The organism is Thalassospira sp. (genome assembly GCF_048059015.1).
In the GTDB taxonomy this organism is placed as follows: Bacteria; Pseudomonadota; Alphaproteobacteria; order Rhodospirillales; family Thalassospiraceae; genus Thalassospira.
Genome location: NZ_JBLLNT010000012.1, coordinates 1 through 230,686 on the forward strand (window position 1 = coordinate 1; position 230,686 = coordinate 230,686).

The following is a 230,686-nucleotide window of genomic DNA, read 5'->3' on the forward strand; positions in this document are numbered from 1 at the left end:
CCTGGGCTGCCTGCGAGATCGACTTGTGCGATCCGAATTCATAGAAGTTGTTATAGGTCAGCGCCTTGGCCTTTTCGGTCAACTCGCGATCGACCGTATAGGCCGGGTTGCGATCAACCGGATAAAGGTCAGCGGTGGAGCCTGATCCTTGAGCCAGCGCACTGCCAAGTGGAAGGCTTGCTGCGGTTGCGCCAATGGAACCTGCAGCGATCCCTTTTAGAAACTGCCTGCGATTTTGGTAAATCGCTTGTGGTGTTGCGTCTCGTTCGGGGATTTCCCAGCCCTTCTTGCGGCGTATCAGCATAGCGTCCTCCAATTGCGCGACTTTTACCAATGTCCTTGCAAATCCTGCTTTGGGCAAGTCACGCCTCGGTGATCACAGAGTGAAATCGGATTTGCTTTGTGGTCGTGCTTTGCTTTCATACGCGCACAGACAGCAATCTGATCAAAGAGTTGATCAAATGATCGTGCAGAGTGATCGGTTGGTGGCTAAAGTGAATTCAAACAACATAGTTGAGGGTGGTTTACGTGTTTGAGTTCAAGGATATCGAAATACTCCAAGATATCGTCAAGGCTGGCGGTTTCCGGGCCGCAGCGCAAAAGTATAACCTGTCTCAGTCGGCGATCTCATCGCGAATTTCGGCATTGGAAAAGAAGCTTGGCATCATGCTGTTTGACCGTAGCAACCGTCAGGTACGCCTTACTGCTGCGGGTTTGCGGTTTATCGAGGAGGCCCAGCGTCTATCGCGGGCGCGCGATCGCATTTGGCAAGAACTTACCCATCCTGGGGAGCTGAGTGGGACCGTAAGGATCGGGGTTGCCGAAACCATCGTCCATACGCTCCTGACCGACATGCTTAATAAGCTTAAAGACGACTATCCCAAAGTCCGGTTCGAGCTTTCTGTTGATACGTCTGGACAACTGAGCAAGTCACTTGAGGACGACGAGGTCGATGTTGCGATTATGTTGCGCGAATTGGTGCCGCAGGGCGCGGTTGCAGCTCCGCTAAAGCCAGTGGAGTTGGGATGGTTTTGTGCTGAAACGATGGAAATTGGTGATGCGCCGCTGTCGCTGAGCGATCTTGCCATGCATGCCATTGTCTCTTTTCCAAAGGGAACACCTCCATTTCGTGAGCTTGAGAGCATCTTCGCGGCACCGGATATTTCGCAACCTACGTTGCATGGTTCTGCATCACTTTCAACCGTAAAGCATCTTGTCGCCGGGGGATTTGGGATCGGCGTTTTACCAAGTTTGATGGTCAAAAATTCTGTTTGGGATGAACACATTAAGCCGATACCTGTGAGCCAAGATGCTGCGCTGACGGCCCTGCATTTTGTCATCACATATTATCCGGAGCGGAACCGGGAAATTGGAGCAGCGGTTCAGGACGCTGCCAAATTGTTTGATCAAAGTGATCTATAAAAACGATCAAAAAGTTCTTTAAATGATTTCTTGACAAGATCGGTCTGAGTTCTCAATCTTTGAAAAGAGGCAGAGAATGGGACTGAAAAATGAACGCGTCAAAAAGCGCCACCTGTTCCGTTGAAATCGCAAAAGAAGCCATATCGTTGATGACGCCACAGGCGTTGCGTAAGGCGATCCGTAGCGGTGAACACACTGGGACGACCACTGGTTATTCATCGGGTTATCTGCAGGGGAAATTTGCGATCCTGCCGGTGGAATATGCTGATGAATTCCTACAGTTTTGTGCAAGGAACCCGAAATCTTGTCCGTTGATTGGCATGTCCGAGCCGGGATCACCCTATATCCCGGATTTGGGCAGGGATCTTGATATCCGCACAGATTTGCCCGGCTACCGTGTATTTCGCGGTAGTAGAGAATACACCACGACATCCGACATCTCAGATGTTTGGCGCGATGACCTAGTGACGTTCGTTCTGGGATGCTCATTCTCGTTTGAGGCGGCAATCACCCGAAGCGGCGTGTCCTTACGGCATATGGATGCGAACCGAAATGTGCCGATGTACGTGACCAATATTGAAACAGCTCCTGCTGGTAGGTTCCACGGGCCGCTGGTGGTTTCGATGCGGTCATTCGCACCCGGCGATGCAATCCGGGCCATTCTATTCTCCGACAGATATCGACTGGCCCATGGTGCACCGATTCACATCGGTGATCCGACCCAGATCGGTATCACCGATATCCTGAAACCGGATTTTGGAGATGAACCCGTCATCAATGAAGGGGACATCCCGGTTTTTTGGGCGTGCGGCGTCACGCCACAGATGGCAATCCGTAATGCGTTGCCGGATTTTGCCATTACGCATGAACCCGGGCTGATGCTTGTGACCGACGTCCTGGCAGAAGCCGCGGAGTTTGCTCTTCAGAAAAAAAACTGAAGCAAGACAATCATAAACGACAAATCAGAGAGGACTAATCGAATGAAAAAGATGGTTTCTTCCCTTTTGGCAGTGTCCGCGTTTGGCGCAGGTTTCGCTGTCACCCCCGCCTTTGCCGAGGACCTTTCGGTGGTCGGCAGCTGGAGCAGCCTGCCACTCTACAAACAGTACGAAAGCCCGTTCTGGACCGAGACACTTCCAGCTGATTCTAAAGGTGACATCAATGTCCAGATGACCACCCATGATCAGATGGGTATTGGTGTTGGCGATGTTTTCCGTCTACTCAATGACGGTGTTTTTGATGTCGCGATGACGGTAGGTGATTACGCCGTTGGTGATGCGCCAGAGCTCGAAGGACTTGACGTGCCGCTGGTCGCCAGTACGGCTGCCGAAGCACAGGCAATGGTGGATGCCGCCCGTCCGATGGTGGATGACATCTTTGCTGAGCGCTTCAATTCCAAAGTTCTTGCGATTGCACCATATCCGCCGCAGGTCGTTTTCTGTGCTGGTGAAGTAAATTCGTTGGCCGACCTTGCTGGAAAGAAAGTCCGTGGTTCGGGTCGTATGACTACCAAGTTCCTTGAAGCACTCGGCGCGAATGGCGTGAATGTCGCTTTTTCGGAGGTTCCCGGCGCGCTTGAACGTGGCGTGATCGATTGCGCCGTTACTGGCGCGGGTTCGGGATATAGTGCCGGTTGGTGGGAAGTATCGGACCATCTGATGACCATTCCGCTGGGCGGCTGGGATCCGGTTGTCACTGCTATGAACATGGACAAGTGGGACAGTCTGAATGCGGATCAACAGGCCTTCATCATGGATGAAATCAAAGGCAAGTTTGAAGCACCGGCGTGGGCTTCAGCTGCCAACGCATTGAAAGATGACGTTGCCTGTCTGACCGGGAACGGAGATTGTCCGGCTGGTGATCCGGCCAGCATGACGCTGGTTGAGGTGTCTGAGGCAGATATCGCCAAAGCAAAAGACATCCTGACCGCCACGGTTCTGCCGGAATGGGTGGAACGCGCAGGCAAGGATTGGGTCGCGCGCTGGAACGATAGCGTAGGCGCGACCGTCGGTGTTACCGTACCGCTCGACTAATTTGTGTGGATGGCGGAGACCGACATCGTGACCCAGAACCTGATTGCGGCCATCCGCCGCACAAACCGCTTCATCGCGTTGCTCGTCGGACTGGTTCTGACGGGCAGCGTGATCCTGATCATTGCCGAAATTCTGTTGCGTGAAGTGGGTGTTTCACTTGGCGGCGCGGAAGAAATTTCAGGTTATGTCATGGCAGGTGTCGCAAGTTGGGGGCTGTCCTACGCCCTGACGGAACTTGCGCATGTACGAATAGATCTGATCCGTTTGCGTTTGCAGGAACGTGGCAAAGCGCTTTTGGACTTGTTGTCGATTATTGCCCTCGCGGCTATTGCGACAATCGTTGCCGTGCAATGCTGGCCGGTATTGTCAAAAACGATCGAACGCGGATCAACGGCAAATACGCCGCTTGAAACACCGTTATGGATCCCTCAAGTCATTTGGTTTTCAGGTTGGGTGTGGTTCGCACTTTCTGCCTGTGCTCTGGTTCTTTTGACGTTGCGGTTATTGATGAAGCGCGATCTTGAACAGGCAGACATGCTGGTTGGTGCGCGCTCCGAACTGGAGCTGGAATCATGATATTCGCCGTCACTGCATCCCTTCTTGGCCTGTTGGCCTTGTCTATTCCTGTCGGTATCGTCCTGTTCATGCTTGGCATCGGGGTGGATCAGTTCTTTTCACCATTTCCGTTGTTGCGTGGCCTGGGGCAAGTTGTCTGGTCGTCGTCCAATTCATCAACCCTGATTGCCATTCCGTTCTTTGTTCTTTTGGGCGAAGTGCTGGTCCGTGGCGGGATTGCGGCAAAGACCTATGAGGCGCTCGACAAGTGGTTCTCTTGGCTGCCCGGTGGGTTGATCCACGCAAATATCGGCACTGCCACGATGTTTTCGGCAACATCGGGTTCGTCCGTTGCAACGGCAGCGACGGTTGCAACTGTTGCCATGCCGCAGGCGGAAAAGCTTGGCTATGATCCGAAGTTGTTTTCTGGCGCAATTGCTGCTGGTGGGACGTTGGGTATCATGATCCCCCCTTCGATCAACCTAATCGTTTACGGCTTTTTGACGGAAACATCTATCCCGCGCTTGTTTCTTGCGGGGCTCGTGCCGGGGCTTGTGATGGCGATTGCATTCATGCTCGTGACCGCGATGTTGTGCAAGGTAAAGCCATCGCTTGGCGGACAAAGCCGATCCTTTAGTTGGGCCGAACGTATCGGAAGCCTGCAGCATCTTGTGCCGATCCTGATCCTGTTCTTTGTTGTGATCGGGTCCATTTATGCGGGTTGGGCGACACCAACTGAATCCGCTGCCGTCGGTGTTGCGATTGCAATGTTGATTGCCGCCTTCAGCGGAGGTGTATCGCGCGACATGTTCCGGATGTGCTTGCTTGGAACAGTTCGGATTACGGCGATGATCATGCTGGTGATTATCGGCGCTTATTTCTTAAACTTTACCCTGACCGCAGCCGGCATGGGGCGCGAACTTGAAAACCTTCTGGTTGGTCTGAACCTGAGTCCGATGGGCACCCTTCTTGTGGTGATTGTTCTTTATATCGTGTTGGGTTTCTTTATCGAGACGCTGTCATTGATGGTTGCGACCATTCCAATCATCGTGCCGATCATGACCGGTATGGGCTTTGATAAAGTCTGGTTTGGTATCCTTCTGATCGTCCTCATTGAAATGGCTCTGATAACGCCACCGGTTGGCTTGAACCTTTATGTGGTGCAAGGCGCGCGGAAATCCGGGCGATTGACTGAAGTCATGCTGGGTACCATCCCGTTTGTTCTGGTGATGGTGGCGATGATTATCGGATTGGTCTTCTTGCCCGATCTTGCGCTTTTCCTGCCCGACTATCTCTAGGTCGATAGTCGGGACAAGGACTTCTTTGAAAATGTATGCGGCTGGATGGACCGGGATTACCCGGTCCTAACGCCCGACCTTTGCCTGAAGCAAGCGGTCGGCGATCACGCTGCCAGATGGAACTGGATTTAAAAATGCAGATGAAATTCACTTTGTCGGATCACGAAATCAACTTTGAGATTGCCCATTGTACGGTGGCTGGCTGGACCGGTCGGGATGCCGCTGCCATCCAGCATCACATTGATGAACTGGCTGCCATTGGCGTGAAACCACCATCAAGCGTGCCGCTCTATTATCGTACGGCATCGGGCATGGTTACTCAGCAAGCTTCCATTGAAGTTGTTGGCACGGGTACATCGGGCGAGATTGAGCCGCTTCTTATTGCCGATAAAGGTGTTCTCTATATCGGGCTTGCCTCTGATCACACAGACCGTGAACTTGAAGCGCATTCTGTGGCTCTGTCCAAACAGATATGTGAAAAGCCGGTCGCACGGGAAGTGTGGCGCTTTGACGATGTCAAAGAACATGTCGAACAGATCGAAATGCGTTCCTGGATTCAGGAAAAGGACGGCGATGAATGGGTTGCCTATCAGGAAGGTACGGTTGCGGCGATCCGGCCATTGATTGATCTTATAACGGGATCGGGGCTGATGCATGCGGCTGATGCAGGCAAAGCGTCTGTAATGCTGTGTGGAACGCTTGGTGCAAAGGGCGGTGTGCGCCCGGCCAAAAGATTTAAAATGGCGTTGCATGATCCCGTGCTTGATCGCACCATCGAGCATGCCTATGAAATTAAAGTGTTACCGGAAATTGCTTAAGGCAGTTTGCACACAAGAACAGAAAAACAACAGGACGAGGCACCCAAATGGGCGTGATGATCGACAAGGCAAAAGCGGCAATCGAAAAGGTCAATGAACTTGGCGATCTCAAGGGCAAGATCTTTACCGAGTTTGATCCTGATCGCATCCTGGCTGCGGCCCATGCAGCAGAAGAATTGGCCGCGTCCAATCCCGGTCCTTTGGCCGGGATGTTGATATCGGTTAAGGACCTTTATGATGAAGCAGGCCAGGTGACGTCGGCAGGATCGCTGCTTTTGAAGAACCGTGCACCAGCCAAACAAGATTCCGAAGTTGTCCGTCGGGTGAAGGAAGCCGGGGCCATTCCATTTGGCAGAACGACGCTGAGCGAGTTTGCCTATTCCGGTGTCGGGTTGAACCCGCATTATGGAACGCCGGGCAATATCTTTGACCCGGAAGGCATTCCCGGTGGGTCGACATCGGGCGGTGGGCTTACGGTCGCGCATGGATTGGTCGAATGTGCGCTTGGTACCGATACCGGCGGATCGATCCGTATTCCATCGGCGATCAACGGGCTCTATGGCTTTAAGCCAAGCCGCCTTTCAGTGCCCGGTGATGGCATTCATCCGCTTGCCAAAAGCTTTGATACGCCGGGACCACTTGCAGCTGATCTCGATACCGCGATCCGGGTATTTGAAGTGATTTCGGGCCAGACGGTTCCAGTCCCCGCGCCAGAGGCAAAGCTTCGCATTGGTGTGCCAAGCAACGCCTTTGTTGATGATCTGGATGATCGGGTGAAAGCCGACTTTGCCATGATGTGCGCCAAGCTGCGTGATGCCGGGCATGAGTTGGTCGAGCTTGATTTTGGCTTCATTGCCGAAAACGCGGTCCTGAACAAAATCCTTGTCGCATCCGAGGCGCACGCGATCTATTCGCCGCATTTCGAGGAGCTGGAAACCTGTGGCGATCCGATTGTTCTGTCACGCATGCGGTTTGCCGATACGCTCAGCAAGGATGACGTGATTGACGCCTATGCCAAGCGCACCGATCTGATTGCGCGGTTTGGCTCGGCCATGGCGGATGTGGATGTGATGATCGCACCGACGCTGCCACGTATGGCCCCCAAGATTGCCGAGGTCGAAGCCGATTTCATCGATCACAATGTCACGATGCTGCGCAATACCGGCTACCTGAACCTTGTTGATGCCTGCGCGCTTTCGATGCCGGTTCATATCGATGGGCAGGTTGTGCCAGCGGCCTTGATGATCGCGGCCCCCCATGGGCATGACAAAAAGGTGCTGATGGCAGCACATCTTATTAATCCGCTGTTTGGCTGAGGGTGCCAGACATCAGGAAACAAAAACGGCCCGGAGTTTTCCGGGCCGTTTTGCGCGCATGGCGTATTTTGGTGTCGGCTTAGCCTTCAAGCAGGGAACGCAGCATCCAGGCGGTTTTTTCGTGAACCTGAATGCGGGTGGTCAGAAGGTCTGCCGTGGCATCATCATCTGCGCTATCACAAATCGGATAAAGCGAACGCGCGGTTTTGATCACGGTTTCATGGCCGGAAATCAGCTGGGTGATCATGTCCTTGGCAGCGGGCACACCTTTTTCTTCCTCGATCGAAGACAGCTCGGCATAGGCCGAGAAGCTAGCCGGGGCAAAGGCACCGAGCGAGCGAATACGTTCGGCAATTTCGTCAATCGCGGTCGCCAGTTCGGTGTACTGTTCTTCGAACATGGTGTGCAGGGTCTGGAACATCGGACCGGTCACGTTCCAGTGGAAGTTATGCGTCTTCAGATACAGCGTATAGGAATCAGCCAGAACACGGCCAAGGCCGTCGGCGATTGCGGTACGGTTGGTTTCGTTGATGCCGATATCGATCTGCATATTCATCTCCTTTATCGGGCGGGGGAATTCCCGAAGGTTAACTCTCTCTATCTCGTTAAAGAGAGTATGAAACATGCGAAAACGTTACGCCAATCAATCGTTTAATGATTTGTAATAGATCAATTCTATTACAAAAAGTGTGGTTATTTCCGGCACTTGGCCAATGTCTTCATTTGCCACCTTTTTGATGTTGAGCAACGACGCTGTCAGCCTGCTTTCCGACCAGCTCCTGCATGTGGGAATAGGTTCGATTAAAGAAGCCTGTTCCTTGTGTCAGGGATCTGAGTTCGGTGACCATATCGGCTGTTTCTGACGTTGGTATTTGCACCTCGATCTCATCCCAACCCTGCCAGCCATCCTTTGCCATGAAGCCAAGGATCTGTCCGCGCCGCGTGCTGACCAGACGTTGCGCCTTTGAGGTAAAGTCAGACGGGATCGAAATCGTGCATTTATCAATCGGCTCCAAAAGGATCGGGCCTGCATCCTTTAACGCCTCGCCAATTGCGATGCGTCCGGCCATCTGGAATGCCTGATCGGAGCTATCGACCGTGTGATAGGACCCATCCACCAGCTTGACCGCAACATCAATCACCGGGAAGCCAAGCGGACCGGATCGCAAGCCATCACGCACACCCTTTTCCACGGCCGAGATATATTGCCGCGGGATTGCCCCGCCAACGATATGTTCGCTGAAGTCAAACCCTTCGCCGCGTCCCTGTGGGCGCAGCTCAATTGCGGCATCACCAAACTGACCATGGCCGCCCGTTTGTTTTTTATAGCGCCCGCGCGCATTGGCGGGTTTGCGGATGGTTTCCTGATAGCCGGTCAAAACCGGTGCAGTCGTGATTTCCAGATGATAGTGCGAAGCCAGGAGGGCCAAGGCACATTGCAGATGAATGTCGCCCTGACCGGCCAGAACAAGTTGGCCGGTACTTTCATGATGACCAAATCGGATGGATCGATCCTGCTCGCAAAGATGGCGCAGTGCTTCAGTCAGTTTGACGTCATCACCGGGTTTAGTGACCTCAAGCCCGGTTTCATAAAGGGCCGTTAGCGGATCGGGCCAAAGGTTATCAAGCATATCCGCGCCACGGAACACCATACCGGTTCGTGCATGTTCCATGCGGGGTAGACCGACAACAGCACCTGTCACGCCAAGATCAAGCTTTTCATGTTTATCGCCATAGACGCTGCAAAGACCCGATGCCTTGTCTTGCCCGACGGGATCGCCGTTTTTGATCTGACCGGAAAGCACGCGGGCAAAACAAAACCGCCCAGCATGTGACAAATGGACGGTTTTAAAGATTTGCAGAACAGTTTGGTCGGGGGCTGGATCAATGCCCAGACGGTGCGCGCAAACGTCCGAGCAGGGGGCATCATGGCGCAGTGCCTTGAGCAATCTGATAATGCCATGATCGCGTTCGGCAGAGCCAAAGAAGACCGGCACAATCAGATCATTCGCAAGATCGCGTTCAAGATTGTCATAGATGGTCTCGGTCGCGGGGTTTTGATCCTCCAGGATTTGTTCAAGTAGACTGTCGTCAAAATCGGCCAGTGCTTCAAGCAGGCCTTCGCGGGCTTCGCTTTCGCGGTCTGCGATGTTGGATGGCATCGTAATCAGCTTGGAGGGTTGCCCTTCAAGATACTGATAGGCCCGCTCAGAGACGATATCGACAAAACCGGTGATATGTTCGTCCGGTGAATTACTGTCGCGGATCGGAATTTCGCGCATCAATAACGGCCGTTCCGAGATTGACTGAAGGGCTGCAAAACTATCGCGCAGACTGATGCCGGCATGATCGGTCTTGTTGATGAAAATCAGATGCGGGATGCGGTTGCGATCAAGGAATTTAAGCGTGGGGGCAACGGTCATGACACGCGTTGGATCGGGATCAACGACAACAATTGCCACATCACAGATCATCGCCGCTTCGCGCGCATCTTGGGCGAAATCGACCGAACCCGGACAATCAATGAAGTGCCATTCTTCGCCCAGATAGGTGGTTTGGGCACAGGTAAGCTCGGTACTCATTTCACGGGATCGGGATTTAGGGCTGTTATCGCCAACCGTGTTGTGATCGCGAATGGTGCCCTTTCGGTGAATGCGACCAGTGGCGGCAAGCAGGCTTTCAAGAAGGGATGTTTTGCCACTGGAATAGGGGCCGATCAGGGCGGCGACCCTTGGCGGGTGACCTTTGGCGGCGGGGGTGTCGGATGTCGAACGGGCGTTGTTGGGCATTGGCATCTCCTTGACCAAGAAGACCGATATCCCATGGAGCCGGAAATCACGCTGTCATCGGTTCCACGCTGCTGTCGCGGTGGGCAGCCGGTCTGGACGTTTCAGATGCCCGGTTTGTCCGGGTTTTATTCTGTGTTGGCGTCTTTGTTGGTGTTTGGGCCGGGCTTTTCCGGCAAGGCCACGCAAAACACGTCGTGCGGCAAGAAGATACACGTGCGGATTGCGCAGCAGATCGAAACACTCCCTGAATAGATCAGGCTTGAGACCAATAGTATCAAGGGGTTGCTTTTGATCTGCCTTCATTTGACCATAATTCGCCCCGAAATGGCCCAATCAGTCCTGTTTTCCCGCCTTGATTACAGAGCATCTTCTCAAGTGTCAGCCGAGGACGCGGTCAGCAAACTTTGTCCCCCCTCACGATGCTGAACCGCCTGTTTTCAGGTTCGTTCCCCCACCTGGAATGCCGCGGCTGACTAGGTCTCCCCAAGACCAAATGACCCCGAATAAGTTGGGGGCGGGTTTTTCCCGCCCCTTTTTTTTTATGTAGTGATCTGGGCGATCAATCATTGGATTGGGGATGGTATATTCTCGATGCCTCATTTGCCCCAATTCGCCCCCAAATGGTCATCAAAGACCGTTTTTTGAGCCGTATTTCAAAGGCATATTCCTAACTGTCGGATGCGAAAACATCGATGCAGTGCACTCCCTCACGACGCATCGAGACCCGGATGGACGCTCTTCTCCCCGAAGCGTCATGCACCCCACGGGTAAGGCACCGCATCTGACCGGTCTCCCCAAGACCATCTGTCCCCAAAGGCCCGGGAGAGCTTCTTGCTCCCCGGGCTTTTAATTTGTCTGGTTCAGATCAGGCAGGGTTGTTTGCGTTGGCTGTGAACGGCAGGGGATCACTTTCGGGTGCTTCTGAAGCGGCATTCTTTATCGGATCGATGCTAAAGACACGGGTTGGCTTTTCGCGCCCACGTACGGTTACTTCATCGCGTGCGGTCCAGTTCGGGATGTCATCATGGTTGCCGCAGGCTTTGACCGTATCCTCGGTCGCAAGGATGTAGCAGCCAAACTGCTTGTTCAGGGTTTCAAGTCGGGATGCGATATTGACGTTGTCGCCATGCACGGTGAAGGTCAGGCGATCTTCTGAGCCGATGGCACCAATCACGATCTCGCCGGTATTGATCCCGCAACGCGTTTTGATCTTGTCACCAAAACTGTATATCCGGCGTTCAGAGACTTCCTGAATGGCAATGGCGGTTCGAACCGCGTTTAGCGCATGGTCTGTATCGGGTTTGACCGCGTTAAAGGTGATCAGCATGGAATTGCCTTCAAACTGCGTAATCACCCCGCCAAAGCGCGATATAATGGCATTGGTCTCGGTGAAATATTCATTGAGCATGGTGGCAAGCTCTTGCGGGCGGAGCTTTTCCGAGATGGACGAAAATCCTTCGATGTCGGTAAACATCACCGTGGCAACAACCGCGTCGCCATCACCGGGTTTGATTTGTTGTTCCGCATGGGTGATACGATCGGCAATTTCCGGCGATACAAAACGCGACAGATCGCGTGCGGCAATTTCGTCGGTCACGGCCCGGATAAAGGATCGCTTGGCCCGCATGACGGCAACTGCCAGAACGACTGATACCAGAACAATGGCAATGATCTTGTCGATCTCGGCCCCGATCAGGATCGAGTTCGACGTGAGATAGGTGACATAATCACGCGTGATCATGCTTTTGCCGCCCTCACTCCAAAGAACGTAGCCCGTCAGGATCAGCCAGCCCGCCGATGCGGTGGCCCCGGCTATCAGGATATAGCGCGGATCAAAACGCAGACTGCGAAGCGTGATGAAGATAAAGACATACATCACCGTGGGGGCTTTGAGATAAAAGCTCGCGGGTTGCTCATACTGGATATGGAAGCTCCAGATCAGCACCATCAAAAGCCCGATATCGACAATCACCGAGGTTGTCAGAAACCAGTTGGTCAGGGCATGACGATAGGCAAGGGCAAGCCGTTTGAGGGTAAACAGGTAATAAAGTCCCAAGGCCCATGGGACCGGCTGAAATCCGTTCATGGTCGCCGTGCTTGGCGAAACCGCATAAAGAACGCCAAAAATCGTCACCAGCAATAGCTGAACCCAACCGATCAGCTTTTCACTGTCATATTGCTGCTTCTCGATGACGGCCTGAACGCGTTCGGGCAGGTGGCTGTCGGTTTTCTTGCCAAATAGGAAGGCACTTAGCGTGCTTCGCATGATGTCGTGTCCCGATTGTTCTGATTGGCGCCATGATTACGGATGGCACAACAACCATAGTGCGGTCTTCGCTATACGTTGCCAAGTCGCGATGGGATGAATTCTGATCACGGCTGCGTGCAGCTAGCCCCGGTTGCCGGCAAAAAGGCAAAAAAAAGCCGGGCAACAAATGTGCCCGGCAAGTTTATCAGGGAGGCTTCACGTCTGGGAGACGTAGGACCCTTCGCAGGGCCCTGGGTAAGCCGGACAGGGCGTCCGGCTAAGACCGAAAATTCGGTCAGGGAGAAAACTCTGTACCGCGGTGCGGTGTGTACCGCTGCGGTTCGAGAGGGAAGATAGCGTTTTTGACGGCGAAGACCACTGCCAAATTGCTTTTTCAGCCATGCAATTTCTGCATAAATGTTCGGTGATCCAAAAAATCGAATTAATACACTGAAAATAAACAGAAAAATTCTATCGAAAACGAACCTTTTGCTTATATAGCGTCATTTGGGGGCGAGATTTATTGTGCAGGAGCAAAAAAAATGCCGGTAGCAGGGGGGCGCTACCGGCAAAGATCAACAGGGAGGCTTACGTCTGGGAGACGTACGGAATCTTGGGGAGATTCCAATGCCGGATATCGTACCGGCGGACGGATCATGCGGAGATCAGGGAGAGTTGAAGCGATCTCGCTTTCGCGTCTGCTCACAACTTCTGATGCAAATATACGTACGCTTATCTCTAATTTAAAATAGAATAAGATCAAACCAACCATGCGCTAGGCGCATGGCAAAAAAATGTCAGTAATTTTAAGACATTATGACAGGGCGGCGTCATTTTGCGCGCTGGTGTCTAAAACGTGATTGGATAATCACGCGCTGATGGTTGCGATTTTATGCATGAAACCCATGGTTGGCGTTTTGGGCGGTAAACCTTCGATTTGGCCCCAAACGCAAAACGGCCCGGCAATGCCGGACCGTTCAAAACCGATATAGGGGAATCGGTGCCTATTTCTTGGCTTCAGCCGTGGCAGCGGCGGCTGCCTTTGCCTTTACTTTGGTGATTTCCTCTATCAGGAAGTCACGGAACACGGCGATACGCTTGGAATGACGCAGTTCTTCCGGATAAACGAAATAGGCATCAAAGCTCGGCCCTTCGAGTTCGGGCAGGATGCGCACCAGATTGCTGTTGGTCGGCAACAGGTAATCGGGAAGTGCAGAGATCCCAAGGCCTGACTCGGTCGCACGGAAAATGCCATAGATATTGTTCAGCTTCAGGATCGGCCGCATGTCGGGCTTGAACTGCTGGGCTGTTGCCATCATCCAGTTAACGTTGGAGACCGGCGGGCGGGCATCCGCACCATAGATAATCAGCCGGTGATCCTTAAGATCTTCGGGCGATTTGGGCATGCCGTACTGTTTGATATATTCCGGTGATGCGAAGACATGGTAGCGCAGCGTCATCAATTGGCGCTGAACCAGATCAGCCTGACGGGGCGGCTGCATGCGAATGGCAACGTCTGCCTCGCGCATGGCAAGGTCGAGTTCCTCGTCATTAAGCACCAGCGACAGTTCGATTTCCGGATAGCGTTCCAGGAAGTCATTGATACGCGGGGTCAACCAGGTCGAGCCAAAGGCAACCGTGGTGGTGACTTTCAGCGGGCCGCTTGGGCGTTCCTTGGATTCGCGAATACGCGCCTCTGCCATGGAAAGCTTGGCAAACACATCATGGGCAGTGCGATAAAGAAGTTCACCCTGTTCAGTCAGGATAAGGCCACGGGCATGGCGGTGGAATAGCGGGACCTTCACGCTTTCTTCAAGTGCGCTGATCTGTCGGCTAACAGCCGACTGACTCAGATTAAGGTTTTCCCCCGCATGGGTGAAGCTTCCGGCTTCCGCAACAGCGTGAAATACACGCAGCTTGTCCCAGTCCATAGACCTGCTCCTAGATGTCACTGCCGCACGGTCGCTGCGTCAGTCCCCTGATAATATGACTCTTCTTTTATGGGCAATTTAGTTTCAACACTGTTAAGTGCGTCACAGAAACGACCCATCCGCATTTTGAGTTATTAAATCAATATGAGGCCTGCAGCATTTTCTGCAAGCAGGCATTTTCCCATGACTTGATTTCACAATGCGCCTTTTCTTGTGAAAAGTCAGGTAATTGGTGGGGGGCGCCTAGTTTGGAACCATTAAAAAAGGGGATACCAAAAAGCATCCCCTTTGAAGTCCATGATCGCAAGATCAGCTGATTTGAAGATCAGCCTTCGTGTTCTGCGATGAATTTCTCTGCCTCAAGAGCTGCCATGCAGCCCATGCCAGCAGCCGTTACGGCCTGACGGTATACTTTGTCGGTAACGTCGCCTGCGGCAAAGACGCCCGGAACGTTGGTAACGGTGCTGCCCGGTTTGACCAGAACATAGTTCTCGTCATCCATGTTGACCTGGCCCTTGAAGATGGCGGTTGCCGGATCGTGACCAATGGCAACAAAGAAGCCGTCTGCCGGGATGTCGGTGACTTCGTCGGTTTTGACGTTGCGGACACGAACCGCTTCAACACCATCCATCGGGCCATCGCCACCAAGAATGTCGTCAACAACGCTGTCCCAGACCACGTCGATCTTTTCATGTTTCAGCAGACGATCCTGCAGCATCTTTTCAGCGCGCAGTTCATCACGACGGTGGATCAGGGTCACCTTGGAGCAGATACCAGCAAGGTAAAGGGCTTCTTCAACGGCGGTGTTGCCACCACCGACAACCGTGACCGGCTTGTTGCGATAGAAGAAACCGTCGCAGGTCGCGCATGCCGAAACACCACGGCCGTTGAATTTCTCTTCACCCGGAAGGCCAAGCCAGCGTGCCTGTGCACCGGTCGAGATGATAACGGTTTCAGCGATATAGGTATCGCCGGAGTCGCCTTTGCAGACGAACGGACGTTTTGAGAAATCGACTTCGGTGATCAGGTCATGCACCATTTTGGTGCCGACATGTTCGGCCTGTGCCTTCATTTGATCCATCAGCCACGGACCCTGAATGACATCAGCAAAGCCCGGATAGTTTTCGACATCAGTGGTGATCGTCAACTGGCCGCCCGGCTGAAGGCCCATGACCATCATGGGTTCAAGGTTCGCACGAGCAGCATAGATCGCAGCGGTGTACCCGGCAGGGCCGGAGCCAATGATGAGGACTTTGGTCTGATGTTCCTGGGCCATGTTCTTTGTATACGTCCGAGATGAATAAAAACAGAGGTCGAACATATGAGCAGACCGGGCAAGACGCAACCGCTTCACGCAAAGTTTGAATGCCTTGTTTGGCGTTTTTTGAATGGTGAAATTCTACGTCCGAGACAGGTAGATTTCTTATGGCTTTGATGTGTAGCGAAATGGTGGGTGTTGCGCGGTCGAAAACCGGCCAAAAAGCAGATTTTTCAGCATTTTCAGTTACGGCATCCAAGCACAAGATTGCATTCTTGCTCGGATTATATTATTGCCAGCAACTTGCCTCGCTGTAATATTGTTTCAAACGGGGTAACTTTCGCGCACAGAATCGAGGAATAAATGCAACGGGTCAAACTCGACAAGATCGACCGCAGAATTCTGCGCGATCTACAGGAAGATGGCCGCATGACCAATGTGGAACTTGCTCGTCGTGCAGGTATCTCGGCCCCTCCCTGTTTGCGTCGTGTGCGCGCATTGGAAGAAACCGGCTTTATTCAGGGCTATCACGCGGATGTCGATGCGCAGGCGCTCGGCTATAACGTCACCGTGTTTGCCATGGTTGGTCTGGCAAGTCAGGCCGAACATGATCTGCGCGCGTTCGAAGCCCGTGCCGCGGCCTGGCCCGAAGTTCGCGAATGCCACATGGTCGCGGGTGAAATGGACTTCCTTCTAAAGATCGTCTCGCACAGCTGGGATGAATATCAGAAGTTCCTGACCACCGAGCTGACCGTTGCCGAGAACGTCAATCACGTGAAATCGGCCCTGTCGATTCGAACCGCGAAAAACATGCCTGGCGTTCCGATTGATATCGAAGTCGAAGACTGATCTTCGAAAGCCACATCCGACGACAATGAAACCGGTACTGATCAGTGCCGGTTTATTTGTTTGTGGGCAAATTTGCGTGATCCAATTGCACGCGCCTGCGTATTAAATGGCAGGGCAAACGCGCCACAAATCCCATCCGATTTTAGCGTGAGAAGAACAAAGCTCACTAAACGTATGAGGGAAGATGCTTGTAAAGCGCATCGGCTTTTCATACATGGTGAGATACCTATCCCTAAGGTGTGGTATATATATGTAAGGGTAATAATTGGAAGCGTTCAAAACCCTCCCGAAAAGCGGGGAAAACCCGTTAGTGGAAGAAAATGGTTGGTCTGGTATTCTGCCGACAATGGCGTTCGCGTTATGCGGCGTTTTGTTGCTGGTGGTTCTATCCTATCGTCCGACATCTGATCTTAAAGGTGTCGGGATGGTATTCCCGTTTTCCATGTCAGAAGACGAAATCCTGTCGCATGTCGGTGCATCCGGTGGCCGTGTTGCGAGGTTCGGGGGCTTTGGGCATATGGCTGTTGTCATTAATGACGATGGTACGGTGCCAAAAGCCGAGGATTACGGCGCGTTGTTTACCCTGTCTCCGCTGATTGTCTCAGCATGTTTTGATTAAGGCTGCGCTACCAAAGCCTTTTGACATCCAGGTGTCCGTCCATGGAAAAGCTTCTCGAAATTCGGGCTAACGCCCTTAAGACGCTGTTTGTCATCATTGCCCTGCATATCCCGCTTAGTGGTATTGCAGGTTACTTTGCAAGCAATGATGCAATGTCGCCCCTGATCGCCAGCGCAATCTTCGCCGTCATCGCGTTCCTGGTTTATCGAACCGCCGGTGAGCAGGCGCAGATTTCGCGGTTTATTGTTGCCTCGGCCATGATCTTACAGGTCGCGGTTCTGGTCTATGCCTTCCGCGGGCATCATTGGCAGATCGATATTCATATGTACTTCTTTGCAGCCCTGGCTGTGCTTGGCGCGCTGGTCTGTTGGAAGACAATTGTTGTGGTGACAGGTGTCATTGCACTCCATCACCTGATCCTGAACTTTGCTGTTCCGGCCTGGGTTTTCCCGGAAGGTGGCCAGTTTGCCCGCGTGGTGTTGCATGCGGTTGTCGTGATTGTTGAGGCCGGCGTTTTGATCTGGTCGTGCAAAAGCCTGTATTCGACTTTGGCCAATGCAGAAAACGCACGTGCGCAGGCCGAAAAGGCGGCAAAGGCCGCCGAAGATTTGGTTGCGCAGAACGAACATCTTCGTGCGCAACGTCGTGCCGAACGTGAACGGTTCAAGACCGAACTGGCCGATCAGATCAGCAAGCTGATTGGCAAGTCTGCCGGGGCGGTGGATGATGAGTCTGTTCAGCTGCAAAAGCGCGCACAGAAAATGAATGACCGTGCAAATGTTGGCCGCGAAGCATCTGTCGGTGCGGTCCATGCAGCCGAAGAAACATCACAGAACGTGCAATCAGCAGCATCTGCAGTCGAAGAAATCAACGCATCGGCTGATGAGATCTCGCGTCAGATCGAACGTGCACGTCAAATCACCGATAACGCAGTTTCACGTTCTTCAACAGCTAGCGAACGTATTGAATGGCTGTCCAATGCCGCGGACAAGATCGGTGAGGTGGTCAATCTGATCACGGATATCGCATCGCAGACCAACCTTCTTGCGCTAAACGCAACGATCGAGGCAGCCCGTGCAGGTGAAGCTGGCAAAGGTTTTGCCGTTGTCGCAAACGAGGTCAAAAACCTTGCCAATCAGACCGCACGTGCAACCGACGAAATCGCACAGCAGATTTCCGAAATTCAGGCGGCGACAGGAGATTCCGTATCCGCCGTTCAAGGTGTTTCGGAAACCATCGGCGATATGGTCGAGGTTGCTGCAACCATCTCAACCACGATGGAACAGCAGCAAGGTGCAACGCGCGAGATTGCCCAAAGCCTGAACGTCACGGTGGACGCAACACGTGATTTGTCTGATCTGATCCATCAGCTGTCCCAGATTTCCGAGGAAACCGGTGAAACCGCGACCGAGCTTCTTGGCAGTGCAGACCATCTGGGCCGGGAGGCAACCGACCTTAACCGCAATGTTGATGTGGTTCTGACCCAGTTGGCCAAAGCTGAGTAATCAGCAGGTCGGATCTGAAACGATAAAAGCCGGGTGAAAGCCCGGCTTTTTTATTGGCTGTGATCAAGGCATAAAAAAACGGCCCGCAATGCGTGGGCCGTTTCCTTTGATAAGTTGTTTCCCGGGTTACGAGAAATCGACCTTCAAAATTTCATAGCTCTTGGTGCCGCCCGGAACGGTGACCTCGACGGAATCCCCAACAGACTTGCCAATCAACGCACGGCCAATCGGCGACGTGGTCGAAATACGGCCAGAATTGATGTCAGCCTCGATCGGGCCAACAACCTGATAGGTGGTTTCTTCGTCGGTATCTTCGTCAACGATCTCAACCTTGGCGCCGAATTTAACAACGTTGCCGGCAAGTGACGGAACGTCGATAACTTCAGAGCGGCTCAGCACGTCTTCGAGCTCGGCAATACGACCTTCGCAGAAACTTTGGCGTTCGCGTGCAGCATGATATTCGGCGTTTTCCGAAAGATCACCATGCTCGCGTGCTTCCGCGATTGCCTTGATGATTTCAAGACGTTCGACGGATTTGCGATGCTTCAGTTCTTCTTCGAGGCGCTGATGCCCTTGCGGGGTCATTGGTACTTTTTCCATCGCGCTCACAGCCTATTCTTATTAGCGGTCGATACTACAAAATCAACCGCCCGGCATTTACCGCCGGGCGGTTTAAACTCGTCAGTCGGGTTCGGTTAGGAACCTCAGTACTTGTCCCCAAGATATTCCTGAACCGGACGAACTGCAAGTGCGCCGCGTTTCAGGTTGTCGATGGCCCGCAGGGTAGCGCGCGCACCGGCGACAGTGGTGTAGTACGGAATATCATCGGTCAAAGCGGTACGGCGGATCGAGAAACTGTCGACCACTGCCTGTTTGCTTTCCGTGGTATTGAATACCAGGTTGATATCGCCGTTCTTCATCATGTCCACGATATGGGGACGTCCTTCCTGTACCTTATTGACCGGGGTAACGTCCAGCCCTTCTTTTTCAAGAGCTTCGGCGGTACCGTGGGTGGCAACCACGCTAAATCCAAGTGCAATTGCATCGCGTGCAAGTTGAACTGCAGCGGGCTTATCGTGATTTTTAACCGAGATGAAGACCTTGCCACCAAGCGGCAGGGAATGGCCAGCGGCCATCTGTGCCTTGGCGAATGCGCGGCCAAAATCGGTGTCCAGACCCATGACTTCACCGGTCGAACGCATTTCCGGGCCAAGCAAGGTGTCGACACCCGGGAAGCGGTTGAACGGAAGGACTGCTTCTTTGACAGCGATATGCTTGAACGGACCGTGATCAATGTCAAAGTCGCCCAGCTTCTCGCCAGCCATGATACGTGCGCCGATCTTGGCAATCGGGTTGCCAGTTGCTTTTGCAACGAACGGAACCGTACGCGAAGCACGCGGGTTCACTTCGATCAGATAGATGGTGTCATCCTTGATCGCGAACTGAACGTTCATCAGGCCAACAACATTCAGTGCCTTGGCAAGCTGAACGGTCTGCGCTTTGAGGCGTTCAATCATCGCTTCATCAAGCGAATATGGCGGCAGCGAACAAGCAGAGTCACCAGAGTGAATACCCGCTTCTTCGATATGCTGCATGATGCCTGCGACAAAGACGTTCTCGCCATCGGAAACCGCATCGGCGTCAATTTCGATTGCATCCTGAAGGAAGCTATCGATCAGAACCGGGCTTTTGCCAGAAACCTGAACGGCTTCGTGCATGTAGCGCAGCAGATCATCGGTGGTGTGAACGATTTCCATCGCACGGCCGCCAAGGACATAAGACGGGCGAATAACGATCGGGTAACCGATGCCTTCGGCAATGGCGACGGCTTCGTCAACCGAACGTGCAATGCCGTTTGCCGGCTGTTTCAGGCCAAGCTTGTGGATCAGGGCCTGGAAACGGTCACGGTCTTCGGCAAGGTCGATGCTGTCCGGGCTGGTGCCGAGGATCGGAATACCTGCCTTTTCAAGTGCGGCGGACAGTTTCAGCGGGGTCTGACCACCATACTGAACAATCACACCAAGCAGCTCACCCTTGGACTGTTCAAGCTGGCACAGCTCGATCACGTCTTCGGCGGTCAGCGGCTCGAAATACAGACGATCGGAGGTGTCATAGTCGGTTGAAACCGTTTCCGGGTTACAGTTGACCATGATCGCTTCGATGCCAGCTTCCCGGAGCGCATAAGCTGCGTGCACACAGCAGTAATCGAACTCGATGCCCTGACCGATACGGTTCGGGCCACCACCAAGAATGATGACTTTCTTGCGATCGGTAACTTCTGCTTCGTTCTCTGCTTCAAAGAAGCCGTCACCTTCATACATGGAGTACATGTAAGAGGTGCGTGACGGGAATTCGGCAGCGCAGGTATCGATACGCTTATAAACCGGGCGCAGGCCAAGTGCCTGACGATCAGCGCGAACTGCGTCTTCTTCTTTGCCAGCAAGTTCCGCAAGACGCGCATCAGAGAAGCCAAGTTTCTTCAGACGCAGCAGTTCTTGCTTGTCGGTCGGGATGCCGTTTGCGCGAACTTTTTCTTCTTCAGCAACCAGCATTTCAAGCTGCTTGAGATACCAGGGGTCAAACTTGGTTGCCGACTGGATTTCTTCAAGCGTCATGCCGTGACGGAACGCCTGTGCAGCGTAAAGGATACGGAACGGGATCGGCTGGGTCAGCTGAGCGCGGATCGCGGCCTTGTCCGGTGCGCCTTCGATTTTGACTTCGTTCAAACCGGTCAGGCCGGTTTCCATTGAACGAAGACCTTTCTGAAGGCTTTCGGCAAAGCTGCCACCGATCGACATGGCTTCACCAACCGACTTCATCGCAGTACCCAGAAGCGGTTTTGCGCCCGGGAACTTTTCAAAGGTGAAGCGCGGGATCTTGGTGACGACATAATCAATGGTCGGCTCGAACGATGCCGGGGTCACGCCGGTAATGTCGTTATCAAGTTCATCAAGGGTGTAACCAACAGCAAGTTTCGCTGCGATCTTGGCGATCGGGAAGCCGGTTGCCTTGGATGCCAGGGCCGATGAACGCGACACACGCGGGTTCATTTCAATAACGATCAGACGACCGTCTTCCGGGTTTACGGCGAACTGAACGTTCGAACCACCGGTATCCACACCGATCTCACGGAGCACGGCAAGCGATGCGTCACGCATGATCTGGTATTCTTTGTCGGTCAGGGTCAAAGCCGGGGCAACCGTGATCGAGTCACCGGTATGAATGCCCATCGGATCGACGTTTTCGATCGAACAAATGATAATGCAGTTATCCGCGTTGTCGCGAACAACTTCCATTTCATATTCTTTCCAGCCCAGAATGGACTCTTCGATCAGAACCGTGTGGGTCGGCGAAATTGCCAGGCCGTTGCGAACGATCTGTTCGAATTCTTCACGGTTATAGGCAATGCCGCCGCCTTCACCGCCAAGGGTGAAACTCGGACGGATGATCGCCGGAAGGCCGGTGATCTCAAGCGCCTTAACGGCGTCTTCGAAGGTGCGAACCATCGCAGAACGCGCGCTTTCAAGGCCGATCTTGTCCATCGCATCGCGGAACAGCTGACGGTCTTCGGCCTTTTCGATGACGTGCTTTTTCGCACCGATCATCTCAACGCCGTATTTTTCCAGTGTACCGTCATCATGCAGGGCAAGGGCTGTGTTCAGAGCCGTCTGACCACCCATGGTCGGCAGGAGCGCGTCCGGGCGTTCCTTTTCGATGATCTTTGCGACCATCTCAGGTTTGATGGGCTCGATATAGGTTGCATCGGCCAGGTTCGGGTCGGTCATGATGGTCGCAGGGTTCGAGTTGACCAGAATGACGCGGTAACCTTCCTCTTTCAGGGCTTTACAAGCCTGGGCACCGGAATAGTCAAACTCGCAAGCCTGACCAATAACAATCGGGCCGGCGCCGATGATGAGGATTGATTTGATATCTGTACGTTTCGGCATGTCGTTTTCCGCTTTTCGCAAGGGCAGGCGCGCGTGCTGCACCGCCTCGTTTAAGTCCGTTAATCGCGTATCTTTGGAGCGTGTCTCGATCTGGTGATCAGGACTTCGCTTCTTCGATCAGACCAACGAAACGTTTGAACAGGTAGTGGCTGTCATGCGGCCCCGGCGATGCTTCCGGGTGGTACTGAACCGCAAAGACCGGTTTGTCTTTGGCGCGAAGACCTGCAAGGGAACCATCAAACAGCGAGAAGTGCGTTGCTTCGACATTGTCTGGAAGGCTGTCCTTGTCGACGACAAAGCCGTGGTTCTGCGACGTGATTTCGACAACACCGGTGGTCGTGTCCTTGACCGGGTGGTTCGCACCGCGATGACCGACTTCCATCTTCTTGGTTTTCGCACCAAGGGCGAGTGCCATCATCTGATGACCAAGGCAGATGCCAAAGACCGGCTTGCCGCTATCAATCAGTTTCTGGATGGTCGGAACCGCGTATTCACCGGTTGCCGCCGGGTCACCAGGACCGTTTGACAGGAAAATCCCGTCCGGGTTCATCGCAAGAACTTCTTCAGCCGTCGTGGTTGCCGGAACAACCGATACCTTGCAATCAAGACTTGCGAGGTTGCGCAGGATGTTGCGTTTCACACCGTAGTCGATGGCAACAACATGATGTTTGGCATTGCCAAGCTGACCGTAACCGCCTTCACGCGACCACAGGGTTTCTTCCCAGTCGTAACCGGTCGTGCAGCTATTGTCCTTGGCAAGGTCCATGCCTTCCAGGCCCGGCCATTCATTGGCCTTGGCGATCAGGGCAGGGATGTCAAACACGCCATCAGGATTGTGGCAGATGACGCCGTTCGGCGCACCTTCGTTACGAATGCGCTTGGTCAGGCGGCGGGTATCGACACCGGCGATCCCGATACGACCATGTTCGGTCAGCCATTCGTTGAAATGTTTCTGGGCGCGGTAGTTGGAAGGTTCGGTAATGTCCTGGCGCAGGATGCAGCCAAGGGCGACCGGTTTGGCGTTTTCGATGTCTTCGTCGTTGGTGCCGACGTTACCGATATGCGGGAAGGTAAAGGTAATCATCTGACCGGCATAAGACGGATCGGTCATGATTTCCTGATAGCCCGTAATGGAGGTGTTGAAGCAGACTTCACCGACGACCTCTCCTCGGGCCCCGACGCCGCGTCCCCAAAATACTGAACCATCTGCGAGAACCAGAACGGCAGAAGCACCAGGAGGCGGGGTGTGCGTGGGCGCTGACATTGGCAAATGTCCTTTCGATCTTTCCACGGTGAGACACGGAGTCTTTTTATATATAATAAATGCGGGCAAGCCGACAAAAACGGCTGCGAATAACCTGCATACCGGACATGCAGACGTGCCAAGACATTCCCAGCATGATGATCCAGCCACTTTGAAAGTGGCAGTATGCCGTGCTGGAAGCGGGGCAAAGCGTAATCCCGGTAGGCAAATTGGCGGATGTCTACGGGAGTCGCGGACCCATGTCAAGAACGCATCTAAACTTTTATTTCCCTAGGGAAATCAACGGTTTGCGGGCTCATGTTTTCTTTGCGTCCGGGGGCGATATGCGGTATGTTCGCTCCTTTCTTCCACAAAATCAGAGATGAGCCATGCTGCGATCGCAGCTTAATGACGCTTTGAAAAAGGCCGTCCTTGCAAAGGATGCCTGCTCCGTAACCACCGTGCGCCTTATTCTGGCAGCACTGAAGGAACGCGATATCGCAGCACGGGGCGAAGGTAACACCGACGGCATTTCAGATGACGAGATCATCAATCTGCTTCAGGCGATGGTAAAACAGCGCCGCGAAAGCATCGAAATGTACACCAAGGGCAATCGCCCGGAACTGGCCGAACAGGAAGCCAATGAGATCGAAGTGATCGAAAAGTTCCTGCCAGCCCAGCTGTCCGATGACGAAATCGAACAGGCCGTTCGCGGTACCGTTTCGGAAATTGGCGCGACCTGCCTTAAGGATATGGGCCGCACGATGGCGGCACTCCGCGACAAATACAGCGGCACCATGGATTTCGGCAAAGCGGGTGGCGTTGCCAAAAAACTGTTGGGTTAATCTCAACAGCACTATGTCATTTGAAAGCCGGGCGTGTAAAATCGTCCGGCTTTCGTCGTCCCGAGACCTGATAGATAACGACAAACAAACATCAGGCACGGGGCAGGGATCATCAAACTGAGTATGGGATCGGGGCAGATATGAGCTTTCCCCAGTCGTTTCTGGACGACCTGCGGGCACGGGTGGGACTGGCGGATATCGTCGGCACATCGGTGAAGCTGATCAAACGCGGCCGGGAATATTCCGGACTGTGCCCATTCCATTCTGAAAAATCCCCGTCCTTCACGGTCAATGAGCAAAAGGGTTTCTATCATTGCTTTGGCTGTGGTGCGCATGGCGATGTCATCAGCTTTGTGATGAATACCCGTGGCCTGACCTTTGTCGAGGCGGTCGAGGTGCTGGCCAATCAGGTCGGCATGGATGTGCCCAAACCATCGCGGGAAGCCCAGGAACGCGAACAAAAGGCCAAAACCCTTTATGAGGTGATGGAAGCGGCCTGCGCGTTCTTTGAACGCATGTTGCGCATGCCCGAAGGCAAGGAAGGTCTGGATTACTTCCATCAACGCGGTCTTGATGACAAAACCATTGCCGATTTCCGTCTTGGCTATGCGCCCGATAACCGCGCTGCGCTGAAGGCCGCACTCAAGCGCGAAGACATTGACGAAAAGCTCATGATAGAAGCCGGGCTTTTGATCGAGCCAGAAGACAGCGGCCGGCAAAGCTATGACCGGTTCCGCGGGCGTGTGATGTTCCCGATCCTTGATCGTCGTGGCCGTGTGGTGGCTTTTGGCGGGCGCGTGATGGGCGATGCCAAACCGAAATACCTTAACAGCCCGGACACACCTCTGTTTCATAAGGGGCGCCTTCTTTATGGCCTGCCCCAGGCCCGCGAAGCATCGCGCCACGAAGCACCGATCATTGTAACAGAAGGTTACATGGATGTGATTGCCCTGCACCGGGCGGGCTTCCGGGGGGCTGTTGCCCCGCTTGGCACGGCTGTGACCGAAGAACAAATCGGCGAGCTTTGGAAAATGACCAACGAGCCGATCCTGTGTCTTGATGGTGATGCGGCGGGCAAACGTGCCGCTGTGCGTGCGGCTGAACGTGCGTTGCCGATCTTGCGGCCGGGCAAATCATTGCTGTTTTCCATCCTGCCAGAGGGCGAAGACCCGGATAGCCTGATGGGCGCGCCAGACGGCTTCAACAGTTTCAAAAAGATCATCGAACAGGCCGTGCCCTTGGCCGAGCTTGTCTGGCGCATGGATGTTGGCGCACACAAGATCGATACGCCCGAACGTCGCGCAGCCCTTGAGGCGACGATTAATCAGCGCATTTCCGTGATTGCCGATGAAGCCGTGCGCGGTCAGTACAAGTCGATGTTTAACGATCGCATCTGGAAATTGTTCAAAGGTGACCGTGGTAAAAAGCCCGCTTTTAATGCGGGTGCGAGCGGTGGCTATCAAAATAAAAATGCCAATCGGGGTGGCAAACGCGGGAAAAAAGACCATTTCTGGGGTCCGGCAGGCAAAGCGGTGCCGGGCATGTCGCGACCACCGATGCAAAAGAAGCGTGACCTTCAGGACTCCATCTTGTTGCTGACGCTGATCAATCATCCATCTTTGCATGACGAGATTGGCGAACAGCTTGGAATCTATAGTTGTGCAGACTCCGCGCTTGACAATCTTCGTCGGGCCGTCTTAAAGCTGCTTGATGACGATCCTGGACTTGATTCCGAAACAATCAAGGCCCATTTGGAGCGCGACGGGCTGTCAGAGACAGTTTTGCGGGTGGTTGGTGCCGATGTAATCGCGCACGCTGCTTTCGCCAAGCCCGAAACGCCGCTTGAACGGGCCCGAACGGGTTGGAAACAGGTTTTTTCCATGGCTGTAAGCTCCCTGGAGGACGAAGAGGCAAAATACGCCGTCCGACAGTTGGCAGCAGATACCAGCGAGGAAGAATGGGAGAGGTTTTCTCACAGACGTGAGGATCTCGCCCGGCGCCGGGAAAATGTGTTTAAGCTCGACGACTGATTTTTGATCATTCTGTGGTCATGATCGGCGATCGGGCTATTTGTGATTTGCGCTGAAAACACAGTGCGTGGGACAACAACGGTACGAATGTACCCAGCGGGAAACGGGGAATAGATGTCGTCTAAGACTTCGAACGCTGAAGAGAAAAAGAACTCTTCTGAAAACGCAGACGGACCTCTTCTCGATACATATAAAGCGGCCATCAAAAAGCTCATTGCCAAGGGCAAGGAGAAAGGCCACATCTCAGTCGATGAATTGAACGCGGCCCTGCCGTCGGAACATTTCTCGTCCGAGCAGATCGAAGACGTGATGAGCAATCTCAACGAGATGGGCATCAATGTCATCGATGGTGACGACGGCGATGACAATGACGACGACAACGACGATTCTGATGCCGATCCGCGTGGCAATATCTCCGAAGAAGATGTCGGTCGCACCGATGACCCGGTACGCATGTATCTGCGCGAGATGGGCAGTGTAGAACTGCTCTCACGCGAAGGCGAAATCGCCATCGCAAAGCGTATCGAGGCTGGCCGCGATATGATGATTGGCGGGATTTGCGAAAGCCCGCTGACCATTCGCGCAATCGTTAACTGGCACGATCAGCTTCAGGCTGGCGAGCTGCTTCTTCGTGATGTCATTGACCTTGAGACCACCTATGGCGGTGGCCCGGATGCAGAAATTGCTGCGGCCGAGGGTGAAGACGAAGAAGAGACCGATGTCGATGCAGAAGCAGATGTCGAAAGCTTCGATTCTGCCAATGACGATGATGACGAAGACGCCGAAACGGAAACCCCCGAAGGCATCACCGATGACGCCGAGGAAGAAGAGGACGATGACGAGTCCGAAGAATCCGAAGGCGAAGAGGGTGAAGGCGACGGCGAAGACGACGAAGATGACGAGAACGAGCAGGTCAACGTTTCGCTTTCCAAAATGGAAGAGGAACTGACCGAGCAGGTTCTTGAGAAGTTCGAGCTGATCGCAAAAACCTATGAGAAGCTCCATAAGGCGCAGGAACAGCGTCTGGTGGCTTTGAACAAGGGTGAGTTGGTCCCGGCCGCGACCGAGAAGCGCTATAACAAGCTTAAGGGCGAGATGGTCGATTTGATGGAAGATGTTCACCTGAACAACTTCCGCATCGAAGAACTTCTTGATCACCTGACCGGTTTGAACAATCGTCTGCTTGGCCTTGAAGGCAAGCTTCTGCGCTTTGCTGACCGTTGCAAAATCAAACGTCCGGACTTCGTTAAACAGTATCAGGGCCATGAACTTGACCCGAACTGGATGGAACGCGTTGGCGGTCTGCCGGGAAAGGGTTGGAAAACCTTTGTCGAGCGTTACTCTGACGAAATTGCCAACCTGCGCGAAGGTGTTGGTGGTGTTTCGGCCGAGGTGGGCTTGCCGATTGGTGAATTCCGCCGCGTTTATGGCGTTGTCAACAAGGGCGAACGCGAAGCCGGCCGTGCAAAGAAAGAGATGATCGAGGCCAACCTGCGTCTCGTGATCTCGATCGCCAAGAAATACACCAACCGTGGTCTTCAGTTCCTTGACCTCATTCAGGAAGGCAATATTGGCCTGATGAAGGCGGTGGACAAATTCGAATACCGCCGTGGTTACAAGTTCTCGACCTATGCGACCTGGTGGATCCGTCAGGCCATTACGCGTTCTATCGCCGATCAGGCCCGTACGATCCGTATTCCGGTCCACATGATCGAAACCATCAATAAGCTGGTGCGTACGTCGCGTCAGATGCTGCATGAAATCGGTCGTGAGCCGACCCCGGAAGAGCTGGCAGAAAAACTGCAGATGCCGCTTGAGAAGGTCCGCAAGGTTCTGAAAATCGCCAAAGAGCCGATCTCGCTCGAAACCCCGATCGGGGACGAGGAAGACAGTCACCTTGGCGATTTCATCGAAGACAAGAACGCCGTTCAGCCGCTTGATGCAGCGATCCAGGCCAACCTGCGTGAAACCACCACGCGTGTTCTGGCATCGCTCACCCCGCGTGAAGAACGTGTTCTGCGTATGCGTTTTGGTATCGGTATGAACACCGACCACACCCTCGAAGAGGTTGGTCAGCAGTTCTCTGTTACCCGTGAACGTATCCGTCAGATCGAAGCAAAAGCACTGCGCAAGCTCAAGCATCCGTCGCGCTCGCGCAAATTGCGTTCGTTCCTCGATTATTAAGAAATCAAACGACGTTCGGGCTTGACCTTGGCCCGAAAATCGCTAGTTTTCGGGACCGCATCGAAACATCGATGCGGTCTTTTCTTTACCCGGACTTTTTGTCTTGGGGGCCCGTAGCTCAATTGGTTAGAGCCGACCGCTCATAACGGTCTGGTTGGGGGTTCAAGTCCCTCCGGGCCTACCAGGGTAAATTGTCATTGTTGCGTGCCACATAAGTTGTCATTAGTGCCACAAAAGATGACATTCGTGCCAAGAAGTTGACAACTACTTCACTGTTCTGCAGCTGCTAACAATCTGCACGCCCGCGCCCCGTCAAAAACTTTCCGCTTCTTGAAATATTATGGTGCGCGATCTCAATTGGTTTGTAGCTGCAAGCCGCAGTTCGATTTCGCGCTATTCTCAGTGCAAAACGCCAGAATGCATTAGTTGTATTCGACCCTTTCCCCTCGAGTCTTTAAGCCTACAAGGCACATTTGGATGGTTTATAGGACGCCAAACAAACTAATTTCCAGTGGACGGACAGTTATGTCTGGATCGGCTAAAGCTCTAGGTTGAGTGGCTTCCAAAAAGGAAGATATCCGTTTTTGGGTTTTCTTTATCGCAGTAAATCTGCTCGATGCAAACATTTGAGATTGGTGAGAGAGACTCTGCTCGTGGTGTCAGGCAGAAAACCTAGCGTTCCACAACTTTGTATTGATTTTGTATTTGTATTATTTTGTATGAAAGTCACTAGAGATTTTTTGTAATGCATTAATAGTAATGATTTTTTTGTATTCACAGTGTTGATTGTTTATCAACCTTAAGTTGAGTGCAGAGTGTTGGGTGGCGTTGACAAAACCTCGAATAAAGAGATTATAGACGCCGCAACATTTCAGTAACGGAGTTCCCAAAACGCAAAAAACCGACCCAGAGAACTGAACCGGTCAATTACGTCGCTAAAGCGAGATAGCTTCCAACTCCTCCTTTAGCACGTTGCCCAATTGAAGGCAAGCACTGCGTGTCAGCACGCCACGGGTGAGCTTTGCCTTATGCATATGCGAAGGAGAGGATCATGATGAATCCCGTCCGCAAAGTCGTGTCTCGGAGTAAGGGGCGCGTAAATGGTTATTACTACAGTCGCAAAGCGCGGCGTCTCTTGCCGTGGGAGTCTCAGCTTGAACGAGATGCTCTCATTATTGTTGACCTTATGCCGGAGGTCGATCAGGTCGCTGTTCAACCCTTCAAGCTTGTTTATCAATGCGACGGTCGAGACCGGATCTACTTTCCAGACATATTGATTCAAGGGAGTTTTGGCGAGACGGTCATTGAGGTTAAGGCCTCCGGTGAGCTACTGAAACCAGATAACCAAAAGCGGTTCCCATTGATCGAAGCTACATTGGCTGAAAATGGCTATCGTTTCGAAATATGGACAGAACAAGACATTCGACGAGAGCCAAGACGGAAAAACTTGGGGCTGCTGAGTGCTTATCGTCTCTGCGAGCCACCAGCTGTAGACAAGAAGCAGCTGCGATCACTTTTCCGAGAATGTCCCCATGTCTCGATACAGGAGGTTGCCGACCTCATTGGCGGCGATGCTGACTTAGGCGACGTGCTGCTGCTTGTTGCCAGTGGTCAGTTAAAAATTGATTTAGATGCGCGAATTGGACTGAGCACTCCTGTTGAGTTAGTTCAAGGAGGACTTGGGCAATGACCAAATTTCAACTTCCGGAAGGATCCCGTATTAAGCTCGATGGTGCGCAATACAAGGTCGTGGCGCGAACAGCTGGGGGCGAAATACATCTCAGCCATCTTGATACTGGCGAGCCGATGATGGTTCCTGCTCAGGACATTGTAAGGGCGATTTATGACGGTGAAGCAGAACTCACCGGAACTTCAATTGATGATGTCCGCCATAAGCTCGTCTCTTTCGATGCATTCAGCAAACGGGATCGTGACGAAGCCAGAAGAAAACTCGCTTTTGTTCAGAAGGTCGACAGTGTTGTAAAGGCCGCTAACCTGAACCAGGCAGTGAATTATGTAATAATGCATTCCCGTAAAGCTAACTCACCTTCTGTGCCTTCGAAGAGAACGTTGGTTCGTTGGTACACCGCTTGGCATTCAAGTGGTCGTGACATTCGTTCTTTATTGCCGCGGCATTGTCTTAAGGGGCCGAAAGAGGTTCGTGCAGATAATCGCATTAAAACGATCATCTGGGAGACCGCGCTTGAGCACTATCTCAAGCCAGAACATGCGAGTGGAACGGAGGTTTACAACCTTGTTAAGCGCAAGATTGAGAGAGAGAACAAGAGCCTCTCGTTAGGGATGAGGCTTACAGCTCCCAGTCGCAGAACGGTTTATCGCTGGCTTGGCAATCTGGACCCATACGAGGTGCTCGCGGCTCAAAAGGGTACCAATGTTGCTGATCAAAAGTTTAGACCGGTTGATTCGGGCATTGGGGCATCTCGCCCGTTGGAGCGGGTCGAAATAGACCATCATCTGATTGATCTGTTGGTCGTGTATTCAAATGGAGATGTGCTGGGGCGTGTGTGGTTAACCGTTGCCTTAGACGTATACAGTCGGATGGTAGTAGGCTTCGATATCAGCCCTGAGGCCCCTTCTTATCGCTCAATTATGAGATGTTTGCGAAATGCAATCGCTCCCAAGGATGCCTTTGTGAGGCGGGTGATCGATGAATTTCATGCGCAGGATGGTCGCGAGCAAGGTGTGACCATCGAGAATGAGTGGCTCTGCTTTGGCTTGATCGCATTGTTGGTGGTTGATAACGGGTTAGAATTCCATTCTGAGAACTTGCTCAACTCTGCGGCCCAAATTGGAACTTCAATTGAGTACAATCCTAAGAGATCTCCGCGATATAAAGGCAAAGTTGAGCGGCTCTTTGGAACGCTGAACTCTAAACTCATCCATACGCTGGAAGGAACGACATTCTCAAACCCCCAAGAGCGTGGCGAGTATCCAGCGGAGAAAAATGCAAAGATTACTATCCAAGATTTGATGCTTTTGGTCACCAAGTTCTTGGTTGATGAATATCCTAACTCGTATCACGAAGGCATTCGCGATTGTCCGATCCGGAAATGGGAAAGAGGGACAAATACGCATCCTGTGCGTCTTCTTAGTAATCCTGAAGACTTGGAGATTCTCACGTCCTGCGTTGAGACGTGCACATTGTCTCGTACTGGTGTGACGTTACTAAATCTGCAATTTCAATCTGATGCTATTCAGTTGCTGTATCGGCGACTGATGAGTGGAAGGATGCGGTTACCGAAGAATCCCAAAGTTAAAGTCAAGTTTGATCCTGAAAATCTCCTGACCGTGTATGTCGAGGACCCAGAAAATCGGGTATTTCTGCCAGCAAAATGTAGGTTTGAGACCTATGCGGATGGTCTGTCCGTCTGGCGTCATAAGATGATCCGTAGTGTTGTTGCCAAGGAAACAAATGGGGCACGAAAACACTCGGAAGAGGCGCTCCTCAGCGCACGCGTTACGACCTTCGAGCTCGCTCAGCAACTTAAGTCGAGTAAGCAGAAGACCACACGCAAAAGGGCACATCGGTTCGCGAGTGAGGAAGTCACTGCTGATGTTGTGACCAACTTGGAAAGCGCCTCAGATGCTAAAGAGCATAATGATGCGCCTTTGGAGGAGTTTGACTTTTCAACTGACGAGATTGTAGCGGAGATCGAACGTGCACAGTGGAAGTCAACCTCTCCGTCTCGCAGAACGGGAGGCGAAAATGCATGAATTAGGTTTTCTCACCGACGAGCAAGCGGATGGATTGGCAGCGTTTCAAAACCAGAGAGTTCATCACGGTCAGTTCCAAGAGGTAATCGCTCGGATAACCAACTTTTACAGGTCTGGAACACGCACATATGCTCCAGGCATTCTGACAATTGTTGGTGAAACAGGTGCGGGAAAATCCTCTATCATCGAGAGTTTTTGCACTACCGCCAACGGTGGAGCAAGTTCTGGCCGGGTTCTGTCAATTATCATACCGCAGAGCTGTACAATCAAAAATCTGGCGTCCGGCATTTTGCAAGCTTTAGGAGACCCTTGCGCGAGTATGGGAACACTCGTGTCGATGGAGAGACGGATCGCTCGGTTTGCGGACCTCGCCAGTGTTAACATGCTCATCTTCGATGAGTTCCAACATGTAACCAATAAAGGCAGTCAAGCCCGTCGCTACGATATGGCCGATTGGTTGAAAACTCAGCTTGAGATATTGCGCAGACCAGTGCTGTTCGTAGGGCTTCCGGAGGTCAACGAAATCTTCAAGGTGAATTCTCAGCTTGAAACACGCAGGCGTGGGCGGATTGAGTTGCACCCGTTTGACCCCGCAACGAAAAGTGGAGCAAAAGAACTCTTGATGTTGTTTCACTTTTTGAACCAAGAGCTGCCCTTACCCGATCCGTCAACCTCAGTGCTCAAAAATAGCGATGCTATGTTGAAGTTAGCCCGATCTTGCAAAGGGTTAATTGGTTACATCACCAAGGTCATCAATCGCTCCGTAGAGATCGCACTGTTGAGCGGTAGTCAGACGCTCACGGAGCAGCATCTGGCAGCGGCTTTCTCGGAGCTAATGAAGGCTTCTGAAGACCTTGACACTAAAGCGGTAAGGCCGTGGCAATCCGCACAGCAGGAAGTAGTTGGAAGAGTGATCGGCCGTCAACAGGAGGGACTGCAAAGTGGGCCATTCTAAAGCGGTTCCAATAACTTCTCCTCCTATTAAAGACGAGAGTTTGATCGGTTACTTAATTCGAATTGCAGGTATCAATGCATATGAGAGTTCAGCTTGGACGTTGAGGCATGCTGGGCTCGGGTATGTGGATACTAAAGCTTCGACGTGGAAAAGCCGAATTCCGGACCTCGCGTTGGTCTTAGGGCGGTCATTGGAAGAGATTATAACGTTAGCGCCAATTAATACGTCTGAAGGTAATCATTCAAAGGTGCGCCTGCCGAATGGAGAGGTGATATCCCGATACTTCTTCAAATGGCCCACGAAGGCAATCTGCTCACTATGTGCTCGAGAAAACAAATATTTGTCGAGTTTGTGGGATCTGAGGTTGGTAACTCATTGCCCTCGACATGGGGGGCGCTTGCGGCAGGAATGCTCAGAATGCGGCGGAGTTGCGAGGTTTTACCGAACAACGCTCGACTTTTGTAAGTGTGCAAGAGCCAAAAACAACGCGGCCACGAGGCTTTCGGAGAGCCATGTTGGTTTACTTAGGTTGCTCTCCAACAAGTATGGGGGGACTAACTTCAATCTACAACAGTATGGATTTCCTAGTTGCATTCTGAACGCGACGTTCAAAGAAGCTATTGAGACGGTTTCGTTGCTTGGTTCTTTTCTGGAGAAAGGCGGTGATTTCGACGGGAGGTCTTATCATTATGTAAAGGAAGAGAACATCGTTAGGCAAGTTGCCGCCGCCGCAGAGGCGCTGACCAACTGGCCTAACGGGTTTTTCCGCTACATGGGGAGGTTGCTAGTATCGCCAGAGAATTATTCCCAGCCAAAGTTTTTTGCCAATAATCTTGTGTATTTATACCAAGCAAGCTCGGTTTACAGGTCGCGAGCACCTGTCGTCTTCGAAGGGTTTGAAGCATATTTTCATCTCTTGGCGGATGCTCCGACTACAATCAAAGTACCCAAATTGCAGCCAAGTCCCGGGAGGCACAAATGGCTTGTCTCTGCGTCTGATACCCGGAAATGGTTGCGCACTAATCATAGAAATATTGATCGATTGATCAATGAGGGGCATCTCAAAGCGATAGTCTCTCGAAGAGGGAGCAAAATTCATCGGCTCATCACTCATGAGAGCATAAATTCCTATCTAGATTTGAAGAAAAGACTGATCGGTGCTGGTGCTGCTGCGCACATGCTTTCGGTATCTTTGCACACTCTGAAGACTCTGGTTAAAGCGGGATTTATAACGCCTTTTCATTCCCCTGACCTGGATGGCAGCCATTGCTGGCGGTTCGATCAGAAAGTACTCGAAGGCTTCTTGCACGAACTGGAGGAACATGCTGCAGAGTTCAAGCTTGGTCCTGTGCAATTGATTGCTGCTGTTAAGAAGTACAACAAGCAAGGTCTCTCATACGTGAAGCTCTTGAGCATGATTAGAGAGGGAGAAGTTGAGTTGTTGATGTACTCACGAACAGAAAGGGGATTTCTGAAGTTCGGGGTGGATCCAGAGGCTCTCAACAAGCTTTTCAGTGACGAGGAGTCACCGGAACAGGCCAAACCTGGTGGTGTCGCGTGATGTTTGAGAGGCGGGTGTGATGGCTGAAAATCAGACTTATCCCTTTTTGCGTTCTCTTCTTTGGCAAGGTGACAGAGAACGGGATCTGAGCGATCAAGATATGCTCAGCATTTACGAGAGAGGTTGGCGCTTTCGCGATGTTCTTTCTCCCTTAGGGCCTAGCGAAATTGCGTACGTGAAGCACTTGGCAGCGTCGTATGGATCTTGGCTCGAGCTTGAATGTGAAAGGCTTCTAATTGCGCCCACTAGAATGGGCGTCAACCAACATACTGGGATTGGCCATGCTGCATCCGACGTAATCTCCTTGATGGAGGCACTCCTTAGCGAGTTTATGCTAGATATAGGCTTGGGGCTGTCAGGCCATACTGCCCTATTCTCCTCAATCATTGACATTGACGTTCCAGACAAAGTGTCGCTGACTTTAGTTAACTCCAGCCAGAACATGAGGGAGTTTCGGCGAATAGTTAATACAGATGGTCCTCTGGCTCTTTTTGATGAAAAGCTTAGAAAATCATTTTCATTTGGGCCGTGTTACTTTGATCAACTTGGTATGTGGGTGAGCATACGGCCCAAGGTTAGCGTACCTGCAATCAAGTTGGCTGTGACTTACGATACGAGGGACAAAACGCTTCACGTCCCAACTTCAAATGAAGGCTGGTCCAAAGGTTTACCAATTGTTGCGCCAGATGATGAACTGTTGTTCGCGGTAGTTGATGCTGCAGAATGCGGGGCTTCTTTTGAGACAAGTGATATCGATCTTGAGTTACTTGTTTTGCTCTCGGGATATGTGGAGCGAATTGAGCCTGTTGCGGAAAAAATTCTAAGTTCCGGGATCAGTCGAATAGAGCTGCAAAGTACTTTGATTCAGTTGCTGGGCGCCTCACAGCCATCTCGAACTTCAGAGAAGCTGTTTGCAAAAGGAAGAGACCGTTTGAAGGGGCTACTCGACCAAATATCGTATAGCTGATCTCCGTTGTTGAAATAGTTTTAAATTTGGCGCGAATAGATAGCTAAGGTTTTGATTTTTATTGTTTTTCCACTCGTGCGTTCTTGAACCGTCGCATGAGTGGAAAAGTGTTTTATTTCAAGTGCTTAGTTGTTTTTCTCGCTACTGCGCTAATTGGTCTCAATTAGGATGGTTGTGCATAGGAGCTTCGTTATTTCTGCTATGATTGTCAGAGAGATCGTGAAGAGCAGGTTCATTTGTCCAAGTGTTACCTATTGTTGTGAAAACACGTGGATTAGCAAGTGACGAGGAATGAGAATGTCCGAGGAACAGGCTGAGAATGTACTTACCCTGAGAGAGGCGCAAACTTTGTGTCGAGCGGCCCTCAGGCTGCTTCGGAACTGGGGACTCTCGAATGATGATATTCAGGCTCTTATGGGACAATTACCTGAAGCCAGCAGACTGGATTTCGAAAATGAGCAACAGCAGCCGAATGAGGACATGATAGTCCGAGCGAACCTGCTCCTCAGTATTCACCGACAGTTAAGGGTGCTTTTTGCTGACAAGGTGCAAGGGTATCAATGGGTGAAGAAGACCAATTTAACATTCAACGGATGCAGCGCTCTGGATGTGATGTTGCGAAGTGGTGTAGGGGGGATCGTAGAGGTCAAAGAATATCTTGAAGCCGAGGTTTCTAGGTAGTTTCTCTCCGAATGATTTGGGCCAGTATGAACCAAGAATGCTTCGCAGCTACTCGCAATGAGCACGATCCGGGCATGATAGAATTGGCTGCAATCGCGCTCAGTTTGTGAAGGTCGGAAATATCTCGCTGGTAGCTGCCCATCGTCTAGAGTTTGCGCTTGACCTTGGGCTGAATTTATCTAGTTTACGGCTGCGTGTTGAGCATTCGTAATCGTTTGAATGTGCTCGATTAGGGCCTGTAGCTCAATTGGTTAGAGCCGACCGCTCATAACGGTCTGGTTGCGAGTTCAAGTCTCGCCGGGCCCACCACCTCCTCCCAAAATCCGCAAGCGCTTGATCTCGCTTTGCATCGGACCTCTCCGCGTTCGGTGGTCAACGCATCGTTAGACTGTATCTTAAGCTTATCTTTGTCAAAGGATGCGCGATACACGCGATGGGGTCAGACACTTTGGCTGTGCTTCTGTGGGCGGTGAAGCAAGGGATGTGGCTATCTTATAAAGCAGCTTCTGCCTCTCTCCTGCGCCAAGTGAATGAAGGCAGGCCGCCGGTATTGTTGATTGCTGTACCAGCGGCGTGCAAACATGTTGTTGCAGTAGGTGAAGATTTTCAGGCGCCATTTACTGCATCCTTGTGTACCGAACAGCACCTCACCAGAAATGGGGCATTGGCCATCGATCCGGGAGCGGAACCAGATCATTCCAGTCCGCGCCTTTGAGGATGCGGCGAAGATAGGCGCGCTCGAGCGTTCGCATCGGTTTGTGAACACGAAATTTGCGCCATTCTGTGTTAACGCCATCCGGGAAGCGCGGCCGCGGATAGTCGCAAAGACGCTCGGCGATCTTCTTTCCCTTCTGCTTGCGATAGGTACGTGACATCATGCGTCTCCTAAGTTGAACCCTAGAAGACGTCGAGCAGCAGATAGAAAAAGCCGGCTGGTGATATGGTGCAACCCGAGCAGATACAAACACCCGGTTCGCAAAAGGACGTTCCGGGAGCATTGAGGGGCGCAGGCAAAGCGATGTCAGCTAAATTTTTGAACCGTTACTATAAGCGTGATGTGACCCGCAGACAAGCGGTCGGCTGTTGGCTAGGAGCATGCGACACGCGTTTACGCAAGTCCGGCGGCGTATCAATCGTTTCGGGGCTGATTTTGTCCGTTAATTGAGGTTTCCAGACAAAGTAAACCTGAGCTCCAGCAAGAAAGTAGATTCATGCACCAGCCGCCCAAATTGTCATAATTCGGGGGTATGGAACGCGTCAGGCTGGCTGGGAGAAAGAACAATTGCCTTCCAGCCAATCAAAAAGATCTTGCTCCTTTGGAGGCAAGTCGATTTGCAGACCGCCAGCAAATTCCTTGAATGCCTCAAGGTTTAGTTGATTCAGGCCGACCAGTACCGTGATGTCTTTCACCAAGGCATCGGCAATGACATCCCTAAAACCGCGTCCTTCGGCTTCATGCTTGCCAAATTTGTTGATTACGAGAACATCGGCACCTTTTTGAAGTTCAGCGGTAACGAAGCCAACCGCATCCTCAAGAGCACTTGTGTCGAGGCGGCAGCCGCGTGAATGTTTGCCCAGTGCCTGAGAAATTCGAATAACCGGACCGTCTGGCAGTACCTTAACATCCATATCGCACGGATCATCTACCTCCCGTTCGGAGTTGATCTGTACTGTGCCGCAAACGCGCAAACCTCTGTCCAAAAGGCGCTGGGCGACACGGGACAAAAGCAAGTCCGTGTCTCCTCTACCCGCAGCCATCGTGTAAGCGATTTTCATTTCGGTAATCCTTGTCTCGTTTCGTACGGGAAAAACGTTAACCTGAGTCAGGAGACCTGATCCTTTGAAACAGGCATATCCGAGCGACGGATTGTGCATTCAAGGTCGCGCAAAAGGCCGTCTTTCAGGCTATAGATCAGACCGTAAATCCTGATGTCGGAGCCCATGCGCCAGGCGCGCCGCATGATCGGGGTTTCTGCGACCCGGCCAACGCCTTCGATGACATTGAGTTCAGCCAGCTTATCGCGCCTTATTTCGATATTGTCTTGCTGCGAAAGCTCGCAGGCATGAAAACGGGCCTGGCGTCTGATCGGCTCAAGCCAATGGTCTGCCAAGCCATGCGGGAGGTCTTCGGTTGCGGCTTTCACCCCGCCACACCCGTAATGGCCACAGACAATGATCTCGCGGACTTTCAGGCTTTCGACCGCAAATTCAAGCGCGGAAAGCAGGTTTAAATCCGATGAATGCACCACATTGGCAACATTGCGGTGCACGAAGACTTCTCCCGGATCCAGGCCCGCAACAACGTTTGCAGGGACGCGGCTGTCCGAACATCCAATCCAGAAAAATTCTGGAGCCTGATGACTTGCCAGTCTGGAAAAATATCCGGGTTCTTCGTTTTGTCTTGAACGGGACCAGATTCTGTTCCGTTCCAAAAGGTTTTCAAGCATGGAAACCTCAAACCGGTTGGAGGTACGGTACGCAAAAATGTGTGCTTAGTTCGGCTTGGTATTGCTGGTTACCCGCCCAAGATCGGCCCCGGTGATCGAAGCTGACGCAATAAGGCCATCGACAAAAAGTTTTGCCTTACGCGCCCATTGGGCTTTTTCCATTGCTTCGGAAATTTTTGGTTTCACGGTCTCGAAAGGCAGTGGCTGCCCTTCTGCCAGCGCATCCATCCGCACAATATGATAGCCATATCGACTAAGCACTGGCTCTGGCGCGATTTCGCCGTCAGAAAGCTGGCGCAGGGCTGTTTCAAATTCCGGCACGGTATCGCCGGGACGTAACTGACCAAGCGACCCTCCGGCAGATCGCGATCCGCAGTCGCTTTTCGCGCGTGCAATCTTTTCGAACGTTTGGCCATCTTTACGAAGCTCGTTCAGGATGTCGGTTGCCCGTCTCAGGGCCAGTTCTTTTTCGACGGCATCATTCGGGTCGCATTTGCAAAGAATGTGGGAAACTTCCCACAAAGGCATGGTGCGAAACCGTTCTGGGGCTTTCTGCCACTCTGTGCGAATATCTTCCTCGCTCGGATGGGTGATGTCGATTTCAGCTTCCAGCAGGGCACGAATCATGGCCTCGTCCTCGGTTTCGAACCGGTTTGGCGAGACTTCCTGCGGAATGGCTTCTATGCCGTTTCTGCGCGCTTCCTGAAGCAACAGGGTGCGGATGACAAGTGCATTTGCCGCGTTACGCAAGGCGTCGGCAAAATTATCCTTTGACGCCGTGTGGTTCTGCAATTCTGCAGCCACTGCTGTTTGCGGGATTGTTTCACCATTGATGACAAGATCGGGGAACATTTGTGTATTCATAGCGCTTTGTCCTTTGTGTGCAGAGGGTGGTCGGCGCATTACTGCGCCGACTGTCCATTATCGATTTGACAAAGGTCTGGTGCGACGTGACCGGACAATCTGATAGCCCGGACGCACGAAGTAGCGGACTGGAACCGAGAGCATGTGCACAAGGCGCGTGAACGGGAACACAAGGAAGATCGTCAGGCCCAGAACAAGATGCAGTTTGAAGATCCAGGCCACATCGGCAATGTGGCTGGCAGCATCGGACTGGAAGGTGAAAATTCCCTGTGCCCAGGCCATGAATTTGGTCATTTCATGCCCGTCGAGATGTTCGAGCGACACAAAGATCGTCCCGATCCCGAGAACAAGCTGTGCCAGTAACAGAGCAAGAATGCCGATATCGGCAAAGCTTGACGTCTTGCGGATACGCGGGTCGGTCATCCGACGATGAAACAGCATCAGACCACCAATGAGCGCCATGACACCGGCGATCCCGCCTGCAACAACGGCCAGCGTCTGCTTGCCACCATGACTGATACCCAAGGCATCAAAAATCCAGATTGGCGTCAGGAGACCAAACAGATGGCCAAAGAAGATCACCAGAACACCAACATGGAACAGGACCGAGCCCACCATCAGTTGCTTGCGACGGAGAAGCTGGCTTGATGATGTTTTCCAGGTAAACGGATCGCGTTCATATCGGGCGATAGAACCGATAATCAGGACCGATAGCGCGATATAGGGATAGATCCCGAAAAGGAAGTTATGCATGAGAGCCTCCTTTACTCTGCTGCTTCCGGCGGCACCGGTCCAGCGGGTTGATCAATACGCGAGAGGATGTCCCGCACCTGCGGGCAACCGGCATTTGGGTCTGGTCCGAACGTGACTTCGCTTTCTTCCCAGACCTCATCAAGTGCTTCGAGATCGTCGGGATCGTCTTCGGGCTGTTCGAGGAGTTCGGCAACCGCATTGGCATCGGCGGTTACGTTTGCCAGTTGCTGCAAGGCGACAAACACCGCCTGATAGGGGCTTTCGCGATGTTCCAGACGGGCGCGAATGGCCTCAAAGATGTGGGCAGCATCGGCAAGTGTGTCTTGTGCCTCAGCACGTGGTTGCGTTGCCAGAAACTCCAGCAGGACAGGAAGGTGGTCCGGAAGTTCTGTTGTAGCCGGTTCAAAACCACCAGCCCGATATGTTTCAAGCAAGCTGACCATGGCACCCCCACGATCACGGCTTTCGCCGTGAACATGTTCAAATAGATTGAGCGAAAGACTGCGCGACCGATCAAACAGCATGACAAAGCGTTCCTGAAGATCGTAGATGTCATCGTTTGAAATTGCCTCGACCAGTGGTCGCAGGTCGCGACGCGCTGCTGCGGTCAGGCGGGTGTCAGACGCCAGAACGCCGCCAATTTCGGGCATGGCTTGTTGCAGTTCTTCTGTCGGATAGCTCAGCAGAAGTGACAGTGATTTAAGCGTGCGGTCCATCAGCGTACCTCCTCTGGCATTTTCAGAGGTTTCTTGCTGCCACCAAACAGGGAGCCCTGACTGATGCCGGAAGAACAACCGTTACAGTTGGTGAAACCTTCACCGCCACGCAGGTCATAGGCTTCTTCAACCTGTTCGCGATGGGTGGTCGGAATGACAAACCGGTCTTCGTAGTCGGCTAGTGCCATGATTTTGTACATGTCTTCGATGGTTGCGCCATCAAGGCCGACACGTTTGGCGACGGACTCATCAATGACGCCCTCCACAGTCTTTGAACGCATATAGGCCCGCATTGCCAACATTCGCTCAAGCGCATGTGCCACCGGCTCCTCGTCGCCAGCCGTCAGCATGTTGGCGAGGTATTTCAGCGGAATGCGGAGATTGCGTACATCGGGCATTGCGCCGTCCATGCCAATCGCACCGGCTTCGGCAGCATTCTGGATCGGGGAAAGCGGCGGGATGTACCATACCATCGGAAGGGTGCGGTATTCAGGATGCAGCGGGAAGGCAACTTTCCACTCCATCGCCATTTTCCAGATTGGGCTGTCTTGTGCGGCCTTGATCCAGTCTTCGGGAATGCCATCTGCGCGGGCGGCAGCGATAACTTCCGGGTCTTTCGGATCAAGGAACACGCCAAGCTGCGCATCGTAAAGATCGGTGGTTTCTTCGGCATTGGCGGCCGCTTCGATCTTGTCGGCATCATAAAGCATCACACCGATGTAGCGGATACGGCCGACACAGGTTTCCGAACACACCGTCGGGTTGCCTGACTCAATACGGGGATAGCAAAGTGTGCATTTTTCCGACTTGCCCGTTGACCAGTTATAGTAAACTTTCTTGTACGGGCAGCCCGAAACACACATGCGCCAGCCCCGACATTTTTCCTGATCAATCAGGACAATTCCGTCTTCTTCACGCTTGTAGATCGCGCCAGAAGGGCAGCTTGCGGCACATGCCGGGTTCAGGCAGTGTTCGCACAGGCGTGGCAAATACATCATGAATGTATTTTCGTATTCGCCGTAAATCTCTTTCTGGATGCCCTCGAAATTGTAGTCTTCCGAGCGCTTCGAAAACTCCCCGCCAAGAATTTCTTCCCAGTTCGGGCCTTTTTCGATTTTTTCCATCCGTTCACCCGATATGCGCGAACGCGGACGGGCGGTCGGAAAGGCTTTCATGTCCGGGGCGGATTTCAGGTGATCGTAATCGAAATCAAATGGTTCGTAATAGTCATCGATTTCCGGCAAATCCGGGTTGGCAAAGATATTTGCCAGGATGCGCCATTTCGATCCCTGTTTGGGTTGCAGCTTGCCCGACTTGGTGCGTTCCCAGCCACCGTTCCAGCGGTTCTGGTTTTCCCAGTCGGTCGGATAACCCGTGCCCGGTTTGGTTTCGACGTTATTGAACCAAGCGTATTCAACACCGTCGCGGCTGGTCCAGACGTTTTTGCAGGTTACCGAACAGGTATGACATCCAATGCATTTGTCGAGGTTCAGCACCATGCCGATTTGTGCGCGGACTCTCATTTGCCGATCTCCTTGTCGTTTGCTTCTTCGTCGAGCCAGTCGACCTTCTGCATCTTGCGGACAATGACGAACTCGTCACGGTTGGCACCCACGGTTCCGTAGTAGTTGAAACCGTAAGACTGCTGGGCATAGCCCCCGATCATGTGCGTGGGTTTAAGTGTCGTACGGGTGACAGAGTTATGAATCCCGCCACGTTTGCCGGTCTTTTCGGAGCCGGGCGTATTCACGATCTTTTCCTGAGCGTGGTACATGAATGTCGTACCATCCTTAATTCGCTGGGAAACGACCGCGCGGGCAGTTAGCGCACCGTTGGTGTTGTAGAGTTCTACCCAGTCATTATCGACGATACCGGCGCGTTTTGCGTCGTTCTCACTGATCCATATGACCGGACCACCCCGGTTGAGCGTTAGCATCAACAGGTTGTCGCTATAGGTCGAATGGATGCCCCATTTTTGGTGCGGTGTGATGAAGTTCAGTACCACATGCGGCACACCGTCGCGGGCTTCGTCGTTGATTTCCTCGGTGACAGTCTTGAGATCGACCGGCGGACGATAGGAAACAAATCCCTCGCCAAAGGCCCGCATCCAAAGGTGATCCTGATAAAGCTGCTGGCGCCCCGTCAGGGTTCGCCAAGGGATCAGCTCATGAACGTTGGTATAGCCCGCATTGTAGCAGACATGTTCGGACTCCAGCCCCGACCAGGTTGGCGAAGAGATGATCTTGCGTGGTTGGGCGGCAATATCGCGGAAGCGGATTTTTTCATCTTCCTTGGGCAAGGCAAGATGGGTGTGATCGCGTCCGGTGAACTTGCCAAGCGCATCCCATGCCTTGACCGCAACCTCACCATTGGTCTCGGGTGCCAGCATAAGAACCACTTCTGTGGCATCGATGTCGGTATCAATCTTTGCACAGCCTTTGGCAGAACCGTCCTGCCACACACCGTTCAGATCGCGAAGATGCTGAACTTCAATCTCGGTTTTCCAGTTGATGCCCTTGCCGCCATTGCCCAGCTTGTCGAGCAACGGACCAAGTGCCGTGAAGCGGTCGTGGATTGCGGTGTAATCGCGTTCAACGGCGATATAGTTTGGTGCGGTCTTGCCGGGAATAAGGTCACATTCGCCTTTCTTCCAATCCTTGACCTGATCCTGTGCGACTTCGCCCGGGGTATCATGCAGGATCGGCAAGGCAACAATGTCGGTTTCCTGGCCAAGGTAACCCGGTACGATTTCCTGAAACTTCTTGGCAATGGCCTTGAAGATTTCCCAATCCGACTTGCTTTCATAGGCCGGATTAACAGCCGCCTGAAGCGGGTGGATGAACGGATGCATATCCGACGTATTAAGGTCGTTCTTTTCATACCAGCTTGCGGTTGGCAGAACGACATCGGAATAGACCGCCGTCGTGCTCATGCGGAAATCAATGCAGACCAGAAGATCAAGCTTTCCGCGCGGGCCTTCTTCATGCCATTTGGCTTCCTTGGGCAATTGACGGCCTTCTTCGCCAAGATCCTTGCCCATAACGCCATGATCGGTGCCAAGCAGGTGTTTCAGGAAATACTCGTGCCCCTTGCCCGAAGATCCCAACAGGTTGGACCGCCAGACGAACAGGTTGCGCGGCCAGTTTTGAGGATCATCCGGATCTTCGCACGACATTTCCAGATCGCCGGCTTTCAATTGCTCGGCAACATAAGCAGGGATTTCCTTGCCCGCTTCCTTGGCCGCCTTTGCAACTTCGAGCGGATTGGTCTTGAGCTGCGGTGCCGATGGCAACCATCCCATCCGTTCGGCACGGATATTGTAGTCGATCATCGAAACATCCCAGTCGCCTTCCGGAGCAGTCGGAGACAGGATTTCATCGGCGGTAAGGGTTTCATAACGCCACTGGTCGGTATGAGCATACCAGGCACTAGTGGAATTCATGTGCCGAGGCGGGCGTCCCCAATCAAGGGCAAACGCCAGCGGTTGCCAGCCGGTTTGCGGACGTAGTTTTTCCTGTCCGACATAGTGGGCCCAGCCGCCGCCTGATTGGCCGACACAACCGCACATCACCAGCATGTTGATGACACCGCGATAGTTCATATCCATGTGGTACCAGTGGTTCATTGCCGCACCGATGATGACCATCGATTTGCCTTTGGTCTTTTCGGCATTTCTGGCGAATTCACGGGCAACATGAATGATCTTGTCAGCTGAAACACCGGTGATCTTTTCTGCCCATGCCGGGGTACCGGGCATGCCGTCGGCATAGTCACTAGTGACCCAGTCACCACCCAGGCCGCGATCCAGACCATAATTGGCACAAAACAGGTCAAATACAGTCGCGACCATGATCTCGCCATTGGCAGTCTGGACGCGTTTAACCGGAATGTTACGGGTCAGAACATCCGGGTGTTGTGCATCGGTCGCAAAATGTTCCGACGCATCACCACCGAAATAGGGGAAATCGACCCCGGCAATTTCGTCATGATCCTCTTCTAGGATCAATGACATTTTCAGATTGGTATCTGCCCCTGCTGCGCGCTCTTCCAGGTTCCACTCACCAGCTTCACCCCAGCGATAGCCGATCGACCCATTTGGTGCAACGAGTCCGCCGGACATGTTGTCAATCGCGACAGTTTTCCAGTCCGGGTTATTGTCTTCGCCCAGCTTGTCGTTTAGGTCGGAAGCACGCAGGAAGCGACCAGGAATGAGCGAGCCGTTCTTCTCGTCGAGTTTCACCAGCATCGGGAAGTCCGAATATTTGCGGCGATACTCTTCGAAATAGTCGGTTTGACGATCAAGATGGAATTCCCGCAGGATTACATGGCCAAAAGCCAATGCCAATGCAGCATCCGTACCCTGTTTGACATTCAGCCAAACGTCGCCGAATTTCGCAGCTTCGGAATAGTCCGGGCAAATGACGGCTGATTTGGTCCCGCGATAGCGCGCTTCGGTATAGAAATGGGCATCCGGCGTTCTGGTTTGTGGTACGTTCGACCCCCAAAGGATCAAATATCCGGCGTTATACCAGTCTGCTGATTCCGGAACGTCGGTTTGTTCGCCCCAGGTCATCGGCGATGCCGGAGGCAAATCGCAATACCAGTCATAGAATGACATGCACACGCCGCCCAGAAGGCTGAGATAACGTGAGCCTGCGGCATAACTGATCATGGACATTGCCGGAATGGGTGAGAAGCCAAACACACGATCAGGACCATATGTTTTCGCCGTAAAGGCGTTTGCTGCGGCAACCAGCTCGGTTGCCTCATCCCAGGTCGCACGTACAAATCCGCCTTTGCCGCGGCTTGAAACGTAGCTTGCGCGCAGGACAGGGTCGTTTTGAACGGCTGTCCATGCCTCGATCGGGTTCATAGTTGCACGCATGCGGCGCCACAACTTCAATAACTTACCGCGGATCAATGGGTTTTTAACGCGGTTGGCCGAATAGAGATACCAGCTATAGCTTGCGCCACGGGCGCAGCCACGCGGTTCATGGTTTGGCAATCCGGCACGGGTGCGCGGGTAATCGGTTTGCTGGGTTTCCCAGGTGACGATCCCGGACTTGACATAGATTTTCCAGCTGCAAGAACCGGTACAGTTTACACCGTGTGTTGAACGGACGATTTTGTCGTGGCGCCAGCGGTTGCGATAGGTGTCTTCCCAATCGCGGTTTTCGCGGGTGACCTGGCCGTGGTTGTTTGAAAACCTCTCCAATTCCTTGTTCTGGAAGAAGTTCAGTCGGTCTAACAGGTGACTCATGGCGTTTCTCCTGAAGGCTGTGGGCCCTGCCCGTACCGGTTAGGTCGGGCAGGGAGAATTTCGGGTAATCAGCACGAAACCGGTGCGTTCTTGCGGCTGTAGTAGAACCAGGTGATGACAACACAGACCGCATAGAAGGCTGCAAAGCACCAGAGCGCACCTGCGGGACCACCGGTGAGCGCGATGGAGGTGCCATAGGCTTTGGGAATGAAGAATGCGCCATAGGCTGCAATCGCACTGGTAAAGGCAATGATCGCGGAGCTTTCGAGTTCCGACTGTTTGAGCTGGGTGGCCTGATCGGCTTGAGGCATCAGACGCGGGATTTCCTGACGCATGATCGACGGGATCATCTGGAAGGTCGATGCGTTGCCGACACCGGTCAGGAAGAACAGCGCCATAAAGCAGGCAAAGAAGCCCCAGAAATGACCACTGGTTCCGCCAAGCGGGAGGAATTGGAGCACTCCGACAACAGCGGCGATCATGCCGATGAAGGTCCAGAACGTAACCCGACCACCACCAAGCCTGTCAGATATCCAACCTGTTGCTGCACGGCTAAGCGCACCGACCAGCGGACCAAGAAACGCATATTGCAGGGCATCGACTTCCGGGAACTGGGTTTTCATCAAGAGCGGAAATCCGGCGGAATAGCCAATAAAGCTGCCAAAGGTGCCGGTATAGAGGATGCACATGATCCAGTTGTGTTTGCGGCTGAAGATGATCGACTGCTTTTTGAAACTGGCTTTGGCATCTGCGATGCTGTTCATGCCAAACCAGGCTGCAATCGTCGAAATCACGATGAATGGCACCCAGATGAAACCGGCATTTTGCAAGAAAATCTCACCACCACCGACAATGCTTTGGGCCTCGCCGCCAAAGGCGCCGAACACACCGGCGGTGATCACAAGCGGGACGACAAACTGCATGACTGAAACGCCAAGGTTTCCGAGCCCGGCATTCAGGGCCAAGGCATTGCCTTTTGTTCTTTTCGGATAGAAGTAGGCGATATTTGCCATCGAGGAGGCAAAATTACCGCCCCCGAACCCGCACAACAGCGCGAGAACAAGGAACCAGCTATAGGATGTCGTCGGGTCTTGTACCGCAAAGCCGATGCCTAGTGCAGGCAGCAACAGGGACGCCGTGCTGAGCGTTGTCCAGACACGCCCACCAAAAATTGGAACCATGAAGCTATAGAAAATGCGCAGAGTTGCGCCCGACAGGCCGGGAAGTGCGGCAAGCCAGAAAAGTTGACCTGTGGTGTACGTGAAGCCAATGCCTGGCAGCTTTGCGACGACAACCGACCAAACCATCCAGACCGAAAACGCCAGCAAGAGGCATGGAATGGATATCCAGAGATTGCGGGTGGCAATTGCGCTGCCCTTGCTTGACCAGAACTCTGTGTCCTCTGGCCGCCAATCGGTCAGGACAGCGCCTTTGTGACCATTGTTTGCATGCGTGATTTCCAAGGGAACCTCCCGATGAAACTGTTGGAGAGGCAGAGCGCGATCTGCGCTCTGCCGGTGTGTCTTACTGAGCAGGCTTGGTAACGCCTGATGTCTTTGCGGCTTCAGCGGCCGGTTTTTCCAGTGGCTTTTCAGGCACATCCGAGAGGTACTTTTCATCAGCAAGTGCCGGATGACGCGAACGTTCCATGCGGCGGATCACGACATGCATCCAGACCGTCGAAACTGCGACCAGAACGAACAGCAGCATGAAGGGCGCGGTCCAGACATTGGTCAGGTCAAGAAGCATTCCGAAGGCGATTGGCAGGAAGAAACCGCCAAGGCCGCCGATCATGCCAACCAGACCGCCAACTGATCCGACGTGATGGGGGTAATAAACCGGGATGTGTTTGTAGACGGCAGCTTTGCCGAGGCTCATGACGAAGCCGAGAACAACCGTGAGCGCCACGAACATGCCAACCGAGACACCGAAATCAAACTCGATGGGGCCGTTGATGCCCGCAACCACATAGGTCGTCTGCGGGTAGCTCATGATGAACAGAACGACCAGGGATACGATGAAGGTCAGATACATGACCGCACGTGCTCCCCATTTGTCCGACATCCAGCCACCCAGTGCCCGAAAGATCGAGCCCGGTAGCGAATAAAGTCCGGCAAATACACCAGCCGTCGTCAGTTCCAGCCCATAGGCGCCAACATAGTAACGTGGCAAAAAGCTTGCGAGCGCGACAAAGGCACCAAAGACAAAGAAGTAATAGGTTGCAAAGCGCCAGACCTGCATGTTCTTAAGCGGCTCAAGCTGCGAGCTGGCCGAAACTGGACCTTCGCCGGAAGCTTTGCGCTGCTGCTGAACCGGGTCGGTTTTCGCCAGCAGATAAAACAGGACCGCGGTTGCGACTAGGACGATGGCATAAATACGCGCCGTCCCCTCCCAGCCAAGGGCAACCACCAGAAATGGAGCCGCAAAGTTCGTGACCGCAGCACCAACGTTACCAGCACCAAAAATGCCCAGAGCCGTGCCTTGGTGTTCTTTTTCGAACCAGCGTGACGTATAGGCGACACCAACGATAAAGGACCCCCCGGCAAGGCCAAGGCCAAGTGCGGCAACAAGAAAGATTTCATAGCTGTGATCAGCATCTGCAGCGGGAACATAACGCGACCGCCAAATTGCTCTGTCCATACGCCAAGGAAGATACGGCTGACCGATCCGGTCAGAACCGGTGTCGCGACCAGCAGCCCGAATTGTGTATCACTCAGTCCGAGTTCCTGTTTGATCTTCACGCCGATAATGGAAAAAATCGTCCATACCGCGAAGCATACCGTGAAGGCGAAGGTACTCAGTCCCAGAGCACGATACTGATCTGTTTGTGAAACCCCTTTTAACGTATGCATGGCAATTCCCCTCGAGCATCTGTCGTTACTTTGGAGCGTGTGCGAATGACGTGATCATTGTTTGAAGGGGCGCTCGGGAGGCTTGATCTAAATCAGAAAACATGGAACGCTTCGGTGAAATAAATAGGCACGCCAACTATGAGGTTTGGCGGTTTGCCAAATCTCAATAAGAAGAGAGAGAAGCAACAATTGCCCGCTTGATAAATATCAAGTCAAAGGCGGATTTATGTCTGCGCAGGGTGATAAGTGAGGAACAAATGTCCGATTCGACCTTCCCGGAGGTACGTAGTCTGGATCTCTTCGCGGACATGAGCGATGAGAACTATGCCAAGCTCATGCGTGGCGCATATTTGCAGACCTTTCCGCCGCATGTCGATTTGATCAGTGAAGGGGAAGATGCTGATTTTCTTCATGTCTTGGTCTCTGGCGCGGTTGACCTTTTTTCCAGTTGGAATGACCGGGAAACGAGCGTCATGATCGTCAAGCCGGTTTCAACATTCATCCTGGCCGCCACCATTCGCGATGCCCGATATCTGATGTCGGCGAGAACGATGGAAAAAAGTCGGATTGTCATGATCCCCAGCCAGGATGTGAGGGCAATCTTTGACCTTGATGCCGGCTTTGCTCGTGCGGTCGTTGTTGAACTGGCAGCCTGTTACCGTTCAGTGATCAAAACCACCAAGAACTTGAAGTTGCGCACGGCCCTGGAACGTCTGGCGAATTATTTGCTTTCGCGTCACAGGGATTTTGGTGGTGCGAAGAGTTTTGATCTGGATCTGGAAAAACGACAGTTGGCTTCCGTTCTTGGGATGACGCCCGAAAACCTCAGCCGTGCTTTCAAGGCTCTGCAGGCTTATGGGGTCGTTGTTGATGGAGAAACAATAGAGATCATTGATCCTGAAGTGCTTCGGCAATTTGCCAAGCCAACATCTTTGATTGATGATGAGCAAACGTGAGGAGAGAACCTATGGTTAAACTCATGCCTGGTGCTGCCGGAGCGCTGGCCGAACAGTATCCAGATGTTTGGAAAGCTTATTCCGAACTTGGTAAGGCCACTGCAGAAGCAGGACCTCTAACGGACCGCGAACGCCGCCTTGTCAAACTTGCGCTTGCGATCGGCATTGGCTCGGAAGGAGCGGTACATTCACACGCCCGGCGTGCCAAGGCCGAAGGTATCGAACTGGAAGACCTGTTACAGATTGCAATGTTATCTATCGGCCCTGTCGGACTGCCCCGTGCTGTTGCGGCGAAAACCTGGATCGAGGACATTTAAGGCCCATCGGGATGTGGTTCCATTCGGGCAATCTGCAGTTGACCATTGTCAAGGCCGTCGGTCATCGAAACGTTATGCTGATTGGTGTTCACAATATGTTTTCTTGCTGACTCCCCGAATTGTGAATGTATTGAAGGGCTGCGATCTGTCAGGTCGCAGCCCTTTTTCACAGGCGATCCATGGTGAGGTTGTTATTCAGTCTGATGACCGAGTGTCTGACGAAACTCGGCACCCGGCGCTTGGTGCAAGAAGCCATTGGCAAATACCATCGGCAAGCGCATTTCCTGGAGACGGTGCCTTAACTCGGCCGGGGCGATTTTGTGCGAAAGCACCTGATGATAGAGATCCGATACCTTGGTCATGTCCAAGCTATGTGGAGACAGACGGAATGCGCCAACACCGCATTTTTGCATTGTCGCGATATTGTCAGACAGTTCAACATAGTGGCTGGACAGTGTTTGCAACCCGTTCACCGCCAGAAATGGTTTATCGTCCAGTGTTTCGACGTTCATGCCATCAAGATGTTCCCCGCAAACGTACCGGCACCCATCTTTGTGCAAGCCTTGCGCCCGTGCCGAATAACAACGGGCCGAAATAGCCAATGGCACACGACCAAATATCTGCACTTCAATCTCGGCCGTTGTTTGTTGATCACATAGTGCATTGATTGACGACATCGGTAATTCCCATGGCAGGGCAATCCGCTTTGCACCCTTGTCGGCAAAATATGAAAGCGTCCCTTCGTTATAGGTATTAATGTAGGGGCCGATCATGTGAGGTTTACCTGCAAGCAAGCGCACAACAGAAATATCATTGGCCTCGATCAGAATGTCGGGCATGTGTACAATTTCGCGTATCTGGTTTACTTCCCGCTCATTCATCACAAGTGCAAGCGTTGAAAGAACAACTTCCTTTCCTCCGCGCTGAAGCCGTTCAATTACGTCTGGCAGGTGCTTGTCAAAAAATGGCATCCGCTTAGCACAGACAACCTCGCCGACATGGACGGTATCTACATCGGTTTCATCCGCTATGCGGTTGTAGAAGTCTTTTTTGCGGTCTTCATCCCAATGAAAAAGAACCGGGCCCATAACAAGTCGCGATCGTTTCATTGCCAACTTCTCCGGTACGCACCTGTTGTATCGCTTTGACCTTCGCTCAGCGTGTTGAGTTTTGATTGCGCGTTGATTTGCCCGTTTGCGATCTTGTCGAGCGATGTGCGAAATGCGCCGACGACCTGCGATATGTAGGCTTTCCCGCGTTGCCGTCCTTCGATCTTAAGGGCGGACACGCCTGCTGCTGCCAATTCTGGCAATATGGCGGTGACATCGAGGCTGGTGGGTTCTTCAAACAGGTAGCCTGATTTGTCCATTGCGCGAAACCGGCCCTTGCACAGGGTCGGATATCCGACCTTTTCATCGCTGTCATAGATATTGATGGTGAAGTTACCAAGTCGGGAGACTGTTGCGTCACCGCGTTCCTCATAGTGAACATGTGCGGCCGGTGAACAGACACCGTTCATGTTCGGACTTTCGCTCGTCGCGTAGGAAGATAATGAACAGCGACCTTCAGCCATGACGCACATCCCGCCAAATGCGAAGACTTCTGTTTCAACTTGTATGCGCTGATTTAGCGTACGTATCTCATCAAGCGAGAGAACACGGGGAAGTACAACACGGCGTACACCGAATTCCTGATGATAAAATCGAATGGCTTCCTCGTTCGAAGCCGATGCTTGTACGGATAGATGCAAACGTGCGTCCGGATGATGATCACGCGCATATCGCAGCAAACCAATATCAGCAAGGATGATGGCATCGACACCAATCGCGATGGCATCATCAACGGCCTTATGCCAGATATCTTCGGTCCCGGCTTGCGGATAGGTGTTGCAGGCAAGGTAGACATGAACCCCGTGCTTGTGCGCATGCTTCACAGCATCGCGTAATTCAGCACGCGAAAAGTTCAGTCCCGGAAAGTTTCGGGCATTCGTTGCGTCCCGAAAGCCGCAATATACAACGTCGGCACCCGCATTCACGGCGGCATGCAGGCTGGCAGGTGTTCCTGCTGGACAAACGAGTTCCATATTGAACCTGTGACTGGTTGAGGATCAGAGATTGGTGGGCATCGCAAAATCATCTTTTGCTGCGCCGGATGGCGCTGGGCGCGAATGGCGTTTCCGCCTTTGGATTGTTTTATCAATCCCTGCTAGTGTGATTGCGTGCTCGGCCGTGCGTTTTTCCAGGCCGAGCAAACGTTTGGCACTCGGGGAGGTCAATGCATCGGCTGTACGGTTCATGTCGTGCTGAAGTTGCCGATAAACCTTCTCCGCAAGGCCAAGTGCTATCTTGGCTGCCGGTCCCATAACGCCAAAGCTTTCACTGACAGCGGACCGCAGATCAATGGATTCTCCATCTAAGGCATTGCGAAGTGCGATAACAAGTTCGGTGCGTCCCTCAATCTGCAATGTGCGCGAAAAGAACAGTGCGTCGCCATCTGATGTCCCCTGAAGAAGCTCCAGCAGTGCGGGTAACGGTCCTGATATCTGTGCTGCTACCGTCTCTTCTTCTGTGTGTCTTGCGGGGCGCAGTTCAGGATGATCGGCATCTATTTTGAGATAGAATTGCAAATCCAGGTCGGTCGGAGAAATCAGTAAGGCGAATGCTTCCTGCTCGGCGACGCGTTCGAAAACAGGCCTATGACGACGATGCATTGTTGCCATAGCGTGACGGCATATGCGCTCAATAAAAAGGTTTGGCGCATTACGTAAGAGCGGGTTTGCCAGCAAAAACGGCGTAAATGATGGATAGCTTTCTGTCACAGTGTACTCCGGCGTTTTGTACGGTGAAGTATCACTGGTCCGGGCAGGCCGGTGTTTGATGTTTGTCAAGTCACCTTGAGATTGGAATTACGCTTAGTTGGAACAAGCCGACAGAACACTACTTTGGTTTGAAAACCCAACAGAACCGAACACAGTTTTTTTTGGGCATGAAGCCACTTGACCATCGTCAATCTGCTAAATCATAGCTGCTTTATACTCCCTTTCGTTCGCTGGACGCCGACCTTAGGGAGGAAACCTTAATGCAAGATGCCTTGAATACGGCGACATTGGCCGTTACGCCTGTCGAACTTCTTGATCAGACTCTGGGGGGCTTGATTTCCTGTTTCCCCGGCGCAACTCTGGTTTTTCGTCAGCATCGCATCGGCTTTTGTTGTCATCCCGACCAGACACTTGAAGACGTTGCAATGCGCAAGGAACTTGATCCCCACGTGATTGCGGCGGAACTCTGCCAGCTTCCCAAGGGGCCTTTGAGCTTGCCGGATGCGGGGGATGTCGATGGGTTTATCGATTTCATCCTTACGCGCTATCACGATGTTCACCGCGATGATCTGATCGAGCTGATCGCGCTGTCACGTGAGATTGAAATTGTGCATGGTGATCATCCGGACGCGCCGATAGGTTTGGCTGATGCGTTGATCGAAATGGCAGAGCAACTTGATATGCACATGACGAAAGAGGAAAATGTTCTTTTCCCCGCGATGCGTGAAATGAGCAGGAATACCTCGATTACACCAGCATTGGCCATGCCCATTCATTGCATGCGCGAAGAGCATGACGATCACAGTCGGGCCATTCATAAATTGCAAAAACTGACGAACAATTGCACTTTGCCCGACGGGGTATGTGGTTCGTGGCGCAGATTGTACAGCGGAACCAGTAAGCTGATCGAAGATCTTGTCGCACATATGTATTTGGAAAATTCGATCCTGTTCCCACGGTTTGAATAGTTTTCTTCAAAATGTGACGGCGATGTCGTTAAGCAATTTTGTGGCAAAGCCCTGCTGATCAGCAGGGCTTTTTTGCTGGATAGTGCATCTGGTTTTACGGACCTGACCAACTTGTTTGACATGGAACAATCCACCCCGTCCGGTTGAATGTTAGATTTGTTCCAATGCTGAGCAACAACCGCGTTTTTCCATGGAAACTTCACAATGAGAGATATTGATCGAATCTCGGGTGTTCTACAGTCTGGGCGCTATTTTAAAAACTGGCCATCAGACGATATTCTGGAACTGGCCTCATTGTGTACGTGGGTTCGGTATGATCCGGACACTGTGATGATCCACGCCGGAGATCCCGCTTCGGCCCTGTTTCTGATTGTGAATGGACATGTTGAATTGTCTTACACGGAAGGGGAAGGCAAGGACGGCGTTATTGATTTGCTGGGTGATGGCCAACTTGTGGGCGAGTGTGCGCTGGCGCCGCAAGCCTGTTACGCTGTTTCGATTAAAACGCTGGACGCAACGACGGCCATTCGAATTGACGGGGCTGCCTTTGCTGATTTTCTCTCAGCACACTTTGATCGCGCATTAACCATGATGTCGGTTGTAACAGAACGACTGTGTCAAATGTTGCGCCAGACCGAAGAGCTCAAATGCCGGTCAGCTGCCCAACGTTTGGGAATTTATTTGCTTGCTGATGCTGTTCCTGTGGGTGATGTGCATGAGACGCCGCTTACGATGGAAAAGTCGGCGTTGGCCCGCAAGATCGGCATGACCAGCGAGACATTCTCCCGGGCGCTCAAAAAATTGTCCGAACTTGGCGTTTCTCAGCACGCCAATGGGTACATCATCCGTATTTCAGACACCGAGATGCTGGCCGAATGGTGTGGTTTATCAAGTAGTGAAGCCAAGGAGGAACAGTCTGATGGTTTCAAGGTCGCTGTCTAGTGCGGATCACGATGTGATCTCTCAGGTGCCACTGTTGGCGGCACTTGGGGACGAACGGTTAAAGACTCTGATGGGAACATGCAAAGTCGAAAGCCATGCCAAGGGAGAACATCTTTTCCGGGCCGGTGATGTGGCCGAATATTTCTACGTCCTGCTGTCCGGTCATTTGCGCCTTGTGAAAATCTCGTCACAGGGTGATGAAACAGTGATGCATTTCCTGACCGAGGCCGGGTCCTTTGCAGAGGCGGTTTCCTTTGCTGGTCGATCTTATCCGGTCGAATGTCAGGTTGTTGAGGATTGCGAAATCGTTGCCATTCCACGCACGGCCTATTTGGGTATCCTGAAAAGCGCACCTGATGTTGTCGGTGATGTATTATCCAGCCTCTTACGTTGGGAACGGTTCTTCCTTGAGGAGATCTACAAACTGCGTCATACGCGTCCGATCCAGCGGATTGCTGCGTTCCTGATTGATTTTGAAGACCGAAATGGCGCGGCCATCGACGGTACAATTGGCAAGAATTTCCCCGATAAGCGTCAGATTGCCAGTCGGATCGGTATTACACCTGAAACGTTTTCCAGGTCCCTGCGCAAACTCGAGGGATCCGGCGCCATATCGGCGGGGCCAAAACTGCAAATACTTGACCGTGCCGTGCTTCTGGAGCTGTCGCGTTAGGACAGCAACGTTCCAACCGCGTGTCAGGAATACCCGTAGCCAACGGGGTCAAAGCTAGACCATTTTCGTGCTTGGGAACTGTGCAAGAAATTTGTCTGCTTCGCCGTCATTCATAAGGCAAATTGACGTGCTTACCCCGTCTGCCACGGCGGCTCTGGCGGCTGTGACGCTAACTGCCTTGGGACGTGCTTTTGCGGGGTAGCCGGTACGCGGATCAAGGATGTGTCCGACAAGGCCCGCCTGATCAAAGAAGGTGCCGTTTGGCAGTGATGTTGCCAAGGCGTTGTCACGCAGCATTACCTTTTCTTTTCTAAGTCTCATGCCTGTATCAATTGAAACCGGCCAGTCTTTGCCGTCCGGGTGACCACCTAGTGCTGTGAATTCCCCGGTATTGATCAGCACATTGTTCAACCCGTCCTCTCGAAGCAGCCTGGCAATACGATCGGCAACATATCCTTGGGCAATTCCATTCAGGGTCATTGCCATGTTTTGTACTTTGAAGCTGACCTGATTCCGGTCGATAACAACCTTGTCCCAGCCTGTTCTTGAAAGCGCTTTTCGGATTGATGAAGCTTCGGGTGCCTGACCTTGAGAATAGCTTTGCGCATATAGGTGCCAAAGCGACTGAACCGTTGGATCAAAAAGCCCGCCACTTGCTCGATTGATAGTTCCGCACAGGCCCAAACATTCCAAGAATTCGAACGGAGGCGCATCAATCACACCATCACGGTTCAATTGCGCAAGCGTGGAATGTTCCCGATAAAGACTGAATATATTTTCCAGTCTTTCGAGTTCACGGGTTGCGCGCGACAGGATTTCGTCGGCGTTTGGGTGCGACAGGCTAATAGAGGCAGCGGACCCCATTGCAACGCCCTTCCATGTTTGGACAGGGTGCTGTGCCTTTACCGTAAATGGTGCGGTCGCCAGTGCGCCTGCGGCAGCAAATATGGTCAGAAACCGACGTCGTGAAAATTCGGGCATGGCGAACCTCATTCTTTGCGAAGTTTTTCAAGACGCGCGCGATAGTCGTCGTCATCTGGGTTGGTCGCCATTTCGAGTGTCTCGGCAGATGATTTAACGGGGACGCTGTTTAGAACCAGCGCGTCGTCAATGTTATCAAGGCGCAAGATCTGACCACCATGGCGGCTGACAAACTCTCTCGCATCGTCCTGATCGGAGAAGGGAACAAGTTCCGGTGCCCCCATGCCGCCAGTTTTGGAAGAGGCGACGACATAATGCGCACTGGTTGCCGGTATCCAGTTTTCTTGTCCGACATTGTTCCAGTCATGGGCCCTAGACATGTCACTGACGTATATGGCGCTGATTTTATAGTTTTGTTCAGGCATGCGTTCATAGGCGATGCCATCGCGAACTTGGCTGAAGAACAGGGGGTAGGGCAAACCTTCAAGATGAATTTGTGCCTTGGGGCCGGCATGCTCAAGAATGTTCATCTGACAGAAATGCCCGACGGCTTCTTCTGTCATGGCGATCGGAGGTGGCATGGTGTCGTCAATTTGCTGCCGACATCCAGCAACAATGATCAGGCTGATTGTGATCGGAAGCAGGATTGGGCGGGATATCATGGCGTCACCTTCCTGAATGTGAGCCAGGCGATGAGCGTGGCAATCACCGGCCAAACCAGAATGGATATCAGGGCATGAGCAGCGGGTATGCTATTGGCCGCCCCGGTTAGTCCGGCAGTAGCTGCGGCCGCATCTGAAGCGGCGAGGTTATATATCCGAAAGGCATCAGCCGGATTGCCAAGTAGCAGCCAAGGAAAATAGTGCGTAGTGAAGGTTCCGCCATCATCGGCGACGATGGCCGCCAACAGACCAAGATCATATAAAACGATCAGAACCAGCCAGAGCCCGATCACCAATCCCGCTGCTGCGCTGGGCTTACGTGCGAATGCGGATATGCCATAACCGACCCCAAGGAAAGTCGCGCCAAGAAAAAGTGAGGACCAGAACAGTCGGAACAGTGCGGGGAGACCGACAAGTGCATTGGAGTCCCTTGCGATGGCAGCGACGGCAGCAATCCCGTACCCCGCCAAGACAGCGATGCTCAAGATCGCCAGATGAGCAATGAATTTCCCAAGGACCAGTTCCCCACGGGCCACGGGATAGGTCAGGACAAGGGGCAAGGTGCCGCGCTCAATCTCGCCTGCAATGGCATCAAACGACATCAAAAGCGCGACCAAAGGCACAAGGTACACCGCAAGGGATGTCAGGCTCGCGACGGTGACTGACAGATTATCCGCACCAACCGCACCGGTCGGAGCGCTGCCCGCAGCAGATAACACAAGTGAAAACAACACCATCATCGCGACCGAGATCGCAACCCAGCGATTACGAAGGGCAATGATGAACTCACTATGGGCTGTCGCCAGAATCTTGTTCATGCGTTCCCCCGTTTGCTGAAATGGCTATAGATATCTTCAAGGCTTGGCGGGATGACATCGACATCATCGACCAACGGCCCAAGTGCCGAGATATCGCCAAGACGTGCGAGCTTTTCCTGCGAATTGCACACCAGATCGACCATCACGCCGTTGCTGCGTTCACCGGAAAGCTTTTGGGCAACCTCGTCTGCTTTGCCGCGCTGCGCGGAAACCTGTAGGCGGATCGGCAGCGATGCCCGTTGACGCAGATGCGCCAAAGTATCGTTTGCGACCATCATGCCCGATGAAAGAATGACGATCCGGTCGGTTCTGGCCTCAACCTCGGTAAGGGCATGCGAAGACAGAAGAATGGCTGTTCCCTGCGCGGCCAGTTCATCAAGAATGACATAGAACTCGCGTCGCGATACCGGGTCCAGACCACTGGTTGGTTCATCAAGGATCAGGAGCTTCGGTTCTCCAATAAGCGCCTGAGCCATGCCAACACGTTGACGCATCCCCTTGGAGTAGGTTCCAATTCGGCGCTTTGCTGCCGCACCCAATCCGACGCGCTCAAGAAGCGATGTGGCCTTTCGGGGATCTTCGCCGCGAAGTCGAAGATAGTATCGGAGCTGTTCTTGTCCGGTCAGCGACGGATGAAACGACGCGTTTTCGGCAAGATAGGCTGTTTGCATGCGTGCCCGGTAACTTCCGGGTGCAAGACCATGGACAGAAACCGTTCCCCCGTCGGCGGTGATGAGGCCGAGAATGATCTTCATCAGTGTCGACTTGCCTGCACCATTATGGCCAAGCAAGGCGACACGTTCACCGGCGGCAACATCAAAGCCGACCGCATCAAGAACGGTATGATCATCATAGCGTTTAGTGACTTGCGAGAGGGTCAGACACATTTTCAGTCCTTTCACGCAGCCAGACAGGATTGGCGCGAGCAGCCATTTCAAGGGCGGCGATTTCTTCGGGAACCGGAATTTCGATTGGTTTCATGAGCGGGAAGCTATCGAGGACCCCGCCCGGCAAGGTTGCGGGGAAGTGTGCCTGGCTCCAGCGGATTAATTGAACGGCGGGGGAGCCCAAAAGCATTCCGGCTGCGGGTTGCGACCATAAAACATGGTCTACAAGATCGTTTGGCCGGAACCGGCTATCGGCAATACCGTTGCCATCAAGGTCAAATACCGGGTGATCGGACCAAAAATTTCCCCGGCCGTCGAAACTCCATTCCACGTCACGGGTGCCGACATATTTGACTTGGGTCTTGTTGGCGATGAAGGCATTGCCTGTCAGGGCATTGCGTTCGGAGCCCGCGGTGAAATGTATGCCGGTCTGGCAGCGCTCGAACCGGTTGTCCCCAATCAGATTGTGATGCGCGTTATAGATAAACAGACATTTCCCACCAGCACCGCGTACCAGATTTCCGATCAGATCAGACTTGTTGGTATAGTTCAGCATCAAGCCTTGATCGCGATCCGCAAGAGACAGGTTATCGCGCACCGTGATGCGGTTTGAATACATCAGGGCAAAACCAAGATGATTGCCAATCGAAACATTGCCCGAGATTTCTAAATCATGGGCATACATGTAATGCACCGCAAATCTCAGATCGCGCATCAGATTGCCGTTGAAAATGCCGCGATTTGAGGTGTTCACGAAAATGCCGTCGCGACCAAATTGGATATCATTGTTTTCGACCAGCGTTCCCGGCGCGTTCCATACATATATGCCGTTGCCGCGTGAATTCAGTCTGTGATCGCGCCGTCCGATAATGACATTGCCGCGAACCGTGGCGTCTTTGGCGCCGTGAATATCGACACCGTAGAGATTGCCGAGGATACGGTTATCCTCGATCAGGATACGGGCGGCGGTTCGATGGAGCTGGATGCCGGAATCAATTGTTTCATGCGATGAACCTGATCCCGCAATCTCAAGCCCACGGATGGTGATATCCGTTCCGGTTACAGAGATGACGCTTCCGGTCTTGTTTCCATAAATTTTTGCTTTGCCCAGACCATCAATGGTAATGGGCCTATCGAGTTCTATGGGACCCTGATGGAGTCCCGGATCAAGCAACAGCACATCGCCGGGGGAAGCCCCGGCGATGGCCGCAATCAGCGCCCCGTCGGTCGATGGCACAGATTAACTCGCTGCGAAAACCTGCATCGGCATCGTAATCAGAATCAGAAACGTTATGACGGGGCGCAACATCATAGGTTAGCTCCGTGGTTCAACGAACATACGGCCGCGCATTTCCATGTGCAGGGCATGACAGAACCACTGGCAGTAGTACCAGTAGACACCTGGCTTGGATGCGACGAAGGTTGCCGAAGCTGTCGCTTGCGGGCCGACCTCAAAAGCAACGCCATGGTCCCCCATGGTGAAGCCGTGCGTCAGGTCGTCGATATCGTCCATGTTGGTGACGATAACGGTGACTTCATCCCCTTCCTTGACCGTAAAGGACTCAAGGCTAAATGTCGGGGCCGAAGAACTCATATAGACTCGAACCTTGTTGCCATCTCTGACAACGGTCTCTGTCCAGTCATCGATGTCGACACCATCTGCTTCGGCCTGTTCGCGGGTTTTGGCCCACATTGGATCCTGACGGTCCCAGACACTGAGCGGGTTGACAACAGAACGGTGAACTATGATTGAATCATGAGGTTCTGCAAATGTGGGGCCGTCATGCATCAGGACGAGATCATCACCCTGCATTGAGAAGAGCTGTTCGTTCTCCGGTTTCAATGGTCCGACATTCAGGAAGCGATCCTTGGAAAACTTGTTCATTGAAATGAACCATTTCCCGTCTGCTTCCAGCGTTTCGCCCATCGAGGTGGAGTTGTGACCCGGTTGGTAATGGACATCGACTTTCTTGATGATCGGATCGATTTTTTCGCCAGCATAGGCACGCACGGCTTTGTCGATGTTCCATTTGACCACCTGGCTGTCGAGGAACAGGGTGGTCAATGCGTTGCCCTGTCCGTCAAACGCGGTATGTAGCGGACCAAGACCCAATTCCGGTTCAGCGACAACGGCTGAACGCGGTTCGGCGCCGTCATAGAACACGGCATCAAGCTTGGTGACATCAATGACGGAAACAGTCGGGGACAGTTTGCCAGCGATACAAAGGTGCTTCTTATCCGGGGCCATGTTGCAGCCATGCGGGCTGTTGGGGACCGGAATGTATCGGGTGTAGTTCTTGTTCTTGCCTTTGCGGCCGTCGATGACCTTGACGCCATTGAGTTCGATGTAATCGCCTGCCGCGATGCCTTTTTCGATTTCCTTGATGTTAAAGACAACAACGTGATCAAGCTCGGATGCGGTCATTTCCGCAAGGTTCATCCCCATTTCCGAGTTGTAGCTGGTTGAAAAAGCGTATTTGCCTTCATAGTCGGCATCGGTGTTATCGAGGTTGCCCGATACCATGACCTGCCAGGCAACCTGCATTTCATCGGCGTCGATCGCGGTATAGAAGTTCACATACTGTGACGGATCGTCGAGGACCTTTCCGTCATTGACCATTGGCGTTTCATCTTCGCCGTTGGCAAAGACGTAATTGGTGCGCGGCCATTTTTGCGGGCGCAGGCCGTGAATGGCTTTGGCGTTCGGGATTTCAAGGATCTTGTCGGCCTTCATGACATCACAACGGACACGTGCGACGCGTGTATTGGCCTTGTCATTCATGAACAGGAAACGGCCGTCATACTTGCCTTCGGTAAAGGACATATGAACGTGGTGAAGGTCGCCGTTGTCGTGGATTTTCTTGCCGTTGGCGGCGAGAAAATCCTTGGTTTTCGGCAGCATGTTCTCGGTGAGAACATTCAGGCTTTCATTGGTCTGGCCCCAACCGGTTGCCGAGCAACGGTTGAAAACCGGTACGCGCATCAGTTCACGCATGGATGGTATGCCCAGGATGCGCATTTCGCCCGTCTGCCCCGACGACCAGAAGCCGTAATATTCATCAAGCTGACCGGGGGCAAGGCTCGCCTCAGTCCCGGTTGAAGCTTGGGCGCTGCCAATCGAAAAAGCTGAAGCAGCACCGGTTGCACCGCCGACCATTGCCAGACGTGCGGCACCTGCCGCACCGGCAAAAGCAGCACCACCAGCGGCAACGCCGAAAAGATCACGTCGGGTGATCCCGGGTTTGGATTTTTTGTCAGACATCATGACTTCTCCTTGAGATTTTGCTTGGTCGTCCGGGTCCGGTTCAGCGCTTTTTGTGCGCCTTCCATGCTCGCCAAGAGGTTTTCTTGCCGCTTGAGTTTCTTGATCACGACCGGACAAATTTTTTCGCTTTGATACAGCACCTGACAGTGAAGGCAGTTGTGACACTCGTTGGGGTTGATTTCTCCTGTGGGGTGGATGGCTTGCACCATGCATTCATGCGCGCAGCTCTGGCAGGGACTGCCGCATTCCTTGTAGCGTTTGAGCCAGTCAAACATGCGCATACGCGCCGGGATCGCGAGGGCCGCGCCCAACGGGCACAGATACCGGCAATAGAACCGTTCGACGAAAAGCCCGGCGCCAAGAAGGACAAGCGCGTAAAGAACAAACGGCCAAGCACGATCAAATTTGAGGATGATGGCGGTCTTGAAAGGTTCGACCTCGGCGAGCTTTTCTGCCTGATCAATGGAGGCCAGCATGGTGCCGAAAAGACCAAGAAAGATGATGTATTTCACCGCCCACAGCCGTTCATGCAGTCCCCATGGCAGTGTCCATTGCGGCACGTGGAAGAATTTGGCAATCCGGTTGGTCAGTTCCTGAAGGGCGCCAAACGGACACAGCCAGCCGCAATAGGCGCCACGACCCCAGAAAATCAGGGCAGCAGCAACAGAAAACCACAAGATGAAAGTTAGCGGATCAAGCAGGAAGGCTTCCCAGGTAAAGCCGGTCACCAGGGAATTTGTCAGCGCCATGAGGTTGACGACGGAAAGCTGCGCATTGGCGTACCAGCCAAGGAACACCAGCGTGACCGTCAGGAACAAAATTCGGAACCAGAAGGTAAATTTTGCAGAACGTGTCAGGAAGTTCTGGAAGAAGAACGCTGCTGTAAGGATAAGCAACATAATGCTAAGCACGACAATCTCGATGGTTTTGTCGCGCCAGATCCGTTGCCAAAGGGCTGTTTTGGCAGCTTGCTCGTCATTCTCTATTTCGGCGTTTACTGAGGGATCTGCTTTGGATACAGGAGGGGTAATCTTGGTGAGGTAGCTTGCAGGCGGTTGCCAGCCGATATCAAAGGTCGTGTAGAGGCGCTCAATCGCACCGATATCACGGTGAACAAGAAGTTCGATACGCCACGGTTTTGTCGGATCAAAGCCGCTTTCTGCCGGGACCTTGAAGATATCCATTTCTTTGAGTTGCGGAGCTCCATCGGCCATGATGTCTCCGACACGGCGATGATTGCGGTCACGGAAACGGACCGACATATCGCCCTGGATAAGCTGTATACGATCAAACAAACCGCCACGAACATATCCTGATCCCTTGAAGGAATACTGTCCGCGGGCCGTAACCAGAATGGCTTCTTCGCCATCCTTGAGCCATGCTTTCAGATTGTTGTAGCCGCGCTCGCCGAGTGTTGCCTTGCCAATCGCGGGAATACTGGCAAGTGTTACATACATGTCGATGAATGTTTCTTCGCCGGGCGCTTCAATGGGACGATCAAGCGCCCTTGGATCATCCATTGCGGCAAACGCTTCATTCACCTGACCGACATCAAGTGACATGCGGCGAACTGTCCCATCTCCAACCAGCGTGAACCAGTTTTCCGGGGCCGTGGCATTTGATTTGATTTCAAATTTGGGTGCGTTTGAGGTTTCCGGGGGGCTCAACCCAGCCAGCCCGAGCATGCGTGCGACCTTGATGCCCGAACGCAGGATTGAGTCATCAATGACCATGATGGTAACGGTCGCACCGGAAATAATGTTCAGGTCATGGTCAGAATTTCGTGTCGCGGCAGCCAGATCAAAGCCGACATATCCTGCGGTTAGTGCTTCTATACGTTCTTCAGGGATGCCAATCAGAACAATTGGTTCGGAATGTTTGACCAGTTTGACGCCGATGATCCGGGCATTTGAGTCAACAGCGACCATGGCATGGATCGGCTTGCCGGAATAACCGGTGGTACCGACAAAATCCGAGGTGATAAAGGCCCAGCCGACTTGCTCACCGTTCTTGAGGACGGGTGCCACAGGCACATCATTTTGAATCTGGCCATAGCCTTCTGCACCCTCGACCAGTGATGTGGCGGGGACCTTGTCAATGAACTGTGCCAGTACAGGTTTGGTTTGTGCATTTGCGGGGAAAACGCACAACATCAAGGAAAAAGTAAAAACGACAATCAGGACCGGAAGCCATAATAGGCTACAGATCGGTCGGTGCACGTGGGGTGTCGTCTGAGGACGGCGTGGCAGAAGTGACGTATTCATGAGTCAAACCTTGTGCGGAGGCGCGCGCGCCGTCGCAGGTGCAATGCGAGATGCATCTGTGTGGTCGAATGACGGGGGAATGATCTTCTGGATGGCGATGCGGTCGAGTGCGATTGCGCAAAGAGTGTCGGGAAGTTTGAATACAGACCCGGTCAGACAGTGCGCGCAATTCGGGCAAGCACATTCGACAGGTTCGGGTACTTTGTTCCCATTCTGGTCGATCAAAATCGTTGTGGTGCTCTGGTCACCGCTACAGATTGTAATCGCGATTAGGTCAGTGCCTGCAAAATGCTTCGCCGTCTGGGAAAAAGACTGACCAGCTGCTGTTCCTGTCAGAGACAGTGCAATCAGAAGAGACAGAAATGTGCGAAGCATTTTTTCCATAATGCTTCTCATATTTCATTGTGGGTTCTGAATTCTTGATAGTGGTCAAGTGGGAAGGAGCCTGGCTACTTACCAGTCGATTGCGGGGAACCTGTTAATGTTGAGCTTGGTTCAGGTTGCTTGCTTCAAAAATAATGGAGTAAGCGTTATCTCAGAGAACGCCGCAAAGTCGGGTGAGATAAATGTCAGCTTTTCTGTCAATTCTGCAGCTTTTTGTCAGCTTATGTGTCAATTGATGTCAACTTATCTGGCAATCGGAAATGCCAAGTTGTTGATTTCGCTGTATGTCGAATGTCAGCTTTTGTGGCACGTGACAGTCATATTATATGACAATTTACCCTGGTAGCTTTTCCCAATATCCCAATCATCATACTTTAAGTCTGAGTGTACCCCGGTTGCTTGTCATAATTCGGGGTTATGGTGCCTTGGTATTTCTGTTGCGGGAACTATTAAGGCAATCAGAATGCCTTGCTGTTTCGAGTTCAATCTTATATTAAAATATAAGATTGAATATCATTTCTTGTATTCAAGCTATAATAGAAAAATCATTGGAAAACAGAATAGGCAGCCACTAATCTCTAACGAAATTGGCTAGTTCGCATTGGGCAGAACTGGCATTTTTCCCCGAAGGAGCTTGTTGTGGCTGCTGAAAATGATTCCTTTGACGTAAACGCCAACCGTACGACGGTCATTTTGGCCTCCGAGCTTTTGGCCAATGACAATGGTGCGGTGAGCATCAGTTCAGTTCAGTCATCTGAGTATGGGGCAGTGTCGCTTGATGGTGACGGCAATGTGCTGTTCACGCCGAATGCGGATTACTATGGCCCTGCGATCTTCAGCTATACGGCTGACGATGGAGCAGGGAACAGCAGCACAGCGACTGTGACGATTGATGTGAAGGCGACGCTTGCGGATGCGCAGGCAGCTGGGCGCCCGCAGGTTTACGGGGCTTGGGATACGACTGCGATGCAGAATGGCACGCACGTTGTGACCTGGATGACGACGACCGGTGATATTCGCGGGCGTGTTTACCGAGCTGATGGAACGACGCTTAGTCAGGAGCTGGCGATTTCCCAAAGTATGCCAGATGACGCTGTTTGGCACCGTGTTGAAGCCTTGGCAGATGGCGGGTTTGTTGTTGTTGCGCAAGGTGAACAGCAAGGCGGCCATACGATGTTGCGCCGTTTTGATGCTTATGGTCGTCCGGTCGGTACGTGGAAAGAGCTTTCGGCCGAGAATGTTGTTGATGAGTTGCCAGAGATCATAGCCCTTCAGGATGGGGGATATGTGGTCGTCGCTCAGGTTGACGATGGTTCGGGAGGCGGCGGCTACAACACCTACGGGCGTCGCTATGATGTTTCCGGTAATGCCACGAGTGACCTGTTTGAGATAGCGACCAGTGCTGACAGCGAGACGATTGCCAACGGGGTCGAGCTTGAAGATGGCCGTTTGATGTTGTTCAGCCTGGTTACGGTTGGTCAGTCGCGAGAGATGAAAGCACGTCTGTTCAGCGGTACGGGGTATCCGCTTGGAACCGACAGCTACTCGATGTTCTATGAGCCGATCCGGCAATATCCGTCATCGCTTGACCGATATTACGAAGTTAACCCGCTACGGCTAGCAGATGGCCGGATCGCAGTTGCAACGCACGGAAAGCTGTTTGTCTATAGCATGGGTGCGGGTGACACAATTGTCGAAGACCTTCAGATCAATCTTGAGGTGGGTACTGACGAGCATGTTCTGTCCTCAGACTTGATTGCGCTGTCTGACGGTGGGGTGTTCGTGCTGTACACGAATGGTACGGAAGGACGCGTTTACGGTCAGCGTTATGACGCGTCTGGTAACCCGGTCATGGGTCAGGTTGACTTTGAAGATCTGGGTTATGGCGATGAATACAATGTAACGATTGAGGCTGCTGCTGATGGTGGTGCGTTCATCTTCTATGAATATCGGACAGCGAACGGTACCCGTATTGTAGACAAGGTACATGTGGACAGTCAGGTGACGGGCGACACTGTTGGGCCAGCCCAGTACCAAGAAGTGAACTCAGCTTACGGTGATTCAATTGAGATAGCGGCGAACCGTACGACGGTCATTCTGGCGTCCGAGCTTTTGGCCAATGACAATGGTGCGGTGAGCATCAGTTCTGTCCAGTCTGCTGGATACGGAACAGTGTCGCTTGATGGTGACGGCAATGTGCTGTTCACGCCGAATGCGGATTACTATGGCCCTGCGATCTTCAGCTATACGGCTGACGATGGAGCAGGGAACAGCAGCACAGCGACTGTGACGATTGATGTGAAGGCGACGCTTGCGGATGCGCAGGCAGCTGGGCGCCCGCAGGTTTACGGGGCTTGGGATACGACTGCGATGCAGAATGGCACGCACGTTGTGACCTGGATGACGACGACCGGTGATATTCGCGGGCGTGTTTACCGAGCTGATGGAACGACGCTTAGTCAGGAGCTGGCGATTTCCCAAAGTATGCCAGATGACGCTGTTTGGCACCGTGTTGAAGCCTTGGCAGATGGCGGGTTTGTTGTTGTTGCGCAAGGTGAACAGCAAGGCGGCCATACGATGTTGCGCCGTTTTGATGCTTATGGTCGTCCGGTCGGTACGTGGAAAGAGCTTTCGGCCGAGAATGTTGTTGATGAGTCGCCAGAGATCATAGCCCTTCAGGATGGGGGATATGTGGTCGTCGCTCAGGTTGACGATGGTTCGGGAGGCGGCGGCTACAACACCTACGGGCGTCGCTATGATGTTTCCGGTAATGCCACGAGTGACCTGTTTGAGATAGCGACCAGTGCTGACAGCGAGACGATTGCCAACGGGGTCGAGCTTGAAGATGGCCGTTTGATGTTGTTCAGCCTGGTTACGGTTGGTCAGTCGCGAGAGATGAAAGCACGTCTGTTCAGCGGTACGGGGTATCCGCTTGGAACCGACAGCTACTCGATGTTCTATGAGCCGATCCGGCAATATCCGTCATCGCTTGACCGATATTACGAAGTTAACCCGCTACGGCTAGCAGATGGCCGGATCGCAGTTGCAACGCACGGAAAGCTGTTTGTCTATAGCATGGGTGCGGGTGACACAATTGTCGAAGACCTTCAGATCAATCTTGAGGTGGGTACTGACGAGCATGTTCTGTCCTCAGACTTGATTGCGCTGTCTGACGGTGGGGTGTTCGTGCTGTACACGAATGGTACGGAAGGACGCGTTTACGGTCAGCGTTATGACGCGTCTGGTAACCCGGTCATGGGTCAGGTTGACTTTGAAGATCTGGGTTATGGCGATGAATACAATGTAACGATTGAGGCTGCTGCTGATGGTGGTGCGTTCATCTTCTATGAATATCGGACAGCGAACGGTACCCGTATTGTAGACAAGGTACATGTGGACAGTCAGGTGACGGGCGACACTGTTGGGCCAGCCCAGTACCAAGAAGTGAACTCAGCTTACGGTGATTCAATTGAGATAGCGGCGAACCGTACGACGGTCATTCTGGCGTCCGAGCTTTTGGCCAATGACAATGGTGCGGTGAGCATCAGTTCTGTCCAGTCTGCTGGATACGGAACAGTGTCGCTTGATGGTGACGGCAATGTGCTGTTCACGCCGAATGCGGATTACTATGGCCCTGCGATCTTCAGCTATACGGCTGACGATGGAGCAGGGAACAGCAGCACAGCGACTGTGACGATTGATGTGAAGGCGACGCTTGCGGATGCGCAGGCAGCTGGGCGCCCGCAGGTTTACGGGGCTTGGGATACGACTGCGATGCAGAATGGCACGCACGTTGTGACCTGGATGACGACGACCGGTGATATTCGCGGGCGTGTTTACCGAGCTGATGGAACGACGCTTAGTCAGGAGCTGGCGATTTCCCAAAGTATGCCAGATGACGCTGTTTGGCACCGTGTTGAAGCCTTGGCAGATGGCGGGTTTGTTGTTGTTGCGCAAGGTGAACAGCAAGGCGGCCATACGATGTTGCGCCGTTTTGATGCTTATGGTCGTCCGGTCGGTACGTGGAAAGAGCTTTCGGCCGAGAATGTTGTTGATGAGTCGCCAGAGATCATAGCCCTTCAGGATGGGGGATATGTGGTCGTCGCTCAGGTTGACGATGGTTCGGGAGGCGGCGGCTACAACACCTACGGGCGTCGCTATGATGTTTCCGGTAATGCCACGAGTGACCTGTTTGAGATAGCGACCAGTGCTGACAGCGAGACGATTGCCAACGGGGTCGAGCTTGAAGATGGCCGTTTGATGTTGTTCAGCCTGGTTACGGTTGGTCAGTCGCGAGAGATGAAAGCACGTCTGTTCAGCGGTACGGGGTATCCGCTTGGAACCGACAGCTACTCGATGTTCTATGAGCCGATCCGGCAATATCCGTCATCGCTTGACCGATATTACGAAGTTAACCCGCTACGGCTAGCAGATGGCCGGATCGCAGTTGCAACGCACGGAAAGCTGTTTGTCTATAGCATGGGTGCGGGTGACACAATTGTCGAAGACCTTCAGATCAATCTTGAGGTGGATACTGACGAGCATGTTCTGTCCTCAGACTTGATTGCGCTGTCTGACGGTGGGGTGTTCGTGCTGTACACGAATGGTACGGAAGGACGCGTTTACGGTCAGCGTTATGACGCGTCTGGTAACCCGGTCATGGGTCAGGTTGACTTTGAAGATCTGGGCTATGGCGATGAATACAATGTAACGATTGAGGCTGCTGCTGATGGTGGTGCGTTCATCTTCTATGAATATCGGACAGCGAACGGTACCCGTATTGTAGACAAGGTACATGTGGACAGTCAGGTGACGGGCGACACCGTCGGACCAGCCCAGTTCGAAGAAACTAGTGTATTTACATACAGTGATTCAATTGAGATAGCGGCGAACCGTACGACGGTTATTCTGGCGTCCGAGCTTTTGGCCAATGACAATGGTGCGGTGAGCATCAGTTCTGTCCAGTCTGCTGGATACGGAACAGTGTCGCTTGATGGTGACGGCAATGTGCTGTTCACGCCGAATGCGGATTACTATGGCCCTGCGATCTTCAGCTATACGGCTGACGATGGAGCAGGGAACAGCAGCACAGCGACCGTGACGATTGATGTAAAGGCGACGCTTGCGGATGCGCAGATCGTGGGCTTCCCGCAAGGATATGGTAGCTGGGATACAACGACACTCTCCGACGGATCGAAGATCGTCAGCTGGATGAAGTTTCCCGGTGGCGGCATTCGCGGTCGCAAGTTTAATGCTGATGGCGATAGTGTGGGTCAGGAACTTGCTCTGTCGATGGACATGCCCGATAGCGCGACATGGCATCGTATTGAAGCACTTGCGGGTGGTGGATTTGTTGTCGTGGTGCAGGGAACAGCACTCGGTGGCCATACAATGGCACGTCGATTTAACGACAATGGGCAACCGGTTGGCGTCTGGAAAGACTTGTCGATTGATGAGACGGTCGATCAGTCCCCGGAGATCATCGCCCTGCAGGATGGTGGTTATGTCGTGGTGACGCAGGTGGATGATGGACCCCTTGCAGGGGATTACAACACCTATGGTCGTCGTTTTGATGAGAACGGCAATGCGACCAGCGCGTTGTTTGAGATTCAGACAGGGTCATCTGACGAAACCGTTGCCAATGGAATTGAGCTTGAAGATGGCCGTTTGATGTTGTTCAGCCTGGTTACGGTTGGTCAGTCGCGCGAGATCAAGGCACGTCTGTTCAGCGGAACGGGGTATCCGTTGGGAAGTGACAGCACGACGGTGTTCTACGACGCGACACCTGAATACAACTTGGGTGATCGTTATTACGAGATGGATCCAGTGCGCCTTCCGGATGGTCGTATCGCTCTTGCGACCGGTGGCAAGGTGTATGTTTACAGCACCGGCCCGAACGACACGATAGTTGAAGACTTCCATGTCGAGCTTGACGTTGGAGATCAGGGCTACATGGTGTCGTCGGACATCGTTGCCCTTTCGGACGGCGGTGTGTTTGTGGTGTATAGCGGCAAGCTCGGCGGTCAGGTCTACGGCCAGCGTTATGATGCAGCCGGTAACCCTGTCATGGGGCTGGTTGACTTTGAAGAGCTGGGCTATGGCAATGAATACAATGTAACGATCGAAGCCGCCGCTGATGGTGGTGCCTATCTCTACTATGAGTTCGTCTCTGAGGGCGATGTGCGCCGTGTCGAGACGGTGCATGTTGATAGCAACGTGACAGGTACAACAGTCGGTCCGGCGCAGTTCGATACGGTTGACGTGGCTTATGGAGATGCAGTCGAGATAGCGGCGAACCGTACGACGGTTATTCTGGCGTCCGAGCTTTTGGCCAATGACAATGGTGCGGTGAGCATCAGTTCTGTCCAGTCTGCTGGATACGGAACAGTGTCGCTTGATGGTGACGGCAATGTGCTGTTCACGCCGAATGCGGATTACTATGGCCCTGCGATCTTCAGCTATACGGCTGACGATGGAGCAGGGAACAGCAGCACAGCGACCGTGACGATTGATGTAAAGGCGACGCTTGCGGATGCGCAGATCGTGGGCTTCCCGCAAGGATATGGTAGCTGGGATACAACGACACTCTCCGACGGATCGAAGATCGTCAGCTGGATGAAGTTCCCCGGTGGCGGCATTCGCGGTCGCAAGTTTAATGCTGATGGCGATAGTGTGGGTCAGGAACTTGCTCTGTCGATGGACATGCCCGATAGCGCGACATGGCATCGTATTGAAGCACTTGCGGGTGGTGGATTTGTTGTCGTGGTGCAGGGAACAGCACTCGGTGGCCATACAATGGCACGTCGATTTAACGACAATGGGCAACCGGTTGGCGTCTGGAAAGACTTGTCGATTGATGAGACGGTCGATCAGTCCCCGGAGATCATCGCCCTGCAGGATGGTGGTTATGTCGTGGTGACGCAGGTGGATGATGGACCCCTTGCAGGGGATTACAACACCTATGGTCGTCGTTTTGATGAGAACGGCAATGCGACCAGCGCGTTGTTTGAGATTCAGACAGGGTCATCTGACGAAACCGTTGCCAATGGAATTGAGCTTGAAGATGGCCGTTTGATGTTGTTCAGCCTGGTTACGGTTGGTCAGTCGCGCGAGATCAAGGCACGTCTGTTCAGCGGAACGGGGTATCCGTTGGGAAGTGACAGCACGACGGTGTTCTACGACGCGACACCTGAATACAACTTGGGTGATCGTTATTACGAGATGGATCCAGTGCGCCTTCCGGATGGTCGTATCGCTCTTGCGACCGGTGGCAAGGTGTATGTTTACAGCACCGGCCCAAACGACACGATAGTTGAAGACTTCCATGTCGAGCTTGACGTTGGAGATCAGGGCTACATGGTGTCGTCGGACATCGTTGCCCTTTCGGACGGCGGTGTGTTTGTGGTGTATAGCGGCAAGCTCGGCGGTCAGGTCTACGGCCAGCGTTATGATGCAGCCGGTAACCCTGTCATGGGGCTGGTTGACTTTGAAGAGCTGGGCTATGGCAATGAATACAATGTAACGATCGAAGCCGCCGCTGATGGTGGTGCCTATCTCTACTATGAGTTCGTCTCTGAGGGCGATGTGCGCCGTGTCGAGACGGTGCATGTTGATAGCAACGTGACAGGTACAACAGTCGGTCCGGCACAGTTCGATACGGTTGATGTGGCTGCCGCAACGGTTGGAAACGATGTGCTTATTGGCAGCGCTGTTGACGATAGTCTCGGCGGTTCAACAGGAAATGACATCCTCGACGGGAAATCCGGAAATGACACACTTTCTGGCGGTGATGGCGCCGATACCTTCGTGTTCGGTCGCGGATCGGATCATGATGTGATTGCTGACGCAGAGGCCGCGGATACCGTTTCTCTTCAGTCTGACGTGACAGCAAATGACGTTTGGCTGTTCCAGCAAGGTGATGATCTGGTGATCCAGTTGCTTGGTTCTCAGGACAGCCTTACCGTTGCGGACTGGTATGCGCCAGCAGCTCAGCAGGTTGGCGAGATCGAAGTTGCGGGTAGTACGCTGGACGCGACCAATGTTCAAAACCTTGTCGATGCCATGTCTGTCTTTGGCATCAATGATGTTGCCGCAGACAGTCTGGATCACAACAGTACCGAGTTCCAGAACGCACAAGCGGTAATTGCTGCAAACTGGCAGAGCAGCTAATCAACAAAGGCGGACCGGGCGCGATTTGTTGCCCTGTCCGCTAGCACCTTCATAAGAATATGAAATCTGTGATTTCAAAGGTGTAAATGTTCTAATTTAATCAATCTTTAATTGCTACCATCTGTAGCCTTGTGGTTAATACCTGATAGTGCGCAGACGCAGGGGGCTTCTGCGTTGAAGGTGGGGAATTCTTTTGCAGGAAGCAATCGAGGAAAACCGACCAGAGGATCAGAAACCCAAGGATAGTGGTCTTCTGGCGCTGGTCACGATTTTGCGCTTTTTCAATCTGCCTGCGGATGCAGAGCAGATCCGTCATCAGTTTGGCAAACCCGGCGCGCTTTTCGCGATCGAGGATTTGCAGCTTGCCGCCAAGCGACTGAAACTGAAATCCCGCATTGTTCAGTCGGGTTGGGAGCGCCTTTCCAAAACAAATCTTCCCGCCATTGCCGAAATCAAAAATGGCAGCTTTGTCATCGTTGCCAAAATCGATGCTGATCAAGGAAAAGTCCTTGTTCAGGACCCGATTGTCGGGCGTGCGGTTGCTGTCGATAAGGCCGAGTTTGAAGAAAAGTGGTCCGGACGGTTGTTGCTGGCAACACGCCGTGCCGCGATCCTTGGGCAGGGTGGCAAGTTTGATATTTCCTGGTTCGTCGCGGCCCTGTCGAAATATCGCCGTATCTTCATTGAAGTCCTGATTGCGTCCTTCTTCCTGCAGCTCTTTGCCCTGATCTCTCCGCTGTTTTTCCAGGTGGTGATCGATAAGGTTCTGGTCCATCGCGGTCTTACGACGCTTGATGTGCTAGTCTTTGGGCTGCTTGTGGTGTCGGTGTTTGAGGTGCTGCTTGGTACCCTTCGAACATATATCTTCTCGCACACCACCAATCGGGTAGATGTCGAACTTGGCGCACGGCTGTTCAGACATTTGCTGTCGCTGCCAATGGGGTATTTTCAGGCACGTCAGGTCGGGCAAAGTGTTGCGCGCGTGCGTGAACTTGAGAGCATTCGAAACTTCATTACGGGGTCTGCTCTGACCCTTGTGATCGATCTGTTTTTCACCATCGTGTTCTTTGCGGTGATGTGGCATTTTAGCCCGCTTCTGACCATGATCGTTCTGGGATCCATCCCGTTCTTTGTCATTCTTGCCTTTGTCGTGACCCCAATCCTGCGTCGACGACTGGATGAAAAGTTCCAGCGTGGGGCAGAAAATCAGGCCTTTCTGGTCGAGAGTGTTACCGGGGTTGAAACGCTCAAGGCACTGGCGGTCGAGCCGCAAATGCAACGCCGCTGGGAAGAACAGCTTGCGGGTTACGTGCATTCAAGCTTCAAGACCGCAAACCTTGGCAATGTCGCAGGACAGCTCACACAACTGATTTCCAAAATCACCACGGTCCTAACCCTGTATTTCGGCGCAACCGCAGTCGTTGGAGGAGACATGACTGTCGGGCAACTTGTAGCATTCAATATGCTAGCCGGACGCGTGACCGGACCGATCTTGCGCCTCGCACAGCTTTGGAATGATTTCCAGCAGGCGCGGATCTCGATCGATCGTTTGGGCGACATTCTTAATTCACCAACTGAACCAACCTATAACCCGAACCGTTCAACGCTGAATGACATCAAGGGTGACATCAAATTTGATCTGGTCACCTTCCGCTATCGTCCGGACGGTCCTGAAATCCTGCGCCGGGTGGACCTGTCCATCAAGGCTGGTGAGGTCGTTGGCATTGTCGGGCCAAGCGGATCGGGTAAAAGCACGCTGACCAAACTGGTGCAGCGTATGTATGTGCCTGAAAGTGGCCGTGTGCTTGTTGACGGGATTGATCTTTCGATGGTCGATACGGCTTGGCTGCGGCGTCAGGTCGGTGTGGTGTTGCAGGAAAACATCCTGTTTAACCGATCACTTCGTGAAAACATTGCCCTGTCTGATCCCGGTATGCCGATGGAGCGTGTGATCGAGGCCGCAAAATTGGCCGGCGCCCACGAATTCATACTTTCGTTGTCAGACGGGTATGACACCAAAATTGGCGAGCGCGGCTCAAACCTGTCGGGCGGGCAGCGCCAACGCGTGGCGATTGCCCGCGCGCTTGTGAATAATCCACGCATCCTGATCTTTGATGAAGCCACCAGTGCGCTGGATTATGAATCTGAAAAGATTATTCAGGAAAACATGCGCCGCATTTGTAAGGGCCGCACGGTTCTGATCATTGCCCATCGTCTGGCTGCGGTGCGCGATGCGGATCGCATTATCACGGTCGAAGCCGGTCAGGTGATTGAAGACGGCACCCATGATGAGCTTCTTCGCAATGGCGGGCGTTACGCCAAGCTGTATCAATTGCAGGCAGGGACGGTAAGCGATGTCGCTGCGCAATAAGATTGAAGAGCTTTATGCGCGCACCAAGGAAACCTGTGGTGCGACCTACGCCAAACTCCTCGAACGTTTCCCGCGTCTGAACCCGAATTCGGATCAGGCAAAGTCACGTCGCTCGGCCGAGGAGCGGGAATTCCTGCCTGCCGCGATTGAGATTATGGAAACACCTGCCAACCCGATTGGTCGGACTGTGGCCCTGTCGCTTGCAGGGTTCTTTACCATTGCACTGGCTTGGGCCGTGATTGGCGAGGTCGATGTGGTTGCCGTGGCGCAGGGGCGGCTTGTGCCGACGGGCGGGGTCAAACAAATCCAGCCGCTTGAGATCGGAACTGTACGCGCCATTCATGTGCGTGATGGGCAGCATGTTGAGGCCGGTGATTTGCTGATCGAGCTGGATCCGACCGAAAGCGAAGCGGACAAGGGGCAGTTGTTGCATGAACGTGATGCCGCAGCCCTTGATATCGCGCGGCTTAAAACCTTCCTTGAGGGTCTGGATCGCCGGGAAATTCCGGCATTGCCCAAGCACGCGGCACTCAATGACGAAATCCTGCAAACGGCAGAACAAAAACTGCGAAGCGATCTTGCGGCTTTCTTTGCAAAGCTTGCCGCAACGGACGCCGAGGCGGCAAAACTTCGCGCAGAACGCGCGTCAATCAATGCCGAAATTGCCAAAAGTCGTGAGCTCCTGCCGCTTCTGGTCGAACGCGAAGGTTCGCTTTCAGGCCTCGTCTCCGACGGGATCAGCACCAAGCCGGTCTGGCTTGAGGTCAAGCAGCAGCTGATCGAAACCAAAAGCAATCTCGAGATTTACCGCAATCGCCTCGAAGAAGCCGATGCCTCGATCATGGCGGCCGAGAAGGACCGGGAAAATCTGATCGCGCAGACCAAGCAGCAAACGCTTGAGGAGTTGCTTGAAGCCCGCAACAAATTCCAGACAGCTGTCATCACGCTCCGTAAAGCCGAAAGCCGCGAAGACCGCCATCAATTGCGCGCCCCGGTCAGCGGCACGATCCAGCAATTGGCGGTTCATACCGTGCGCGGCGTTGTTTCGCCTGCTGAAAGCTTGATGGTGGTGGTGCCCGATGATGTAGAGCTCGAAGCGGTTGCCAAGGTGCAAAACAAGGATGCCGGTTTTGTCGCGACAGATCAGGAAGCGGTGATCAAGATCGACAGCTTCCCCTTCACCCGCTACGGCAAGATTGACGGAAAGGTCAAAAGCATCTCGCGCGACGCCATTCAGGATGAAGATTTGGGGTTAGTCTACGAAGTTCGGGCGACCCTCAAAGCTTCCGAAATCTTCGCCGACGGCCGGATGGTCAAACTCACACCGGGAATGACGGCCTCGGTCGAGGTGAAAACCGGGAAACGACGGATTATTGAGTTCCTGTTATCGCCCGTTATGAAGTACGGAGATGAGGCGCTCAGGGAGAGGTAAGTCTCCTAGAGCAAAGTGGGTTTCCATCTAGAAACGCTGCAAATTCAGAAATTGTCAGCTTTTCTGTCAATCCTGCAGCTTTTTGTCAGCTTATATGTCAATTGATGTCAACTTATCTGGCAATTGAAAATGCTAAGACATTGATTTTGCCGCATGTCGAATGTCAGCTTTTGTGGCACGTGACACCAAGGTAAATTGTCATATTATATGACAATTTACCTTGGTAGCTTTTCCCAATATCCCAATCATCATACTTTAAGTCTGAGTGTACCCCGGTTGCTTGTCATAATTCGGGGTTATGCCTCAAAGATGTTCAGTGGGCTTTGCTTCGTTCTAACGAGGTTGGTTTTGGGGGCATTCCCTGTTTGATATCGGGACGTGTTCCCTTCGGCTTTTGATTTGACTCTCCAGCGCGTCGTTCCTAAATAAGAACAAATGGTGAACATATGGCGTGTTTGAGCATGATGTTGGCAGAGCGGTTCGTGGAGGCCCGGGATGTTTTGGCGCGGGCGGAGAAATCTTATCGGCGGAATGCGGGGTGTTTGGCGGTGGCGTCAAACACGGTGCTTTGCCGTGCGTTTGGTGGGCTGTCGCTTTCGCGAAACGTCAGTATTGGCGGGATTGCGTCTGTCGGGTTGCATGAAGTGATTTGTGCTCATGACGGGGCGGGGGCATCGGTGCTGGCGTGGTATTTGGCGAATCTCACGGTGGATGCCGGGATGGAACAAGTCGAAAGCAAGCCGGTTTTCTGGGTTCGTCAGCGCAAGGCGATTGATCAGGGGCGGTTTTATCATCTGGCTTTGCCCGCCAGTGCATCGGGGGATGCCGTGCCTTTGATGATGACGGTGGATCAACAGGAAAAGGCCCTTTGGGCCTGTGAGGAGGCAGCCAAATCCGGGCAGATTGCATCGATCATTCTCGAAACCACGGATTACAGCCTGACCGCAGCACGGCGTTTGCAGCTGGCATGTGAAGGGGCTGGAACGCGCATGATTGTTTTGCGGCGCGGGTCTACCTCCGGGCGGTTGATGCCATCAAGTGCGCTGACGCGCTGGAAGATTGAGCCTGCATTGGATGCAGCGCAGGACATGACAGGGAATATTCATCATCTCAGCCTGATCGGGGGACGCGGGGTTCGACCGGGAAGCTGGAAAGTCAAAATCGATGCAACAACGTTTTCTTTATCTGTGGTTGACCCACTGTAAAACCGACTGCCACCGCATGAGCCAGAGGGCAGGCGCATCCAAACCTGACCGCCCCCGCGACGTTGACAGCAAGGTGGTGGCTGAGACCAAAGCCCATGCCATGGAAGACATCCCGCATGTGATTACCCGTGCCGATCATAAGGGTGTTTTGGTTTGTGGACTGAATGCCGCTGCCCAAAAGGCCGGGTTGCAAGGGGCGATGCGTCTTTCGGATGCGCGTAGCATCCTGCCCGATCTGCAAAACACGCCCGAGGATCATGACCTGTTCCAAACCCATCTGGCGCGCCTGATCCGGGTGATGGATCGTTATAGCCCGTGGGTGGCCCCGGATCGGGATTTGAAGGAACACGGGTTTGATGGGGATGCCGGGTTGTGGCTTGAAATCACCGGCGGCAGTCATTTGTTTGGCGGTGAAAATGCCATGATCGGCCAGATCCTGCGCGATATGAAAACCCGTGGATATGGCGCGCGCATCGCCATTGCCGATACGGCAGGGGCAGCATGGGCCGCCGCACGATGTCATCCGGGAAAACCGTCCGAGCGCATTTTATCCTTGCCAGCCGATCATGGTTTAGCGGCCGGATTTCCCGTGTCATCACTGCGCTTGTCTGATGACATCATCGCTCTGTTGTCACGGCTTGGTTTGAAGCAGTTGGGCGATATCACCCATCTGCCGCGTGCCAACATCACCACCCGTTTGGGGCCGGATGTGCTGCATCGGCTGGATCAGTTTTATGGCCGTTTGCCCGAGCATCTGAATTTTGAGCTGCCCGATGATCCGTGGCTGATTCGGCAAAGCTTTGGCGAACCACTGGGCGATGCCGCCAATCTGGCCCATGCGATTGAAAGCATGATGGTGGATCTATGCGCAAAGCTGCGTGCAGATAATCTGGGCTTGCGGCGGTTGATCGTGCGTTCCATCCGCGTAGATGGTCATGCCCATACCATCACCACAACCACCGGCACACCCTGTCAGTCCGAAGCCCATATTCTGCGGCTGTTGGCGGAAAAGATGCCCGGTGTTGATACCGGTTTTGGGATTGAGCAGGTGATCATTTATGCCCCCTGGGTAGAGCATGTTGCCTTTCGCCAGGTTCGTCTGGATCGTCAGCAAGACAGCCATAGCGATAATGTCGCCCTGGCCGAGCTTCTTGATCGCATCAGCCATCATTTGGGGCCAAAGGATATTCTGTATCGTCCGGCCCATGATGCCAGCCATTTGCCAGAACTTGCCGCCATTCGCCAGTCACCAACCGGACCCGCAAAGCCGGCCCGGATCAAAGATGTGTCCCTGCCACGGCGACCGGTCCGGCTGATTGATCCGCCCGAGCCGGTTGATGTGGTGGAAAGAAGCCCCAGTGGATCGCCGAGCAAGCTGCGTTGGCGCAGAATGCTGATCGAGGTTCTCCGTGCCGAGGGGCCTGAGCGGATTTGCCCGGAATGGTGGGGACATCTTGATCGCGATAACTATGCCCTGTCGCATTTAACCCGCGATTATTTCCGAATATGTGATCAGAAAGGCCGGATGTTGTGGCTGTTTCGAAGCGGCCATGCCGGGCAGGATATCTGGTCGGTGCATGGCTTGTTTGCCGGGTAATGTCATGAGTAAACAAACCAACATTACTGATCATCCGCCCTATGCCGAGTTGCATGTCAGCAGCAATTTTTCATTCCTGCGCGGCGCATCCCATGCCGAGGAATTGGTGCTGACCGCGGCGACCAAGGGCCTTCATGCGATTGCAATCACCGATCACAATACGCTTGCCGGTGTGGTACGCGGCCATACCGCCCATCGCAATTATGCAGATCGCCTCAATTACATTGTCGGCTGTCGGCTTGATCCGATGGATGGGCCATCGCTGCTGTGTTACCCGACCGATCGGTTGGCCTATGCGCGGTTGTGTCGGTTGCTGACCCTTGGCAAGCGCCGCGCGCCCAAGGGATCGTGCGAGATTTATGTCTCTGACATCATCGCTCATAGCGACGGTTTGTTGTTCATTGCCGTGCCACCACAGGTGCCCGATGAGGCCTTTCGGGCCGAGCTGATCCGCCTGAAACCGCATTTTGACGGGCGGCTTTGGCTGTCGGTCGGGCGGTTCATGGACGGGTTCGATAGCGAGCGGTTGGCATTTGCCGAGATGGTCGAAGCCGAACTTGGCATTCCGGTCGTGGTGACCAATGACGTGCATATGCATCTTAGGTCGCGCAAACCCTTGCAGGATGTCCTGACCTGTATCCGTCACCACTGCACGATTGAAGACGCAGGATATCGTTTGTTTCCCAATGGCGAGCGACACATCAAATCACCGCGTGAAATGGTGCGCCTGTTTCCCGATCATCCCCATTGGCTGGCGCGAACTGTGGAGATTGCTGATCAATGCAGATTTAGCCTTGATGAGCTCCGCTATGAATATCCTGATGAAAATGACGGAACCGGCGAAGGAACCCAGGAACGTTTGATCCGCCTGACATGGGAGGGGGCCCATAAACGTTATCCCGAAGGTGTGCCTGATAAGGTCAAAAACCTGATTGAGACCGAGCTTAAACTGATCGACGAGTTGGGCTATGCGCCCTATTTCCTGACGGTGCATGATATTGTTGCCTTTGCCAGATCCAAGGGGATTTTGTGTCAGGGGCGCGGGTCGGCGGCCAATTCATCGGTCTGTTTTTGTTTGCATGTGACCTCGGTCGATCCGGCGAAGGTGGAGCTTTTGTTCTCGCGATTCATCAGTAATGCGCGGAATGAGCCGCCCGACATTGACGTTGATTTCGAACATGAACGCCGCGAAGAAGTCATTCAGTTCATCTATGAACGTTATGGCCGCGAGCGGGCCGGGTTGACCGCGACGGTGATTTCATATCGGTCGCGCAGTGCCATTCGCGATGTTGGCAAGGTGTTTGGCCTTTCTGAGGACACCATCGTCAAACTGACCAAAACCATCTGGGGATCGAGCAGCAAGGGCGCGCATGACACCATGATGCGCCAATCGGGCATTCATCCCGATGAGCCACGCCTTAAGGCCGTTTTGGATATTGCGGGGGAACTGACCGGTTTCCCGCGTCATTTGTCACAACATGTTGGCGGGTTTGTCATTACTCGTGGGGCGCTTTGTGAGTTGTCCCCGATTGCCAATGCGGCAATGGCGGACCGCACGACAATTGAATGGGACAAGGATGACATTGATGCGCTGGGTATCTTGAAGGTCGATATCCTTGCCCTTGGTATGCTGACCTGCATCCGTAAGGCACTGGACGAGCTGCGCACGCACAAGAACATCAATTACGATCTGGCAACCTTGCCCAAGGAAGATCCGGCGACCTATCGCATGCTGGCCAAGGCTGACAGTATTGGCACTTTTCAGGTAGAATCGCGCGCGCAAATGAGCATGCTACCGCGCTTAAAACCGCAAAGCATTTACGATCTGACCATTCAGGTCGCGATTGTTCGCCCTGGCCCGATTCAGGGGGGGATGGTTCATCCGTTTTTGCAGCGGCGCATGGGGCGCGAAAAGGTCGATTATCCGTCCAGGGAACTTGAAGCCGTTTTAAAGCGCACCTGTGGTGTGCCGCTGTTTCAGGAACAGGCGATGCAGATCGCCATGGTAGCCGCAGGCTATTCCGGGGGCGAGGCCGATAATCTTCGTCGTGCCATGGCAACGTTTAAGCGCACCGGCACCATTGGCGAACATCGCGACAAATTCATCAACGGGATGTTGGGTAACGGCTATGACATGGATTTTGCCGAACGCTGCTTCAAGCAGATCGAAGGCTTTGCTGATTACGGGTTCCCCGAAAGCCACGCAGCAAGCTTTGCCATTCTCGCCTATGCGTCATCCTGGCTGAAATGCCATCACCCGGATGTGTTTTTATGCGCACTTTTGAACTCTCAACCGATGGGATTTTATGCGCCAGCACAATTGGTCAATGATGCGCGCAATCACGGGGTGCGCGTGCTTGAAGTCGATATCAATCACAGCTTCTGGGACAATCAGCTTGAACGTGAGTTGGGCCGTGCGGCGGGATATCATTCGGTGCGTCTGGGCTTTCGCCAGATCAAAGGGTTTGGCGAGCTTGATGCTTTGGCGCTGATTTCCAATCGACCAGCTGGCGGGTTTCAGGATGTGTATTTGATGGCACGTCAGACCGGACTTAGCCCGTCGACGCTTGAAAAACTGGCGGAGGCAGATGCGTTCGGATCGCTTGGTTTGTCACGGCGTGAAGCGCTTTGGGCAGTGCGTCGGTTTGGCAAGGGGCGCAAGGCACCAGAAGCCTTGCCGCTGTTTGAAGCGGCCCAGAACTTTAACCACAATATGGGTGTTTCGGCCGAATTTGGCGCCGAAGCCCCGGTCAATTTGCCGATCATGGGGCCAGGCGAAGAAATTATCGAAGATTACGCAAGTCTGCGGTTATCGCTTAAGGGGCATCCAATGGCGATGTTGCGTGATGCGCTTGGCGCGTCGGGGATTTGTCGCGCAAGTGACCTTGCCAATGTGCGTGACGGGGATCGTTTGACCCATGCAGGATTGGCGATTGTTCGCCAACGTCCGGGCACGGCATCAGGCGTTGTTTTCATCACGCTTGAGGATGAAACGGGCATCACCAATCTGGTGGTCTGGAGCAAGGTGATGGAAAAATATCGCCGCGAAGTCATGACGGCAACCGTGCTTGGTGTGAGTGGTAAGCTGCAACGCGAAGATGGCGTAACCCATATTATTGCCGACAAACTGGTTGATCTGACCGGAATGCTGCAAGGCCTGACAGACAACACCAAAATTGCCCGTAGCAATCATAATCACCCTCGCAATCTGCGTTGGGCAAACGGGTTGGATAGTTTGGGGCAATCAAGCTCTTCCAAGCCGCAAAAAAGCACGCGACTTAAAATCGATAGTCATGATTTTCATTAAATTCACATGCTGGCAGAATAGTTATGCCGTGCGTAAAACCGGTCGAGTTCGCGTTGCTGCGGCGGCTTTCCGGCGAATGTTTCGACATAGGCCGGGATGCGTTTCATACGCGTTGCGACGTCTTCGCTTGATTGCATCGAAATATATCCGATCTGCACCAGATAAAGGGTGCGGGCACGGACATCGGCCATGGCTTCATTAAGGCCAAAGCGGGCGAAAAGTTGGGCCAGTGCATCTAGGCGCTGTTGATCAGCGTGTTCGATTTCAGCCAGCACATTTGGTGATTGCGCCGACCAGCTGCGCACAGCAAATTCAAACTTCGCGTCAAACAAATCGGGCATGAGCCAGCAATCAATAATGTTGAGCATCGCCTCGGTGATTGTTTCGGCGTAGGCCTCGGTCTGTTTGATCAGATTGCCGGTATTTTTGTCGCGCCATTGCGCGATCAGCGCATCCAGCAGTTCCTGCCGGTCCTTGAAAAACCAATAGAAACTGGTGCGCGACAGGTTCAGGCGCTTGGCCAATGGCTGGATCTTTACCCCATCAACGCCGGTTTCCAGAAGTGCGTCATACGCTGCACCCAACCAGACGTCAGATGATCCGCGCCAGCCGCTATTTTGTGTCTGCTCTTCCATGTCTGATTTCATAGCAAATCACCGGGTGCCCAACAAGCAAAGTGTACAGTTCTGTATCCAAAATATACATCAGTGAACTTAAAATTGACATAAGTGTACATTTATCCATATGGTTGAACAAGAGAGTCGAAATTGGAGTCCCGTAAATGTCCAACGATCCGCTTCTTCAGCCCTATCAGCTCAAGCATCTGACGCTGCGCAACCGCATCATGATGACATCGCACGAACCGGCTTATCCGGAAGACGGCATGCCAAAGGAACGCTATCGCGCCTATCATGTGGAGCGCGCCAAGGGTGGCGTTGCCATGACCATGACGGCGGGTTCGGCCGCCGTTTCCAAGGACAGCCCGCCGGTCTTTAACAACCTGCTGGTCTGGAAGGACGAGGTCGTTCCGTGGATGAAGGACCTGACCGATGCAGTGCATGAGCAGGGTGCTGCGGTTATGATTCAGCTGACCCATTTGGGGCGCAGAACCCGCTGGGACAAGGCAAACTGGTTACCCGTCGTTTCCCCATCCCATCACCGCGAAGCTGCACATCGTGCCTTCCCGAAAAAGATGGAAGATTGGGATATCGAACGCATCATTAAGGATTACGGCGATGCCGCCGAACGCATGAAAGCGGGCGGCATGGACGGGATTGAGCTTCAGGCTTATGGCCATTTGATGGATCAATTCTGGTCACCTTTGACCAATGAGCTTGATGGTCCTTATGGCGGCAGTATCGACAACCGACTGCGCTTTACCTTTGATGTTCTGACCGAAATTCGCAAACGGGTTGGATCAGAATTCATCGTTGGTGTGCGTTATACCGGGGATGAAGATCTTGAAGGTGGATTGACGCAAAGCGACGGATTGGAAATTTCCAAGCGCCTGAAAAACAGTGGGATGGTCGATTTCCTAAATGTCATTCGCGGTCATATCGATACCGATGCCGGGTTGACCGATGTAATCCCGATCCAGGGCATGGCCAATTCACCGCATCTGGATTTCGTTGGTGAAATCCGCGCTGCAACCAACTTCCCGACATTCCATGCGGCCAAAATCCCCGATGTGGCAACTGCGCGCCATGCAATTGCGTCGGGCAAAGTTGATATGGTCGGTATGACGCGTGCGCACATGACCGATCCGCATATCGTGCGCAAAATCATTGAAAAGCGCGAAGATGATATTCGCCCATGCGTCGGGGCGAACTATTGCCTGGATCGTATCTATCAAGGTGGTTCGGCCTATTGCATCCATAACGCGGCTACCGGTCGTGAACTTTCGATGCCGCAAATCATCGACAAGGCCGAAACGCGTAAAAAGGTTGTGATTGTCGGCACTGGTCCAGCCGGGATGGAAGCCGCGCGCGTGGCAGGCGAACGTGGTCACGAAGTCGTCGTGTTTGAAGCGGCCGCCGATCCCGGCGGGCAGATCCGCCTGACGGCACAAAGCGAACGCCGTCGGGAAATGATCAGCATCATTGAATGGCGGATGTCGCAATGCACGAATTTGGGCGTGACGTTTAATTTCAATACCTGGGCAGAGGCCGATACGATCACGGCTGAAAACCCCGATGTTGTCATCATCGCGACGGGCGGTATGCCCCATACTGATGTGCTGTCACGCGGTAATGAGCTTGTGGTTTCGTCATGGGACATCATTTCAGGCGACGTCAAACCGGGAAGCAACGTTCTGGTTTATGACGATGCCGGGGATCATGCCGGACTGCAGGCGGCAGAACTGATTGCCCAATCCGGGGCAAAGGTTGAAATTATGACGCCCGATCGTGCCTTTGCGCCCGAGGTTATGGCGATGAACCTTGTGCCGTACATGCGATCCATGCAGAAGCTTGATACTACCTTCACGGTTACCTATCGCCTTGATGCGGTGGAAAAGCAGGGTAATCAGCTAATCGCCCATGTCGGCAGTGATTATGGCGGGGTTGCCAAGGAACGCATTGTCGATCAGGTGGTTGTGAACCACGGCACCATCCCGCTTGATGACATCTATTTTGATCTTAAGCCGATGTCATCAAACCTTGGTGAGATGTCGCATGATCAATTGCTGGGTGGGCAGGCGCAATCGGTTGTCCGCAATCCCGAAGGCAGTTTCCAGCTGTTTAGAATTGGCGATGCGGTTTCGGCGCGCAACACCCATGCGGCGATCTATGATGCGCTGCGTCTGGTAAAAGGCATCTGATCAGATGGGCGACGGGTATGTTTTATGGCATGCCCGTCGCCTTTTGATGCTGGCATTTGACCTCAGGCTGCGCCGATCAGCCAATTGGCAAAAACGCGGGCCTTTTCCGATGCGCGCGGATGAACCCGCAGATAAAAGCCCATCGGTGACGGAATGGAATCCTCGACCAGTTTGATCAACCGTTCATCATCAAGAAGCGGGCTGATCAAAGCATCCCACCCCAATGCGGCACCCACATCATCTTGGGCGGCCTGAAGGGCAATCGTGTAATTGTTTAGCGTGAAGCTGCGCCCGCCTTTTGGGGCAGGGTGGCCCAGTTCGCGAAACCAGTCTTTCCAGGTAGTCCAATCGGCCTCTTCGTTGTGAAGATGGATTAATGGTGCGCGCAAAAGATCATCGATTGTCTCGATATTCTGTTCTTCCTTGAACGCGCGCGTGCCGATCGCAACCACCCGATCCTGAAACAGCTTGTGATAGCCTTCAGCGCCTTCGTCAGGGTTGCTGTAAAGGATGCTAAGATCGCAATGCCCGGTCGTTCCCGGCACGTCGGACACGATCTGGGAAACCGTGATCGAGGGATGAATTTTCCAGAAAGCAGAGATTTTTGGGGTGAGCCAGAGTGAACTGACAGCCGTTGTTGTCCGGATGGTGACATCGACCGCTTCTGTCTGATCGCGAAGTTGCGACACCGTATCGGAAATGGTTTCAAATCCGCGTTGTAAGGCGACCAGCAAAAACGCGCCTTTTTCTGTCAGCTCTACCCCGCGGTTGCGGCGAATGAACAGAAGACTGCCAAGGTCTGCCTCAAGTGCCTTGATCTGATGGCTTATTGCCGCCGGGGTGACATTGAGTTCCTGGGCAGCCGTCTTGAAGCTCATATTCCGCGCGGCGGCTTCAAAGCAGATCAGGGCATTGATTGATGACAGATCATAGGGGCGCTGCAAGCGGACCTCCTTGCGAAATACGGATTGGTTGGTGTTGGTAGTTACTTTTTCAGATTAGTTTATCTAAACCAAGATGAAAATTTATGCCGTTGAAAAAAACGACATGAAGTCCACACTTTTGGTTGCTTTCAACCCATTGATAGACGGATTTTCGCCATGTCGGCTGTCGCGCATTCCATCCATGAGCTTTTGTCACGCCGCGTTCCCGGATACTCGCTGGAACAGCCGTTTTATACAGCCCCGGATATCTTCGATCTTGATCTGCAAAATATTCATTACAAGGAATGGCTGTTTGCGATCCCGGCCTGCGAAATCCCGAAATCTGGCGACTACGTGATTTATGACATCGGGGCCTATTCCGTGGTGATCGTTCGCGGCAATGATGGCGTTATCCGCGCGTTTCACAATTCATGTCGTCATCGCGGATCGGTCCTGTGCAAAACCAAAAAGGGGCGGAATCCAAAGCTGGTCTGCCCGTATCATCAATGGACCTATGATCTTGATGGCAAATTGCTTTGGGCGCGTGACATGGGCGATGACTTCGACATGTCGCAATATGGGCTTACTGTCGTTCATTGCCGCGTGATCCATGGACTGGTTTATATCTGTCTGGCCGATAACGCGCCCGATATTGAACCGTTTGCCAGTGTCGCATCCCAGTATTTGGCACCACACGATTTGGAAAATTCCAAGGTCGCGTTTGAAAGCACGATCATTGAAAACGCCAACTGGAAGCTGGTCTGGGAAAACAATCGGGAATGCTACCATTGTGCGGGCAACCATCCTTCGCTTTGCCGGACCTTCCCCGAAGATGCGCGCGCAATTGGCAGCAGTTCGGATGGTGCGCAAACCAGCGAACTTGATCAGCATATCGCACGCTGTGAGGCAGTTGGTGCGACCTCGGCCTATCAAATGTCGGCAGATGGTGAGTGGCGCTTTGTCCGTGTGCCGCTTAATGGCGAAGCGGAAAGCTACACGCTTGATACCAAGGCTGCTGTGAGCCTGCCGAATTCGTCGATCCCGTTCAAGAATGCCGGATCGCTTTTGAAGTTCCATTATCCATCAACATGGAACCATTTCCTTTCCGATCATGCGCTTGTTTTCCGTGTCACCCCGATAAGCCCAACCCAGACAGAAGTGTGCACCAAATGGCTTGTGCATAAGGATGCGGTCGAGGGGCGCGACTATGACATTCAACGCCTGACCGAGGTTTGGCTGGCAACCAATGCTGAAGACAAGGAAGTCGTTGAAAACAATCAACGTGGCATTGATACACCTGCCTACAAAGTCGGGCCGTATTCGGTCGTGCAAGAAGGTGGCGTGATCCAGTTTGGCAATTGGTATGCAAGCACCATGGCCGACAAGCTGGCCCCGCGTGATCAGTTGGCGGCGGAGTAGGCGATGACGATCCTTGATAAGCCAAAACTGGCATTTTGGTCGGATGCAGAGGAACTGGAATGCGTATCCTTCCTGCCCGAAGCCCCCAATGTGATGACCTTTTGCTTTCAATCGGTTTCGGGTGCGCTGTTTAGCTACGAGCCCGGCCAGTTCTTGACGCTTGAAATCCCGGTGCCCGGCGGTCCGCTTTATCGGACCTATACGATTTCATCATCGCCATCGCGCCCGACATCGCTGACTGTGACGGTCAAGGCGCAGGCGAACTCGGTCGGTACGCGCTGGATGCTTGATCATTTGCGTCCGGGCATGCGCATCCGGGCGAAGGGACCGGCGGGAAGCTTTTCGCTGGTGAACCACCCGTCGGATAAATATCTGTTTATCTCGGCCGGGTCGGGTATCACGCCGATGATGTCGATGACGACCTATTTGTATGATGCGGGACGTGATCCCGACATTGTTTTTGTCAATTGCGCACGCCGCCCATCAGAAATCATCTTTCGCGATGCGTTGGAGCATATGGCATCACGCATTAATGGCATCGATCTGAAATGGGTGGTCGAAGAAACCGATCCCTTTAGCCCCTGGACCGGATATCTGGGCACGTTCAATCAGCTGATGCTGGGTCTGATGGCGCAGGATTATCTGGAACGCGAAGTGTTTTGTTGCGGGCCGGAACCCTTCATGCAGGCGGTGCGTGATGTTCTGATCGGTCTTGGCTTTGATATGGACCGCTACCATCAGGAAAGCTTCCATGCGCCAAACATTGAGGCCGAAGCCACCCCAGATGATGTTGTGCCAGATGAAAAGGCAGATGCACTGATCGAGTTTGTTGCATCGGGCATCACGGCAAACTGCACCGAAACCGATACGGTTCTGGCAGCTGCGCGAACGGCCGGATTGGTGATCCCGTCTGGCTGTTCAATGGGGATTTGCGGGACTTGTAAGGTGCGCAAGACCGAAGGGCAGGTCCATATGGTGCATAATGGCGGCATTACCGACGATGACATCGAAGAAGGCTTCATTCTGGCCTGCTGTTCTAACCCGATCGGGCAGGTCAAAATTGACGCCTGACGGGGCTTGTTCAGATCGTTGGTAATGATTGCAAAACACGGGGTGGTCGAAGGGCCGCCCCGTTCGCATATGTAGGCCTGATTTCCGTCAGGTTATGATGCCCTTGGCTGCTGGTGTATCCAAGTGCTGTTGCGGCTGACGCAAAAGTGCAATCCTGTCGAAAATATACAATGGTTTTGTCGCATTTATTCAGTCCCCGAAATCGCGGTATTGATAGAGTTGCGGCAATGGTAAATCGGGGGATCGTCGAATCATGACCCATTTTTCTGCGCTATCGCTACTCAAAAACGCACTCAGCGGCCAAAAGAACTGGGAGCCGCAATGGCCCGACAGTGAGCCGAAAGCCGAATACGATGTCATCATCGTCGGTGCGGGTGGTCATGGTCTGGGGGCTGCTTACTATCTTGCCAAGGAACACGGCATCACCAATGTTGCGGTGATCGACAAAGGCTGGCTTGGTGGGGGTAACACCGGTCGTAACACGACGATCATTCGGTCGAACTATCTCTATGATGAAAGTGCAAAGCTTTATGACCACGCGCTGGATCTGTGGGATGGGCTGAGCCAGGAGCTGAACTACAACGTCATGTATTCGCAGCGCGGCGTTCTGATGCTTGCGCACAATGTCCATGACGTTCAAAGCTTCCAGCGCCACGTTCATGCCAACCGTCTTAACGGTGTGGATAACGTCTGGCTGTCCAAGGAAGAAGCCAAGGAATTCTGCCCACCGCTCGATATTTCGCCGAACGCGCGCTACCCCGTCATGGGTGCCGCTCTTCAGCGTCGCGCAGGTACCGCGCGTCACGATGCGGTGGCATGGGGTTATGCCCGTGGTGCAGCGGCACGTGGTGTCGACATCATTCAAAACTGCCCGGTAACCGCAATTCGCCGTGGCCCGGATGGCCGCGTCACCGGTGTTGAAACCGCCAAAGGTTTCATCGGTGCGAAAAAGGTTGCTGTTTCGGCCGCTGGTCATACCTCGGTCGTGATGGAAACGGCTGGTGTACGCATGCCGCTTGAAAGCTATCCGCTTCAGGCGCTGGTTTCCGAGCCGGTTAAGCCGATCTTCCCGTGCGTTGTTATGTCGAACACCGTTCACGCCTATATCAGCCAGTCTGACAAGGGTGAGCTCGTGATCGGATCGGGTACCGACCAATATACCAGTTACTCCCAGCGCGGTGGTTTGCCGCTGATCGAGCACACTGTTGCTGCGATCTGCGAGATCTTCCCGATCTTTAACCGCGTGCGCATGCTGCGTAAGTGGGGTGGTATTGTCGATGTGACCCCGGATCGTTCGGCGATCCTTGGTAAGACGCCGGTGCCGGGTCTTTATGTTAACTGCGGTTGGGGAACCGGCGGCTTCAAGGCAACACCTGGTGCTGCCCACACGCTGGCTTGGACCGTGGCAAAGGATGATCCGCATCCGGCCAACGTGCCCTTCACCCTTGAACGTTTCACCACCGGTCGTCTGATTGACGAAGCCGCTGCTGCAGCCGTTGCGCACTAAGGAGACCCGGACATGCTTCTGATCCATTGCCCATATTGCAATCAGACCCTGCCGGAAATGGAATTTACCTATGCCGGCGAAGCCCACATTGCCCGTCCGCTTGATCCGTCTTCGGTCAGCGACGAGGAATGGCGCGACTTCCTGTTCATCCGCACCAACGTGAAAGGCCCGCATTTCGAACGCTGGCGCCATTTCCACGGTTGCGGTCGATATTTCAACGCCGTGCGTGACACAGTAAGCGATCGCTTTGTGATTACTTACAAGGCTGGCGAGCCGCGTCCTGATCTGGCCAAACTCCTGGAGAAATCGAAATGAGCAGCTTCCGCGTTTCCGGGGGTGGTCGCGTCGATCACAGCCAGCCGATCCAGTTCACCTTTGATGGCAAAAAGATCAAAGGCTTTAAGGGCGACACCGTTGCATCGGCTCTTTTGGCCAACGGCATCCACCTTATGGGTCGTTCGTTCAAGTATCACCGCCCGCGTGGTGCCGTGACCGCCGGTTCGGAAGAACCGAACGCATTGGTCGGTACGCGCCGTGGCCCGGGCCGGTTTGAGCCGAATACCCGTGCGACCGTTCAGGAAATCTGGAATGGTCTGGAGGTCAACAGTCAGAACCGTTATCCGAGCCTGTCCTTTGACATCGGTGCGGTGAATGACAAGGCCTATATGCTGTTTTCAGCGGGCTTCTACTACAAGACCTTCATGTGGCCGAAGTCCTTCTGGGACAAGGTTTATGAGCCGTTCATCCGTTCTGCTGCCGGTCTTGGCGTTTCGCCGACCGAAAGCGATCCGGACCATTATGCGTCGCGCTATCTCCATACCGATGTTCTGATCATCGGTGCTGGGCCTGCCGGGCTTGCTGCATCCCTGTCAGCGGCCCGCGCAGGTTCCCGCGTTACCCTTGTCGACGAAAACCCCGAAGCTGGTGGTTCGCTGCTGTCTGAACCAAATGCCGAGATCGAAGGCGTTCCGGCGTGGGATTGGGTTGCCAAGACCGTGGCCGAGCTTAAAGAGCTTGGCGTAAAGGTCATGACGCGCACGACCGCGATTGGCTATTACCACCAGAACATGGTTGGTCTTTGTGAAAAGCTGACCGATCATCTCGCCGTGCTTGATGACGAAACCCCGCGTGAACGCATGTGGCGTGTCCGCGCGAAGCAGGTTGTTCTGGCGCAAGGTGCACTTGAAAAGCCGCTGGTGTTTGATGGCAACGACCGTCCGGGCGTGATGCTTGCCGGTTCTGCGCAGACCTATCTGAACCGTTATGGCGTTCGTGTTGGTGACAAGGCGGTTGTCGTCACCAGCCACGACAGCGCATGGTATGCGGCCTTCGATCTGGCCGATGCCGGAACCACGATTGCCGCAATCGTTGATACCCGTTCTGAGCCGAATGCCGATCTGGTGAAACAGGCAACGGCACGCGGAATTCGCATCATGTCTGGTCACACTGTCACCGGGACCGAAGGTCGCCTTCGTGTCAAATCGGTCCGCGTGAACCCGGTTAAGGGGGATACGGTCGGTGCAGCCGAAAACATCGGCTGTGATTGCCTTCTGATGTCGGGTGGCTGGACGCCGTCGCTTCACTTGTTCTCGCACACCAAGGGAACGCTTAAGTGGGACGAAGAACGCCAGACCTTCTTGCCAGATCACAAGGCCGAAGAATGCGAAATCGCAGGTGCCGGTCGTGGTCTTTGGGGCATTCAGGCGGTTCTCAATGATGGGGCCGAAATGGGGGCTGCTGCCGCCAAAAGCATTGGCAAGGATGGCAAGGCCGCAAGCTTTGCAGTGGCCAATGACCGCCCGGGTACGGGTGTCAGCCACAAGGAACTGCCGACCGATCTGGATGCAGGCAAGGCGCGTGCCTTTGTCGATTTCCAGAACGATGTGACTGCCAAGGATCTTCGTCTTGCGGTCCGTGAAGGCATGCGTTCGATCGAACATGTCAAACGCTATACCACGAATGGCATGGCGACTGATCAGGGCAAGATGTCAAACATTAACGGGCTTAACATTGCTTCGGACGCGCTTGGCGTTCCGCAGCCAAAAGTTGGCCTGACGACGTTCCGTCCGCCCTATACGCCGACGACCTTTGGTGCGTTCTGTGGTTATCACAAAGGCAGCCACTTTGAACTGACCCGCAAAACCCCGATTGATAGCTGGGCCGAAGAAAATGGCGCAGCGTTCGAACCGGTCAGTCTGTGGCGTCGCGCTTGGTACTTCCCGAAAGCTGGTGAAGACATGCATGCAGCCGTTTCGCGCGAATGCCGTGCAACGCGTGCAAGTGTTGGCATTTTTGATGCGTCAACCCTTGGCAAGATCGAGGTTGTTGGTCCCGATGCGGTTGAATTCATGAACCGCATGTACACCAACCCCTGGACCAAACTTGCGCCGGGGCGTGCGCGGTATGGTCTGTTACTGGGCGATGATGGTTTCATCCGCGATGACGGTGTCATTGGTCGTATGTCTGATGATCGTTTCCATGTCACCACCACGACCGGTGGGGCGGCACGCGTTCTGAACATGATGGAAGATTACCTTCAGACCGAGTGGCCTGATCTTGATGTCTGGCTGACCTCGACCACTGAACAGTGGGCGACGATTGCACTTAACGGGCCGAATGCCCGCAAGCTGCTTGAGCCGTTTGTTGAAGGTCTGGATATGTCCGATGAGTCCTTCCCGCATATGTCGGTTGCCGAATGCCGGGTGGGTGGCTTTGAAGCACGACTGTTTCGCATCAGCTTTACCGGTGAGGTTGGCTTTGAAGTCAACGTTCCGGCCCATGCCGGTCGTGCGCTTTGGGAAATGCTGTGGGAAGCAGGTCAGAAATACGACATCTGCGCCTATGGTACGGAAACCATGCACGTCCTTCGTGCCGAGAAGGGCTACATCATTGTTGGGCAGGATACCGATGGTACCGTGACCCCGATTGATGCCGGTCTTGGCTGGGCGATTGGCAAGATGAAGCCGGACTTTGTTGGCAAGCGCGGTATGGCACGTCCTGACCTTGTGGCCGAGGGGCGCAAACATCTGATTGGTCTTCTGACCGAAGATGGCAAAACCAAGCTTGAAGAAGGTGCGCAGATCGTTCTTGATCCGAACCAGCCCAAGCCGATGAAGATGGTGGGCCATGTGACATCAAGCTATCACAGCGATGCCGCAGGCCGCCCGATTGCGATGGCGCTTCTTGAGGACGGTTTCAATCGTATGGGTGAAACCATTTACATTCCGATGCCTGATCGCGTGGTTAAGGCCACCGTCACCGGGACCGTATTTTACGATCCCGAAGGCGCACGGTTGAAGCTCTAGGCAGGGGGAAAGACAATGACGGTACTTACACACACCTTTACGCCAGGTCCGATTGTTGCGCAGGGCCCGGTCAAATTGACCCTGCTGGAACCGGTTGCACGGCTCTCGCTCCGCCTGCGTGAGAAAAACATCCCGACCCTTGCCAAAGTCATCGGTGCGGACCTTCCGACCGAAATGGGCAAGCGATCCGCCAATGGATCGCGCGAAGTGATCTGCTTGGGCCCGGATGAGTGGCTTATTGTGACCAAGCTTGATGATGTTGCGGCTTTGACTACTGCCTGTGCCGAGGTTTATGGCAGTGCGACGCACAGCCTGACCGAGGTCTCTGCCCGTGAAGTCACGGTGCGGATCGAAGGCGAACGCGCAGCCGAACTTCTGACCACCGGCTGCCCGCGCGATATCGACACCATCCCGGTCGGTGGCGGTTGCCGCACGATCCTTGATGGTGCGACGGTTGTGATCTGGCGCGATGCGGATCAAAGCTTCCGCGTTGATCTGTGGCGATCCTTTGCATTGCACGTGATTGACCTGCTACGCACCGGATGCCGGGAATTCGCAGCGGAATAAAGGTTTAAAGAAGGGCGCTGGTTTTTGGATCAGCGCCCTTTTTTCTTTCTGGGTGTGAAAAGACGCCAGTTTAGACAGGCAGTGGCCTAGAGGTTCTCGGCAAGCAGGATTTCGATCCGGATACGTTCCTGGGACGCAAGTGTTTCGCGGTTTTCGCATTTGGCGCGCAGGGTGCGTACCGCACTTCGCACAATGTGGCCGGGATCCTGATTGATCAGGGCGTCAAGCGTGCAGTCACGCAAGGCCTGTTCTGTGGATGGCGTGCGTTCATGGGCAATCGTGATGAGCTTTTCGTCGCCATGAAGTTCCTGAGCAAAATCGATGGCGACGCGTGCTTCTGACCCCATGATATAGAGCCCGACAATATCGTCATGCGCGGCGAACGCGTTGGTCAGGACCAAATGCGTTCGTTCCGGATAACCATGCGTCTCCAATGTCGGCAATGCATGGAGCTGCGGGCTGGTAGAGCCAATGATGCGATCAAAACCAAGCCGGCGTTCAAGGCTGTCGCGTGATTGCATAGTTTCAGCCAGAACCAGTATTGATCCGCTTGTCTTGCCAAGAAAGCGGGCCATCAAGCGCCCGGCAGTTGCACCGGCAGCAACGTTATCGATGCCGACAAAGGACTGATTATCTTCTTCCTGCTGGTTGGAAATGAAGGCCACTGTCTGTATGCCGCGCTCACGCATGCGGTGGAGAGCGTCACGGATCTGCGGCGTTTCCGGGGCCATGATGGCAATGCCGTCATAATCATCGGCCGAAAGTCGCGACAGGGTTTTTGCCGCACGATGCGGATCATGTTCATCAATTCGCACGATCTTGGTCTGGATCATTTCAGCGCGGCTAGCGTGATCGAATTCAGCGATGTGCTTTTTGATCACATCAAGAAATTCGTCGCCTGAGCGCGGTAGGACAAACCCGAAGCGATAGCCTTTCTGGCGTGCCAGAGTTGCGGCGACCTGATTGCGTTCGAATCCGATGCGTTCAATCGCTTCGTTTACCGCATCCACTGTTTTCTGGCGAACACCGGACCGCCCGTTAAGGACACGATCGATTGTGGCAAGGCTGACGCCGGCTGCTTTGGCGAGGTCTTTTGTTGTTGGTCGCATTTGTCTTTTGGGGCCTGAATCGCTCGGTTTTTATTATCTTACCCTCAACCATCGGGCGCGTCTCTGCAAGAAATTTGAGGTGCGTAACTCAAAAAAAGACGTTTTTGAGGTGCGTACCTCAAAAACCTGTGGTAGAAGTTTGTCAGTGGCTGGGAAGCCGCGCTATTCCAATGGGAGGAAAAACAAAATGAAATCAATGCACTTTAAGACGGTAATCGCGTCGGCCATCGTTGCCGGTACGCTTCCGGCAGCCGCATCCGCAGAAGATTTAACTCTTTGCTGGGCCGCTTGGGATCCGGCAAATGCCCTGGTAGAGCTGTCGAAAGACTTCGAAGCCAAAAGTGGTCACAGCATGAGCTTCGAGTTTGTGCCCTGGACATCTTTTGCGGACCGCATGCTTAATGAACTGAATTCCGGCGGTCAGCTTTGTGATCTGATGATCGGGGACAGCCAGTGGATTGGTGGCGGTGCGGAGAACGGCCACTATGTGAAGCTCAACGACTTTTTCGATGCCAACAATATCGATATGGCCGACTTTATCCCGGCAACCGTGACTGGTTATGCCGAGTGGCCAAAGAACACGCCAAACTATTATGCGCTGCCGGCCTTTGGGGATGTGGTGGGCTGGACCTACCGCAAAGACTGGTTTGAGCGCCCGGAAATCAAGGAAGAATTCAAAGCAAAATACGGGCGTGATATCGCCCCGCCGGCAACCCTTGAAGAGCTCAAGGACATTGCGCAGTTCTTCCAAGGGCGCGAAATTGACGGAACCACCGTTTATGGCGCGGCAATCTATACCGAACGTGGTTCCGAGGGGATCACGATGGGGGTGACCAACGCGCTGTATAACTATGGCTTCCAGTATGAAAACCCAAATCAGCCGTATGATCTTGACGGGTTCGTCAACTCAAACGGTGCTGTTGCCGGTCTTGAGTTCTATAAGGAGCTTTATGACACCGCGACCCCACCGGGTTCCTCAAACTGGTATATGAGCGAAGATATCGACGCCTATAAATCCGGTCAGGTTGCGCTTCAGATGAACTTTGCCTTTATCTGGCCAGGTGTCGAAGCCGATCCGAATGTCGGTGGCGGCAAATCCGGTTATTTCCCCAATCCGGCAGGCCCTGCCGGACAGTTCGCCCAGCTTGGTGGTCAGGGGATTTCCGTTGTGTCCTATTCCAACAAGCAGGCCGCCGCACTGGAATACATCAAATGGTTCTCCCAGCCTGAAATTCAGGCCCGCTGGTGGGAGCTTGGCGGTTATTCGGCGATGCGTGCGGTGGTCGAAGATCCCGGCTTTGCCAGCAGTCAGCCCTATGCCCAAACCTTCCTTGATAGCATGGCGATCGTGAAGGATTTCTGGGCGGAACCGGCATATGCCGATTTGCTTTTGTCAATGCAAGAGCGCATCCACAACTATGTCGTTGCCGGTGATGGCACCGCACAGGAAGCGCTTGATGGTCTGGTCAAGGACTGGACCGAAGTCTTTGAAGACGAAGGCAAGCTCTAGGTCAAGGTACCTCGACGCAACTGGCTCTGGATCGGTCCCGGGACGGCAAGTGTGTGCCGGGACCTCCTACCTGACCAACGAGAGACCGCGCGACGTCAGTCGCACGGCTAAGGGCATCCATAATGAACAACATTCCGATCGAAAAGATCGCCAAGGTAACGCCTGACAGTGTGGCGCAGCACATTCGCGGCCTGTCGGACCGGGCAATTGCCTGGATATTCGTTGCTCCAACGATTTTCCTGCTTTTGGCGATCAATATCTTTCCACTGATCTGGACGGTGTGGCTGAGCTTTACCAATAGCCGCGTCAACCGTCCGAACCGCGATGTCGAATGGGTGGGGTTGCGCAATTATGAGCGCATTCTGACCGATGGCGATATCTGGAATACCATGCAGGCAACGGCGCATTTCCTGATCTGGACCATCATATTACAGGTCCTGATCGGCTTTATGCTGGCCTTTCTGATCAACAAGAAATTTCGTGGCAATGACCTTTGGACGACGATCATCGTCTTCCCGATGATGTTGTCGCCCGCCGTCGTCGGCAATTTCTGGACATTTCTTTATCAGCCGCAAATTGGCCTGTTTAACTATGTTGTCGCCTTCTTTACCGGCGCAGATCCGGCAAGCTTTTCCATGATTGGCGATGTTCATCTGGCACCTTGGGCAATCATCATTGCCGACACCTGGATGTGGACGCCATTTGTGATGTTGATCTGTCTGGCGGGTCTACGATCCATCCCCAACAGCATCTATGAGGCTGCTGAATGTGACCGCGCCTCCAAGTGGCGGCAGTTCTGGACAATTACCGTTCCGATGGTCTTGCCGTTCCTGATGCTGGCCGTTTTGTTCCGCGGGATCGAGAACTTCAAGATGTTCGACCTTGTCGTCCAACTGACAGGCGGTGGACCGGGAAACACCACCACGCTGACATCCATCGATCTGAAACGTGAAGCCTTTGAAAAATGGCGGACCGGCTATTCGTCGGCCTATGCGGTCATCTTGTTTGTCACGGTGTTTGGTTTGGCATCGATCTATGTCAAGGCGCTGAACAAGGTAAAAGAAAGATGAGTTTTTCTGTTACAGAACCGAACAAGGGAACCAAATGGTTTGCGGGGATCCTTGTTATTGGCTACGCATTGATCACCATAGCGCCCTTGCTGTGGATCATCGCGACCGGTTTCAAATCCCCTGCAGATTCAATTGCCTATCCGCCAAAGGTGGTCTTCGAACCATCAATGGAAGGTTATGTGAACCTGTTTACCGAACGTACCCGAGCAACACCTGATATGCTTGAAGCTGCTGGCGAGCCGACCAGCTGGTATGAAAAAATCGTCCGTGATCAGGGCACAATCATCAGCGGTCCGTCCCGTTATGGCGAGCGGTTCCTGAATTCAGTGATTATCGGGTTTGGCTCGACAGCACTTTGCATGATCCTTGGAACTGCGGCGGCCTATGCCTTTAGCCGTTTTCGTGTGCCACTCAAGGATGATTTGCTGTTCTTTATCCTGTCGACGCGCATGATGCCGCCGATTGCCGTGGCTATTCCAATCTTTTTGATGTTCCGAAATCTGGGTCTGAACGACACCCATCTCGGCATGATCCTGCTTTATACCGGGGTTAACCTGTCGCTGTCGGTCTGGTTGCTCAAGGGATTCATTGATGAAATACCGATCGAATATGAAGAAGCGGCCCTGATTGATGGCTATACCCGTTTTCAGGCCTTCTACAAGGTGGTGCTGCCACAGGCGGCAACCGGTATCGCATCAACCGCGATTTTCTGTCTGATCTTTGCTTGGAATGAATATGCCTTTGCCGTGTTGCTGACATCAGGCACCGCGCAAACCGCACCGCCTTTCATCCCGACCATCATTGGCGTTGGTGGCAAGGACTGGCCGGCTGTGGCCGCCGGGGCAACCATCTTCCTTGTGCCGGTCATGGTCTTCACCATTCTGTTGCGCAAGCATCTGCTGCGCGGGATCACCTTCGGAGCGGTGCGCAAATGAGCGATTTCATCAACAGACTTCTTCGATTGCGCCGCGGGCCATGGGAAATGGTGGCGTCTGTTTTGATTGCACTTGGGGTGATCATGCTGATGCAGCCGGTTGCAATCACGCTGTATTCCTATTCCTTCATCATCACGCTGACCGGGACGATCATGTTTATCGTTGTCAGCCACTTCCCGGAGTAAACCATGGCACAGATAAGAATTGAAAACGTGCGCAAGGATTTCGGGGCGTTTACGGCGGTCCAGTCGTCAAGCTTTACCATAGAGGATGGCGAATTCTTCATGCTGCTCGGCCCGTCTGGCTGCGGGAAGACCACCACGCTTCGCATGATGGCCGGGCTTGAGCTGCCGACAAGTGGTCAGATCTATATTGATGGTGAGGAAGTCGGGCAAAAGCCTGCCAGTCAGCGCGATATTGCCTTTGTGTTTCAGATGTTTGCGCTGTACCCGCATATGAATGTTCGCGGCAATATCAGCTATCCGCTTAAAAGTCAGGGCATGAAGGCACCTGCAATAAAACAAAAGGTCACTGAAGTCGCAGAAATTCTCGGGATCACCGACATACTGGATCGCCCGGTCGGTGGTTTGTCGGGTGGAGATAGACAAAGGGTTGCCTTAGGTCGCGCAATTGTCCGTGATCCCAAGGCGTTCTTCATGGATGAACCGCTGGGCGCGCTTGATGCGGAGTTTCGCGAACATATGTCCGAAGAACTGCGCGCACTGCATGACCGCATGGGCGCAACCACGGTCTATGTCACCCATGATCAGCTCGAAGCCATGCAGATGGGCGACAAGATTGTCGTCATGAATCATGGCGTGGTCGAACAGTTTGGTGTTCCCCAGGATATCTATGACTGGCCAGCCACCAAATTTGTTGCCCAGTTCATCGGGTCACCGCCCATGAACTTTCTTGATTTCGACGGCATGATCGGAACGGGCGGGGCCGAGGTGAAGCTGAACGATGTGCCAATGGCAGTACCCACCAGCCGCGAAGGTGCAAACGGTAAGCTGACCTTCGGCATTCGGCCAGAACACGTTCAGCTTGATGACAGTGCACCCTATCGCGGGCGCGTCATTGCAACGGAATATCTCGGAACCACACAAATCATCACCTTTGAGACGCCCAATGGTCACTTGAAGGCCAGGGTTGCCAGCCAGGATGTCGTCAATACGGGCGAAACAGTTGGTCTGCGGTTTGATCCGCGCACCATCACCCTGTTCGACGCGGAACGCGGGCGTGCCCTGCGATCGGAAGCCAACGAAGGAGTGCTAAAACATGGCTGAAGTTAGCTTGCTGGGGGTGACCAAGCGTTTCGGGTCAGATGTGGCGCTCGATAACGTAACAATGACGATACCCAATGGCTCGTTTGTTGTGCTTCTTGGGCCGACCGGTGCTGGTAAAACTACGACATTGCGCATGGTCTCGGGCCTTGATACGCCAGATGCAGGTCGCATCCTGATAGGGGGCCGGGATATGGCGGAACTGACACCTGCCCAACGCAATGTCGCGATGGTGTTTCAGCAATATTCGCTCTATCCGCATATGACGGTGCGCGAAAACCTTGAATTCCCGTTGAAGTCGCCAATCCTCAAAACACCGCAGGATCAGATTAATGCCAAAGTCAATGAAATCGCTGAAATCCTGCAGATTTCTCACAAGCTAGGGAACAAGGCGACCGAGCTTTCAGGTGGGGAAATGCAGCGCGTGTCAATTGGCAGGGCACTGGTGCGAAATCCATCGGTCTATCTGATGGACGAGCCGCTCAGTTCTCTGGATGCGAAATTGCGGGCTGACCTTCGAGTGGAACTGAAGTCCATTCAGGCAGATTCCGGCGCGACACTTCTGTACGTCACCCATGATCAGATCGAAGCCATGACCATGGCGACCCATGTCGGTGTGCTTGATAAGGGGCGTCTGGTGCAATTTGGTCCGCCGCGCGAGATTTACGAAGACCCGGTAAGTATCTATGCCGCAAGCAGACTTGGGCAGCCAAGGATCAATGTTCTGCCTGCAGATGTGTTTGCGGGTGCGCCCAGTGGCGCGAAACAGATCGGTCTTCGTCCTGAACAGATCATTCAGGGCGAGGGCGAAGACAGCTTTGTTCAGCGCGTCGAGCATCTTGGCGATCAGACGCGCCTGCATCTGACCTTTAAATCACATGACATCATCACGGTAACGACCGCCCATACGACGTTAAAAACGGGCGATATTGTAAAAATCCGCCCTGAAAAACCATTTTACTTCGGCGCTGATGGCGCCCGGGTGGCGTAAAGGAGATCACTATGGCCCAATTCATAAATAACAAAGACGCAACCGTAACCGAGGCCATCGACGGCGTGATCAAGGCATCAGGCGGCCGGTTGGCCCGTATTGATGGCTATCCGCATATCCGGGTGGTGGTACGCAATGACTGGGACAAGTCCAAGGTGGCACTGGTTTCGGGGGGCGGTTCTGGTCATGAGCCAGCCCATGCGGGATTTGTCGGCGCGGGCATGTTAACAGCTGCTGTTTGTGGCGATGTGTTTGCTTCACCCTCGGTTGACGCGGTGCTGGCAGGGATTTTGTCGGTGACCGGACCGGCGGGATGTTTGCTGATTGTAAAAAACTATACCGGTGATCGGCTGAATTTCGGGCTTGCTGCGGAACGTGCGCGTGCCTTTGGTTTGAAGGTCAATATCGTCATTGTTGATGATGACATCGCCCTTCCTGATCTGCCGCAGCCGCGCGGTGTGGCAGGGACATTGTTCGTGCACAAGATCGCCGGTGCCATGGCCGAAAGTGGAGCGACACTTGATGATGTGACTGCGGCGGCCGAACGCGTGATTGCGGGTACCAAATCGATCGGGATGTCGCTTGATACCTGTACGGTTCCTGGCTCCCCCAAGGAAAACCGCATTGGCGAGGGCAAGGCTGAACTAGGCCTTGGCATTCACGGTGAAGCCGGTGTGCAACAGATTGATTATCACAATGCCGAACAGGCAATGGCGGCAGTTACTGCCAAACTTGCCGCTGTGATGGAAAACAAACCTCATGTCGTCTTGTTGAACAATCTCGGCGGAACATCGGTGCTTGAGATGTCCATTCTGGCCAATGATCTGATCAAGTCATCAATTGCCAAAAACTTGAAATTCATCGTTGGCCCTGCGGCGATGATGACATCGCTTGATATGCGCGGATTTTCCGTTTCGGTCTATCCGCTTAGTACGGAAGATCATGCATGGTTGTCGGCTCCGTGTGCACCGGCGGCTTGGCCCGGGTGTAACCCGATCAAGGCGGTGAATGTCGTTGAGTTGCCTGACGGTCTGACGCCGATCCAACCGATCCCGTCCGAGCATCGTGAAACGGCGGCGTTCCTGACCCAGTGCTGTTATGTTTTGATTGATGCCGAAGGTGACCTTAATGCGCTTGATGCGAAGTCCGGCGATGGCGATACCGGATCAACTTTGGCAGGTGCCGCACGAGCATTGATCGGCGCATTGGATCGTTTGCCACTTGCTGATCACACACAGCTTCTGCGCGCGATCGGGCAGGAGCTTAGCCAGACAATGGGGGGATCTTCCGGTGTTTTGCTCGCGATCTTCTTTACCGCTGCCGGTGATGCGGCGTCCAGCGGTCGGGCTATTGTTGCGTCGCTGAAAGACGGGTTGGAGCGCATGCAGCAGATCGGTGGGGCGCAATTGGGTGATCGCACGATGGTCGATGCTCTGAAACCCGCCCTTGATGCTCTTGAAATCAAAGGCATTGCCGCCGCTGCAGACGCGGCAAGAACAGGTGCTGTGCACACATCAACCATCGTTAAGGCGAAGGCGGGCAGAGCGTCATACATCAATGCCGAACAGCTTGAAGGTCACATCGATCCAGGTGCCGAAGCCGTCGCCCGCTTGTTTGAAGATCTGAGCAAACACCAATAACAAAATCAACTTCCCTCCGTTGGGGCACCGTCAGTATCGGTCTGTCGGTGCCCTTTTTTTGTCGGTCGGTCACGCTGCTATTGGCAAAGCCTGTATTGCTGCTGACTTCTTCCATAGAGTGAAAAGGCGATGGCGGTTTCAATCAATCTTGCTACATCTCAGGGATCAAACAGGCTGCGGGATCGACCGCAGTACGATCATCAGGGAGGAACCCGTAATGGGTGACAAGCAATACAGGATCGCCGTGATCGCCGGTGACGGCATCGGAACCGAAGTCATGCCGGAAGGTGTTCGCGTGCTGAAGGCTGCGGCTGACGTCTATGGCATCGATCTGGCCTTTGATACGTTCGAGTTCGCATCGTGTGACTATTATCAAAAGCACGGGCAGATGATGCCTGATGACTGGAAGGCACAAGTTGGCGGGCATGATGCGATCTTCTTTGGTGCGGTGGGATGGCCCGATACGGTGCCAGACCACATTTCGCTTTGGGGATCCCTGATCCAGTTCCGTCGTGACTTTGACCAATATGTCAGCCTGCGTCCGGCAAAGCTGATGCCCGGTGTGCCGTCACCATTGGCGGGGCGTAAGCCCGGCGATATTGATTTCTATGTCGTGCGCGAGAATACCGAAGGCGAATATTCATCGGTTGGCGGGAAAATGTATCCCGGCACGGACCGCGAGATCGTCATTCAGGAAACCGTCATGTCGCGTGTCGGTGTCGACCGTATCTTGAAATATGCGTTCGATCTGGCGCAGAAACGTCCGCGCAAACATCTGACCTCGGCCACCAAATCAAACGGCATTTCAATCACCATGCCCTATTGGGATGAGCGGGTTGTTGAAATGGCAAAGGCCTATCCGGATGTGACGTGGGACAAATATCATATCGATATTCTGACCGCGCAATTCGTTCTGAACCCGGACCGCTTTGACGTGGTTGTCGCATCAAACCTGTTTGGCGATATCCTGTCTGATCTGGGCCCTGCATGTACCGGCACCATCGGCATTGCCCCATCGGGTAACATCAACCCCGAAGGCAAATTCCCGTCCCTGTTTGAGCCGGTTCACGGTTCGGCACCCGATATCGCAGGCAAAGGCATTGCCAACCCGATAGGGCAAATCTGGTCCGGGGCGATGATGCTGGATCATTTCGGCTTTACCGAAGCCCATGATGGCATCCTGCGCGCGATCGAAGATGTTCTGGCATCGGCAGCGCACCGTACCGCTGATCTCGGCGGCAGTGCCAATACCGAAACCTGTGGCAAGGCCGTGGCCGAGGCCGTGCTAAAGCAGGGCTGATTTCCAACGCGCTGCAAACATCAACCCGATCACGTCGATGGATGTGATCGGGTCTTGTTTTATGCGCTATGTGCCCAAAGATCTTCGGCTGTTTTGCCAAGTCTTCGGCGTGGGCGGGTAATTCGGATTTCAAGATCAATCGCGTCGCCGCCATCGGCAAACCGTTCAAGTTCGCCAGCGTCAATGTCACGCAACACAAGACTTTCAGGAAGCCAGGCATAGCCAGCCCCACTGCGCACCATCGAGTGCAGGGTAGCAGCCAGGTGCGAAGTAAAACTCGGTTGGCTTGATTGGTGTGACGCGCCCTGATTAAGGCTTGCAACAATGCGTCCCAACCCTGATTCCGCGCTATAGGCAAGATAGGGCGGCGCATTCCCGGATGCGTCATGTGCGCGCAAAAGGTCCGGTGCAATCATGGGCATAAGTCGATCATGACCAATCACCCGGCTTTGAAACGCACTTTCGGGCAAGTGACCATTGATGCTTGGATGGGCATGGGCAATCAGGAAATCGGCATCGCCCTTTTGCATCAGGCTTTCACAGGCCAACATGCTGTCAGATACAAGGTTCAGGGGGCCAAGCGTTGTGTGCGCAGTCTGATCACGCAACCATTCCGGAATGAAGGTAAAGGACAGAGCGTGGGTCGCTGCAATGTTCAGCGATGCGTGATCTGATCTGGCAAGTTCAATGGCTTCGCGCCGGGCTTGTTCAAGCGACAGGCATGCCGTCTTGGCATGAACCAGAAACTGCTTTCCTGATGGTGTCAGTGCAACCGAATGGGTGGTGCGTTCAACAAGTGCTGCGCCAACCCAGTTTTCAAGCGCGCGGATGCGGCGGCTAAAGGCCGGTTGGGTGATGTTTCGTGTTTCTGCCGCACGCGAAAAATTCATCGTTTCGCTGAGTGCCACGAAATCAAGAAGCCAGTTCAGTTCCATATCGGTTATGCCACATCGGTATGACTATAGGCGCACTTCACATTGGAAATGCCACCTTTGCAAGCATTAATCTGCTGGCATAAATCGAAACACACATGCCAGATGCAGGGAAATGGTTATGCAGATTATTGATATCGTCGAAGTTACCAAACCGATCGCGTCCCCGATCCGAAATGCCTATATCGATTTTTCAAAAATGACCGCAAGTCTGGTCGCGGTTGTCACCGATGTGGTCCGGGATGGTCGTCGCGTGGTGGGGTATGGGTTTAACTCGAACGGTCGATACGGGCAGGGCGGGTTGATCCGCGAACGGTTCCGCGACCGTGTTTTGCAGGCGGATCCGAAATCCCTGCTAAATGATGCGGGCGACAATCTTGATCCTCATCGCGTCTGGGCTGCGATGATGCAAAACGAAAAGCCCGGCGGTCATGGGGAGCGTTCCGTTGCGGTTGGCACCATGGACATGGCCGTTTGGGATGCGGTAGCGAAAATTGCCGGTAAACCGCTGTTCCGTCTGCTTGCCGAAACTTATGGGGGTGAGGTCAATCCGCGCGTGTTTGTTTATGCCGCCGGTGGTTATTACTATCCGGGCAAGGATCTGTCGGCTTTGCGCGCGGAAATGCGCGGCTATCTTAACCGTGGATACACCGTTGTTAAGATGAAGATCGGCGGCGCATCGCTTGACGATGACCGAAGCCGCATCGAAGCGGTTCTTGATGAAATCGGCTCGGAAGCGCAGCTTGCGGTCGATGCCAACGGGCGCTTTGATCTCGAAACTGCAATCGCCTATGCCAAGATGCTGCGTGAGTATCCGCTATTTTGGTACGAAGAAGCTGGCGATCCGCTTGATTATCAGCTTCAGGCGGCCTTGGCCGATTTCTATCCCGGTGCGATGGCAACCGGTGAGAACCTGTTTTCCCATCAGGATGCCAAGAACTTGCTGCGCTATGGTGGGATGCGCCCGGATCGTGATTGGCTGCAATTTGATTGTGCGTTGTCTTACGGCCTGGTCGAATACCTTCGAACGCTTGAGGTTCTTAAAACCCATGGCTGGTCACCCAAGCGCTGCATCCCGCATGGCGGACATCAGATGTCGCTCAATATCGCGGCGGGTCTTGGGCTTGGCGGCAATGAAAGCTATCCCGACCTATTCCAGCCCTATGGCGGGTTCCCCGATAGTGTGAAGGTCGAAGATGGCTTTATCACCATGCCTGAATTGCCCGGCATAGGCTTTGAAGGGAAATCTGATTTGATTTCAGTGATGCGCGATCTGGCGGAATAGGGGGCGCCCTACTTCTAATTGGCGTTATTCGCCAGCCTCATGGGGCAGATGCCGGTGTGACCAATGATTGACCCGATCAATCAGGATCTCGCTTTGGATCGGTTTGGTAATGTAGTCGGTCATACCTGCGGCAAGGCATTTGTCGCGTTCGCCTGACATCGCACTGGCGGTCATGGCAATGATCGGAATATCGGCAAGGGCTTCGACGACCTTGCCGCTTCGGATCAGGTTGGTGGTTTCATAGCCATCCATGCCAGGCATCTGGCAATCCATCAGAATACAGTGGAAGTTATTGCTGCTGTCTGCTGCCTGCCGAAGCGCTTCGATCGCCTCAACCCCGTTATGGGCAGTTTGGATATTGGCCTTTGTCGAGCCAAGGAAACCGCGCGCGACGGCTAGGTTGATGTCGTTATCATCAACGATCAAGACATTGATGTGCGACAGGTTCAGTGCGTTGTTCTTTTCGGGCGCCACTTGTATGACAGAACCCGGCGCGGTGACTGGTTCTGCGATGGTGTCAGCAGGCTTTGCCGCCGCAGCAGAAGGCGTTTGAACACCAGGCGTGTCAAGCTGGCTAACCAGTCCTGTCTGGGTCAGGGGCACTGTCAGGATTGCGATATGGCCGGCATAGTTCGGTTTGTTGCGGTCTTCGCCCTTAACCAAGAAGATCGTTGGCAATGTCGCAGGATTTGAATGACCAGCTTCAAACCGCGCGCATAACGTAACAACGCGATCCCCCGCATAATCGGTGATGACCATATCAGGTGATGCAGCATCATTGTCGGTGGTGTCGATCAATGTGCCGCCAAGCGATTTAACGATGCGCCCGGCATATTCCTGCGCCTTGGCCTGGTTCATCTCAAGCTGAATTGATTTATCTTTCAGAACAGCAGGTACATCACGCGTAGATGAATTCTCTGCATCGAAATAGATGTGGAAGAAGAAGGTGCTGCCGACACCCTTTTCGGATTCAAGGCCGATATCGCCATCCATCCGCAGGCAGAGCTGTTTACAGATCAAAAGCCCAAGGCCCGTGCCGCCAAAATTGGTCGCGACAGAGCTGTCTTCTTGCGAGAAGGCGGTAAACAGTTTGTGTTTGTTTTCAGCAGCAATCCCGATGCCGCTATCTTCCACGGAAACATCAAGACGGATGCGATCGCCTTCGACCCGCGTTGCAGCAGAAATTGCAACATGGCCCTTTGATGTGAACTTCGTCGCATTGCTGATCAGGTTGTTTAAAACCTGCTTTAGTCGGTTCACATCGCCATAAAGCTGATCATGCAATAGCCCGGTTGTATCAAGCAGCAGGCTGATATTCTTTTCGCGGGTTCGGATCGAAAATGACTGTGCGACAGATTCAAAAAGGGCCACCGGATCAAACGGATTGTTTTCGAAATCAAGTTTCCCGGCCTCGATCTTTGACAGATCGAGAATGTCATTAATCAGCGTCCCAAGCGTCGAGCTGCTGATTTCTGCCATTTCAAGGTATTTCGCCTGTGCCTTGGTAAGCGGTTCACGCTTGATCAGGTTAAGGCTGCCGCTTAGCCCGTTTAGCGGAGTGCGCATTTCGTGGCTGACATGGGAAATGAAGGAGCTTTTCATGTCGCTGGCATGAAGGGCCTTTTTGTGGGCCTCAGCCAGTTCTTCTGTCCGCTTGGCAACTTCTGTTTCAAGGGCGGCGTTGGCGGCCTTGATTTCACGTTCAGCAGCTTTTTCACGGGTGATGTTACGCGCAATTATCGCGATACCCGCCAGTTCGCGGTTCTCGATCACGATCGGTGAAAATGTAACGGCCAGATCAATATCGGTATGCCGTGGCCCGGCAAACGTTGTTTCAAGCGATACGGATGACTTGGTCGAACGCACTTTTTCGATTTTCTCATCGAAATCCACATCATCAAATAGGCCAACGGTTGCGATGTTTTGGCCAATGACACTGGCACGCGACGAGCGAAGCAACGACAAAGCAGCATCGTTGCAGCTGGTGATTTTACCGTTCATTTCCAAGCCGATGATGGCAGCCGAAGACCCGTTAATAATGGCCTCGTATTCCGCACGGGCCGAAGAAAGGTGCATGCTGTTTTGATAGCCGCGGGTAAACAGACCAAGGATCACACATAAGAACAAAAGAGCCAGGCCGCTAAACCCGTATGTCGCAACTCGTCGGCTTAAAAGCTGATCAGCAACCCAACTTGGCTGGGTCACGGCATAAACATGCATGACCGCCTCTGGATCGGCGGTCAGTTGCACTGTCATCTGATGGAACGGGAAGCTTTCATTGGTGGCGAGCTTTGTCGCAATACCACCGGACCCTTCGCGGTTGAAATCCAGTCTGTGTTCCGTCAGCCAATTGTGTTCCGGCGCAAGGTCACGGCTAAAACGGCTCCCAACCAACGGATGATCAATATAATAGCCCTCGTTATCGGTCAGGATCAGGTTGAACTGATCGATTGTTTCACGCCGAAGGTCTTCAAGCAGTGTGTTGGCATTGACATTCATAATCAGGAAACCGAACCGGTTTCCGGCATCATCAAAGATCGGAGTGGATAAGCGTACGGTTGGTCGTATGGGATATTCGATTTGCCCGTATTCGCGGTTCAGGTTGATCCGTGACAGATAAAGTTGACCGGGTTTCAGGGCAACAGAGGCCTTGTAATATTCAGTTGCTGCCTTTTCCTGAAGCCATTGGCCGCTAATGACATCAATCTTGCCGCTCAGACGATCAACACGAATAAGTTCCTTGCCTGTTTCATTGGCCAGAACAACCCGAAGCTGATCGATCTCCTGATTGTTTTGCAGCATCGAGACAAAAATCGTCTCAAGGCGCAATTTCCACTGTGCGAACTTTGTTCCGTCATAGGGATCGATACCGCCATTGGCGTTGGCGCGCGTCAGTCCGGAAATTGGTGGGGTTGCATGCAGGAAATAAAGATTGTCACGGTATTGAGTGATGTCGTTGAGCAGGATGCTGCGGCCATGACCCGTCAGGCGTGCGAGATCGCGGTCTGTTTCCGCGCGGACTTCTTTTTGCAGGTTATCCTCGTGATAGACGATCAAGCCGACGCACAAAGCGACGAAGACCAGCAGAACTGAAATCAGAACGGTACGCAAACTGGTAATGCCACCGGACGGTGTGATTGTCGGCATCTAAAGCAGGTTCCCTGGTCTTTCGGCGAAGCGCGTTTCGCCTCTCTATCGGAGAGCTATCTTCTAGATTGGGTCTTGGGCGCAAAATTTAAGGGTGCTTATACTTACAGTATGCCTTTGCACCCCTGATCCATACATATTCCGTGTAAAACAACCGAATGTCACAACTTTTTTGACGTTGTCTTCGACCGCATGCCGGTTCTGTGGATGTGCTTGTTTCGATTGAAACTTCTGTCAGAAAAAATTGTGAAAAAAGGCCGGATCGGCTTGAAGTTTCCTGCCATAACACCATTAGTATTAAATATTATCCGCTATTGATATGCATCAACTATACGTTTGGAAAAAGGCGTATGTTGTTACCTTCAAGTTAGTCAAATTTGAAACTGTGCGGGTAGTAGTTGGCAATCAGGGGTAGTCTCATGAGTGACAGGCGTTCGGTAGCACTATCTGGCAAAGAATTGGTCATGCAGCCAGACGAAATCATCGTGACCAAAACAGATCTGAGCGGGAAGATCACCTACGGTAACAGGACGTTCTTCAAGTTCGCCGGTTACACCGAAAAGGAATGCATCGGTGTACAGCATAATATCGTTCGCCATCCCGATATGCCCAGAACCGTGTTCAAGGCAGCCTGGGACACGATCCAGGACGGGCGCGAGATATTCGCCTATGTAAATAACCGCTCCAAGAACGGTGATTTTTACTGGGTTCTCGCCCACATGACGCCAAGCCGTGACAAATCAGGCAACGTTGTTGGTTATCACAGTAACCGCCGTGCCCCGGACAAGGCGATCATCAAGAACAGCATCATCCCGCTTTACGACCATCTGCTAAAGATCGAACGATCTGCAGCCTCGCCCAAAGATGGTCTGGATGCTGCCTATACTGATCTCAAAAACATGCTTGCCACCAAGAAGCAGACATTCAACGAATTTACCTTGTCGCTGGGAGGCTAACGCCATGTTTGGATCGAGCACTGCTGAAATCAGAAATGCCATCGAAATCGTCAAGCGGGCCGCCGCAGGGGATTTTGAGGCACGCATCACCAACATCCATAGCAAAGGTGAAATTGGTGAACTGCTAAATGCGATCAACGACCTGATTGATCGCAATGATGCATATGTGCGTGAATCAGTCGCCTGTATGGAAAAGGTGCGCGATAACCGTTTCTTCCGCCGGATCATGGAAACCGGGATGCAGGGCGCGTTCCTGACTGCAAGTAAATCGGTCAATAGCGCGCTTGGCATGATGCAAAGCCGTACGGATGATTTTCGCCGTATCGCCGATATGTTCGAAGAATCCGTTGTGACAATCGTTGATTCAGTTTCAACTTCGGCAACGAAGCTTACGGCGTCTTCGGAAAGCCTGACCGTGATTGCCTCAGACGCATCGGAGAAATCGATGTTGGTGGCATCAGCTGCCGAGCAGGCTTCTGCCAACGTTCAGGCAGTGTCATCAGCATCCGAAGAACTATCGGCCTCTATCCGGGAAATCAGCGGACAGGTTTCCAATGCGGCCGTTGTCGCAAACGAAGCCGGTGAAACATCCAAACGGGTCACCACTCAGGTCAGCGAATTGACCGAGGCCGCCGATCAGATCGCAACGGTCGTTGCCCTGATCAATGACATCGCATCGCAAACCAATCTTCTGGCGCTTAACGCAACGATTGAGGCTGCACGCGCGGGCGAAGCCGGCAAAGGCTTTGCGGTTGTCGCGAACGAGGTCAAAAACCTTGCCAGTCAGACGGCAAAGGCGACGAGTGAAATCAGTCAGTATGTTGATAACATTCAAGGCGCGACATCATCGACGGTTGCCGGTATTGATCGCATTTCGCACATCATTTCCGAAGTCAATGATGCCAACTCGTCGGTTGCGGCGGCGGTCGAGCAACAATCAGCCGCCACCAACGAAATTTCGCGCAACGTTCAGGAAGCTTCAACCGGGACCGATGAAGTGTCACGTAACATCGTCACCGTGACAAGCGGGGCGCAGGAAACCGGGACGGCGGCATCTGATTTGACGGATGCAGCGCGCGATCTTTCCGAGAAATCCGACAACCTTAAAAAGCAAATTGGCAGCTTCCTGACCGAGGTACGGCGAGTGGTTTGATCTTATCGATCAAACACGTCGCCTGCCTTTGTTTTTGGGCAGAAAACCGGGAGTGCTTCAAGCACTTCCCGGTTTTCTGTTATTGTGTTGTTCTTTGATTTAACAACTTGTTTTACAAGTTGGCGAAAGATAATCTGACGGGAATGCAGCCTCGTTGAAAGCCCCGTCATGACGCGATCAGTCCTTGCCATCACCGATATCCGCCCGGCCTATACCGCCATGATCGCCGCGCGATATGACCTTCATCGGTTTGATCTGATCGATGACAAACCGGCCTTTCTGGCTGAGGTCGGGGGCAAGATTACTGCAATCGTGACGTCTGCACGCTTTGGGGTGCCGGTTGATCTGATGGATCAATTGCCAAATCTTGAAGTGATCACAAGCTTTGGGGTCGGGTATGATCTGATTGATCTTGAAGCCTGTCGGGCGCGCGGTATTCGGGTTTCAACCACGCCAGATATCCTGACCGATGATGTGGCCGACACAGCAATCATGTTGATGCACGCGACCATGCGCCAATTGTTGCCCGGTGATGACTGGGCGCGCAGTGGCAAATGGGCGGCAAACGGTCCGATGGCGTTGACCCGATCCCTTCTTGGCAAACGGCTTGGCATTGTCGGGCTGGGCCGGATCGGGCAGGCGATTGCATCGCGCGCACTGCCCAGCGGGCTTGAAATTGGCTATTTCGGCCGAACGCCCAAAGATGTTGATTATCGCTTCTTTGATGACCTGATCGATTTGGCAGAATGGGCGGATATCTTGATCCTGTCCTGCCCCGGCGGCGATGCGACAAAGGGGATCATTAACAAGGATGTTTTATCGGCCCTTGGCCCGGTCGGCATCGTGATCAATGTTGCCCGTGGTTCCGTGATTGATGAGCCAGCCCTGATTGACGCATTGCGCGACCAGACCATCGGCGGGGCCGGGTTGGATGTGTTTTACAACGAACCGAATATGGACCCTGCCTTTGCCGCGTTCGCCAATGTCGTACTTTATCCGCACCATGCCAGTGGCACGGTTGAAACCCGTGACGGGATGGCGCAGCTTGTTGTTGATAATCTGGATGCCTGGCATGATCGGGTTGAGTTGATCACACCGATCATATGACAGCTTAGGCCGGGGCTGCCGTTGCCTGATCCAGCAGCCATTGGCGTAGCACGGTGCCATCTTCTGATAGGCCGTCAGATCCCACCAGCCAGTAAAATTTGTCTTCGTCGATGGCGTCATCGAACAGCACAACAAGGTTTCCAGCGGCAAGATCACGTTCGATCAGGGTGGTTGGGCAAAGACCCACACCATGGCCAGCCAGAATGGAGCCGATCAGCAAGTTGAAATCGCCAAAAACCGGCGCGCTTGCGCTTGGCAGGGGGATGTCATACTGCCCAAACCATTGTTGCCATGCGTCTTCGGTTTCATCATGCAAAAGACGCGCGCCGAGCAATGCTGTTGGGCTGTCAAACGGCCCGGTTCGTTTAATGTACTCTGCCGAACAAGTCGGGCGGGTTGCCGCATCAAGGATCTTCTCACCATACACTGGTGACGTCTTGCCATGACAGATCAGTAAATCCGCGCCGACTTCATGGGGCGTTCTTGCGCCAAACGGATAGACGATGGATACCTGAATATCAGGATGCTGTTCCATGAAGTGGGGCAGGCGTGATGTCAGCCACAGCGAAACGACAGATGGTTGACAGGCAAGGCTAACTTTGCGTTTGGTCTTTTGCATGGAGACTTGGGCAGCACCATCACGAATTTCGCGAATGGCTGTTTGACAGCTCGCAGCGAACAGATGGCCTTCCTTTGTCAATCGTACCCCGCGCGCCTTACGCACAAAAAGCGGCGTGCCAAGCCATTCCTCCAGTGCTCTCACATGCTGGCTTACAGCTGTTGGCGTAATGCCAAGAAGCTCTGCAGCACGCACAAAGCTTTCAAACCGTGCGGCGGCTTCAAAGGCTGGAATATGGGATAATGGCGGAAGGTCTTTCATCCTCAATGGATAAGTATTTCTTGGTCATTTCACAAGAATAATCATGGTTGTCAGCAAACACTGCTGTGCCATTGTATTGGTCAGAAAGTTTCCCCTGATTGAGGTTGCCTTATGACATCCCTTCGCAAACATCCCGCTCCGGCAGACGCCGATGAACGCCGTGCGGTCAAACCGGTCGTGGTTTACCCCAATGGCACGTTACCGGAACCGGATTTTGAGACCTTGGCCGCGTTCAAGGCATCAATGACCAAGACCGACGAAGTGATTGTTCCGCCGCGCGATGCGAAAACGTTTCGTGTGCCCAAAGGTCATTTCTTCCGCATTGTCAGTATCGAAGGCCCTCAGGTTGGTGACCTTAATCTTTGGAACGCCAATGATCTGAAGGAACGGTTCTTTAGCGGAAAGACGCGCGCCCTTCATCGCACCCACGTCACCACAGGGGATCGGCTGTGGTCAAACATGCCCTATTTGCGGCCCATGGCGCTGATCAGTGAAGATACCCTGGATTGGTATGGGTTTGATGCGGATGGCGGTAGCGTTCATGACGTGATCGGGACACGCTGTGATCCCTTCACCAATCGGCTTCTTTCAGGGCAGGATTATCACCATTGCTGCCATTCCAACCTGTGCCGCGCATTTAGTTCCGAAACCGGCATGTCGATGCAGGAAGCTGATCATTATGTGCATGACGTGCTGAATGTCTTTATGTGCACGGGTTTTACAAGTGACACCCATCAATATTTCATGAAAGCAAGCCCGGTACGGCCGGGCGATTATCTTGAAATGTTTGCCGAGATTGATCTGCTGGGTAATTTGTCGACCTGTCCCGGTGGGGATTGCAGTACCGGGCATTCCAGTGATGAGGCGGCCTGCTATCCGCTGAAGGTCGAGATTTATGCAACTGATCCGGCCTTGCAGGACCGCTGGAATTGGCCCGCACCAAACGCGTATCAGCATCCGTGATAGCTTGGTGGTTACTGCCCCGGTTCATCTTGGATCGGGGCAGCGTTTATTGATCGCGCAGCGGACCATTGACGGTGACCGATTTGATCACGGCATAGACCTTTTGATGCAGGCCAAGACGCAGGCGTGATGACGACCATTTCGTGATCCTTGCATGCAGGATCGGTCGACCACTGGTTTGCGCCAAAAGCGATGCGTCTGCGTCATGACCAAAACACAGGCCAAGATCAATCGTATCGCCCGGTTCATCGTGAATGTTGGTGATTGTGACCGGGATGACATTGTTCGCACTGATATCAGCAGGCGGCGTTCGGGCAACCATGACGTCACGTGCACGGATATGCAGGCGGACATTCTTGTTTTCCGGCCGGCCCAGATAGGGAACAACAATTCGCTGCCCGGCACAGTCCAGGAAGCTGACCTCGGCCTTTGGATCGCGGCTGGCGATTTTGGCGTGAAGCACGGTGCCTGCATCAAACCGCCCGGCGAGCGGAGCAAGATCAGTACGGCCCAGCATCGAAAAGACCGATCCACTTGCCAGCGTTTTGCCCTGATCCATCACGACCATATGATCCGCAAGGCGCGCGACCTCATCAATCGCATGGGTGACATACAGGATCGGGATTTTACGGTGATCGCGCAGCCATTCGAAATAGGGAAGAATTTCTTCCTTGCGCGCATGATCAAGGGCCGATAGCGGCTCATCAAGCAACAGAATATCCGGATTGGACAGCAAGGCGCGACCAAGTGCCACACGCTGCTTTTCCCCACCCGACAGATTATTGGGGCGTCGTCCCATCAGGGGCGTAATGCCCAACATATCAAGGATGGCTTGTTGTTCTTCCTGCGGCAATTTGTGGCGGTTGCGGCGTGCGCCATAATAAAGGTTGTCGCGAACGGTCTTGTGCGGGAACAGGCGGGCATCCTGAAACACATAGCCAATGCGTCGTTCACGTGCGGGCAAGTTGATCTTGCGCGAATGTTCAAACACCACGTGATCGCTGATCTGAATATGGCCGCGATCGGGTTTGATCAGACCGGCGATGATATTGACCAGCGTCGTCTTGCCACTGCCCGATGGGCCGAAAACTGCAGTAATGCCCGGTTCGGGAATGTTGAACTCGACATCAAGTTTCAGCTTGTTGATCTGGTGTTCAATTCTAACGCCGATGCTCATGATGCGGCCCTCTTGCGGATGGAACGCATGGCGATTTCAGATAACATCAACCCAACAAAGGCAAGTCCAATGGAAAGGGCGGCCAAGCGTGCGGCGGCAAGTTCCCCACCCGGTGTCTGAATGGCGGTATAGATCGCAAGCGGCAAGGTACGTGTTTCACCCGGAACGTTCGAAACAAAGGTAATGATCGCACCAAACTCGCCCAGACTTGCTGCAAAGGCGGTGATGGCACCAGCAATGATGCCCGGGATCGCAAGCGGCAGGGTCAGTGAAAAGAACCGGTCAATCGGCCCGGCACCAAGTGTTTCAGCCGCCTGATACAGGCCGTGATTGACGTTTTCCAAGCTAAGCCTGATGGCGCGCACCTGAAACGGGAAGCTGACAATGGCGGACGCCAATGCAGCCCCTGTCCAGCTAAAGACAAAGCGAATATCGAATGTCTCGTAAAGCCAGGCACCAAGCGCTGCACGCGTGCCAAACCCGATCAAAAGCAAATAGCCCATGACGACGGGTGGAAGGATCAGGGGCAGATGAACAATCGCATCAAGAATGAACCGCCCGGGAAACCGGCCAAGTGCCAGTGCAGTCGCAACGATAATGGCAAAGGGCAGGGCACAGGCGACAGCGACGCCCGAAATACGCAAACTGAGCAACAGTGCTTCGATTTCCGCGGGCGTCAGACTGATCATTTCTTGGTTAAACCTGCTGGCATTGGTGTAATGGGATCAAAGCCATAGTCGGCAAAAATCTTGCCCGCGTCATCCCCCAAAAGCCAAAGAAGCAGTTTTAATGCGTCCTTTTCGTTCGGGCCGCTTACCATGGCCACAGGATAGGTGATGGCGGGATGGCTATCAGCCGGGAATGTGCCGATGATTTTGACCGCATCTGAGATATCGGCATCGGTGCGATAAACGATGCCAAGTGGGGCTTCACCGCGTTCTACCAGTGCGAGGGCGGCACGTACGTTATCTGCACGTGCAAGGCGCGGATTAACCCCATCCCACTGACCAAGTGATGTCAGTGCCTGTTTGGCATACATGCCGGCTGGAACATGATCGGGGTCGCCAACGGCAATCCGATCGTCAGGGCTGATCATGCCAAGAAGATTGGTCGATGCGGTGATGTTTGATGCCGCAATATCGCTATCGTTCGGGGCAATCAGGACCAGACTGTTCACCAAAAGGTCGTGACGGCTGTTGGTGTTGATCAGCTTCTGATCTGCTAGCCAATCCATCCATTTTTCATTGGCGGAAATATAAATATCTGCGGGTGCCCCTGCGGCGATCTGCTGTGCTAACGTTGATGAACTGGCAAGTGACAGGCGGACTTTATCGCCAGACGCCTGTTCATATGCATGGGCAGCTTCTTTGATCGCGTTGGTCAGACTGGCCGCGGCAAAGACTGTGATCTCCTTTGCCAAAGCCTGACCAGAAAAGGCGCCAATCGCACCAAGGGCCACAAGTGTGGTCAGGCATTTGCGAAGAAATCGATGGGGAATTCGGGGCATGGGGCGCTCACTTGTTTGGGAACGGGTGGCGTGGCTTTGGCTTGACCGTAAGTCACTATAGCGCAATTAAAATTGGAACAAAGTGGCGAACTGATGGCGTGCCCGAAAATGCAAAAGCCCGCCATTGGCGGGCTTTGACGTTGATGTTTTGATTGCTCGGATCAGGAACAGATGGCCGCACGCAGCGGATCACCAGCATTCATGGCAAACCATTCATCAATTCCGGTCGGGAAGCCGTTGCCATCAACAGCGGTTGTCGGGGTGATGTAACCACGGCGTCCTTGCGAACAATCCACCAGATGCGTCAGGGCCAGTGTTTCGCCACCCTTTTTAAGAAGCAGGGTGGTAACGCGTTTTTCTTCTGGCGCTTCGGGATTGGTGATCACCTTATCAAGGTCAATCGCGGTAAAGCGGTTTACCGGCGCATTGATCAAGGTCCAGGGCGCAAACACGTTTTCATCGGTGAAGGTCTGGATCACGTTGATGGTCTGGGGCAGGCGCGCTTCATAGCGGTCAAACCAGGTATACTCATCCCAGATCATATAGCCGAACATCGCGATTGCTGCGACGAAGGGAACAACATATTTCGGTGCCTTGCGTCCCCAAAGGCGGAACAACAGCATGACCACACCGGCCGAGGCAAAGCCCACGACAACCGTTGTGAAAATAAAGACATACATTCGGCCGTGGCTCCCAATTCCCTGTTATCTTTGTTTGGGCAGTTTTCCTGCCTTCCTAACCGATTAGCGTAGTATCCGGTTAAGCTCAAGTTCGCCTTTTGGATCACGTTTGGCAATTTGGGCCAGAAACAGCCCGGATGCGGCGATTGCATCAGAAAGTGCATTATGCGCGCGAAACGGCGGCAGGTTATGACCGCGCCGCAGGTTATCAAGTTTTAAGGCACCGGGTTTCATCGGCTGACCCGTGCGGTGAATGTCACGCAATGCCAGAACAAGCGTATCCACAGTCGGGATATGCAGGGACGCGCCAAAGCTTTGCTTGCACGCACGCCCCAGAAATCCAAGTTCGATCGGGGCGTGATGAGAAATCAAAACGCGTCCGGCCATCTGCGGTAAAAGATGTTCAAGCGCTGTTTTGATGTCAGGTGCATCGGCAACGTCACTGTCAAAGATGCGGTGAACAACGACGGAGCTTTCACTCAGTTCTTGTGACGGACGGACAAGGATATGTTCGCTGCTTGAAAAATCGACGGCAAGCTGGCGAATGATCACCCAGCCAAGGCTGACGATTTCGTCACGTTTCGGATCAAGCCCGGTGGTTTCAAGATCAAGGGCGATGAATTCCGTTTCCATCACGGATCGATGCGGATCGGCGGGCGGTACATCGTAATAGGTGCGAAGTGCCCCAACCGCCTTGCGCTGAATGAATTCGCGATACAGGTGACTGTCGATGATTTTCTGGCGCAGTCCCATATGGCCTAGGTCCCGCTTTTGCCAAAGGCGTGTTCAAGCGCGCTTTGCAGGTTCTTGATCACGGAAAATGCATCCTTCAGATGGCTGCGTTCAAAGGCAGACAGGCTTTCGGGATGCAGGAAGTTATCTGGCGCATCGCCACGCCGGATCTGGCGGACCTGATGTTTGAGGCGCGTGATGCTGATGAATTCAAACGCATCGAGCAGATCAGATGCACCTTGCGTGCTAATCGACGGGAAGGATTTCACGGCTTGCAGGCGTTCAAACGTGTTAACCGCATCAACCCCGTTGGCAAGCGCATGAATGCGCGCCAGATCGACAATCGGCACCACACCATTGTGTTTGAGATCAAGGGTACTGTCATGCTCGCCACCCCGGATCATCACAAAGTTTTTGAAGAAGCCGAGCGGCACGTGATGGGTTAAGGCATTGCCGACCATATAGGCCTGGAAAATGCGGTTGTCGCGAGCCTTGGCGACGATCAGGCGGTGCAGGTTTTCAAAAAGGCTTTTGGTGCCGTGGATCGGGCGTAAATCAAACCAGACGGAACACAGCATCAGCGCCTTTGGCTCGGGCTGTTCGATCCATTTGTTGAAATATTGCTGCCAGGTTCTCACCGGCTGCCGCCACTGATCGGTCTTTGCCATCATCTCGCCGGGGCAATAGACATAGCCAACCTTGTGCAATCCGTCGCAGACATAGTCGGCCAGCAAGGTGAAGTAAGCGCCATGTTCTTCGGGATCATACGCATCATCAAGGATCAGGCAGTTATCCTGATCCGAAAGGGCGGTTTGTTCCTGGCGTCCTTGCGATCCACCCGCCATCCAGACATAGGGAACTGGCGGTGGGCCAAATTTCTCCTCAGCCAGTTGCAGCAGCCTGACGGTTGCGGCATCGGAAAGTGTGGTGACGATATGACCGGCATTTTGCGACGTTGCGCCAGCTTCGATCAAATGGCTTAGAAGTTCGGGCACCTGCGCAATGACCTTCGCCATGTCCTCTGGCTCAGTCAGCTTGCCGATACGGCCCGCCATGTAAACCGCAGACAACGACTGGCGTGCCAAGAGGTTGTTGGTCGTAATCATGCCGACCGCCTTGCCGTCCTTCATGACGGGCAGGTGACGGACATTGTGGCGCGTCATGGTGAGAAGCGCATCGAAGGCGTAATCATCGGGATGCACTGAAATCGGCTTTGCCGTCATGATGGCGGTAACCGGCTCGTCATAGGATCGGCCTTGGGCGACGACGCGGTTACGCAAATCGCGGTCGGTCATGATCCCGGCGATTTCGTCTTCACCCTCGGTAATCAGAAGGCAGGAAACGCGTTCCTTGCTCATCAGCTGACCGGCTTCAAGGATGGATGCGGATTTATCGATGCTCACCAGGTCGCGGGCGATCAGGTCGGCGACCTTTACGCTCATCAGTTTGAGCTGGTCGTCATCACGGTTTTCGATCAGCTGCATACCACTGCGCAGGCGATCCCCGCCCATCTGGGCAAAGAAGTAATTGAATTGCGGATACTTGCCCGCCAGATCGTGGAAGTCCTTTTCTGGCAGCAAATAGCACAGGCTGTCTTCAAGGGTGGTGATGTTATTGGCTGCCCGGCCATTGCGATACATCGCGCGGACACCAAAACATTCGCCTTCTGACAGGCGGGCAAGAAGCTGCCCATCTGGATCACGTGTTTCCGTGCCGCCGGTGCGAATGATGTAGAGATGCAGGCATTGTTGTTCGGGGGAAAGGATATTGGTGCCAGCGCGGAAATAGCGCGCACTCAGACGCTTGGGCAGGGCGTCGATCTCTTCATCTGGCAAAAGGGTAAATGGATGATGTTGTTTTAGAAATTCGGCAATTTCTTCGAGTTCAATGCTCATGCTCACCTTCCTCCCTTTGGGTATTGTTGCCCCAGATCCGTCAAAAAGAAAAGCCCCCGGATCAATGATCCGGGGGCCCGCAACAGATTAAGTCAAACCGATTGACCGATTAGTGGTCAATGGCGCCGCTTGCACCTTTCGGTACGCGGATATCTTCAACCATGTGCTGGATATGCTCTGGCGGTTCAGCGGTGACTTTCGACACTGCGAAAGCAACGATGAAGTTCAGAAGCATACCAACGGCACCGATACCTTCCGGCGAGATGCCGAACAGCCAGTTATCCGGCGTATTGGCAATGATCGGATCGAAGAACACACCTTTGTAGGCAAGGATATAGCCCATGGTGAATACAAGACCCGTCAGCATGCCGGCGATCGCACCTTCGCGGTTAACCTTCTTGGAGAAGATCCCCATGATGATAACCGGGAACAGCGACGATGCAGCAAGACCGAAGGCAAAGGCCACGACCTGCGCCACAAATCCGGGCGGGTTGTAACCAAGGTAACCGGCAATCAGGATCGCAACAGCTGCTGCGATACGTCCTGCCATCAGTTCCTGTCCTTCTGTCATGTCTGGCGTAAAGGTACCTTTGAGAAGGTCATGCGATACGCCCGAAGAAATCACAAGCAGTAGACCGGCAGCCGTTGAAAGTGCTGCGGCGATACCACCAGCTGCGACCAGGGCGATGACCCAGTTCGGAAGCTGTGCGATTTCCGGGTTAGCCAGAACCATGATGTCACGGTCAACCGTGAGTTCGTTACCAGCCCAGCCAAATTCAGCTGCTTTGGTTGCAAACTCAGCGTTCGCATCGTTGTAGTACTGGATGCGGCCGTCACCGTTCTTGTCTTCATATTTCAGAAGGCCGGTTGCTTCCCAACGCTTCATCCAGTCCGGACGTTCTTCGTAGGAAAGGTTGCCGTCTTCTGCGCCGACTTCGCCGGTCTGGATGGTTTCGGTCAGGTTCAGGCGAGCCATTGCACCAACTGCCGGAGCGGTGGTGTAAAGCAGCGCGATGAAGACCAGTGCCCAACCAGCCGAGGAACGTGCATCACGCACTTTCGGCACGGTGAAGAAGCGAACGATAACGTGCGGAAGGCCGGCGGTACCAACCATCAGCGCAACGGTGATTGCAAAGATATCAATCGTTGATTTGCTGGTGGTTGTGTATTCAAGGAAGCCGAGTTCCGTCACAACCTGGTTCAGGCGATCAAGCATATATTCGCCAGTGCCATTCACGGTCGAGCCGAATGCCAGCTGCGGCAGCGGATTGCCGGTAAGCTGGAAGGCAATGAAGATTGCCGGAATGGTGTAAGCGACAATAAGAACGCAATATTGAGCAACCTGGGTATAGGTAATGCCCTTCATGCCGCCAAGAACGGCATAGATGAAGACGATGCCCATGCCGACGATCAGGCCGGTCAGGATTTCAACTTCAAGGAAGCGCGAGAACACGATACCAACGCCGCGCATCTGACCTGCCACATAGGTGAACGAGATAAAGATCAGGCAAACAACGGCAACGATACGGGCTGCTTTGGAATAATAACGATCCCCGATGAATTCCGGCACGGTAAACTTGCCATACTTGCGGAGATACGGTGCCAGAAGCATTGCCAGCAGGCAGTAGCCACCGGTCCAACCCATCAGGTAAACCGAGCCGCCATAGCCAAGGAAGGCAATAAGACCAGCCATAGAGATGAAGGAAGCAGCGGACATCCAGTCAGCTGCAGTCGCCATACCGTTGACGACCGGGTTAACACCTTTGCCAGCGACGTAAAACTCGCCGGTGGTGCTCGCCTTGGCCCAGATCGCGATGCCGATATACAGCGCGAAGCTCAAGCCGACGGCAATATAAGTAAGGGTAGTAAGATCCATTTTGTCTGTCTCCCCAGATCCAGCGTCAATCGTCGTCTTCGTGAACGTCGAATTCGCGGTCCAGACTGTTCATCTTCGACACATAGACGAAAATCAATGCGACAAAGACATAGATGGACCCTTGTTGAGCAAACCAGAAACCAAGCTGGAAGCCCGCAATTTCGATACTGTTAAGGGCATCGACAAACAGAATGCCGAAACCGTAGGAAACGATGAACCAGATCACAATAAGGGATGCGACCAGCTTCACGTTTCTCTTCCAGTAGGCTGCGCTTTGTTCATCCATCGCGCGTCTCCTTCCTAGAAATGACAACTTCCCCTGCCGACATCTTGTGTTGTTCTTTTCCGTCGGCTGCATGAATTAGATGCAATGAAGGCGTTGTGACACAATCATTGCCTCTGAACGTCGATACCAGCTTTCCGAATTCCCCAGAAGCTAATCATTAGTCGTATAGAACAGGGTGTTAGGTCGGATTCCACAAATCAGAACTGTGTGAATAACTGAACATTTCTGCCGTTTTTTCACGTTGTGCGGTGCAATATTTTTGGTTGAAATTTGGGTGAGAATAAAACGCAAAAAGATTGCTTCAAGCCCTCTAAATCGCCAAATTCGACGACTATCAAACGTGAGTGACCGGATTCTTGCGTGGCAGATTGCGGGTATTTGCGCTGTGAGATGATGCTAAATGCGGTGTTTGTGATACTCGCGGGGCCTTGCTTTGCAATAGATGTAGCCATGTGCGGTTTGAAGTTGTTAAGCGCCAGCCGGTCGGTTACAAACGGGCACAGTATTTCAGGCATGTTGACCCACATGCCGTAGTGATCCGGTCCAGCGGGACCGGACCCAACGAATTTTGGATGGGGAATTTAATGGCATCCTACCAGTATATTTACGTCATGAAGGGCCTGACCAAGATCCTTCCGGGCGGTCGCGAACTTTTCAAGGGCATCACGCTGTCCTTCCTGCCGGGCGTAAAGATCGGTGTTCTAGGGAACAACGGCGCAGGTAAATCGACCCTGCTGAAAATCATGGCTGGAATCGAAAAGGATTTCGCCGGTGAAGCATGGCCGGCAGAAGGCGTGAATGTTGGTTACCTTGAACAGGAACCGCAGCTTGACCCGGCCAAGGACGTTCTTGGCAACGTGATGGAAGGTTGTGGCCAGGTTGTTGACGATCTTGCGCGCTTTAACGAAATCAGCGCCAAATTCGCCGAGCCGATGACCGATGACGAAATGAATGATCTCCTTGCAGAGCAGGGTGAACTTCAGGAACGCATCGATGCGGCAAACGGCTGGGATCTTGAGCGTACGCTTGAAATCGCCATGGACGCGCTGCGTTGCCCGCCCAAAGATTCAGACGTCACCAAGCTGTCTGGTGGTGAGCGCCGCCGTGTTGCACTTTGCCGCCTGTTGCTCGCAAAGCCTGACATTCTGCTTCTTGACGAACCGACCAACCACCTTGACGCTAAATCGGTTGCCTGGCTTGAGCGTCACCTGGAAGACTATCAGGGTACTGTTATTCTCGTTACCCACGATCGTTACTTCCTTGATAACGTTACCGGCTGGATCCTTGAACTCGACCGTGGTCAGGGCATCCCGTACGAAGGCAACTATTCATCCTGGCTGGAACAGAAACAGAAGCGTCTGGCACAGGAAGCCCGTCAGGAAGGCAACCGTCAGAAGCAGCTTGCATCTGAACTTGACTGGATCCGTCAGAACCCGAAAGGCCGTCAGGCGAAATCCAAGGCCCGTGTTCGTGCCTATGATGATCTCGTCGCCGAAGCCGCAAAAGCAGTTCCGGATTCGACCAAGATCGTTATTCCGGTTTCCGAGCGTCTGGGTAACGAAGTTATCACAGCAGACGGCTTGACCAAGGCGTTTGGTGACAAGCTTCTGTTTGATGATCTGCATTTCCGCCTGCCGCCGGGTGGTATCGTTGGTGTGATTGGTCCGAACGGTGCGGGTAAAACCACCCTGTTCAAGATGCTGACCGGCGCCGACACCCCGGATGCGGGTTCGCTCAAGATCGGTGACACCGTCAAGATGGGCTATGTCGATCAGTCGCGTGACTCGCTTGATCCGAACAAGACCGTTTGGCAGGAAGTTTCCGATGGTCTTGACGAGATCCTTCTGGGTAAACGTCCGATGAGCTCGCGTGCTTATGTTTCGCAGTTCGCCTTCAAAGGTGCGGACCAGCAGAAAAAAGTCGGCCAGCTTTCGGGTGGTGAACGTAACCGCGTCCATCTTGCCAAGATGCTGAAATCCGGCGCGAACGTCCTGCTGCTTGACGAACCGACCAACGATCTTGACGTTGATACGCTTCGTGCTCTGGAAGAAGGTCTTCTGGAATTTGCCGGTTGTGCTGTGGTTATCTCGCACGATCGCTTCTTCCTCGACCGTATCGCGACCCATATCCTGGCTTACGAAGGCAACTCGCATGTCGAGTGGTTCGAAGGTAACTATCAGGAATATGAAGCGGATTACAAACGCCGCTATGGTGAAGAGGCAAGCCGCCCGCACCGCATCAAGTACAAGCCGCTTACCCGTTAATCGGCAAGTCGGATCTGATACGCAAAAGGCCACCTTCGGGCGGCCTTTTTGTTTTGGGATATGTTGGATAAATAAAAAAGCCACCAACCCGAAGGCGGTGGCTTTTGAAAACAGGCTTAACGCTGACGTCGATTAAAGGCCGGTTTTGGCCTTCAGCGCCTTGGTCAGTGCGCTGACATCATCATTGTTCTGCTGAATGACCGAGGTGAATTCATCGCGCTGGGTGATGCCCATGCTCAGACCTTCGATCGAAACATCGATGATCTTGAAGGCATCGCCAAACATACGCATGCGCCAGACAATATTGACCGGCGGGCCGTCCGGACGGACGAACTGCGAATTCACAAAGGTGTCTTTGTTCTTTTCAGTCTCGTTGCCGACAACGAACTGTTCACCGTTAAATTCTTTGAACTGGTTGGCATAGTTCAATGCCAGATAGTTCTGAAGAAGGTTGGCAAACTCGTTCATTTCTGCATCGGAAATCGAACGCCAGTAACGACCCAGAACGAAGCGTGACACAACATCCATCGCAAAGTAGCGATCCATCAGGGCCACAAACTTCTTGCGGCGGACATCATCGGCAAGCGTCTGGTCGGTAAGTTCTACCATCGCCTGATCAGCCAGGGACTGAATAACGGTCGAAGCGCTGGTTTCAGCAGCTACTTCGACAATAGCAGGCGTATTGGCAGGAGCGGCATTCGCAGTGCCAGTCCAAGCTGCTGCAACGGCAATCATTGCAGCAGTGGAGATGGCTATTTTGCTATGTGCCATGACGTGCTCTTACTGGTTGGCAGCTTCGACGGCTTCGTCGAAGTCAAATGACGCACTCTCATCTTCAATGGCAGCGGTCTGCGCCGGTGCGCCATTGCGGATCAAAGTATTACGCTGCTGACGATACAGGCTGCGCAGTGCGGCATAGTAATCAATCGACGACTTCTGAAGTTCGTTGAGCTGATTAACCGTTGCGTAACGCGTATGAAGCGCAGTCAGGCCAAGCGAGCCAAGATACAGTGCTTCTGCAGTGTCGCTGTTTTCGGCACCCCAAGTAAGCGGGTTGGCAACATAGTCAACACCGATACCAACGGTATCACGCAGGTTGGACGGGCCAAGCAGCGGCAAAACAATGTAAGGGCCGCCACCGATGCCGTAATGGGCAAGGGTCTGGCCGAAATCTTCACGACGATACGGAATGCCGAAATCAGCAGCCACGTCGTTAAACCCGAGGAAACCAAGGGTAGAGTTCATTATGAAACGCTGGAACGAGGCAGCAGCCTGATCGGGATCGCCCTGCAGCAACGCGTTGAAAGAGTTCAACGGCTCGTTAATGTTGCGCACGAAGCTTGCGACCGAGGTTTTGACCGGTTCCGGGGCAATGTCGCGGTACCACATTGCGGCGGGGTACAGGACCATGAAGTCGACTGCACCGTTCACGCCATGAATGACGCGGTTTACCGGTTCAATCGGATCATAATCACTCAGATCCTGTGCGGGTTCTGTCGATGCACACGCGGTCAGCAGAGACAGCGATCCAGCAGCGCAGAGTGAAAGCAGAGCTCGAAACTTCATTATTTTTAGCCAACCGATGTTCGATACATAGACTTCCCCTGACCCAAGACGTCTCGTGATGCGGGGCACCAAAAAACGTTACCGATCAACTTCCTGCTCAAGAAGCGCGATCACGTAGCGTATACGTCTCGAATATCCATGTGGTTAGCATAGGGCGATTTTAAACACCAGCATACAAAAAGTTGAAAAGGATCAAGCGGTTTTTCGGTGTGACTTTTTTGCAATACCCCTTTTGGAGGGGAAAATAGCCCTTGAATAAATATAAACATATCTTTATATCTTTCTCGTGTAAGCGGGAGGCATTGATATGGAACAGGTTCTGGCAAGATTGCGCGCTGCGGCCGAAGCAACGAGGCTTCGTTTGCTGGCGATTTGCGCTGAGTGCGAACTGACCGTCAGTGAAATCACCCAAATCATCGGCCAAAGCCAACCACGCGTTTCCCGGCATCTGAAGCTGTTGTGCGAAGCAGGTTTGCTTGTGCAATTCCGCGAAGGTACCTGGGTGTTCTATCGCACGCCACATTCCGGCCCTGGCGCAGATTTGGTGCAGCCGGTTCTTGATCTGCTGCCCAAGGATGATGAAACGCTTTCGCTTGATCGTGCGCGTCTTGATCAGGTCAAGGCGCAGCGTGAAAAGATCGCGACCGAATATTTCCGTGCCAATGCTGAAGACTGGGACCAGATCAGATCCCTTCATGTTGATGAAGCGGTCGTCGAGCAGGCACTTTTAAATGCTGTCGGTGATCTTAGTGGTGGCCGCATCCTTGATATCGGTACCGGTACGGGCCGTATCCTTGAGCTTTTGGGACGTAATGCCGAAGAAGGTGTCGGTGTCGATATGTCGCGCGAGATGTTGGCCGTTGCCCGTGCACGCCTTCAGCGCGCTGATCTGTCAAATTGCCTTGTGCGGCAGGCCGATATGTATCAGCTGCCATATCCGGGCGGCATGTTTGATGTCGTGACCCTGCATCAGGTTCTGCACTTTGCCGAAAAGCCGGATGCCGCAATTGCTGAAGCTGCGCGCGTGCTGGCACCAGGTGGCAAGCTTGTGGTGGTCGACTTCGCACCGCATGACCGGGACGAGCTTCGCGAAGAGCACGCCCATCGTCGCCTTGGCTTTGAAGATTCATCACTGGGTACGTGGTTTCGCGCATGTGAACTTGTGCACGACAATGTCATAAACCTGCCGGGCAAGCCGCTAACCGTAAGGATTTGGGCGGCCCATGCTGGTGCGGGTGAAATGACACAAAACACATCGAATAACTCAGATAAGGCTGCGGAATAACCGCAAGCCATCCCGAGATACCAAAGACCCGATCAGCGGGAACGTGAACACAGGATTGATAAGATGACGGTTCAAAACAGCAACACAGCACGCACCAATCTGCGGGTTTCCTTCGAATTCTTTCCGCCGAAAACGGAAAAGATGGAAGAAACCATGTGGCGCTCAATCCATCGACTGGCACCGCTGAACCCGTCATTTGTCTCTGTTACCTATGGGGCAGGCGGCACCACCCGTGACCGTACCCATGGTAGTGTTACCCGCATTCAGGGCGAAACCGGCATTCCGGCCGCAGCACACCTGACCTGTGTCGGTCACACCAAGGATGAGATCGAACAGATCGCACGCAAATATTGGGATGAAGGCATTCGTTCCATTGTAGCCCTGCGTGGTGATCTTCCTGATGCCGGTGATACTTATGAGCCGACCCCGGGTGGCTATCCGTATGCGGTTGATTTGGTCGCGGGCCTTAAGGAAATTGCCGATTTCGACATTTCAGTCTCTGCCTATCCGGAAAAGCATCCCGATGCGCCAAGTGCTGATTTCGAGATCGATTATCTCAAACGCAAAATCGATGCAGGCGCAAACCGTGCGATCACGCAGTTCTTCTTTGATAACGACACCTATCTGCGCTTCCGCGATAAATGTGTTGCTGCCGGGATTGATGCTCCGATTGTACCGGGCATTCTTCCGGTCACGAATTTCGGATCACTGTTGAAGTTTGCCGATATGTGCGGTGCGTCGGTGCCTGAACGCCTGCATTGGCGTTTTGACGGTCTGGATGAAGACCCCGATACGCGTCGCATGGTTGCATTCCACGAAGCAATTTCACAGGTTGAAGGGCTGATGAAAGAAGGGGTCACTGATTTCCACTTCTATACCCTTAACCGTGCTGAACTGACCTATGCCATCTGCCATGCGCTGGGCATTCGCGGAACGGACAAGGCTGCGGCCTGACGTTCGAACCCGCTTTACCCGAAACGCATGATTTAAAGACTGGATGAAAAAGATGAATGATCGCAAGGAACGCATTGCCCTGCTGCGCAAACGGGCGGAAGAAAAAATTCTGATCCTTGATGGCGCAATGGGCACCATGATCCAGAAGCACAAACTGACCGAGGAAGATTACCGCGGTGAACGCTTTGCCGACTGGAAACAGGACGTAAAGGGCAATAACGACCTTCTGTCGCTGACCCAGCCGGACATCATCAAGGACATTCATCTGCAATATATCGCGGCTGGTGCGGACCTTCAGGGTACCAACACCTTTAGTGCGACGACCATTGCGCAGGCCGACTATGCGATGGAAGAACTGGCATATGAGATCAACTACGAAAGTGCCAAGATCGCGCGCGCTGCCTGTGATGAGTGGGAAGCAGCCCATCCTGGTGATGTGCGTTTCGTAAATGGTGCAATCGGCCCGACCAACCGTACCGCTTCAATTTCGCCCGATGTGAACAATCCGGGCTTCCGCGCTATTACCTTTGATCAGCTCAAAGAGGCTTACAAAGAAGCGGCCAACGGCCTTCTTGATGGTGGTGCGGATACGCTTCTGGTCGAAACGATCTTTGATACGCTCAATGCCAAGGCGGCCCTGTTTGCGATTGATGAAGTGCTTGAAGAACGCGGCGAAGATGTTCCGGTTCTGATTTCAGGTACCATCACCGATGCATCGGGTCGTACGCTGTCGGGCCAGACGACTGAAGCGTTTTATAACTCGGTCCGTCATTGCAAGCCGTTTTCGATCGGTTTGAACTGCGCATTGGGTGCGGCACAGCTCCGTCCCTATGTTCAGGAACTCTCGCGTATTGCCGAGTGCCGCGTTTCGGTTTATCCCAACGCGGGCCTTCCGAACGAATTTGGCGAATATGATCAGTCCGATGCCGAAATGGCAGCACTGGTCAAGGAGTGGGCGGAAACCGGTATGGTGAACCTTCTGGGGGGCTGCTGTGGCACGACCCCGCCGCACATCAAGGCGATTGCCGATGCGGTTGCCAATGCCAAACCCCGTTCGGTGCCAAAGCTTGCGCCAAGAATGCGTTTGTCCGGCCTTGAGCCGTTTGACGCTGCCTAGAACCGATATTGATTGCTGAAAAGAGATCGAACAGACCCATGACCGACATTTCTAAATTCATCAATATTGGCGAACGGACAAACGTTGCTGGTTCCCTGAAATTCAAAAAGCTGATCGTTGAAGAAGATTACGATGCAGCCTTGGAAATTGCCCGCCAGCAGGTCGAAAACGGCGCACAGATCATCGACATCAACATGGATGATGCGATGCTCGATGCCGAAACGGCGATGGTGAAATTCATCAACCTGATCGCAGCCGAACCAGATATCGCGCGCGTGCCGATTATGGTTGATAGTTCCAAATGGAACGTGATTAAATCCGGCCTTAAATGCCTGCAGGGCAAAGGCATCGTGAACTCGATCAGCCTGAAAGAGGGTGACGAGCCCTTCATCGCCCAGGCGAAACTGTTGCGCCGTTACGGTGCGGCTGTTGTCGTTATGGCGTTCGATGAAAAAGGTCAGGCTGACACGGTTGATCGCAAGTTCGAAATCTGCAAACGCAGCTACGACACGCTGGTTGAAAAAGTCGGTTTCCCGCCAGAAGACATCATTTTCGATCCGAACATCTTTGCTGTCGCGACTGGTATCGAAGAACACGACAATTATGCAGTCGACTTCATCGAAGCCTGTAAGCTGATCAAAAAACACCTGCCATATGCCAAGATTTCCGGTGGTGTGTCGAACGTGTCCTTCTCGTTCCGTGGTAACAACCCGGTCCGCGAAGCGATGCATTCGGTCTTCTTGTATCACGCGATCAAGGCCGGGTTGGATATGGGCATTGTTAATGCCGGTCAGCTGGTTGTGTATGAAGAAATCCCGGCAGAACTGCGTGAACGCGTTGAAGACGTCATTCTAAACCGCCGTCCGGATGCAACTGACCGTTTGCTTGAAGTTGCCGAGAAATACAAAGGTACGGGTGGACCTGAAAAGAAAGCCGACCTTGAATGGCGTAAAAAGCCGGTCAATGAACGTCTGGCCCATGCGCTGGTCAACGGTATTGCCGAGTTCGTCGAAGAAGACACCGAAGAAGCCCGTCAGCAGGCCGATAAGCCGCTGCACGTGATCGAAGGTCCTTTGATGGACGGTATGAACATTGTTGGTGACCTGTTTGGTGCCGGTAAGATGTTCCTGCCACAGGTTGTTAAGTCGGCCCGTGTGATGAAAAAGGCGGTCGCGTATCTGATCCCGTTCATCGAAGAGGAAAAAGACGGTGTCCGTGAAACCAACGGTAAAATCCTGCTTGCGACCGTAAAGGGCGATGTCCATGACATCGGCAAGAACATCGTGGGCGTGGTTCTGCAATGTAATAACTTCGAGGTCCTTGACCTTGGCGTGATGGTACCGACCCAGAAGATCATCGAAACGGCCAAGACCGAAAATGTCGATATGATCGGTCTGTCGGGCCTGATTACCCCGTCGCTTGAAGAAATGACCTATGTCGCGGCCGAAATGGAACGCGAAGGTCTTGATATCCCGCTTCTGATCGGTGGGGCGACGACGTCGAAGGTTCATACCGCAGTCAAGATCGCACCGAACTACAACAAGTCCGTCGTTTACGTCATCGATGCGTCACGTGCCGTTGGTGTTGCAAGTCAGCTGGTATCGGAAACCCATCGCGAACGCTTTGCGGCTGAAATCCGCAATGAATATATTGCGATGGCTGAAAAGCATGCTGCCCAACAGTTGCAGAAGAAGCGTTTTGCCATTGCCGATGCACGCGCCAACAAGGTGCAGATTGATTGGGATGCCTATGAAGTCCCGGCACCTTTGAAGCCGGGTATCACGGTATTCGAAGAGTTCGATCTGGAAGAGCTGGTGTCACGCTTTGACTGGAAGCCGTTCTTTGAGACCTGGGAATTGCATGGTCGTTTCCCCGATATCCTCAAGGACGAAACCGTCGGCGAAACCGCGCGTGGTCTTTATGATGATGCGCAGGCGATGCTCAAGAAAATCGTTGCTGAAAAATGGTTCAAGCCGCGCGCCGTTGTTGGCATCTGGCCGGCCAATTCGATTGGTGATGATATCGAAGTCACCCCGGCGCCTGATCAGAATGAACCGGTTATGTTGCGGACCTTGCGTCAGCAGATGTATCGCGAAAACAACAAGCGTCCGAACCGTGCACTGGCCGATTACATCGCACCGAAAGACAGCGGCAAGACCGACTATATCGGCGGCTTTGTCGTAACGGCTGGCCCGCAGGTTGAAGAAATCGCATCGAAGCTTGAAGCCGATCATGACGATTACAACTCGATCTTGGTCAAGGCACTGGGCGATCGCTTTGCCGAAGCCTTTGCCGAGCGCATGCATGAAAAGGTCCGTAAGGAGCTTTGGGGCTACGCATCGGACGAAGCGCTTAAGAACGAAGATCTGATTGCCGAAAACTATCGCGGTATCCGTCCGGCACCGGGGTATCCGGCCTGCCCGGAACATACCGAAAAACGGACTTTGTGGTCGTTGCTCAACGCTGAAAAGAATGTCGGTGTGTCCTTGACCGAAAGCTGTGCCATGACCCCGGCATCCTCGGTCAGCGGTTTCTATTTTGCCAATCCGGAAGCCAAATATTTCGGCCTTGGCAAGATCGAACGCGATCAGGTCGAAAGCTATGCCGAGCGTAAGGGCATGACCCTTGCCGAAGCAGAACGCTGGTTGGCACCGAACCTGAATTACGATCCGCGTCAGGCCAACTAAGCCTGATCGGTCGCAATAAAAAGCCCCGCAGACTGCACTCTGCGGGGCTTTTTTAATGCCATATTGCTTGGGTTAATGCGTCGCGTGACAGAATTTGCCGCGCTCGGTAATGCCGACAATGGCAATCCCGATCAATCCCAACACGAAATACCCACCCAGAAGCGGAATGACCGTGCCATCAAACTGTTGGCCGATAATGCCACCGGCGACAACACCGATCAGGGTGCTATAGAGGCCAATCACCGATGACGCGGTTCCGGCAATTGCGCCAACCGGCTCCATCGCCAGAGAATTGAAATTCGGCATGGTCAGCGAGAAGCAAAACAGCGTCATCGTCAGCCCAATCCCAAACAGCCAAAGCGGCGGTTTACCATCAAAGCCAATCGCGATCAGAACATTCACAAGGCTGCTTGCCGTCATGAAGAAAAGCGCTGCATGGGAAATCTTGTGCATGCCAAGCTTACGCACGAGGCGCGCGTTAACGAATGACGAGAAACTCATGCAAGCGGCAATCATGCCAAATGCCAGCGGGAACCAGACGCCAAGACCATAAACTTCGGTCTCGAAAATCTGCTGAGCCGATCCGATATAGGCCATCAGGCAAGCAAACATCACGCCCATAACCGTCGCGTAGCCAAATGACTGGCGATTGGTCACGGTTGTTTTGATGTCACGTGCAATCCGGCGTGCTGAAAGCTTGTGCCGATATTCCGGATGCAGGGTTTCTGGCATCCGCAGCAAATACCAGCAGACAATCAAAATCGCCAAAATCAGCGTGCTAACAAAGATCATGTGCCAGTTCGAAAGCGCAAGGATCAGGCTTCCGGATGCCGGGGCAAACACCGGAAGGATAATGAACACCATCATGACAAACGACATGACGCGCGCCATCTCGCGGCCTTCAAAGCAATCACGTGTGATCGCCATGGTCAGAACGCGCGGCGCTGCGGCACCAAGTCCCTGGACAAAACGTGCAATCAGAAGATGCTCGTAACTATCAGCAAAGATCGCCATGACCGTGCCAATCGCATAAATGCCAAGACCGGCAATCAGTGTCGGGCGGCGGCCAAAACTATCGGCAAGCGGGCCATAAACAATCTGCATCAGGCCAAAGGCGATCATGAAGACATAGATCAGCATCTGCATGCGATTGCCGTCTTCAATATTGAAATCAGCCGCAATCGGCCCAAATGCCGGAAGCAGGTTATCAATCGACAGGGCGACAAGCCCGATCGTGATGGCCATCAGACAAACAAATTCAGCAAAGCCGGGTAGCGGTCTTGCCGCTGTGCTACCCGTTGGTCGGGGATCGTTCATTTTTTGGGTTCCGTTTTAGAACGGTGGGTGGCGTCGCCTGGCATGTGCGCACAAAGACAGCGCAAGATGCCGTGACTTCCCCGAATAGGACAATGATCGTTTCTTGAAAAAGGGCGACGGATCAGACCACTGGCTAAATCAGGGTCAATTGTTGTGCCACATCCGGGATGATCAATCAACGATGGTCAGAAATGTGAAAATAGACATGGTCTTTCGGGGATTTACCCTTTATTCGCAGGAAACTGTGATCCTAATATCGTTTTCACGAATATTTCGCCAACCCCGGTAATGCTGACATGGCTGAAAAGCTTCTTAAATCGAACATCCTTTTGAACCGAATGCGCCGCCTTGTAAAAAGCGAGCAGCTCGTTCTGTCGATTTTGGCTTTGGTTGTCGGGGCGATGGGCGGCGGTGGTGCGATCCTGTTTCGCGACGGGCTTTTGTTTATCCAGTCATTGGTTTATGGCACCGGTGATGAAGCATTACATACCTATCTTAGGGCCTTGCCCGCCTGGCATCTGATTGCCGGGCCGACCATCGGTGGTCTGATTGTTGGTATCTTTATATATAAATTCCTACCCGACCGTCGGCCGCATGGTGTGGCCGATGTGATTGATGCGGCATCGTTTCATGATGCGCGCATGTCGACCCGATGCGGGATTAAAAGCGCGGTGGCAAGTGCGGTGTCACTTGGAAGCGGCGCTTCGCTTGGCCGTGAGGGGCCCGTGGTCCATATGGGCGCATCCTTTGGTGCCTGGCTTGCGCGCGTGCTTCATTTGCGCCGTTCGGCGTCACGTACGCTTTTGGGATGTGGCGTGGCGTCTGCGGTGGCGGCATCGTTTAATGCGCCGTTGGCAGGTGCGCTGTTTGCCCATGAAGTTGCCCTTGGTCACTATGCCCTGACGGCCTTTGCGCCAATTGTGTTGGCATCGGTGACCGGGACAATCATTACCCGACTTTATTACGGTGATGATGTCGCCTTCCTGATCCCAGGCCATGAAATTCAGTCCTTCTGGGAATTCCCGGCCTTTGCATTGCTTGGCATTTTGGCCGGTGTGACGGCGATGCTGGTTGTTCGGGCGATCCCGGTTGTCAAAAAGGTTGCTGATCAGGCCAAAGCACCGCTTTGGCTGCGCCCGGCCATTGCGGGTTTGATTGTCGGCATCATTGGCCTTGGCTTCCCGCAGATTGTCGGGGTTGGCTATGGCGCGATGAACGAAGCGCTTTATGAATATTATGATTTCCCGTTCCTGATCGGCTTGCTGTTTGCCAAGGCATTCGTGGTTTCGATCTGTATGGGCCTTGGTTTTGCGGGCGGGATGTTTAGTCCGTCATTGTTCCTCGGTGCAATGCTGGGCGGAGCGTTTGGCATTCTTGCAACCAGCGTGTTTCCCGAATTCTCATCGGGTCACGGGGCATATGCGTTGGTCGGCATGGGGGCGGTGGCCGCAGCCATTTTGGGGGCGCCAATTTCGACCACATTGATGATGTTTGAGCTGACAGGTGACTACGCCCTGACCGTCGGCGTGATGGTGGCATCGGTTCTGGCATCGGTTGTGATGGATCAGTTCCAGGGCGGTTCGTTCTTCCAGTGGCAGTTGAAATGCCGTGGCCTTTCGACCCGATGGGGCAGGGAAGTCAATTTGCTGCGCATGATGAAGGTTGCTGACATCATGAAGCGCGAATACGAAACCGTGCCGCTGACAGAAGGTCTTCCGACGGTGCGTGAAAAGCTTATCAATGCGCCTTATTCCGAACTGTTCGTGATTGATGAACAGGGCAAACTGCATGGCACGATCACGCTGACCGATCTGCGTCACGCTGCCTTTGACCCCAATCTTGGTGCAGAAGTCACTGCGGGCGAGGTTGCCAGATCAAAGCCGCCGGTTCTGTATCGGACAGACAGCATCGAAAAAGCCGTCCGCCTGATGGAGCAAACCGGTGAAGAACATCTTCCGGTACTGAACAGCGAAGAAGAACGCCAAATGATCGGTTTTGTTCACGAGAAGGACGCGATGATGGCGTACAACAACGCGCTTCTTGAACTGCACAGCGAAGAACGCGGCGACGCGCCGCCCAAGCTGTTTTAGCTTATACCGAAAAACAGAACAATCATACAACTGAGCGTGCAGCCAAATACTCAGTGCTGATCAGAGAACAATAGACAATTATTGGCAATAAAGGTAACAAGCACTTTATTATCGTACCCATTGCTGCTTTGTTCAACAATCTCGAACTGCGCTAGTACAAAACAGAACCAAAGTGATTTTTGTGATGAAGATCCATCTTATTGCAGGGGCTAGGCCAAATTTCATGAAGATTGCGCCATTGTGGCATCAAATGACAGCAGTCGAGGGGCTCTCGCCAGTGTTGGTGCATACTGGGCAACATTATTCTGAAAATATGTCGGATAGTATCTTTCGAGATCTAGCTTTGCCGCCTCCGGCTTACAATTTGGGTGTAGGCGGTGGACGTCACGGTGAACAAACTGGCAAAACGATGGTTGCTTATGAACGGGTTTGTGATGAAGACAAGCCGGATGCTGTTCTAGTGGTCGGAGATGTGAACTCCACTCTAGCGGCAGCGCTGGTGGCAAAAAAGTTGAATAGGAATGTGATACATCTCGAAGCAGGCTTGAGAAGCTTTGATCGCAGTATGCCTGAGGAAATTAATAGGGTTGCAACCGACGCAATTTCTGACTTGTTACTGACACCATCGATAGATGCGGATGCCAATCTAGAAAAAGAAGGCGTGGACCGTTCGCGCATTATTCGCGTTGGTAACATAATGATCGATAGTTTGGAAATGTTGCGAAACAGGATTGAGCATACACAAGTCTGGGAGAAGCTAGGTTTACACGATAAAGAATATGTCGTCGTGACAATGCATCGACCCTCCAACGTAGATGATCCTAATCGTTTGGAGAAGCTTGTAGCTGTCTTGGAGAGGTTATCTCAGCAGCAGAAAGTTTGTTTTCCTCTTCACCCAAGAACACATCTCGCGCTCAAGCGAGCACAGTTGTTGCCGCGTCTTGATAGCGCAGGGGTCCTTACTCTTGAGCCTATGTCCTACATTGAATTCATGAGTTTGATGATGAGCTCAATGTACATGCTGACAAACTCTGGTGGAATTCAAGAGGAGGCGTCTTATGTTGGGATTCCGTGTTTCACATTGCGAGACAATACGGAACGTCCAATAACCATAACAGAAGGTACTAATCAGCTGGTTACTATCGATAGTGTTTTTGACGAGGTTGCCAAGTGTGGCTCCGTTCTCAGAATGCGAAGAGCTGCGAACATAGATATGTGGGATGGCCGTACTGCAGGGAGAGTAATTTCCGCAATTAGCAAGTTCTTCTAAATGGTATGTTAGTGTGAATGTAGAAGTCCCCATAAATGCTGAGTTCAAGAGAAAAAATCGTCGTTGTAACAGTTGGGTTGCCTCATCCCTCTAAGGGAGCGAGTTCTGTCCTTTTTTTCGAATATATCAAGGCGTTGATCACAGCCGGGTACTTTGTGAAATTGATCGCCATTGCAGAAGGTGAGCAGTTTCGCTCATCGGATATTGCTGATCTCAAGAGTGCAATTGGCTCGATGAATTTTGAGGTAATGGCAAAGGTTTGTGGTTCTCGCGTTTTGCTGCCAAACCAACTCCATATTCATTTTGATAAGCGAATTGAGACTGAAGTTTCCGATGAGGTGAACAAATTTTCACCCGAAATTGTTATTGCTTTTGATATTGCAGCGGCTTTTCTCTTGAGAGGATTGAGAGCCCCGCGAAAGATTGTTTGGTTGGGGGACCTACGTTTCGAGTCGGAGTGGCATCATTTCCGATACAGTGTGAAAGAGCGATGGCGAAACGCTAAACATTTGGCGTACGCTCTAAGTCAAAAGCTGCAATGGCGGCGCATATATAAGACGGCATTGACTGAGTTCTCAGATGTAATTGTCGCGTCGAAATCTTCAGAGAAAGCAATGTTAGAGCTCGGTGTCGAGGCGGCTTTTGCTCCTTATCCTTGGCCTAATGTTGGGGTTGTGGACATCGACACGAAACGGAGATTTCCGGATAAACCAAGTTTTCTCTTCTTTGGCCAGCTGCAGGGGTTAGGGTCCAGGTCGTCTCTTCATTTCGTCTTTCAGAAACTTTATCCTTCACTAATAGAGCAATGGGGGGCTGAAGGTTTTAATATTACAATAGGTGGAGCGAGAACTCTCCCTAGTTGGGTTGAAGCCGAAATTCGGCGAAAGCCAGAAATAAGCTTTGTTGGTTTCATCGCCGATTTAACAGAGCAACTTTCTGCTGTACATGCAGTTATCGTGCCAGTTGATGTTCCTGTTGGTAACCGAAGCCGCATTATTACCGCGCAGGCTAAACGCGCTCTTGTTATTGGCCACAGAAACACAGCTTTAGGAAACCCTTATTTGATCGACGGTAAGACATGTTATCTTGCTAGCGATGCCCGAGGTTTTGCCGAAGCTATGAAGTCAGCCGTGGAAAGTCCGGTTCGCACTCTGAAGATTATTGATGAGGCCGAGAAGTGCTATAAACAATCATATGATCCTGAGATAGCTGCTAAAGCCTTAGTTTCTCTCTTGTCAAACTCAGTTTGAGTTGTGTTTACCTGTAGATATAGAATTTTATGCAAAGATGGATTATACCCACAAAACTTCATTGATCGCATAACAACAGATTGTTGACCGTAATATGTTCTGATTGCTCGCTTCGGAATCAGAGTTCTTTAAATTGGAGTGTTAACGTGCCGATTGAACATGATTTGCCGGTTGGCAAAATCAATTGCTGCCAAGTATGTGGTAGTGAAAAGCTGCACCTGGTTGTTGATTTGGGGCATCAGCCACCTTGCGATAGTTTGCTGTGGTCACCTCAATTAGATGACGCAGAGAAGTCTTATCCATTGCGCTTTCTTGTTTGTGAAGACTGCTCTCTCGGACAAATTGATTATGCGGTTGCACCTGAAGAACTGTTCTTCCCAGACTATCCTTATAGAAGTGGCATTACGGCAACGTTGGTTGACAAGCTAAGTCAAACCGCTGTTTCAACTTTGTCACGGTTTAAATTGCCTGAGAATGCTCTTGTAATGGACATCGGCTCGAATGACGGCACGGTTCTAAGTGCTTTTAAAGAGCGAGGGATGAAGGTTCTTGGTGTCGAAGCAACGAACATCGCAAAGATCGCCAATGAGAATGGGATTGAGACGCTGCAGGCGTTTTTCAATGAGGAATTGGCTTCCGAAGTCCATCAGTCCTACGGTACCGCAAGTGTTATTTGTGCGACAAACGTTTTCGCTCACATTTCAGGGTTGGGCAGTATAATGAGGGGAGTATCGTCGTTGTTGGACGACGGCGGCGTTTTTGTCACTCAGTCACACTACCTTCTGGATCTGCTAGAGACGAACCAATACAATTCGATATACCATGAGCATTTGCGTTACTATACGCTTAAGTCTCTTATCGTACTGTTTGAGCAATACAATTTCACAGTCACAGATGTAGAGCGGATAGACAACTACGGTGGCTCCATCCGAGTTTTTGCGGTCAAAGGTTCTGGGCGCGAGGTTTCGGCGGCTGTTACTGCTTTGCTAGAAGAAGAAGAGAAGGCAGGTCTATACGATCTAGAAGTCTATCGTACATTTGCTCAAAGGCTGATAACTGCGAAACGAGATCTCTTGACTCTCGTTGTGTCGGCTTGCAGTCAAGGTAAAAAGGTTGTCGGCATCGGTTGTCCTGGACGGTCAAGCACACTTATGAATTTTACTGGTCTTGCTCCTGACTTGGTCCCTTACATTGCAGAGCAGTCTACCTCGCTTAAGCTCGGCTTATTTTTACCCGGACTGCATGTTCCAATCATCGATGAAAAAGTAATGTTCGAAGAACAACCTGACTACGCGATCATGCTGTCATGGCACTACGCGGATCCTATTATTCAGAAGCTTCGAGCAAAGGGCTTAAAATCAAAAATCATTCTGCCTTTGCCGGAAGTTACTGTTATCGAGAATTAACTTGTTAGCGTTGGGACCCTGTTGGAATGGTTAAGGTAGGCATAGTAGGGATGGGGTTTGGAGCAGCTGTACACATCCCTGCTTGTTTGCTAACTGATGGCGTTGAGCTTGTGGCTCTGGCAGATGGCGGCTCAGGTAAAGCTATTCGTCGTGCTTCGGAGCTTTCTTTTCCAGTACAAGTGTTTAACAATGGTGAAGCGGCTGTATGCTGGAGTGGGTTGGACATTGTTTGTATTGCTTCTCCGGCAACGACACAGTTCGAGCTGGTTCGGCGTGCTCTTTACGCAAATAAACATGTTATTTGTGAGAAGCCTTTCACTACTAGTTCGGCCCAAGCGACAGAGCTGATGAAGTTAGCAATACAACGAGATTTAAATATCGGTGTTTGCTATGAGTTTCGCTACAATTCACATATCTCAAAGCTTTCAAGTTTGGCAGGAAGTGGTGAATTTGGCGATATAAATAGGCTTGCTGTTACTTGGCATGCAAACTCTGGCCTAAGTCCGAGCCGAAAGTGGTCTTGGAAGAATGATGGGTCCCAAGCCGGAGGCGTCCTAACAGATTGGTGCAGCCATGCTATCGACTACGGTAGTCTGATACTCGAAAGTAGGATTGAGAGAGTAGCGTGTCGTCTAGGAAGCCGGGTTTCACACTTAGATAACGACTTTGGAAAACGTAAGTTGGTAACTGCGCCAGATTTTTGCGAACTCCACTGCCAGTTCGAGAATGGGGTTTGGGCAACCTTTTCGGTTTCAAATACGCAGCCGAATGGCATGGGACACAGAATTGAGTTGTTTGGTGACGCAGGATGGGCTCGTTACCATTTGAGGCCACCATACACTCTCAACGACAAATCTTTGATTTGGTGTGGTAAAAGCGGTTCGGGCGATTATAGATTTTGTGACGTTGGCAATGCCGACGATCGGGTCCAAGCTATGTCTGGTTTTATGAGAGACTATACAGCGCTTGTTAATCTCGGGCAGGCGTCAAAAAAGCTTCCGACTTGTAAAGACGCGATTTACGTTTGGCAGGTGATTGAGGCAGCAGAAAGATCTTTTGCTGAGGGTCAAGGCTTTCAGCGAGTGATGCAATGACACGCATTGTATGCGTTGTGCAAGCGCGGATGTCCTCACGAAGGTTACCTGGCAAAGTGCTAATGGAAGTGCGTGGTCGTCCTATGTTGGGCTACACGATTGATCGTTTGCGAAAAGCTACAGCGTTTGACTGTCTAATTTTGGCGACATCAGATAAACCGGAAGATGATGTTGTCGCTGCTTTTGGAGAGACAGAGGGCATCCAGTGCCACAGAGGTTGCCTGAATGAGGTTTCCAATCGCATCTTAGCTGCGGGTGAAAATGCGGATGCTGACGCTATTATAAGAATAAGCGGCGATAGTCCCCTTATTGATCCAAGGGTCGTTGACCAAGTAACGAACTGTTACAGAATGAATAGGGGATTAGATCTTGTTACAAACGTGCAGAAACGTACCTTTCCCAAGGGGCAGTCGGTTGAGGTGTTTTCAACGGTGGCAATGAGAAGGCTTCTTGGTTCAAAGCTGACAGCTCACGAATTAGAGCATGTGACCCTGGGTTTCTATCAACGTAGTAGATTGTTCAGTATAAAGAATGTTATCAACGCGAGGGATTTATCATCGGTTCAATTGTCGGTGGACACCGAAGAAGACATGAAGCAGTTTGAGGCCTTGGTTGAATATTTCGAAACAGATTTAATTCATACCGGTTTTGAAGATCTAGCTGTGGCATGCACTAGAATAAAGAGTTGAACCAGATGACGAAGATAAAAGCTGGTGTTATTGGCCTTGGCGTGGGTGAGCAACACATCTACGGCTATGAGAAGTGTGATTGTGAAGTTATTGCCCTATGTGACAAGGATGCCGAAAAAAGGCAACAAGCTGCAATAAAGTTCCCAAGCTGCAAAGTTTATGAAACCGCTGAAGAGATGATTGCCGCTGGAGAAATTGATGTAGTTTCAATCGCGAGCTTTGATCAGGATCACGCGCCCCAAATACTCTCTGCGCTTAAGAAGGGTATACATGTGTTTTCTGAAAAGCCGCTGTGCTTGAAAGAAAGCGAGTTAGACGACATCTACGCGGAACTCGCAAGCCGACCAGGTCTCAGGCTTTCAACCAACACGATCTTGAGATTGAGTGAACGCTTCACGGAAGTGAAGCTGAAGATAGATGGTGGCCAGTTAGGTGAGCTTTACTATGTGGAAGCAGACTATAACTACGGCCGTTTGCACAAACTAATGTCTGGGTGGAGAGGTGACATCAGTGAGTACTCCGTAATGCTAGGAGGGGGGGTTCACATGGTGGACCTTCTAATATGGCTCGCTGGATCCACTGTTGTTGAAGTCCAAGCTTATGGGAACAAGTTCTGCAGTAAAGGTGCTAGTTTCAAAACGCCCGATATGGTTGTTGCGTTGATGCGATTTGAAAATGGCGTTGTCGGGAAGGTGGCAGCGAACTTTGGTTGCGTTTACCCGCATTTTCATAAAGTGTCGTTATATGGAACAGATGGTACCTTCGAGAATGCCAGAAATGGCGGTGAACTCATTCTAAGTAGAGATCCAAACAGTGAACCCTTCAGCCTGACATCTCCTTACCCAGGGGCGTCTAAAGGCGATTTGATACCAAGTTTCATTCAGGCCGTACAAGGGCAAGGTGACCCTATCGTATCAGAAAAAGATGTCTATAGTGCTGTATCAGCCTGTCTGGCGATCGATTTATCTCTTTCGGAAGGGAAGTCGGTAAAGGTTAAACAATATCAAGATACCTTGAGGAAACATGCGTAATATTCCGTTTGGCAAACCGATTATTGGTGAAGAAGAACGTAGAGCGGTTATGGAGGTCTTGGATGGACCTCAACTTGTCCATGGTCCTAGGGCAAAGAAGTTTGAGTCAAATTTTTCTAGCGTTCTTGGGGGGGGGCATGCACATAGTCTTGCGTCCTGTACCGCAGGTCTTCACTTGGCTTATGTTTTCTTGGGGCTCGGAGAAGGGGACGAGGTTATTGTCCCAGCTCAGACCCACGTTGCTACAGCCCACGCAGTGGAATACACCGGAGCAAAGCCAGTTTTTGTGGATGTCGATATCACGACCGGCAACATTGACCTCAATCTGGTTGAAGAAGCTATTACTCCCCGGACAAGAGCGATCTGCGTCGTGCACTATCTAGGGCTTCCTCTAGATATGGATCGAGTGAACGAATTAGCGCGCAAACATGACATATTTGTTGTCGAAGACGCAGCTCTTGCACTTGGAGCAAAATACAAAGGTCGAAGTGCTGGCCTGCTCGGCGATGTAGCATCTTTTTCTTTCTACCCTGTCAAACACATTACAACTGCAGAAGGTGGAATGATAACGACGAAGCATGAGCATATTGCGAACAAATTTGCTCGTCTCAAGGCTTTCGGTTACGACAAAATGGTTGGTGAACGGGTTGTGCCTGGGCTTTATGACGTGGATATGCTTGGATACAATTACAGGATGAATGAGCTTGAAGCAGCTATCGGTGTTGAACAGCTGAAGCGTCTTCCAGCTCTGCTCCAAGCGCGCAAGGCAAATGATTCTGTCTTACGTCGTGAGTTAAGGAATGTACCCGAATTACAAATTCTTTCTGACGGGGGTGGGGACTTCGAACATGCTCATTATTGCATGGTTGTTGTCCTTGAAGACCAGCTAGCATCGCATAGATATGAAATCATTGAGGCGATGAAAAAATCTGGTGTTGGGGTAAGTATATATTACCCTGGACCGGTTCCTCACCTCACCTACTATCGTGACAAATATGACCTTAGCAATAGGGCTTACGAAAACGCATCACGCATAAGCAATAACTCGATTGCTCTCTCGGTTGGGCCTCACCTTGATTCTGAGGATATGCTCTACACAGCTGCGGCACTCAAATCTGCAATCCAGGAAGTGAAATGATGGACTTAAATATCGCTGGTAAACGTATAGCAATCATCGGTGGGGCCGGTTTTATTGGCCATAATTTAGCAATAGAGCTTAAAAAACTTGGGGCAGAGCCGCATGTGGTCGATAGCCTGCAGGTGAACAATTTGGGGGCCTTCACTAGTGAAATGGAGGTTAACCCGAATGCGCAACTTTACATTGAGTTCATCAACGAACGCCTAGACGAGTTGCGCGCTGCGAATATTCCTCTTCATATCGTGGACGCAAGAGATTACTCGGTGCTTTCACCGCGATTATCTTCCATCAAGCCTGATGTCGTTATTCAGCTAGCAGCGGTAGCACATGCTAACCGTGCAAATAAAGATCCATATCATACATTTGATCATAGCATGCGTACGCTAGAAAATGCTTTGGATTCTGTAAAAGGATATAGGCCCCAATTCATTTATTTCTCATCATCAATGGTTTACGGAGACTTTGGCGGAGATGTGGTAACTGAAGATCGCCGATGTGAACCTATGGGAATATATGGTGCATTGAAGTACGCCGGAGAAAAGCTAGTTATTGCATACAGCCAAGTATGTGACATCCCTTATACTATTGTTCGACCTTCAGCGTTGTACGGCGAACGCTGTGTAAGTCGTAGGGTCGGGCAAGCCTTTATTGAGAACGCTATTCGCGGAAAAGATCTGACAATTAATGGCGACGGCAGCGATGCGCTTGATTTTACTTATATCCAAGACTTGATCCAAGGCGTTATCTTGAGTATCGGAAAACCTGAAGCATACAACCAAGTATTTAATATGACTTACGGCTCAGCCAGAACTTTAAACCACTTGGCTGAAACCGTCACTTCACGTTTCCCTGGTGTTAAGGTCAATTACAACCCGAGAGATAACTTGATGCCGGAGAGGGGGACTCTCAGCATAGAAAAGGCGAGGCGGTTGATTGGCTATAACCCTCAGTATTCGGTTGAGAAAGGTTTTGTCAATTATATCGAATGGTATAAGGGCTTGGCAGAGCGACGTCCTGAATTGCTTGCAGAATAGCTGGGGGCGCACTTTCCGACATGCAAATTATCTCGCATCGCGCAGTTGAGGATAGGTGGCTAACCAAGTTGGTAGGGAGGCCGTGTTTCAACATATTGCAAAATGATGAAGGAACATGTGTTAGCTCGCTTCCGGACCAACTACATCAGGATTATGCTTTTTCTAGTTGGAAGATTAGTGAGCAAGACTTGGTGCTGTCTGAGTACGCGCAATCGATTGGTTTCAACCATGTGGAAACCTCGCTACTGTTCTGTTTGTCGCCTAAAAAGGTTCGAAGGCCGATTGCAACCTCGTTTTGCCGTATATATGAAGCAGTCCCAGAAGACGAGAGAGCCGTGGTTGAGATTGCAAGGAGTGCATTCTCATTTACAAGGTTTCACCGAGACCGCAGGCTTGGAACTGAAATTGGCGACCTTGTGAAAGCTGCTTGGGTGCAAAACTATTTTCGAGGTCAACGGGGTGACGGTATGTTGGTCGCCCATATGGATGATCAAGTAGTTGGGTTTCTCCTGTACATGAGAAGTGCGACTGGAGATTTAGACATTGACCTGATTGCTGTCGCCCGTCATGCAACCCGTCAAGGGGTTGGTCAACAGCTCATTCTTGCGCTTATAGACAAGTTAGAATTAAAGCAACTCGTCAAAGTCGGAACGCAAGCATGCAATATTCCATCGCATAATCTTTATTCAGGTTTGGGTTTCCAGCTAATGAAGACAGTAAATGTTCTTCACTTTCATGCCGACGACCCAGTAGAACGTGAAGCCTAACATCTGGAGCCGTCAAAGTGAAAATCGGTCATGTGAACCTCTCTGAAGAAGTCCTTTTGATCGCTGAGATCGGAAACAACCATGAGGGTGATTTCTCTCTTGCAGAGCGGTTAATTAATCTTGCTGCAGAAGCAGGAGCGCAAGCCGTTAAGTTCCAGACGATTGATCCTACTAAGTTGGTCAGCGCTTCTGAATATGAACGCATAAAGCAATTAGAGCGCTTTAGCTTTTCCCCTAAACAACATGAAATGTTGGCGAGGATTGCGGATAAAGCTGGCGTGATGTTTATGTCCACACCATTTTACCTTGATGCTGTAGAATGGCTTTCAGACTTGGTTCCAGCCTTCAAAATTGCATCGGGAGACAATGACTTCTTACCGCTACTGCAAAAGGTTGCGCTAACCCAGAAGCCAGTGATTCTATCGACAGGCATGATCGATTACCCAGCGGTTCACAAGGCTGCTCTTGAAATTCGAAAGATATGGAAAGGTAACCAAGTGGATCCGGGCTTAGCATTGCTCCACTGCGTGTCAGCCTATCCTGCAGATCCTAAAGATGCAAATCTGGGTGTTATCCCTCTTCTTCGCAAGTATGGAGATGAAGTTGGGTACTCTGACCACACTCTTGGTACCGAGGTGGCTTTGATGTCGGTGGCGGCAGGTGCCAGGATTGTTGAAAAGCATTTCACCATTGATAAGCACCATTCCGCCTTTAGGGATCACCAACTCTCTGCCGACCCTGATGAGTTGCGCTATCTCTCCGAGCAGATTAAGCGTGTATCCGAAATCTTTGGGAGCACTCAAAAAGTTGCACAAGAGAGTGAGCAGAGCGTGGAAACAGCTGCAAGGCGCTCGATTGTCGCCGCCAATGATCTCCCTGCAGGGCACATTCTCAGGTTTGAGGACCTCGCATGGCTTCGGCCATCTGGAGGTATATCCCCGCTTCACACCGACAGAGTAATCGGAAGCAGGCTCGCCAGCGCTGTAAAAAAGGGTGAACAGCTCAGCTTGAAGGTAATTAGTTAGCATGTGTGGTATTGCAGGTTATTTTGGTTTTGCAGAGATATCAAACATGCGTTTGGATCAATGTATGGAAGCCATGCGGCGCAGAGGGCCGGACGATGAGGGGCGAATTACTAGAGAGATCAGTTGTGGCAGAAATCTCTATCTTATTCACTCGAGGTTGAGTGTTATCGATTTGGATGAGCGGTCTCGCCAGCCTTTTGAGCACGCAGGCGACCTTCTTTGCTATAATGGTGAAATTTATAATTACTTAGAACTCAAATCTTCCTTGAGAATGGCGGGATATAGTTTTTCAACCTCAAGTGATACCGAGGTGCTTGCCCAATATCTATCTCAAAATGGTATGAAAAATATTTCCTCTTGTGAGGGAATGTGGGCTTTCGCATGGTTTGATCATAATAGCGAGAACTTATTTCTTTGTAGAGACCGCTTTGGTGAAAAGCCTTTATACTACTATGAAGATGAGTCAGGTGTCTATTTTGGTTCAGAGCCGAAGTTTATTTTTGCACTTCTGGGAAAAAATCTCGCAATAAATCCTGAGCATTTGCGTCGCTTTTTGGTTCATGGATATAAATCATTATACAAAAATGGTGAGACCTTTTTTTCTGATTTACGAGAAGTCGTTCCTGGTTGTTATCGTAGGTATGGTCCTGATGGAAATGATGAGCAAAGATACTGGTCGCCCAACCTCAACGCTCAAGATCGGACGTTAACGTATGACGATTTTGTTGAGTTAACAAAATCAGCTCTTGTTCGTTCTGTGGAGCTACGGTTACGCGCAGACGTACCAATCGCATTTTGCCTTAGTGGCGGTGTCGACTTAAACGCCCTAATCTCAATAGCTAAGCGCAAGTTGGGATATGATGTGCATGGCTTTACTATTATGAATACCGATGAGCGCTACGAAGAGCGTGAGATGGTCGAAACTGCAATCGACAGTCTAGGTTTGCGGCATACGGAAGTGCCCGTATCTACGGACAACTTCATGAGCAACTTACGCGAACTCATTAAATATCATGACGCGCCGATCTATACGATCACCTATTATGCTCAGTGGCAATTGATGGAAGCAGTTAAGAGAGCAGGGTATAAGGTATCGGTGAGCGGCACTGCGGCAGATGAGTTGTTTAGTGGCTACTACGATCATCACAACGCTTATATTGCTGCGATGAGATATTACGGAAAGACGCACTACGAAAAAGCGCTAGAAAATTGGGGGCGTGTAGTTAAGCCGATTGTAAGAAATCCATATCTTCAAGACCCAGAATATTTTGTTAAACATCCAGAGAGCCGAGACCACATTATTCTTGGGGCAGATGTTTTCTCTTCAATGCTTAAAGAGCCATTCAATGAAGACTTCGGAGAAGTAAGCTACGCCAAGGAGTTATTACGTAACCGTATGGCAAACGAGTTGTTTCACGAATCAGTTCCGGTGATTTTGCACGAAGACGATCTGAATGCGATGTATCACTCTATTGAGAACCGATCGCCTTTCTTGGACACTGCTCTTTTTGAGGTTGCACAGAGTATACCAACAGAACACCTAATCCAAAACGGTATTGCAAAATCAGTTTTGAGGGAAGCTGTGCGAGGTTTGGCGCCGGATGCGATTATAGATAACCCAAGAAAAGTTGGTTTCAATGCTCCCCTGTTCGATTACTTAGATGTTAAAATCCTGAGGTGATTGATGAGCTGTTGGCAGAAAGCCCAATTTTTGACTATGTCAAGAAGGACGAAATAGAACCGTTGTTGGGATCTGCAGCGCTGCCAAATAGCAGGAGTAAGTTCTTATTTAACTTTGTGTGCGCGAAACTGTTTCTGGAGGAGTTTTCGTGATGAGGTGGTGTTCAAATTGTTTGCTGCCCGACACGCGACCTTTCTTAAGAATTGAAAGCGACGGTAGATGTAACGCATGCCATTCTCATTCAGGTAAAGAAAATATAGATTGGCGCGGTCGTGAAAAGTCATTTCAAAGCGTCGTCGCGCACGCGAAGAGAAACTCTGTTGGTTATGACTGCCTAATTCCGGTTAGCGGTGGTAAAGACAGTACTTGGCAAACAATTAAGTGTCTTGAATACGGTTTAAAGCCGCTGGCCGTGACATGGAAAACGCCGGGTAGAACAAGTGTTGGGTATAAGAACCTCCAGAATTTAATCGCGTTGGGTGTGGATCATATCGACTTTCAGGTAAGCCCAAAGGTCGAGGCAGCTTTCATGCTTGAGGCATTTGAGCGATTGGGGTCGACCGGGATTCCGATGCATTTGGCACTTTTTAATATTCCACTCTCACTCGCAATCAAATTCAATATACCCCTTGTTATTTGGGGGGAGAACTCTGCCTTCGAGTATGGTGCTGATAATGAGAAGGATACTGGGTTTAACTTAACGAGCGATTGGTTGAAGAAGTATGGTGTGACCCACGGTACTACTGCGAAGGATTGGATCGGGGATAGTCTAACTAAAAATGACCTTGTCCCATACATTGGGCCTTCCTCTAGAGAATTAGAGCAAGCTGGAGTACGTGCTGTTTTCTTGGGGTACTATTTTGAATGGGATCCACAAACGACGAGCCAGATAGCCCGTGAACACGGCTTTGTGTCAAGTGACTCCGGTGCGAGAGTCGGATATTACGACTATGCTGATATTGATGATGATTTTATCTCACTTCATCATTGGTTGAAGTGGCACAAGTTTGGGTTTACGCGTACGTTTGACAATCTTTCTCTGGAAATCCGGAATGGCAGAATTAGCCGCTCAGATGCTATCGAGTACATTCGCTCGAAAGGCGACGAAACCCCACACGATGACATTGAAAAATTTTGCGTTTTTTCAGGCATAACTAGTGACCAGTTTTTTGCTATCGCGGAAAAGTTCCGGAATCCTGAAATTTGGCGTCAGGATCGTGATGATAGATGGTATATAAAAGATTTCCTGATTCCTGACTGGAAATGGTAATGAAATTTAACCAAAAAAGCCCACCAAGACAGTTTGAAGTGGGAAATGCCGTAAGATTTTATATGGAGGATTGCGGCAGCATATATCTGAACCCGAATGAGCAGGTTACTTTCGTGACCGATGACGGTGCGGAATATGACGTAGCAAAAAAAGATTGGGGATACTATGCGACACCGTCTTTGAACGGTCGTCTTTCTCAATTTGGCTTTCGTACATTTCTTATAAAGAATACAATCACCGGTCGTTTTTTTATATTTCTCGTCGAAAGCGGTAAGGAAGATCCATTTAACTTATATTTGCGCCAGGAGTTACTAGCTGTGGTCGTGGAGTTGAGTGACGATGAGCAGCTTGAAGCTCTCGTAAAGCTATCGAGTCAAGGCTAATTATTATGGTTATGTTGAAAGATTTGGCATGTATTTGTGGGGGGCGAGCTCTCAGGAAACACTTCGAATATTTTGAGGCTCCGCGAGGAGAAACAGCATTCAATCTAAAAAACAAAGATTATTATCGTGCTTATTACTGTTGTGAGGCCTGTGGACATTTCATTGGTGGCCATGAATTAGATTTGTCAGACCTTTATTCAGGCGACTACGTCGATGCTACATACGGTGGTGTTGCGGGCATGAAAAGTTGGCTTGAAAAGATTTTGTCGCTCCCACAAAGCCAGTCGGACAATGCTGCACGGGTGTGCAGGATCAGTGATTTCGCCGCAACTCGTTTTGGTGAGGGGCACAGGTGCAATGTTCTTGATGTTGGCGCAGGTATTGGCGTTTTTCCTGCTGCTTTGAAAAAAAATGGCTGGTCGGTTACCGCAGTAGAACCTGATGAGAGGACTGTTAAGCACCTCAGAGACTGTGTGAATGTTGAGGCGTTTTGCGAGAACCTATTTGATTTAAGCCCGACGCAGATAGGCTACTTTGATTTGGTGACATTTAACAAAGTCCTTGAGCATGTCGAGTACCCAGCGGAGCTTCTATTAAAATCTTCGGAATTTCTAACTGATGGTGGTGCAATATACGTCGAGCTTCCCGATGTAGCGGCTTCGACGGAAGGTCAAGGTAGGGAAGAGTTTTTTGTAGAGCATCATCATGTCTTCTCACCTGCTTCATTCTGCATTCTTGGTGAAAGGGCTGGTTTAAGTTTAGCTCAACTTATGCGGCTTAGGGAGCCTAGCAATAAGTTTACTCTAGCTGGCTTTTTCACGAAATGAGACTTTGATCGGATTAATTATGAGTAGTTGGCAGCGATTGGCCCCGTTACAGGCTCCCTCGACGAAAGTTTCTAATGAAACGTGGGTCTATCAGTCTAGTGATGGCAAGCAACTAGAATTCCCAATGGAAATAACAAACGGAAAGGATTTCGATCCGCTCTCGCTTAAGGGGGAAGCTCGAAGAGGTCAGCGAGTACGCTGAATTTCTGAATGCGACTTCGAAGCTGCTATATGACGATCCTTCGAAGTTAGTTGCTCTTGGAAGCTGTCCTTGTTGCGGTGCTTCAACAAAAACCTCTTGCTCAGAAACCGATGAATTTGTCGGGGTGCGCCTTACGCGGTGTGATGTTTGTCGCCACGGCTTTTTTGCACATCAACCAACAGAAGAGGTTTTGAGGGAAGTCTTTGCAGAATCAGAGGCCCACTCTTCTACGTACGTAGACATAGAACAAGTTGAGGCAAGGCTTAGTGGGATTATTGCACCGAAGGTACAGTGGCTCCTCGATTTGTATGCTTCAAGATACCAATCAGTTCCTAGATGCGCTGTTGATGTGGGGGCTGGAGGTGGGCACTTTGTCGAGGGAATGAGGCGATTAGGAGTTCATACAGACGGGTATGAGATTAGTCGGAAGTCGCGGGCTTTCGCGAGAGAAGCGTTCGGTTTGAACTTGATTAGTGATGACTTTTTGGCAGCCAATCGAGAAGCTGTTGATGTAGTGACCTTCTGGGGATTGCTGGAATACACTCCGCAGCCAAAGGCATTTCTGGAAGCAGCCCGTCGGCAAATGTCCCCAGAGAACGGCTTGCTTGTCGTTGAGGTCCCGAGGGTTGATTGTTTTGGAACTGCTGTGCAGTCTGAAAATTCGCGCTCAATCGCTCGCCATCTTGACCCGACTTCACATGTGAATACGTTCTCGGACGCCGCGATAGCGACAGTATTGGTGGAAAGTGGTTTCCAACCTATTGCTGCTTGGTATTTTGGAATGGATGTCTACGAGTTCATTATTCAAGCTGCTTTAAGGTTAGAAGACGAAGCCGTGATAGATAAACTCTCCGGAATGCTTCCAAAGTTGCAACAGTCCTTAGATCTTGGGCGTCAGTCAGATGATCTGGTTGTTGCTGCGATTCCGATAATCTAAGAGCAAACTGAAAGATGAGTTCTCCAACTCCACTGTTTGTTTTCGGTGTCGCTAGATCTGGTACAAATTTGGTTGCTGGAATGCTGAATGCGCATTCCCGTATCAAATTAGCGCTTGATCCACTGCTGCCTTTCTTTCGGGCATTGCGTGACGAATGGGTGTGCTACTCAAATAATCAGGATCTCATCAAGGCATTTCCTTCTGGCGTTGCCCTACAGGACTACTATTTTCATGACTTTGGGACGGACTTGTTAGATTTGGTTTGGAATGGGAACCTTTCAACGGCGGTGACTGAGCCAAAACTCATTGAGGCGATTTCTCAGAGAGCATCTTTGGAGTCATTGGAGCTTGCGGAAGAATTTTCCACTTTGCGTGGCGCGGCCTATAAAGATGTGTTGGACAACTTGTTGCTGAAATGTGCTGGGGAAGATTGCGAAAGCTTGAAATTTGTGGGGACTAAAGAAGTTTGGACTACAGAATTTATCCCAACACTACTGCGGCAGTATCCGAAAGCTAGGGCAATCATAGTACGTCGTGACCCCAGGGCTGTTGTTGCTTCGATGACAGAAATGTCCCGAAAAGATCCTAGCCAATCCGCTCATATTATTTCTTATCTTCGCCATTGGCGTAAAGACTTTGCCGTTGCAATTGAATTGTCTGAGGCCGAGGAGTTTCGCTCCAGAGTTTCTATTGTAAAATATGAGGATATTGTTTCTCGGCCCCAATATGGTATTGCAAAACTGTGTGGCTTCTTAAGGTTGCCGCTCGAGGCTGAAATGCAGATCCCAGTTATGGGGCGTGGCGGCCAACAGTATTCAAATAGTAGTTACGGGGAGTTCAAAGGGATAAGCCCTAGCTCATTGAGACGCTGGCCAGAGGTGCTAGATGAGGCTACAGTCGCAACAATTGAGTTTATATGTGGTCCTGAAATGGTCGCGAGCGGATATGAAATCTCTCGTCAAAATTTATTCGCCAAAGACGCGAGCATTGCCAGAGTGTTTCGAGAAGCAGATGCAAACGGTGGGTCTTGGCGCTGTGATACTGGTGCAGTGTCGACACAACTACATTCCGAATTAACCCAACTCAAGATGTGTGATCGTTTGGTAAGCTTTTGCGAAGATGAAGTTCGCAAAAATTTCTTGTTCGAAAAGGCGTATCTCAAGTGTATCGAAGCATTTGAGCTGGACTGAGTTCGATTTTTGATAGGATAGAGATGGCTGAAAAATTCTCTTATGAGCAATACGTATCCGATGCGGACTTTCTGAGAAAGTATAATGACTATCAAAGTCGTTACTCTGAAAAAGTGCGTGAGAGCGACAAGGTGATCGTTTCTATTGTCAACAGTTTGACTAGTAAGATCAACACGCATCGTCCTGTTTTGCTGGATATAGGGTGTTCAACTGGCAATCTTCTGATGCATCTGCGAGATGCTGTGCAATCGATAGACTATATTGGTGGAGACCTCGCACAATCATCGCTAGAACAATGTAGATCAAATCCTAAGCTCAGCGGGATCAATTTTGAGCTGCTCGATATTTTAGATTTACCGGTGTCTAGCTACGACATCGTAGTGGTCAACGCAGTGCTCTACATGTTCAGCGAAAAACAGTACGATGCTGCAGTCCGAAGCATCTCGAAGTCCCTTAAGCCCGGCGGAGTGGTTATTATTTATGACTTCGCTCATCCCTTCGAGCATCAGGATTTAGAGATATTTGAGACGAGTGTATTGCATCCGGACGGCTTGAGGCTTTGTTTCCGTCCGATGAAGAAAGTTAGAGAGAAATTGGTTGCAGCTGGGTTCTCAGATGTTGAGTTTTCGCCGTTTGAGCTGCCGATCGATCTTCCAAAGCCGCCCTACGATGAAGAAGTAGTTACATACACTGTAAACGACTCTTTGGCTCATAAAATGATGTTCCGTGGAGTTCTTTATCAACCTTGGTGTCATATGGTAGCGCACAAAGCTAACTAACAAGATGAAGTCCGTTCTGTTCGTTATAAGCATATATAATTACCACAGGGAAGTTTTCCCTGTGGTTTCTTATTTTCGAGGTCAAGGTCAGAATGTGTCGGTGTTAATTGGCTGGGAGGGGCCTACAAGTCTCAAAGCCGTTTCTGATTATCAGGCGTTGGGGTGCAATGTTGACCGTGTGCCGACAGAGTTTGCATATCGCGATACTCAATCGGTCAAGGATATGAGTTTGAGTTCCGCTCCATGCTCGGCTGATAAGAGTAAAAATGGTAATCCGTTTGTTGGCCTCAAGAGAGTAATTCGATACGCAAAGTTGATTGCATCGAAATCGTCTTTGTTGAAGCGTTCAGTGGACGCGGGGAGTAGATTATCCTCCATGATCAAGGTGCGTAGATACGCTCGGCAACTCTTAGAGGAAAATACTCCGAAATGTTTGTTTCAAGGACCATTCCACAGCATCGGAAAGTTTGATAATGCGCTTTATCTTGAAGCGGAAAAGTTGGGAGTAAGTAGATACTGCTATCCTGTATCCGCCTACCATGGTCGAGACAATGTGCTCAACGCGAGGCATGGTAATATTCAGGCGGGAATGCTCGATGATAAGCTCTGGTGCGATTACGATTTGTGGAATAAGACTCTTGCATTTCTTATGCCTAGTCTAGTTCGGGGCCGGAAAGGACGAAGTTTTTTTATTGAAGACCCATTTATTCTGCTCGCTGCGATTGCAAGTGGGACGTCATTAGAAGATCCTTGGCAAAAGCCTCAGCCCGGATTTGAAAAAGTTTTTGTCTACTCGTCTTTCTCAGCTGCTTTACTTGATGATGGAACCTTTCCAATGAGTAAAGTTAGTATTTGCGGCATTCCATTGCTGGATTCAGTGATTGAGAATTTGAAAGATGATGTCAAATTAGCAACAGTCTACGACCATATCGGCGTCGAAAGAGGCGAAGCATTTATTTTGTTTAATGTGGAGCCATCTTTAGAGCATCATTATGCCCAACCGGACAAGCATTGGCGCAACTTTGAAGAAATGATGGAGGTTGCGACATCGTTCGGAGTGCCTGTCGTCCTGTCGTTGCACCCATTGTGCAACTATGAGGACTATAAGTTTGCTGAGGAAGGGTTTGGCGTGTCGATTTCAACCAAGTTCAAGATCCACACGTTGTATCCACTGGCGTCCATCGTTCTTTCTTTCCCGTGTTCGACCAATATTATGGCGGAGATATTTGCAAGACCACTAGTCATATACGATCTTTTCGGCATTGCTTCAAAAGAGAACGGCAGAGAGAGAGTTCCGGTTGCCGTATGCAAAGATTGGGGCTTCAGTTGAGGAAGTTCGATTGCTTGTTGACAAACAGGTTTCGCAGCTTAGAGATGTGCCAAGAAGTTCTTTAGTTGCGATTGAAAGTGAAGCTTGTCAACGCATATATGCGCACAGCGTGATTATGCGACAGGACGTGAAGAGAGGTTCAGTTTGAGTACCGGTAGTGATCTCGTAGCGCTAACACGTCGGTTGTGCCAAGTCAAAACAGCTGTCGTTGCGGATGGCAACCAAGAGCTATTTAGTCTGATTGAGAAAGAACTCCCTTTGGAGCGATTTTTTTTCCGGTCAGGGGATAGCTTTAACGGTTGGATGGTGCCAGACAACTGGAAGGTTATCAGAGCGCGAATTTTCTGCGAGGGAGAAGAAGTGTTTGACTGCACGCAAAATGCGCTCGGCGTCGCTTACTACTCAAAATCATTTACTGGCGACCTAACTCTCGAACAGCTGAAGCAGTTTGTTGTCACGAACCCTGATCTTCCTGATGCGTTCATGTTCCATTGCATGTGGCAATATAGACCTTGGGATGCGCAATGGGCACTATCAATACCTTATGAAGTGTTCAAAAATTGGCCTGAAGGCAGGTATAGAGTAGACTTGTCTACAGAGTATTCTGCCTCAGCTATGATAGTTGCGCACTCAGAGGTCAAAGGTGAAAGTGACAAGACTATCATCTTTAACTCGCATACATGTCATCCGCACATGGCAAATGATGGTTTGGCGGGAGCTGCTATTTTCATAAGGCTGCTTCAGCAGCTCTCAGAACAGAAGAATTATTACACCTATCGACTGGTTTTGGCTCCAGAGCATATAGGTACTGTCTTTTATTTGCGCGACCAGCCTGAACAAGAGATTTCTAATATGGTTTGTGGTGTTTTTCAAGAAATGCCCGGCACTTCAGGTAACGTTAAAGCAACGAGCACCTTTAATGGTTCGCAAAAAATCGATCTAGCATTTTCAAATGTTCTCAAACACTCAACCTGTGGGTATGAAATTGTTCCCTGGAGAAAAGGTGCGGGGAATGATGAGACTGTTTGGGAGGCGCCGGGCTATGAAGTTCCATTCGTAGAGTTGACGCGCTGCGAAGACCAATTCGCACCATTTCCTGAATACCATTCGAATCTCGATACCGCTGATATCCTGGATGAAAAGCAGATGGCAGAAATGTATCGGGTACTGGAAGAGCTGGTATTTATTTTGGAGCACGATGCTACATTGCATCGTAAGTTCAACGGTCTGATATGTTTGTCGAATCCAGAGTATGACCTCTATATGGAGCGGCCAGATCCAACGGTGGTCAAGGATCTAGAGGAGGACGCGGAAAAATGGGGACACCTATTGGACTGCGTTTTCCGTTACATGGACGGATCCAAAACAATTCTTGAAATCGCGGAGCTCCATGATCTGCCGTTTCAAAGGTTGTATAACTACTTCCAACGGTTTGAAGAAAAGGGGTTGGTCGACCTCAATTTCTCCGAGATTACGAGGCAGGATCCCAGCCGATGTTAAGTACAGACAATAAAGCGGTTTTTGGTGTGGTTGAAAGCGGCATTGCAAACACCGGATCGGTTCGTAGGGCATTTCAGCGATTAGGTGTTGACGCGACGTTGCTCTCTCACGGACGTGATCTCTGTAATGTGGATGCGGTCGTTTTGCCGGGGGTAGGGTCGTTTGCTGATGGGATGACTTCTTTGAGGGAAAAAGGTTTCATTGATCCACTTAAGAAGCATGTCACCGATGGGAAGCCTATTATTGGGTTGTGCCTTGGAATGCAATTGTTAGCGGATTTTAGTGAAGAAAATGGAACACACGAAGGCTTAGGTATAGTTCGGGGACATGTGACAAGACTGTATCCAGCAAAACAAGAACGAGTGCCAAATATCGGGTGGTGTGATTTGAACCCGAGTGGTGGTACAAGGTTGTTCAAAGGAATAGCATCTGGTGAGTCAATTTACTTTGTGCACAGCTATCATTTTATTTGCAAAGATCCAAAAGTGAATGCAGCAACAATATCATTTGGTGGTTCTGAAGTCACAGCTGCAATAGAGTACAAGAACATATTTGGTCTGCAAGGGCACCCGGAAAAAAGCCAAGACGTTGGGCTTCGAGTACTTCATAACTTTATTTGCTCGGCTGGGAAGAGAATAGTCGGATGAACAGACCTAGAATTATACCATGTTTGCTTCTTAAAAATGGCGTGATAGTTCGTAGTCAACTTTTCAAAGTTCACCAGGTAATTGGTAATCCAATGAGTTCCGTTGAAAGGTTTTCGCATTGGAACGCAGACGAGTTGATTGTCCTTGATATTGGTGACGATCAAAAGGGGCATGATCTGCGTCGCGATGATATTCAACAGCGCTATGAAGGAAGTTCTGTACTTGATGTCCTGCGGGAGATTGCCAAGGTATGTTTTATGCCTCTTACCTTTGGTGGGGGCATTCGCTCACTTAACGATATCAGTGAACGATTAGCTGCTGGGGCAGACAAAGTAACGCTAAACACTGCAGCAATTAATGACCCGAACATAGTGAAGTCGGCTTCAGCTCGTTTCGGAAGTCAGTGCATTGTTGTATCAGTTGATGTGAAACAACACTCAGATGGTTCATATGAAGTGCTTTCCAATGGAGGGCAGAAATCAACTGGCTTAAATCCTGTTCAGTGGTGTGAAAAAGTCGAGGCTCTGGGCGCCGGAGAAATATTCTTGAATTCGATTGACCAGGATGGAGCTGGTTCTGGCTTTGACATCTCTATCATTAAAATGGTTACGGATGCAGTCAGTATTCCGGTTGTTGCTTGTGGCGGCGCAGGAAAGTATGAGCATTTTTCTGCCCCAATCAAGGAGGGGGGCGCTAGTGCAGTGGCTGCAGCGAATATTTTTCACTTCTTTGAACTGAGCTACCCGCATGCGAAACAGTGGTGTATTGACAGCGGGCTCAACATGAGGCCAGTGGGGCTGGGGAGCAGGTATCTCACCCGCGAACCAGAATATGATTTTCTCGCAGAAGAAGCGCGCCATACAAATAGGATGCAACAGGCTAGAGAGGGGGACTTTATTGCTGCGCGTCCAGAGAGCGCGGTCAAACGCCATGATATTCGCTGGTGTACGTCTTGCGTATATCCATCTATCAGTGCAGCCCCCATGGAGTTCAATGACGAGGGCGAATGTACTGGATGCCAGATGGCGAAGGTCAAAGCTGAGATTCCAATGTCTGAGTGGGGGCGCCGCAAAGAACTTCTGCGAGAAATAGTATCTAAGTACCGATCTCGTGATGGGAGAAATTACGACTGTGTTGTCGCAGTTTCCGGCGGCAAAGACAGTTATTTTCAAACCCATGTTCTAAAAGAAGAATTTGGCCTCAACCCTCTTCTTGTAACCTATAATGGAAATAATTGGACTCCAGTGGGCTGGAGGAACATGCTGCGGATGAAAGAAGTGTTCGACTGCGACCATGTGATCGTGCAGCCATCGGTGCAAAAGCTCAAGAAACTAAACAGGTTGGCATTTGAGATAATGGGGGACATGAACTGGCATGGTCACGTCGGTATAATGACCTCCCCGGTACGTGTTGCTGCTCAGTACGGAATACCTTTGGTATTCTACGGAGAACATGGTTACCTCGATCTTTGTGGTCAGTTCTCGATGAATGACTTTCCAGAAATAAGCTATCGAGACCGTCTTGAACATTTTGCACGGGGGTACGAGTGGAATTACTTTGTGGGCAGAGATGGGTTGAGTAGCACCGATATGTTGCCTTGGAAGTATCCGTCCGACGAACGCCTATTTGAGCTTGATCTCCGCGGGATTTTCTTAGGAAACTATGTTTATTGGGAGGCGAATGAGCACACTCAGATGGTCGTTGACCGGTACGGTTTCGAGGTGAATACAGAGCCATTTGATCGGACGTATCGCACAATGTCGAATTTGGACGACATGCATGAGAATGGTGTGCACGATTACTTGAAATATATCAAGTTTGGCTATGGGAGGGCTACCGATCATACATGCAAAGATATACGAGCAGGTATAATGTCTCGAGACAAGGCGATAGCGTTGGTTAATAAGTATGACCCAGTAAAACCTGGTGATTTGAAGCGGTGGTTAAGTTACGTAGAAATGACGGAAGACGAATTTGATCGGATTGCGGACACATTTCGCGACCCTAGGGTTTGGTGGAAAGAAGATGGTCGCTGGGTCAAGAAATGTTTGTGAAGAGCGCAATCTCGGCATGCAAACAGTTCAAAGCAGCCCTATCTTGGATAACTAAACGGGAAGCAGTGATGCTAACTGTTTTGAGTGTAGGGCATTTAACTGCAGTTATCGCTGAAACCGGCGGGGCTGGTCTTGTTTATATGTACTTCACTATATTAATGAGTCCTGACCCATCTACGCAACTTGTCGGGTTGAGCGACATAATCGGGAACTTTGGACGGCATAAATTAGAAGACGTAATGGCTCTGCTTAGTTTTCTTGTTTTGGCCGTGTTTGCATTCCGTACTTTAGTGTTAGCATGGATAAAATGGTTCTCACTTACATTGAGACTTAATCTGCAGCGGCGCATATCAAAAGAACTATTCGAATTTTACCTCGGGTCTAGCCTTATCTCATTTCAACTACGGCGACAATCTGAGGTGATGAATAATATATGGGCTAATTCTGCCGCAGCAATCACAAACTGCACAATTGGTGTATCGGAAATATTAAGTTCTATATTGCTAGTTCTTAGTTTCTTAGTGCTTCTCTCAGTAGCAGAGCCTTTTGTCACAATGTTTGCCATGGCTATCATTGCGGTTTTTTTTGTTGTGTACTGGATGCTAGTTGGTCGAAATTTGTCGATATGGGGTAAGCAAGCAGTTGATGCAACTAACAAAATGTTTTCAATTGTCAATGACGTTTTCCCGGGTTTCAAGTCAGTAAAGGTTTTTCGATTAGAGAGTACTTTCGCCAGTCAATTCATTAATGCCGTTGAACAGCAAACATCTCTTGTACGTTTGACATCTTTCTTGCAGGAAGCTCCAAGGTTGATTCTTGAGCTGATTGTGGTGGTTGCAATCATGGGGCCAGTTTCGATTGTGTTCTTTAGCGGTGGAGATGCTGAAACCATCATACCTTCGCTTGTGCTGTTTGGTATAGCTGCAATGCGGATGATTCCGGCCGCAAGTAGGGTAGTCAACGCAATTCAACTCTTTAAGTTCACAGAGCCGGCTCTGGAATTGGCACAAAGAGACTACTTTAGGATTTCGGGTTCAGATGATGCTCGAGTAGAGGCACGTCGCAATGCCAAACCTATAGATTTCCAAAGTCTTGAACTTGACCAGGTATCATTTTCATATCGAAAAGAAGGCGCTTCAGCTCTCAAAGATGTATCGTTGAGAATTTTAAAGGGGGAATTTGTTGGGTTTGTAGGGCGCTCCGGGTCGGGCAAAACGACTGCCTCAGAAATAATCTTGACGTTGCTCGAGCCATCCAATGGCAGAGTAGTAGTTAACGACGAAGTGATTGACACAAGGAAGTATGACTACCGAGAACTGTTCGCCTTCGTGCCGCAAGTGCCGTTGGTGTTGTCAGATACAGTGGAACGCAACATTACTCTTCGTAGTGATGCTGACAAGGTGGATCATGACCGACTGGCAATGGCGCTAAAGTGCAGCGCGCTTGACGAGGTCGTAAAGAATCTTGAAAATGGTGTTGACACCATTATTGGTGACGGAGGTGCGAGGTTGTCAGGTGGTGAAAGCCAACGGTTGAATCTGGCTAGGGCATTGTACAGTCAGGCACAAGTACTTGTCTTAGATGAGCCAACTTCCGCACTTGACTCTGTTACAGAGAGTATAGTGACCAACGGACTAAACGCTCTTCGCGGCGAAAAAACAATCATTATGATCGCGCATAGACTGCATACTTTGACGAACTGTGACTTAATATACTTTTTCGAACACGGAAAAGTCGAAGCTGGAGGTGCATTTGGTGACTTGTTGGCCAAAAATAGCGAGTTTCAAGAAATGGTAACAGAGTTGAAGTTACCAAATTCAACCTGAAGCTTCTTTTGCGATTTCACCGACTTTGGGAAACCCAATGACTATAGTACAAAAAGCAAGGGCACTATTGGCGCAGACGGCACTTGGTGATCTATACCACTATTATAAAGTCCCACGTGTTCGGGCAAAGTACCATTTAAAAAAGAGCATGGATGCTTTCCAAGAAGAATACGACAGTTACTGGGCATCTGTGAATTCGGATAGAACTCTGACTACGATGAAGGAGCAGTTCGACGATATTCAGCGGAATGGATTCACTATTGTCGAAAATTACATTGACCAAATTCAATTAGCCGCGATCAGGTCCGAAGTTGACAGTCTTGAGGGGTTTGCGAACGGGCAATACGAAGGTGATCTGACGTTCACTAACAGGCCAGATGATGGCATATGTGCCTTAAGTATCGATCAAAGTATGCCGGAGACCTATAAAGTTTCCATCGGCAATGAAGACCTACACGGTTTAGCGCGAGCCTTGTACGGTTGCAAAACGAGGTTGTCAGGGGCTTCCCTTCTAAACAAGTATGGGGTTGATAAAATAGATAGCTCTAATGCGCCACATTGGGACGATTGGCGGGTGCGCCTAAAATCATTTCTTTATTTGTCCGATGTCGATGAAGAACATGCCGCTACTATATACTGTAAGGGTAGTCACAAGGACTTACCTTGGCGGTTTGAAAAGGATTTCTGCTCGGTGTTTATGTCTCATGAGGCATCCGCCGGCGGCTCATGGTGGCCGGTAGACGCTTTAGGGTTCGAAAAGGTGCTGTGTAAAGGAAAGGCGGGAGCTTTGGTAATTTTTGACACAGCAGGAATCCATGCTGGTACCAATCTCAAAAAAGACAATAGATTAATGATCATGAATATGTACACAACCCATTTGGATTTCACGCATCGCGCATTCTAAAATCCCAGTTGTTGAGAATTAAACAATGTATGTACTTGGTGTGTCATTTGACTACCACGATGCTGCTGCGGCATTGATCCATGACGGCAAAGTTATTTGTGCTATCCAAGAAGAAAGGCTGTCTAGAATCAAGCACGACCCCGTTTTGCCAGAGAAGGCTATTCAGGCTTGTCTGGCAAGAGCAGATATATCTGCCCAAGACCTTGATATGGTGGTGTTCTACGAAGATTTACAACTAAAATTCGATAGAATTTGCCGTGAGACAGTTTTGGGGCTCCCATACACCATTAAAAATTTTGCAAAGGCACTCAAGTCTTGGCGAGAAACAAACAAATTTGAACCAGAGCTACGAATAGCCAGCTATCTTGATATCCCTAGTTCGAAGGTTAGACGAGGAAACCACCATCTATCGCATGCGGCATCTGCATTTTACGCGTCAGATTTCGGCGAAGCGACAGTGGTTACGTTGGACGGTGTGGGTGAATATGAGACGGCGACAGTATATCGTGCGAACGGTCAAGGCTTGCAGAAAATATCATCTACAACATTCCCGAATTCTATCGGCTTATTCTATAGCGCATTTACTGCATATCTTGGGTTTGAAGTAAACGAAGGCGAATACAAAGTAATGGGTATGGCTGCCTTCGGCGTTCCAAGGTATTACGAGAAAATTCGTCGTTTGATAAGGGTCAAAAAAGGCAAGATTATAGTCGATCAAGACTACTTCACCTTCCGAAACCCACGTGAAATGCCATTCTCTCCAAAGCTAATCGATTTGTTGGGCGCTGCGAGGATTCCTGACAGCCCAATTAGTCTGTCGGCGGTTGAGAGTGAAGTAGAGGACGACCCGGAAGCGATCCGCTATGTTGATATCGCAGCAAGTCTACAAAAAGTTGCCGAAGAAGTAATTATTGAATTCATATCGCACGCGATAGCAAAGACTGGTATCAAGGACCTATGTTTCGCTGGCGGCGTTGCGTTAAATTCTTTGGCAAATGGAAGAATTCAATCTGAATTGGAAGGGCGCGTCTATATTCACCCGTCTCCCGGGGACTCTGGGGGGGCGCTTGGTGCTGCTTTGGAGGCCTACTACAAAAACCATAGTCCTCTTGGGCGTAAACTTCAAAAAAATCCGTATCTTGGTATATCATATGATCAGGATGAGGTTCTTGCGGCGCTTCGAGACTATGCCGATGAGGATGTTATCGTGTGTGAAAACGATGATGATATGATTAGCCGCGTCGCCAAGCTCATCGGTGAAGGCAATGTGTTGGGTTGGTTTCAGGGCCGGTTTGAGTGGGGTCCGCGAGCTCTTGGTGCCAGGAGCATTATCGCAAGTCCAACGTTCAAAGACATGAAAGACCGGGTCAATCGTCAAATAAAGTTTCGAGAACCGTTTCGACCTTTCGCGCCGTCAGTTGCTATTGATCACGCGTATGAATATTTCGACCTTCCTGATAACGACTATGTTGGTCGACCAGAGGACTATATGCTCTCAGTGTGTGGTGTTAGAAAGCGTTATCAACCTGTTATACCTGCGATCGTTCACGCCGATGGCACCGCGCGCGTTCAAACTGTAAGGCCTGAGATTTCACCACTCTACTACCGTTTACTAAAGGCAGTGGGCGATATTACGGGAGTATCCGTGTTGATGAATACGTCATTTAATCTCAAGGGGGAGCCTATTGTATCAACGCCGAGAGATGCGCTTCAAACCTTCGAATGGAGTGAAATGGATTTTTTGGTTATGGGAAATGTGATCGTGTCGAGACCGGACCCTCTGAAGATATTTATGAGCGCAAAAGAAAACATTAAGACAAGCGAAGTGTGTAAATAGAATGTTCAGGCCCAAAGTAGACGTCCTTTTGATTAATCAGGTAGTGCAAACTCCTTCGAAAACATTTGATACGTGTGTCGCCTTGGTTAAAGATAGATTTGGTGGAGATGTATCAATCTACAACATAGAGGACGGTGCTGCGGGAAAAGCAGGATTTCCAAACGTAGATTTAGTGAGGGGATCTGCGATTGTCTATTTGATGAATTCAAATGAGCAGCCTGTGTTGGCCAAGGAGGCTAAAAAAGCAAGGCATGGGGCATTCCGAATTGATCTAGACGCGTCAGATATCCGACTGCGCCTTCGAAGATTAGACAGAACGCCAGATTATGAGAAGGCAGATGCCCATGTTTTCAATCGCCTTTCTGCGACGAAAGAAAAGGGCTATATGTATTTTCCATACGGTTACACTTACCGTATGGCGGGCCATGGACCACTTGATGAGTTTGGATTCCGTATTAACGTAGACCTTGATAAAATCAAGAACAGAGAGTCAAATCAAAAGCTCATCTGCACATTCGGTGGTTCGACCACTTGGAGTATTGATTGTCTGCCGAGCGAGACCTTTACGGCCCAAATGGAGGATCGCTTAAACTCTTTGGCGATAGAAAATAATAGTCCTACGCGTTTCGTTTGCTTGAATTTTGGCCAAGTTGCTTACACGGTCTTGAGTGAATTAAATGCTTTTATTCTGTTCGCTTGGCAATTGCAGCCTGACATAGTTGTGGCTCATGACGGATGGAATGATCTTCTCTATGGATGTTATGGAGACCAATACCTGCTGCAACAACGCAGCATAGCTTATCCCTGTGATCTAGAGCCATGGGCAGAGTATCTACATGGCGGGGCCGGGGTGCAGACGACCAAAAATGGCCCAAAGCCATATCCTTTCCGCTCTCCCCCAAGCGCGATTATTAGAGCTTACTTTGAGCGCAAACTGCAGTTCAAGGCGATTTGTGACGCTGCAGGTGCGAAGTTTATTTGGGGGCTCCAGCCATGTGCGAACGATAAGCAAAACCTATCAGACATTGAGCGGAAGTTGACTTCTACTGATAACCCCGCAAATCAGGATGACTGGAAGTATGTGCGGGCGCGTGTTCCAGAGTTGATGCGTCAGGTTGGAGAAGGGGCGAAGGGATCGATTGACAATTTTGTCGACGTCGGAGCTGCATTCGCAGATCTCGATCCCAATACCCAACATTTCTCAGATAACGTCCACCTGCTACCAGCAGGGGACAGAGAAGTGGCTCTGACGTACTGTAAGCATATTGCCTCAAGTTTTTACCCGGAGCTAAAATGAGGGAAAATCATTTAGTAAATTTTGTTCTTAAGCCAGCCATGATCGAACTTTTAAGGAAAGTCCTAAATTATTTTAGACGACTGTCATGGTTCTTGAGGTTTTCAAGTCTTCTTTTGAAGCGAAGGTTGTTTTGGTCAGGGATCCTCGTTTTCGTAATTTCTCCTTTGATCTCGCTTTGTGCTGTAGATAGGAAAGTATTGGCGACCAGAGGGCGTATTCCCGAGTTCCACTATACACTCAGTTGAGATGATCAAGGTTTTAGGTAAAGTATGCGTTTCTTGTTACAAATTTTACGTAGACTAATACGTAGAAAACACCCTGTTGATGTTTTTTTCAGGCAAACATACAGCGAGCGAGTTCGAACCATAAAACAACTCTATTGCCACAATGCTATGAAGCCTAGAATGGTAGAGTTTCTTGAGGAGGATGTGGATTTAAGAGCTAATACACAACACTTCTTTGATTACGTCTCCGCATACGCTATCACGCTTGAGGCCAAACGTTTGCAGCAAGTCGGCTGTTTCCTCGCAACGGAGTGTAAAGTTGCTATTGATAACGGCTTTAAAGGAGAGCTGCTTGCAACAGACTATGATCGTGACCGACTTGATTTTTTAAAGTCTGCATACGAGGAGACCGAATACGCCAAAATAGTTTTCAAGCATCAAGATTTGGAAGCTCCCAAAGTCGACGATTTTACTGGTGTGGACCTTCTTGTTGCTCAAGCCGTTTTCAGTAATATTCAGCCTGAAACGATGAATGATCTCTTTCAATGTATTGCACAGAGCGACATTAAATGTGTCCTAATTGGCGATGTCTACACAAAGGAGACTCTAGGGTTCGGTCCCATGACCCTGTCCTCTGTGAGAAGTCCGAACGATCGGAACTGGTTTCACCCGTACATGCAACTAGCGCATCGAAACGGTTTCGAAGCATTTTATCTTCCTGACTTCATGTACTCCTCCTTTCGGGTTGCCAGAGGGATATTTGTTTTGCATCGGGGAATTAGTTCAAGTGTTCACTCAGAGGCAGCTAAACTGGCAAGTGAAAGGTATATAAATCGACAAGAGATAATTTGGAAAGTCTATTCCGCCTTGAATATCGACAGGCACTGGCAAAAAGGTGATATCAAGAGAGCACAAAGTCAGTAGGTCATCAAATCGTAAAGAAAGTATTCACTAGCAAGGATTACTTCATGCTCTCCCGTGTCTTTCGTCCAGCCCTGACCCTTGCTGTCGAGCAGTGGCGCTTCCAAAGGGCTCTTAAGCGGCCGAGCGGCTTTAAACGAACAAAAAATCATTCCGGTCGCCTAGAAGGGAGATACTTGTTATCTACCGATCAAGGGCTAATTTTGGCTGATTCAGCGGGCGTTTACCAGATTACAACGTTCGGGGTTTTCGGTTTGGCAATCGACGGCGACGCTGTCTATGTTGCTGCCTTGGATGGTGAAGATAGTGTTGTGTTCGTTGGGCATGCTGACGCTATTACTGCGCCAAGTTCGCAGTTTGAGTGGCGTGAGCTGTATCGCGTTTCAAAGACTGGGCATTCTGGCAGAATTCATCAGATTTGTGTATGTAACGGCTGTCTGTGGCTTTCCAACACCGCTCAAAACAGCTTAGTTAAAATCGACAGATTTTCAGGTGCGTGGATGGGGGCATTTGCCCCTTTTAAATGCAGTTTTGGTCATCCAATTCTAACTGACCACAACCATGTTAACGCTGTTTCTGCTTTCCCAAATTTTATGCTGTTTGGTGCCTTTCGAGCAAACCGCCAGTCGGCATTTGGGGTTTGTGGTGCAGGTGAGGTCAGGCTATATCTCTACAAGAACATGGGTATCCATGACTGCGTGATTTCGGGGAACGACTTGTTTTTCTCAGACTCATATCGCATGTTTGATAACGGAGTGGTCGGTGGATGTATATGTGTTAACGGCGAATATAAATTCTCAGATTACTTCGACGAAAATCCCGCGGGATTTGTGCGTGGGTTGGCCGGAACGGATGGTGAGTTGGTCGTCGGAAACTCAGTTACAGGCCCTCGGGCCGAACGGTTTAATGGTCGCGGCGAGTTAATTGTTTTCGGTTCCCAAGGTTTTAAAGACCGGTTTAATATTCCAGCTGCACAAGTATACGACATCATCCGTTTAGACGGTACTCATTTTGATAACCCAGCGATGCCGAATACCTTCTCCGATGCCTGCTCAGTACTTGAACGGGCACTTGGTCCGCCTGCAGAAGTTTTGATGTTGTCCGACCTGTTGGTGGGGCCCTCTGGTAGCAAGAAATTCTCGGTTGACGACAGAGGCGATATATCGGAGTACGGTGTGTGAAATCCCAATTGAAGGTTTGGATGTATTGAATGAGCAATCATGATGAGTTGGGTGGAAGGTTAAGCGAACAAGAGCTTTGTCCTTCCAAACTGCTAGCAGAACAAGAAGCTGCGTTCCAAAGAGACATTGCACGTCTACACGCCCGTAGCGACGAGTTTGTTGATGTGGCGTGTCCAGCATGCGCTGGTATAAATGGAGCTCATGTTTTTAAGAAGTACAATTTTAGTTTTAGAAAATGTAGCGACTGCCAAACAATCTTTATGTCTCCTAGGCCTTCTGAAGGTGTATTGAGCGACTATTACTCAAATTCGGAAAACTACGCCTATTGGGCGAAGTTTATCTTCCCCGCCTCCGAGAGTAGCAGAAAGGAGAAGATTCACAAACCTTGGCTGAAGAGGGTATTGAGCTATTGCGAAGAGTTCAATGTCAAGAGAGATCTGCTGCTTGAAATTGGTCCCGGTTTCGGGACGTTTTGCGCGGTTGCGACCGAAGCGAAAAGTTTCAAAAGAGTCGTCGGCGTCGAACCCACACCTGAGCTTGCGCAAGCATGTAGAGACCGAGGTGTAGAAGTTGTAGAAAGCCGAGTCGAAGACTTGGACGACAACCTGATTGGTGCTGATGTTGTAGTGGCTTTTGAAGTCATAGAGCATCTATTTGACCCAAGGGCGTTTCTTCAGGGCATTCGGTCGAAGATGAATTCAGGTGGTCTACTGATTCTTTCATGTCCAAATGGGCTTGGTTTTGATATTGCAATGTTAAAGGAGAAGGCGCTGGCTGTAGATGCTGAGCACGTGAACCTATTTAATCCAAAATCATTAACTGGCCTATTAAAAGCGGTGGGTTTCGATGTCGTTCGAGCGCATACACCGGGCCGTCTTGATGCAGAGTTTGTGAGGGATGGGGCTCTAAATGGGGACATTTCTCTGGACCCATTTTTGCAGAAAGTCTTGGTCGATGAGTGGGAGACCCTTGGATGGCCATTCCAGCAGTTTCTAGCTTCAAATGGCTTATCTTCTCACATGTGGATTGTATCTACGCTTAGATAGAACCTGAGATAACGTTTGGGTACGGGGGTAACGGTGTGTCGATAGAAGATGAGAACATTAACGCGTTGGAGCACAGTGTGAAGTCATGCTACTCCACATGGGGAGAGCGCTACTATGATGATTACTATGCTTCAGAAGATGCCTATCCGCCGGTCCATACCAGAATCGTCCGTGAACTGTTGTCAAAATCTCAAGTGACTAATGTTCTAGATGCCGGGTGCGGTCCTGCCTCCATGCTGCGGGATTTGGTTGACCTCGATATTGAGCTGTATGGTTTCGATTTGACCCCGGAAATGGTGACTGAAGCCAGAAGAGTATTGTCGCTTCAAGACATAAGCCCTGAAAATGTATGGACGGGAAGTGTTATTGATAAATTGGCATTCCGGGGAGGGCCCCTTAAAAAGGCGAAATATGACTCTGGCATCTGTTTCGGCGTATTTCCTCACATACCAGCGCAGGCAGATAAAGTTGTTCTTCAGAATTTGGCAAGTGCTATCGCGCCAGGAGGCCTCATAGCTATTGAAGCTAGAAATGAGCTATTTTCATTGTTTTCACTCAATCGCTACAGTTACGCCTTTTATAAAGAACGCTTAATTCAACCTTCCAAATTCAATGCTCTGACAACAGACGAAGAGACTAAGCTTACCTCTATGATTGATGAGCTTGGGAAGCATTTTAGCTTAGACCTTCCTCCTCTGCGCAAAGGTTATCAAGATGAGCCTGGCTATGACGAGGTGCTTTCACGTAGCCACAACCCTTTTGAGCTGAAATCTCTAGCAGAAGAAATTGGCTTGGTTGATGTTGAGCTGTTGTTTTACCACTATCATGCTTTTCCACCTATACTTGAGGCATTGGCGCCGGAAATGTTTAGACGTCAAAGCATAGCAATGGAAAACCCAAGGGATTGGCGTGGATACTTCATGGCTTCAGCATTTATCTTGGTTGGTAAGGTTGCAGATAGAATAAGATGACAATATGAATTGCGAGATTGAATTTGACGGGTATGATTATTTCAATATCTGGCGCCACAGCAGAATAATTCGCGATTTATATCGGGATCGGGCCCTTTGTGTTGCAGAAGAAATGACTTGTGCTGTCCAAGCCTTGGACCTACTTACACCCAATTTCGAGGATGGTGACTCAATTATAGATGCTGGATGCGGTAGTGGGTACTTCTATCATTCTTTGTCAAAGAGGCTAAGCAGGTTTTATTATCTCGGCTTGGATGCTACACCCGAGCTCATTGAGATAGGACGAGAGTGCTTGCCAAAATTCGGCCTACCCGAGGAACAACTTAAGGTATGCAGAATTGAAGACTTCCGGGGGGCTGCAGATCACGTCGTGTGCATGAATGTTCTTACGAATTTGGACAACTATCACAAACCCCTTGAACGCCTCCTTTTGACCGCGCGAAAGACTTTGATCCTACGAAGTCGATTTCGGATACCGCTATCTACAAGTATGTTCAAGATAAGTTTTTAGATGACCAACTTCCACTGAAGGTTCATGTAAACACCTATGCTCGGGACGAAATTGTCCCGTTCATTGAGAGCTATGGGTTCAAAGTTGAGGTCGTCGAAGATGAACGTACGGGCGGGATTGCAGAAAACGTAATCGGTTATCCGCATTATTGGACGTTCATAGTTGCGCATAAAATCTAATTTTTGTTTATAGGTACTTTGATGTCACGTATTTTTGGTGCTGCTTCATTCAGTCAGAGCTTGAACTTTGAAACGCTGCCTAATGAAGTTCTATCCTCCTTTAATGGTTCGAAGCTCCAAAAGGTTGCGACTCATTCAAGCGTATTGGCGTGGAAGGGTGATAAAACGTCTATTCCTTTAGGAGAGTTCCAAGATGTATCCGTGGTAATTGACGGTCGTATTTTAAACTCAAAGGAGCTTTCCGGTGAATTCTTAAGCATTCGGAATGATATTGAACTCGTTAGTCAGCTATATCGAATGCACGGCTTTGAGAAAATGCTTGGTCAGCTTGAGGGTGATTTCGCAATAGTGCTTTTCGATGCAGCCGAACAGCGGTTGTATTTGGGGCGCGATCGATTTGGCGTCAAACCTCTTTACTATGCAACAATTGGAGATAGCGTCCTAGTATGTGGTTCGCAACCAAGAGTATTGCTCGCAGTTGAGGGGGTTGACGCTGATCTTAATAACAACTTTCTCGCACGCTTTGTCGGAATGCATTATCGTACTTTCGATAACAACCAAGAGCAAAGTCCCTATGCGAACATCCAGCAGGTGCCGCCAGGACATCTCCTAGCCTTTCAAAAGGGTTCCACACCTAAAATTGAACGCTACTGGTGTTTAAATAGTCGGGATGAATGGCGCGAGCCAAAAGAAGAGCTGTCTGAGAAGTACCGCGATCTTCTATTGCGGGCTGTGAAAAAGCGGGTTTCAGTCACTGACAGGCCTGCCTTTACTCTTTCTGGCGGCTTGGACTCTTCATCGGTGCTATGTTGTGCAGTTGAAGTACTGGCAACCAAGCAATCCGCATTTTCTACTGTATATTCGGACCCTACCTTCGATGAACGTACAGAAATACAGGATGTGGTTAACGACCGCGTTGATGAATGGTGTCCTGTTGAGTTGGGGGACGATATCGATATCTTTCAAATAGTGAAAGATATGGTGAGTATCCATGATGAACCAGTTGCAACTGCGACTTGGCTATCTCATTTCTTACTTGCAAAGGAAGTCGCGGGTAAAGGTTTCACCAGTTTGTTTGGTGGTCTTGGCGGAGACGAGCTCAACGCTGGCGAATACGAATACTTTCCAATGTACTTCGCGGATCTTAGAGTAGACGGTCAACTTGAGACCTTAGAAAGAGAGATTGAAGCTTGGGCTGGGCATCATGATCACGCAATTCATAGGAAAAATCGTCAAATTGCTGAAAAGATGATGCAGGATACCGCCGACCTCTCGTTGCCCGGGAGGTGTCTTCCCAACCAAGAGCGGATGCTTCGGTATAGTAAAGCCGTTGACAAGAGTTTTGTAGACCTCAGCGATTTCAAGCCAGTTATGGATGAGCCGTACGATAGCTATCTGAAGAACCGTACATATCAAGATATGGTGCGTGAGACTTTACCTTGCTGCCTGCGTGCAGAAGATCGTCAGTGCACTGCTGCTGGACTGGACCATTTTGATCCGTTTCTAGATCACCATCTCGTGGAGTTTATGTTCAGGGTGCCCGGAGATCTAAAAATCAGGAATGGCGTGACTAAACAACTTCTGCGCTCAGCCATGAAGGGAATTCTTCCGGAGGCAACCAGACAGCGTATTGCAAAAACAGGTTGGAATGCGCCGGCACATAAATGGTTCGGTGACCAGACACTTTCTCGGTTACGGGATGTGGCTACATCGACTCGATTCCGAGGGCATGGACTATTTAATGCCGACGAAGTTCTTAGATTGATCGACGAACATGAGCGGATAGTGCGGGAAAACCAACTACGGGAAAACCACATGATGTTTTTGTGGCAGCTTCTGAATGTGATCGTGTGGTTAGAATTGGATTAAGTAGACATCGTCATTTGGTTCGAGTCTATGATGTAGTTACGTGTAATGGATTGAGTCCAGTTTAAGTTGTATATATGAGTTTGCCAAATGGTTGGCCAGTACAATCAACACTCTGTGTATGCTGCAATAGAAAATCTTTGGCGGCAGAGACTTGATGTTAGTTAGTTTCATCAACTTCCTGTGGATTGCTAAATGCGATATTTTGTATTTGCTTCATACTCACTCGCGAACGGAGGAAAATTGTCTCATCTGTAGCCATTTTAAGTAAAACGTTAAGGCTGTTGTCGGTTTTGGAGAAGTTATGCTCGATTGTTAGTTGTTGCGAAGAGAGTATATACTGCCCAAGGATTTTCGGCGCGTGCTGATGGTAGGTCTTAATATGCAAAAAAAAGACGCGAGTTCTGGGGGGGTGATTTTGTCCCAGCTTGGTGTCGTGTATAGATGAGCAATAGTAAGATTTGCGGAATATGCATTCGAGGAGCTATTGGCGCCTAGGTCGAGAGAACGACAGCATGGTTAAATACGAGCGCTAAGTGCAGATTGAACAAAAAGCCTCAGTACGCCAGCGATGTGCGAGGAGCTCTGGGAAAGAATAGTAATAGTTCTTCGAGCAGCCCGTCCTAATATGAACTAACGATATCAGGATTTTCTGTGTCGCCGAGATAAAAACAGTTTTCTGAGCTGTAAACAATAGGGACTGTTGTCTTTGGCGGTGAAGATCCATACCGAATTTGTGCTGGTTCGAGTTGCTTGTCTAAGAGGTTTCTAGCCTCCTATACTGATATCCATAAACACCGAGAGAAACACTTTGCTTGAAGAAATGCCTCTCGCCCATGCGCACGATCCTGAGAATCATGTTTACTGTGGTTAGGCAACGGTATTCGAGTTTGTTATGAACCAATACATATACTTTTAAACCACGGAAATTCAAAAAATGAAGATCATTGCAGAAATAGGTTCGGTGCATGACGGTTCCTTCGGTAACGCGTGCAAGCTTGTCGAGTTGGCTGCAGAATGCGGGGCCGATATTGTTAAGTTTCAAACACATATTGCCGAGGCGGAAACTCTGGTTGATGCTCCCATGCCTCCCTACTTTAAGGGGGAGCCGAGGATGGAGTACTTCCGGCGGACGGCATTTTCCAGAGAACAATGGGCTGAAATCGGTAATGTTTGTACTTCTAACGGCGTACTCTTTCTTTCGTCACCTTTTTCTCTTGAGGCTGTAGATTTGCTGGAGTGTGTGGGAGTAGCAGCCTACAAGGTGCCATCTGGAGAAGTTACAAACCTTCCGTTGCTCGAAAAAATTGCTTCCATCGGGAAACCCGTACTCCTCTCTTCCGGCATGAGTAATTGGGATGAGTTAGATGCCGCTTATGAAGTGTTAAGTAGGACTTCTGAAGTAACTGTGATGCAATGTACCTCAGAGTATCCATGCTCCCCAAAAAAAGTGGGGTTAAACGTTATTGAGGAAATGCGCCAGCGTTATGGAGCATCTGTAGGATTTTCAGACCACACTGAGGGTTTTGCAGCTGCTTTCGCCGCAGCAGCAAGTGGAGCTTCGGTTTTTGAGAAGCACCTAACATTTTCAAAAAAGATGTATGGAAGTGATGCAGCTACCTCTATGGAGCCAGGGGATTTTAAGCTGTATTGCAGTGGACTACGAGATATCGAGCAAATGCTGAAATCGCCCGTTGACAAGGATAATATTGCTCCCTACGCGGAAATGAAACTAATCTTCGAGAAGAGTGTTGTCGCTGCCAGACCAATTGCGGCTGGTACTCTACTAGCATTTGAAGACCTAGCCTTTAAAAAGCCAGGTGATGGAATACCGGCTGCAAACTATCGGGCTTTGTTGGGAAAGAAGTTGGTCAAAGATGTTTCTGTCGATTACAAATTCTCAGATAATGATTTTTTCAATGAATAATTTTTAAGTTGGTCTAAGAAAAATGAAAAAAATCTGCGTAGTTATCGGTTCAAGGGCGAACTACAGCTCGGTCAAGTCTGCAATGTTGGCTATCAAGCGGCATCCGGATCTAAAATTAATGGTCGTTGCAGCAGCGTCTGCCGTGCTCGACCGTTATGGTTCTGTCGTCAATTTGATGGAGAAAGATGGATTTGCGATTACAGAGCGTCTTCATTTTCTTCTGGAAGGCGAGACACCTACTACAATGGCCAAGTCAACGGGTATCGGGCTAATTGAACTTTCTTCTGCTTTCGAACGCCTTAAACCTGACGTCGTAATCACGGTCGGCGATCGCTTTGAGACTATGGCGACAACATTGGCTGCTGCGTATATGAATATTCCAATCGCCCATACAATGGGGGGGGAGGTGACCGGAACAATTGATGAGAGCATCCGACACGCGGTAACGAAGTTTTCACATATTCACTTCCCGGCGAGCCGAGATGCGGCTGAACGTATCGAGAAACTTGGGGAGCCAACGGATACAATTTTCCGAGTAGGGTGCCCGCGCATTGATCTAGTTGCAGAAATTTTACAGGATCGCCCATCAACTCTTACAGAAAAACTCTTTGAACTTGGTGTTGGAGACAAAATCAATTTGGGTCATCCCTTTGTCTTGGTGTCGCAGCACCCTGTAACAACTGAGTACGGCGCAGGAGAACACCAGATATGGGCGACATTGTCTGCCGTGAAACGCACCGGAATGCAAGCGATAGTGCTTTGGCCAAATGCTGATGCTGGTGCTGACGACATTGCTCGAGGTATTCGGAAGTGGCGCGAGCAAGGGTTGGCCGAAAATATGCATTTTTTCAAGAATCTGCCAATTGACATATATGTGCAACTGATGGCGCATACAAAATGCCTCGTCGGAAATTCTTCAAGCGGCATCCGTGAAGGAGCTTATATTGGTACTCCTGTAGTCAATATCGGAAGCCGCCAAAATGCTCGCGAACGCGGCTCAAATGTCCTTGATGCTAACTATGACGAAAATGAGATCTATCGGGCTATAGTTACTCAAAGTGCAAAAGGGCGGGGTAGAAGCGAAGACATTTACGGTGATGGGGCTGCGGGCGAGAAGATTGCTAACGTTTTGGCAAAAATCGGGTCAGTAAAGTTACAAAAAACAATCACGTACTGATGTTATGAAAACGCTTGCTATTATCCCGGCGCGGGGCGGTTCCAAAGGTGTTCCGAGGAAAAATATACGCCTCCTAGCGGGCAAGCCTCTCATTGCTTACTCGATTGAAGAAGCTTTGAAGGCTCCTAATGTAGATAGAGTTTGCGTGACAACCGAAGACGCTGAGATAGCGGAAAAAGCCATGCAATACGGTGCAGAGGTGTTGTTGAGACCTGAGCATCTTGCTCAAGATGAAACTCCGACGCGAGATGTCTTATGGTTCCATGTGCAGGAGTTGGAAAGGGAGGGCTATATCCCCGATGTTGTCCTGACTTTGCAGCCTACTTCACCGCTCCGGACAGCCACGCATATCAAGCAGGCAATTGAACTGTTCGCGTCTTCGGCTGATGCGGACAGTTTGGTGAGCTGTGTGGAAGTGCCGCATAACTTCCATCCAATGTCTGTAATGAAGTTGAACACAGCTGGGTTTCTAGTTCCTTTCATCGATCAGAAAGAGGTTTTGTTGCGTCGTCAGGATAAGTCAGCAGTTTTCGCACGTAATGGCGCTGCCATCTACCTAACCCGAACCGAAAAACTTCGTGAGTTTGTCTTTGGAGGGCGACTGCTTCCATACATGATGCCTGAACAAGAATCGCTTGATATTGATTCGCTTGAAGACTTTAAACGAGCTGAGATGGTTATTGCTGGAAGCGAATTTTGATCATGATTTCATCTTTGATGACGAGAGTTGCGCGTCGGTTCCTTCTTGAATTTGATGTGCTTAGGTGGAAAAAGGCGGTTCGTCATCTCACGCGTCAAAATCAAACCTCTAATTCGCGGCAAAAAACGTTCCTAGTATGCGATCTGCTGGCCATGATCGGCGGCGTAAAGACTGAGGTGTTGTTCTCCTGGGGCATGGCTCTTCAAGGCTATAAGCCTGTTGTATTGCTCAACCATGCTGAACCTATTTTGGAGAAGCTCTATCGTGCGGTTTTGGTAAATGTCGAGTTCGTTTATTTCGATACTTATTGTAGGAAAGTTGATCAAGTAACTCAAAATCGCAAAGTTGAAGCGTTACTGAAAGAATATCACGGTCATGTTCACGGCCTATTGAGCTTCGAGGTCGACGGAATACGCGTTGGTAAAAATGCTCTGTCCCTCGCAATCAGGAAATTGCGGGTAGGCAAGATAGATTTGTCAGATCCGCACCACTTTAATGAAGTGAGAAATGCGTTTTCTTATTCAATGACGGCAGCGGTAGCTGCGCAAAAACTCATTCTTGATATTCAGCCGGAACGAGCGCTTTTTAATGAGCGTGGATACACGCCCGCTGGCGAAGTTTTCGATGCCTGTATACTCTCTGGATGTGACGCCATTCAATGGATTGGTGCGCCACGGGAGGATGAGCTTATGTTTAAGCGGTATAACCTCTCAAATCGTTCTGTGCATCCTTTGTCGCTGTCCGATGAAGTCTGGGAACAGGTAAGTAAAGGTGGTCGGGGCGAACATGTCGAAAGCATTGTTCTGGCACGAATATTCAACAACTATGATGAAGGTGCAGCATACAACCGGCAAAAGTTACAGGATGGAAAGAAACTTGTAAGCCGGGACGAAGTGATTCAAAACCTTTCCATCGACCCCTCCAAGAAAACGGCAGTCATCTTCACTCATATTCTTTACGACGCAACATTCTTCTATGGGGAAAGTCTTTTTGAAGACTATCAACATTGGTTGATCGAAACAGTGCGTTCCGCGATCAAGAATTCAGCTCTCAACTGGGTAATTAAGGTGCATCCTGTAAATGTTTGGCGCTCCAAGATGGATGATATGCCTATGGAGCAGCTTGAAGTCGTTGCGCTGAGAAATGAATTTGGTGAATTGCCGGATCACATACGGATTATGCCTGCGGACACACAGATAAATACCGGCTCCTTATTTGATGTTATTGATTATGCTTTAACTGTACGCGGGACGATCGGTATGGAATTGCCTTGTCTCGGAATTCCTGTCGTTACAGCTGGTTCAGGTCGCTATTCAGGGCACGGTTTTACGATAGACCCTCAAAACGTTCATGAATTCTCAGAGCAATTAGCGACCTTGCATATGGTGCCGCCACTAACACCAGTGCAAAAAAAAGCAGCACAGCAATACTATTTTGCAACGATGTTTTTGCGACCTACTGCGTTTTCATCATTTGACATCGATTATGAAGCTTACAGCTATGGACTCAAAGACTTGGCAGTCGATTGCACCGTTGTCCCAAAAGTAGACTGGGGACAAGACTTAAAAAAATTATCAGCATGGATATCCTCTGATTCAAGCCAAGACTTCCTCACAATTTCCGAACAATGATTGTTCGCTTAATACTCAATGATAAGATCAACACTGATAATAATTGGCAACAAGTCACTTGTGTTCGGCCAAAAATTGAAAAAAAGCAGAGGCGTGTTTAGGGCATGTGTGGAATTGTTGGATTAGTTGGTGCGCAGATTTCGGACTGGGTTCAAGCAATGAACGATGTCCAGTCTCACCGTGGCCCCGATGATGGTGGTGCCTACTTTGACGATCAAAACATGGTCTCTCTCGCGATGCGGCGTTTGGCTATCATTGACTTCGCAGGTGGCGAACAGCCAATAATTTCAGCCGATGGCCGGTATGCTATTGTCTACAATGGTGAAATTTTCAACGCTCCAGAGTTGCGGTGTGAACTGGAAGCTGACGGTGTCGCGTTTACTTCTGATCATTCAGATACAGAAGTTCTGTTTCAACTATTACAGCGTGAAGGGACGTCTTGTCTCCCCAAGCTCAATGGCATGTTTTCATTCGCATTGTGGGATAAACAAAAGCGTGAACTCCTGCTGGGGAGGGACCGTTTCGGAATTAAACCTCTCCACTATCTGGAAAGTGGAAGTACTTTCGCTTTTGCATCGGAAATTAAAAGCCTCAAGGTCTTGCCACTTGATTTTGGCAAGTTGGATGCTGAGAGCATCTATCACTATTTCAGTCTGCTTTATGTCCCCGGATCCCAAACGGCTTACTCGGCGATCAAGCGTGTGCCACCAGGGAGCTTTCTGAAATACTCTCTTGATGATCGGTCGGTTGAGGTGCAGCCTTTTTGGCAAATGCATTTTGCGCCGGAAAACGGGCTGAGTCGTGAGGACTGGTGTAGTGCAATCAGAGAGGAACTAGGAGCGGCGGTCAGTAGATGGGCGTGGTCAGATGTTCCGGTCGCGATTTCATTGTCAGGCGGTTTGGACTCTTCTGCCTTGGCGGGGCTAGCTGTTCAGCAAGGTGTTAATCTTAAAAGCTTTTCCTTGGGCTTCTCGGGTGATGGTGAGGAAGATTGGAATGAATTGCCTCTTGCTCGGAAAGTTGCAGAAAAATGGGGCATGGAACACGAAGAGATCGTTCTGGACCCGAAGGTTCTCTTGGATGAGCTCCCACAAATGGTAGCATCACTAGATGAGCCATATGGCGGCGGGTTGCCATCTTGGTTTGTGTTCAAGGGGATGGGCGAGCAATTTAAGGTGGCAGTTACAGGCAGCGGCGGTGATGAACTGTTTGGTAATTATGGAAAGTGGCTTTCCTTAGAAGCCAGGTGGTTGGGTAGATTTGGTCGGCGCAAGCCACTTGAAATTACTGAGGAGAACTTCCGAAAGAATATGTTCGATCAGTTCTACTATGCATCTGATTCCTTCAAAAAAGAGCTCTTTGCCGGAACCGATATTGCTGATTATGCAACATCCCATTTTCTTCGCGAGCGGTTTTTGGATGCAGGACGCCAAGGAGCTTCAACAGTAAGGGACGCGCATGCAATTATGGATTGTGAGACGCAATTGTGTGACGAGTTCCTCCTAATGACAGATAGGTTTTCAATGGCGCATTCACTTGAAGCAAGGACACCATTTCTTGATAATGGTTTTGTGGATCTGGTATCGCGAATTCCAGCAGAGATTAGGACATCTAGATCCGATCTTAAAGGTTTGCTTAGGGATTCTGTTGCTCCGTTGTTGCCTCCTGAACTCGTAGGTGCCCCCAAAAAGGGGTTTGTTATCCCGCTTGGTAAATGGTTGCGGGCTGAACTCAAAGATATTGTCAGAGAGCTTTTGAGCGAAGAAAAGCTGAAGCAGCAGGGATACTTTAATCCAGAGTTTGTTTTGCGTCGGTTGGCTGAGCACCAAGATGGCAAAAAGGACCATACATACTTCTTGTGGCCGATGTTGATGTTCCAGCTTTGGCAGGCACGGTAGGAGGCGATGAAAGTAGTACACGTCTCGACGAGCGACGTCGAAGGAGGATCAGCAAGATCTGCTTGGCGGATACATGAGAATATAGAACAGCTTGGTGTCGACAGCCGCATGCTCGTCGGTTTCAAATCATCTGATAGTTATAATGTCGACGTCATTGCAAACACCAAGTTTCTGGCAAAGGCCGACCATTTTGTAAATCGGGTACAGTTGAAGCTGGGGATGCAATATTGCTATCTGCCTTCGCAGAGAAGAGTGAGTTCCCATACTTGGCTTAAAGAGGCATCGATTATCCAGCTCTATAACTTGCATGGTGGTTATTTCAATCTGGCAAGTCTTAAGGGGCTGAGTTCAGGGAGCCGAATTGTATGGCGATTGTCTGATTTATGGCCGATAACCGGGCATTGCGCATATCCCGGAAGCTGTCAGAACTGGGTATCTGGTTGTGGACAATGCCCGGATCTTGATACTTATCCGGGAATCGGAGTTGATACAACGGCAGTGCTTTGGCGTAGGAAAAGTAAAATCTACGACGCGATCAAGCCGTTTACGGTGGTGGCTCCGTCTTCATGGACAGAACAAGCCGCGCGAAAAAGCCCCCTTTTTGATGGCTGTGATATTCGGCGGATTCCGAATGGTATTGATGTCAGACTGTACCGTGAGAGAAATCAGTACGCTGCTCGAAGGCTGCTGGGAATAGACGACAATCGACCGGCGATTTTCTTCTGCGCACATGTTGCGTTCGATAATCCGAGAAAAGGTACAGATTTTCTTCAGAAAGTTTTGAATTCCCTGCCTAACCCAAAAGATTATTGTTTTATTGTTGCGGGGCGTGAATCAGAGAAATGGGTCGGCCATTCACCCTTGGATACTTATTCACATGGTTTTGTCGACGATGATGAAACACTCGCGAACTTGTATGCGGCCTCTGATGTCGTGCTGATACCTTCCGCGGTCGAAAACCTTCCAAATACAGCGATTGAAGCACTTTCTTGCAAAAAGCCGGTTGTGGCACTTGATGCAGGAGGGATGGCAGATGTTGTTCGCAACGGCGAAACAGGGTTCTGTCTGCCAAGTGGTGACGTTCAGGGATTTGTCAGGCAACTTCACTCTCTTTTAAGTGTTGAACAGTTGCGCCTTAACATGGGACAAAATGGACGAAACCTGATTGAAAAAGAGTTTGACGAGAAGGTCGAAGCTCAAAGGTTTGTGGAGCTTTATGACAGTTTGTTAGGGTTAGAAAATTGAGTGCGAACTTTCCCAAAGTTCTATTTGTTACCCCGCATGCATTCAATCAAGTCACTGGCGGCGGGATTACGTTTTCGAACCTGTTTAATGGGTGGCCTAAGACTTCGATCGCGACTGTACACAACGACCCAGAGCCGACGACATCTGATGTGTGTGATCAGTATTATGTTCTGGGCGAAGATGAACTTGACTATGTGGAGCCGATTTCTTCTGTCCGCAGAGTTTTGAGAAGTAGAAAATCAGGGCAATTTGCCGATGAACGACCCGGTGCACAGAGCGTTGAACAAGCGGAGATAAGAACAACTAAATCCCGACAGATATCTTCATGTATCAAAAGTGCTGGTATCAAATTGCTAGGTACAAGTTTCCCTGAAAGAGCAAGGCTTAGCCCGTCACTTGAACGTTGGATCGAGGAATATAGGCCTGAGGTGATCTATACCATCCTTGGCACAAACGGCATGATAAAGCTTGTCGAGGACATTGCTGATCGGTTTGAGTTGCCGATTGTCGTGCATTTTATGGACGATTGGATGGCTGCAAGTCACCGCCAGGGCATGTTGGCCCCAATTATGCGCAAGGAAATGTTGCGATTGGTGAATTCAGTTGTCGGGCGTGCAAAATGTTGTTTGGCAATTTCTCCAGCGATGAAGGAGGCCTACGAAGTTCGTTTCGGCAGAGGTTTCGAGGCGTTTCAGAATACAATCGATTTTGATCAATGGTCCAAGTTTGCAAAGCGGGATATAAATTGCAGCGAAGTTGCTGATATTGTTTACATCGGATCCATTTTTCCCAATGCACAGTTGGATGCTTTGGTGCAATGTTGCCAAGCAGTAGCTGAGTTAAATAGGTCAGGCGTACCTGCAAAGCTTACCATTAGCAGTCCGTCCGGACACGGTGAGCGATACCGTTCGGTGTTGCAGGTAGACCCTTGTATTGAAATCATTGAGACAATTCGTGATGACACTTCCTTCTTTCAGCGCATCGCAAAAGCCGACCTGTTATTGCTTCCAGTTAATTTCGACGAAGAAAGCATCAGATTTATCCAGTATTCCATGCCGACCAAAGTGCCTGCATATTTGACTGCTGGTGGGCCAATACTTGTTTACGGTCCAGCTCAAGCAGCACAGGTAGCTTATGCTCTTACAGATGGTTGGGGATACATTGTAGACCAAAAATCGCTGTGTGATTTGGTCGATGGCATGCGTGAGGTGCTGTTGAATGTTGATCTCCGCACAAAACTAGTTACAAGCGCTCGTTTGAAGGCAAAAGAAAATCACGATTTGAATGTGGTAAGAGCTGAGTTTCAGAAGCGGATCATTGATGCAGTGAGTCCGGACCAAAAAGTGGGGCAATAATTCGCATGAAACAGGTGTTGGTGAAGCAAGGCGGTGTAGTGGTGGAAGACATTCCCGCGCCACAAGTTGAGAAAGGGACTCTACTTGTCCGCGTTTGCTATTCCTGTATCTCAGTTGGCACAGAAATGAGTGGCGTAAAGGCAAGTTCTGCACCGCTTTGGAAAAGAGCTTGGCAGAAGCCTTCTGACGTCAAGAAAGTCCTTGATCGGGTTCGCAGCACAGGTCTGCGAGAGACAAGCGAACTGGTGCGTAGAAAGCTCCAGACTGCACATCCAATAGGTTACTCCGCTAGCGGTTTTGTGATCGCTGTTGGTGAAGGGGTCGAAGACATAGCTGTGGGGGCACGAGTTGCCTGCGCAGGGTCTCAGGCTGCTCATCACGCCGAGATAATATCAGTGCCAAGAAATCTCGTTGTCGAGGTGCCAAAAAGTGTCGAATTGAAAGATGCGTCTACCGTAACACTTGGTGCAATCGCTTTGCAGGGGGTGCGGCGCGCCCAACCAACACTTGGCGAGACGATGATTGTAATTGGCCTTGGTATCCTTGGCCAGTTGACACAGCAGATATTGCGCGCCAACGGTGTGAATGTGCTTGGTGTAGACTTGGATTCAGAGCGCGTGGAACTGGCACGATCCAACGGTATGAAATACGGATTTGACGTGGCTGGTGATCAGATGATCAAAGCTGCATACCGGCTGTCAGATGGGTACGGGGCAGATGGCGTCATTATTACAGCGGCAACCCCGAGCAGCGAGTTACTATCAAGTGCATTTCAAGCTTGCCGCAGAAAGGGCCGAGTAGTTCTCGTAGGCGATGTTGGAATGGATATTGATCGTCAGGACATCTACGCAAAGGAATTAGATTTCCTTGTTTCAACGTCTTATGGTCCAGGGCGCTATGACCGCATGTATGAAGAAAGCGGTCTGGAATATCCCTTGCCGTATGTGCGTTGGACAGAAAACCGGAATATGGGCGCGTTTCTGGAACTGGTCGCTGATGGCAGAGTGTCAATTAGATCACTGGTGGCAGATGAATTTAAACTGGATAAGGCTCCAGAAGCCTATTTTGCCTTGCAAGATGGTGCAAAGCGACCTCTATCGGTTTTGCTAAGCTATGATCAATCTGAAAAAGAGATCGTGCGAACTGTCCCTGTAGGCGCAAGAAGGCACGGTCGCGATCAGGTGATTCGTGTTGCAGTAGTCGGGGCAGGTGGTTTTGCCACCAACACCTTAATGCCAATCATGAAGAAGATGCCAGAGCTCTTCGAAATGGTTTCAGTGGTCACTCGGCAAGGACACAACGCAATGAACGTTGCTCGCCAGTTCGGAATATCTGAAGCTTCTACAGATTTCGAGGCTGTTCTGAAAAACTCTGAGGTTGATGCCGTTGTAATTGCAACGCGACATGATCTGCATGGGAGAATGGTGTTAAAGGCCTTGAAAGCGGGAAAGCATGTGATGGTTGAAAAGCCACTGTGCTTGACAGAGGCAGAAGCTCTCGAAATCGAGAATTATTTTCGCGCAAGCGGTGATAATGGCAACGTCCTGATGGTTGGGTTTAATCGCAGGTTTTCCCCAATGGTCGCGAAGGTCCGTAATGAACTGAAAAACCGTACGTCCCCTGTGATGATTAATTATAGAGTTAATGCGGGGTTCATTTCTGCAGATAATTGGGTGCATGATACGCAGGGTGGCGGGCGGAACCTTGGTGAAGCTTGCCATTTCTATGATCTTTTCACCGCACTTACTGATGCCGAGGTGACTTCAGTAGTTGCCAAGTCAATTGTTCCAAAAACAGGTTACTATTGCAAAACAGATAACTTCGCGATGATGGCGACCTACTCCGATGGTTCTGTGGCAAACCTTACATATACATCTCTTGGAAATGCGAAGCACCCCAAGGAGCGAATGACGATTTATGCCGAGGACAAGGTCATTGATCTCGAAGACTATCGCATCTTGAGAGGAGAGGGGGTTCATTTCTCCCCTGTCGAGGTAAAGCAGATGGAAAAAGGTCATCGCGAAGAAATGAAGGCATTCGCTGAAGCCGTTCGGTGTGGCGGTGATTGGCCCATTCCTTTGTGGCAGGTCCTGCAGGCGACCCGTATTGCGTTAAAAGTACAGGATCAGATATTGGGTGTTGACGGAGATGCAAAATGACTCTGTTGCTTAATCAACGCTCTGAACGTCACGTAGAAGAAACAAAGGGTTTCTTTGATGATTTGGCAGGGGGATGGAGCAAGCGCTATGCAGATGATCCCGCAATGTTCGCTCGCTCTCAGCGCTTCTACAGTAGTTTGATAATGTATCAACAGCCTGGAGCCAAGCTTCTTGATTTCGGGTGTGGTAGCGGTTTGGTAGCGAAGCACCTTGCTGATAAAGGTTATAATGTAACCGGCGTAGATGTTTCACCGGAAATGATAGAGCACGCAAATCTGCTCTCAAGCGTCTCCGGTCCTGAATTCCGAGTTTATGCCGGAAAGGGTGAATTGCCGTTCGAGGCAGATAGCTATGATGCTGTGATCAGCTCAAGCGTATTTGAGTATTTGCCGGATCCGCAGGCAATCCTGTCTGACTTTCACCGGGTGCTGAAAAATGGAGGCACTCTTTTATTGACCGTGCCTGATATGAGGAACAGTTTCCGTAAGAAGGAGAGCATCAAGCGGGCTTTGATGCTGTTCCCGCCTATCCATTATTTTCTTAAGAAAAGCCGTTGGAGAGAAGGGTTGTCCTACCTGAGGCTGTCTTGTAACCGGTTTTCAATCGAGCGTTGGCAAAGAATTCTCGATGCTGCGGGGTTTGAAGTTCTATCTGTTCCCGATGAGCAAGGTACGTTGATAATGCTCTCTGCGCGCGCTCAAGACGTTAGGTGATTTTATGGTTCCTGCTCCTGCTGAAAATGTTTATGCAACTTCGAAAAAAATCAAGTTTGCCCAATACTGGCTTTCTCGTCAGTCTGAGAAATTAGGTCGCGAAGTAAAGGTTTTGGATTTTGGTTGCGGTAATGGCGAGGAATTGGCGCGTTATATCGTAAGCGAAACGATAGACTATACAGGTATCGATATTCACCTACCCTCACTGGAACATGCTCGCGCAGAATTGGGGAACGATAAGGCCGTTTTCCTGAGTGAAGTGCCCGACGGTGAAAAATATGATGTTATTATCATGTCTGAGGTTTTGGAGCATCTGGACGAACCGGTTGAAATATTGAAACGTTTGGTCCCCAAATTGCGCTCTGACGGAATTTTTATCTGTTCTGTGCCAAACGGATATGGATTGACCGAGATAGAAAAATACGTAGACGCTAAGCTTCGTCTTTATAAGGCCTTGCGTTGGGCAAAACGCAAGATTGCAGGTCGGCACAATGAGGGCCCATCTGTTATGGACGTGCCGTACAACTATGAGTCGGGACATGTACAGTTTTACACCAAGTGTTCGTTGCGAAGGGTAGTCCAAAAAGCCGGTCTCGATTTCAAGGCCTTCCAGAATGGTAGCTTGATGGGGGCTGATTTAACCGGGGCGACAATATTCTTATTCAAACCTCTGATTAAATTGAATACGTGCATTGCAGACTTCTTACCGTTCTGGGCGGTGGCAACTTGGCACTTCGTACTTTGTAGATCAGAGGAAAAATAACAGCTCCGGACTGAAGACAAAGAGAGGGAACTCTGGATACGATGCGTTTCTCGTCCTGTTTCGAATTGTTGAGGGGCAAATCTGTTCGACAGGTCATGCATCTTCTCGTGGGCGTATTGCTGCGCAGGGCTAAACGTTTGGTGTGGCGTTTGAAGGACAAAAAACTTGCGTCCTATATGGCTTTAAAGCGCTTGCCGAAAGGCTGTTGGGGATGGCGTATCGCAACCGACGGATTATCAGATATACATGAGTCAGCTGAAATTCTCCGTATCAGCGAGCAATCTCTGAGACATGAGGTTGATCTTTTGGGAAGTGGCCCGCTATGCGTAAATCGTTTCGGTGAGCTGCAGCAGTTCGATCACGACGGTAATTGGCTCAAGGCTTGTGTCAGTTCGCGCAACTTGAGAAGAAGTCAACAAATCTGGCAGATGATTTTTCATGGGAGCTGGGCCTCTGCCAAATACCACCCGATCGATTGGCAGAGAGATTTTAAATCAGGAAGTTGCTGGGATTCACGCACTTGGTTCTTGGACGTTCAGATAGGTAAGGTGGCTGGTGCAGACATAAAGGTTCCTTGGGAACTAGCGAGGCTGCAACATTTGCCATTGATGGCGATACGAGCCTGTCAGCAGCGCATTGGGTCTGAGGGTGCAACCGCTTCCAAAAAGAAGTATGTCGTTGAAATCCGAGCCCAAATTCTCGACTTCATTGCCAGCAACCCTCCGAGGTATGGCATCCATTGGCGCACACCTATGGAAGTGGCAATTCGTGGGGCAAATATTCTGCTTTGTCTCGATATTCTGCACAGTGGAGGGGTATCTCTCGACCATGCTGCGATGCAGACTATTCATGACTTCATTGACGCGCAAACGCGCCACATTCTCGCAAATCTTGAGTGGTCGGAGCAGGAACGCGGCAATCATTATTACGCAAACATTCTAGGCGTGTTGTTTGCCGCAACGTATCTCCCAGATAGCCCGGAACGCAGAGCTTGGAAGGCATTCGCAGTTCATCAGCTCAATCTAGAAACAGATCGCCAGTTTCTGGACGACGGTGGGAACTTCGAAGGCTCTTCCGGTTATCATCGCCTTACACTTGAAATGGCTGTATATGCTCTTGCGATTGTACGAGGTTATGAAAGCTCAGAACAAAAAGATTTTGAGACTTATGATCGGAGCTTGATCAACGTACGTCCGCCATTTCCTGCAGCACCATCGCCCCTTTTTATGACTGAGCAGGGAGAAAGTCGATTTTCCTCACAGGTTCACGCAAAGATTTTTTCCGCTGTGAACTTTCTGGTGCATTTAACCCGGCCGGATCGAAGGTTTACCCAAATCGGTGATATCGATTCCGCAAGGTTGTTCAAGCTTGAGCCGATATGCAGAGATGGTCGTGAAGATACCGTAAACCCATCTGGCGTCATCGGTGCTGCGTCAGGCTTGTTTCCTGATTGCAATGACGAACTAACTTGTCTGGATCAAAAAATTGTCCACCACCTTTCTCGAGGAAACTCGTTGAAGGCCATAAGCATTGGTGGTTTTGATACTGGTGGGGAGGGGCTTGGGAAGTTGCGTGAACAGTTTTTATCCGAATATGATCGAAGTGATAACAAGCATAAGCATAGAACATTTATTTCCGGGGATGTTCCGTTTAACCAGTTAACTTTATTTAAATATCCGATTTTTGGGGTTTATATTCTCAAGGCACCGTCGTTCCACCTGTCTTTCAGGTGTTTTGATCATCGGAAAGGTGGGTCTTGGGGACATGCTCACGATGACAATCTTTCTTTGGAATTGGTTATTGATGGTGTTCCTATATTAACGGATCCAGGAAGCTTCGTTTACACAGCTGACACAGAGCGGCGAGAGCTCTATCGAGGCCACGGGTCTCACTTTGTGCCACGTGCCAAAGGTTGTTTTGCTGCGGACACGAATAGCAGTTTGTTCTCTATCAGGCATTTGGCGACAGCTCACTGCCTAGCAGCAGAAAAATCGGGTTTTATTGCACATTTACAAGGTGATGAATGGTCAGTTAAGCGAATGATTGCAGTTGAGCCGAGTGGAATTGAAATCTGGGATATTGCTGTTGGTGCCGAACTAGAACCCTACTTGGTGAAACAAGCAATTCACCCTACAACCGATGGCTATGGACGTGAAACCCAGAATCCTATTTGTACTCTCTGAAGGGCTACAATCGACGGTGATTGACTCCCAGGTCTTGCAGCACGCGAGAGTTCTGAAAGACATTGGAATTGCTGAGTTCTCGATTGTGACACTTGCATGTAGCGATGCCGCCTATGCACAGGCTCATGAGCAATTGCAGCGATCAAAAGAAGTTGCTCAATGTGACATAAAGATCATTCGCGGGATTAGGCCAGGCATTCCATTCTCGGAGTGGATCAACGGCAAAAAGCTTGTTTCATTTGCTGCGGCGGAGAAGCTTGAATTCGATAAGATTCACGCTCGTACTGAGTACACTGCAGCTGTTTGTGGCGGGCTGGTGCGAGAAACCGGTAAACCTCTGATTTGGGATTGCCGCGGAGATTTTTTTGCGGAGCGTGTTGATAGAATTCCTTATGGGTTAAAACGGAGTTTTATGCGGTTTGTTGTGGGGGCAGTGTATCAACGCCGCGTGCGAATGGTGGCTCGAACCGCGGAGTCTGCCATTTTCGTAACGAGTGTACTTCGTGAGAGAATGGAGAAATTCTGGGGTAAGAAGCACTCAGTCGTCATTCCTGGTGCGGCGGCGGGTAATCTCTTTTACTTCGACCCAGTGTTACGTAGGACCACGCGAGAAAAGTTGGGAATAAAGCCGGCGACCCTGGTACTGGTTTATGGTGGCAGCATGTTGGAGTATCAAAAGTTTGAAGAAAGCCTTGGTTACTTCAATCAATTACGCGATTCCGGCATAGACGTGCACTATTTGGTCGTTACGAATCAACGCCGGGAGGCTGCGAAAAAAGCTGGATTAGACGGGGACGTAACCATCATTTCAGCACGCCTAGAAGAAATGAATGAGTATTTGAATGCGGGAGATGCTGCTTTCATGGTCCGAGACTACTTGCCATTGAATGCTGTGGCTTTCCCAACAAAATTCTCAGAATATGGGCTTTGTGGCTTACCCGTGATCATGAATTCTTCTGTGCCCGACGCGTATAAACTCGGTTTGGAAGCAGGGAATATTATTGATTGTCATAACATTGATCGTATCAAACCCTTTTCTGATGCGGAAAGGACCAGAGTCGGTGAGTTCTATCGCGCACGCGTCACGAAAGAGGCACAAGCTACTTTGTATAACGGTCTTTACCAAAAAGCTTAGCCCCTCTCAGCTAGCAGAACTTGCGAAGAATGGTATTGCTGAAGCCAAGACTAGTTGACAGCTATTAGCGCGAATTCACTCTAGGAAGAATTCTGTAGTAGGTTTGTTTTGAGCTTTTCTTCACTGGAGTACTCCGTCTCAATACCATTGAATTACAGAAATTGGTTCTCCTTACTCGCAAGACTGGCCCTTGGAACACAGCGTGATATATATGCCGCCATGATGGATGATCCCTTCGAAATTGATGAATTCGCCGCCAGCCCGGAAATGCGTCTGTCTGATGCGCCGACCCCGGCTTATCTCGACAATCTGAATGACGAGCAGCGCGATGCTGTCGAAACGCTTGATGGGCCGCTTTTGGTGCTTGCCGGTGCCGGAACGGGGAAAACCCGCGTTTTGACCACGCGTTTGGCGCATTTGCTGGAATCCAAGGCACAGACAGAACGCCTGCATCCGCAGCAAATCCTTGCGGTGACCTTTACCAACCGTGCGGCAAAGGAAATGCAGGAACGTGTTGCTCAGGCGCTTGGTCGTCCGGTTGAAGGCTGGTGGTTGGGAACGTTCCACTCGCTTTCAGCGCGCTTGTTGCGCCGTCATGCAGAGCTTCTTGGGCTGCAATCAAACTTCACCATCCTTGATAGCGATGATCAGGTTCGTCTGCTTAAGCAGATCATGGATGCCGAACAGATCGATCCGAAAAAATGGCCAGCCAAGCAGCTGATGGGCATCATCCAGCGCTGGAAGGACAAGGGCCTGACGCCCGAACGGGTCAATGAAAGTGTCGAATTTGCCAATGGCGGGGCAAAGCACCTTTACAAGATTTATCAGGAACGTCTGAAGGTTCTGAATGCCTGCGACTTTGGCGATCTGTTGCTGCATTGCCTCACACTTTTCCAGCAACACCCGGAAGTCCTGAAACAGTATCAGAACACCTTCCGCTATATTCTGGTCGATGAGTATCAGGATACCAACGTCGCCCAGTATCTGTGGCTGCGCGCGATGGCGATGGTTCATCGCAACATCTGCTGCGTTGGCGATGATGATCAGGCGATCTATAGCTGGCGCGGGGCTGAGGTTGGCAACATCCTGCGTTTTAAATCCGACTTCCCCGGTGCCAAGGTTGTCAGGCTTGAGCAAAACTATCGCTCCACACCGCATATTCTGGCCGCTGCATCCAAACTGATCACGTTCAATGATGGGCGTCTGGGCAAGCAGCTTTGGACAGAGATTGATACCGGCGAGAAGGTCTTTGTCAAAGGTGTCTGGGATGGCGAGGCCGAAGCACGGCTTGTGGGCGAAGACATCGAAGCGCTTCAGCGCAAGGGTGTGGGTGCATCACAGATCGCCATTCTGGTACGCGCCGGTTTCCAGACCCGTGAATTTGAAGAACGCTTGATCACGCTGGGTATTCCATACCGCGTTGTCGGTGGTCCGCGCTTTTACGAGCGTCAGGAAATCCGTGATGCGCTGGCTTATATTCGCCTTGTTGCGCAGCCCGATGACAGTCTGGCGTTTGAACGCATCGTCAATGTGCCCAAGCGTGGTGTGGGTAAAGCGACCCTTCAAACCCTGCATCAATATTCCCGTGATCAGGCGATCTCGCTTCCGGCGGCGGCACGCGATTTGATTGATACCGAAGAACTTAAACCCAAGATGCGTCAGGGCATCGGTGGGCTTTTGGGTGATTTCAAACGCTGGCGCGAGATGCTTTCGAACAGCTCCCATGTCGAAGTGGTCGAAACCGTTCTTGATGAAAGCGGCTATACCGATATGTGGCGCACCTCCAAGGAGATCGATGCGCCAGGCCGACTTGAGAACCTGAAAGAACTTGTTTCCGCGATTGGCGAGTTTGAAAACCTGACCAGCTTCCTTGAGCATGTTTCGCTGGTGATGGAAAACGAGCAAAACGACGCGCAGGAAAAAGTCACCATCATGACTCTGCATGCCGCCAAGGGGCTTGAGTTTGACTATGTCTTCCTGCCCGGTTGGGAAGAGGGTGTTTTCCCGCATCAACGTGCGATGGATGAAAGCGGGGTCAAGGGCCTCGAAGAAGAACGTCGTTTGGCCTATGTCGGGATCACGCGCGCACGCAAACGGGCAACCATTTGCTATGCGGCGAACAGGCGCATCTACAACCAGTGGCAATCGGCCTTGCCGTCGCGCTTTGTTGATGAATTGCCTGATGAGCATATTGAACGCATCAGCGATACCGGGCTTGGTGGGCATGGCGGCAATCATTCACCGGGCGCATGGGGTTCGGATGACTGGATGAAAATGCCAAGCTGGGCAAATGACAGTAGTTCAAACCGTAATCCCGTATCGGGCGCGGGCGAGCGGAAGTTTGCCTCAAGCGGCTGGCAGGATCGCGTGCGCAAGAATGTGATTGATGTTAAGCCTGATGGTGAAACCAGCTACGCCACCAATTCGAAATCATCGAAATACAAGGTGGGTGATGCCGTGCGTCACCGCAAATTTGGTCCGGGAACGGTCCGTGCGGTGGATGGCAACAAGCTGGAAATCCATTTCGAAGGGGTCGGCACGAAGAAAGTGGTCGACAGCTTCATCTTGCCGGGGTAAGCCCCGAGCCAATATTTACGGAATACCGAACCAACCGGGTGGCGATCGTTTGCTGCCCCGACAAGCGAGAAGCGATATGACCGAACCCGTTCTTTGCTACAACTTCCAGTTCGAAGTTGACGGCGCATATGCAGAAGCCTTTGCAGAGGGCCTTTACGAATATTGTGATGCGCTGTCGCATTTCGAACGCCCGGGCGATCCGACCGCACCATGGCGCATCGAAGGTTTTTCGGGCGATCATCTTGATAAGGCGGGCATCGTTGCCGCTGTTTCGGTCATGGCATCGGCTGTTGGTGTTGATGCACCAGAAGTCAGCTTTGGTACCTATGAGCCCAAAGACTGGGTCAGTGAAAATCTGCGTAGCTTCAAGCCGATTTCGGTTGGGCGTTTCTTTGTGCATGGATCACATTGGGACGAAGAGCTGCCGGTCGCTAAAACCGGTCTTCAGGTGGATGCAGGTCTTGCCTTTGGTTCGGGCGAACATCAGACCACCAAGGGCTGCTTGGCTGCGATTGACTGGGTTGCCAAAAAGGGTACACGCAGCAATGCGCTCGATATGGGCTGTGGATCGGGGATCCTCGGCATGGCGTGTGCCAAGGCCTGGCGCAGCACGGTGATGATGGCTGACATCGATCCGGCATCGGTGCGTGTCGCGCGTGAAAACGCCAAGATCAACCAGATTTCTGACCTGGTCACCGCCATCCATTCCAATGGTTTCCAGGATGCCCGCATTCGTGATGCCGGTTATTACGACATCATCTGCGCCAACATTCTGGCCCGCCCGTTGCGTGCCATGGCGCATGATCTGACCAATACACTTGCCCAGGACGGCGTCGTGATCCTTTCGGGTCTGCTGTCGCATCAGGAACAGTTTGTTCTGTCGGCATATCGCGAAGTTGGTCTTTCGCTGATCAAGCGTTTCAAGGTTGAAAACTGGACGACCCTTCTGGTCGGTTGATCGGAGGCACATCTAAATTTCAGGAAAAGCCCCGTAGATTTCTGCGGGGTTTTTTGTTGCGCGAAAGTCAACAATTCCTGCTGCTCGGCTTATGACGCCGACGTCAGTCATGCCCGACATGTGATTTCAATTACCAGCACCCTTAACCCAAAAAAATGTGACCTGATCGGTCGATTTATGCGTATCTTGCAATATATAATACTTATGTATAGGTTATCGCCGTCCATCAGGATGGTCACATCTGTATAGAGGAGGACTGGGGTATTGAGCGAAGTTGATCGCAAAATTCTTGTCGTGGATGACGAAGAACCTATACGCAAATTGCTGGCGCGTATCCTTGAGCGCGCTGGGTTTGAACCAGTTTTGGCCAAGGATGGACTGGATGCGATCGAGAAGGTGCGTAGTGATGCATCATTGCGGCTCGTCGTATCTGATCTGCGCATGCCCAATTGCGGCGGTCTGGAGTTTGTCAAACGTGTTCTTGGCGAGTTCAAACGCGATTTCGAATTCATCCTGCTAACCGGAGATGGAGATAAATCCGATGCGGTCACTGCTCTTCGTCTTGGCGTGCGCGAATTTCTCGATAAGCCTGTTGAACGTGCGGACCTCGAGCGTGCGGCTCTGGATGCGCAGGAACGGTTGCTTGGCCGCGACCGCGAAGCAGAACGGGTTCGCAAGCTTGAACTTGAGAATGTCAGTAAGTCCCAGACCCTTGACGATGTGACCCGCAAATTGGGCGGTGCCGAACAGGAAATGATCGACCGCCTTAGCCTGATTTCCCAATATCGCGATATCGAAACTGCCGAACATTGCGTTCGTGTCGGGCTCTATTCCCAATTGCTTGCAGATATGGCCGGGTTGGATTTGCAGACCCAACGGATGATCCGGTTGGCAGGAATTCTTCATGACATCGGGAAAGTCGGCGTACCTGACGAAGTCCTTTTGAAGCAAGGACCGCTGAGCGACGAAGAATTCAAAGTGATGCAACGTCATACCGAGATCGGCTATGCGATGCTCAACTCTTCGAACAATCCGGTCCTTGAACAAGCGGCTGTAATTGCCCGCCATCACCACGAAAAATGGGAAGGGACAGGCTATTGTGTCGGTCTGTCGGGTGAAAACATCCCGATGGTGGCGCGTATCGTCTCAATTGCCGATGTTTATGACGCCCTGCGTAGCTCCCGGCGATACAAGCCCCCGTTTGACCACAATGAAGCCGTTGCCATCATCACCAAGGGTGATGCACGGACGTCGCCCAACATGTTTGATCCGCATCTTTTAGGGCTGTTTGCCGAACATCACAGCCGATTTGATACCATCTTTGAAAGTATGCCAGATCAGTTGGTCTAGGCTGGAGCCGTTTGACCCATGCGTCAGAATGTTGATGTCATCTTACGCCGAACGCGAAATCGCATTGCCGATTTCATGTTGCTGGTTATGGCAATCGGCGGGTTTCCGGCACTTCTCGCAGCAATGATGCGTGAGGCCAGCCAACGTTTCTGGCCGATTGAGCTTATCCAGCTTGCGATCTTTTTGGCGGTTGTTGCCTGCCTTGCTCTGCGGCGCGGGCTTGAAATGCGCACGAAGGCGTTCGTCATCCTGTGCGGGATGACGGTTCTTTCCATCCTCTATCTTGTGATGTTTTCGCCCGCCAGCGGCATGGCGTTGATGATTGTTTCTACAGTCACTGTCGCGCTTTTCCATCCGCTTTTGACCACGCTGCGTTACGCGGCATCTTGTCTTCTCGTCATTATCTGCGTTGGTTCGATCCGTGTGTTTGGTGGCGAGGGTATCCTGTTTGATGATGCCGGGCTTGCTCCGCATACGCTGCCGGTCTGGGTATCGACCCTGTTTGGTTATGCTTGGATGACGGCCTCAATTGTAGTTGGCGTCATCTGGATGCGGCAGGCCTTGCTTCAGCTCAGCGTTGACCAACTTCGATCCGAGAACGAACTGGTTACAGGCAAAAGGTTCCTTGAGCAGATCCGGGCAGGTGCGGCAGAGGTCGCCAATCACTTCTCGGCCCTTGATCGCGCGGAAAGCATATCATTCCGGCCGACCTTGCAACGTTTTGCCGAGCTGATGAATTGTGAACGCACAAGTCTTTGGTTGCAGAACGAAGACGGCGATGTGGTCTGTGTCGGCCTATTTGATGCCAATGATCTGACGGCGTCTCCTGATGGTCTTTTACTGCGCCGCAAAGACCTGCCACGGTATTTTGCCGCACTTGAGACTGGTCAGGCGATTGATGCTGAAAATGCGCTTGAAGACCCCAGAACATCCGAGTTTACCGAGAAATATCTTCGCCCGCTCAATATTCGCGCGATGCTTGACGTATCGCTGATTTCGGTTGCCGGGCGAATGGGGGTTTTGTGCTTTGAAACCGTAGGGCGTACGCGTGTCTGGCGCCCGGATGAAATCGTCTTTGCCCATATGGCGGGTGGCCTGTTGGCAGCCGCCGCCGGGATCAAATCGGTTATGGAAGCAGATGAAAAGCTGAACTTCTCAAGGCGTCGGTTCGAAGCGGTTGCCAACTACACCTACGACTGGGAAAGCTGGATTTCACCGGAAGGAAAGCTTGTTTGGGTTAATCCCGGTGTTGAACGCATCCTTGGCTATAGTGTTGATGAATGCACCGATATTGAATATTACCCGCTGCCATTTGTCGCTGTCGAAGACCGTGATCGCGTGAAGCATTATCTTGAAGAAGGATTGTCCGGCCTTTCTGGCAGTGATCGCGAATTTATCGGATTGCACAAAAACGGTGATCGGGTTGGCATCGCCATGTCCTGGCAGCCTATTGCTGATGAAGATGGATCGAACTTGGGGGTTCGCATCAGTTGCCGTGATGTGACGGAACGGATGCGCTATCGCCGCGATCTTGAAACGGCAAAAGGCGATCTCGAAGCCAACCAGCGCAGACTTCGCGCACATTTCAATAACGCAAAAATCGGCGTGTTCTATTGGACGCCTGATCGCACAATCATCGAAGTTAATGAAACCGCCTGCCAGATGTTTGGCTATCGTGCGGACGAACTGGCTGGCAAGCGTTTGGAAATGCTTGTTCCACAAAAGGATCGTTTCCGGTTGGGCGCGCTGGTCGAACAGATCATGGAAACAAGAAACAGCGTCAACAACCGGTTTGAAAACATCAAGCGTGATGGCAGCCGCATGATCTGTGAGTGGTTTGAAAGCCCGATATTTGATGCCAACGGCAAGCTTGATTGTATTGCAAGTTTTGCGCTCGATGTCACAGAACGTGAGAGATATCAGGAAACCCTTGAGTCCATTTATCGCGGTGTCCGACATCAGATCGGAGCGGGTTTCTTTGAAAACCTGACGGAAGTTCTGTGTCAGTCGCTGAACATGACCTATTGCCACGTAGCCGAACTTGTTGGCGACCGGGTGAAATCAGTCGCCTATTATTCCCCGCTAAGCGATACCAAGGGGCTCGATTTTCCGCTGGCTGGATCTGCAGCCGAGCGGGTGATTTCAGAAGGCGTCTTTGTCTGTGAAGACGGTTTCCAGGACCTGATGACGCAAGTCCGCAGGGTCTCCGAACTCTATATCGTTGGTTATGTCGGGGCGACGCTTTATGGCAATGACGGCCAGCCGATTGGCGTTCTTGTGACTGTGTCAGACAAGCCGCTGGTTGATCCCGAATTGGCACGATCGATCATCGAGGTCTTTGCTGCCCGTGCGGCGGCCGAACTTCAAAGGCTTCAATCCGAACGCAAGCGCGAAAAACTCGAACAACAGCTTCGTCATTCTCAGCGCATGGAAACCATCGGTGTGCTTGCCGGCGGGATTGCCCATGACTTCAACAATATCCTGCAGCCGATCAGCGGGTATGCCGAACTGCTGTATTCCGATTTGCCTGATGACTTACCGTTGCGCGATGACGTGATGGAAATTCGCCAAGGGGCAGATCGTGCACGTGATCTTGTGCGGCAAATCCTGTCCTTTAGCCGTAATTCGGAAACCGAGCGTTCCCCGATTGATGTGTCATCCATGATCAAGGGGACGGTTCGCTTCGCGCGCGGATCCTTGCCATCCAATGTGTCGCTTGTGACCGAACTTGATCAGCACACCATGACCGTTTTGGGTAATGCGACGCAGCTTGATCAATGTTTGATGAACCTGATCACGAATGCCTATCACGCAGTTGGCGAACAGGGTGAAATTCGCGTTGCGGCCAGCCGGTTTGAAGTGACCGAAGACAGTCTTGAAATGCATCCGTTGCTTACGCCCGGACATTATATCCGGATATGCGTTGTTGATAACGGATCGGGCATGGACGAAGAAACGGCCAAGAAAATCTTTGATCCATTCTTTACCACCAAGGAACCGGGTAAGGGCACGGGGCTTGGGTTATCGACTGTGCATGGGATCGTCACCGGGCATAAAGGTGAAATATCGGTCTATAGCCGCGAAGGGCAGGGTACGCGGTTCTCCATCCTGTTGCCGGAACTCGACCGCGAAGTTGAGGATTCCAAGCTGGTTACAAGCGGGTTGATGACGTGTTCGGGCGGTCACATTGCGGTGGTCGATGATGAGGTAAAGAACCTGAAGCTTTGTGCACGCATGTTGGAACGGATCGGCTATTCGGTCGAAACCTTTGCCGAGGCATCCTTGGCGCTTGAGGCCATTCGCACGTCCGATGGAAAGTTCGATGGCCTTCTGACTGATCAGACCATGCCCAATATGACCGGCTTGAAGCTGGTCGAGGCCCTGCGTGGTGAGAATATCGATATTCCGGTCGTGGTGATGACCGGATATGCATCAGACGACATCATTGCATCTTACCGCAAGCTTGGTGTCACCCGCATCCTTGCCAAACCAATTGATGTGGTTGAGCTCCATGATGGGCTGGCTGCCGTATTTGGCGAGGGTGAAAGCACAGAAACGCCAGAAGACGCGCCTGCCATGGCAGATAGCAGCCCGGATGCAAAGGGCTAGGGTTGCTTTTCCTTAGCGCCCGCCTGAAACATCAATGACGGCACCGGTGACATAAGATGCATCTGACGAAATCAGCCAATAGATGCTGTTGGCAACTTCGTCGGCATCACCGGGACGACCAAGTGGGCAGGCAGGGCCCATTTCCTCAACCCGTTCGGGGCGGCCGCCACTTGCATGGATTTCCGTATCAATGATGCCCGGCCGAACGGCGTTAACACGAATGCCTTTGGGACCAAGTTCCTTGGCAAGGCCAATGGTCAGGGTATCAATCGCGCCCTTTGATCCGGCGTAATCAACATATTCGCCCGGTGATCCAAGCTTTGCTGCGATGGACGATACATTGACGATTGCTGTTCCGGAATGAAGGGTGCGGGCGGCTTCGCGTGCGACGAGATAAGCGCCCAGAACATTGGTATCAAACACGTTTTTCATGCGATTGATATCCATCTCGGCCAAGGTACTTTGCGGGGCGACAATCCCGGCATTATTGACGACACCATCAATGGCGCCAAACCGTTCGCGCGCGGCGCTAAAGAAATCAATCACGCTGGCCTCATCACGCACATCACATTTGCGCGCAAACGCATTCCCCGTGATCCCGGCACGTTCACACAATGCACAGGTCTCATCCGCACTTTGTTGATTGCCAACAAAGCTTAGTGCGACGTTCCAGCCATTACGCGCAAAAAGAACAGCAGTTGCGCGTCCGATGCCGCGCGATCCGCCGGTTATCAGAATTGTCTTGGCCATAACCACTCCGAAAACTTTCTTTGTTTTCGGTACTATGGCGCGAAACTTCGGAGCAGGTCAAAAAGAAACGGCCCTGCTGTGGAGGAGCAGGGCCGTCTCAGAGGGAAAAGACAAATGTGGCCGCAAGGATCATGAACCTTGATCCTGCGCTTCGACATTGTGCATCCGACCAGTCCGGGCGGGACTGATCCGTTATTCCTTGTCCTTGGCGTCTTCCGATCCGGTTGGGGACCGGTCAGTAGCATCGTCTGCCAGATGGGCAGGGCCTGTATCGAGACCGAGCGCTGCTTTTTGACCTAAGGTCAGGCGCTCAAGGCCGTCATAGGCCGTCTGACGACGACGAGATTGTACGACACTCAGGGCAGTAATAGGAAAACGGATCACCGTTCGTGGTCTCCTGCAAATTGACGTCCCGACGGGCCATCTTTTTGTCACAGGAGTGTCATAAGTTAATCTTTAACTAATTTGCATTGCGAAGGTTGCAACGCATTCATACCTGTGACGCATGAAGCGGATTTTTCGACCTGCGAGAAAAATTTTATAAAATATGCAAAATGTCTTTGCTGCTTGCACCAAATCAGCAATAACCCTTACATAGTATCAGGTTCACGACCCTAACTGCCCCACATACAGAAACGAGGAAGTCTATGGCCATTTCCGGTGATGCCCAACTTGCAGCCCTGCTTGAACGCGATAATGTCGGCAAGGATGCTGATGCGGTAATTGATCTGATTGACGGTGTGCTTGCCGCGGCGGACGGTGACAAGCGCAAAGACTGGCTTGATCTGATCGGCAGCAATTTGGGCGACGACCTTAAGGAAATGCTCCTTGCTTTGCGGGGTGAACGCAAATCCCTGTTTAAAATGGCCAAGGACGGTTTTGATGCGCAGGAACGCGTGACTGCGCTGCGCACCTATCTTTCGGCCAAGGGCGTTGATGGTTTCATTATCCCGCGTGCTGATGAACATCAGGGCGAAAATGTTCCGGCCCGTGCGGAACGACTGGCATGGTTGACCGGCTTTACCGGTTCTGCAGGTGCGGCGGTGGTGCTGGCTGAAAAGGCCGCTGTCTTTGTTGATGGTCGTTACACCATTCAGGTCCGCCAGCAGGTCAATCGCGACATCTTTGAATACCGCCATCTGGTCGATGAGCCGGTTGTTGGTTGGCTGCATGATAATCTGAAATCCGGTCAGAAGATGGCCTATGACCCGTGGCTTCATACCGTGCAACAGGCAACCCATCTGCGTGCCGCCTGTGAGGGTGTTGGTGCCGAACTGATCGCCATTGATACCAATCCGATTGATGCGCTTTGGCGTGATCAGCCGTCTATGCCGCTTGGTCCGGTGCGTCCGCACCCGATGGAATATGCAGGCAAATCAACCGCTGCAAAGCGCAGCCAGATCGCAGGCATGCTGTCACGTATTTCGTGTGACAGTGCGATCCTTTCCGCACCCGATAGCATTGCCTGGCTTCTGAATATTCGTGGCGCAGATGTGCCGCAAACCCCCCTTGCACTTGGCTATGCCATCATCAATGGCGATGCATCGGTTGAACTGTTTATGGATGAACGCAAGCTTGCCGGTGAGACAGTCGAATGGTTGTCGTCCGAGGCGACCCTGCGTGCGCCGGGCGAGTTGGCCGATGCGCTGCGTGCCATGGGCAATCAGTCGGTGCGTCTGGACGAAGCAACCGCCGGTGACTGGCTTCGCATGCAATTGGCAAATGCCGGGGCAACCGTGCGTGTTGGTCGCGATCCGGTCGCATTGCCAAAGGCGTGCAAGAACGAGGTCGAACTTGAAGGTTCGCGCAAAGCCCACAAGCGCGACGGCGAAAAGATCATCCGCTATTTCAAATGGCTTGATGAAACCGCGGCCGATGGCAGCATCGATGAACGGGTTGCAGCTGACAAATTGCTGGCGCTGCGCGAAGAAGATCCGCTGTTTCGCGATTCAAGCTTTGAAACCATTCCGGGCAGTGGCCCCAACGGTGCGCTTTGCCATTATCGCAACACACCCGAGAGCAACCGCAACCTGACACCGGGTGAAATATTCCTGATTGATTCCGGCGGGCAATATCTTGATGGCACGACGGATATCACCCGTACCACGGTGATTGGCGAGCCAACCCAGGAACATCGTGATCGCTTTACCCGCGTGCTGAAGGGCCATATTGCCCTAGCGCGTGCGATTTTCCCGGTTGGCACCACAGGTCAGCAGCTTGATACCTTGGCACGTATGCCGCTTTGGGAAGCAGGGCTCGACTTCGATCACGGTACGGGCCACGGTGTTGGCAGTTATCTTGGCGTTCATGAAGGTCCGCAGCGTATTTCCAAGGCGCCGAACAAGATCGCGCTTAAGCCCGGCATGGTTCTGTCGAACGAGCCGGGTTTCTATAAGGAAGGCGAATACGGCATCCGTATCGAAAACCTGATTGCCGTGATCGAGATTGACGCACCAAGTGGTGCAGATCGCGAGATGCTTGGCTTTGAAACGCTTACCTTCTCGCCGATCGAGCGCAAGCTGATTGATCCCGAGCTCATGACCAAGGACGAGCTGCAGTGGCTCAATGATTACCACGCGCAGGTCTATGCCATGTATGCCGATGATCTGGATGAAGATCATCTTGAATGGCTGCAAAAGGCGACGGCACCGATCAAGAAAAAGACCAAGTAGGCATGGTGGATAATTCCGCCATGTGAAAAGCAAAGGCCGCTTCGCGTATCGAGGCGGCTTTTTGCATCATCGGGAACTGACAAGTGCGATCCAATGGCTTAATAAGGGTGCATTGGATCGATTCAATAAAAGCGGAAAACCGCTTATGAAAACTGGAGGAAGACATGGCTGAAGTCGAAGCACAGTGGATGGCAAACACCAACCGCTATGACGACGAAACCTATAACCGCTGTGGTAAAAGCGGTTTGATCCTGCCGAAAATCACCCTTGGCCTGTGGCAGAACTTTGGCGGCGTGGATGTCTATGAGACCCAGCGCGCCATGATCCGCCGTGCCTTTGATCGTGGTGTGTTCCACTTTGATCTTGCCAACAACTATGGCCCGCCCCCGGGTTCGGCCGAGGAGAACTTTGGCAAGGTTCTTTCGCAAGATCTGAAAAAGCACCGTGACGAGCTGATCATTTCGACCAAGGCGGGTTACCGCATGTGGCCGGGACCGTTTGGCGAATGGGGTTCACGCAAATACCTGATTGCAAGCCTGGATCAGAGCCTGAAACGTATGGGCCTTGATTACGTTGATATCTTCTATTCGCACCGTGTCGATCCCAACACCCCGCTTGCGGAAACCATGGGCGCACTTGATCAGATCGTGCGTTCGGGCAAGGCGCTTTATGTTGGCATCTCGTCATACTCACCTGAGATGACCCGTCAGGCGCATGCGATCCTCAAAGACATGGGAACGCCCTGCGTTATTCATCAGCCGTCCTATTCGATGATGAACCGTTGGGTGGAAGAAGGTCTGCTTGATACCCTGTCTGAACTTGGTATGGGCTGTATTGCCTTCTCGCCGCTGGCGCAGGGGCTTTTGACCAACAAGTACCTCAATGGTGTTCCGGAAGATTCCCGTGCCGCCCTTGAAGGTTCGTTCCAGCCGGGCATGCTTTCTGATGAGAACCTTGATCGCGTTCGCGCGCTCAATGAAATCGCCAAACGCCGTGGTCAGACCCTGGCACAGATGGCGATTGCATGGGTTCTGCGCCGTCCTGAAATCACCTCGGCACTGATTGGTGCGCGTCATGTGCAGCAGCTCGATAACAGCCTTGATGCGCTCAATAACCTTGAATTCAGCGCGGACGAGCTTGCCGAGATCGATAAATACGCAACCGATGGCGGCCTGAACCTGTGGCAGAAATCATCTGACTCACAGGCTGAAAGCTGATCAGTATCGCGTTGTGATCGCCTAACGCAAAACCCCGGCAGGTTCCTTTGCCGGGGTTTTGTTTATTTCTTTGCCATCGGCATGGTGCCCGCCAAATCACGCAGTGTATCGACAACGGCCTTGGCCCCGGTGCTAAGTGGCCGATCATGAAGCCAGGACAACATCACCTTGCGTGACAGTTCCGGATTGGTGATTTTACGCGCCCGCAGGCGTCCGGTGGAAAGCTCCATCACAAGCGAGCTTCTTGGCAGAACCGTATGGCCAAGATTTCGTTGAACCAGATCGACCAGAACACGCAGTGCATCGGCCTCGACAACCGGCGTTAATGGCCGCCCGGCGCGAAAGGCCGCTTCTTCCATCTTCGCACGCAGGCCATGGCGGTTGGTCGGCATGATCAGCGGCAAGGACAGCACATCTTCATAGGCGATTTCAGTTTCCTGCTCGCCGACTTGCGATGGATGGGAAATTAAGAACAGGTCTTCGCGCCATAGCGGTTCGGCATGAAGGCTGCGCGAGATCATCCCGTCATGCAGGATGCCGATATCAAGGCGGCCTGACAGCAATCCTTCCTGCACGTCGCCCGTCAAATCCTCTGCGACCGAGATATTGAGATCTGGAAAACGATCGCGCAGGGTTTCAATCATCGCCCCGGTAATCACAATCCCCGCACTAGGGGGCACGCCAACATGAACATGCCCGGTTACCTGACTACGGCGTGCTGACAAATCTGCTTCCAGCCGTGCCAAATCCGCCAAGATAACGCGCGCGCGTTCTGCCAGCATCTGACCTGCTTCGGTCAGTTTAACGCCGCGCCCGGTGCGTTCCAGAAGTTGGGTATCAAGGGCTTCTTCCAAGAGGTTCAACTGCCGGCTAAGGGCTGGTTGCGACAGGTTTAGCCGTTCGGCAGCGCGCGACAGACTGCCCAGTTCGGCAATATGAACGAAACTTCGAAGTTGCTTGATGTCCATGATCGGCGGTCCTGCGCGCGTTTGGTTGGGGTGCTTGATCCCAAGATATAGCCAAAGCTGATATCTGATAGCAATTAATTCGATTTGAATAATGACTGCTGGCGGGTGAGTATGACAGTCAGGAGAGATCGGAGAGCCCCATGCCATCACAGCCCCAATCGGATGCAACTGCGCAATCCGGTCACGACACGTCTGCCGACGCCGCCCCGTCACCTGCTGCCAAACCCGTTGTTGGTTCCGCATTGACCATCGTGCTGATGGCCACGATCGCGCTGGCGATGAAGGGGCTTCTTGCGAAGTTTGTCTATGCGACGGGCATGACGGTGGATGGCTTGTTGCTGCTGCGCTTCATGATTGCCATGCCGTTCTTTTGGTTGGGTGTATATCTGTTTGGCAAAAGCCGACCGGGCGAACGCAAGATGAAGCCGGTCGATATCGGCTGGGGCGCGCTTTATGGCGGGTTGTTCTTTGCCGCGGCCCTATTTGATTTTACCGCCGTTTCCCTGATCGACGTGACCGTCTCGCGGATTGTGCTGTTCACATTCCCAGCAGTGGTCATGATCCTTGAGGTGATCCATAAACGCCGCTTGCCGCCGGTGCGTCAGGTGATCTGCTTTGTCATTACCTATGTCGGTTTGATGCTGGTTCTCGCCCCTGATGGGGTTGGGGCGGTGTCCGATGATCTTTGGGTGGGGGCTGCATGGGCGTTTGGATCGGCTTTGACCTATGCGCTGTATCTTTATTTCGGGCAGCGGATGATTACGGTCATCGGATCAATGCATTTTGCCGCATTGATCAACACCATGGCGGGCATTTGCATGATCATTTATCAGCTGATCATGCAGCGGCCACTGAACCTGAATGTTGATGGGGTTTTGTGGACTGCTGCGATTTCGATGTTCTGCACCGTGATCCCGTTCTTCCTGCTTTACGAGGGCATTCGCCGCATCGGTGCAACGCAGGCATCGCTGATCTCGTTGTCTGGACCCGCCATGACTTTCTTTGCGGCTTGGATGTTCCTGGGCGAAGTTCTGACGATCGAGCAGTTCTTTGGCTTTGTCGTCGTGACCCTGGGTGTCGCGTCGCTTAAAAACAAGGTCACATTGTCAGGGTTGGGCAGGTTATTGGCCCGTCCGTTTGCGTCGGGTGGGAAGCCTTAAGTCGTTAGAGGCTTATTCGTCGCGTTGCCAACGCCGAACTTCGGTTTCATGTTCGGGTAACCGCTCCCCGCGACGCCATTTCAGCGGGTCAATAAATTCGCCCGCCCAGACACCTGTTCTGGCCTGTTCGGCGCGGTCTTGGATGGCTTGATATTCTGGCATCTGATCAGGGCGGGCAACTGCCATGCCACGTACAATCAGGCTTTGGCCAATATCAAGACCATTGGCGTTGCGGCACACCGCCATGTTTCGGTGATAACGGCTTTTGCCGCGTACTTCACAGGTGATCGGGGTTGCCACCAAAAGGTTGGTGGTGACTTGCCAGGCATCCGCTCCACAGGCCGTGCTTTGACCATTGATCAGACACTTCTGGAACCAATTCATCGCATCAGCCCCCCAAAGGTCGATGCGTCGGAACCCGAATTCCAGTGTATCGGCATCAATGGCACGCGCCGTGCCGGACAGAACCTCGTAATCGGGATCAGCCTGCGCAGGGTTTTTGGGGCTGATTGCCAACAGGGTAGCGATCAGAAGGCCAACAATGATGGTGGGACGAGGTGCCATCACGGACCTCAATACAGGTCGCTATATCGGATTTCATCAAGCTGCGCGAAGACGACTTTCCATTTTTCCTCCTGCTTGAGAAGGGCAAAGGCATAGTCGCAATCAAAGATCAGATTGTTCTCCGAATTGCCAAACCGGAACGACACAATCGCGCGCGCACCACCCGGAAGGGCTGAATGCTGTTCTACCACCATGGATTTGGCCATGGCCAGATCTGCATTCTTCAATTCCTCGAAAAAGGACTGGTGATAGTTGTGAAGATCTTCGGATTTCGAAATGGCATGAACGCCAGACAGATCATTGATCAGGCACGGAAAATGATAGAACTCATCAAGCGCGTTTTCTTCAAGCTTAAGATGGGCGTCTACATAACGGCGAAAAAAACTTCCAAGGTCTTCCATCGGCACGCGTCCCTTTCGGTAAGGATCTGTCCTTATTCGGTGGCAATCAGATCAAGCCAACCTTGCTCATCCAAAACAGTAACACCTAATTCTTCTGCTTTCTTCAATTTTGATCCGGCACCCGGTCCCGCAACCAGATAATCTGTCTTGGCCGAGACCGAACCCGCCACTTTCGCACCGAGACTTTCGGCTTTGACCTTTGCCTCGTTACGCGAAAACAGCTCAAGCTTGCCTGTGAAGACCACCGTTTTGCCATTCACCGGACTATCGGTTGCGGTTGGTGCTTCAACATCGGTGATGGTCAGAAGGCCTTGCAGATCATCCAGAACTTCGCGGTTATGATCCTCGGCCATGAATTCGATCAGGTCCTTGGCGACACCCGGGCCGATCTGATCGATATTGATCAGCTCACGAAGGGCATCACTATCTGCCTCATTCGCGGCCAGCATGGCGCTGCGCCACTCCGAAACCGATCCATAATGACGGGCCAGAAGCTTTGCCGTTGCCTGACCGATCTGACGGATGCCCAAGGCATAGATAAACCGGTCCAGCCCGATGGTGCGGCGTTCATTCACGCCATCAAACAGCTTGGCTGCCGATTTCTCGCCCCAGCCTTCGAGCTTTTTGATCGCATCACCATGATCACTTTCAAGCCGGAAGATATCACCGGGCGATTTGACCCAGCCCAGTTCAAAGAACGCCTCGACATTCTTTGCCCCCATGCCATCGATATCAAAGGCATTGCGCGATACGAAATGTTTAAGGCGTTCAACAGCCTGTGCCGGGCAGATAAGCCCGCCGGTGCAGCGCGTGACGGCTTCGCCTTCTTCGCGCATGGCGTGGCTGCCGCATTTCGGGCAGGTATCGGGGAATTGATAATCTGCTGTGCCTTCCGGGCGTTCATCAAGGATGACTTCAACCACCTGCGGGATTACATCACCGGCACGCTGGATGACAACCATGTCCCCAACGCGAACGCCAAGACGCTCGATCTCATCACGGTTATGAAGGGTGGCATTTGAAACAACAACGCCACCAACCGTGACCGGCTCCAGACGGGCAACCGGGGTCAGTGCGCCAGTACGGCCCACCTGAATATCAATAGCATTCAGGCGCGTGCGGGCCTTTTCGGCCGGGAATTTATGGGCAATCGCCCAACGCGGGGATCGGCTGACAAAACCAAGGCGCAACTGAAGTTCGAAGTCATTGACCTTGTAGACAATGCCATCAATGTCGTAATCAAGGTCCGGGCGCTGTTTGCCGACATCCTCATACATCGCCATGATGTCATCGGCATCATTCAGGGTGCGGGTCAACGGGTTGATGACAAAGCCCCATCCTTCGACCTTTTGCAGGAAGTCCCATTGGGTCTGCGCCAGGCTTTCAGAAAGTTCGCCAAAGCTATAGGCAAAGAAACGAAGCGGGCGTTTGGCACTGATGGATGGATCAAGCTGGCGAAGCGATCCAGCCGCCGCATTGCGTGGATTGGCAAATGTTTTGCCGCCCGTTTCGGCCTGCGTTTCATTCAGCTTCTGGAATGCGGAACGCGCCATATAGACCTCGCCACGGATTTCGACCACGTCAGGCGCGCCTTCGGGTAGGGTCTTGGGGATGTCATTAATATGCGCAACATTGGCGGTCACATCTTCGCCTTCTGATCCGTCACCACGGGTTGCCGCCGTGACAAGAACGCGGTTCTCATAACGCAGCGACAATGACAGGCCATCGATCTTGGGTTCGCCCACCACCTCAACCGGGCTATGCGCGGTCAAGTTCAGGAAACGGCGAATACGGGCCAGAAAATCAACAATGTCTTCCCGCGAAAACGCATTGCCCAGCGACAACATTGGGCGGGCATGCTTGACCTTGGCAAAACCTTCGGCCGGGGCAGCACCCACTTCCTGTGTCGGACTGTTTTTCTTAAGGGTTGGATAGTGCGTTTCAAGTTCGATCAGGCGATTGAACAGGGCATCATATTCCGCATCGGGCACAAGCGGTTCGTCATTGACGTAATAGGCTTCGTTAAACGACCGAATGCGTTCGGCGATTTCCGCATGTTGTTTGCGTGCCTCGGTGCTGGTTTCGGGCATTTCCGGAAGGCTGGACGTGCTTGACGCTTGCTCGGCGGTCATATTCTTTTTGTTCCGTATTGAGGTTGGTCTGGTGCATGGCACCGGGAATTAATTTGGTTGTTCCAAAAGGCTATCTGCAGCAGCCCGTGCTTCGGCCGTGACAGAATGGCCAGCCAGCATACGGGCAATTTCTTCGCGCCGTGCACCATCAACCAGCGCATCAACGCGGGTCACCATGGTGCCCTCTGTCTCGCGCTTGGCGATATAGAAATGCGTGCGTCCGCGTGCCGCGACCTGCGGGCTATGCGTAATCACCAATATCTGACGTTCCTTGGCCAGAAGATGCAGGCGCTGACCAATGGCAGCCGCCGTTGCACCACCCACACCACTGTCGACTTCGTCAAAGACAAGGCTGGGCACAGCCGATACACGGGCCAGAACGACTTTCAGCGCCAAAAGGAAACGCGACAACTCACCACCAGATGCGATTTTGTTAAGCGCGCCGGGCGGGCTTCCGGGGTTGGTGGCAACGGTAAATTGCACCCGATCAATGCCATCAATGCCCCATTCGTTTTCCTCGACCGCTGCGATGTCGGTGACAAAGCGGGCCTTCTCCATACGAAGGGGGGGCAGTTCCGCATTGATTGCGCCATCAAGCTTGGCGGCTGCTTCCTTGCGCGCAGCATGAAGCTTCTCGCCAGCTTCGATATAAGCTGTGCGATATTCAGTGACGGCCGCGGTCAGGCGATCTAGTTCCTTCTCACCGAATTCCAGTTGATCGATCTGGGATCGGAAATCCTTCATCAGGGCATTAAGCCCATCGACCGGAACATTGTATTTGCGCGCTGCTGCACGCAGGGCAAACAGGCGTTCTTCGACATTTTCCTGATGTCCGGTATCGACATTAAGATCCGCAAGTGTAGCCGATATCGCCCGATTGGCTTCTTCAAGCTCGATCGCGGCACGATCAAGGGCTTCAATGATCGGCTCAAACCGGCCATCGGCCTTTTCTAGTTCGCGTTCAAGACAACGCTGCGCCCCGCGAAGGGCACTTTCAGCACCCTTGCCACGTGAAAGCTCCGATCCGGCGTCATTGAGGGCCGCGACCAGCTTTTCACCATGCATCAGGAACTGGCGTTCCTCGGCAAGGCGTTCTTCTTCGCCTTCTTCTGGACCAAGTTTTTCAAGCTCGTCAACCGCATGGCGCAGCCATTCTTCTTCTTCGCGGGCCTTGTCGATGCGCGCACGTGCGGCGTTCAGTTCCTTTTGCGTTTCCCGCCAGGCGCGCCAATGATCGCGCACGGTCAAGGCAAGAACGCCCAGATTGCCATGGGCATCAAGGGTCGCGCGGTGTGTGGTTGGATCAAGCAGGCCGTGCTGATCAAACTGGCCCTGAATTTCGACGCAGTAATCGCCGACATCGCGCAACAGGCCAACCGATACCGCCTGATCATTGACATAGGCGCGTGAACGGCCATCGGCAGTGACAACACGCCGGACAACCAGTTCCTCGCCATCAAGGTCGATATCTTGTTCGGAAAGAAGGCCAAAGACCGGATGACCTTGCGGCAGGGCAAAGGTCGCGGTTACGCTGCATTTGTCACAGCCATGGCGGACAAGGCCGCTATCGGCACGTGCGCCAAGGGCAAGACCCAACGAATCAAGCAGAATGGATTTACCGGCACCGGTTTCACCTGTGAGCACGCTAAGCCCGTCGTGAAAATCGAGATCCAGTTTGTCGATAAGGACTACATTCCGAATGCTGAGACGGCGAAGCATTGCTGGGCACTGATGTTGTTAACGGGACAGCAGACAGGTTCGGTCAAACTTCTGTGTGACTTGCAGATTGCCCAATACCGACCCGGCTTGCAAGTGTTGCAGATGCCTGTCGGTCTTTGTCGGGTTGTGCAAGCAGGCTTTTGGCAAAACGGTTTAAAAACAGGACGTAACTGCAGTGTGTTCCTGTTGTGTTCTAGGGTTGTTTTGCCCCGAATGTCAAGGAAACCTGTATGAAATCCGCTGTTTGTGATTTTTGGAATCAGAACAGATCAGAGATGGACTGGGTTGTCGAATCCCACCAGCTTTTCTCTTCGCGTTCCGGCGCGTCTTCGCCGACCAGAAGGCTATAGGATTCGCTGTAATATTCGCTGCCCGGGAAGTTGTGGCCCAGAACCGATGCAGTGCGCTGTGCTTCGCCTTCAAGACCAAGAGCAAGATAGCATTCGGTCAGACGTGCAAGGGCCTCGGGCACATGCGTCGTGGTCTGATAGGTATCAAGCACGGATTTGAACCGGTTGATTGCTGCCAGATACTCGCCACGGTCCTGATAATACCGTCCGACATTCATTTCTTTGCCAGCCAGGTGATCGACCGTCAGGTCCTTTTTCAGCTTGGCGTCGCGGGAATATTTGCTGTCGGGGAAACGACGGATCACGTCATCAAGCGCATCCATCGCATGTTGGGTCATCTGCTGATCACGGCCAACATCGGAAATCTGTTCGTAATAGGACAATGCCTTAAGATAGTAGGCATAGGGCACATCCGGGTTTGCCGGGTGCAACGAGATAAAGCGATCCAGTGCGTTGATCGCATCATCATATTTGTTGTCCTGATAATAGGAATAGGCTGACATCAGGGTCGCCTTGGTGGCCCAGACCGAATAGGGGTGCTGACGTTCGACTTCGTCAAATGCCTCAGCGGCCTTTTGATATTCTTTGGCGTCAAGAAGGTCCTGCGCACCGTTATACAGTTCGGAAACCGGACGTTCGACATATTCCGGTGCCTCATTGCTTGAACAGGCTGCCAGCATCAAAGCCATGCCGCAGGTTGCAATGATCTGTTTTGCGCGAACGGTAACTAGCACTGTGACCTATCCTTGAATTCTGTGACGCACTCACGTGAAAATCCGCCGGACTATATCATGTGAAGGGCGCCCTTGGGCAAGTAGTTGTGTCGCCCCTGTGCGACTTTTATCACCGACCGGGTTTTACAGGGGACTGCGAAGCCGTTTAACCCGGAACCGGAAACGCAAAATGGCGACCACGCGGGCCGCCATTTTGGTATTTCATTCGTGCCAGATTTCGCAATCAGGCGGTCGCCAGAACCGGCTCTGCCATGCCGCGAAGGGCTGCTTTGGTCATCGGAACCACCTGATAGGCAGTTTCATCAGCCAGAAGCGCCTGAAGCAGAAGGTTGTTCACATGGTGACCGGATTTATATGCGGTAACCTTGCCCTGCAGCTGAAGGCCAGCGGTATAAAGATCGCCCAGCGCATCCAGGATCTTGTGGCGAACAAACTCGTCTTCATAGCGAAGACCTTCTTCGTTCATGACTTCATCGCCCGACAGAACAACGGCGTTATCAAGCGAGCCACCACGCGCCAGACCGGCCGAGCGCATGGCTTCAACTTCGTGCAGGAAACCAAAGGTACGGGCACGTGCGATATCGGCAACAAAGACACCGTCATTGAACTTCACGCTCATGCGCTGGTTGGCAATCGCCTTGCTGGCGAAATCAATTTCGAAATCGATCTCAAAGCCGTGGGCCGGCTCAACACGTGCAGTGCAGCCGTTATATTCGACTTCAACCGGTTTCAGAACTTCGATGACCTGACGCGGGGCATCAAGTTCTTCGATGCCAACGCAATCAATCAGGAAGTTAAACGGCGCGGAGCTTCCGTCCATCACCGGAACTTCGTCGGCATCGATATCGATCAGAACGTTATCGATGCGCGAACCGGCAAGGGCGGCCATCAGATGTTCGATGGTGCCAATCTTGATGCCCTTGGACGCATCGCCAAGGCAGGTGCAAAGACGGGTGTCGATCACGCCATCGTAACGTGCCGGGAACAACGGCTGGTCATCCAGATCCGTGCGGCGGAATACGATGCCATGATTGGACGGGGCAGGGTGCAGTGTGATGCGGATCTTGTGGCCGGAATGCAGCCCGACGCCCGCACAGCCGATCGACGCTTTGAGCGTACGCTGACGCACGTAATCGTCTCCAGATACGCCTGCCTGCGCGATGGCAGACTTAAGGTCGGCAATGTTGTTCACAGGAACCCCCAAATCAGGTCAGTCAGTTTGTAATCTCTCAATGTCAAAGCCGTTACAGAGTTGGAAACCCGTGCTTTGTTAGTTTCAAACATTACTGGCCTACGTACTATCACTCAAATCACTCTTTGTTACGCTTTGTAAATCAAGTAACATATTGAAATTAATTAATTTAATTCGAAAATGTGGTCTGTGAGTTCTTGTTTGTAACCAAAGCCCGGTATTGAGGTGGTCACGAACCATGACGCGGTGCGTCATTTCTGTTTGGCCGCTCATAAAAAAAGGGAAGGCATGAAGCCTTCCCTTTCTTGCGCGGAGATCGTCGTCAGTTTGCCTGACGACGAAGGAAGGCCGGGATTTCAAGAAGGTCATCAGACGCAGACTGCGTCTTGCCCCGGGAAGCGGGCTCCTTCTTGACGTCTTCGCCAAGTGGCATTTCAGTCTGACGCGGTGCCGGTGCCTGCGGTTGGGACACTTTCGGCTCTACGTGCTGATGCGGTTCCTTGACAGTCTTGTTCTTGCCAAACAGGCTGCTGAGAACCGAGCGCGGCGAGGTTGCATTCTGGGCATCTGCTGCTTCGAATACATCCGGGCTGTGCTGGGCGCGTTCAGCTTCGCTTGGTGTCACAGCGCGCGGCGGAATGAAGGCCATATCGCCATTGCTGTTGGTTTTTTCGGTCGGCTTGTTGGCACGCAGAACCGGTTTCGGTTTCAGAACCGTCTGGCCCATTTCAATGGAACCGGTTTCCTGTGCTTCGGCCTGATGGCTCAGTTCCGGCTGCTGTGCGCTGCCGGTTGCAGCAAAACGTTCTGCCGGAATGTGATCGATCGATGCGCCACCTGCATAATCGCCTGCACCATGTGCCGGTGCGCTTTCTGCTGCGACGGATGCCGCTGCATTGCCTGCACCATGCTGTGCGAAGGATGGTACAGACGGTTTTTCTTCCGGCTGGATCGCTTTTGGCTGTGCAACGGAAACGGTGGTCGGCTGCGGACGGCGCATTTCTTCGGCGTCGATACCGGTCGCAACCACAGAAACGCGAAGTGCGCCTTCGATGGTCGGATCAAAGGTCGAACCGAAGATGATGTTGGCTTCGGAAGCAACTTCTTCACGAATACGGTTGGCAGCTTCATCAACTTCGTAAAGCGCCATATCCATGCCGCCGGTGATGTTGATGAGGACCGCACGGGCACCTTTCATCGACGCATCTTCCAGAAGCGGATTAGCAATGGCTGCTTCGGCAGCTTCAAGAGCACGTTTTTCGCCCGATGCTTCGCCGGTACCCATCATTGCTTTGCCCATCTCGCTCATTACAGTGCGGATATCAGCAAAGTCGAGGTTAACCAGACCCGGAACCATCATAAGGTCGGTAATCGAACGCACACCGTTGCGCAGAACATCGTCAGCCATCTGGAAGGCATCTGCAAAGGTGGTTTTTTCGTTCGCGACCCGGAACAGGTTCTGGTTCGGGATAATGATCAGGGTGTCAACATACTGCTGAAGCTGTTCGATACCCTGTTCGGCGGTGCGCATGCGGCGCGTGCCTTCGAAATGGAACGGCTTGGTAACGACACCAACGGTCAGAATGCCGGCTTCTTTTGCGGCACGTGCAATGACCGGGGCGGCGCCGGTACCCGTACCACCGCCCATACCGGCGGTGATGAATACCATGTGGCTGCCTTCAAGCTGGGCCTGAATGTCTTCGATGGATTCTTCTGCGGCGGCACTGCCTGCATCAGGACGTGCGCCTGCACCCAGCCCCTGGGTAATTTTGCGGCCAAGCTGCATCTTGCGCGTGGCTTTGCTTTGGGTCAGGGCCTGAGAATCGGTGTTGGCAACAACGAAGTCGCACCCTTCAAGTTCGGATGCGATCATGTTGTTAACGGCGTTTCCGCCTGCGCCGCCGACACCGATAACGGTGATCTTCGGCTTTAGGTTTTCTTCCGTTTCAGGAACGGAAAAATTAATCGTGCTCATTGTTTGCTCTTCCTCTCCGCGCTTTAGAGCTTAAAGATCACACAAGCCTTCCCTTTGCTTATGCGTGCCAGAAATGCTTCGGGCACAAAGACCTCCGAGTCCGTTTTAGCGGGCAAAGAGTTATTGCCTTGTTAATGCGCGTAAAAGATTTCGGAAAAATGCACAAAAAAATGTGCTTCTTTTTCGTAATCGCAGATTTCTGCGGATTGCAGAGGTCGGGTTCAGAAAAAACTAGAAGTTTTCCTTAAACCACGCCCCCAGACGCCCCCAGCGGCCACCCGATTGGCGGATTTGCGCCATGGCTTCGCTTAACGGATCGTTCTGCTGTTCAACAGCACGCAAAAGAAGGCCAGCACAGGCGGAAAAGGCCGGTCCGGCTGTCGCTTCGGCAAGGCCGGTAACCCCATGGGGCTGGGCAATGGTGGCCGGGCGTTCAAACATCTGATTGGCCAGATCGGCAATGGCATTAAGCTGGCTGGCACCACCGGTCAGGACAATGCTGCGGCCACCAATCTGCGACAATCCATGTTCTTCGAGTTGATCACGAATCAGCTCAAACGTTTCTTCCAGACGCGGTTTGATGATGTTGATCAGCATCGAGCGCGGGACATGGTTGAAGTTGTTCTCGTCCTCGTCGCCAATAATCGGAACCGCAAGGATTTCCTGATCATCGGATGGTGACGTCAACGCGCTGCCATGCAGGGTTTTCATACGTTCCGCATGATTAAGCGACGTGTTCAGACCATAGGCAATGTCGCGCGTAACATGCGCACCACCCACCGGGATTGATGCGGTATAGATCACCTGACCACCGTTAAAGACAGCAACACTGGTGGTGCCTGCACCCATATCAATCACGGTCGCACCCAGATCACGCTGATCCGGGGTCAGGGCCGACAGGCCCGACGCCAACGGGGTCACAACGGTTTCTTCAATCGCAAGATGGCAACGACCCAGTAGGGTGTCTAGGTTGCGAAGCGGTGCGGTTTGGGTGCGCACGAAATGTAGATCAAGACCAAGGGTCGATCCGTACATTCCGCGCGGGTCATTCATGGAATTCGCACCATCAAGGCGGAAGCCAAGCGGGACGGTATGGATCAGCTCATCACCAGCCTGACGCAGAAGGGCTTCTTTCTGATCATTAAGCTTTCTGATCTCAAGATTGCCAATCGGGCGCGATCCAAGCGGGAGCTCAACCGTATGGGTTTCAAATTCCGGACGACCGCCGGACAAATTGACAATGACGGACTCAATGGTCTGTCCCGCCATTTTTTCAGCCGCATTCACCGCCGCCAGGACAACTTCCTGTGCGGCATCAAGATTTGCGATCGATCCGCTTTGCAGGCCTTTGGACATGTTATGCCCGATGCCGATGATTTTCGGCGGCTGGTCCTTTTCGCGTCGCGCAATAAAACAGCAGACCTTGGACGTTCCAATGTCCAAAGCCGCAATCAATCCTGATCTGGTTTTGCTGCGTGCCAATTGAGTGCTCTGAATTATATGCAGTTATTGAAGTCTGACTTTTACATGCCAAACCTTATGCTGCTTTTCCACCAAAAGCGGTTGCAATTTGGTTAAGGCAGACCGGCGTTTTGGGCATCCTGCAAAGGATAGCGCAAAAGATCGAAGTAACTCCGCCGATTCAGATGCGGACGTACCGGCAAAACTGGTTGTGTCGATTGTGGTTGGCGGGGTGCTCGCGGTCAGTTTAGACCGCCCCCTCCTTCTTTGGGGGATTGCGCCTTAGTTCTGCGGCACCCGGTGTCAGGCGCACAAAGGTACGATCGGCAAGACGCAGATCAACAATCAAAACATCGCGGTTTAACAGATCGTGCTCGCGGTTAAGTGTCTCAAGACGCTGCCAGGCCTTTGCCATATCCTGTTCGGGCAGGCGGATGAACATGCCATTGGCAAGCTGGATGTTCCAGCGACGATGACCGATACGCTGCGCGCCGGTTACCTGTTCATAAAGTTCCGGAATGGTCTGAAGGGTTGCCAGCATTTCGGCGGCATTTTCCGGTGCGTCATCACCAACGAGAACCGGCAGATCAAGGTAATCGCCAAGCTCATAGTTCTGAAGCTGCTCGCCATCGCCATCAATCAGGACATGGCCGCGATCTTCGGTCTGCCAAAGTGCCAGTGGTTTACGTTCTACCACTGATACAATCAGGGTATCGGGCATCTGGCGTTCGACCGTGGCACTGCGCACCCATGAAAGTTCTTCGATCCGTTCGCGCGCCGCATCCACGTCAAAGGTAATGATCGGCGTACCCGGTTTTTGGCCGATGGCCGCCAGAAGGGCATTGGTATCGGTTTTTTCGCGGCCAGATACTTCGATATTTTTGACCGTCATGCCAAACTCGGCAGACAGGCGAATGCTTTCTTCTTCGGCAATCGCCAACCATTTATCGGCCTTGCCGGTATAAAGAAGGGCTGCGGGGATGATGGTGATCGCACCAACAAAGCCCGTCCACCACATGACACGCGCGATCTTTTTGACGTTTGTCGCGACGCTATGCTTTTTATCAAGCTTCTCACGCCGCTCGCGGGCCTGTTCTTCTAGCGTTCGCACGATGCGTCCTCCACCATCCATGCAACGATGTCGGCAAAGCTCATCCCGTCATGGCGGGCAGCATCGGGAACAAGTGATGTCGGCGTCATGCCGGGTTGCGTATTGATCTCAAGGATCGCCAAACGGTCCTGTTCCGGATCATAGCGGAAATCGGCCCGTGCAACCCCGCGGCAACCAAGCGCGCGATAGGCTTCTTCGGCATGGCGCTGCAGGCGGTCGCGCAAGTCACCATGGATGTCGGCCGGGATGATGTGCTCTGACCCGCCTTGGGCGTATTTGGACTCGAAATCATAAAAGGCATGGTTGCCGGTCAGGATTTCGATGACTTCCATCGCTTTGCCATCCTTGACCGCAACGGTCATTTCTCGCCCGGCAACGAATTCTTCCTGCATCACGCCATCGCCATGTTTCCATTCACGCGCCAGCATGTTCTGTTCTTCTTCGGGTGTGAGGATAATCTCAACACCAACTGATGAGCCCTCGTTGTTGGGTTTCAGAACATAGGGCGGCGGCAGGGCCGTGCCATTGGCAATGTCATCGCGGCTAACCCAAACGTGACGCGCACAGGGAATGTCATATTCCATGAACATCGCCTTTGCCGACATCTTGTCCATGGCGATGGCCGATGCGCGCACACCCGAATGGGTGTAGGGAATGTTCAGGATTTCTAGTAGGCCCTGAACTGCTCCGTCTTCACCCCAACGGCCGTGCAGTGCGTTGAAAATGACATCCGGCTTGGGATCAATGGCGGTCAATTGATGGGCAAGGTCACGGGTCGCATCGATTTCGGTAACCTGATAGCCCTTTTCACGAAGCGCCTTGGCACATTCGCGCCCTGATGACAGTGATACTTCGCGCTCTGCTGACCAACCGCCCAGAATGACAGCGACATGTTTGCTCATGCGTCTTTTCCTATGATCGAGTGGCCAAGGCGTTCACCAATGCGCCGGATTTCCCAGCGCAGCTCAACGCCGCTATGTTCTTTAACCCGTCTGCGGACTTCATCGCCCAACTGTTCAAGATCAAGGGCGGTGGCATCACCGGTATTGATCATGAAGTTGCAATGCTGTTCAGACATCTGCGCGCCGCCGATGGTTAATCCGCGGCAGCCTGCCGCATCAATCACTTCCCATGCGCGTTCAGGCACCGGATTGGCAAAGGTGGAGCCACCCGTGCGCGATTTGATCGGTTGCGATCCGGCGCGGGCTTTTTGGATTTCGTCCATGCGCTTGGCGATGTCTTCGGGGTCGCCAGACGATGCACGCAAGACGGCGGATGTGAAAATCCAGTCTTCTGGTACACCGCAATGGCGGTATGTCATGTCCATCTCATCGGGCGTGACTGTATGGATGTTACCGTTTCCATCGATTGCGGTGGCTGAAACCAGAACATCCTTGATTTCCGACCCGTAGGCCCCGGCATTCATGCGAAGGGCACCGCCAATGGTGCCAGGAATGCCTGACAGGAACTCAAGCCCGGCAATACCATTCATCTGGGCTGTTTGCGCCACATTCAGATCCAACGCACCGGCACCGGCATGGACGGCGCCATCCTTAACCACGACATCGGTAAACGGACGGCCCAGACGGATAACAACGCCGCGAATGCCGCCATCACGCACCAAAAGGTTGGAGCCAACGCCGATCACGGTGACGGGCATATCGGCTGGTTTGCCTTTCAGGAAGTCGGCAAGATCGGCTTCGTCAGCCGGACGGAACATGACATCGGCCGGACCGCCCACCTGAAACCAGGTAACCTTGGCAAGCTGTGCGCCTTCACGCAGCTTGCCGCGCACCTGGGGCAGGCGATCAATCAGTGGCGTATGGTGTCCCGGCGTGCTCATGCGTGTCTCAGTTTTTCAGGGCTTCAAGTTGTGCAGGAAGGGCGTTGGCCCAAGCGCTGATGGACCCGGCACCAAGGCAGACGACAAGGTCACCTTCCTTGGCTTTCTCAGCAATGACCTCAGCCAGTTTTTCCGGGCCTTCAAGCGCACTGACATGGCGGTGACCACGGTTGCGCATGCCATCGACCAGTGCATCGCGCGATGCGCCTTCAATCGGGCTTTCACCGGCTTCGTAAACGTCGGCGACAATGACGCTATCGGCATCATTGAAGCAGGTGCAGAAATCTTCAAACAGGTCATGCAGGCGCGAATAGCGGTGCGGCTGAACCACAGCAATGACGTTGTTCTTGGTCGCCTGACGGGCGGCTTTAAGGACCGCTTTGATCTCGACCGGGTGGTGACCGTAATCGTCAATGATCGTCACGCCATCAACTTCACCGGTTTTGGTGAAGCGGCGTTTAACGCCGGTAAATCCATCAAAGGCCGAGACGATCTTTTCATCAGGAATGCCAAGCTCAAGTGCCACCGTGATGGCCGCAAGCGAGTTTGAAACGTTGTGATCACCCACCATCGGCAGGCGGACATCCTTGATTACGCGTTCCTGGCTATCCACACGGTCGCGAATGACAACGTCAAAGACACTGTCGCCAATGTTGGTACGGACATTAACTGCGCGCACGTCAGCCTGCGGCGAGAAGCCAAATGTGAAGATACGTCGATCGGTTACACGGCCAATCAGGGCCTGAACTTCCGGGTGGTCAATGCACAGAACGGCAAAGCCATAGAACGGAATGTTCTGAACGAAGTTCTTGAACGCTTCGCGCAGTTGATCGAAATCTTTCCAGTGATCAAGATGTTCCGGGTCGATATTGGTCACAACTGAAATGGTCGAAGGAACCTTTACAAAGGTGCCGTCCGACTCATCGGCCTCAACCACCATCCAGTCACCTTCGCCCAAACGCGCATTGGTGCCATAAGAATTGATGATGCCGCCATTGATCACGGTCGGATCAAGACCGGCTGCGTCCAGCATGGTTGCGACAAGCGATGTGGTGGTGGTTTTGCCATGTGTGCCGCCAATTGCGATGGCAGCCTTAAGGCGCATCAGCTCGGCCAGCATTTCGGCGCGACGGACAACCGGGATCATTTCTGCGCGCGCAGCAACCACTTCGGGGTTGTCAGACTTAACCGCGGTGGAAATCACGACCACTTTGGCGTCTTCGACATTGGCACCCTGATGACCGACAAAAACCTTGATGCCAAGACCGCGCAGGCGCTGAACATTGGCATTGTCGGAAATGTCCGACCCTTGCACCGAATAACCAAGGTTATGAAGAATTTCGGCAATACCGGACATACCGATGCCACCAATACCGACAAAGTGGATGGTGCCGATGTTGAGCGGCAGGGTGTTCATTGCGTGTCTCCTCGGTCTTTGCTCATATTTTCGTTGTTCGGGCTTCCAGCCGGGTTCAGTCCCAGCATATCAAGCACCATATCGGCCAGCCGTTCAGCAGCATTGGCGCGCCCGCTGCTTTTGGCGGCCTTTGCCGCACGCGTCAAGGCCGCGGGATTGGTCAAAAGCTTTGCCAGGCGCTCGGTGACGACCTCGCTTGTGAAACGATCCTGTGGCAACAGCCACGCGCCGCCGGTGTCTTCAATCTGCTGGGCATTAAAACGTTGATGATCATCAATGGCATGGGGCAGGGGAACCAGAAAACCCGGACGTCCTGCCGCGGTCAATTCGGCCACTGTTGACGCACCCGAACGGGCAATCACCAAATGGCAATCGCGCAGGCGTTCGGGGATATCGTTGATGAAGGATGCCAATGTTACATCGATCTTTGATCCGTCATAGGTCGCGCGCACTGCATCGATATCCTCTTCGCGGGCCTGTTGGGTCACGACAAGACGCTTGCGCAAATCTTCGGGCAGATTGACCAACGCATTGGGCAGAACTTCGGACAGGACGCGTGCGCCTTGTGATCCACCCGTGATCAGAACGCGGATCGGACCATCATTGGTCGGCGCATCATATTCGGAACTGGCAATGGCTGCGACTTCGGCGCGCACCGGGTTGCCGGTCCAGATCACCTTGGCCTCATCAGTTGGCGCAATCATGGTGACCTTGGCAAAGGATGTCGCGATGCGTTCGGCGTGCGATGCGACCAAACGATTGGCACGTCCCAAAACTGCATTCTGTTCGTGAATGGCAAATGGAATGTCCAGCCACTTTGCCGACATGGTCGCCGGGATCGATGCATATCCGCCAAAGCCGATCACGGCAGCCGGTTTGGCCTTTTTGATCAGGGAACGTGCCTTAAGGGTGCCAAGTCCAAGACGGGCAGCGCCCAGAATGCGACCCTTGATGCCCTTACCGGCAATGCCGCCCGCCGGAAGGATGATGGTGTCAACACCGTCGACGCCTTCGGTATAGCGTGCAGCACGGGCATCGGTGAAAAACAGCACCTTTGCACCACGACGGACAAGGGATTTGGACAAGGCAACAGCGGGGAACATATGCCCACCGGTTCCGCCCGACGTCACGGCAATCACTTGGCCCGCAAGCGGTGCCTCGTCGGCGGAAATATCAAGTTTGGTGAAGTCAGTCATCTTGTCCACATATGAAACGACGGCGGGCCGGGATGGCTCCCGGACAGTTACCCCCATCAGAACCCGACAAAGGTTAATATCCCTTCAAACCGCGGAGGGATTACGGCCCGATTTTGTCGTTTTCATGCAGATTTATCAGAAGAGGCTGAAACTTCTATTCGCCGGGGCGTTTACGCGTCAGGGCAAGAACAAAACCCATTCCAATCGCAATGCCGATGGTTGCCGAACCGCCATAGGATACGAACGGCAAGGTCATGCCTTTTGGCGGGACAAGCTGCAGGGTGGAGGCCATGTTAATCACCGCCTGCAGGCCGAACTGCACCAGAATGCCGGTGACAGCCAGAACGACAAACAGGTTGCGTTCCCCCATCAGGCGCGAAAGCCCGCGCATGATGATGAAGGTAAAGACACCCACCACCAGCACACAGAACAGAAGCCCGAATTCTTCGCCCGCAACGGCAAAGATAAAGTCGGAATGCGCATCGGGGATGGAGTTCTTGACCCAGCCTTCACCGGGGCCGCGCCCCATGATGCCGCCACTCATGAAGGCTTCCATCGATCGTTCGATCTGATAGTTGTCACCCGATGCCGGATCAAGGAAGCGGTCCACACGTGACTGCACGTGCGGTAGGATCAAATAGGCACTAACGGCAAGGCCAACCGCGCCAAGTCCAAGGCAGAACACCAGAATGATCGGAAGGCCAGCGAGGAAAATCTGCACCGACCAGATCGATGTCACAACCACGGTCTGACCAAAGTCCGGCTGGATCATCAAAAGGAAGATACACACCGCCAGCATCAGGCTTGAAACGATATAGCCCGGGAAGTTCGGGTTCAGTCGCCCTTCGGCAAACATCCAGGCAACCACGACCGCAAAAGCGGGTTTGAGGAACTCGGATGGCTGAATGGTTACACCGGCAACATGGATCCAGCGTACCGCACCCTTGATCTCGGACCCGACAAACGGGGTGATAATCAAAAGGCAAATCACGCCCAAAAACATAAAGGATGCAATGCGCCGCACCCATTTCACCGGCAAAAGAGAAATGGCAAACATGCAGCCGACTGCCAGTCCAAGGAACACAAACTGGCGGGTGACGAAGTGGAAGCTATCGACATTGATGCGGTCAGCCACCGGCGGGCTTGCAGACATCACAAGCAATGCGCCAATGCCCATCAAAAGAATGATGGCGGCAAGTAACCAGCGATCCACGGTCCACCACCAGATCCCCAGAACCGAGGTATCCGCACGCGAGAAGGCGATATTGGTGTTATTGCCAAACAATGACTTCATGCGCGCACCTTCCCGGTTTCCCCGGCAGCAGCCAGTTGGGTAAAGAGATCACGGAACGCGTCACCGCGTGCTTCGAAACTTTTGAACTGATCAAACGATGCGCAAGCGGGCGTTAACATCACCACGGGTGCGTCATCGCCACTCGCTTTGGCATCTTCAAAGGCCGCCTTGGTCGCAACATCAAGGGTTTCGCATTTCGCCCATGGCAAATCATCACCAAGTGTTTGCGCAAACGCGTTGGTCGCAGCACCAATCAGATAGGCTTTCTTGATGTGGGGATAAAACTCTTCCAGCCCCTCAATCCCGCCTTCCTTGGCTTTGCCGCCGACAATCCAGTAGATGTTTTGATAGGCCGAAAGGGCCTTTGCCGATGCTTCGGCATTGGTGGCCTTGCTGTCATTCACAAACACAACGCCATCAAGCGTGCCCAACCGTTCCTGACGGTGCGCCAGGCCGGGGAAGGACATCACCCCGTCAATGATCTTGGTTGCATCAACGCCACGCGCACGGCACAGGCCATAGGCAAAGGCAATATTTTGCCAGTTATGGCGACCGGGCATGTGGGTGACGGTATTGAGATCAAGGATACGGGTCTGTGCGCCGCTCATATCGTCAATCAGCCAACCATTGGCATCAACATAGATGCCATGATCAACCGGCTTTTTAACAGAAACCTCGATGATGTGACGGCCGCCTTCACGGGCGAGCTCAATCGCCATCTTTGCGCAGGGTTCGTCATCAACGGAGATGATCGCCCATTTCGGACCTTTGTTGCGCGCGAAAATCTGGCGTTTGGCCCCGATATAGCCATCCATCCCGCCATGGCGATCCAGATGATCTGGCGTAATGTTCAAAAGCGCACAAGCATCGAATTCGGCATGTTCAAGCAAATCAAGCTGGTAGGATGACAGTTCCAGCACCAGACAATCATCAGCCGTTGATGGCTCCAACCCAAGGGCGGCATTGCCAAGATTGCCGCCGGCCTGCGTTTTAATCCCGGCCTCGGCAATGATATGCGCGGTCAGGGCCGTGGTGGTTGATTTACCGTTTGTGCCCGTGATGGTCAGTGTCGGCACATCTGGCTGCGCGGTACAAAGAAGCTCGACATCGCAAATGATTGGCTTTCCGGCACGGCGTGCCTTTTCGGCAGCCGGATGCGGGGTCGGGAAGGTGGACGGGATACCCGGGCTGATCACCAGCATATCGGGTTCCGTCCAGTCACATTCCGCCAGATTGATTGGTGCCAGACCAAGCGGTTCGATGAGGTCGCGGCCTGCGGCGTTATCATCCCACGCCCAAACGATGGCGCCCGCATTGATCAATGCCTTCACACTGGCAAGTCCGGATTTCCCCAGACCCAAGACCGCAATGGTTTTGCCGCGCAGATGCGAAAGATCAATCACGATGGGGCGTCCTTACCGAAGTTTCAAAGTTGCAAGGCCAACCAGTGCCAGGATCACGGCGATGATCCAGAAACGGATCACGATGGTCGGTTCCTGCCAGCCTTTTTTCTCAAAATGATGATGAAGCGGGGCCATGCGGAACACGCGTTTGCCGGTCAGCTTGAACGAGCCGACCTGAATGATGACTGACAGGGTCTCAAGAACAAACAGACCACCGATAATTGCCAGAACCAGTTCGTGTTTGGTGACCACTGAAACCGCACCAAGCGCGCCACCAAGGGCGAGTGATCCGGTATCACCCATAAATACCATCGCAGGCGGGGCGTTGTACCAAAGGAAACCAAGACCAGCACCAACCAGTGCGCCAAGGAAAATGGTCAATTCGCCCGACCCGGCGACATAATGGACTTGCAGATATTCAGCGAACTGAACGTTACCGATCAGATAGGTGATCAGGGCAAAGCTTGCTGCTGCAATCATGACCGGCACGATGGCCAAGCCATCAAGGCCGTCCGTCAGGTTGACCGAGTTCGATGCACCGACCATGACAAACATGGCAAACGGGACAAAGAACCAGCCAAGATCAAGCAGGAAGTTCTTAAAGAACGGGAAGGCAAGGGCGGTCGAAAGTGGATCGGCGGTGTTATACGAAATCCACCATGCAGCAAGGGCTGCGATGGAAAACTGACCCAAAAGCTTGAGCTTACCCGGAAGTCCCTTGGTGTTCTTTTTCGAGACCTTAAGATAATCATCAAGGAAGCCAAGGAAACCATAACCGATGGTAACCAGAAGAACCGCCCAGACATAGGGGTTGGAAAGATCCGCCCACAGAAGGGTCGCGATTGATGTCGACAGCAACAACAAAAGCCCGCCCATGGTCGGCGTGCCTTTTTTCGTCAGAAGGTGGCTTTCCGGACCATCTTCACGGATTGGCTGGCCTTCGCTTTGTTTGGAACGTAACCAGTTGATCAGGGACGGGCCCAGAACAAAAGCCAGGATCAGCGATGTAATGATCGCACCACCCGTCCGGAAGGTAATATACCGAAACAGGTTGAGTACCGGCATCTGATCAGCAAATTGATAAAGCAGATTATAGAGCATTGCTCTGGTCGTTCCTTTTGCGACTTTCGCTGTTGCGGTTGTGGGCTATTCCACCACGCCACAGGATTTTAGGGCCGATACAATTTTCGAAACGTAAATGCCAAGCGATCCTTTGATCAAAACCACGTCGCCATCGCGCAAATCGGCCTTGATTGGCTCAATTGCGTCTTCGGCGGTGACAAAGTGACCGGCATTTTTCTCAGCAGGCAGGGTTTTATCAAGCTCGGCCATTAACGGCCCAACCGAAAAGACCCGATCAATTTCAAGTGCGGTAAGCGGCTGATGCAAGTCGGCGTGCAGGCGAACCGCATCGTCGCCCAATTCGCGCATATCGCCCAGAACGGCGATCTTGCGGCCACCTTCGCCCGGTTTGCTTGATGATAGGACCTTGATCCCGGCCATCATCGATGTCGGGTTGGCGTTATAGGCATCATCAATCAGCGTAAAGGTGCCATCACCAGATGGCAGCTTGACGATATGGGTTTCACCACGACCAGCAGGCGGGGTGACATCGGCCAGATCCTGTGCGGCGCGAACGCTGTCCGCACCAATGGCATCAACACAGCCCAGAACAGCCAGTGAATTCATCACCCAATGTTCGCCCGGGCAGCCAATGAAATATTCCAGATCGCGACCACCAACACGTGCACGCACAGCACTGCCATCGGTAACGATATTGGCTTCAAACAGACGGTAATTGGCGGTGGCATCGGTGCCAAAGCATTTCATGTTGGCAATACCAAGTTCCTTGGCCCGGCGTGCCAGCGCGAAGTAATGCATGTTGTCGCGGTTCAGGATCACCGTACCATCGTTATCAAGGCCATCAAAAATCTCGGCCTTGGCCATGGCAATTTCGGCTTCGTCCTTGAAGAATTCGGTATGTGCGCCAACGACCGTGGTGATCACGGCAACCGATGGTTTGACCATCTTGACAAGTGGACTGATTTCGCCCGGATGGTTCATGCCGATTTCAAAAACGCCGTATTCAGCATCCGAAGGCAAGGTCGCAAGCGTGATCGGAACGCCCCAATGGTTGTTGAAGCTTGCCGGGCTTGCATGCGTTTTCCCCTGCTGGGACAGCACGTATTTCAGGGCTTCTTTAGTGCCGGTCTTGCCGACACTGCCGGTGATGGCAACGATTTTGGCGTTGCTCCGTGCGCGGCCCGCAAGGCCAAGGCGCACAAGTGCTTCCATCGTATCATCAACCAGAAGGACTTTGGCTGTGTCGGTAATGCCGCTGGCATCTGACACCATGACCGCAGCAGCACCTGCATCAAGGGCGGCTTGGGCAAATTTGTGACCGTCGAAGTTCGGACCTTTAAGTGCGATGAAAAGATCGCCTTCGCTGACTTTGCGGCTGTCAATCGAGATGCCGGTAACTGTCCAATCGCCAGAAGTTGTGCCATTGGTTGCAGTTTCGGCGTCCTTTGCCGTCCATAAAACAGCCTTGGTCATAACGTCACTTTCTTTTCGGTCAGGCCGTCACGGCCGGAATGCCGTAACGGGATTTTAGGTCAGTTGCCGCCAGCAAGGATGCTGCGTGCAACAGATGCATCATCAAACGGAAGAACCGTATCGCCGGCAATTTGGCCTCTTTCATGGCCTTTTCCGGCGATAATAAGGACATCGTTGCGTTGCAGGATGCCAATGCCGCGTTTGATCGCCTCCGCACGGTCGCCGATCTCGACCGCACCATCGCATTTCGCCTTGATGGCGGCACGAATGGTGGCCGGATCTTCGCTACGCGGGTTGTCATCGGTGATGATGGCAATATCGGCGAATTCCTGTGCTACAGCGCCCATAAGCGGGCGTTTGCCAACGTCTCTGTCTCCGCCGGCACCAAATACACAAACGATGCGGCCTTTGCAATGCGGACGGACGGCCTTGATCACGGTTTCAAGCGCATCCGGGGTATGGGCGTAATCTACAAAGACCGGCGCGCCGAAGCTTGTTTTACCAACCATCTCAAGACGGCCACGAACACCTTCAAGCTTTTCAAGCGCCATGACCGCGTCATCAAACTCGGCACCCGATGCGACAACGATCGAAAGGGCTGCCAGCGCATTCATGACCTGGAAGCTTCCCATCAGCGGAAGATGAACGCTGTATTCGCCCTTATTAGCGGCAAGCGTGATCTTGGTGCCGGTGCTGTCCGGGGTGGCATCGATCAGCTTGATGTCATCGGCATTCTGGCCATAGGACAGAACATTGACACCACGTTTCGCGCACAGCTTTTTAAGCAGCGCAAACTGTTCAACATCGGCATTCAGAACTGCCGTGCCATCAGATGCCAGAAGGTCGGAGAACAGGCGTGCCTTGGCAGCAAAGTATTTTTCAAACGTGCCATGATAATCAAGATGATCGCGTGACAGGTTGGTAAAGGCTGCAACCGTGACCTTCACACCATCAAGGCGGAACTGATCGAGCCCGTGCGAGCTTGCTTCCATCGCGACATGGGTAACACCGATGCCACACATTTCATCAAGGCTCTGATGAAGGGCAACCGGGTCCGGGGTGGTCAGCGATCCGGGGATCTTCGCACCCGCTGCACGAATGCCAAGGGTTCCGATTGATCCCGACATATTGCCAAGGATCGTCCAAAGCTGTTCGGTAAAGATCGCAGTCGATGTCTTGCCGTTCGTACCGGTGATCGCAGCAATGTTAGCTGGTTGCTTGCCATAGAAACGGGCAGCAAGCTGGGCATAACGTTTGCGCGGGTTTTCAACCGGGATCAGCGGAACAGTGGCCGCGGCTGGTCTGGGGGTGCCGTCCTTTGCAAGTATGGCCGCTGCACCAAGCTTGATCGCATCGGCGATATACTTGGAACCGTCGTCTCGGGCACCGGACAGGGCGGCAAACATATAGCCATCCTTCACGGTGCGTGAATCTGCTGTCAGGCCCGTAATGTTCGGGTCCTGTCCTTCGGCATGCTTCAATGCCGCTTGATCACCTGCCATGAGCTCAGAAAGACGCAAGTTTGCGTTCCCCCTTGCGAAGTTCGATCTGCAGCGCTTGCTCGATCTCCGGCGCCTTCGCATTCGCCGGTTCAATGCCCAAAAGGGGAGCAATACGTGTCACAACCTTGCCAACCGCAGGGGCGGACACCCAACCTGCTGTGGCAAATCCATACGTTTCTTTGGTGCCCTTGGGCTCGTCTAGCGTCACCAGAACCACATATTTCGGGTCCTGCATCGGGAAGGCGGCGACAAAGGTCGACATGCGGGCGTTCTTTACGTAGCGCCCGTTTACAAGTTTCTCCGAGGTGCCGGTCTTCCCGCCAAGGAAGTAACCCGCCACTTCGGCTTTTTTGCCCGAACCTTCGGTAACAACGAGGCGCATCAAACGGCGCAACGTTTCCGAAGTTTTCTGGGAAAACACGCGTTCACCCGCCGGTGCGCCATCCTGTTTAAGGATGGTTGCCGGACGGCGAATACCGCCATTGGCGATGGTGGAAATGCCACTGACAACCTGAAGCGGGGTAACAGCCAGACCATGACCAAATGAAATCGTCATGGTGTTGATGTCTCGCCACGGGCTGGGCACCAGCGGCCCGCCAACTTCAGGAAGCTCGATCTCTGGTTTATCGAGCATGCCAAGCTTTTTCAGGTAGCTGCGCTGTGCTTCGCCGCCAAAGGCCAATGCCATGCGCGCCGATCCGATGTTGGAGCTGTGCACAAGGATTTCCGGTACCGTCAGCCAGCGGTTTTCAGCGTGATAATCACGGATGGCAAAGCGCGCCACGCGAAGCGGCTCGGTCGCGTCATAAACGGAATTAAGCGTCGAAGTCCCGGTTTCAAGCGCGATTGCGGTGTTAAACAGCTTGAACACCGATCCCATTTCGTAAACGCCAAGGGTGGACCGGTTAAAGCGCGCGTCAGCTGGTGCCTGACCCGGACGGTGCGGGTCAAAGTTTGGCAGGGACGTCATACCGATCACTTCGCCGGTATAGATATCCATCACCAGACCCGCAGCACCAACCGCGCTATAGGTTTCCATCGCCTGTTCGATTTCTTCCTCAAGCGCATACTGCACACGCGTATCAAGCGACAGCTGAAGCGGACCGTTATTGATGCGCAGTTCATTGTCGAACTCGCGCTCGGCGCCTGCGATACCGTTATTGTCGATATCGGTAAAGCCCAGCACATGGGAGAACAAGCGACCATGCGGATAAACGCGGCGCTCTTCACGCTGGAAGTTCAACCCCGGAATGCCCAGCGAGTTGACTTCATATTGTTGTTCAGGCGTCAGGTTACGGCGCAGCCAGACGAACGCCTTGCGTGAGCTCAGATGCCGGATCAGCGTATCGCGATCCAGATCGGGCAGGGCGGTGAGCAACATGTCGGCGGACTTAACCGGATCTTTGACCACCCGTGCATCGGCATAAAGCGAGTTGGTCGGAAGGTCGGTCGCAAGCAACATTCCGTTGCGATCAACAATATCTGCGCGTTCGGTTTTCAGCTCACGCGTATCGGTCCCCGACGCGACTGCCGGTTCGTTGCCCTGACGCAGAACCGATGCATCGACCAGACCATAGGTGATCCAGCTAAAGCCGATGATGAACATCGCACCCGTGATGAAGATACGGTTGCGCGCGGTTTCAAGGGCCAGGCGTTCGCGCTGATCCGGGCCCAGTTCCGGGCGATCGCCGCGCAGCCAGTAAGAAAAACGGGTGAAACTCATTGGGCGCCCCCCGTGCTTGCGGCAACGGACGGAGCATCAATGATCATGGTGTCAGCGGCTTCGTCATACATCAAATCACCCGGACGGGCGCGCGGGACCGGCATGAAGGCAACGGCCTCGCCAAATTTGTCGATGCGATACTGATGCAGATCGGCATCTTCTGGCAGATCATCGATGCTTGCCATCTGCAGGACCTTGATCTGATCAAGGCTGAGATATTCCTGTGACAGGCGTTCGATGCGCGCCGGATTGTTCAGATAGCTCCATTCGGCTTCAAGAACATGGATGCTTTCCTGCTCGGCCAGAATGTCGGACTGAATTTCCGCATAGCGCTTTTCAAGGCGTTCAACCTCGTGGCTGACCCAATAGGTGCCACCACCAATCAAAATGGTCAGGAACAGGCCAAGGATTGTTACCGCACGGGTCATTTGCGACCTCCCTGCGATGATGCTGGCTGTTCATTGCGGGCAACGGCGCGAAGCTTGGCCGAGCGCGCGCGCGGATTGGCGCGGATTTCGTCCTTTTGACCGGTAACCGCTTTGCGCGTGATGGTCGTGAAGGTCGGGATTGCGACTTCCGGTTCGCCCGGCAGGCGGCGCGACATTTTCTTTGGATCGCCAGAACGCGCCTTCATGAATGTTTTGACCTGACGGTCTTCGAGCGAATGGAAGGTCACAACAACCAAACGACCACCTGGTTTCAGAAGGGTCTCAGCCGCATCCATGGCGCGCTCAAGCTCGCCCAGTTCGTCATTCACA

General features: G+C 51.9%; 177 protein-coding genes, 2 tRNA genes and 1 pseudogene (1 of these 180 cut by a window edge). 109 read left to right on the forward strand and 71 right to left on the reverse strand.

Going from position 1 to position 230,686, the window contains the following annotated elements; genetic code table 11:
• On the reverse strand, positions 1–304 hold a 304-nt coding region (locus tag ACMZ66_RS15710), incomplete at its 3' end, for a twin-arginine translocation signal domain-containing protein (protein WP_416938487.1).
• A gap of 224 nt (positions 305–528) precedes the next feature.
• Here ACMZ66_RS15710 and ACMZ66_RS15715 point away from each other — a divergent pair.
• The 7 genes from ACMZ66_RS15715 to ACMZ66_RS15745 all read left to right on the forward strand — a co-directional run bounded on the left by ACMZ66_RS15715 (position 529) and on the right by ACMZ66_RS15745 (position 7,442).
• Complete coding sequence (locus ACMZ66_RS15715; protein ID WP_416938489.1) at positions 529–1,422, forward strand: LysR family transcriptional regulator; 894 nt, start codon at positions 529–531, stop codon at positions 1,420–1,422.
• Positions 1,423–1,511: 89 nt separating this feature from the next.
• Positions 1,512–2,360, forward strand: coding sequence for a putative hydro-lyase (locus tag ACMZ66_RS15720; protein WP_416938490.1), 849 nt, complete (start codon positions 1,512–1,514; stop codon positions 2,358–2,360).
• A gap of 42 nt (positions 2,361–2,402) precedes the next feature.
• On the forward strand, positions 2,403–3,455 hold the full coding sequence (locus ACMZ66_RS15725) for a TRAP transporter substrate-binding protein (RefSeq protein ID WP_416938492.1): 1,053 nt from the start codon (positions 2,403–2,405) through the stop codon (positions 3,453–3,455).
• Positions 3,456–3,482: 27 nt separating this feature from the next.
• Positions 3,483–4,031: a TRAP transporter small permease subunit gene (locus ACMZ66_RS15730; RefSeq protein WP_416938494.1), complete on the forward strand. Its 549-nt coding sequence runs from the start codon at positions 3,483–3,485 to the stop codon at positions 4,029–4,031.
• Positions 4,028–5,308 (forward strand): TRAP transporter large permease, encoded by a 1,281-nt coding sequence (locus tag ACMZ66_RS15735; RefSeq protein ID WP_416938495.1) that lies wholly within the window; start codon positions 4,028–4,030, stop codon positions 5,306–5,308. The genes ACMZ66_RS15730 and ACMZ66_RS15735 overlap by 4 nt, the downstream gene beginning before the upstream one ends.
• Positions 5,309–5,442: 134 nt before the next feature.
• A complete protein-coding gene (locus tag ACMZ66_RS15740; protein ID WP_416938497.1) occupies positions 5,443–6,126 on the forward strand; it encodes a DUF2848 domain-containing protein in 684 nt (227 codons plus the stop codon).
• 47 nt (positions 6,127–6,173) lie between these two features.
• Positions 6,174–7,442 carry an amidase family protein gene (locus ACMZ66_RS15745; protein ID WP_416938499.1) on the forward strand — a complete coding sequence of 423 codons (1,269 nt, stop codon included), beginning with the start codon at positions 6,174–6,176 and terminating at the stop codon, positions 7,440–7,442.
• 79 nt (positions 7,443–7,521) lie between these two features.
• Here the strand turns inward: ACMZ66_RS15745 and ACMZ66_RS15750 are convergent, their stop codons facing one another.
• From ACMZ66_RS15750 to trxB, 5 genes are all read right to left on the reverse strand, one after another.
• A complete protein-coding gene (locus tag ACMZ66_RS15750) occupies positions 7,522–7,992 on the reverse strand; it encodes a Dps family protein (RefSeq protein ID WP_416938501.1) in 471 nt (156 codons plus the stop codon).
• A gap of 169 nt (positions 7,993–8,161) precedes the next feature.
• A complete protein-coding gene (locus ACMZ66_RS15755) occupies positions 8,162–10,231 on the reverse strand; it encodes an elongation factor G (RefSeq protein WP_416938503.1) in 2,070 nt (689 codons plus the stop codon).
• An 865-nt stretch (positions 10,232–11,096) separates the two neighbouring features.
• Positions 11,097–12,497, reverse strand: a complete 1,401-nt coding sequence (locus ACMZ66_RS15760; protein WP_416938504.1) for an adenylate/guanylate cyclase domain-containing protein — start codon at positions 12,495–12,497, stop codon at positions 11,097–11,099.
• Between the two features lie 986 nt (positions 12,498–13,483).
• Positions 13,484–14,410, reverse strand: a complete 927-nt coding sequence (locus tag ACMZ66_RS15765) for a LysR family transcriptional regulator (RefSeq protein WP_416938506.1) — start codon at positions 14,408–14,410, stop codon at positions 13,484–13,486.
• A gap of 325 nt (positions 14,411–14,735) precedes the next feature.
• Positions 14,736–15,686 (reverse strand): thioredoxin-disulfide reductase, encoded by a 951-nt coding sequence (trxB, locus tag ACMZ66_RS15770; RefSeq protein WP_416938507.1) that lies wholly within the window; start codon positions 15,684–15,686, stop codon positions 14,736–14,738.
• Between the two features lie 345 nt (positions 15,687–16,031).
• Between trxB and ACMZ66_RS15775 the strand changes: the two genes are divergently transcribed.
• From ACMZ66_RS15775 to ACMZ66_RS15785, 3 genes are all read left to right on the forward strand, one after another.
• Entirely contained in the window at positions 16,032–16,517 is a 486-nt protein-coding gene (locus ACMZ66_RS15775; RefSeq protein WP_008889517.1) for an Lrp/AsnC family transcriptional regulator, read from the forward strand.
• A 310-nt stretch (positions 16,518–16,827) separates the two neighbouring features.
• Entirely contained in the window at positions 16,828–17,136 is a 309-nt protein-coding gene (locus ACMZ66_RS15780; RefSeq protein ID WP_416938509.1) for a hypothetical protein, read from the forward strand.
• A 41-nt stretch (positions 17,137–17,177) separates the two neighbouring features.
• The gene (locus ACMZ66_RS15785) at positions 17,178–18,641 is read left to right on the forward strand and encodes a methyl-accepting chemotaxis protein (RefSeq protein WP_416938511.1); all 1,464 of its coding nucleotides are present in this window, start codon (positions 17,178–17,180) and stop codon (positions 18,639–18,641) included.
• 126 nt (positions 18,642–18,767) lie between these two features.
• Here ACMZ66_RS15785 and greA read toward each other — a convergent pair whose 3' ends face one another.
• From greA to carA, 3 genes are all read right to left on the reverse strand, one after another.
• Positions 18,768–19,241 carry a transcription elongation factor GreA gene (gene greA / locus ACMZ66_RS15790; RefSeq protein ID WP_416938512.1) on the reverse strand — a complete coding sequence of 158 codons (474 nt, stop codon included), beginning with the start codon at positions 19,239–19,241 and terminating at the stop codon, positions 18,768–18,770.
• A gap of 104 nt (positions 19,242–19,345) precedes the next feature.
• Complete coding sequence (gene carB, locus ACMZ66_RS15795; protein ID WP_416938514.1) at positions 19,346–22,588, reverse strand: carbamoyl-phosphate synthase large subunit; 3,243 nt, start codon at positions 22,586–22,588, stop codon at positions 19,346–19,348.
• Between the two features lie 97 nt (positions 22,589–22,685).
• Complete coding sequence (gene carA / locus ACMZ66_RS15800; protein WP_416938516.1) at positions 22,686–23,852, reverse strand: glutamine-hydrolyzing carbamoyl-phosphate synthase small subunit; 1,167 nt, start codon at positions 23,850–23,852, stop codon at positions 22,686–22,688.
• Between the two features lie 368 nt (positions 23,853–24,220).
• Here carA and ACMZ66_RS15805 point away from each other — a divergent pair, with 368 nt between their 5' ends.
• The 12 genes and pseudogenes from ACMZ66_RS15805 (at position 24,221) to ACMZ66_RS15860 (ending at position 37,098) form a co-directional block, all read left to right on the forward strand.
• Positions 24,221–24,676 carry a GatB/YqeY domain-containing protein gene (locus ACMZ66_RS15805; protein WP_416938517.1) on the forward strand — a complete coding sequence of 152 codons (456 nt, stop codon included), beginning with the start codon at positions 24,221–24,223 and terminating at the stop codon, positions 24,674–24,676.
• A 140-nt stretch (positions 24,677–24,816) separates the two neighbouring features.
• A complete protein-coding gene (dnaG, locus tag ACMZ66_RS15810; RefSeq protein ID WP_416938519.1) occupies positions 24,817–26,706 on the forward strand; it encodes a DNA primase in 1,890 nt (629 codons plus the stop codon).
• A gap of 114 nt (positions 26,707–26,820) precedes the next feature.
• Entirely contained in the window at positions 26,821–28,890 is a 2,070-nt protein-coding gene (rpoD, locus tag ACMZ66_RS15815; RefSeq protein ID WP_416938521.1) for an RNA polymerase sigma factor RpoD, read from the forward strand.
• A 107-nt stretch (positions 28,891–28,997) separates the two neighbouring features.
• Positions 28,998–29,074: transfer RNA gene (locus tag ACMZ66_RS15820), tRNA-Ile, on the forward strand.
• An 867-nt stretch (positions 29,075–29,941) separates the two neighbouring features.
• On the forward strand, positions 29,942–30,580 hold the full coding sequence (locus ACMZ66_RS15825; RefSeq protein ID WP_416938522.1) for a TnsA endonuclease N-terminal domain-containing protein: 639 nt from the start codon (positions 29,942–29,944) through the stop codon (positions 30,578–30,580).
• Positions 30,577–32,625, forward strand: coding sequence for a Mu transposase C-terminal domain-containing protein (locus tag ACMZ66_RS15830; RefSeq protein WP_416938524.1), 2,049 nt, complete (start codon positions 30,577–30,579; stop codon positions 32,623–32,625). The genes ACMZ66_RS15825 and ACMZ66_RS15830 overlap by 4 nt, the downstream gene beginning before the upstream one ends.
• Positions 32,618–33,580, forward strand: a complete 963-nt coding sequence (locus ACMZ66_RS15835) for a TniB family NTP-binding protein (protein WP_416938526.1) — start codon at positions 32,618–32,620, stop codon at positions 33,578–33,580. Before ACMZ66_RS15830 ends, ACMZ66_RS15835 begins: the two co-directional genes overlap by 8 nt.
• A pseudogene (locus ACMZ66_RS15840) lies at positions 33,567–33,968 on the forward strand (TniQ family protein); the annotation flags it as partial. The gene ACMZ66_RS15835 and the pseudogene ACMZ66_RS15840, both read left to right, overlap by 14 nt.
• A gap of 141 nt (positions 33,969–34,109) precedes the next feature.
• Complete coding sequence (locus tag ACMZ66_RS15845; protein ID WP_416938827.1) at positions 34,110–35,141, forward strand: hypothetical protein; 1,032 nt, start codon at positions 34,110–34,112, stop codon at positions 35,139–35,141.
• A 19-nt stretch (positions 35,142–35,160) separates the two neighbouring features.
• Positions 35,161–36,108 (forward strand): hypothetical protein, encoded by a 948-nt coding sequence (locus ACMZ66_RS15850; RefSeq protein WP_416938527.1) that lies wholly within the window; start codon positions 35,161–35,163, stop codon positions 36,106–36,108.
• A 297-nt stretch (positions 36,109–36,405) separates the two neighbouring features.
• On the forward strand, positions 36,406–36,789 hold the full coding sequence (locus ACMZ66_RS15855) for an antitoxin Xre/MbcA/ParS toxin-binding domain-containing protein (protein ID WP_416938528.1): 384 nt from the start codon (positions 36,406–36,408) through the stop codon (positions 36,787–36,789).
• Between the two features lie 232 nt (positions 36,790–37,021).
• Positions 37,022–37,098: transfer RNA gene (locus ACMZ66_RS15860), tRNA-Ile, on the forward strand.
• A 338-nt stretch (positions 37,099–37,436) separates the two neighbouring features.
• On the opposite strand, the gene ACMZ66_RS15865 is transcribed toward ACMZ66_RS15860, so the two are convergent.
• The 10 genes from ACMZ66_RS15865 to ACMZ66_RS15910 form a co-directional block, all read right to left on the reverse strand.
• Positions 37,437–37,667 (reverse strand): hypothetical protein, encoded by a 231-nt coding sequence (locus ACMZ66_RS15865; protein ID WP_416938530.1) that lies wholly within the window; start codon positions 37,665–37,667, stop codon positions 37,437–37,439.
• 379 nt (positions 37,668–38,046) lie between these two features.
• Positions 38,047–38,565, reverse strand: a complete 519-nt coding sequence (locus tag ACMZ66_RS15870) for a DUF2478 domain-containing protein (protein ID WP_416938531.1) — start codon at positions 38,563–38,565, stop codon at positions 38,047–38,049.
• A 47-nt stretch (positions 38,566–38,612) separates the two neighbouring features.
• Positions 38,613–39,236, reverse strand: coding sequence for a carbonic anhydrase (locus ACMZ66_RS15875; RefSeq protein ID WP_416938533.1), 624 nt, complete (start codon positions 39,234–39,236; stop codon positions 38,613–38,615).
• Between the two features lie 45 nt (positions 39,237–39,281).
• On the reverse strand, positions 39,282–40,100 hold the full coding sequence (locus tag ACMZ66_RS15880; protein ID WP_416938535.1) for a peptidylprolyl isomerase: 819 nt from the start codon (positions 40,098–40,100) through the stop codon (positions 39,282–39,284).
• Between the two features lie 57 nt (positions 40,101–40,157).
• Positions 40,158–40,853 (reverse strand): respiratory nitrate reductase subunit gamma, encoded by a 696-nt coding sequence (narI, locus tag ACMZ66_RS15885; protein WP_416938537.1) that lies wholly within the window; start codon positions 40,851–40,853, stop codon positions 40,158–40,160.
• Positions 40,854–40,864: 11 nt separating this feature from the next.
• Positions 40,865–41,569 carry a nitrate reductase molybdenum cofactor assembly chaperone gene (gene narJ, locus ACMZ66_RS15890; protein WP_416938539.1) on the reverse strand — a complete coding sequence of 235 codons (705 nt, stop codon included), beginning with the start codon at positions 41,567–41,569 and terminating at the stop codon, positions 40,865–40,867.
• Positions 41,569–43,092 carry a nitrate reductase subunit beta gene (gene narH / locus ACMZ66_RS15895; protein WP_416938540.1) on the reverse strand — a complete coding sequence of 508 codons (1,524 nt, stop codon included), beginning with the start codon at positions 43,090–43,092 and terminating at the stop codon, positions 41,569–41,571. Before narH ends, narJ begins: the two co-directional genes overlap by 1 nt.
• The gene (locus ACMZ66_RS15900; protein WP_416938542.1) at positions 43,089–46,829 is read right to left on the reverse strand and encodes a nitrate reductase subunit alpha; all 3,741 of its coding nucleotides are present in this window, start codon (positions 46,827–46,829) and stop codon (positions 43,089–43,091) included. The genes narH and ACMZ66_RS15900 overlap by 4 nt, the downstream gene beginning before the upstream one ends.
• A 68-nt stretch (positions 46,830–46,897) precedes the next feature.
• Positions 46,898–48,292 (reverse strand): NarK family nitrate/nitrite MFS transporter, encoded by a 1,395-nt coding sequence (locus ACMZ66_RS15905; protein WP_416938544.1) that lies wholly within the window; start codon positions 48,290–48,292, stop codon positions 46,898–46,900.
• A gap of 61 nt (positions 48,293–48,353) precedes the next feature.
• Entirely contained in the window at positions 48,354–49,469 is a 1,116-nt protein-coding gene (locus tag ACMZ66_RS15910; RefSeq protein WP_416938546.1) for an MFS transporter, read from the reverse strand.
• Between the two features lie 469 nt (positions 49,470–49,938).
• Between ACMZ66_RS15910 and ACMZ66_RS15915 the strand changes: the two genes are divergently transcribed.
• Together ACMZ66_RS15915 and ACMZ66_RS15920 are read left to right on the forward strand one after the other, a co-directional pair.
• Entirely contained in the window at positions 49,939–50,637 is a 699-nt protein-coding gene (locus ACMZ66_RS15915; protein ID WP_416938548.1) for a helix-turn-helix domain-containing protein, read from the forward strand.
• Between the two features lie 11 nt (positions 50,638–50,648).
• Positions 50,649–50,954, forward strand: coding sequence for a carboxymuconolactone decarboxylase family protein (locus ACMZ66_RS15920; protein ID WP_416938550.1), 306 nt, complete (start codon positions 50,649–50,651; stop codon positions 50,952–50,954).
• A 191-nt stretch (positions 50,955–51,145) separates the two neighbouring features.
• Here the strand turns inward: ACMZ66_RS15920 and ubiV are convergent, their stop codons facing one another.
• From ubiV to ubiT, 3 genes are read right to left on the reverse strand one after another with little or no spacing between them, the layout of a single operon-like run.
• Positions 51,146–52,063 (reverse strand): ubiquinone anaerobic biosynthesis protein UbiV, encoded by a 918-nt coding sequence (gene ubiV, locus ACMZ66_RS15925; RefSeq protein WP_416938552.1) that lies wholly within the window; start codon positions 52,061–52,063, stop codon positions 51,146–51,148.
• Entirely contained in the window at positions 52,060–53,037 is a 978-nt protein-coding gene (ubiU, locus tag ACMZ66_RS15930; protein ID WP_416938554.1) for a ubiquinone anaerobic biosynthesis protein UbiU, read from the reverse strand. The genes ubiV and ubiU overlap by 4 nt, the downstream gene beginning before the upstream one ends.
• A 24-nt stretch (positions 53,038–53,061) precedes the next feature.
• Positions 53,062–53,772 (reverse strand): ubiquinone anaerobic biosynthesis accessory factor UbiT, encoded by a 711-nt coding sequence (gene ubiT / locus ACMZ66_RS15935; protein WP_416938557.1) that lies wholly within the window; start codon positions 53,770–53,772, stop codon positions 53,062–53,064.
• Positions 53,773–54,032: 260 nt separating this feature from the next.
• Here ubiT and ACMZ66_RS15940 point away from each other — a divergent pair, with 260 nt between their 5' ends.
• The 3 genes from ACMZ66_RS15940 to ACMZ66_RS15950 all read left to right on the forward strand — a co-directional run bounded on the left by ACMZ66_RS15940 (position 54,033) and on the right by ACMZ66_RS15950 (position 56,355).
• The gene (locus tag ACMZ66_RS15940) at positions 54,033–54,740 is read left to right on the forward strand and encodes a DUF542 domain-containing protein (RefSeq protein ID WP_416938560.1); all 708 of its coding nucleotides are present in this window, start codon (positions 54,033–54,035) and stop codon (positions 54,738–54,740) included.
• Between the two features lie 204 nt (positions 54,741–54,944).
• Positions 54,945–55,682, forward strand: a complete 738-nt coding sequence (locus ACMZ66_RS15945; RefSeq protein ID WP_416938562.1) for a Crp/Fnr family transcriptional regulator — start codon at positions 54,945–54,947, stop codon at positions 55,680–55,682.
• Positions 55,660–56,355, forward strand: a complete 696-nt coding sequence (locus ACMZ66_RS15950) for a Crp/Fnr family transcriptional regulator (protein WP_416938563.1) — start codon at positions 55,660–55,662, stop codon at positions 56,353–56,355. Before ACMZ66_RS15945 ends, ACMZ66_RS15950 begins: the two co-directional genes overlap by 23 nt.
• A 54-nt stretch (positions 56,356–56,409) precedes the next feature.
• On the opposite strand, the gene ACMZ66_RS15955 is transcribed toward ACMZ66_RS15950, so the two are convergent.
• The 8 genes from ACMZ66_RS15955 to ACMZ66_RS15990 form a co-directional block, all read right to left on the reverse strand.
• Complete coding sequence (locus ACMZ66_RS15955; protein WP_416938565.1) at positions 56,410–57,336, reverse strand: FAD:protein FMN transferase; 927 nt, start codon at positions 57,334–57,336, stop codon at positions 56,410–56,412.
• Positions 57,337–57,344: 8 nt separating this feature from the next.
• On the reverse strand, positions 57,345–57,938 hold the full coding sequence (locus ACMZ66_RS15960; protein WP_416938567.1) for a nitrous oxide reductase accessory protein NosL: 594 nt from the start codon (positions 57,936–57,938) through the stop codon (positions 57,345–57,347).
• Positions 57,935–58,756, reverse strand: coding sequence for an ABC transporter permease (locus ACMZ66_RS15965; protein ID WP_416938569.1), 822 nt, complete (start codon positions 58,754–58,756; stop codon positions 57,935–57,937). Before ACMZ66_RS15965 ends, ACMZ66_RS15960 begins: the two co-directional genes overlap by 4 nt.
• Positions 58,753–59,643: an ABC transporter ATP-binding protein gene (locus tag ACMZ66_RS15970; protein WP_416938571.1), complete on the reverse strand. Its 891-nt coding sequence runs from the start codon at positions 59,641–59,643 to the stop codon at positions 58,753–58,755. Before ACMZ66_RS15970 ends, ACMZ66_RS15965 begins: the two co-directional genes overlap by 4 nt.
• The gene (locus tag ACMZ66_RS15975) at positions 59,615–60,880 is read right to left on the reverse strand and encodes a nitrous oxide reductase family maturation protein NosD (RefSeq protein WP_416938573.1); all 1,266 of its coding nucleotides are present in this window, start codon (positions 60,878–60,880) and stop codon (positions 59,615–59,617) included. The genes ACMZ66_RS15970 and ACMZ66_RS15975 overlap by 29 nt, the downstream gene beginning before the upstream one ends.
• A 78-nt stretch (positions 60,881–60,958) precedes the next feature.
• The gene (gene nosZ, locus ACMZ66_RS15980) at positions 60,959–62,908 is read right to left on the reverse strand and encodes a TAT-dependent nitrous-oxide reductase (RefSeq protein WP_416938575.1); all 1,950 of its coding nucleotides are present in this window, start codon (positions 62,906–62,908) and stop codon (positions 60,959–60,961) included.
• On the reverse strand, positions 62,905–65,172 hold the full coding sequence (locus ACMZ66_RS15985) for a 4Fe-4S binding protein (RefSeq protein WP_416938577.1): 2,268 nt from the start codon (positions 65,170–65,172) through the stop codon (positions 62,905–62,907). The genes nosZ and ACMZ66_RS15985 overlap by 4 nt, the downstream gene beginning before the upstream one ends.
• A 3-nt stretch (positions 65,173–65,175) precedes the next feature.
• A complete protein-coding gene (locus ACMZ66_RS15990) occupies positions 65,176–65,556 on the reverse strand; it encodes a hypothetical protein (RefSeq protein ID WP_416938578.1) in 381 nt (126 codons plus the stop codon).
• A 639-nt stretch (positions 65,557–66,195) separates the two neighbouring features.
• Between ACMZ66_RS15990 and ACMZ66_RS15995 the strand changes: the two genes are divergently transcribed.
• The 6 genes from ACMZ66_RS15995 (at position 66,196) to ACMZ66_RS16020 (ending at position 83,637) form a co-directional block, all read left to right on the forward strand.
• Positions 66,196–73,725 (forward strand): Ig-like domain-containing protein, encoded by a 7,530-nt coding sequence (locus ACMZ66_RS15995; protein ID WP_416938580.1) that lies wholly within the window; start codon positions 66,196–66,198, stop codon positions 73,723–73,725.
• A gap of 193 nt (positions 73,726–73,918) precedes the next feature.
• Positions 73,919–76,096, forward strand: a complete 2,178-nt coding sequence (locus ACMZ66_RS16000; RefSeq protein ID WP_416938582.1) for a type I secretion system permease/ATPase — start codon at positions 73,919–73,921, stop codon at positions 76,094–76,096.
• Positions 76,080–77,528, forward strand: a complete 1,449-nt coding sequence (locus tag ACMZ66_RS16005; RefSeq protein ID WP_416938584.1) for an HlyD family type I secretion periplasmic adaptor subunit — start codon at positions 76,080–76,082, stop codon at positions 77,526–77,528. The genes ACMZ66_RS16000 and ACMZ66_RS16005 overlap by 17 nt, the downstream gene beginning before the upstream one ends.
• Positions 77,529–78,076: 548 nt before the next feature.
• Positions 78,077–78,733: an ImuA family protein gene (locus ACMZ66_RS16010; RefSeq protein ID WP_416938585.1), complete on the forward strand. Its 657-nt coding sequence runs from the start codon at positions 78,077–78,079 to the stop codon at positions 78,731–78,733.
• A gap of 16 nt (positions 78,734–78,749) precedes the next feature.
• Positions 78,750–80,330: a Y-family DNA polymerase gene (locus ACMZ66_RS16015; RefSeq protein WP_416938587.1), complete on the forward strand. Its 1,581-nt coding sequence runs from the start codon at positions 78,750–78,752 to the stop codon at positions 80,328–80,330.
• 4 nt (positions 80,331–80,334) lie between these two features.
• On the forward strand, positions 80,335–83,637 hold the full coding sequence (locus ACMZ66_RS16020; protein ID WP_416938589.1) for an error-prone DNA polymerase: 3,303 nt from the start codon (positions 80,335–80,337) through the stop codon (positions 83,635–83,637).
• Positions 83,638–83,639: 2 nt separating this feature from the next.
• On the opposite strand, the gene ACMZ66_RS16025 is transcribed toward ACMZ66_RS16020, so the two are convergent.
• On the reverse strand, positions 83,640–84,284 hold the full coding sequence (locus ACMZ66_RS16025) for a TetR/AcrR family transcriptional regulator (protein ID WP_416938591.1): 645 nt from the start codon (positions 84,282–84,284) through the stop codon (positions 83,640–83,642).
• A gap of 134 nt (positions 84,285–84,418) precedes the next feature.
• On the opposite strand from ACMZ66_RS16025, the gene ACMZ66_RS16030 reads away from it, so the two are divergent.
• Positions 84,419–86,455, forward strand: coding sequence for an FAD-dependent oxidoreductase (locus ACMZ66_RS16030; protein WP_416938593.1), 2,037 nt, complete (start codon positions 84,419–84,421; stop codon positions 86,453–86,455).
• 62 nt (positions 86,456–86,517) lie between these two features.
• Here the strand turns inward: ACMZ66_RS16030 and ACMZ66_RS16035 are convergent, their stop codons facing one another.
• On the reverse strand, positions 86,518–87,399 hold the full coding sequence (locus ACMZ66_RS16035) for a LysR substrate-binding domain-containing protein (protein ID WP_416938595.1): 882 nt from the start codon (positions 87,397–87,399) through the stop codon (positions 86,518–86,520).
• A 156-nt stretch (positions 87,400–87,555) separates the two neighbouring features.
• Here ACMZ66_RS16035 and ACMZ66_RS16040 point away from each other — a divergent pair, with 156 nt between their 5' ends.
• The 6 genes from ACMZ66_RS16040 (at position 87,556) to ACMZ66_RS16065 (ending at position 95,247) form a co-directional block, all read left to right on the forward strand.
• Complete coding sequence (locus ACMZ66_RS16040) at positions 87,556–88,797, forward strand: aromatic ring-hydroxylating oxygenase subunit alpha (RefSeq protein WP_416938597.1); 1,242 nt, start codon at positions 87,556–87,558, stop codon at positions 88,795–88,797.
• A 3-nt stretch (positions 88,798–88,800) separates the two neighbouring features.
• Positions 88,801–89,868 carry a 2Fe-2S iron-sulfur cluster-binding protein gene (locus ACMZ66_RS16045; protein ID WP_416938599.1) on the forward strand — a complete coding sequence of 356 codons (1,068 nt, stop codon included), beginning with the start codon at positions 88,801–88,803 and terminating at the stop codon, positions 89,866–89,868.
• Positions 89,869–90,121: 253 nt separating this feature from the next.
• Complete coding sequence (locus ACMZ66_RS16050) at positions 90,122–91,375, forward strand: sarcosine oxidase subunit beta family protein (RefSeq protein ID WP_416938601.1); 1,254 nt, start codon at positions 90,122–90,124, stop codon at positions 91,373–91,375.
• A gap of 12 nt (positions 91,376–91,387) precedes the next feature.
• Positions 91,388–91,690 carry a sarcosine oxidase subunit delta gene (locus ACMZ66_RS16055; RefSeq protein WP_416938603.1) on the forward strand — a complete coding sequence of 101 codons (303 nt, stop codon included), beginning with the start codon at positions 91,388–91,390 and terminating at the stop codon, positions 91,688–91,690.
• On the forward strand, positions 91,687–94,680 hold the full coding sequence (locus ACMZ66_RS16060) for a sarcosine oxidase subunit alpha (protein ID WP_416938605.1): 2,994 nt from the start codon (positions 91,687–91,689) through the stop codon (positions 94,678–94,680). The genes ACMZ66_RS16055 and ACMZ66_RS16060 overlap by 4 nt, the downstream gene beginning before the upstream one ends.
• Before the next feature lie 15 nt (positions 94,681–94,695).
• Positions 94,696–95,247: a sarcosine oxidase subunit gamma gene (locus ACMZ66_RS16065; RefSeq protein ID WP_416938607.1), complete on the forward strand. Its 552-nt coding sequence runs from the start codon at positions 94,696–94,698 to the stop codon at positions 95,245–95,247.
• A gap of 86 nt (positions 95,248–95,333) precedes the next feature.
• Here the strand turns inward: ACMZ66_RS16065 and ACMZ66_RS16070 are convergent, their stop codons facing one another.
• Positions 95,334–96,356, reverse strand: a complete 1,023-nt coding sequence (locus ACMZ66_RS16070) for a LacI family DNA-binding transcriptional regulator (RefSeq protein WP_416938609.1) — start codon at positions 96,354–96,356, stop codon at positions 95,334–95,336.
• Between the two features lie 187 nt (positions 96,357–96,543).
• On the opposite strand from ACMZ66_RS16070, the gene ACMZ66_RS16075 reads away from it, so the two are divergent.
• The 8 genes from ACMZ66_RS16075 to ACMZ66_RS16110 all read left to right on the forward strand — a co-directional run bounded on the left by ACMZ66_RS16075 (position 96,544) and on the right by ACMZ66_RS16110 (position 105,085).
• The gene (locus tag ACMZ66_RS16075; protein ID WP_416938610.1) at positions 96,544–97,866 is read left to right on the forward strand and encodes an ABC transporter substrate-binding protein; all 1,323 of its coding nucleotides are present in this window, start codon (positions 96,544–96,546) and stop codon (positions 97,864–97,866) included.
• Positions 97,867–97,988: 122 nt separating this feature from the next.
• Positions 97,989–98,936 carry a carbohydrate ABC transporter permease gene (locus ACMZ66_RS16080; RefSeq protein WP_416938612.1) on the forward strand — a complete coding sequence of 316 codons (948 nt, stop codon included), beginning with the start codon at positions 97,989–97,991 and terminating at the stop codon, positions 98,934–98,936.
• Entirely contained in the window at positions 98,933–99,871 is a 939-nt protein-coding gene (locus ACMZ66_RS16085; protein WP_416938614.1) for a carbohydrate ABC transporter permease, read from the forward strand. Before ACMZ66_RS16080 ends, ACMZ66_RS16085 begins: the two co-directional genes overlap by 4 nt.
• A complete protein-coding gene (locus ACMZ66_RS16090) occupies positions 99,868–100,056 on the forward strand; it encodes a hypothetical protein (RefSeq protein ID WP_416938615.1) in 189 nt (62 codons plus the stop codon). The genes ACMZ66_RS16085 and ACMZ66_RS16090 overlap by 4 nt, the downstream gene beginning before the upstream one ends.
• 3 nt (positions 100,057–100,059) lie before the next feature.
• Positions 100,060–101,157, forward strand: coding sequence for an ABC transporter ATP-binding protein (locus ACMZ66_RS16095; RefSeq protein ID WP_416938617.1), 1,098 nt, complete (start codon positions 100,060–100,062; stop codon positions 101,155–101,157).
• The gene (locus tag ACMZ66_RS16100) at positions 101,150–102,145 is read left to right on the forward strand and encodes an ABC transporter ATP-binding protein (protein ID WP_416938619.1); all 996 of its coding nucleotides are present in this window, start codon (positions 101,150–101,152) and stop codon (positions 102,143–102,145) included. The genes ACMZ66_RS16095 and ACMZ66_RS16100 overlap by 8 nt, the downstream gene beginning before the upstream one ends.
• Positions 102,146–102,156: 11 nt before the next feature.
• Positions 102,157–103,785, forward strand: a complete 1,629-nt coding sequence (locus tag ACMZ66_RS16105; RefSeq protein WP_416938621.1) for a dihydroxyacetone kinase subunit DhaK — start codon at positions 102,157–102,159, stop codon at positions 103,783–103,785.
• 217 nt (positions 103,786–104,002) lie between these two features.
• Entirely contained in the window at positions 104,003–105,085 is a 1,083-nt protein-coding gene (locus ACMZ66_RS16110; protein ID WP_416938622.1) for a tartrate dehydrogenase, read from the forward strand.
• 59 nt (positions 105,086–105,144) lie between these two features.
• Here ACMZ66_RS16110 and ACMZ66_RS16115 read toward each other — a convergent pair whose 3' ends face one another.
• The gene (locus ACMZ66_RS16115; RefSeq protein WP_416938624.1) at positions 105,145–106,020 is read right to left on the reverse strand and encodes a LysR family transcriptional regulator; all 876 of its coding nucleotides are present in this window, start codon (positions 106,018–106,020) and stop codon (positions 105,145–105,147) included.
• 118 nt (positions 106,021–106,138) lie between these two features.
• Between ACMZ66_RS16115 and ACMZ66_RS16120 the strand changes: the two genes are divergently transcribed.
• Entirely contained in the window at positions 106,139–107,302 is a 1,164-nt protein-coding gene (locus ACMZ66_RS16120; protein WP_416938626.1) for a mandelate racemase/muconate lactonizing enzyme family protein, read from the forward strand.
• A gap of 24 nt (positions 107,303–107,326) precedes the next feature.
• On the opposite strand, the gene ACMZ66_RS16125 is transcribed toward ACMZ66_RS16120, so the two are convergent.
• Entirely contained in the window at positions 107,327–110,449 is a 3,123-nt protein-coding gene (locus ACMZ66_RS16125) for an ATP-binding protein (protein ID WP_416938628.1), read from the reverse strand.
• A 419-nt stretch (positions 110,450–110,868) separates the two neighbouring features.
• Here ACMZ66_RS16125 and ACMZ66_RS16130 point away from each other — a divergent pair, with 419 nt between their 5' ends.
• The 3 genes from ACMZ66_RS16130 to ACMZ66_RS16140 all read left to right on the forward strand — a co-directional run bounded on the left by ACMZ66_RS16130 (position 110,869) and on the right by ACMZ66_RS16140 (position 113,665).
• Positions 110,869–111,405 carry a PAS domain-containing protein gene (locus ACMZ66_RS16130; RefSeq protein WP_416938630.1) on the forward strand — a complete coding sequence of 179 codons (537 nt, stop codon included), beginning with the start codon at positions 110,869–110,871 and terminating at the stop codon, positions 111,403–111,405.
• 4 nt (positions 111,406–111,409) lie between these two features.
• The gene (locus ACMZ66_RS16135; protein ID WP_416938632.1) at positions 111,410–112,558 is read left to right on the forward strand and encodes a methyl-accepting chemotaxis protein; all 1,149 of its coding nucleotides are present in this window, start codon (positions 111,410–111,412) and stop codon (positions 112,556–112,558) included.
• 168 nt (positions 112,559–112,726) lie between these two features.
• Entirely contained in the window at positions 112,727–113,665 is a 939-nt protein-coding gene (locus ACMZ66_RS16140; protein WP_416938634.1) for a 2-hydroxyacid dehydrogenase, read from the forward strand.
• Between the two features lie 4 nt (positions 113,666–113,669).
• On the opposite strand, the gene ACMZ66_RS16145 is transcribed toward ACMZ66_RS16140, so the two are convergent.
• The gene (locus ACMZ66_RS16145) at positions 113,670–114,545 is read right to left on the reverse strand and encodes a LysR family transcriptional regulator (protein WP_416938821.1); all 876 of its coding nucleotides are present in this window, start codon (positions 114,543–114,545) and stop codon (positions 113,670–113,672) included.
• A 111-nt stretch (positions 114,546–114,656) separates the two neighbouring features.
• Here ACMZ66_RS16145 and ACMZ66_RS16150 point away from each other — a divergent pair, with 111 nt between their 5' ends.
• On the forward strand, positions 114,657–115,508 hold the full coding sequence (locus ACMZ66_RS16150; RefSeq protein ID WP_416938636.1) for an urea carboxylase-associated family protein: 852 nt from the start codon (positions 114,657–114,659) through the stop codon (positions 115,506–115,508).
• 46 nt (positions 115,509–115,554) lie between these two features.
• Here the strand turns inward: ACMZ66_RS16150 and modC are convergent, their stop codons facing one another.
• The 8 genes from modC to ACMZ66_RS16190 form a co-directional block, all read right to left on the reverse strand.
• A complete protein-coding gene (gene modC / locus ACMZ66_RS16155; RefSeq protein WP_416938638.1) occupies positions 115,555–116,685 on the reverse strand; it encodes a molybdenum ABC transporter ATP-binding protein in 1,131 nt (376 codons plus the stop codon).
• Positions 116,682–117,374 carry a molybdate ABC transporter permease subunit gene (gene modB, locus ACMZ66_RS16160; RefSeq protein WP_416938640.1) on the reverse strand — a complete coding sequence of 231 codons (693 nt, stop codon included), beginning with the start codon at positions 117,372–117,374 and terminating at the stop codon, positions 116,682–116,684. The genes modC and modB overlap by 4 nt, the downstream gene beginning before the upstream one ends.
• Positions 117,371–118,192, reverse strand: coding sequence for a molybdate ABC transporter substrate-binding protein (modA, locus tag ACMZ66_RS16165; protein ID WP_416938642.1), 822 nt, complete (start codon positions 118,190–118,192; stop codon positions 117,371–117,373). The genes modB and modA overlap by 4 nt, the downstream gene beginning before the upstream one ends.
• A 161-nt stretch (positions 118,193–118,353) precedes the next feature.
• Entirely contained in the window at positions 118,354–118,872 is a 519-nt protein-coding gene (locus ACMZ66_RS16170) for a hypothetical protein (protein WP_416938643.1), read from the reverse strand.
• Positions 118,873–118,935: 63 nt separating this feature from the next.
• A complete protein-coding gene (locus ACMZ66_RS16175; protein ID WP_416938645.1) occupies positions 118,936–119,625 on the reverse strand; it encodes an exonuclease domain-containing protein in 690 nt (229 codons plus the stop codon).
• 5 nt (positions 119,626–119,630) lie between these two features.
• Complete coding sequence (locus ACMZ66_RS16180; RefSeq protein ID WP_416938647.1) at positions 119,631–121,499, reverse strand: DUF294 nucleotidyltransferase-like domain-containing protein; 1,869 nt, start codon at positions 121,497–121,499, stop codon at positions 119,631–119,633.
• A 109-nt stretch (positions 121,500–121,608) separates the two neighbouring features.
• On the reverse strand, positions 121,609–123,375 hold the full coding sequence (locus ACMZ66_RS16185; protein ID WP_416938648.1) for a sodium:solute symporter family protein: 1,767 nt from the start codon (positions 123,373–123,375) through the stop codon (positions 121,609–121,611).
• Between the two features lie 25 nt (positions 123,376–123,400).
• Positions 123,401–123,661, reverse strand: coding sequence for a DUF4212 domain-containing protein (locus tag ACMZ66_RS16190; protein ID WP_416938650.1), 261 nt, complete (start codon positions 123,659–123,661; stop codon positions 123,401–123,403).
• Between the two features lie 584 nt (positions 123,662–124,245).
• On the opposite strand from ACMZ66_RS16190, the gene ettA reads away from it, so the two are divergent.
• Positions 124,246–125,925, forward strand: a complete 1,680-nt coding sequence (gene ettA, locus ACMZ66_RS16195; protein WP_416938652.1) for an energy-dependent translational throttle protein EttA — start codon at positions 124,246–124,248, stop codon at positions 125,923–125,925.
• 132 nt (positions 125,926–126,057) lie between these two features.
• On the opposite strand, the gene ACMZ66_RS16200 is transcribed toward ettA, so the two are convergent.
• Positions 126,058–126,696 (reverse strand): MlaC/ttg2D family ABC transporter substrate-binding protein, encoded by a 639-nt coding sequence (locus ACMZ66_RS16200; protein ID WP_416938654.1) that lies wholly within the window; start codon positions 126,694–126,696, stop codon positions 126,058–126,060.
• Between the two features lie 9 nt (positions 126,697–126,705).
• Positions 126,706–127,491: a VacJ family lipoprotein gene (locus tag ACMZ66_RS16205; protein WP_416938656.1), complete on the reverse strand. Its 786-nt coding sequence runs from the start codon at positions 127,489–127,491 to the stop codon at positions 126,706–126,708.
• A 307-nt stretch (positions 127,492–127,798) separates the two neighbouring features.
• On the opposite strand from ACMZ66_RS16205, the gene ACMZ66_RS16210 reads away from it, so the two are divergent.
• The 4 genes from ACMZ66_RS16210 to metH all read left to right on the forward strand — a co-directional run bounded on the left by ACMZ66_RS16210 (position 127,799) and on the right by metH (position 133,534).
• Complete coding sequence (locus ACMZ66_RS16210) at positions 127,799–128,776, forward strand: ArsR/SmtB family transcription factor (RefSeq protein ID WP_416938658.1); 978 nt, start codon at positions 127,799–127,801, stop codon at positions 128,774–128,776.
• Positions 128,777–128,839: 63 nt separating this feature from the next.
• Positions 128,840–129,730: a methylenetetrahydrofolate reductase gene (metF, locus tag ACMZ66_RS16215; protein ID WP_416938660.1), complete on the forward strand. Its 891-nt coding sequence runs from the start codon at positions 128,840–128,842 to the stop codon at positions 129,728–129,730.
• A 52-nt stretch (positions 129,731–129,782) separates the two neighbouring features.
• A complete protein-coding gene (locus ACMZ66_RS16220) occupies positions 129,783–130,847 on the forward strand; it encodes a homocysteine S-methyltransferase family protein (protein ID WP_416938662.1) in 1,065 nt (354 codons plus the stop codon).
• 38 nt (positions 130,848–130,885) lie between these two features.
• On the forward strand, positions 130,886–133,534 hold the full coding sequence (gene metH / locus ACMZ66_RS16225; protein ID WP_416938663.1) for a methionine synthase: 2,649 nt from the start codon (positions 130,886–130,888) through the stop codon (positions 133,532–133,534).
• Between the two features lie 72 nt (positions 133,535–133,606).
• Here the strand turns inward: metH and ACMZ66_RS16230 are convergent, their stop codons facing one another.
• Positions 133,607–134,851 (reverse strand): multidrug effflux MFS transporter, encoded by a 1,245-nt coding sequence (locus ACMZ66_RS16230; protein ID WP_416938665.1) that lies wholly within the window; start codon positions 134,849–134,851, stop codon positions 133,607–133,609.
• A 296-nt stretch (positions 134,852–135,147) separates the two neighbouring features.
• On the opposite strand from ACMZ66_RS16230, the gene ACMZ66_RS16235 reads away from it, so the two are divergent.
• From ACMZ66_RS16235 to ACMZ66_RS16470, 48 genes are all read left to right on the forward strand, one after another.
• A complete protein-coding gene (locus ACMZ66_RS16235) occupies positions 135,148–136,941 on the forward strand; it encodes a chloride channel protein (protein WP_416938667.1) in 1,794 nt (597 codons plus the stop codon).
• Between the two features lie 184 nt (positions 136,942–137,125).
• Positions 137,126–138,211, forward strand: a complete 1,086-nt coding sequence (gene wecB, locus ACMZ66_RS16240; RefSeq protein WP_416938668.1) for a non-hydrolyzing UDP-N-acetylglucosamine 2-epimerase — start codon at positions 137,126–137,128, stop codon at positions 138,209–138,211.
• A 35-nt stretch (positions 138,212–138,246) separates the two neighbouring features.
• Positions 138,247–139,461 carry a glycosyltransferase gene (locus ACMZ66_RS16245; RefSeq protein ID WP_416938670.1) on the forward strand — a complete coding sequence of 405 codons (1,215 nt, stop codon included), beginning with the start codon at positions 138,247–138,249 and terminating at the stop codon, positions 139,459–139,461.
• Between the two features lie 146 nt (positions 139,462–139,607).
• Positions 139,608–140,867, forward strand: a complete 1,260-nt coding sequence (locus ACMZ66_RS16250) for a class I SAM-dependent methyltransferase (protein ID WP_416938672.1) — start codon at positions 139,608–139,610, stop codon at positions 140,865–140,867.
• A gap of 26 nt (positions 140,868–140,893) precedes the next feature.
• On the forward strand, positions 140,894–141,961 hold the full coding sequence (locus tag ACMZ66_RS16255; protein WP_416938674.1) for a Gfo/Idh/MocA family protein: 1,068 nt from the start codon (positions 140,894–140,896) through the stop codon (positions 141,959–141,961).
• On the forward strand, positions 141,958–142,650 hold the full coding sequence (locus tag ACMZ66_RS16260) for a cytidylyltransferase domain-containing protein (protein WP_416938676.1): 693 nt from the start codon (positions 141,958–141,960) through the stop codon (positions 142,648–142,650). The genes ACMZ66_RS16255 and ACMZ66_RS16260 overlap by 4 nt, the downstream gene beginning before the upstream one ends.
• Positions 142,651–142,655: 5 nt before the next feature.
• The gene (locus ACMZ66_RS16265) at positions 142,656–143,681 is read left to right on the forward strand and encodes a Gfo/Idh/MocA family protein (RefSeq protein ID WP_416938677.1); all 1,026 of its coding nucleotides are present in this window, start codon (positions 142,656–142,658) and stop codon (positions 143,679–143,681) included.
• The gene (locus tag ACMZ66_RS16270; RefSeq protein WP_416938678.1) at positions 143,674–144,819 is read left to right on the forward strand and encodes a DegT/DnrJ/EryC1/StrS family aminotransferase; all 1,146 of its coding nucleotides are present in this window, start codon (positions 143,674–143,676) and stop codon (positions 144,817–144,819) included. The genes ACMZ66_RS16265 and ACMZ66_RS16270 overlap by 8 nt, the downstream gene beginning before the upstream one ends.
• On the forward strand, positions 144,816–145,853 hold the full coding sequence (locus ACMZ66_RS16275; RefSeq protein WP_416938680.1) for an NAD-dependent epimerase/dehydratase family protein: 1,038 nt from the start codon (positions 144,816–144,818) through the stop codon (positions 145,851–145,853). Before ACMZ66_RS16270 ends, ACMZ66_RS16275 begins: the two co-directional genes overlap by 4 nt.
• 335 nt (positions 145,854–146,188) lie before the next feature.
• The gene (locus ACMZ66_RS16280; RefSeq protein WP_416938682.1) at positions 146,189–146,620 is read left to right on the forward strand and encodes a GNAT family N-acetyltransferase; all 432 of its coding nucleotides are present in this window, start codon (positions 146,189–146,191) and stop codon (positions 146,618–146,620) included.
• 17 nt (positions 146,621–146,637) lie between these two features.
• Positions 146,638–147,645 (forward strand): N-acetylneuraminate synthase family protein, encoded by a 1,008-nt coding sequence (locus ACMZ66_RS16285; RefSeq protein ID WP_416938684.1) that lies wholly within the window; start codon positions 146,638–146,640, stop codon positions 147,643–147,645.
• Position 147,646: 1 nt separating this feature from the next.
• Complete coding sequence (gene asnB / locus ACMZ66_RS16290; RefSeq protein WP_416938686.1) at positions 147,647–149,326, forward strand: asparagine synthase (glutamine-hydrolyzing); 1,680 nt, start codon at positions 147,647–147,649, stop codon at positions 149,324–149,326.
• A 151-nt stretch (positions 149,327–149,477) separates the two neighbouring features.
• Positions 149,478–150,596 carry an N-acetyl sugar amidotransferase gene (locus ACMZ66_RS16295; RefSeq protein WP_416938688.1) on the forward strand — a complete coding sequence of 373 codons (1,119 nt, stop codon included), beginning with the start codon at positions 149,478–149,480 and terminating at the stop codon, positions 150,594–150,596.
• On the forward strand, positions 150,596–150,979 hold the full coding sequence (locus ACMZ66_RS16300) for a hypothetical protein (protein ID WP_416938690.1): 384 nt from the start codon (positions 150,596–150,598) through the stop codon (positions 150,977–150,979). Before ACMZ66_RS16295 ends, ACMZ66_RS16300 begins: the two co-directional genes overlap by 1 nt.
• Positions 150,980–150,984: 5 nt before the next feature.
• Positions 150,985–151,806, forward strand: a complete 822-nt coding sequence (locus ACMZ66_RS16305; RefSeq protein WP_416938692.1) for a class I SAM-dependent methyltransferase — start codon at positions 150,985–150,987, stop codon at positions 151,804–151,806.
• A 326-nt stretch (positions 151,807–152,132) separates the two neighbouring features.
• A complete protein-coding gene (locus tag ACMZ66_RS16310; RefSeq protein ID WP_416938693.1) occupies positions 152,133–152,945 on the forward strand; it encodes a class I SAM-dependent methyltransferase in 813 nt (270 codons plus the stop codon).
• A 14-nt stretch (positions 152,946–152,959) separates the two neighbouring features.
• Positions 152,960–154,135 (forward strand): sulfotransferase family protein, encoded by a 1,176-nt coding sequence (locus ACMZ66_RS16315; RefSeq protein WP_416938695.1) that lies wholly within the window; start codon positions 152,960–152,962, stop codon positions 154,133–154,135.
• 23 nt (positions 154,136–154,158) lie between these two features.
• Positions 154,159–154,914 (forward strand): class I SAM-dependent methyltransferase, encoded by a 756-nt coding sequence (locus tag ACMZ66_RS16320; RefSeq protein WP_416938697.1) that lies wholly within the window; start codon positions 154,159–154,161, stop codon positions 154,912–154,914.
• 61 nt (positions 154,915–154,975) lie between these two features.
• The gene (locus tag ACMZ66_RS16325; protein WP_416938699.1) at positions 154,976–156,244 is read left to right on the forward strand and encodes a hypothetical protein; all 1,269 of its coding nucleotides are present in this window, start codon (positions 154,976–154,978) and stop codon (positions 156,242–156,244) included.
• Positions 156,245–156,388: 144 nt separating this feature from the next.
• The gene (locus ACMZ66_RS16330; RefSeq protein WP_416938701.1) at positions 156,389–157,744 is read left to right on the forward strand and encodes a DUF4910 domain-containing protein; all 1,356 of its coding nucleotides are present in this window, start codon (positions 156,389–156,391) and stop codon (positions 157,742–157,744) included.
• Positions 157,738–158,391, forward strand: a complete 654-nt coding sequence (hisH, locus tag ACMZ66_RS16335) for an imidazole glycerol phosphate synthase subunit HisH (protein ID WP_416938703.1) — start codon at positions 157,738–157,740, stop codon at positions 158,389–158,391. The genes ACMZ66_RS16330 and hisH overlap by 7 nt, the downstream gene beginning before the upstream one ends.
• Positions 158,388–160,445, forward strand: a complete 2,058-nt coding sequence (locus ACMZ66_RS16340; protein ID WP_416938704.1) for an N-acetyl sugar amidotransferase — start codon at positions 158,388–158,390, stop codon at positions 160,443–160,445. The genes hisH and ACMZ66_RS16340 overlap by 4 nt, the downstream gene beginning before the upstream one ends.
• Positions 160,442–162,271 (forward strand): ABC transporter ATP-binding protein, encoded by a 1,830-nt coding sequence (locus ACMZ66_RS16345; protein WP_416938705.1) that lies wholly within the window; start codon positions 160,442–160,444, stop codon positions 162,269–162,271. Before ACMZ66_RS16340 ends, ACMZ66_RS16345 begins: the two co-directional genes overlap by 4 nt.
• 37 nt (positions 162,272–162,308) lie before the next feature.
• Positions 162,309–163,175 (forward strand): hypothetical protein, encoded by an 867-nt coding sequence (locus tag ACMZ66_RS16350; RefSeq protein ID WP_416938707.1) that lies wholly within the window; start codon positions 162,309–162,311, stop codon positions 163,173–163,175.
• A 25-nt stretch (positions 163,176–163,200) separates the two neighbouring features.
• A complete protein-coding gene (locus tag ACMZ66_RS16355; RefSeq protein WP_416938709.1) occupies positions 163,201–165,012 on the forward strand; it encodes a carbamoyltransferase in 1,812 nt (603 codons plus the stop codon).
• Between the two features lies 1 nt (position 165,013).
• Complete coding sequence (locus ACMZ66_RS16360) at positions 165,014–166,309, forward strand: hypothetical protein (protein ID WP_416938711.1); 1,296 nt, start codon at positions 165,014–165,016, stop codon at positions 166,307–166,309.
• Between the two features lie 404 nt (positions 166,310–166,713).
• Positions 166,714–167,457 (forward strand): hypothetical protein, encoded by a 744-nt coding sequence (locus ACMZ66_RS16365; protein WP_416938712.1) that lies wholly within the window; start codon positions 166,714–166,716, stop codon positions 167,455–167,457.
• 44 nt (positions 167,458–167,501) lie between these two features.
• Complete coding sequence (locus ACMZ66_RS16370; RefSeq protein WP_416938714.1) at positions 167,502–168,635, forward strand: hypothetical protein; 1,134 nt, start codon at positions 167,502–167,504, stop codon at positions 168,633–168,635.
• A gap of 29 nt (positions 168,636–168,664) precedes the next feature.
• On the forward strand, positions 168,665–169,681 hold the full coding sequence (locus tag ACMZ66_RS16375) for a class I SAM-dependent methyltransferase (protein ID WP_416938716.1): 1,017 nt from the start codon (positions 168,665–168,667) through the stop codon (positions 169,679–169,681).
• A 35-nt stretch (positions 169,682–169,716) separates the two neighbouring features.
• Positions 169,717–170,652, forward strand: a complete 936-nt coding sequence (locus ACMZ66_RS16380; RefSeq protein WP_416938718.1) for a class I SAM-dependent methyltransferase — start codon at positions 169,717–169,719, stop codon at positions 170,650–170,652.
• A gap of 112 nt (positions 170,653–170,764) precedes the next feature.
• Positions 170,765–171,163 carry a methyltransferase gene (locus tag ACMZ66_RS16385; protein WP_416938823.1) on the forward strand — a complete coding sequence of 133 codons (399 nt, stop codon included), beginning with the start codon at positions 170,765–170,767 and terminating at the stop codon, positions 171,161–171,163.
• Between the two features lie 200 nt (positions 171,164–171,363).
• Complete coding sequence (locus ACMZ66_RS16390; protein ID WP_416938720.1) at positions 171,364–173,211, forward strand: asparagine synthetase B family protein; 1,848 nt, start codon at positions 171,364–171,366, stop codon at positions 173,209–173,211.
• Between the two features lie 934 nt (positions 173,212–174,145).
• Positions 174,146–175,135: an N-acetylneuraminate synthase family protein gene (locus tag ACMZ66_RS16395; protein WP_416938722.1), complete on the forward strand. Its 990-nt coding sequence runs from the start codon at positions 174,146–174,148 to the stop codon at positions 175,133–175,135.
• Positions 175,136–175,157: 22 nt separating this feature from the next.
• Positions 175,158–176,312 carry a UDP-N-acetylglucosamine 2-epimerase gene (neuC, locus tag ACMZ66_RS16400; protein WP_416938724.1) on the forward strand — a complete coding sequence of 385 codons (1,155 nt, stop codon included), beginning with the start codon at positions 175,158–175,160 and terminating at the stop codon, positions 176,310–176,312.
• 4 nt (positions 176,313–176,316) lie between these two features.
• Positions 176,317–177,012 carry a cytidylyltransferase domain-containing protein gene (locus ACMZ66_RS16405; RefSeq protein WP_416938726.1) on the forward strand — a complete coding sequence of 232 codons (696 nt, stop codon included), beginning with the start codon at positions 176,317–176,319 and terminating at the stop codon, positions 177,010–177,012.
• Positions 177,009–178,643 carry a hypothetical protein gene (locus ACMZ66_RS16410; RefSeq protein ID WP_416938728.1) on the forward strand — a complete coding sequence of 545 codons (1,635 nt, stop codon included), beginning with the start codon at positions 177,009–177,011 and terminating at the stop codon, positions 178,641–178,643. The genes ACMZ66_RS16405 and ACMZ66_RS16410 overlap by 4 nt, the downstream gene beginning before the upstream one ends.
• A gap of 104 nt (positions 178,644–178,747) precedes the next feature.
• A complete protein-coding gene (asnB, locus tag ACMZ66_RS16415) occupies positions 178,748–180,541 on the forward strand; it encodes an asparagine synthase (glutamine-hydrolyzing) (protein WP_416938730.1) in 1,794 nt (597 codons plus the stop codon).
• Positions 180,542–180,547: 6 nt separating this feature from the next.
• Positions 180,548–181,786 carry a glycosyltransferase family 4 protein gene (locus tag ACMZ66_RS16420; protein WP_416938732.1) on the forward strand — a complete coding sequence of 413 codons (1,239 nt, stop codon included), beginning with the start codon at positions 180,548–180,550 and terminating at the stop codon, positions 181,784–181,786.
• Positions 181,783–183,141, forward strand: coding sequence for a hypothetical protein (locus ACMZ66_RS16425; protein WP_416938734.1), 1,359 nt, complete (start codon positions 181,783–181,785; stop codon positions 183,139–183,141). Before ACMZ66_RS16420 ends, ACMZ66_RS16425 begins: the two co-directional genes overlap by 4 nt.
• A gap of 5 nt (positions 183,142–183,146) precedes the next feature.
• Positions 183,147–185,300 carry a bi-domain-containing oxidoreductase gene (locus tag ACMZ66_RS16430; protein ID WP_416938736.1) on the forward strand — a complete coding sequence of 718 codons (2,154 nt, stop codon included), beginning with the start codon at positions 183,147–183,149 and terminating at the stop codon, positions 185,298–185,300.
• Positions 185,297–186,013: a methyltransferase domain-containing protein gene (locus ACMZ66_RS16435; protein ID WP_416938738.1), complete on the forward strand. Its 717-nt coding sequence runs from the start codon at positions 185,297–185,299 to the stop codon at positions 186,011–186,013. Before ACMZ66_RS16430 ends, ACMZ66_RS16435 begins: the two co-directional genes overlap by 4 nt.
• A 4-nt stretch (positions 186,014–186,017) precedes the next feature.
• Positions 186,018–186,776, forward strand: coding sequence for a class I SAM-dependent methyltransferase (locus tag ACMZ66_RS16440; protein ID WP_416938740.1), 759 nt, complete (start codon positions 186,018–186,020; stop codon positions 186,774–186,776).
• Positions 186,777–186,925: 149 nt separating this feature from the next.
• Positions 186,926–188,959 carry a heparinase II/III family protein gene (locus tag ACMZ66_RS16445; RefSeq protein WP_416938742.1) on the forward strand — a complete coding sequence of 678 codons (2,034 nt, stop codon included), beginning with the start codon at positions 186,926–186,928 and terminating at the stop codon, positions 188,957–188,959.
• Positions 188,960–188,975: 16 nt separating this feature from the next.
• Entirely contained in the window at positions 188,976–190,094 is a 1,119-nt protein-coding gene (locus tag ACMZ66_RS16450) for a hypothetical protein (RefSeq protein ID WP_416938744.1), read from the forward strand.
• 222 nt (positions 190,095–190,316) lie between these two features.
• The gene (locus ACMZ66_RS16455; protein WP_416938825.1) at positions 190,317–192,671 is read left to right on the forward strand and encodes an ATP-dependent helicase; all 2,355 of its coding nucleotides are present in this window, start codon (positions 190,317–190,319) and stop codon (positions 192,669–192,671) included.
• 76 nt (positions 192,672–192,747) lie between these two features.
• Positions 192,748–193,629, forward strand: a complete 882-nt coding sequence (locus ACMZ66_RS16460; protein ID WP_416938746.1) for a 50S ribosomal protein L11 methyltransferase — start codon at positions 192,748–192,750, stop codon at positions 193,627–193,629.
• Between the two features lie 264 nt (positions 193,630–193,893).
• Positions 193,894–194,979: an HD domain-containing phosphohydrolase gene (locus ACMZ66_RS16465; RefSeq protein ID WP_416938748.1), complete on the forward strand. Its 1,086-nt coding sequence runs from the start codon at positions 193,894–193,896 to the stop codon at positions 194,977–194,979.
• Positions 194,980–194,997: 18 nt separating this feature from the next.
• On the forward strand, positions 194,998–198,588 hold the full coding sequence (locus ACMZ66_RS16470) for a PAS domain S-box protein (RefSeq protein ID WP_416938750.1): 3,591 nt from the start codon (positions 194,998–195,000) through the stop codon (positions 198,586–198,588).
• 12 nt (positions 198,589–198,600) lie between these two features.
• On the opposite strand, the gene ACMZ66_RS16475 is transcribed toward ACMZ66_RS16470, so the two are convergent.
• Complete coding sequence (locus ACMZ66_RS16475; protein ID WP_416938752.1) at positions 198,601–199,338, reverse strand: SDR family oxidoreductase; 738 nt, start codon at positions 199,336–199,338, stop codon at positions 198,601–198,603.
• A 192-nt stretch (positions 199,339–199,530) separates the two neighbouring features.
• Positions 199,531–199,722 (reverse strand): hypothetical protein, encoded by a 192-nt coding sequence (locus tag ACMZ66_RS16480; protein WP_416938754.1) that lies wholly within the window; start codon positions 199,720–199,722, stop codon positions 199,531–199,533.
• A gap of 263 nt (positions 199,723–199,985) precedes the next feature.
• On the opposite strand from ACMZ66_RS16480, the gene ACMZ66_RS16485 reads away from it, so the two are divergent.
• Entirely contained in the window at positions 199,986–202,010 is a 2,025-nt protein-coding gene (locus ACMZ66_RS16485; protein WP_416938756.1) for an aminopeptidase P family protein, read from the forward strand.
• 164 nt (positions 202,011–202,174) lie between these two features.
• A complete protein-coding gene (gene mgrA, locus ACMZ66_RS16490) occupies positions 202,175–203,227 on the forward strand; it encodes an L-glyceraldehyde 3-phosphate reductase (protein ID WP_416938757.1) in 1,053 nt (350 codons plus the stop codon).
• Between the two features lie 62 nt (positions 203,228–203,289).
• Here the strand turns inward: mgrA and ACMZ66_RS16495 are convergent, their stop codons facing one another.
• The gene (locus tag ACMZ66_RS16495; RefSeq protein WP_416938758.1) at positions 203,290–204,195 is read right to left on the reverse strand and encodes a LysR family transcriptional regulator; all 906 of its coding nucleotides are present in this window, start codon (positions 204,193–204,195) and stop codon (positions 203,290–203,292) included.
• 140 nt (positions 204,196–204,335) lie between these two features.
• On the opposite strand from ACMZ66_RS16495, the gene ACMZ66_RS16500 reads away from it, so the two are divergent.
• The gene (locus ACMZ66_RS16500; RefSeq protein WP_416938760.1) at positions 204,336–205,355 is read left to right on the forward strand and encodes a DMT family transporter; all 1,020 of its coding nucleotides are present in this window, start codon (positions 204,336–204,338) and stop codon (positions 205,353–205,355) included.
• Between the two features lie 12 nt (positions 205,356–205,367).
• On the opposite strand, the gene ACMZ66_RS16505 is transcribed toward ACMZ66_RS16500, so the two are convergent.
• The 21 genes from ACMZ66_RS16505 to rsmH form a co-directional block, all read right to left on the reverse strand.
• Positions 205,368–205,919 (reverse strand): thermonuclease family protein, encoded by a 552-nt coding sequence (locus ACMZ66_RS16505; protein ID WP_416938762.1) that lies wholly within the window; start codon positions 205,917–205,919, stop codon positions 205,368–205,370.
• 8 nt (positions 205,920–205,927) lie between these two features.
• A complete protein-coding gene (locus tag ACMZ66_RS16510) occupies positions 205,928–206,320 on the reverse strand; it encodes a hypothetical protein (RefSeq protein WP_416938763.1) in 393 nt (130 codons plus the stop codon).
• 32 nt (positions 206,321–206,352) lie between these two features.
• Positions 206,353–208,452 carry an NAD-dependent DNA ligase LigA gene (ligA, locus tag ACMZ66_RS16515; protein ID WP_416938765.1) on the reverse strand — a complete coding sequence of 700 codons (2,100 nt, stop codon included), beginning with the start codon at positions 208,450–208,452 and terminating at the stop codon, positions 206,353–206,355.
• Between the two features lie 48 nt (positions 208,453–208,500).
• Positions 208,501–210,171 carry a DNA repair protein RecN gene (gene recN / locus ACMZ66_RS16520; RefSeq protein WP_416938767.1) on the reverse strand — a complete coding sequence of 557 codons (1,671 nt, stop codon included), beginning with the start codon at positions 210,169–210,171 and terminating at the stop codon, positions 208,501–208,503.
• Between the two features lie 259 nt (positions 210,172–210,430).
• Complete coding sequence (locus tag ACMZ66_RS16525; protein WP_416938769.1) at positions 210,431–211,255, reverse strand: outer membrane protein assembly factor BamD; 825 nt, start codon at positions 211,253–211,255, stop codon at positions 210,431–210,433.
• Between the two features lie 223 nt (positions 211,256–211,478).
• Positions 211,479–212,447: a UDP-3-O-acyl-N-acetylglucosamine deacetylase gene (gene lpxC / locus ACMZ66_RS16530; protein ID WP_416938771.1), complete on the reverse strand. Its 969-nt coding sequence runs from the start codon at positions 212,445–212,447 to the stop codon at positions 211,479–211,481.
• Positions 212,448–212,769: 322 nt separating this feature from the next.
• The gene (gene ftsZ / locus ACMZ66_RS16535; protein WP_416938773.1) at positions 212,770–214,422 is read right to left on the reverse strand and encodes a cell division protein FtsZ; all 1,653 of its coding nucleotides are present in this window, start codon (positions 214,420–214,422) and stop codon (positions 212,770–212,772) included.
• 231 nt (positions 214,423–214,653) lie between these two features.
• Positions 214,654–215,904, reverse strand: a complete 1,251-nt coding sequence (gene ftsA / locus ACMZ66_RS16540; RefSeq protein WP_416938775.1) for a cell division protein FtsA — start codon at positions 215,902–215,904, stop codon at positions 214,654–214,656.
• A 226-nt stretch (positions 215,905–216,130) separates the two neighbouring features.
• A complete protein-coding gene (locus ACMZ66_RS16545) occupies positions 216,131–216,994 on the reverse strand; it encodes a cell division protein FtsQ/DivIB (RefSeq protein ID WP_416938777.1) in 864 nt (287 codons plus the stop codon).
• Positions 216,982–217,896, reverse strand: a complete 915-nt coding sequence (locus tag ACMZ66_RS16550; protein WP_416938779.1) for a D-alanine--D-alanine ligase — start codon at positions 217,894–217,896, stop codon at positions 216,982–216,984. The genes ACMZ66_RS16545 and ACMZ66_RS16550 overlap by 13 nt, the downstream gene beginning before the upstream one ends.
• Positions 217,893–218,837 (reverse strand): UDP-N-acetylmuramate dehydrogenase, encoded by a 945-nt coding sequence (murB, locus tag ACMZ66_RS16555; protein ID WP_416938780.1) that lies wholly within the window; start codon positions 218,835–218,837, stop codon positions 217,893–217,895. The genes ACMZ66_RS16550 and murB overlap by 4 nt, the downstream gene beginning before the upstream one ends.
• 7 nt (positions 218,838–218,844) lie before the next feature.
• Positions 218,845–220,254: a UDP-N-acetylmuramate--L-alanine ligase gene (gene murC / locus ACMZ66_RS16560; RefSeq protein WP_416938782.1), complete on the reverse strand. Its 1,410-nt coding sequence runs from the start codon at positions 220,252–220,254 to the stop codon at positions 218,845–218,847.
• Positions 220,251–221,450, reverse strand: a complete 1,200-nt coding sequence (gene murG, locus ACMZ66_RS16565) for an undecaprenyldiphospho-muramoylpentapeptide beta-N-acetylglucosaminyltransferase (RefSeq protein WP_416938784.1) — start codon at positions 221,448–221,450, stop codon at positions 220,251–220,253. The genes murC and murG overlap by 4 nt, the downstream gene beginning before the upstream one ends.
• Positions 221,451–221,604: 154 nt before the next feature.
• Complete coding sequence (gene ftsW / locus ACMZ66_RS16570; RefSeq protein ID WP_416938786.1) at positions 221,605–222,744, reverse strand: putative lipid II flippase FtsW; 1,140 nt, start codon at positions 222,742–222,744, stop codon at positions 221,605–221,607.
• Complete coding sequence (gene murD / locus ACMZ66_RS16575; RefSeq protein WP_416938788.1) at positions 222,741–224,147, reverse strand: UDP-N-acetylmuramoyl-L-alanine--D-glutamate ligase; 1,407 nt, start codon at positions 224,145–224,147, stop codon at positions 222,741–222,743. The genes ftsW and murD overlap by 4 nt, the downstream gene beginning before the upstream one ends.
• 12 nt (positions 224,148–224,159) lie before the next feature.
• Entirely contained in the window at positions 224,160–225,248 is a 1,089-nt protein-coding gene (gene mraY, locus ACMZ66_RS16580) for a phospho-N-acetylmuramoyl-pentapeptide-transferase (protein WP_416938790.1), read from the reverse strand.
• Positions 225,249–225,293: 45 nt separating this feature from the next.
• A complete protein-coding gene (locus ACMZ66_RS16585; RefSeq protein WP_416938792.1) occupies positions 225,294–226,703 on the reverse strand; it encodes a UDP-N-acetylmuramoyl-tripeptide--D-alanyl-D-alanine ligase in 1,410 nt (469 codons plus the stop codon).
• Between the two features lie 59 nt (positions 226,704–226,762).
• Positions 226,763–228,223 (reverse strand): UDP-N-acetylmuramoyl-L-alanyl-D-glutamate--2,6-diaminopimelate ligase, encoded by a 1,461-nt coding sequence (locus ACMZ66_RS16590; protein WP_416938794.1) that lies wholly within the window; start codon positions 228,221–228,223, stop codon positions 226,763–226,765.
• Positions 228,210–229,928 carry a peptidoglycan D,D-transpeptidase FtsI family protein gene (locus ACMZ66_RS16595; RefSeq protein WP_416938796.1) on the reverse strand — a complete coding sequence of 573 codons (1,719 nt, stop codon included), beginning with the start codon at positions 229,926–229,928 and terminating at the stop codon, positions 228,210–228,212. Before ACMZ66_RS16595 ends, ACMZ66_RS16590 begins: the two co-directional genes overlap by 14 nt.
• Positions 229,925–230,356 carry a cell division protein FtsL gene (ftsL, locus tag ACMZ66_RS16600; RefSeq protein ID WP_416938798.1) on the reverse strand — a complete coding sequence of 144 codons (432 nt, stop codon included), beginning with the start codon at positions 230,354–230,356 and terminating at the stop codon, positions 229,925–229,927. Before ftsL ends, ACMZ66_RS16595 begins: the two co-directional genes overlap by 4 nt.
• On the reverse strand, positions 230,353–230,686 hold the 3' end of the coding sequence (gene rsmH / locus ACMZ66_RS16605; protein WP_416938800.1) for a 16S rRNA (cytosine(1402)-N(4))-methyltransferase RsmH. Its footprint extends 653 nt past the window's final position; 334 of the gene's 987 nt are visible here — the last part of the coding sequence; its start codon lies off the right edge, out of view — the gene reads right to left on this strand; the stop codon is at positions 230,353–230,355. Before rsmH ends, ftsL begins: the two co-directional genes overlap by 4 nt.

Excerpts from the sequence above, each read along its gene's own strand:
- ACMZ66_RS15720 (WP_416938490.1), top strand. The coding sequence starts at position 1,512 with ATGAACGCGTCAAAAAGCGCCACCTGTTCCGTTGAAATCGCAAAAGAA.
- ACMZ66_RS15725 (WP_416938492.1), top strand. The coding sequence starts at position 2,403 with ATGAAAAAGATGGTTTCTTCCCTTTTGGCAGTGTCCGCGTTTGGCGCA.
- ACMZ66_RS15735 (WP_416938495.1), top strand. The coding sequence starts at position 4,028 with ATGATATTCGCCGTCACTGCATCCCTTCTTGGCCTGTTGGCCTTGTCT.
- ACMZ66_RS15740 (WP_416938497.1), top strand. The coding sequence starts at position 5,443 with ATGCAGATGAAATTCACTTTGTCGGATCACGAAATCAACTTTGAGATT.
- ACMZ66_RS15745 (WP_416938499.1), top strand. The coding sequence starts at position 6,174 with ATGGGCGTGATGATCGACAAGGCAAAAGCGGCAATCGAAAAGGTCAAT.
- ACMZ66_RS15750 (WP_416938501.1), bottom strand. The coding sequence starts at position 7,992 with ATGCAGATCGATATCGGCATCAACGAAACCAACCGTACCGCAATCGCC.
- ACMZ66_RS15755 (WP_416938503.1), bottom strand. The coding sequence starts at position 10,231 with ATGCCCAACAACGCCCGTTCGACATCCGACACCCCCGCCGCCAAAGGT.
- ACMZ66_RS15760 (WP_416938504.1), bottom strand. The coding sequence starts at position 12,497 with ATGCGAAGCACGCTAAGTGCCTTCCTATTTGGCAAGAAAACCGACAGC.
- ACMZ66_RS15765 (WP_416938506.1), bottom strand. The coding sequence starts at position 14,410 with ATGGACTGGGACAAGCTGCGTGTATTTCACGCTGTTGCGGAAGCCGGA.
- trxB (WP_416938507.1), bottom strand. The coding sequence starts at position 15,686 with ATGGCCCAGGAACATCAGACCAAAGTCCTCATCATTGGCTCCGGCCCT.
- ACMZ66_RS15775 (WP_008889517.1), top strand. The coding sequence starts at position 16,032 with ATGCAACGGGTCAAACTCGACAAGATCGACCGCAGAATTCTGCGCGAT.
- ACMZ66_RS15785 (WP_416938511.1), top strand. The coding sequence starts at position 17,178 with ATGGAAAAGCTTCTCGAAATTCGGGCTAACGCCCTTAAGACGCTGTTT.
- greA (WP_416938512.1), bottom strand. The coding sequence starts at position 19,241 with ATGGAAAAAGTACCAATGACCCCGCAAGGGCATCAGCGCCTCGAAGAA.
- carB (WP_416938514.1), bottom strand. The coding sequence starts at position 22,588 with ATGCCGAAACGTACAGATATCAAATCAATCCTCATCATCGGCGCCGGC.
- carA (WP_416938516.1), bottom strand. The coding sequence starts at position 23,852 with ATGTCAGCGCCCACGCACACCCCGCCTCCTGGTGCTTCTGCCGTTCTG.
- ACMZ66_RS15805 (WP_416938517.1), top strand. The coding sequence starts at position 24,221 with ATGCTGCGATCGCAGCTTAATGACGCTTTGAAAAAGGCCGTCCTTGCA.
- dnaG (WP_416938519.1), top strand. The coding sequence starts at position 24,817 with ATGAGCTTTCCCCAGTCGTTTCTGGACGACCTGCGGGCACGGGTGGGA.
- rpoD (WP_416938521.1), top strand. The coding sequence starts at position 26,821 with ATGTCGTCTAAGACTTCGAACGCTGAAGAGAAAAAGAACTCTTCTGAA.
- ACMZ66_RS15825 (WP_416938522.1), top strand. The coding sequence starts at position 29,942 with ATGATGAATCCCGTCCGCAAAGTCGTGTCTCGGAGTAAGGGGCGCGTA.
- ACMZ66_RS15830 (WP_416938524.1), top strand. The coding sequence starts at position 30,577 with ATGACCAAATTTCAACTTCCGGAAGGATCCCGTATTAAGCTCGATGGT.
- ACMZ66_RS15835 (WP_416938526.1), top strand. The coding sequence starts at position 32,618 with ATGCATGAATTAGGTTTTCTCACCGACGAGCAAGCGGATGGATTGGCA.
- ACMZ66_RS15850 (WP_416938527.1), top strand. The coding sequence starts at position 35,161 with ATGGCTGAAAATCAGACTTATCCCTTTTTGCGTTCTCTTCTTTGGCAA.
- ACMZ66_RS15855 (WP_416938528.1), top strand. The coding sequence starts at position 36,406 with ATGTCCGAGGAACAGGCTGAGAATGTACTTACCCTGAGAGAGGCGCAA.
- ACMZ66_RS15865 (WP_416938530.1), bottom strand. The coding sequence starts at position 37,667 with ATGATGTCACGTACCTATCGCAAGCAGAAGGGAAAGAAGATCGCCGAG.
- ACMZ66_RS15870 (WP_416938531.1), bottom strand. The coding sequence starts at position 38,565 with ATGAAAATCGCTTACACGATGGCTGCGGGTAGAGGAGACACGGACTTG.
- ACMZ66_RS15875 (WP_416938533.1), bottom strand. The coding sequence starts at position 39,236 with ATGCTTGAAAACCTTTTGGAACGGAACAGAATCTGGTCCCGTTCAAGA.
- ACMZ66_RS15880 (WP_416938535.1), bottom strand. The coding sequence starts at position 40,100 with ATGAATACACAAATGTTCCCCGATCTTGTCATCAATGGTGAAACAATC.
- narI (WP_416938537.1), bottom strand. The coding sequence starts at position 40,853 with ATGCATAACTTCCTTTTCGGGATCTATCCCTATATCGCGCTATCGGTC.
- narJ (WP_416938539.1), bottom strand. The coding sequence starts at position 41,569 with ATGGACCGCACGCTTAAATCACTGTCACTTCTGCTGAGCTATCCGACA.
- narH (WP_416938540.1), bottom strand. The coding sequence starts at position 43,092 with ATGAGAGTCCGCGCACAAATCGGCATGGTGCTGAACCTCGACAAATGC.
- ACMZ66_RS15900 (WP_416938542.1), bottom strand. The coding sequence starts at position 46,829 with ATGAGTCACCTGTTAGACCGACTGAACTTCTTCCAGAACAAGGAATTG.
- ACMZ66_RS15910 (WP_416938546.1), bottom strand. The coding sequence starts at position 49,469 with ATGGACAGAGCAATTTGGCGGTCGCGTTATGTTCCCGCTGCAGATGCT.
- ACMZ66_RS15915 (WP_416938548.1), top strand. The coding sequence starts at position 49,939 with ATGTCCGATTCGACCTTCCCGGAGGTACGTAGTCTGGATCTCTTCGCG.
- ACMZ66_RS15920 (WP_416938550.1), top strand. The coding sequence starts at position 50,649 with ATGGTTAAACTCATGCCTGGTGCTGCCGGAGCGCTGGCCGAACAGTAT.
- ubiV (WP_416938552.1), bottom strand. The coding sequence starts at position 52,063 with ATGAAACGATCGCGACTTGTTATGGGCCCGGTTCTTTTTCATTGGGAT.
- ubiU (WP_416938554.1), bottom strand. The coding sequence starts at position 53,037 with ATGGAACTCGTTTGTCCAGCAGGAACACCTGCCAGCCTGCATGCCGCC.
- ACMZ66_RS15940 (WP_416938560.1), top strand. The coding sequence starts at position 54,033 with ATGCAAGATGCCTTGAATACGGCGACATTGGCCGTTACGCCTGTCGAA.
- ACMZ66_RS15945 (WP_416938562.1), top strand. The coding sequence starts at position 54,945 with ATGAGAGATATTGATCGAATCTCGGGTGTTCTACAGTCTGGGCGCTAT.
- ACMZ66_RS15950 (WP_416938563.1), top strand. The coding sequence starts at position 55,660 with ATGGTTTCAAGGTCGCTGTCTAGTGCGGATCACGATGTGATCTCTCAG.
- ACMZ66_RS15955 (WP_416938565.1), bottom strand. The coding sequence starts at position 57,336 with ATGCCCGAATTTTCACGACGTCGGTTTCTGACCATATTTGCTGCCGCA.
- ACMZ66_RS15960 (WP_416938567.1), bottom strand. The coding sequence starts at position 57,938 with ATGATATCCCGCCCAATCCTGCTTCCGATCACAATCAGCCTGATCATT.
- ACMZ66_RS15965 (WP_416938569.1), bottom strand. The coding sequence starts at position 58,756 with ATGAACAAGATTCTGGCGACAGCCCATAGTGAGTTCATCATTGCCCTT.
- ACMZ66_RS15970 (WP_416938571.1), bottom strand. The coding sequence starts at position 59,643 with ATGTGTCTGACCCTCTCGCAAGTCACTAAACGCTATGATGATCATACC.
- nosZ (WP_416938575.1), bottom strand. The coding sequence starts at position 62,908 with ATGATGTCTGACAAAAAATCCAAACCCGGGATCACCCGACGTGATCTT.
- ACMZ66_RS15985 (WP_416938577.1), bottom strand. The coding sequence starts at position 65,172 with ATGAATACGTCACTTCTGCCACGCCGTCCTCAGACGACACCCCACGTG.
- ACMZ66_RS15990 (WP_416938578.1), bottom strand. The coding sequence starts at position 65,556 with ATGGAAAAAATGCTTCGCACATTTCTGTCTCTTCTGATTGCACTGTCT.
- ACMZ66_RS16005 (WP_416938584.1), top strand. The coding sequence starts at position 76,080 with ATGTCGCTGCGCAATAAGATTGAAGAGCTTTATGCGCGCACCAAGGAA.
- ACMZ66_RS16015 (WP_416938587.1), top strand. The coding sequence starts at position 78,750 with ATGAGCCAGAGGGCAGGCGCATCCAAACCTGACCGCCCCCGCGACGTT.
- ACMZ66_RS16020 (WP_416938589.1), top strand. The coding sequence starts at position 80,335 with ATGAGTAAACAAACCAACATTACTGATCATCCGCCCTATGCCGAGTTG.
- ACMZ66_RS16025 (WP_416938591.1), bottom strand. The coding sequence starts at position 84,284 with ATGAAATCAGACATGGAAGAGCAGACACAAAATAGCGGCTGGCGCGGA.
- ACMZ66_RS16030 (WP_416938593.1), top strand. The coding sequence starts at position 84,419 with ATGTCCAACGATCCGCTTCTTCAGCCCTATCAGCTCAAGCATCTGACG.
- ACMZ66_RS16040 (WP_416938597.1), top strand. The coding sequence starts at position 87,556 with ATGTCGGCTGTCGCGCATTCCATCCATGAGCTTTTGTCACGCCGCGTT.
- ACMZ66_RS16045 (WP_416938599.1), top strand. The coding sequence starts at position 88,801 with ATGACGATCCTTGATAAGCCAAAACTGGCATTTTGGTCGGATGCAGAG.
- ACMZ66_RS16050 (WP_416938601.1), top strand. The coding sequence starts at position 90,122 with ATGACCCATTTTTCTGCGCTATCGCTACTCAAAAACGCACTCAGCGGC.
- ACMZ66_RS16055 (WP_416938603.1), top strand. The coding sequence starts at position 91,388 with ATGCTTCTGATCCATTGCCCATATTGCAATCAGACCCTGCCGGAAATG.
- ACMZ66_RS16060 (WP_416938605.1), top strand. The coding sequence starts at position 91,687 with ATGAGCAGCTTCCGCGTTTCCGGGGGTGGTCGCGTCGATCACAGCCAG.
- ACMZ66_RS16065 (WP_416938607.1), top strand. The coding sequence starts at position 94,696 with ATGACGGTACTTACACACACCTTTACGCCAGGTCCGATTGTTGCGCAG.
- ACMZ66_RS16070 (WP_416938609.1), bottom strand. The coding sequence starts at position 96,356 with ATGCGACCAACAACAAAAGACCTCGCCAAAGCAGCCGGCGTCAGCCTT.
- ACMZ66_RS16075 (WP_416938610.1), top strand. The coding sequence starts at position 96,544 with ATGAAATCAATGCACTTTAAGACGGTAATCGCGTCGGCCATCGTTGCC.
- ACMZ66_RS16080 (WP_416938612.1), top strand. The coding sequence starts at position 97,989 with ATGAACAACATTCCGATCGAAAAGATCGCCAAGGTAACGCCTGACAGT.
- ACMZ66_RS16085 (WP_416938614.1), top strand. The coding sequence starts at position 98,933 with ATGAGTTTTTCTGTTACAGAACCGAACAAGGGAACCAAATGGTTTGCG.
- ACMZ66_RS16090 (WP_416938615.1), top strand. The coding sequence starts at position 99,868 with ATGAGCGATTTCATCAACAGACTTCTTCGATTGCGCCGCGGGCCATGG.
- ACMZ66_RS16095 (WP_416938617.1), top strand. The coding sequence starts at position 100,060 with ATGGCACAGATAAGAATTGAAAACGTGCGCAAGGATTTCGGGGCGTTT.
- ACMZ66_RS16100 (WP_416938619.1), top strand. The coding sequence starts at position 101,150 with ATGGCTGAAGTTAGCTTGCTGGGGGTGACCAAGCGTTTCGGGTCAGAT.
- ACMZ66_RS16105 (WP_416938621.1), top strand. The coding sequence starts at position 102,157 with ATGGCCCAATTCATAAATAACAAAGACGCAACCGTAACCGAGGCCATC.
- ACMZ66_RS16110 (WP_416938622.1), top strand. The coding sequence starts at position 104,003 with ATGGGTGACAAGCAATACAGGATCGCCGTGATCGCCGGTGACGGCATC.
- ACMZ66_RS16115 (WP_416938624.1), bottom strand. The coding sequence starts at position 106,020 with ATGGAACTGAACTGGCTTCTTGATTTCGTGGCACTCAGCGAAACGATG.
- ACMZ66_RS16120 (WP_416938626.1), top strand. The coding sequence starts at position 106,139 with ATGCAGATTATTGATATCGTCGAAGTTACCAAACCGATCGCGTCCCCG.
- ACMZ66_RS16125 (WP_416938628.1), bottom strand. The coding sequence starts at position 110,449 with ATGCCGACAATCACACCGTCCGGTGGCATTACCAGTTTGCGTACCGTT.
- ACMZ66_RS16130 (WP_416938630.1), top strand. The coding sequence starts at position 110,869 with ATGAGTGACAGGCGTTCGGTAGCACTATCTGGCAAAGAATTGGTCATG.
- ACMZ66_RS16135 (WP_416938632.1), top strand. The coding sequence starts at position 111,410 with ATGTTTGGATCGAGCACTGCTGAAATCAGAAATGCCATCGAAATCGTC.
- ACMZ66_RS16140 (WP_416938634.1), top strand. The coding sequence starts at position 112,727 with ATGACGCGATCAGTCCTTGCCATCACCGATATCCGCCCGGCCTATACC.
- ACMZ66_RS16145 (WP_416938821.1), bottom strand. The coding sequence starts at position 114,545 with ATGAAAGACCTTCCGCCATTATCCCATATTCCAGCCTTTGAAGCCGCC.
- ACMZ66_RS16150 (WP_416938636.1), top strand. The coding sequence starts at position 114,657 with ATGACATCCCTTCGCAAACATCCCGCTCCGGCAGACGCCGATGAACGC.
- modC (WP_416938638.1), bottom strand. The coding sequence starts at position 116,685 with ATGAGCATCGGCGTTAGAATTGAACACCAGATCAACAAGCTGAAACTT.
- modB (WP_416938640.1), bottom strand. The coding sequence starts at position 117,374 with ATGATCAGTCTGACGCCCGCGGAAATCGAAGCACTGTTGCTCAGTTTG.
- modA (WP_416938642.1), bottom strand. The coding sequence starts at position 118,192 with ATGCCCCGAATTCCCCATCGATTTCTTCGCAAATGCCTGACCACACTT.
- ACMZ66_RS16170 (WP_416938643.1), bottom strand. The coding sequence starts at position 118,872 with ATGTATGTCTTTATTTTCACAACGGTTGTCGTGGGCTTTGCCTCGGCC.
- ACMZ66_RS16175 (WP_416938645.1), bottom strand. The coding sequence starts at position 119,625 with ATGGGACTGCGCCAGAAAATCATCGACAGTCACCTGTATCGCGAATTC.
- ACMZ66_RS16180 (WP_416938647.1), bottom strand. The coding sequence starts at position 121,499 with ATGAGCATTGAACTCGAAGAAATTGCCGAATTTCTAAAACAACATCAT.
- ACMZ66_RS16185 (WP_416938648.1), bottom strand. The coding sequence starts at position 123,375 with ATGGATCTTACTACCCTTACTTATATTGCCGTCGGCTTGAGCTTCGCG.
- ACMZ66_RS16190 (WP_416938650.1), bottom strand. The coding sequence starts at position 123,661 with ATGGATGAACAAAGCGCAGCCTACTGGAAGAGAAACGTGAAGCTGGTC.
- ettA (WP_416938652.1), top strand. The coding sequence starts at position 124,246 with ATGGCATCCTACCAGTATATTTACGTCATGAAGGGCCTGACCAAGATC.
- ACMZ66_RS16200 (WP_416938654.1), bottom strand. The coding sequence starts at position 126,696 with ATGGCACATAGCAAAATAGCCATCTCCACTGCTGCAATGATTGCCGTT.
- ACMZ66_RS16205 (WP_416938656.1), bottom strand. The coding sequence starts at position 127,491 with ATGAAGTTTCGAGCTCTGCTTTCACTCTGCGCTGCTGGATCGCTGTCT.
- ACMZ66_RS16210 (WP_416938658.1), top strand. The coding sequence starts at position 127,799 with ATGGAACAGGTTCTGGCAAGATTGCGCGCTGCGGCCGAAGCAACGAGG.
- metF (WP_416938660.1), top strand. The coding sequence starts at position 128,840 with ATGACGGTTCAAAACAGCAACACAGCACGCACCAATCTGCGGGTTTCC.
- ACMZ66_RS16220 (WP_416938662.1), top strand. The coding sequence starts at position 129,783 with ATGAATGATCGCAAGGAACGCATTGCCCTGCTGCGCAAACGGGCGGAA.
- metH (WP_416938663.1), top strand. The coding sequence starts at position 130,886 with ATGACCGACATTTCTAAATTCATCAATATTGGCGAACGGACAAACGTT.
- ACMZ66_RS16230 (WP_416938665.1), bottom strand. The coding sequence starts at position 134,851 with ATGAACGATCCCCGACCAACGGGTAGCACAGCGGCAAGACCGCTACCC.
- ACMZ66_RS16235 (WP_416938667.1), top strand. The coding sequence starts at position 135,148 with ATGGCTGAAAAGCTTCTTAAATCGAACATCCTTTTGAACCGAATGCGC.
- wecB (WP_416938668.1), top strand. The coding sequence starts at position 137,126 with ATGAAGATCCATCTTATTGCAGGGGCTAGGCCAAATTTCATGAAGATT.
- ACMZ66_RS16245 (WP_416938670.1), top strand. The coding sequence starts at position 138,247 with ATGCTGAGTTCAAGAGAAAAAATCGTCGTTGTAACAGTTGGGTTGCCT.
- ACMZ66_RS16255 (WP_416938674.1), top strand. The coding sequence starts at position 140,894 with ATGGTTAAGGTAGGCATAGTAGGGATGGGGTTTGGAGCAGCTGTACAC.
- ACMZ66_RS16260 (WP_416938676.1), top strand. The coding sequence starts at position 141,958 with ATGACACGCATTGTATGCGTTGTGCAAGCGCGGATGTCCTCACGAAGG.
- ACMZ66_RS16265 (WP_416938677.1), top strand. The coding sequence starts at position 142,656 with ATGACGAAGATAAAAGCTGGTGTTATTGGCCTTGGCGTGGGTGAGCAA.
- ACMZ66_RS16270 (WP_416938678.1), top strand. The coding sequence starts at position 143,674 with ATGCGTAATATTCCGTTTGGCAAACCGATTATTGGTGAAGAAGAACGT.
- ACMZ66_RS16275 (WP_416938680.1), top strand. The coding sequence starts at position 144,816 with ATGATGGACTTAAATATCGCTGGTAAACGTATAGCAATCATCGGTGGG.
- asnB (WP_416938686.1), top strand. The coding sequence starts at position 147,647 with ATGTGTGGTATTGCAGGTTATTTTGGTTTTGCAGAGATATCAAACATG.
- ACMZ66_RS16295 (WP_416938688.1), top strand. The coding sequence starts at position 149,478 with ATGAGGTGGTGTTCAAATTGTTTGCTGCCCGACACGCGACCTTTCTTA.
- ACMZ66_RS16300 (WP_416938690.1), top strand. The coding sequence starts at position 150,596 with ATGAAATTTAACCAAAAAAGCCCACCAAGACAGTTTGAAGTGGGAAAT.
- ACMZ66_RS16305 (WP_416938692.1), top strand. The coding sequence starts at position 150,985 with ATGGTTATGTTGAAAGATTTGGCATGTATTTGTGGGGGGCGAGCTCTC.
- ACMZ66_RS16315 (WP_416938695.1), top strand. The coding sequence starts at position 152,960 with ATGAGTTCTCCAACTCCACTGTTTGTTTTCGGTGTCGCTAGATCTGGT.
- ACMZ66_RS16320 (WP_416938697.1), top strand. The coding sequence starts at position 154,159 with ATGGCTGAAAAATTCTCTTATGAGCAATACGTATCCGATGCGGACTTT.
- hisH (WP_416938703.1), top strand. The coding sequence starts at position 157,738 with ATGTTAAGTACAGACAATAAAGCGGTTTTTGGTGTGGTTGAAAGCGGC.
- ACMZ66_RS16340 (WP_416938704.1), top strand. The coding sequence starts at position 158,388 with ATGAACAGACCTAGAATTATACCATGTTTGCTTCTTAAAAATGGCGTG.
- ACMZ66_RS16350 (WP_416938707.1), top strand. The coding sequence starts at position 162,309 with ATGACTATAGTACAAAAAGCAAGGGCACTATTGGCGCAGACGGCACTT.
- ACMZ66_RS16355 (WP_416938709.1), top strand. The coding sequence starts at position 163,201 with ATGTATGTACTTGGTGTGTCATTTGACTACCACGATGCTGCTGCGGCA.
- ACMZ66_RS16360 (WP_416938711.1), top strand. The coding sequence starts at position 165,014 with ATGTTCAGGCCCAAAGTAGACGTCCTTTTGATTAATCAGGTAGTGCAA.
- ACMZ66_RS16365 (WP_416938712.1), top strand. The coding sequence starts at position 166,714 with ATGGTAGAGTTTCTTGAGGAGGATGTGGATTTAAGAGCTAATACACAA.
- ACMZ66_RS16370 (WP_416938714.1), top strand. The coding sequence starts at position 167,502 with ATGCTCTCCCGTGTCTTTCGTCCAGCCCTGACCCTTGCTGTCGAGCAG.
- ACMZ66_RS16375 (WP_416938716.1), top strand. The coding sequence starts at position 168,665 with ATGAGCAATCATGATGAGTTGGGTGGAAGGTTAAGCGAACAAGAGCTT.
- ACMZ66_RS16385 (WP_416938823.1), top strand. The coding sequence starts at position 170,765 with ATGACTTGTGCTGTCCAAGCCTTGGACCTACTTACACCCAATTTCGAG.
- ACMZ66_RS16390 (WP_416938720.1), top strand. The coding sequence starts at position 171,364 with ATGTCACGTATTTTTGGTGCTGCTTCATTCAGTCAGAGCTTGAACTTT.
- ACMZ66_RS16395 (WP_416938722.1), top strand. The coding sequence starts at position 174,146 with ATGAAGATCATTGCAGAAATAGGTTCGGTGCATGACGGTTCCTTCGGT.
- neuC (WP_416938724.1), top strand. The coding sequence starts at position 175,158 with ATGAAAAAAATCTGCGTAGTTATCGGTTCAAGGGCGAACTACAGCTCG.
- ACMZ66_RS16405 (WP_416938726.1), top strand. The coding sequence starts at position 176,317 with ATGAAAACGCTTGCTATTATCCCGGCGCGGGGCGGTTCCAAAGGTGTT.
- asnB (WP_416938730.1), top strand. The coding sequence starts at position 178,748 with ATGTGTGGAATTGTTGGATTAGTTGGTGCGCAGATTTCGGACTGGGTT.
- ACMZ66_RS16420 (WP_416938732.1), top strand. The coding sequence starts at position 180,548 with ATGAAAGTAGTACACGTCTCGACGAGCGACGTCGAAGGAGGATCAGCA.
- ACMZ66_RS16430 (WP_416938736.1), top strand. The coding sequence starts at position 183,147 with ATGAAACAGGTGTTGGTGAAGCAAGGCGGTGTAGTGGTGGAAGACATT.
- ACMZ66_RS16435 (WP_416938738.1), top strand. The coding sequence starts at position 185,297 with ATGACTCTGTTGCTTAATCAACGCTCTGAACGTCACGTAGAAGAAACA.
- ACMZ66_RS16440 (WP_416938740.1), top strand. The coding sequence starts at position 186,018 with ATGGTTCCTGCTCCTGCTGAAAATGTTTATGCAACTTCGAAAAAAATC.
- ACMZ66_RS16455 (WP_416938825.1), top strand. The coding sequence starts at position 190,317 with ATGGATGATCCCTTCGAAATTGATGAATTCGCCGCCAGCCCGGAAATG.
- ACMZ66_RS16460 (WP_416938746.1), top strand. The coding sequence starts at position 192,748 with ATGACCGAACCCGTTCTTTGCTACAACTTCCAGTTCGAAGTTGACGGC.
- ACMZ66_RS16470 (WP_416938750.1), top strand. The coding sequence starts at position 194,998 with ATGCGTCAGAATGTTGATGTCATCTTACGCCGAACGCGAAATCGCATT.
- ACMZ66_RS16475 (WP_416938752.1), bottom strand. The coding sequence starts at position 199,338 with ATGGCCAAGACAATTCTGATAACCGGCGGATCGCGCGGCATCGGACGC.
- ACMZ66_RS16485 (WP_416938756.1), top strand. The coding sequence starts at position 199,986 with ATGGCCATTTCCGGTGATGCCCAACTTGCAGCCCTGCTTGAACGCGAT.
- mgrA (WP_416938757.1), top strand. The coding sequence starts at position 202,175 with ATGGCTGAAGTCGAAGCACAGTGGATGGCAAACACCAACCGCTATGAC.
- ACMZ66_RS16495 (WP_416938758.1), bottom strand. The coding sequence starts at position 204,195 with ATGGACATCAAGCAACTTCGAAGTTTCGTTCATATTGCCGAACTGGGC.
- ACMZ66_RS16500 (WP_416938760.1), top strand. The coding sequence starts at position 204,336 with ATGCCATCACAGCCCCAATCGGATGCAACTGCGCAATCCGGTCACGAC.
- ACMZ66_RS16505 (WP_416938762.1), bottom strand. The coding sequence starts at position 205,919 with ATGGCACCTCGTCCCACCATCATTGTTGGCCTTCTGATCGCTACCCTG.
- ACMZ66_RS16510 (WP_416938763.1), bottom strand. The coding sequence starts at position 206,320 with ATGGAAGACCTTGGAAGTTTTTTTCGCCGTTATGTAGACGCCCATCTT.
- ligA (WP_416938765.1), bottom strand. The coding sequence starts at position 208,452 with ATGACCGCCGAGCAAGCGTCAAGCACGTCCAGCCTTCCGGAAATGCCC.
- recN (WP_416938767.1), bottom strand. The coding sequence starts at position 210,171 with ATGCTTCGCCGTCTCAGCATTCGGAATGTAGTCCTTATCGACAAACTG.
- ftsZ (WP_416938773.1), bottom strand. The coding sequence starts at position 214,422 with ATGAGCACGATTAATTTTTCCGTTCCTGAAACGGAAGAAAACCTAAAG.
- ACMZ66_RS16550 (WP_416938779.1), bottom strand. The coding sequence starts at position 217,896 with ATGAGCAAACATGTCGCTGTCATTCTGGGCGGTTGGTCAGCAGAGCGC.
- murB (WP_416938780.1), bottom strand. The coding sequence starts at position 218,837 with ATGAGCACGCCGGGACACCATACGCCACTGATTGATCGCCTGCCCCAG.
- murC (WP_416938782.1), bottom strand. The coding sequence starts at position 220,254 with ATGAACACCCTGCCGCTCAACATCGGCACCATCCACTTTGTCGGTATT.
- murG (WP_416938784.1), bottom strand. The coding sequence starts at position 221,450 with ATGACTGACTTCACCAAACTTGATATTTCCGCCGACGAGGCACCGCTT.
- ftsW (WP_416938786.1), bottom strand. The coding sequence starts at position 222,744 with ATGAAGTCATTGTTTGGCAATAACACCAATATCGCCTTCTCGCGTGCG.
- mraY (WP_416938790.1), bottom strand. The coding sequence starts at position 225,248 with ATGCTCTATAATCTGCTTTATCAATTTGCTGATCAGATGCCGGTACTC.
- ACMZ66_RS16585 (WP_416938792.1), bottom strand. The coding sequence starts at position 226,703 with ATGACCAAGGCTGTTTTATGGACGGCAAAGGACGCCGAAACTGCAACC.
- ACMZ66_RS16595 (WP_416938796.1), bottom strand. The coding sequence starts at position 229,928 with ATGAGTTTCACCCGTTTTTCTTACTGGCTGCGCGGCGATCGCCCGGAA.
- ftsL (WP_416938798.1), bottom strand. The coding sequence starts at position 230,356 with ATGACCCGTGCGGTAACAATCCTTGGCCTGTTCCTGACCATTTTGATT.